The organism is Phyllobacterium sp. A18/5-2 (genome assembly GCF_025452215.1).
Classification (GTDB): domain Bacteria; phylum Pseudomonadota; class Alphaproteobacteria; order Rhizobiales; family Rhizobiaceae; genus Phyllobacterium; species Phyllobacterium sophorae.
This window is the reverse complement of record NZ_CP104966.1, coordinates 929097-1159782: the sequence shown is the minus strand read 5'-3', so window position 1 is coordinate 1159782 and position 230686 is coordinate 929097. Positions and strand designations below refer to the sequence as shown.

Annotated in this window: 198 protein-coding genes, 2 tRNA genes, 1 other RNA gene, 37 pseudogenes and 1 riboswitch (2 of these 239 only partly in view); of the genes and pseudogenes, 137 read left to right on the top strand and 101 right to left on the bottom strand. The window is 56.9% G+C overall.

The window, feature by feature from the left end; all coding sequences use genetic code 11:
• The 6 genes and pseudogenes from N8E89_RS05815 to N8E89_RS05790 form a co-directional block, all read left to right on the top strand.
• Positions 1-1107: pseudogene (locus N8E89_RS05815) on the top strand (AAA family ATPase); it begins 49 nt to the left of the window's first position.
• 231 nt (positions 1108-1338) lie between these two features.
• Positions 1339-2295 carry an aliphatic sulfonate ABC transporter substrate-binding protein gene (locus tag N8E89_RS05810; protein WP_113172282.1) on the top strand — a complete coding sequence of 319 codons (957 nt, stop codon included), beginning with the start codon at positions 1339-1341 and terminating at the stop codon, positions 2293-2295.
• Positions 2296-2317: 22 nt separating this feature from the next.
• A pseudogene (ssuD, locus tag N8E89_RS05805) lies at positions 2318-3482 on the top strand (FMNH2-dependent alkanesulfonate monooxygenase).
• On the top strand, positions 3479-4258 hold the full coding sequence (locus tag N8E89_RS05800; protein WP_262261399.1) for an ABC transporter permease subunit: 780 nt from the start codon (positions 3479-3481) through the stop codon (positions 4256-4258). Before ssuD ends, N8E89_RS05800 begins: the two are co-directional and overlap by 4 nt.
• Positions 4259-4307: 49 nt before the next feature.
• Positions 4308-5072 (top strand): ATP-binding cassette domain-containing protein, encoded by a 765-nt coding sequence (locus N8E89_RS05795; protein WP_262261840.1) that lies wholly within the window; start codon positions 4308-4310, stop codon positions 5070-5072.
• A 50-nt stretch (positions 5073-5122) separates the two neighbouring features.
• Entirely contained in the window at positions 5123-6133 is a 1011-nt protein-coding gene (locus N8E89_RS05790; RefSeq protein WP_106662032.1) for an isopenicillin N synthase family dioxygenase, read from the top strand.
• 76 nt (positions 6134-6209) lie between these two features.
• Here N8E89_RS05790 and fsa read toward each other — a convergent pair whose 3' ends face one another.
• Complete coding sequence (gene fsa / locus N8E89_RS05785) at positions 6210-6863, bottom strand: fructose-6-phosphate aldolase (protein WP_099997570.1); 654 nt, start codon at positions 6861-6863, stop codon at positions 6210-6212.
• Between the two features lie 176 nt (positions 6864-7039).
• Between fsa and N8E89_RS05780 the strand changes: the two genes are divergently transcribed.
• The 7 genes from N8E89_RS05780 (at position 7040) to N8E89_RS05750 (ending at position 15058) form a co-directional block, all read left to right on the top strand.
• Positions 7040-9172: a primosomal protein N' gene (locus N8E89_RS05780; RefSeq protein WP_262261397.1), complete on the top strand. Its 2133-nt coding sequence runs from the start codon at positions 7040-7042 to the stop codon at positions 9170-9172.
• Positions 9173-9321: 149 nt separating this feature from the next.
• The gene (locus N8E89_RS05775) at positions 9322-9711 is read left to right on the top strand and encodes an AGROH133_08824 family phage infection protein (RefSeq protein WP_112760758.1); all 390 of its coding nucleotides are present in this window, start codon (positions 9322-9324) and stop codon (positions 9709-9711) included.
• A gap of 248 nt (positions 9712-9959) precedes the next feature.
• Positions 9960-10520: a F0F1 ATP synthase subunit delta gene (locus N8E89_RS05770; protein ID WP_106662591.1), complete on the top strand. Its 561-nt coding sequence runs from the start codon at positions 9960-9962 to the stop codon at positions 10518-10520.
• The gene (gene atpA, locus N8E89_RS05765) at positions 10520-12049 is read left to right on the top strand and encodes a F0F1 ATP synthase subunit alpha (RefSeq protein ID WP_106662029.1); all 1530 of its coding nucleotides are present in this window, start codon (positions 10520-10522) and stop codon (positions 12047-12049) included. The genes N8E89_RS05770 and atpA overlap by 1 nt, the downstream gene beginning before the upstream one ends.
• A 21-nt stretch (positions 12050-12070) precedes the next feature.
• Complete coding sequence (locus N8E89_RS05760) at positions 12071-12949, top strand: F0F1 ATP synthase subunit gamma (RefSeq protein ID WP_106662028.1); 879 nt, start codon at positions 12071-12073, stop codon at positions 12947-12949.
• An 18-nt stretch (positions 12950-12967) separates the two neighbouring features.
• On the top strand, positions 12968-14578 hold the full coding sequence (gene atpD / locus N8E89_RS05755; RefSeq protein WP_106662027.1) for a F0F1 ATP synthase subunit beta: 1611 nt from the start codon (positions 12968-12970) through the stop codon (positions 14576-14578).
• A gap of 72 nt (positions 14579-14650) precedes the next feature.
• Positions 14651-15058, top strand: a complete 408-nt coding sequence (locus N8E89_RS05750; protein ID WP_106662590.1) for a F0F1 ATP synthase subunit epsilon — start codon at positions 14651-14653, stop codon at positions 15056-15058.
• Positions 15059-15117: 59 nt separating this feature from the next.
• Here the strand turns inward: N8E89_RS05750 and N8E89_RS05745 are convergent.
• The 4 genes and pseudogenes from N8E89_RS05745 to N8E89_RS05730 all read right to left on the bottom strand — a co-directional run bounded on the left by N8E89_RS05745 (position 15118) and on the right by N8E89_RS05730 (position 19614).
• Positions 15118-15643: pseudogene (locus tag N8E89_RS05745) on the bottom strand (RNA pyrophosphohydrolase).
• Positions 15644-15676: 33 nt separating this feature from the next.
• A complete protein-coding gene (locus N8E89_RS05740; protein ID WP_262261395.1) occupies positions 15677-16819 on the bottom strand; it encodes a divergent polysaccharide deacetylase family protein in 1143 nt (380 codons plus the stop codon).
• Positions 16820-16918: 99 nt separating this feature from the next.
• A pseudogene (locus tag N8E89_RS05735) lies at positions 16919-18245 on the bottom strand (S41 family peptidase).
• On the bottom strand, positions 18235-19614 hold the full coding sequence (locus tag N8E89_RS05730) for a murein hydrolase activator EnvC family protein (RefSeq protein WP_410010341.1): 1380 nt from the start codon (positions 19612-19614) through the stop codon (positions 18235-18237). Before N8E89_RS05730 ends, N8E89_RS05735 begins: the two are co-directional and overlap by 11 nt.
• A 247-nt stretch (positions 19615-19861) precedes the next feature.
• On the opposite strand from N8E89_RS05730, the gene N8E89_RS05725 reads away from it, so the two are divergent.
• Entirely contained in the window at positions 19862-20581 is a 720-nt protein-coding gene (locus N8E89_RS05725) for a glycosyltransferase family 2 protein (protein WP_262261393.1), read from the top strand.
• A gap of 113 nt (positions 20582-20694) precedes the next feature.
• On the opposite strand, the gene N8E89_RS05720 is transcribed toward N8E89_RS05725, so the two are convergent.
• From N8E89_RS05720 to N8E89_RS05710, 3 genes are all read right to left on the bottom strand, one after another.
• Positions 20695-22014: an ArnT family glycosyltransferase gene (locus N8E89_RS05720; protein ID WP_262261392.1), complete on the bottom strand. Its 1320-nt coding sequence runs from the start codon at positions 22012-22014 to the stop codon at positions 20695-20697.
• 128 nt (positions 22015-22142) lie between these two features.
• Positions 22143-22307 (bottom strand): DUF1328 domain-containing protein, encoded by a 165-nt coding sequence (locus N8E89_RS05715; RefSeq protein ID WP_027231091.1) that lies wholly within the window; start codon positions 22305-22307, stop codon positions 22143-22145.
• Between the two features lie 90 nt (positions 22308-22397).
• Positions 22398-23192, bottom strand: a complete 795-nt coding sequence (locus tag N8E89_RS05710) for a response regulator (RefSeq protein ID WP_262261390.1) — start codon at positions 23190-23192, stop codon at positions 22398-22400.
• Between the two features lie 189 nt (positions 23193-23381).
• On the opposite strand from N8E89_RS05710, the gene N8E89_RS05705 reads away from it, so the two are divergent.
• Complete coding sequence (locus N8E89_RS05705) at positions 23382-23585, top strand: NepR family anti-sigma factor (RefSeq protein ID WP_106662021.1); 204 nt, start codon at positions 23382-23384, stop codon at positions 23583-23585.
• A gap of 12 nt (positions 23586-23597) precedes the next feature.
• Complete coding sequence (locus tag N8E89_RS05700; RefSeq protein WP_106662020.1) at positions 23598-24149, top strand: RNA polymerase sigma factor; 552 nt, start codon at positions 23598-23600, stop codon at positions 24147-24149.
• Here the strand turns inward: N8E89_RS05700 and N8E89_RS05695 are convergent.
• On the bottom strand, positions 24132-24542 hold the full coding sequence (locus tag N8E89_RS05695) for a response regulator (RefSeq protein ID WP_113172291.1): 411 nt from the start codon (positions 24540-24542) through the stop codon (positions 24132-24134). The two genes, N8E89_RS05700 and N8E89_RS05695, sit on opposite strands and share 18 nt — an antisense overlap.
• Positions 24543-24683: 141 nt before the next feature.
• On the opposite strand from N8E89_RS05695, the gene N8E89_RS05690 reads away from it, so the two are divergent.
• From N8E89_RS05690 to N8E89_RS05680, 3 genes are all read left to right on the top strand, one after another.
• Positions 24684-25439 (top strand): Crp/Fnr family transcriptional regulator, encoded by a 756-nt coding sequence (locus N8E89_RS05690; RefSeq protein WP_262261386.1) that lies wholly within the window; start codon positions 24684-24686, stop codon positions 25437-25439.
• Between the two features lie 177 nt (positions 25440-25616).
• A complete protein-coding gene (locus N8E89_RS05685; RefSeq protein ID WP_262261385.1) occupies positions 25617-26495 on the top strand; it encodes a CHASE3 domain-containing protein in 879 nt (292 codons plus the stop codon).
• Positions 26443-27015, top strand: a complete 573-nt coding sequence (locus tag N8E89_RS05680; protein WP_410010340.1) for a sensor histidine kinase — start codon at positions 26443-26445, stop codon at positions 27013-27015. The genes N8E89_RS05685 and N8E89_RS05680 overlap by 53 nt, the downstream gene beginning before the upstream one ends.
• A gap of 2 nt (positions 27016-27017) precedes the next feature.
• On the opposite strand, the gene N8E89_RS05675 is transcribed toward N8E89_RS05680, so the two are convergent.
• Positions 27018-27239, bottom strand: a complete 222-nt coding sequence (locus tag N8E89_RS05675; protein WP_106662587.1) for a hypothetical protein — start codon at positions 27237-27239, stop codon at positions 27018-27020.
• A 148-nt stretch (positions 27240-27387) separates the two neighbouring features.
• Between N8E89_RS05675 and N8E89_RS05670 the strand changes: the two genes are divergently transcribed.
• Entirely contained in the window at positions 27388-28908 is a 1521-nt protein-coding gene (locus N8E89_RS05670) for a sensor histidine kinase (protein ID WP_262261381.1), read from the top strand.
• On the opposite strand, the gene N8E89_RS05665 is transcribed toward N8E89_RS05670, so the two are convergent.
• The 3 genes from N8E89_RS05665 to N8E89_RS05655 all read right to left on the bottom strand — a co-directional run bounded on the left by N8E89_RS05665 (position 28888) and on the right by N8E89_RS05655 (position 30150).
• The gene (locus N8E89_RS05665) at positions 28888-29343 is read right to left on the bottom strand and encodes a hypothetical protein (RefSeq protein WP_262261379.1); all 456 of its coding nucleotides are present in this window, start codon (positions 29341-29343) and stop codon (positions 28888-28890) included. The two genes, N8E89_RS05670 and N8E89_RS05665, sit on opposite strands and share 21 nt — an antisense overlap.
• Positions 29344-29356: 13 nt before the next feature.
• On the bottom strand, positions 29357-29695 hold the full coding sequence (locus N8E89_RS05660; RefSeq protein ID WP_106662014.1) for an ElaB/YgaM/YqjD family protein: 339 nt from the start codon (positions 29693-29695) through the stop codon (positions 29357-29359).
• A 296-nt stretch (positions 29696-29991) separates the two neighbouring features.
• Positions 29992-30150 carry a DUF3309 family protein gene (locus N8E89_RS05655; RefSeq protein ID WP_106662013.1) on the bottom strand — a complete coding sequence of 53 codons (159 nt, stop codon included), beginning with the start codon at positions 30148-30150 and terminating at the stop codon, positions 29992-29994.
• 197 nt (positions 30151-30347) lie between these two features.
• Here N8E89_RS05655 and N8E89_RS05650 point away from each other — a divergent pair, with 197 nt between their 5' ends.
• The 4 genes from N8E89_RS05650 (at position 30348) to N8E89_RS05635 (ending at position 34007) form a co-directional block, all read left to right on the top strand.
• A complete protein-coding gene (locus tag N8E89_RS05650) occupies positions 30348-32324 on the top strand; it encodes an AI-2E family transporter (protein ID WP_262261376.1) in 1977 nt (658 codons plus the stop codon).
• Positions 32325-32588: 264 nt separating this feature from the next.
• Complete coding sequence (locus N8E89_RS05645) at positions 32589-32780, top strand: CsbD family protein (protein ID WP_106662011.1); 192 nt, start codon at positions 32589-32591, stop codon at positions 32778-32780.
• Positions 32781-32883: 103 nt separating this feature from the next.
• Positions 32884-33690, top strand: coding sequence for a transglutaminase-like domain-containing protein (locus tag N8E89_RS05640; protein ID WP_106662010.1), 807 nt, complete (start codon positions 32884-32886; stop codon positions 33688-33690).
• A gap of 74 nt (positions 33691-33764) precedes the next feature.
• Complete coding sequence (locus tag N8E89_RS05635) at positions 33765-34007, top strand: DUF768 domain-containing protein (RefSeq protein WP_106662009.1); 243 nt, start codon at positions 33765-33767, stop codon at positions 34005-34007.
• Positions 34008-34011: 4 nt separating this feature from the next.
• Here N8E89_RS05635 and N8E89_RS05630 read toward each other — a convergent pair whose 3' ends face one another.
• The 4 genes and pseudogenes from N8E89_RS05630 to N8E89_RS05615 form a co-directional block, all read right to left on the bottom strand.
• Complete coding sequence (locus N8E89_RS05630; RefSeq protein WP_262261373.1) at positions 34012-37260, bottom strand: error-prone DNA polymerase; 3249 nt, start codon at positions 37258-37260, stop codon at positions 34012-34014.
• Between the two features lie 5 nt (positions 37261-37265).
• A pseudogene (locus tag N8E89_RS05625) lies at positions 37266-38710 on the bottom strand (Y-family DNA polymerase).
• A gap of 13 nt (positions 38711-38723) precedes the next feature.
• On the bottom strand, positions 38724-39509 hold the full coding sequence (locus N8E89_RS05620; protein WP_113172297.1) for an ImuA family protein: 786 nt from the start codon (positions 39507-39509) through the stop codon (positions 38724-38726).
• An 84-nt stretch (positions 39510-39593) separates the two neighbouring features.
• Positions 39594-40022, bottom strand: a complete 429-nt coding sequence (locus tag N8E89_RS05615; protein WP_106662585.1) for an Lrp/AsnC family transcriptional regulator — start codon at positions 40020-40022, stop codon at positions 39594-39596.
• A gap of 119 nt (positions 40023-40141) precedes the next feature.
• Here N8E89_RS05615 and N8E89_RS05610 point away from each other — a divergent pair, with 119 nt between their 5' ends.
• Positions 40142-41245: a saccharopine dehydrogenase family protein gene (locus N8E89_RS05610; RefSeq protein ID WP_106662006.1), complete on the top strand. Its 1104-nt coding sequence runs from the start codon at positions 40142-40144 to the stop codon at positions 41243-41245.
• Between the two features lie 67 nt (positions 41246-41312).
• Here the strand turns inward: N8E89_RS05610 and N8E89_RS05605 are convergent, their stop codons facing one another.
• From N8E89_RS05605 to N8E89_RS05590, 4 genes and pseudogenes are all read right to left on the bottom strand, one after another.
• On the bottom strand, positions 41313-42563 hold the full coding sequence (locus tag N8E89_RS05605) for an aminopeptidase (protein ID WP_262261371.1): 1251 nt from the start codon (positions 42561-42563) through the stop codon (positions 41313-41315).
• A gap of 90 nt (positions 42564-42653) precedes the next feature.
• Positions 42654-43968, bottom strand: a pseudogene (locus tag N8E89_RS05600) (MFS transporter).
• 157 nt (positions 43969-44125) lie between these two features.
• On the bottom strand, positions 44126-44992 hold the full coding sequence (locus N8E89_RS05595; RefSeq protein WP_262261369.1) for an SDR family NAD(P)-dependent oxidoreductase: 867 nt from the start codon (positions 44990-44992) through the stop codon (positions 44126-44128).
• Positions 44993-45053: 61 nt separating this feature from the next.
• Positions 45054-45482, bottom strand: a complete 429-nt coding sequence (locus N8E89_RS05590) for a hypothetical protein (RefSeq protein WP_113172300.1) — start codon at positions 45480-45482, stop codon at positions 45054-45056.
• Positions 45483-45744: 262 nt separating this feature from the next.
• On the opposite strand from N8E89_RS05590, the gene N8E89_RS05585 reads away from it, so the two are divergent.
• The gene (locus N8E89_RS05585; protein WP_262261368.1) at positions 45745-46035 is read left to right on the top strand and encodes a DUF6074 family protein; all 291 of its coding nucleotides are present in this window, start codon (positions 45745-45747) and stop codon (positions 46033-46035) included.
• A 53-nt stretch (positions 46036-46088) separates the two neighbouring features.
• Here N8E89_RS05585 and N8E89_RS05580 read toward each other — a convergent pair whose 3' ends face one another.
• Complete coding sequence (locus tag N8E89_RS05580) at positions 46089-46406, bottom strand: PepSY domain-containing protein (RefSeq protein ID WP_106662002.1); 318 nt, start codon at positions 46404-46406, stop codon at positions 46089-46091.
• Positions 46407-46592: 186 nt separating this feature from the next.
• On the opposite strand from N8E89_RS05580, the gene N8E89_RS05575 reads away from it, so the two are divergent.
• The 3 genes from N8E89_RS05575 (at position 46593) to N8E89_RS05565 (ending at position 48970) form a co-directional block, all read left to right on the top strand.
• Positions 46593-46748 (top strand): hypothetical protein, encoded by a 156-nt coding sequence (locus tag N8E89_RS05575; protein WP_162739711.1) that lies wholly within the window; start codon positions 46593-46595, stop codon positions 46746-46748.
• 115 nt (positions 46749-46863) lie between these two features.
• Complete coding sequence (locus tag N8E89_RS05570) at positions 46864-47493, top strand: P-loop NTPase family protein (RefSeq protein WP_262261366.1); 630 nt, start codon at positions 46864-46866, stop codon at positions 47491-47493.
• Between the two features lie 436 nt (positions 47494-47929).
• Entirely contained in the window at positions 47930-48970 is a 1041-nt protein-coding gene (locus N8E89_RS05565) for a glutamine synthetase beta-grasp domain-containing protein (RefSeq protein ID WP_106662583.1), read from the top strand.
• 68 nt (positions 48971-49038) lie between these two features.
• On the opposite strand, the gene N8E89_RS05560 is transcribed toward N8E89_RS05565, so the two are convergent.
• The 8 genes and pseudogenes from N8E89_RS05560 to N8E89_RS05525 form a co-directional block, all read right to left on the bottom strand.
• On the bottom strand, positions 49039-49953 hold the full coding sequence (locus N8E89_RS05560; RefSeq protein WP_262261365.1) for an ABC transporter ATP-binding protein: 915 nt from the start codon (positions 49951-49953) through the stop codon (positions 49039-49041).
• Positions 49950-50766, bottom strand: a pseudogene (locus N8E89_RS05555) (ABC transporter ATP-binding protein). The gene N8E89_RS05560 and the pseudogene N8E89_RS05555 overlap by 4 nt, the downstream one beginning before the upstream one ends.
• Positions 50763-51653 (bottom strand): ABC transporter permease, encoded by an 891-nt coding sequence (locus N8E89_RS05550; protein ID WP_262261364.1) that lies wholly within the window; start codon positions 51651-51653, stop codon positions 50763-50765. The pseudogene N8E89_RS05555 and the gene N8E89_RS05550 overlap by 4 nt, the downstream one beginning before the upstream one ends.
• 2 nt (positions 51654-51655) lie before the next feature.
• Positions 51656-52633, bottom strand: a complete 978-nt coding sequence (locus N8E89_RS05545) for an ABC transporter permease (protein ID WP_262261363.1) — start codon at positions 52631-52633, stop codon at positions 51656-51658.
• Positions 52634-52686: 53 nt separating this feature from the next.
• Positions 52687-54339, bottom strand: a complete 1653-nt coding sequence (locus N8E89_RS05540; RefSeq protein ID WP_262261362.1) for an ABC transporter substrate-binding protein — start codon at positions 54337-54339, stop codon at positions 52687-52689.
• A gap of 23 nt (positions 54340-54362) precedes the next feature.
• Positions 54363-55390, bottom strand: a pseudogene (locus tag N8E89_RS05535) (glycoside hydrolase family 3 N-terminal domain-containing protein).
• A gap of 41 nt (positions 55391-55431) precedes the next feature.
• Entirely contained in the window at positions 55432-55911 is a 480-nt protein-coding gene (locus N8E89_RS05530; protein ID WP_262261361.1) for a GNAT family N-acetyltransferase, read from the bottom strand.
• 327 nt (positions 55912-56238) lie between these two features.
• Positions 56239-56328: transfer RNA gene (locus N8E89_RS05525), tRNA-Ser, on the bottom strand.
• A gap of 350 nt (positions 56329-56678) precedes the next feature.
• Here N8E89_RS05525 and rplU point away from each other — a divergent pair.
• From rplU to N8E89_RS05470, 11 genes and pseudogenes are all read left to right on the top strand, one after another.
• Complete coding sequence (rplU, locus tag N8E89_RS05520) at positions 56679-57164, top strand: 50S ribosomal protein L21 (protein WP_106662582.1); 486 nt, start codon at positions 56679-56681, stop codon at positions 57162-57164.
• 24 nt (positions 57165-57188) lie between these two features.
• A pseudogene (rpmA, locus tag N8E89_RS05515) lies at positions 57189-57462 on the top strand (50S ribosomal protein L27).
• Positions 57463-57580: 118 nt separating this feature from the next.
• Positions 57581-58201 carry a GNAT family N-acetyltransferase gene (locus N8E89_RS05510; protein WP_262261360.1) on the top strand — a complete coding sequence of 207 codons (621 nt, stop codon included), beginning with the start codon at positions 57581-57583 and terminating at the stop codon, positions 58199-58201.
• A 214-nt stretch (positions 58202-58415) separates the two neighbouring features.
• Positions 58416-59450, top strand: coding sequence for a GTPase ObgE (gene obgE / locus N8E89_RS05505; protein ID WP_113172308.1), 1035 nt, complete (start codon positions 58416-58418; stop codon positions 59448-59450).
• A 26-nt stretch (positions 59451-59476) separates the two neighbouring features.
• Complete coding sequence (gene proB, locus N8E89_RS05500) at positions 59477-60673, top strand: glutamate 5-kinase (RefSeq protein ID WP_262261358.1); 1197 nt, start codon at positions 59477-59479, stop codon at positions 60671-60673.
• Positions 60674-60676: 3 nt separating this feature from the next.
• Positions 60677-61960, top strand: a complete 1284-nt coding sequence (locus N8E89_RS05495; RefSeq protein ID WP_262261356.1) for a glutamate-5-semialdehyde dehydrogenase — start codon at positions 60677-60679, stop codon at positions 61958-61960.
• A gap of 56 nt (positions 61961-62016) precedes the next feature.
• Entirely contained in the window at positions 62017-62613 is a 597-nt protein-coding gene (locus N8E89_RS05490; RefSeq protein ID WP_262261839.1) for a nicotinate-nucleotide adenylyltransferase, read from the top strand.
• Positions 62614-62775: 162 nt separating this feature from the next.
• Positions 62776-63159, top strand: coding sequence for a ribosome silencing factor (gene rsfS / locus N8E89_RS05485; protein ID WP_410010339.1), 384 nt, complete (start codon positions 62776-62778; stop codon positions 63157-63159).
• Between the two features lie 122 nt (positions 63160-63281).
• Positions 63282-63764 (top strand): 23S rRNA (pseudouridine(1915)-N(3))-methyltransferase RlmH, encoded by a 483-nt coding sequence (gene rlmH / locus N8E89_RS05480; RefSeq protein ID WP_106661987.1) that lies wholly within the window; start codon positions 63282-63284, stop codon positions 63762-63764.
• Between the two features lie 167 nt (positions 63765-63931).
• Positions 63932-65228 (top strand): annotated as a pseudogene (macA, locus tag N8E89_RS05475) (macrolide transporter subunit MacA).
• Positions 65229-65231: 3 nt separating this feature from the next.
• Complete coding sequence (locus tag N8E89_RS05470) at positions 65232-67175, top strand: MacB family efflux pump subunit (protein ID WP_262261355.1); 1944 nt, start codon at positions 65232-65234, stop codon at positions 67173-67175.
• A gap of 17 nt (positions 67176-67192) precedes the next feature.
• Here N8E89_RS05470 and N8E89_RS05465 read toward each other — a convergent pair whose 3' ends face one another.
• The gene (locus N8E89_RS05465) at positions 67193-67567 is read right to left on the bottom strand and encodes a DUF3011 domain-containing protein (protein WP_162707256.1); all 375 of its coding nucleotides are present in this window, start codon (positions 67565-67567) and stop codon (positions 67193-67195) included.
• 119 nt (positions 67568-67686) lie between these two features.
• Positions 67687-68568 (bottom strand): LysR family transcriptional regulator, encoded by an 882-nt coding sequence (locus N8E89_RS05460; RefSeq protein ID WP_106661983.1) that lies wholly within the window; start codon positions 68566-68568, stop codon positions 67687-67689.
• Between the two features lie 133 nt (positions 68569-68701).
• On the opposite strand from N8E89_RS05460, the gene N8E89_RS05455 reads away from it, so the two are divergent.
• Positions 68702-70198 carry a CoA-acylating methylmalonate-semialdehyde dehydrogenase gene (locus N8E89_RS05455; protein WP_262261354.1) on the top strand — a complete coding sequence of 499 codons (1497 nt, stop codon included), beginning with the start codon at positions 68702-68704 and terminating at the stop codon, positions 70196-70198.
• 235 nt (positions 70199-70433) lie between these two features.
• On the top strand, positions 70434-70754 hold the full coding sequence (locus N8E89_RS05450) for a hypothetical protein (RefSeq protein ID WP_113172313.1): 321 nt from the start codon (positions 70434-70436) through the stop codon (positions 70752-70754).
• Between the two features lie 28 nt (positions 70755-70782).
• On the opposite strand, the gene N8E89_RS05445 is transcribed toward N8E89_RS05450, so the two are convergent.
• Positions 70783-71436 (bottom strand): GntR family transcriptional regulator, encoded by a 654-nt coding sequence (locus tag N8E89_RS05445; RefSeq protein ID WP_106661980.1) that lies wholly within the window; start codon positions 71434-71436, stop codon positions 70783-70785.
• Positions 71437-71517: 81 nt separating this feature from the next.
• On the opposite strand from N8E89_RS05445, the gene N8E89_RS05440 reads away from it, so the two are divergent.
• The 12 genes and pseudogenes from N8E89_RS05440 (at position 71518) to N8E89_RS05385 (ending at position 86846) form a co-directional block, all read left to right on the top strand.
• Positions 71518-72411 carry a dihydrodipicolinate synthase family protein gene (locus N8E89_RS05440; protein ID WP_262261352.1) on the top strand — a complete coding sequence of 298 codons (894 nt, stop codon included), beginning with the start codon at positions 71518-71520 and terminating at the stop codon, positions 72409-72411.
• Positions 72412-72428: 17 nt separating this feature from the next.
• On the top strand, positions 72429-73682 hold the full coding sequence (locus tag N8E89_RS05435) for an NAD(P)/FAD-dependent oxidoreductase (protein ID WP_262261351.1): 1254 nt from the start codon (positions 72429-72431) through the stop codon (positions 73680-73682).
• A gap of 8 nt (positions 73683-73690) precedes the next feature.
• Positions 73691-74693: pseudogene (locus N8E89_RS05430) on the top strand (4-hydroxyproline epimerase).
• A 268-nt stretch (positions 74694-74961) separates the two neighbouring features.
• Complete coding sequence (locus N8E89_RS05425; RefSeq protein WP_106662580.1) at positions 74962-75870, top strand: branched-chain amino acid ABC transporter permease; 909 nt, start codon at positions 74962-74964, stop codon at positions 75868-75870.
• Positions 75871-75874: 4 nt separating this feature from the next.
• A pseudogene (gene livM, locus N8E89_RS05420) lies at positions 75875-77271 on the top strand (high-affinity branched-chain amino acid ABC transporter permease LivM).
• A 57-nt stretch (positions 77272-77328) separates the two neighbouring features.
• Positions 77329-78625: pseudogene (locus N8E89_RS05415) on the top strand (ATP-binding cassette domain-containing protein).
• A complete protein-coding gene (locus N8E89_RS05410) occupies positions 78625-79356 on the top strand; it encodes an ABC transporter ATP-binding protein (protein ID WP_262261350.1) in 732 nt (243 codons plus the stop codon). Before N8E89_RS05415 ends, N8E89_RS05410 begins: the two are co-directional and overlap by 1 nt.
• A gap of 56 nt (positions 79357-79412) precedes the next feature.
• On the top strand, positions 79413-79766 hold the full coding sequence (locus tag N8E89_RS05405) for a DUF6867 family protein (RefSeq protein WP_106661973.1): 354 nt from the start codon (positions 79413-79415) through the stop codon (positions 79764-79766).
• A 126-nt stretch (positions 79767-79892) separates the two neighbouring features.
• Positions 79893-81008, top strand: a complete 1116-nt coding sequence (locus N8E89_RS05400) for a branched-chain amino acid ABC transporter substrate-binding protein (RefSeq protein WP_106661972.1) — start codon at positions 79893-79895, stop codon at positions 81006-81008.
• Between the two features lie 167 nt (positions 81009-81175).
• A pseudogene (pyc, locus tag N8E89_RS05395) lies at positions 81176-84635 on the top strand (pyruvate carboxylase).
• A 195-nt stretch (positions 84636-84830) separates the two neighbouring features.
• Positions 84831-85613, top strand: a complete 783-nt coding sequence (locus N8E89_RS05390) for a DeoR/GlpR family DNA-binding transcription regulator (RefSeq protein WP_162739712.1) — start codon at positions 84831-84833, stop codon at positions 85611-85613.
• Between the two features lie 66 nt (positions 85614-85679).
• Positions 85680-86846, top strand: coding sequence for an MFS transporter (locus N8E89_RS05385; protein WP_262261347.1), 1167 nt, complete (start codon positions 85680-85682; stop codon positions 86844-86846).
• On the opposite strand, the gene N8E89_RS05380 is transcribed toward N8E89_RS05385, so the two are convergent.
• Together N8E89_RS05380 and N8E89_RS05375 are read right to left on the bottom strand one after the other, a co-directional pair.
• A complete protein-coding gene (locus N8E89_RS05380; protein WP_106661968.1) occupies positions 86843-87961 on the bottom strand; it encodes a patatin-like phospholipase family protein in 1119 nt (372 codons plus the stop codon). The two genes, N8E89_RS05385 and N8E89_RS05380, sit on opposite strands and share 4 nt — an antisense overlap.
• A complete protein-coding gene (locus tag N8E89_RS05375) occupies positions 87961-88740 on the bottom strand; it encodes a 3-hydroxybutyrate dehydrogenase (protein ID WP_113172321.1) in 780 nt (259 codons plus the stop codon). The genes N8E89_RS05380 and N8E89_RS05375 overlap by 1 nt, the downstream gene beginning before the upstream one ends.
• A gap of 205 nt (positions 88741-88945) precedes the next feature.
• Between N8E89_RS05375 and ispG the strand changes: the two genes are divergently transcribed.
• On the top strand, positions 88946-90202 hold the full coding sequence (gene ispG, locus N8E89_RS05370; protein WP_162707261.1) for a flavodoxin-dependent (E)-4-hydroxy-3-methylbut-2-enyl-diphosphate synthase: 1257 nt from the start codon (positions 88946-88948) through the stop codon (positions 90200-90202).
• 10 nt (positions 90203-90212) lie between these two features.
• On the opposite strand, the gene N8E89_RS05365 is transcribed toward ispG, so the two are convergent.
• Positions 90213-91130 carry a polyprenyl synthetase family protein gene (locus N8E89_RS05365; RefSeq protein WP_106662579.1) on the bottom strand — a complete coding sequence of 306 codons (918 nt, stop codon included), beginning with the start codon at positions 91128-91130 and terminating at the stop codon, positions 90213-90215.
• A gap of 285 nt (positions 91131-91415) precedes the next feature.
• On the opposite strand from N8E89_RS05365, the gene mtgA reads away from it, so the two are divergent.
• From mtgA to N8E89_RS05350, 3 genes are all read left to right on the top strand, one after another.
• The gene (gene mtgA, locus N8E89_RS05360; protein WP_245448566.1) at positions 91416-92039 is read left to right on the top strand and encodes a monofunctional biosynthetic peptidoglycan transglycosylase; all 624 of its coding nucleotides are present in this window, start codon (positions 91416-91418) and stop codon (positions 92037-92039) included.
• Between the two features lie 178 nt (positions 92040-92217).
• On the top strand, positions 92218-92400 hold the full coding sequence (rpmF, locus tag N8E89_RS05355; RefSeq protein ID WP_008121851.1) for a 50S ribosomal protein L32: 183 nt from the start codon (positions 92218-92220) through the stop codon (positions 92398-92400).
• 91 nt (positions 92401-92491) lie between these two features.
• Positions 92492-92896 (top strand): hypothetical protein, encoded by a 405-nt coding sequence (locus N8E89_RS05350; protein ID WP_113172322.1) that lies wholly within the window; start codon positions 92492-92494, stop codon positions 92894-92896.
• Positions 92897-92913: 17 nt separating this feature from the next.
• Here the strand turns inward: N8E89_RS05350 and N8E89_RS05345 are convergent, their stop codons facing one another.
• From N8E89_RS05345 to phaR, 3 genes are all read right to left on the bottom strand, one after another.
• Entirely contained in the window at positions 92914-93195 is a 282-nt protein-coding gene (locus tag N8E89_RS05345; RefSeq protein ID WP_106662578.1) for a cupin domain-containing protein, read from the bottom strand.
• A gap of 49 nt (positions 93196-93244) precedes the next feature.
• Complete coding sequence (locus tag N8E89_RS05340; protein ID WP_262261341.1) at positions 93245-93682, bottom strand: GlcG/HbpS family heme-binding protein; 438 nt, start codon at positions 93680-93682, stop codon at positions 93245-93247.
• 82 nt (positions 93683-93764) lie between these two features.
• Complete coding sequence (gene phaR / locus N8E89_RS05335) at positions 93765-94376, bottom strand: polyhydroxyalkanoate synthesis repressor PhaR (protein ID WP_106661963.1); 612 nt, start codon at positions 94374-94376, stop codon at positions 93765-93767.
• A gap of 261 nt (positions 94377-94637) precedes the next feature.
• Between phaR and N8E89_RS05330 the strand changes: the two are divergent.
• From N8E89_RS05330 to N8E89_RS05305, 6 genes and pseudogenes are all read left to right on the top strand, one after another.
• A pseudogene (locus N8E89_RS05330) lies at positions 94638-95823 on the top strand (acetyl-CoA C-acetyltransferase).
• A 105-nt stretch (positions 95824-95928) separates the two neighbouring features.
• Positions 95929-96654 carry a beta-ketoacyl-ACP reductase gene (locus N8E89_RS05325; protein ID WP_106661961.1) on the top strand — a complete coding sequence of 242 codons (726 nt, stop codon included), beginning with the start codon at positions 95929-95931 and terminating at the stop codon, positions 96652-96654.
• Positions 96655-97297: 643 nt separating this feature from the next.
• Positions 97298-100328, top strand: a pseudogene (locus N8E89_RS05320) (helicase-related protein).
• Between the two features lie 19 nt (positions 100329-100347).
• Positions 100348-100752, top strand: coding sequence for an Hsp15 family ribosome-associated heat shock protein (locus N8E89_RS05315; protein WP_113172328.1), 405 nt, complete (start codon positions 100348-100350; stop codon positions 100750-100752).
• A 317-nt stretch (positions 100753-101069) separates the two neighbouring features.
• Positions 101070-101408 carry a ferredoxin FdxA gene (gene fdxA, locus N8E89_RS05310; RefSeq protein WP_262261340.1) on the top strand — a complete coding sequence of 113 codons (339 nt, stop codon included), beginning with the start codon at positions 101070-101072 and terminating at the stop codon, positions 101406-101408.
• A 356-nt stretch (positions 101409-101764) separates the two neighbouring features.
• Positions 101765-102370, top strand: a complete 606-nt coding sequence (locus tag N8E89_RS05305; protein ID WP_106661957.1) for a CarD family transcriptional regulator — start codon at positions 101765-101767, stop codon at positions 102368-102370.
• 49 nt (positions 102371-102419) lie between these two features.
• Here N8E89_RS05305 and N8E89_RS05300 read toward each other — a convergent pair whose 3' ends face one another.
• The 4 genes from N8E89_RS05300 to thiB all read right to left on the bottom strand — a co-directional run bounded on the left by N8E89_RS05300 (position 102420) and on the right by thiB (position 107447).
• Positions 102420-103928, bottom strand: coding sequence for a M48 family metalloprotease (locus N8E89_RS05300; RefSeq protein WP_106662577.1), 1509 nt, complete (start codon positions 103926-103928; stop codon positions 102420-102422).
• A gap of 118 nt (positions 103929-104046) precedes the next feature.
• Entirely contained in the window at positions 104047-104799 is a 753-nt protein-coding gene (gene thiQ, locus N8E89_RS05295; RefSeq protein WP_262261339.1) for a thiamine ABC transporter ATP-binding protein, read from the bottom strand.
• Positions 104792-106426 (bottom strand): thiamine/thiamine pyrophosphate ABC transporter permease, encoded by a 1635-nt coding sequence (gene thiP / locus N8E89_RS05290; RefSeq protein ID WP_262261337.1) that lies wholly within the window; start codon positions 106424-106426, stop codon positions 104792-104794. The genes thiQ and thiP overlap by 8 nt, the downstream gene beginning before the upstream one ends.
• Before the next feature lie 4 nt (positions 106427-106430).
• Entirely contained in the window at positions 106431-107447 is a 1017-nt protein-coding gene (gene thiB / locus N8E89_RS05285) for a thiamine ABC transporter substrate binding subunit (protein ID WP_262261335.1), read from the bottom strand.
• 44 nt (positions 107448-107491) lie between these two features.
• A riboswitch (TPP riboswitch) is annotated at positions 107492-107611 on the bottom strand.
• Positions 107612-108241: 630 nt separating this feature from the next.
• Here thiB and N8E89_RS05280 point away from each other — a divergent pair.
• From N8E89_RS05280 to N8E89_RS05265, 4 genes and pseudogenes are all read left to right on the top strand, one after another.
• Positions 108242-108878 (top strand): annotated as a pseudogene (locus tag N8E89_RS05280) (thiamine diphosphokinase).
• Positions 108879-108971: 93 nt separating this feature from the next.
• Positions 108972-109253, top strand: a complete 282-nt coding sequence (locus N8E89_RS05275) for a YMGG-like glycine zipper-containing protein (RefSeq protein ID WP_106661952.1) — start codon at positions 108972-108974, stop codon at positions 109251-109253.
• 136 nt (positions 109254-109389) lie between these two features.
• Positions 109390-109716 carry a YMGG-like glycine zipper-containing protein gene (locus N8E89_RS05270; protein ID WP_106661951.1) on the top strand — a complete coding sequence of 109 codons (327 nt, stop codon included), beginning with the start codon at positions 109390-109392 and terminating at the stop codon, positions 109714-109716.
• Between the two features lie 148 nt (positions 109717-109864).
• Positions 109865-111679 carry an ABC-F family ATP-binding cassette domain-containing protein gene (locus N8E89_RS05265; protein WP_262261333.1) on the top strand — a complete coding sequence of 605 codons (1815 nt, stop codon included), beginning with the start codon at positions 109865-109867 and terminating at the stop codon, positions 111677-111679.
• Between the two features lie 128 nt (positions 111680-111807).
• Here the strand turns inward: N8E89_RS05265 and N8E89_RS05260 are convergent, their stop codons facing one another.
• Together N8E89_RS05260 and N8E89_RS05255 are read right to left on the bottom strand one after the other, a co-directional pair.
• On the bottom strand, positions 111808-112173 hold the full coding sequence (locus N8E89_RS05260; RefSeq protein ID WP_262261332.1) for a cell division protein ZapA: 366 nt from the start codon (positions 112171-112173) through the stop codon (positions 111808-111810).
• An 18-nt stretch (positions 112174-112191) separates the two neighbouring features.
• The gene (locus tag N8E89_RS05255; RefSeq protein ID WP_262261330.1) at positions 112192-112464 is read right to left on the bottom strand and encodes a DUF4164 domain-containing protein; all 273 of its coding nucleotides are present in this window, start codon (positions 112462-112464) and stop codon (positions 112192-112194) included.
• A 296-nt stretch (positions 112465-112760) separates the two neighbouring features.
• Between N8E89_RS05255 and tkt the strand changes: the two genes are divergently transcribed.
• From tkt to N8E89_RS05230, 5 genes are all read left to right on the top strand, one after another.
• Complete coding sequence (gene tkt, locus N8E89_RS05250; RefSeq protein WP_113172336.1) at positions 112761-114746, top strand: transketolase; 1986 nt, start codon at positions 112761-112763, stop codon at positions 114744-114746.
• A 60-nt stretch (positions 114747-114806) separates the two neighbouring features.
• The gene (gene gap / locus N8E89_RS05245; RefSeq protein ID WP_106661946.1) at positions 114807-115814 is read left to right on the top strand and encodes a type I glyceraldehyde-3-phosphate dehydrogenase; all 1008 of its coding nucleotides are present in this window, start codon (positions 114807-114809) and stop codon (positions 115812-115814) included.
• A 266-nt stretch (positions 115815-116080) separates the two neighbouring features.
• Complete coding sequence (locus N8E89_RS05240) at positions 116081-117274, top strand: phosphoglycerate kinase (protein WP_106662576.1); 1194 nt, start codon at positions 116081-116083, stop codon at positions 117272-117274.
• A 175-nt stretch (positions 117275-117449) separates the two neighbouring features.
• Entirely contained in the window at positions 117450-118475 is a 1026-nt protein-coding gene (locus tag N8E89_RS05235) for a class I fructose-bisphosphate aldolase (RefSeq protein WP_113172337.1), read from the top strand.
• 78 nt (positions 118476-118553) lie between these two features.
• A complete protein-coding gene (locus tag N8E89_RS05230; protein WP_113172338.1) occupies positions 118554-119303 on the top strand; it encodes an SGNH/GDSL hydrolase family protein in 750 nt (249 codons plus the stop codon).
• Between the two features lie 7 nt (positions 119304-119310).
• On the opposite strand, the gene N8E89_RS05225 is transcribed toward N8E89_RS05230, so the two are convergent.
• The gene (locus tag N8E89_RS05225) at positions 119311-119472 is read right to left on the bottom strand and encodes a hypothetical protein (RefSeq protein ID WP_262261327.1); all 162 of its coding nucleotides are present in this window, start codon (positions 119470-119472) and stop codon (positions 119311-119313) included.
• Between the two features lie 126 nt (positions 119473-119598).
• On the opposite strand from N8E89_RS05225, the gene N8E89_RS05220 reads away from it, so the two are divergent.
• From N8E89_RS05220 to N8E89_RS05205, 4 genes and pseudogenes are all read left to right on the top strand, one after another.
• Positions 119599-121509 (top strand): propionyl-CoA synthetase, encoded by a 1911-nt coding sequence (locus N8E89_RS05220; RefSeq protein WP_262261325.1) that lies wholly within the window; start codon positions 119599-119601, stop codon positions 121507-121509.
• Between the two features lie 101 nt (positions 121510-121610).
• Positions 121611-121910, top strand: a complete 300-nt coding sequence (locus N8E89_RS05215; protein ID WP_262262000.1) for a DUF1127 domain-containing protein — start codon at positions 121611-121613, stop codon at positions 121908-121910.
• 29 nt (positions 121911-121939) lie between these two features.
• Positions 121940-122528, top strand: a pseudogene (locus tag N8E89_RS05210) (DJ-1/PfpI family protein).
• A 146-nt stretch (positions 122529-122674) separates the two neighbouring features.
• Positions 122675-123385 carry a helix-turn-helix transcriptional regulator gene (locus N8E89_RS05205; protein ID WP_262261324.1) on the top strand — a complete coding sequence of 237 codons (711 nt, stop codon included), beginning with the start codon at positions 122675-122677 and terminating at the stop codon, positions 123383-123385.
• 44 nt (positions 123386-123429) lie between these two features.
• On the opposite strand, the gene N8E89_RS05200 is transcribed toward N8E89_RS05205, so the two are convergent.
• Positions 123430-124119, bottom strand: a complete 690-nt coding sequence (locus N8E89_RS05200) for a DUF1013 domain-containing protein (protein ID WP_106661940.1) — start codon at positions 124117-124119, stop codon at positions 123430-123432.
• 230 nt (positions 124120-124349) lie between these two features.
• Between N8E89_RS05200 and N8E89_RS05195 the strand changes: the two are divergent.
• Positions 124350-126549, top strand: a pseudogene (locus N8E89_RS05195) (esterase-like activity of phytase family protein).
• Between the two features lie 51 nt (positions 126550-126600).
• Here the strand turns inward: N8E89_RS05195 and N8E89_RS05190 are convergent.
• On the bottom strand, positions 126601-127605 hold the full coding sequence (locus N8E89_RS05190) for an NAD(P)H-quinone oxidoreductase (RefSeq protein WP_262261322.1): 1005 nt from the start codon (positions 127603-127605) through the stop codon (positions 126601-126603).
• Positions 127606-127699: 94 nt separating this feature from the next.
• Here N8E89_RS05190 and N8E89_RS05185 point away from each other — a divergent pair, with 94 nt between their 5' ends.
• From N8E89_RS05185 to N8E89_RS05175, 3 genes and pseudogenes are all read left to right on the top strand, one after another.
• Positions 127700-127885 (top strand): DUF1192 domain-containing protein, encoded by a 186-nt coding sequence (locus N8E89_RS05185; RefSeq protein WP_113172343.1) that lies wholly within the window; start codon positions 127700-127702, stop codon positions 127883-127885.
• Positions 127886-128054: 169 nt separating this feature from the next.
• Positions 128055-129240, top strand: a pseudogene (locus N8E89_RS05180) (MFS transporter).
• Between the two features lie 65 nt (positions 129241-129305).
• Complete coding sequence (locus tag N8E89_RS05175) at positions 129306-129569, top strand: ArsR/SmtB family transcription factor (protein WP_106661935.1); 264 nt, start codon at positions 129306-129308, stop codon at positions 129567-129569.
• 140 nt (positions 129570-129709) lie between these two features.
• Here the strand turns inward: N8E89_RS05175 and N8E89_RS05170 are convergent, their stop codons facing one another.
• Positions 129710-129889, bottom strand: a complete 180-nt coding sequence (locus N8E89_RS05170; RefSeq protein ID WP_099997692.1) for a YdcH family protein — start codon at positions 129887-129889, stop codon at positions 129710-129712.
• A 324-nt stretch (positions 129890-130213) separates the two neighbouring features.
• Between N8E89_RS05170 and N8E89_RS05165 the strand changes: the two genes are divergently transcribed.
• The 5 genes from N8E89_RS05165 (at position 130214) to N8E89_RS05145 (ending at position 133040) form a co-directional block, all read left to right on the top strand.
• Complete coding sequence (locus N8E89_RS05165; RefSeq protein WP_106661934.1) at positions 130214-130417, top strand: YdcH family protein; 204 nt, start codon at positions 130214-130216, stop codon at positions 130415-130417.
• Between the two features lie 85 nt (positions 130418-130502).
• Positions 130503-131000, top strand: a complete 498-nt coding sequence (gene purE / locus N8E89_RS05160) for a 5-(carboxyamino)imidazole ribonucleotide mutase (protein ID WP_106661933.1) — start codon at positions 130503-130505, stop codon at positions 130998-131000.
• A 2-nt stretch (positions 131001-131002) separates the two neighbouring features.
• Complete coding sequence (locus tag N8E89_RS05155; RefSeq protein ID WP_106661932.1) at positions 131003-132076, top strand: 5-(carboxyamino)imidazole ribonucleotide synthase; 1074 nt, start codon at positions 131003-131005, stop codon at positions 132074-132076.
• A gap of 167 nt (positions 132077-132243) precedes the next feature.
• On the top strand, positions 132244-132369 hold the full coding sequence (gene ykgO, locus N8E89_RS05150; RefSeq protein WP_027231189.1) for a type B 50S ribosomal protein L36: 126 nt from the start codon (positions 132244-132246) through the stop codon (positions 132367-132369).
• A gap of 62 nt (positions 132370-132431) precedes the next feature.
• Positions 132432-133040, top strand: a complete 609-nt coding sequence (locus tag N8E89_RS05145; protein ID WP_262261318.1) for a tetratricopeptide repeat protein — start codon at positions 132432-132434, stop codon at positions 133038-133040.
• A 142-nt stretch (positions 133041-133182) separates the two neighbouring features.
• Here the strand turns inward: N8E89_RS05145 and pyk are convergent, their stop codons facing one another.
• Both pyk and N8E89_RS05135 read right to left on the bottom strand, forming a co-directional pair.
• Positions 133183-134619 (bottom strand): pyruvate kinase, encoded by a 1437-nt coding sequence (gene pyk, locus N8E89_RS05140; RefSeq protein ID WP_106661930.1) that lies wholly within the window; start codon positions 134617-134619, stop codon positions 133183-133185.
• Complete coding sequence (locus tag N8E89_RS05135; RefSeq protein WP_106662574.1) at positions 134616-135041, bottom strand: DUF1036 domain-containing protein; 426 nt, start codon at positions 135039-135041, stop codon at positions 134616-134618. The genes pyk and N8E89_RS05135 overlap by 4 nt, the downstream gene beginning before the upstream one ends.
• Before the next feature lie 379 nt (positions 135042-135420).
• Between N8E89_RS05135 and N8E89_RS05130 the strand changes: the two genes are divergently transcribed.
• The 3 genes from N8E89_RS05130 to N8E89_RS05120 all read left to right on the top strand — a co-directional run bounded on the left by N8E89_RS05130 (position 135421) and on the right by N8E89_RS05120 (position 136933).
• Positions 135421-136221 carry an N-formylglutamate amidohydrolase gene (locus N8E89_RS05130; protein ID WP_106661929.1) on the top strand — a complete coding sequence of 267 codons (801 nt, stop codon included), beginning with the start codon at positions 135421-135423 and terminating at the stop codon, positions 136219-136221.
• A complete protein-coding gene (locus N8E89_RS05125; protein ID WP_262261315.1) occupies positions 136218-136538 on the top strand; it encodes a DUF1244 domain-containing protein in 321 nt (106 codons plus the stop codon). The genes N8E89_RS05130 and N8E89_RS05125 overlap by 4 nt, the downstream gene beginning before the upstream one ends.
• Before the next feature lie 131 nt (positions 136539-136669).
• Entirely contained in the window at positions 136670-136933 is a 264-nt protein-coding gene (locus tag N8E89_RS05120; protein WP_027231195.1) for a DUF2312 domain-containing protein, read from the top strand.
• A 5-nt stretch (positions 136934-136938) separates the two neighbouring features.
• Here N8E89_RS05120 and N8E89_RS05115 read toward each other — a convergent pair.
• Positions 136939-137245: pseudogene (locus N8E89_RS05115) on the bottom strand (hypothetical protein).
• 164 nt (positions 137246-137409) lie between these two features.
• Here N8E89_RS05115 and N8E89_RS05110 point away from each other — a divergent pair.
• Positions 137410-138180 (top strand): TIGR01458 family HAD-type hydrolase, encoded by a 771-nt coding sequence (locus N8E89_RS05110; RefSeq protein WP_106661926.1) that lies wholly within the window; start codon positions 137410-137412, stop codon positions 138178-138180.
• Positions 138181-138228: 48 nt separating this feature from the next.
• Here the strand turns inward: N8E89_RS05110 and ftsZ are convergent.
• Together ftsZ and N8E89_RS05100 are read right to left on the bottom strand one after the other, a co-directional pair.
• Positions 138229-139266 (bottom strand): annotated as a pseudogene (ftsZ, locus tag N8E89_RS05105) (cell division protein FtsZ); the annotation flags it as partial.
• A gap of 240 nt (positions 139267-139506) precedes the next feature.
• Positions 139507-140842: pseudogene (locus tag N8E89_RS05100) on the bottom strand (PQQ-dependent sugar dehydrogenase).
• A 207-nt stretch (positions 140843-141049) separates the two neighbouring features.
• Between N8E89_RS05100 and N8E89_RS05095 the strand changes: the two are divergent.
• From N8E89_RS05095 to N8E89_RS05085, 3 genes are all read left to right on the top strand, one after another.
• Positions 141050-142033 (top strand): SDR family oxidoreductase, encoded by a 984-nt coding sequence (locus tag N8E89_RS05095; RefSeq protein WP_262261314.1) that lies wholly within the window; start codon positions 141050-141052, stop codon positions 142031-142033.
• A gap of 148 nt (positions 142034-142181) precedes the next feature.
• Positions 142182-142703 (top strand): MgtC/SapB family protein, encoded by a 522-nt coding sequence (locus tag N8E89_RS05090; protein ID WP_113172350.1) that lies wholly within the window; start codon positions 142182-142184, stop codon positions 142701-142703.
• 124 nt (positions 142704-142827) lie between these two features.
• The gene (locus tag N8E89_RS05085; protein WP_262261313.1) at positions 142828-143193 is read left to right on the top strand and encodes a hypothetical protein; all 366 of its coding nucleotides are present in this window, start codon (positions 142828-142830) and stop codon (positions 143191-143193) included.
• Between the two features lie 26 nt (positions 143194-143219).
• On the opposite strand, the gene N8E89_RS05080 is transcribed toward N8E89_RS05085, so the two are convergent.
• Both N8E89_RS05080 and N8E89_RS05075 read right to left on the bottom strand, forming a co-directional pair.
• Complete coding sequence (locus N8E89_RS05080) at positions 143220-143426, bottom strand: hypothetical protein (protein ID WP_262261312.1); 207 nt, start codon at positions 143424-143426, stop codon at positions 143220-143222.
• On the bottom strand, positions 143392-143787 hold the full coding sequence (locus N8E89_RS05075) for a MarR family transcriptional regulator (RefSeq protein WP_262261310.1): 396 nt from the start codon (positions 143785-143787) through the stop codon (positions 143392-143394). The genes N8E89_RS05080 and N8E89_RS05075 overlap by 35 nt, the downstream gene beginning before the upstream one ends.
• 181 nt (positions 143788-143968) lie before the next feature.
• Between N8E89_RS05075 and N8E89_RS05070 the strand changes: the two genes are divergently transcribed.
• The 3 genes from N8E89_RS05070 to N8E89_RS05060 all read left to right on the top strand — a co-directional run bounded on the left by N8E89_RS05070 (position 143969) and on the right by N8E89_RS05060 (position 145681).
• The gene (locus N8E89_RS05070; protein WP_106661919.1) at positions 143969-144256 is read left to right on the top strand and encodes a hypothetical protein; all 288 of its coding nucleotides are present in this window, start codon (positions 143969-143971) and stop codon (positions 144254-144256) included.
• A gap of 76 nt (positions 144257-144332) precedes the next feature.
• Complete coding sequence (locus N8E89_RS05065) at positions 144333-144833, top strand: GFA family protein (protein ID WP_106661918.1); 501 nt, start codon at positions 144333-144335, stop codon at positions 144831-144833.
• Positions 144833-145681, top strand: a complete 849-nt coding sequence (locus tag N8E89_RS05060) for an aldo/keto reductase (RefSeq protein ID WP_262261837.1) — start codon at positions 144833-144835, stop codon at positions 145679-145681. Before N8E89_RS05065 ends, N8E89_RS05060 begins: the two co-directional genes overlap by 1 nt.
• 176 nt (positions 145682-145857) lie before the next feature.
• On the opposite strand, the gene N8E89_RS05055 is transcribed toward N8E89_RS05060, so the two are convergent.
• Positions 145858-146658, bottom strand: a complete 801-nt coding sequence (locus tag N8E89_RS05055; protein WP_262261308.1) for an SDR family NAD(P)-dependent oxidoreductase — start codon at positions 146656-146658, stop codon at positions 145858-145860.
• A gap of 107 nt (positions 146659-146765) precedes the next feature.
• Between N8E89_RS05055 and N8E89_RS05050 the strand changes: the two are divergent.
• Positions 146766-147711, top strand: a pseudogene (locus N8E89_RS05050) (GlxA family transcriptional regulator).
• 2 nt (positions 147712-147713) lie between these two features.
• On the opposite strand, the gene N8E89_RS05045 reads toward N8E89_RS05050, so the two are convergent.
• The 10 genes and pseudogenes from N8E89_RS05045 to N8E89_RS05000 form a co-directional block, all read right to left on the bottom strand.
• Complete coding sequence (locus N8E89_RS05045) at positions 147714-148961, bottom strand: Zn-dependent hydrolase (RefSeq protein WP_262261836.1); 1248 nt, start codon at positions 148959-148961, stop codon at positions 147714-147716.
• Positions 148958-149801 (bottom strand): annotated as a pseudogene (locus N8E89_RS05040) (BtpA/SgcQ family protein). Before N8E89_RS05040 ends, N8E89_RS05045 begins: the two are co-directional and overlap by 4 nt.
• Positions 149798-150712, bottom strand: a complete 915-nt coding sequence (locus N8E89_RS05035) for a ribokinase (protein WP_262261307.1) — start codon at positions 150710-150712, stop codon at positions 149798-149800. Before N8E89_RS05035 ends, N8E89_RS05040 begins: the two are co-directional and overlap by 4 nt.
• Positions 150713-150715: 3 nt before the next feature.
• Positions 150716-151486, bottom strand: a complete 771-nt coding sequence (locus tag N8E89_RS05030) for a glutamine amidotransferase (protein WP_106661912.1) — start codon at positions 151484-151486, stop codon at positions 150716-150718.
• 31 nt (positions 151487-151517) lie between these two features.
• Complete coding sequence (locus N8E89_RS05025) at positions 151518-152606, bottom strand: phosphotriesterase family protein (protein WP_262261306.1); 1089 nt, start codon at positions 152604-152606, stop codon at positions 151518-151520.
• A gap of 2 nt (positions 152607-152608) precedes the next feature.
• A complete protein-coding gene (locus tag N8E89_RS05020) occupies positions 152609-153640 on the bottom strand; it encodes an ABC transporter permease (RefSeq protein WP_170116977.1) in 1032 nt (343 codons plus the stop codon).
• Positions 153637-154434 carry an ATP-binding cassette domain-containing protein gene (locus N8E89_RS05015; RefSeq protein ID WP_162707254.1) on the bottom strand — a complete coding sequence of 266 codons (798 nt, stop codon included), beginning with the start codon at positions 154432-154434 and terminating at the stop codon, positions 153637-153639. The genes N8E89_RS05020 and N8E89_RS05015 overlap by 4 nt, the downstream gene beginning before the upstream one ends.
• A 73-nt stretch (positions 154435-154507) precedes the next feature.
• Complete coding sequence (locus N8E89_RS05010) at positions 154508-155446, bottom strand: ABC transporter substrate-binding protein (protein WP_106661910.1); 939 nt, start codon at positions 155444-155446, stop codon at positions 154508-154510.
• 174 nt (positions 155447-155620) lie between these two features.
• Complete coding sequence (locus N8E89_RS05005) at positions 155621-156241, bottom strand: cupin domain-containing protein (RefSeq protein ID WP_106662570.1); 621 nt, start codon at positions 156239-156241, stop codon at positions 155621-155623.
• Positions 156242-156343: 102 nt separating this feature from the next.
• The gene (locus tag N8E89_RS05000) at positions 156344-157240 is read right to left on the bottom strand and encodes a DMT family transporter (RefSeq protein ID WP_162707253.1); all 897 of its coding nucleotides are present in this window, start codon (positions 157238-157240) and stop codon (positions 156344-156346) included.
• A 228-nt stretch (positions 157241-157468) separates the two neighbouring features.
• Between N8E89_RS05000 and N8E89_RS04995 the strand changes: the two are divergent.
• Positions 157469-158624, top strand: a pseudogene (locus tag N8E89_RS04995) (fumarylacetoacetate hydrolase family protein).
• Between the two features lies 1 nt (position 158625).
• Here the strand turns inward: N8E89_RS04995 and N8E89_RS04990 are convergent.
• The 9 genes from N8E89_RS04990 to N8E89_RS04950 all read right to left on the bottom strand — a co-directional run bounded on the left by N8E89_RS04990 (position 158626) and on the right by N8E89_RS04950 (position 166724).
• Positions 158626-159564, bottom strand: coding sequence for a phosphatidate cytidylyltransferase (locus N8E89_RS04990; RefSeq protein WP_262261305.1), 939 nt, complete (start codon positions 159562-159564; stop codon positions 158626-158628).
• A complete protein-coding gene (locus N8E89_RS04985) occupies positions 159557-160213 on the bottom strand; it encodes a lysophospholipid acyltransferase family protein (RefSeq protein WP_262261304.1) in 657 nt (218 codons plus the stop codon). Before N8E89_RS04985 ends, N8E89_RS04990 begins: the two co-directional genes overlap by 8 nt.
• A 21-nt stretch (positions 160214-160234) precedes the next feature.
• Positions 160235-160657, bottom strand: coding sequence for a hypothetical protein (locus N8E89_RS04980; RefSeq protein WP_106661904.1), 423 nt, complete (start codon positions 160655-160657; stop codon positions 160235-160237).
• Positions 160650-161996: a phosphatase PAP2/dual specificity phosphatase family protein gene (locus tag N8E89_RS04975; protein ID WP_262261303.1), complete on the bottom strand. Its 1347-nt coding sequence runs from the start codon at positions 161994-161996 to the stop codon at positions 160650-160652. The genes N8E89_RS04980 and N8E89_RS04975 overlap by 8 nt, the downstream gene beginning before the upstream one ends.
• On the bottom strand, positions 161993-163771 hold the full coding sequence (locus N8E89_RS04970) for a bifunctional alpha/beta hydrolase/class I SAM-dependent methyltransferase (RefSeq protein WP_262261302.1): 1779 nt from the start codon (positions 163769-163771) through the stop codon (positions 161993-161995). The genes N8E89_RS04975 and N8E89_RS04970 overlap by 4 nt, the downstream gene beginning before the upstream one ends.
• Before the next feature lie 24 nt (positions 163772-163795).
• Positions 163796-164227 carry a CDP-alcohol phosphatidyltransferase family protein gene (locus tag N8E89_RS04965; protein ID WP_315975676.1) on the bottom strand — a complete coding sequence of 144 codons (432 nt, stop codon included), beginning with the start codon at positions 164225-164227 and terminating at the stop codon, positions 163796-163798.
• A complete protein-coding gene (locus N8E89_RS28975; protein ID WP_315975675.1) occupies positions 164193-164414 on the bottom strand; it encodes a hypothetical protein in 222 nt (73 codons plus the stop codon). Before N8E89_RS28975 ends, N8E89_RS04965 begins: the two co-directional genes overlap by 35 nt.
• A 47-nt stretch (positions 164415-164461) precedes the next feature.
• Positions 164462-165826 carry a GGDEF domain-containing protein gene (locus tag N8E89_RS04960; RefSeq protein ID WP_262261301.1) on the bottom strand — a complete coding sequence of 455 codons (1365 nt, stop codon included), beginning with the start codon at positions 165824-165826 and terminating at the stop codon, positions 164462-164464.
• A 163-nt stretch (positions 165827-165989) separates the two neighbouring features.
• Complete coding sequence (locus N8E89_RS04950) at positions 165990-166724, bottom strand: transporter substrate-binding domain-containing protein (RefSeq protein ID WP_262261300.1); 735 nt, start codon at positions 166722-166724, stop codon at positions 165990-165992.
• Between the two features lie 109 nt (positions 166725-166833).
• Between N8E89_RS04950 and N8E89_RS04945 the strand changes: the two genes are divergently transcribed.
• Positions 166834-168591 (top strand): putative bifunctional diguanylate cyclase/phosphodiesterase, encoded by a 1758-nt coding sequence (locus tag N8E89_RS04945; RefSeq protein ID WP_262261299.1) that lies wholly within the window; start codon positions 166834-166836, stop codon positions 168589-168591.
• A 27-nt stretch (positions 168592-168618) separates the two neighbouring features.
• Here the strand turns inward: N8E89_RS04945 and N8E89_RS04940 are convergent, their stop codons facing one another.
• Positions 168619-168918 (bottom strand): hypothetical protein, encoded by a 300-nt coding sequence (locus N8E89_RS04940; protein ID WP_146147735.1) that lies wholly within the window; start codon positions 168916-168918, stop codon positions 168619-168621.
• A gap of 251 nt (positions 168919-169169) precedes the next feature.
• Positions 169170-170180 carry a DNA topoisomerase IB gene (locus N8E89_RS04935; protein WP_262261298.1) on the bottom strand — a complete coding sequence of 337 codons (1011 nt, stop codon included), beginning with the start codon at positions 170178-170180 and terminating at the stop codon, positions 169170-169172.
• A 114-nt stretch (positions 170181-170294) separates the two neighbouring features.
• Between N8E89_RS04935 and N8E89_RS04930 the strand changes: the two genes are divergently transcribed.
• On the top strand, positions 170295-171104 hold the full coding sequence (locus tag N8E89_RS04930; protein ID WP_106661897.1) for a non-homologous end joining protein Ku: 810 nt from the start codon (positions 170295-170297) through the stop codon (positions 171102-171104).
• 160 nt (positions 171105-171264) lie between these two features.
• Here the strand turns inward: N8E89_RS04930 and ligD are convergent, their stop codons facing one another.
• The 7 genes from ligD to N8E89_RS04895 all read right to left on the bottom strand — a co-directional run bounded on the left by ligD (position 171265) and on the right by N8E89_RS04895 (position 179290).
• The gene (gene ligD, locus N8E89_RS04925; protein WP_262261832.1) at positions 171265-173826 is read right to left on the bottom strand and encodes a DNA ligase D; all 2562 of its coding nucleotides are present in this window, start codon (positions 173824-173826) and stop codon (positions 171265-171267) included.
• A 6-nt stretch (positions 173827-173832) separates the two neighbouring features.
• Complete coding sequence (locus N8E89_RS04920) at positions 173833-174666, bottom strand: non-homologous end joining protein Ku (protein WP_106667038.1); 834 nt, start codon at positions 174664-174666, stop codon at positions 173833-173835.
• An 81-nt stretch (positions 174667-174747) separates the two neighbouring features.
• Positions 174748-176034, bottom strand: coding sequence for a CynX/NimT family MFS transporter (locus tag N8E89_RS04915; RefSeq protein WP_112760198.1), 1287 nt, complete (start codon positions 176032-176034; stop codon positions 174748-174750).
• The gene (locus N8E89_RS04910) at positions 176031-176708 is read right to left on the bottom strand and encodes a FadR/GntR family transcriptional regulator (RefSeq protein ID WP_106667036.1); all 678 of its coding nucleotides are present in this window, start codon (positions 176706-176708) and stop codon (positions 176031-176033) included. The genes N8E89_RS04915 and N8E89_RS04910 overlap by 4 nt, the downstream gene beginning before the upstream one ends.
• A gap of 98 nt (positions 176709-176806) precedes the next feature.
• Positions 176807-177946, bottom strand: coding sequence for a vWA domain-containing protein (locus tag N8E89_RS04905; RefSeq protein WP_262261296.1), 1140 nt, complete (start codon positions 177944-177946; stop codon positions 176807-176809).
• 57 nt (positions 177947-178003) lie between these two features.
• On the bottom strand, positions 178004-178450 hold the full coding sequence (locus tag N8E89_RS04900; protein WP_262261295.1) for a GNAT family N-acetyltransferase: 447 nt from the start codon (positions 178448-178450) through the stop codon (positions 178004-178006).
• Positions 178451-179290 (bottom strand): AAA family ATPase, encoded by an 840-nt coding sequence (locus tag N8E89_RS04895; protein WP_106667055.1) that lies wholly within the window; start codon positions 179288-179290, stop codon positions 178451-178453.
• Positions 179291-179405: 115 nt separating this feature from the next.
• Here N8E89_RS04895 and ssrS point away from each other — a divergent pair.
• The 7 genes from ssrS (at position 179406) to N8E89_RS04860 (ending at position 183886) form a co-directional block, all read left to right on the top strand.
• Positions 179406-179562, top strand: a non-coding RNA gene (gene ssrS, locus N8E89_RS04890) — 6S RNA.
• Positions 179563-179622: 60 nt separating this feature from the next.
• Positions 179623-180228, top strand: a complete 606-nt coding sequence (locus tag N8E89_RS04885) for a 5-formyltetrahydrofolate cyclo-ligase (protein WP_262261293.1) — start codon at positions 179623-179625, stop codon at positions 180226-180228.
• A gap of 47 nt (positions 180229-180275) precedes the next feature.
• Positions 180276-181100 (top strand): TIGR00282 family metallophosphoesterase, encoded by an 825-nt coding sequence (locus tag N8E89_RS04880; protein ID WP_106667032.1) that lies wholly within the window; start codon positions 180276-180278, stop codon positions 181098-181100.
• Between the two features lie 82 nt (positions 181101-181182).
• Positions 181183-181938: a TerC family protein gene (locus N8E89_RS04875; RefSeq protein ID WP_106667031.1), complete on the top strand. Its 756-nt coding sequence runs from the start codon at positions 181183-181185 to the stop codon at positions 181936-181938.
• Positions 181939-181967: 29 nt separating this feature from the next.
• A complete protein-coding gene (locus N8E89_RS04870; protein ID WP_262261291.1) occupies positions 181968-182549 on the top strand; it encodes a biotin transporter BioY in 582 nt (193 codons plus the stop codon).
• Positions 182546-182971 (top strand): DUF1284 domain-containing protein, encoded by a 426-nt coding sequence (locus tag N8E89_RS04865; protein WP_262261290.1) that lies wholly within the window; start codon positions 182546-182548, stop codon positions 182969-182971. The genes N8E89_RS04870 and N8E89_RS04865 overlap by 4 nt, the downstream gene beginning before the upstream one ends.
• 165 nt (positions 182972-183136) lie before the next feature.
• Positions 183137-183886: a YebC/PmpR family DNA-binding transcriptional regulator gene (locus N8E89_RS04860; protein WP_112760199.1), complete on the top strand. Its 750-nt coding sequence runs from the start codon at positions 183137-183139 to the stop codon at positions 183884-183886.
• A 66-nt stretch (positions 183887-183952) separates the two neighbouring features.
• Here the strand turns inward: N8E89_RS04860 and N8E89_RS04855 are convergent, their stop codons facing one another.
• The 3 genes from N8E89_RS04855 to rpmE all read right to left on the bottom strand — a co-directional run bounded on the left by N8E89_RS04855 (position 183953) and on the right by rpmE (position 186550).
• Positions 183953-185377 carry an APC family permease gene (locus tag N8E89_RS04855; protein ID WP_113172379.1) on the bottom strand — a complete coding sequence of 475 codons (1425 nt, stop codon included), beginning with the start codon at positions 185375-185377 and terminating at the stop codon, positions 183953-183955.
• Between the two features lie 213 nt (positions 185378-185590).
• Complete coding sequence (locus tag N8E89_RS04850) at positions 185591-186244, bottom strand: aspartate/glutamate racemase family protein (protein ID WP_262261289.1); 654 nt, start codon at positions 186242-186244, stop codon at positions 185591-185593.
• An 84-nt stretch (positions 186245-186328) separates the two neighbouring features.
• On the bottom strand, positions 186329-186550 hold the full coding sequence (gene rpmE, locus N8E89_RS04845; protein ID WP_106667026.1) for a 50S ribosomal protein L31: 222 nt from the start codon (positions 186548-186550) through the stop codon (positions 186329-186331).
• A 289-nt stretch (positions 186551-186839) separates the two neighbouring features.
• Here rpmE and N8E89_RS04840 point away from each other — a divergent pair, with 289 nt between their 5' ends.
• Positions 186840-188570: an ABC transporter transmembrane domain-containing protein gene (locus tag N8E89_RS04840; protein WP_262261830.1), complete on the top strand. Its 1731-nt coding sequence runs from the start codon at positions 186840-186842 to the stop codon at positions 188568-188570.
• A 78-nt stretch (positions 188571-188648) separates the two neighbouring features.
• On the top strand, positions 188649-188999 hold the full coding sequence (locus N8E89_RS04835) for a DUF1304 domain-containing protein (RefSeq protein ID WP_106667053.1): 351 nt from the start codon (positions 188649-188651) through the stop codon (positions 188997-188999).
• Positions 189000-189003: 4 nt separating this feature from the next.
• Here the strand turns inward: N8E89_RS04835 and N8E89_RS04830 are convergent, their stop codons facing one another.
• The 7 genes and pseudogenes from N8E89_RS04830 to N8E89_RS04800 form a co-directional block, all read right to left on the bottom strand.
• On the bottom strand, positions 189004-190035 hold the full coding sequence (locus N8E89_RS04830; protein ID WP_106667024.1) for a peptidoglycan -binding protein: 1032 nt from the start codon (positions 190033-190035) through the stop codon (positions 189004-189006).
• Position 190036: 1 nt separating this feature from the next.
• Entirely contained in the window at positions 190037-191059 is a 1023-nt protein-coding gene (locus N8E89_RS04825; RefSeq protein WP_106667023.1) for a MotA/TolQ/ExbB proton channel family protein, read from the bottom strand.
• A gap of 169 nt (positions 191060-191228) precedes the next feature.
• A pseudogene (locus tag N8E89_RS04820) lies at positions 191229-192021 on the bottom strand (inositol monophosphatase family protein).
• Positions 192022-192168: 147 nt separating this feature from the next.
• Positions 192169-192732, bottom strand: a complete 564-nt coding sequence (efp, locus tag N8E89_RS04815; protein ID WP_106667021.1) for an elongation factor P — start codon at positions 192730-192732, stop codon at positions 192169-192171.
• 147 nt (positions 192733-192879) lie between these two features.
• A complete protein-coding gene (locus N8E89_RS04810; protein ID WP_106667020.1) occupies positions 192880-194043 on the bottom strand; it encodes a M20 aminoacylase family protein in 1164 nt (387 codons plus the stop codon).
• Between the two features lie 94 nt (positions 194044-194137).
• Positions 194138-195226, bottom strand: a complete 1089-nt coding sequence (locus N8E89_RS04805; RefSeq protein WP_106667019.1) for a tetratricopeptide repeat protein — start codon at positions 195224-195226, stop codon at positions 194138-194140.
• 6 nt (positions 195227-195232) lie between these two features.
• Positions 195233-195889: a thiamine phosphate synthase gene (locus N8E89_RS04800; protein WP_106667018.1), complete on the bottom strand. Its 657-nt coding sequence runs from the start codon at positions 195887-195889 to the stop codon at positions 195233-195235.
• A gap of 235 nt (positions 195890-196124) precedes the next feature.
• On the opposite strand from N8E89_RS04800, the gene N8E89_RS04795 reads away from it, so the two are divergent.
• The 3 genes from N8E89_RS04795 to N8E89_RS04785 all read left to right on the top strand — a co-directional run bounded on the left by N8E89_RS04795 (position 196125) and on the right by N8E89_RS04785 (position 199996).
• Entirely contained in the window at positions 196125-196892 is a 768-nt protein-coding gene (locus tag N8E89_RS04795; RefSeq protein WP_106667017.1) for a sulfite exporter TauE/SafE family protein, read from the top strand.
• 139 nt (positions 196893-197031) lie between these two features.
• Positions 197032-198222 (top strand): OpgC family protein, encoded by a 1191-nt coding sequence (locus tag N8E89_RS04790; RefSeq protein WP_106667016.1) that lies wholly within the window; start codon positions 197032-197034, stop codon positions 198220-198222.
• 124 nt (positions 198223-198346) lie between these two features.
• The gene (locus N8E89_RS04785; protein ID WP_262261287.1) at positions 198347-199996 is read left to right on the top strand and encodes an acyl-CoA synthetase; all 1650 of its coding nucleotides are present in this window, start codon (positions 198347-198349) and stop codon (positions 199994-199996) included.
• An 11-nt stretch (positions 199997-200007) separates the two neighbouring features.
• Here the strand turns inward: N8E89_RS04785 and N8E89_RS04780 are convergent, their stop codons facing one another.
• Positions 200008-200394: a RidA family protein gene (locus N8E89_RS04780; RefSeq protein WP_262261285.1), complete on the bottom strand. Its 387-nt coding sequence runs from the start codon at positions 200392-200394 to the stop codon at positions 200008-200010.
• 92 nt (positions 200395-200486) lie between these two features.
• Here N8E89_RS04780 and N8E89_RS04775 point away from each other — a divergent pair.
• The 5 genes and pseudogenes from N8E89_RS04775 to ruvB form a co-directional block, all read left to right on the top strand.
• Positions 200487-201011 (top strand): annotated as a pseudogene (locus tag N8E89_RS04775) (Lrp/AsnC family transcriptional regulator); the annotation flags it as partial.
• Between the two features lie 372 nt (positions 201012-201383).
• Positions 201384-201918, top strand: a pseudogene (locus N8E89_RS04770) (DUF1465 family protein).
• 148 nt (positions 201919-202066) lie between these two features.
• Entirely contained in the window at positions 202067-202576 is a 510-nt protein-coding gene (gene ruvC / locus N8E89_RS04765; protein ID WP_262261828.1) for a crossover junction endodeoxyribonuclease RuvC, read from the top strand.
• Positions 202573-203190 carry a Holliday junction branch migration protein RuvA gene (gene ruvA / locus N8E89_RS04760; RefSeq protein ID WP_106667010.1) on the top strand — a complete coding sequence of 206 codons (618 nt, stop codon included), beginning with the start codon at positions 202573-202575 and terminating at the stop codon, positions 203188-203190. Before ruvC ends, ruvA begins: the two co-directional genes overlap by 4 nt.
• A 40-nt stretch (positions 203191-203230) precedes the next feature.
• A pseudogene (gene ruvB / locus N8E89_RS04755) lies at positions 203231-204272 on the top strand (Holliday junction branch migration DNA helicase RuvB).
• Positions 204273-204275: 3 nt separating this feature from the next.
• Here the strand turns inward: ruvB and N8E89_RS04750 are convergent.
• Complete coding sequence (locus N8E89_RS04750; protein WP_262261283.1) at positions 204276-205433, bottom strand: glycoside hydrolase family 5 protein; 1158 nt, start codon at positions 205431-205433, stop codon at positions 204276-204278.
• Between the two features lie 152 nt (positions 205434-205585).
• Here N8E89_RS04750 and ybgC point away from each other — a divergent pair, with 152 nt between their 5' ends.
• The 14 genes and pseudogenes from ybgC to N8E89_RS04680 all read left to right on the top strand — a co-directional run bounded on the left by ybgC (position 205586) and on the right by N8E89_RS04680 (position 221397).
• Entirely contained in the window at positions 205586-206068 is a 483-nt protein-coding gene (gene ybgC, locus N8E89_RS04745; RefSeq protein WP_113172410.1) for a tol-pal system-associated acyl-CoA thioesterase, read from the top strand.
• Positions 206069-206296: 228 nt separating this feature from the next.
• A pseudogene (gene tolQ / locus N8E89_RS04740) lies at positions 206297-207005 on the top strand (protein TolQ).
• A gap of 45 nt (positions 207006-207050) precedes the next feature.
• Positions 207051-207500: a protein TolR gene (gene tolR / locus N8E89_RS04735; RefSeq protein WP_106667005.1), complete on the top strand. Its 450-nt coding sequence runs from the start codon at positions 207051-207053 to the stop codon at positions 207498-207500.
• A gap of 6 nt (positions 207501-207506) precedes the next feature.
• Positions 207507-208616 (top strand): cell envelope integrity protein TolA, encoded by a 1110-nt coding sequence (locus N8E89_RS04730; RefSeq protein WP_262261280.1) that lies wholly within the window; start codon positions 207507-207509, stop codon positions 208614-208616.
• A gap of 36 nt (positions 208617-208652) precedes the next feature.
• Positions 208653-209970, top strand: a pseudogene (gene tolB, locus N8E89_RS04725) (Tol-Pal system beta propeller repeat protein TolB).
• 227 nt (positions 209971-210197) lie between these two features.
• Complete coding sequence (gene pal, locus N8E89_RS04720; RefSeq protein WP_106667002.1) at positions 210198-210701, top strand: peptidoglycan-associated lipoprotein Pal; 504 nt, start codon at positions 210198-210200, stop codon at positions 210699-210701.
• 160 nt (positions 210702-210861) lie between these two features.
• Positions 210862-211851, top strand: a complete 990-nt coding sequence (ybgF, locus tag N8E89_RS04715; RefSeq protein WP_262261276.1) for a tol-pal system protein YbgF — start codon at positions 210862-210864, stop codon at positions 211849-211851.
• Positions 211826-213196: a tRNA lysidine(34) synthetase TilS gene (tilS, locus tag N8E89_RS04710; protein ID WP_262261274.1), complete on the top strand. Its 1371-nt coding sequence runs from the start codon at positions 211826-211828 to the stop codon at positions 213194-213196. Before ybgF ends, tilS begins: the two co-directional genes overlap by 26 nt.
• A 95-nt stretch (positions 213197-213291) precedes the next feature.
• Complete coding sequence (gene ftsH / locus N8E89_RS04705; RefSeq protein WP_106666999.1) at positions 213292-215226, top strand: ATP-dependent zinc metalloprotease FtsH; 1935 nt, start codon at positions 213292-213294, stop codon at positions 215224-215226.
• Positions 215227-215435: 209 nt separating this feature from the next.
• On the top strand, positions 215436-216779 hold the full coding sequence (glmM, locus tag N8E89_RS04700; RefSeq protein WP_106666998.1) for a phosphoglucosamine mutase: 1344 nt from the start codon (positions 215436-215438) through the stop codon (positions 216777-216779).
• A 216-nt stretch (positions 216780-216995) separates the two neighbouring features.
• Positions 216996-217778 (top strand): outer membrane protein, encoded by a 783-nt coding sequence (locus tag N8E89_RS04695; RefSeq protein ID WP_106666997.1) that lies wholly within the window; start codon positions 216996-216998, stop codon positions 217776-217778.
• 207 nt (positions 217779-217985) lie between these two features.
• Positions 217986-219162 (top strand): annotated as a pseudogene (locus tag N8E89_RS04690) (phosphoserine transaminase).
• 69 nt (positions 219163-219231) lie between these two features.
• Positions 219232-220829: pseudogene (serA, locus tag N8E89_RS04685) on the top strand (phosphoglycerate dehydrogenase).
• 31 nt (positions 220830-220860) lie between these two features.
• Positions 220861-221397: a GNAT family N-acetyltransferase gene (locus N8E89_RS04680; protein ID WP_262261271.1), complete on the top strand. Its 537-nt coding sequence runs from the start codon at positions 220861-220863 to the stop codon at positions 221395-221397.
• Here the strand turns inward: N8E89_RS04680 and N8E89_RS04675 are convergent.
• Positions 221354-222261: pseudogene (locus N8E89_RS04675) on the bottom strand (DMT family transporter). The gene N8E89_RS04680 and the pseudogene N8E89_RS04675 overlap by 44 nt on opposite strands.
• Before the next feature lie 194 nt (positions 222262-222455).
• Here N8E89_RS04675 and N8E89_RS04670 point away from each other — a divergent pair.
• Together N8E89_RS04670 and N8E89_RS29260 are read left to right on the top strand one after the other, a co-directional pair.
• A complete protein-coding gene (locus N8E89_RS04670) occupies positions 222456-223751 on the top strand; it encodes an adenylosuccinate synthase (RefSeq protein ID WP_106666993.1) in 1296 nt (431 codons plus the stop codon).
• Between the two features lie 66 nt (positions 223752-223817).
• Positions 223818-224021, top strand: a pseudogene (locus N8E89_RS29260) (transcriptional regulator); the annotation flags it as partial.
• 1444 nt (positions 224022-225465) lie between these two features.
• Here N8E89_RS29260 and rpoH read toward each other — a convergent pair.
• Positions 225466-226378, bottom strand: a pseudogene (gene rpoH / locus N8E89_RS04660) (RNA polymerase sigma factor RpoH).
• Between the two features lie 248 nt (positions 226379-226626).
• Positions 226627-227631 carry an RluA family pseudouridine synthase gene (locus N8E89_RS04655; RefSeq protein WP_106666990.1) on the bottom strand — a complete coding sequence of 335 codons (1005 nt, stop codon included), beginning with the start codon at positions 227629-227631 and terminating at the stop codon, positions 226627-226629.
• Between the two features lie 54 nt (positions 227632-227685).
• Here N8E89_RS04655 and N8E89_RS04650 point away from each other — a divergent pair, with 54 nt between their 5' ends.
• From N8E89_RS04650 to N8E89_RS04640, 3 genes are all read left to right on the top strand, one after another.
• A complete protein-coding gene (locus N8E89_RS04650) occupies positions 227686-228084 on the top strand; it encodes a fimbrial protein (RefSeq protein ID WP_262261267.1) in 399 nt (132 codons plus the stop codon).
• A gap of 91 nt (positions 228085-228175) precedes the next feature.
• Positions 228176-228250 (top strand) — tRNA-Glu (locus tag N8E89_RS04645).
• Between the two features lie 168 nt (positions 228251-228418).
• On the top strand, positions 228419-229045 hold the full coding sequence (locus N8E89_RS04640) for a glycosyltransferase family 29 protein (RefSeq protein ID WP_106666988.1): 627 nt from the start codon (positions 228419-228421) through the stop codon (positions 229043-229045).
• A gap of 130 nt (positions 229046-229175) precedes the next feature.
• Here N8E89_RS04640 and N8E89_RS04635 read toward each other — a convergent pair whose 3' ends face one another.
• Positions 229176-230363: an alpha-hydroxy acid oxidase gene (locus N8E89_RS04635; RefSeq protein WP_106666987.1), complete on the bottom strand. Its 1188-nt coding sequence runs from the start codon at positions 230361-230363 to the stop codon at positions 229176-229178.
• A gap of 165 nt (positions 230364-230528) precedes the next feature.
• On the opposite strand from N8E89_RS04635, the gene N8E89_RS04630 reads away from it, so the two are divergent.
• Positions 230529-230686, top strand: the 5' portion of a protein-coding gene (locus N8E89_RS04630) for an NAD(P)-dependent oxidoreductase (RefSeq protein WP_262261265.1). 601 nt of this gene lie beyond the right edge of the window; 158 of the gene's 759 nt are visible here — the first part of the coding sequence; the start codon lies at positions 230529-230531; the stop codon falls past the right edge of the window.

The window sequence follows — 230686 nt, the reverse complement described above, 5'->3', positions numbered from 1 at the left end:
TTCGGCTTGATATCGGCCGGCTCGCGCTGTTCGTGGGCGAGAACGGCGTCGGAAAATCCAATCTTTATCGCGCCATGCAGTTGATCAAGGCGTCAGCGGAAGGAACGCTTTCCTACGAGATTGCGCGCGAGGGCGGAATGCAATCCGCGCTGTGGACAGGCAAACGCAGGTCCGGACCGGTGCGAATGGTTTTTAACGCTCAGTTCGATGACGAAGAAACGGCAATCCAGGCAGGCTATTCAGTCGAAACCGGCCTCGCGCCAAGCTACCGGGTTGAAGTCGGTATCAGGCCGCCTGCCGCAGCCGGATTTACCTTCGAGCCGCAGATCAAGGAAGAAACGCTGACGATCGACAGCGGCCGCAGACCTGTCGAGATGATGGGCCGCAGGGGGTCCGCCGTTTACGCCCGCGATGATTCGGGACGGCGCATCGAACACCCGGTCAAACTTCTCGATTCCGAGACGGCGCTGGCAATTCTCGGCGGTTCGGGACGCTATCCGGAAATTGGCGATCTGCGCGCAACCGTGCTTGGCTGGCGGTTTTATCACGGCTTCCGGACCGATCGGGATTCGCCTGTCCGTCAACCGTCGCTGGCAATCACGGCGCCAATGCTCGATGAAGACGGGCGAAACCTCGCCGCTGTGTTCGCGGCAGCTGGTGCACATCCGAGAAGATACTGCCGATCTCGACCGGTGCATCGCCGATGCATTGGGCGGAGCCACTCTGGACGTACCGATCCCCGGAGAAACCGCGACCTTCGGGTTGCGCCTGCCGGAATTTCCACAACGACTGTTCCGGCCGGAAGAGCTATCCGACGGCCAGATGCGGTTTCTGGCGCTTGCCGGCGCGCTGCTATCGTATCGGCTGCCACGGCTGATTGCCTTGAACGAGCCGGAAACGAGCTTGCATCCATCAATGCTACCGGCGCTTGCCGATATGATCGCCCAAGCGGCGGAGCGAACACAATTGTGGATCGTCACCCATTCACGCGTGCTGGCGGATGAGATTGCCGCACGCACCGGCGCGCGCGCCTTGACCGTTGTCCGCCGGGACGGCGCCACCTTGATCGAAGGTGTGAAGCTGGATGGTACTTTCGACGAGGAATAAGACACCTGCAAGAAAACGGCCTCCTCGCTGTTGGCCCTACGAGGTCGGCCTGCACAATTTGACTGGCTTTGCGTGAGCGCACGGGTAAGCAGGAAAACTGATCCCATATCCAGCGATTTTATGAATTTTCTTTTCTCTATAAGAATGGTCGGGTTAACTAACATTGGTTCAATTCCCAATCGGGCGGGAAGGTTGTCGAGGTCAACAAAGCCCGCATCGTCGAGAGGGACCATGTCCAGACTGACACGCAAAGCATTAGCCGCGGTCCTTTTTGCTGCCGCTGCGTTTGCCGCCACCATCTCCTTTGCCGCCGAGCCCCTGGCGGAACTCAAGATCGGCTACCAGAAGACCGGGCTGCCCGTGATCGCCCGCCAGCAAGGGGTGATTGAAAAAGCGCTTCAACCCAAGGACATTTCGGTCAGATGGGTGGAATTTACCGCCGGTCCGCCACTCGTGGAGGCGCTGAATGCCGGCAGCATCGATGTCGGGTGGGTTGGCGATGCACCACCGATCTTCGGCCAGTCTGCCGGGTCGGCCATCGTTTATGCGGCGGCTCTCGCTCCGAACGGCAAGGGTGAGGCGATCTTCGTCAAACCGGACTCGTCGATCCAGTCGCTTGCCGACCTGAAGGGCAAGAAAATCGGCGTCGGCAAGGGAACCAGTGCACACAATCTGCTGATTGCTGCGCTGGAAAAGGCCAATATCGGCTTTGATGAGATTACGCCGGTCTATCTCAGCCCCGCCGATGCGGCAGCCGCTTTTGCCAGTGACAAAATCGACGCCTGGGCCGTCTGGGATCCGTTCTTCGCCATCGCTGAAACCCGCTACCATCCCCGCATTCTTGCTCGAAGCAGCGATGTTCTCAACGTCAATACTTATTTCATCGCCAATCGCGACTTCGCAGCCAAGCATCCGGAAATCGTGACGACAACGATTGGGGCGCTGAAAGATGCCGCCGAGTGGGCCAATGGCAACAAGGACAAGGTGGCGGAGGCCCTGCATGAAGTGACGGGTGTACCGTTGGATGCACAGACCCTTGCGGCCAATCGTTCCGTTTTCAGTGTCGGACCGGTCACGCCGGAAATCATCGCGCACCAGCAGGAGACGGCAGATCGCTTTTTCAAGCTGAAGCTCATCCCCAATTCCATCAAAGTCTCGGATGCCGTGTGGACGGCACCGAGCAACTGATCAGACTGGAGGCACGCCGCCCATGACACAGCCAGCAAACAATTCTCCACTCGATTTCTTCTGGTTCATACCCACCCATGGCGATGGCACCTATCTTGGTTCGGAGCGCCAGCAGCGGCCGCCGGAATTCGCCTATTTCCGTGAGGTGGCCCAAGCGGCCGACCGGCTTGGCTTTCCGGGCGTCCTGCTTCCGACGGGGCAAGCCTGCGAAGATCTCGTGGATCACCGCAGCGGGCCTTGCCGCGCATACGGAACGGTTGAAATTTCTCGTTGCCCTGCGTCCCGGCGTGACATCGCCAGTCTTTGCCGCACGGCAGACGGCGGCGCTCGACCGCTTGAGCAATGGACGCCTGCTGCTCAATGTTGTCGTGGGCGGCAACCCGACCGAACTCGCCGGGGATGGAGTGTTTCTCCCACATGACGAACGCTACGCACAGGCGGCCGAGTTCCTGAAAATCTGGCGCCAGCTCGTATCCGGCGAGACGGTGAATTTCGACGGGAAACATTACCGGGTCGAAAATGGCAGGCTTGACCTTCTGCCGGCGCAGGAGCGCCCACCACTCTATTTCGGAGGTTCCTCCGATGCGGGACAGGATCTCGCCGCCGAGCAGGTGGACATGTACCTGACCTGGGGCGAACCGGTGGCGCAGGTTGGCGAAAAGATCGAGCGCGCGCGCAAGAAGGCCACCCTCAATGGGCGCAAGCTGCGCTTCGGCATTCGCCTGCACTTCATCGTGCGCGAAACGGAAGACGAAGCCTGGGCAGCGGCAGACCGGCTGATCAGCAAGATTACCGATGAGCAGATCGAAATCGCGCAGGCGCGGTTCCTCAAGGAGATGGACTCTGTCGGGCAGCGCCGCATGGCGGAATTGCATGGCGGACGCCGTGACAAACTCGTCGTCGGTCCCAACCTCTGGGCGGGTGTGGGGCTGGTGCGCGGCGGTGCCGGAACAGCGCTTGTAGGATCGCCGGCAAGCATCGCCGCCCGCATCCGGGAGTATCAGGCGGTGGGTATCGATACGATCATCGGCTCTGGCTATCCGCATCTGGAGGAAGCCTACCGCGTTGCGGAACTGCTATTTCCCCAGCTTGGCCTCGGCGCTCAGCGCAGCGCACCGCGCGAAGTGATCGCGAACGAGTTTTCGGTGGGCTTTCATGGTGCCAAACGCCTGCAGGCTTCCTCATGAGCAGCGCGCTTCGCTCAATTGGGCGCAGTTCGCTGGGCTGGCTGCTGCCGGCGCTGCTGCTGGCCAGCTGGGAGGGGGCGTCGCGGGCGGGGCTCATTCCGGCCAATGTGCTGCCGGCGCCTTCAGCCGTCGGCGAAGCTTTCTGGAAGCTGCTATGGTCGGGCGAGCTCATTGAGAATATCCGTATTTCCACGCTTCGCGCCTTCAGCGGCTTTGTCATCGGCGGCGCCATAGGGTTTGCGCTCGGCCTCGCCAATGGGCTGTCGGCGCTCAGCCGCGAATTGACCGATACGACCCTGCAGATGATCCGCAATATTCCGCATCTGGCGCTGATCCCCTTGGTGATTCTGTGGTTCGGCATCGATGAGGAGGCCAAGCTGTTTCTCGTCGCGCTCGGCGTGTTCTTCCCGATCTATGTGAACACACTGCTTGGCATCCAGGGCGTCGACCCGCAACTCGTGGAGATGGGCCGCATCTATGGCATGCCGCGCAAAGAGCTGTTCCTGCGGGTCATCCTGCCGGGCGCATTGCCGTCGATTTTTGTCGGACTGCGCTATGCGCTCGGCATCATGTGGCTGACCTTGATCGTCGCCGAAACCATCTCGGCTTCGTCAGGCCTCGGCTACATGGCCATGCAGGCGCGCGAGTTCCTGCTCATCGATGTCGTGGTCCTGTCCATATTGATCTATGCGCTGCTCGGAAAGCTGGCGGACTCGCTGGCGCGGTTTCTCGAGCGTCTTTCCCTGCAATGGCACCCTGCCTTCCAGACCGTTTAAGGAACAAAGATGACCGCAGCGACCATCACTGCTCGCCACTCTTTTGCAAATTCGGCTTTCACCGCTCCATCCGCGCAGAATCCATACGCCGGAACCTGCCGGCAAGCTCGCTTTCTCCTTTCGCAACGTGGCCAAGCAGTTTGGCGGCAAGGAGGTCCTGCAAGGCATTAGTCTCGACGTTTACGAGGGGCAGTTCGTGGCAGTTATCGGCAAGAGCGGCTGCGGCAAGAGTACGCTGCTGCGTCTGCTTGCCGGGTTGGACAAGCCGACATCCGGCGAACTCGCCGGTACGGATGATAGCAGACGGACACGCATCATGTTTCAGGAGCCGCGCCTTCTGCCTTGGGCGCGCGTGATTGCCAATGTCGAGGTGGGTCTGACGGGCATAGCGAAGGGCGAGGCCGCGCGGCAGAAAAGCCTCGAAATCCTCGCGGAAGTTGGACTGGCCGATCGCGGTGGCGAGTGGCCGTCGGTGCTTTCCGGCGGGCAGCGGCAGAGGGTGGCTTTGGCGAGGGCGCTGGTGGGGCATCCATCCATTCTCGCGCTGGACGAGCCTCTCGGCGCGCTGGACGCACTAACGCGGATCGAGATGCAGCAATTGCTCGAGCGGATGTGGCTTGCCAAGAAGTTTACGGCCGTATTAGTGACCCATGATGTGACAGAGGCGGTGGCACTCGCGGATCGCGTCGTTGTCATCGACAGCGGCAGGATTGCACTCGACCTGGCCATTCCGGTGGAGAGACCGCGACGCCATGCATCACCGGAGCTCGCATTTTTTGAGCGTCAGATTCTCGATCAGCTCTATAATCGCTGATACGCTCGCAGCAACGCGACGAAGTGTGCTTCGCGATGGAGAATGTTGTAATGGATGGTTTGTCGCAAAACCTCACTTTGCCGACCCTTGATTTTTCGCGCTACCGTGACCCGGCACAGCGCGAAGGCTTCTTTGAGGATTTGCGCCATGCGGCGCGCACGTTCGGCTTCTTCTATCTCTCGGGCCACGGTGTACCGGAGAAGCTGCAACGGGAGATTGTAGGGATTTCCAAGGCGTTCTTTGCTTTGCCCGAAGCGGATAAGCTCGCCGTGGAAATGGTGCGCTCGCCGCACTTTCGGGGCTATACGCGTGCTGGCTGGGAGCGGACGAAGGGACAGGCGGACTGGCGCGAACAGTTCGACGCTGGCGCAGAGCGCATCGCCGTGGAGCAGAACGCGACGACTTCGCCTTGGTCGCGGTTGCAAGGACCGAACCAATGGCCGGCGGCCCTGCCGGAACTGAAACGGGCCGTCCTCGAGTGGCAAAGTGAACTGACGCGGGTGGCGATCGAACTGCTTCAGGCTTTTGCGGCGGCGCTCGGGCAGGACAAGGATATCTTCAACCCGATCTACCGGGATGCGCCAAACCAGCATCTGAAGATCATCCGCTACCCGGGACGCGATTCGACGGGCAGCGACCAGGGAGTTGGCGCGCACAAGGATAGCGGTTTTCTGACATTGCTCTTGCAGGATGTGCAGGGCGGCCTGCAGGTGGAAAAGGACAGTGGCTGGATCGATGCGACGCCGGTGCAGGGAACTTTCGTCATCAATATTGGCGAGATTCTGGAACTTGCATCCAATGGTTATCTGAAGGCGACGATCCACCGCGTGGTGACACCGCCATCGGGCAAGGATCGTCTCTCTGTTGCCTTCTTCTTCGGTGCCGATCTCAATGCTACCGTGCCGCTGTTGAACCTGCCGGAGAATCTGGCGAAAGAGGCAGGCGGCACCGATACAGATCCAGACAACCCGCTGTTCCGGGAGGTTGGGCGCAATTATCTGAAGGGCCGTCTGCGTTCGCATCCGGATGTAGCCCAGCGCCACCATCCGGATTTGCTGTAAAACCGGTTCCAAACGGAAACGCCCGCCGGTTTGAAAAACTGACGGGCGTTTCCAGAGCGGTTAAAGACCTGTTCGATCAGGCGATCGACTGACCCGTCTTCGCCCAGTCGGCGAGGAAAGCTTCCAGGCCTTTGTCTGTCAGCGGATGTTTGACCAGCGCCTTCAGGGTTGCCGGCGGCGCGGTTACGACGTCGGCGCCAATCAGCGCAGCCTGCTTGACATGATTGACCGTGCGGATCGAGGCGGCAAGAATTTCGGTCTGGAAATCGTAATTGTCATAGATGGTGCGGATCTCGGATATCAGTTCCATACCATCGATACCGATATCGTCGATACGGCCGATGAAGGGCGAGATGAAGGTTGCGCCGGCCTTGGCGGCGAGCAGTGCCTGGTTGGCGGAGAAGCACAGTGTGACATTGACCAGGTGGCCATCGGAACGGAGTGCCTTGCAGGCCTTCAAGCCATCAAGAGTGAGCGGCACCTTGATGCAAATATTGTCAGCGATCTTCGCAAGGACAGCGGCTTCTCTCATCATCTGTTCGTATTCAGTCGCGGTGACCTCAGCGGAAACCGGTCCCTTGACGATGCTGCAGATTTCCTTGGTCACTTCGAATATGCTGCCGCCGGACTTGAGAATCAGCGACGGATTGGTGGTAACACCGTCGAGCAATCCGAGATCATTCAGCTCGCGGATTTCCTTTACATCGGCGGTATCGACAAAGAATTTCATCGGTGCAGTCCTTCCTGATATGACAGATAGCCCGGTATGACCGGCGGCCTAATATGAGAGATGGGATATTTCTCTCGGAAAGTGGCTTTTCTTTAGCCCAAAGCCGCGTCAAGGTCACGCCTATATGAGCCAGGATCTCGTTCATCCCGCAAAAAATTGTTCCGGTGCTTGTGCCGATGCCGGCCGAGCGGCCGTATAGCTATGCCGTGCCGGATGGCATGGAGGTGAAAGCGGGGTCAATTGTGCGGGTACCGCTCGGACCACGCGAGGTAGCGGGCATCGTTACGGAGGGTTCGACGGACTCGATCGACGCCAAGAAGTTGCGGCCAATTTCCGAACTTTTCGATTGCCCGCCGGTCGATGATGGCATGATGCGTTTCATGCGCTGGGCGGCCGACTATACGATTTCGCCGCCGGGGATGGTCGCGCGCATGGTGCTGCGCGTTCCCGCTGCCTTCGACCCCGAGCCGCCGGTACCGGGCTTGCGGTTTTCAGGCAGAGAGCCCGACCGGATGACCAGCGCGCGTGCCCGTGTGCTGGAGCTTGCTGAAGACGGCATGGCGTGGACGCGGACCGGACTTGCACATGCGGCCGGCGTTTCGGCAACGGTGATCGACGGGCTCTCCGCACAAGGTGTGTTCGAGCAGGTAATGATCCCGGCGCGTCCGGTCGTTGCCGCGCCGGATGTCAACTATGCGAAAGCGGCTTTGTCCGGAGATCAGGCCGCAGCGGCGGCGCAGCTTGTTGAGGCAGTCGCGGCCGATGGATTTTCCGTCTCGCTGCTCGATGGCGTTACCGGGTCCGGCAAGACGGAAGTCTATTTCGAAGCGGTCGCTCGGGCCATCGAAAAGGGCAAACAGGTCCTGATTCTGCTGCCTGAAATCGCACTGACCCAGCAATTTCTCGACAGGTTTCATGACCGGTTCGGTTCGAAGCCGGCGGAGTGGCATTCTGACCTTGCGCCGCGGACACGCGAGCGGGTGTGGCGGCAGGTGATGGAAGGCCAGGTCAGGGTTGTTGCAGGGGCACGTTCGGCGCTGTTCCTGCCGTTCCAGGACCTTGGCCTTATCGTGGTCGATGAAGAGCATGATCCTGCATACAAGCAGGAAGACCGCGTTTTTTACAACGCGCGCGATATGGCCGTCGTGCGCGGACATATCGGCAATTTTCCGGTGGTGCTTGCCTCCGCGACGCCCTCGATCGAGAGCCAGGTCAATGCGAACCAGGGGCGCTACACACGCATCCGGCTGACGGGGCGCTATGCCGAAGCGGCAATGCCCGATCTGAAATCGATCGACATGCGCCGCTCGCCGCCGCGCCCCGGCGGCTTCCTGTCGCCCGCACTGGTTGAGGCGATCAACCAGACACTGCAGCGCCAGGAACAATCGCTGCTGTTCCTCAATCGCCGTGGCTATGCGCCACTGACGCTGTGCCGCGTTTGCGGCCACCGGTTCCAGTGTCCGGACTGTTCAAGCTGGCTGGTAGAACATCGTTTCCGCGGCCAGCTCGTCTGCCATCAATGCGGGCATCACGAGGCGCGGCCGGAAGCCTGTCCGTCATGCGGTACGCTCGATCATCTGGTTGCCTGCGGGCCGGGGGTGGAGCGCATCGCCGAAGAGGTGGAGAAGACGTTTCCCGATGCGCGGATCATTGTGCTGTCATCGGATCTGATGGGGGTCAAGCGGCTCCAGCTCGAGCTCGATGCGATTGCACGCGGCGAAGCGGATATCATCATCGGCACGCAACTTGTCGCCAAGGGGCACAATTTCCCCAACATGACGCTGGTCGGAGTTGTCGATGCGGATCTCGGCCTTGCCAATGGCGATCCGCGTGCCGCCGAGCGAACGTTCCAATTGCTCAGCCAGGTAACGGGGCGTGCAGGGCGTACGGGCAAGAAGAGCCTCGGGCTGTTGCAGACCTACCAGCCGGACCATCCGGTGATGCGAGCGATCGTTTCCGGTGATGCGCAGGCCTTTTATCAACGCGAGATCGAAGAGCGCGAGCGGTCGGGTCTTCCGCCATTCGGACGGTTGGGATCATTGATCATCTCGGCGGCAACGCGCCCAGAGGCGGAGAATCATGCGCGCGCCTTGCGCCGCGCCGCGCCTGCTTCGCCGCAGATCAGTGTTTTGGGGCCTGCCGAGGCACCACTGGCGCTTGTCCGCGGGCGTCATCGCTTCCGGTTGTTGATCCATGGTACGCGCAAGGCGGATCTCCAGGGTTTCATCCGCGCCATGCTGGGCGCGGGACCAAAAGAACGGGGGTCGGTGCGCGTGCAGGTTGATATTGATCCGCAAAGCTTCCTATAAAACCACCAAGATTCGTCATGGCGGCTGCAAATGGCGTTGTTCTGCTCCGGTGCGTACCCAAAAGTACGCTCCGCTCCGGTGCTCGAAAACCACCATTTCGCCACCCCATGACCAATTTTTGGGTCGGCGGCTAAAAGAGGGGATAAGAAATGGAACTTTATTGGCCGGCGACCACCGGCGAATGGATGGCGTGGTTGTCTGCGGCGACTACCGTAGTGTTCGGACTGATCCTGTTTTTTGCACCGCGTGCTGCCTTGAGGGTTTTACGATTGCAGACCAAGCCGGAACGGCCTGAAGCTCTATCTGAAATCCGCGGAACATTTGCCGGGTTTTATCTCGGGCTCGGTCTCAGCGCCCTCGTTTTCGCGCAGCCGTTCCTGTGGATCGCACTTGGTGTCTCCTGGGGCTTCACGGTGTTCGGACGCCTGATTTCGATGATGTCGGATCGCGGCAACACCCTCTACAATTGGATATGGGTCATTGTAGAGCTGGCGCTCGCCGCCGGTCCGTTGCTGTTTGCATTCGGCTTTGTCGCCTAGGCCAATTCGGCATTACTGGAATCCCTTAGTCATAATTATCCAGAGCTGCGGCGATTCTGCCGCCTGTTTTAGCGGATCTCGCGTGTTGCGAGTCCTGTCTTCCTATGCTAGACGGCAATCAAATCTCGTCGGAGACGGCTCTCGGGTTGTGTCCAAGGCGGTAAAAAAATCAATAATGCCAAAGATTTGACCGAAAAATTCCTTCCGGTTTCCTGATTTTTGGCTCCAACGCAGAGAGCTTGTCGTTCGTGGCAGAAACTTCGTCGCTCATATCCGGTGTTGCCCAGCGTTATGCGGGTTCGTTATTCGATCTCGCGCTGGAAGCGAAGTCGCTTGCCGAGGTTGAAAAGAATCTCGGCGCGTTCGAGGCTCTCGTCAATGGCAGCGCCGATTTGAAGCGGCTGATCGCCAGCCCGGTTTTCTCGTCCGATGATCAGGTCAAGGCAATCTCCGCCATCCTCAACAAAGCCAAGATCGGCGGTCTTGTCGGCAATTTCCTGCGCGTTGTCGCGCAAAACCGCCGCCTGTTCGCAGTGCCCGCCATGATCCAGTCATTCCGCCAGATCGCCGCGGAACATCGCGGTGAGGTTGCGGCAGATGTTACTTCTGCGCATGCCTTGACGGCTGCGCAGCAAACAGAATTGAAGGCCACGCTGAAAGGCGTCGCCGGCAAGGACGTGACAATCAATGTCACCGTTGATCCGTCGATCCTTGGAGGTCTCATCGTCAAGTTGGGGTCCCGCCAGATCGACACTTCACTTCGCACAAAACTTTCTTCGCTTAAGCTTGCACTGAAAGAGGTCGGCTGATGGACATCCGCGCCGCGGAAATTTCCGCAATCCTGAAAGAGCAAATCAAGAATTTCGGCCAGGAGGCAGAAGTCTCCGAAGTCGGTCAGGTTCTGTCCGTCGGTGACGGTATCGCTCGTGTATATGGTCTGGACAATGTCCAGGCCGGTGAAATGGTCGAATTCCCGGGTGGTACCCGTGGCATGGCCCTAAATCTGGAAAGCGACAATGTTGGTGTCGTTATTTTCGGTTCGGACCGTGACATCAAGGAAGGCGACACCGTCAAGCGGACCGGCGCCATCGTTGACGTACCCGTCGGCAAGGAGCTGCTCGGCCGCGTTGTTGACGCACTCGGCAATCCGATCGATGGCAAGGGCCCGATCAAGGCAGCGCAGCGCTCGCGCGTTGACGTCAAGGCGCCCGGCATCATCCCCCGCAAATCGGTGCATGAGCCGATGTCAACCGGCCTCAAGGCGATCGACGCCCTGATCCCCGTGGGCCGCGGACAGCGCGAGCTGGTTATCGGCGACCGTCAGACCGGCAAAACCGCGATCATTCTGGATACTTTCCTTAATCAGAAGCCGGCTCACGATGCTGGAAACGAAAGCGAAAAGCTGTATTGCGTCTATGTCGCTATCGGCCAGAAGCGTTCGACAGTTGCGCAGTTCGTCAAAATTCTCGAAGAGCGCGGCGCTCTCGAATATTCGATCATCGTTGCCGCAACGGCTTCGGATCCTGCCCCGATGCAGTATCTCGCACCGTTCGCCGGTTGCACGATGGGTGAATATTTCCGCGACAATGGCATGCATGCGCTGATCGGCTATGACGATTTGTCCAAGCAAGCCGTGGCTTATCGCCAGATGTCGCTGCTGCTGCGCCGCCCGCCAGGCCGTGAAGCTTATCCGGGGGACGTTTTCTATCTGCATTCCCGCCTGCTCGAACGCTCTGCCAAGCTCAACGACGATAATGGTGCCGGTTCGCTGACCGCGCTGCCCGTCATCGAAACCCAGGCAAATGACGTGTCGGCCTATATTCCGACGAACGTGATCTCGATCACGGATGGCCAGATCTTCCTCGAAACCAACCTTTTCTACCAGGGTATCCGGCCGGCGGTGAATGTTGGTCTGTCGGTTTCCCGCGTCGGTTCCGCCGCGCAGGTCAAGGCGATGAAACAGGTTGCTGGTTCGATCAAGGGCGAGCTGGCGCAGTACCGTGAAATGGCGGCCTTCGCACAGTTCGGTTCGGACCTTGACGCGTCGACCCAGCGCCTGCTCAATCGCGGCGCGCGTCTGACGGAACTCCTGAAGCAGCCGCAGTTCTCGCCGCTGAAGACGGAAGAGCAAGTTGCGGTGATTTATGCCGGCGTCAATGGCTATCTCGACAGGCTTGCCGTCAATCAGGTCAGCAAGTTCGAGCAGGGCCTGCTCACGTGGCTTCGCACCGAGAACAAGGACGTTCTCGACGCGATCGCCAAGGAAAAGCAGCTTAGCGACGACATCAAGGGCAAGCTTAAGGCTGCAGTTGACGCCTTTGCCAAGTCTTTCGCTTAACTCCACTGACGGGATGAACGGATGCCTTCGTTAAAGGATCTGAGAAACCGGATCGCCTCGGTCAAGGCGACGCAGAAGATCACCAAGGCGATGCAGATGGTCGCCGCGGCGAAGCTGCGTCGTGCGCAGGAAGCTGCGGAAGCCGCTCGCCCCTATTCGCAGCGCATGGCTGCGGTTCTGGCGAACATTGCTTCCAATGTCGATGGCGATGATGCGCCGGTGCTGATGAGCGGAACCGGCAAGGATGATGTGCACCTGCTCATCGTCTGCACCTCCGAACGCGGCCTTTGCGGTGGCTTCAACGCGCAGATCGCACGTTTGGCCCGTGATCACGCGCGCAGGCTGGTTGCGGACGGCAAGACAGTCAAGATCATCACTGTCGGCAAGAAGGGCGCGGATATTCTGCGCCGCGACCTCGGCAAGAATATCATCGACCACGTCAACCTTCGTGAAGTCAAGCAGGTTGGCTTCGTCAACGCCGACGAGATCGGGCACAAGATCATCGGGCTTTACAACGAGGGAGCATTCGACGTTGCCACGCTGTTCTATTCGGAATTCAAGTCGGTAATCGCCCAAATCCCCACTGCCCAGCAGCTGATTCCCGCCAGCTCCATCGGCGATGCCGAGCCTGAAAGTGCAGGCGATGCAGTTTATGAATATGAGCCGGATCCGGCAGCCATTCTCGGCGATCTGATCCCGCGCAATATTTCCGTCCAGGTTTTCCGCGCTCTCCTTGAAAACGCGGCATCGGAACAGGGCGCGCGCATGTCTGCCATGGACAACGCAACCCGCAATGCCGGTGACATGATCAACAAGCTGACAATGTCGTACAACCGCCAGCGTCAAGCCCAGATCACCAAAGAACTGATTGAAATCATTTCGGGCGCGGAAGCGCTCTAATCGCGAAGGTAAGGATCGATGGCAAAAGCAGCGACCCCGAAAACACCCGCAGCCGCCAAGGCAGCTGCACCGAAGGCAGCGGCCGCCAAGACGGCAGCCGTCAAGGCGGAAGCCGCTGCCAAGCCAGCAGCGAAGGCAGCCGCACCAAAGGCAGCGACCAAGGCTCCGGCAGCAAAAGCCGCTACGCCGAAGACCGCTCTCAAGGCAACCGGTGTTGCCGGTCGTGTGAGCCAGGTCATTGGCGCCGTTGTCGACGTTTCGTTCGACGGTGGTGTGCTTCCGCAGATCCTGAACGCGCTGGAAACCGACAATCTTGGCAACCGCCTCGTTCTCGAAGTGGCGCAGCATCTGGGCGAAAACACTGTACGCACGATCGCCATGGACTCGACCGAAGGTCTCGTTCGCGGTCAGGTCGTCTATGACACGGGTTCGCCCATCATGGTTCCGGTCGGTGAGGAAACCCTCGGCCGCATCATGAACGTTATCGGTGAGCCGGTTGACGAAGCTGGTCCGATCAACACCAAGCTGACCCGCGGCATCCACCAGCCCGCTCCGGAATACGTCGAACAGTCGACTGAAGCCCAGATCCTCGTTACGGGCATCAAGGTCGTCGATCTGCTCGCACCTTATGCTCGCGGCGGCAAGATCGGTCTCTTCGGCGGTGCAGGCGTCGGCAAGACGGTTCTCATCATGGAACTGATCAACAACGTCGCCAAGGCGCATGGCGGTTACTCGGTATTCGCCGGTGTGGGTGAACGTACCCGTGAAGGCAACGACCTTTATCACGAAATGATCGAATCGGGCGTGAACAAGGCAGGCGGCGGCGAAGGCTCCAAGGCTGCTCTCGTCTATGGTCAGATGAACGAGCCGCCGGGGGCACGTGCCCGCGTTGCTCTGTCGGGTCTGACTGTTGCCGAGCATTTCCGCGATCAGGGCCAGGACGTTCTGTTCTTCGTGGATAACATCTTCCGCTTCACGCAGGCCGGTTCCGAAGTGTCCGCTCTGCTTGGACGTATCCCGTCCGCCGTGGGTTATCAGCCGACGCTGGCAACCGACATGGGCCAGATGCAGGAACGCATCACCACGACACACAAGGGTTCGATCACTTCGGTTCAGGCAATTTACGTGCCCGCCGACGATTTGACCGATCCGGCACCCGCGACTTCCTTTGCGCATCTTGACGCGACGACGGTTCTCAATCGCGCGATCTCTGAAAAGGGTATTTATCCGGCTGTGGATCCGCTCGACTCGACATCGCGCATGCTCGATCCGCTGATCGTTGGTGACGAACACTACCAGACTGCCCGTCAGGTTCAGTCGATCCTGCAGCGCTACAAGTCGCTTCAGGACATCATCGCCATCCTCGGCATGGACGAGCTTTCGGAAGAAGACAAGATTGCGGTCGCCCGCGCCCGCAAGATTGAACGCTTCCTGTCGCAGCCGTTCTTCGTTGCGGAAATCTTCACCGGTTCGCCGGGCAAGCTGGTTGATCTCGCGGACACCATCAAGGGCTTCAAGGGTCTTTGCAACGGTGACTACGATCACCTGCCGGAAGCAGCGTTCTATATGGTCGGCTCGATCGACGAGGCGATTGAGAAGGCACAGCGTCTGGCAGCGGAAGCTGCCTGATCTTAAGAGGGCAAGCGGGCCACGGCCCGCCATGCCCACCTTGGTCAAGACCTTGAGGATTGAGTGAATATCATGGCAGAAGCCTTCCAGTTCGAACTCGTGTCGCCAGAGCGCCTGCTCCTTTCGGAACAGGTCATTGAAGTCGTGGTTCCGGGTACGGAAGGCTACATGACGGTCATGGCGCACCATGCGCCTCTGATGGCAACTGTGAAGCCGGGTGTCGTCACGGTGAAGACAGCCGATGGCAAGCCGGACAGCTATGTGGTGTTCGGCGGTTTTGTCGACGTGACACCAGATGGCTGCACGCTGCTCGCAGAGTCGGCAGTGCACGTCACCGATATAAAAGCTGATGAACTGCAGCGCCGCATTCAGGATGCCAAGGAAGACTTCGAAGATGCCACAACTCGCGAGGAGCGGGCTAAAGCCGAAGACCTTCTTGGCCAGCTGACAACGCTTGAAGAGGCTATCAAAGCCGTTTGAAGCGATAGCATTTTACGCAAAAAGGCGGGCCTTCTGGTCCGCTTTTTTTGTGGTGATATTCAGTCGGCTAATTGACGGAACGCGGCAACCACCTCTTCGTAGACCTGACGCTTGAACGGCACGATCAGTTCGGGCAGCGAGTCCATCGGCTTCCAGGCCCAGCGGTCGAACTCCGCCGTGTGGCCACCGGGGGGAGGGTTGATTGCGATTTCGCTTTCATCGCCTTCGAAGCGATAGGCGAACCATTTTTGTGTCTGGCCGCGATACTTGCCCTTGAGTGCGATCCCAACGAGATCTCGCGGGCAAATCGTAATTGATCCAGTTAGGAGCCTCCGCGAGCAAGGACACGGTCCTCATGCCCGTTTCCTCATAGAGTTCGCGCAGCGCGGCCGGCTCCGGATCTTCACCTTTGTCGATACCGCCTTGCGGCATCTGCCAGAGCTGCGATGCTCCGTCCATTTCATCATTCTGAATGATTATGCGATGGCCAACCCAGACGAGACCCGCCTTGTTGAGCACCATGATGCCAACGCAGGGACGATAGGGCAGGGACTGCGGATCGGCTGGCTTTGTCTTCTTGTTCATGTCGGCGCTCCGTGGACGCTTGCCGTGCTGGTGCTAGCCCTTTTCCGGATCGCGGACAAGGGCTGAGATGGGTACAATCTCGATGCCTCTGGCCTTGGCCTCGTTGGCCCAGGAGGTGACGGCGTCGACGGTGATCTCGAAGGCGGACCCTGTCGCTATCGCCGTGCCCTTGGCGCGTGCGATACGTTCCAATTCGTCGAGCTTCTTCAGTATGGAGCCGCGGTCCTGTGTAGCATCGATCAGTACATCAGCGGCGGCAAATGGAGTTCCCTGCTGGGCAGCAATCGCATCGGCCTGGCTCCGCGCGGAGCTGCCGTCATCGAGATAAAGCAGGCCGCGTTTGGCGAGATCCTGAATAATCGGCGTCATCGCCTTGGCATCGGCAGTGAAACGGGCTCCCATGTAATTCATAACGCCCGTATAGTTCGTAATGCGCCCCATGGCCTTGTGCAGATTTTCCAACGTTGATGCCGGCGGTGCATCGACTGTCAGCGTGTTTCGGCCTGGATTGATACGTGGATAGTCGTATGGCTCCAGTGGAACCTGCATGAGAATTTCATGGCCGTCCTGCCGTGCCGTTTGCATCCAGCGGCCAAGACTGTTGCCCTCCGGTGAGAACGCCAGTGTTATCTCGGCCGGAAGAACCCGAATAGCCTGTTGCGAACCCGTCTGTGACAGGCCGAGCCCGCCTATGACGATGGCGACGCGGGCACCGCGCGCACCGGACCAGGGCCGCGCATAGACGTCGAGCGGGCGACGGCCATCCGGTGCGACGACCGGCAGCGGTCCTTGTGGGCTCTGCTCGAGCATATCCTGCTCTGGAAGATGTGCCGTGCGGGGATCCTGTGTGCGTTTGGTTGGGTCGCCGACAACGATGATCTTGGGTCCGCCTTGGGGAGCGGTGATGTTTCCAGGCATGGCGCCAGTATCACCTGCTGGTCCGGATCCGGATTCGGCATTAGCTCTTGCCCGAGGAACTTCGGTGACCTGCTCCTTCGGCGCCGTAGGAGGAGGGCGGCGAAAACCCTGGTGGCTGGCAAAAGCGATGAGCGCGGCCACACCGACCACGCCGAGGATGACCGCGGAAGGCAGGAGCCAGCGGCTAGCCGCCGGTTTCCCGGTATGGCCGGGCCGTCTGCTGTTTTGTCCCAGCGGGCGGTTGATATCAAAATTCACGCGTTATCGCCGATGCGGGGAGAGACGGATAAAGGATTGGCAAGCTGATAAGCCAAGGGGATCAGACTAAAATGAAAAAGTCTGATCCCCTCGCGCATGTCAGTTGGGCACGCCCTTCTTGGGGTCTGCCGGGAAGGCTGCATTGGCTTGTTCGCCGCGCAGAAGCTTCAACGCCTGGATAAGCTGCAGATCGTCTTTCGGCTCCGGCGGTACATAGGCTATGGAGCCCGAACCTTCGGCATCCTCCATCGCGCCTTTGATATGACCCTTGAGATCGGATCTCGCCGCGGGTGATATCCTGTCCCTTGAGCGCGTCAGGCAAAGGCTGGTCCACAGCGATATCGGGCACGATACCCTTGCCCTGAATGGACTTGCCAGCCGGCGTATAATAGAGCGCCGTTGTCAGGCGCAGCGCGCCGTTCTCGCCGAGCGGAATGATCGTCTGCACGGAACCCTTGCCGAAGGATCTTGTGCCGAGAACCGTTCCACGGCGATGGTCCTGCAAGGCACCTGCAACAATTTCCGAAGCACTTGCTGAACCACCATTGATCAGTACGATCAGCGGCTTGCCATTGATCAGATCGCCCGCGCGGGCGTCAAAGCGAGTGATGTCCTGCGGGTCACGGCCGCGCGTCGAAACAACCTCACCCTTGTCGAGGAAGGCATCCGAGACAGCGACTGCCTGGTCAAGCAGACCGCCCGGGTTGAGACGCAGATCAAGGACGAAGCCCTTGAGCTTGTCTGCCGGCACCTTGCTCTGGATGTCCTTGATCGCCTTCTGCAGATCGTCGAAAGTCTGTTCGGTGAAGGAAATCACGCGGACATAGCCAACATCATTTTCGACACGGTATTTGACGGCTTTCACCTTGACCACATCGCGGACGATTGTCAGCTTGATGGGCTTGTCAGCGCCTTGGCGAATAAGGGTCAGTTCGATTGGCGTATTGACCTCGCCGCGCATCTTGTCGACGGCGTCGGTCAGGGTCATGCCGCGAACCTCGGTGCCGTCGATCTGCGAAATGTAATCGCCGGCCAGAACACCCGCTTTGGACGCCGGAGTATCTTCGATCGGTGCGATAACTTTGACCAGTTCGTTTTCCATGGTGACTTCGATGCCGAGGCCGCCAAATTCGCCCTTGGTCTGGACCCGCATATCCTGTGCCTGTTCGGCATTCATGTAGGATGAATGCGGATCAAGCGAGGTCAGCATGCCATTGATGGCGCTCTCGACCAGCTTCTTGTCATCCGGCGGCGTGACATATTGCGCGCGGACGCGCTCGAAAATATCACCAAAAATTGATAGCTGTTTATAGGTTTCGGTACCCGCAGCTTCTGCGGTGGTCGTGGGCAGAGCACCCTGAACAACGACCATTGCCGTCGCACCCATCAGCGCTCCAGCCATGAGAAGCGTTAACCTACGTATCATTTGCGGTCCTTCCAGCAAGCCGAGCCGCCCACCATGGGGCGGGATTAACAGGTTTTGTATCCTTTCGGAACTCAATGTAAAGCATTGGAGCTCCATTTCCCATCGGAACAGGTGCGGTACTGGCAATAAGTTGCTCGTTCATCACACCAACCGGCTCTCCCGCCAAAACGAACTGATTTTGGGAGACATTGATTTTTTTCATTCCCGCCAAGACAACATGATATCCATTCCCTGCGTCCAGGATCAAGAGCTGTCCATAGGACCGGAATGCGCCAGCATAAAGGACAACGGCGTCCATCGGCGACGTTATTGTCGCACCCGCCGGTGTTTCCAGCGTATCACCCTGGGCGGTGCCGCCCAATCCGTCCGCATCGCCATAATGCTTCACGAGCTTGCCTGCAGCTGGCGCAGATAGATGACCTTTCAATGAGGCAAAATTGACTTGCGCCGAAAGCCGGTACTGATTGGAGGCAAAATCGTCGGCGCGCCGCTGGCTGGCTGCCAGCTTCTGCTGTTCCTGCGCGCTGGCAGCGTCGGCAGCTTTCTTGACCTCCTGAATGTCCCTTTCCATGGAGGCAATGAGGTCGCGCAGCGAAGTGGCGCGTCTGGCCAGATCTTCGGCCCTAACCTGCTCCGCCTGACGCGTCTCTTCAGACGTTGTTTGCAGGTTTTGCTTTTCCTTCAGAAGGAGATCAAGGCGCTTCTTCTCCTCGGTCTGGCTTGTAACTGCGGCAATCAGACGGGTCTGTTCTTCCGAGATCGACGTCTTGACCCTGCTCAAATCCTTGAGATCCGAAATGAGGTTTTCCGTCTGCTGGCGCATTTCGGGAACAACGGCGCCAAGAAGGACCGCGCTGCGGACAGAGGCCAAGGCATCGTCCGGACGTACGAGCAAGGCCGGCGGCGGATTCAAGCCCATCCGTTGCAGCGCTGCCAGAACTTCCGCCAGCGCGCCACGCCGCTCCTTCAGCGAATTCTTGATTCCATCTTCCTGCCCGCGCAGGTCAGTCAGTTTTTCACCGAACGCCGCAATATCTTCGCTCAGCTTCTTCTCGGTTTTCGCGGACTGGATAAGGGCCGCGGTAATCGTCGTCTGGTCCTTTTTCAGGGCGGCAATCTCATTGTCGAGAGCAGCAACGCGCTCAGATGAAAGGGACAACTGACCAGTTAGTTCCTGGAGTTCCCTGACCGTCTGTACTCGCTTGGCATCCAGTGATTCCGGCTCTGCTTGCGCTGGCGGCTGTGGAGTTTCCTGCATCGGTTGCTGGGCATGGGCGGGAAGCGCACAGGCGAGTACAATAGGGAGGACGACATATGACAATGCACGCCTGCGTGAACTCAAAACTATCTTTGATGCCTCAAAATTCATTACCGGACCGGTGCACAAGTATGGTTTGATCCCGACTTTAGAGAGACTTCGACTAATGAAGTATTAACCATAAACCAACCGTGTCGAAAGCGCTCCCTTTTAGTAGCAACGGGCATGGCGGAATTACGGCGCAATGCTCTTGGTGGCATGAAATATCTCTGTCCACCTGTCCTCTTCCGATATAAGTGAGTGTTCACCGGAAACGCGGCCATCTGCAAATGATTCACCGGTTCACAATGGTTTCAACATGACCGATCTGACAATTGTAATTCCCGTCCACAATGAATCCGGAAATATTGGCAGGCTGGTTGAGGAAATCAATTCAGCGCTGATATCCGGACCAGCCTATGAAATCATCGTCGTCGACGATGGTTCGATTGATGGATCGGCTGAGGAGGCGTTGAGGGCTGGCAATCATGTCCGTGTGCTGCGCCACGCGAAACGCACCGGTAAATCACGGGCGCTTGTGACCGGGTTTCAGGCCGCAAAAGGACAATGGATAGCCACGCTGGACGGCGACGGACAAAATGATCCCACGGACATTGCGCGACTGTGGCCGCGCATACACAGCTCACAATCTGTCCTTTTTGCAGGTGTAAGGAAGCGGCGCAATGACGGCTTTGTCAAACTGCTTACGTCGAAATTTGCCAATTTCATACGCAAGCGCATGCTGAACGATAATTGCAGGGATACGGCGTGCGGGTTCAAAGTTCTGCCGTCCGAGGCTGCAAAGAATTTGCCCTATTTCGATAACATGCACCGTTTTCTGCCTGCGCTGTTACGGCGGGCCGGGCTGCAGGTCATTGAAGTAAGTGTTGAAGATCGCCCACGCCTGGCAGGTGTGTCCAAATACGGTTTCTTCGACCGGGCGGCAGTTGCGTTTCTGGATACAGTCGGTGTCTTCTGGCTTATCCGCCGTCACTCTGATCCGGTATCGGTAGTTGAGATGAATAGCGCTGGAAATTGAAGGTTCTCAGCTTGCCGCTGTAATTCCTTATTGGGGCGGTGACGCGCGTAACTGATCCGATTGGCTTCGCATCTTCGGGCAGATGCGCGCGGATATTCTCAGCGGTTGCATCGTCACCCTGCCAAACCAGCACGATGTCCCCGGCTTTCCCATCCCGTTCCGGCGGCCAATGAAGGAGTACGGCGACGTTGCCCGCATCGTCGGCGCGATTCTGAAACAATCCGCGCAGGCGCGGGATTCTGGGCGTGAATGGCCTGGGCAACAGCATCGAAGGGAAAGTTGAACCGTTCAGTGCCAAAAAGCGCGATGCCTGTCATCGCGATGGGCGCCAGGACATAAAGGCTGCCGGCAATCGCGAGCAGGTTGCGTGCGCCGAGAACCTGCGGCAGGTATAGCGCCAGCAGGATCGCCGTGGGCGCCAGGATAGGCGCCATGTAACGTTCGGCAACCGAATGGTAGTCTGCGGCCACTACAAGTGTTGCAAAGGCCGCAAGCCCGATAAGTACGGTTCGAAGCAGAAGTTTGCGTACGTCGGGGTCGCCATCGGGCTCGGGGCGCGGATGGTCACGTGTACGGCCAATAAGAAAGGTGATGACGGCGAATCCTGCCCACAGGAAGGTCGAGATCATAAGGCTGACAAGCCCATCAATTCCAAGATGGGGGAGATCGAAGGATTGCAGATAGCCGATCGGGTGACTGAGCTTGACCATCCTGCCAGCGGTTGCTGCCAACGGGGCGTTAAGGGAGGCAATCAGGACTGGGGCGAAGGCGGCCGCAAAGATGAAAATCGAAATCCACAATTGCCGCCGGAATAACCGGCGACGAATGGCTGGAGTGGTTGCCGCCGCAACAAGGAAGCTAATGAGAAAAATGAAGAAGTTGTATTTCGCCAACGCGCCGGTTGCGGCCCAGACGCCAAGCCAGACAAAAGCGCTTTTATCCCGGCCAGAACGCAGAAGCGAAAAAGCATGAATGACGCCAATCGAGGCGGCAATGACCAGGATTGTGTGCGCCGTGGTTTGAATCGACATCCAGACAATTTGTGGCAGGAATGCGGATGCCGCCAAGGCCAGAATACCGGCACGATCGCCGGCCAGCCGCCGGGCCGTGTCAAAACAGAGCCAATGATAAAGACCAAGCAAAGAAATCCGGACAAGCGCTACGGCCAAAACCCAATTCCACCGGGTCAGTTCCAGCGCCGTCCGAACCAGCCAGTTATAGAGCGGTGGATGAGAGTTTCCGTAGTTCCAGGCCAACCCGACTTCGCCGACGAATTGCGCTTCGTCGATTTCCATGAATCGCGAAAGCCACAGGCGCAGGATAATTAGGATCGTGCAATAGATGACAATTGCGGCCGGTACCCTTCGGGCAAGGCCGGTCCAATTGATCATCGGGCCATCAAGTGAGGTAATGCTGAAGTTTCGCCAGAACACCTTAGGCCCCAGGTTTGTCGTTGTACGTGTGACCTACAACGAAAGCATCACGGGCCGCAATCCCAACTGCACCGCTCAAAGGAAAACCGCCGGCGTGGGGCCGGCGGTTTGGATCTTGTGGGGTGCGGTTATGCGCGTCGTATGATGCTGGCAATGAGAGATATCAGCAACAGCGCCAAGAACACGTAGAATATGATCTGAGCGATACCTGCGGACGCCCCGGCAATACCGCCAAATCCCAACGCACCTGCGACGAGTGCAATGATCAGAAAAATTACAGCGTAATAAAGCATTTATCATCTCCCTGTCTTGTCGGATTCTGAAACGGATGTAACGCGGTTTGGTTCCCGGGCTAACGAAGAAGATGCATGAATGTTATTGTTTCATACTTTTGCCTTGCTGCTCTCCTTGAAGAACAAAGCCTGTGTGATAAGAGCCTTCACCATGTCTGGATTGAAGGGCTTCGTCACGAGAAACGTTGGTTCCGGCCGCTCGCCCGTCAGCAACCGCTCGGGGAAAGCCGTGATGAAGATCACGGGGACCGCATCCTGACTGAGAATATTGTTCACCGCATCAATGCCGGAGCTTCCGTCGGCCAACTGAATATCAGCCAGGATCATACTCGGACGGGTCGCAGAATAGAGGCTCAATGCCTCGTCGCGGGTGCGCGCAATGCCGACAACGCGATGGCCGAGGCTCTCAACCATATGCTCGATGTCCATCGCGATCAGAGGTTCGTCCTCAATGATCAGAATATCGGTAGCAATCTGTTTGGAAATTCCGACCGATGCTTCATCGAGCAGCGCATATAGCTCAGTTTCCGTGACTTCGAGAATCTCCATCGTTTCGGCTTGGCTGAAACCTTCGAGGCTGACCAGCAAAAAAGCCTGACGGGCTTTTGGCGCGATGACTGTCAAGTTCGCGGCCGCATGTTTTTCCCAGCCATACTCCGACTGCAATTCCAGCGGGCGAACATTGACTGAGTTGAAATGTTTGATCAGCAGTTTGTAAAGGCTGACCCGATCCGATGGCGTTTCAGGGAAAAGTGAGACATCGGCTATGAGGATTTCCAGTGTTGCCGCCACGTAAGCATCGCCGGAAGATTGAGAACCGGTAATGGCGCGGGCAAAACGGCGAAGGTAGGGTAGATGCGGGGCTATCCGGGTGGATAATGACATTATGAGGGGTTCCCTGTTCTCCGGTGGTCATTGAAGGTAGGTATTGGAGTCAATAATAAATGAGTTACGACCAGAAACACATTCGTAAAAAAAGTTCCCCGCAACGGAACTTTTCGTTGGATCAAGTATTGTGCTCATTAATGTGCCTTATGACCAACGCCGCGACGAACCACCAGCAAAGATTTTATAATGAACGCAAAAAACAATCCCTCTGACGCGCCTGAAAAGGCGCGGGTCCGTCGTCGCGATATCAAAAACGCTGAGACAGAAATTGGTCTGAAATTGCGTGCTCTCTATGCATCGGTACAGGAGGAGGAAATCCCGGCTCGTTTTCTGGATCTACTTGAAAAGCTCGATGAGGCTGAACGCAACCATGCGCATATGTCCAAATAAACAGGCCGCTGAATGGTACATGAATCGACTGATTTCAAAAGAGACCTGATCGCGTCGCTGCCCAAGCTCAGGGCATTTGCCGTCTCGCTGATTGGTAACCCCGACAGAGCCGATGATCTCGTGCAGGACACGATCATGAAGGCATGGGCAAAGCAGGATTCATTTGAACCTGGCACCAATATCAAGGCATGGCTATTCACGATCCTTAGGAATGAATTCTATAGCCAGATGCGCAAACGCGGACGCGAGGTCCAGGATTCAGATGGCATTTTCACCGAACAACTGTCTGTCCATCCCGCGCAATATGGCTCCCTTGACCTGCAAGATTTTCGCAAAGCGCTTGAAAAGCTCCCTGATGACCAGCGTGAAGCGATTATTCTCGTCGGAGCCTCGGGCTTTTCCTACGAAGAGGCTGCCGAAATTTGCTCGTGCGCTGTCGGAACCATCAAGAGTCGTGTTAGCCGTGCGCGGACGCGATTGCAGGAACTGCTCGAAGTCGAGGGGGAAGTGGACTATGGTCCAGATTCGATTGCCACGCAGGTAACATCAAACAAGTTCGCCTGAGGGGCCATTTTGCTTGGGCGCAAGTTGATTGGCGCCGAGTGCCAAGCGGACCGCCTGCAGGATCTGGGTTTTCCCGTAAGGCTTTTCGACGACTGGAACGCCGGGAAAGCCGGTAATTCCGGATAGTTGCTGGTCATAGGCCGTGGTAAAGACAATTGGGATTCCGCTTTGCTGCAACAGGAAGGCTGCCTCCAGCGACGACAGGCCGCGGGCCTGGACCTCAAGGATGGCAATGTCACACACGGCATCGCTGTCAATCCAGCCAAGCAACTCGTCAACGGTCGATACCAGATGAACGGAACGTGCGCCGCATTCTTCCGCTATGCGCTCGAGTTCCAACCCTATCAGATATTCATCCTCCAGAACCAGAAGCCGCATGCCGATCAATCCCATGTCATCTGCTCCTTAAAAAGTTTTTATGCGCAGACCGACCAGGACGTGTCATTTAACTAAGACATATCAATTGCAAAGAAACTTGCGGCAAATCACAGGCGACATGATAGCGTGCGCTGTGATCCAGAACTGAGCGGCCCAATGAAACCCACGACAGCATCGGCGGCACGGCAGTATCCCTGTGCTAAATGTCCGCTACAGGGCTTTCCGCACCTGCAGCCGCATGAAAAGGAAGAAGTGTCTTTCCTTTCCGAGTTCAAGACGGGGGAACTCGTTGCGGACGCCGGAACCACAGTTCTTGTGGAAGGCGCCAACAGTGCGCATCTGTTCACGGTGCTCTCCGGTTGGGGCTTTCGCTACAAGACGCTGGAAGACGGCCGCCGGCAAATCCTGAACTACGTTTTGCCGGGGGACCTGATCGGTCTGCAGGGATCCATTATGAAGGAGATGGCGCATTCAATTGAGGCGCTGTCACCGATAATCCTTTGTGTGTTCCAACGCGACAAGCTGCCAAATCTATTCCGCAGCTTTCCCAATCTCGCCTACGACATAACCTGGATTGCCTCACGGGAGGAGCAGATGCTGGATGAAATACTGTTGAGCGTGGGCAGGCGCACTGCAATGGAGCGAGCGGCCTATCTGTTCGCTTTCCTTTTCCAGCGCGCCAAATCGGTAGGGATGGTCAAGACCAACAAGTTGATAATACCGCTTAAACAACAGCATGTTGCTGATACACTCGGCCTGTCCATCGTCCACACCAACAAGACACTGAAGAAGCTTTCCGTCCGCGGCGCCCTGCGCTGGCTTGACCGCGGGTGTGAAGTTCTTGATGAAAATGTGCTTCTGGAAATGTCGAAATGGCAGGGTTTGCCTGCTACGCCCCGACCATATATCTGAGGGCAGGACCTGTTAACAGGATCAACCATGGCGCCTGAAACGGCAAGAAGATGCGAGTAGAGGGGTAACCGTTTCCGGTCCTGAACCCAGCTTGCGGGGCAGTTAAAGGATGCGATTGAAGGAGATTTTCTCGGCAAGATGGAGAATGATGATTTGCTGTGGTGGCAGAGAATTCAAATGAACCTCTCGCAACGGCCGTTGCGGGGCCTGGCGATCATCCTTTCGCTTGGCCTGATTATTGGATCGGCCGCTTCGACGATCATTTTGGCGCGCAGTTTCAACAACCAGATTGATGATGTCATCGCGACTTACCGGGTGCGCGAGCAGGCGTATAGTTCACTTGCCCTTTTGAACGAAGCCCATAGCAATCAACGTGGATTTCTACTGACCCAAGATACCGGCTTCCTCGATCTCTATAAAAACGCAACGGCAAGGCTCACCGAGAGTCTCAATACTCTAGGGGAAATGACGAAGGGCAATGCCCGGCAACAGGCCATGGCAACCCGAATTCATGATCTGGCAAAGGAAAAACAGGCAGCAGTCGAAGCGGCGATCGCACTTTCCCTCAGCGGTAAGCGTGCTGATGCACTGGCCTCTCTCGGACCCACGTTTGGTATCGGTCAACTGGATGAAATCAATAAGACCGTGAACAGTTTTCTCGGCGAAGAGGATCGCCGGCTGGTCGACCGAAACATCGCCATGAACAGTATGAGAAGCTGGCTCACCATAGCATCGGTCTCCTCTCTCGGGGGCGCGCTCATTCTCGCTTACATTCTTGCGAGCCGCACCAGGCGCTATGTGCGCAGGCTCGCGGAGGGTCAATCCGTACTTCTGTCGGAAAAGTCGGTACTCGAGGAGATGGTGCGGGACCGCACGTCGGAACTGGAAAAGGCGATGCTTGTCGCGACAAGGGAAAGAGAGCGTGTCGAAACATTATTGCAGGATTCTGGATCACCGCATTGGAAATTCACTGGCCACGGTTTCTTCTCTGCTCGGCATTCAGATGCGGGACGGGTCCTCGGAAGAAACCCGGGCGGCGCTAGGAGCTGCCCGTGATCGGATCCAGATGATATCCTCCGCCCACAGGCGGCTTCGGCTGGGAAAGGATCACGAGACCGTCCGGACAGACGAATATTTGCCGGACGTCATCGCCGATATCAAGGAATCCAATGCGCATGACCGCAAGATTGACATCCAGTCGGATCTGGCGCCGATAGAACTCAGCTCTCGTGACGCGACAACACTCGGCATCATCATTGGCGAGCTGACGATGAATGCCATTAAACACGCTTTTCCCGGCAAAAGATCAGGGCAGATCCATATAAACCTGGCGCGAGGAGAAAATGGGATATTGAAGCTCAGAATCGCCGACACCGGGGTTGGGCTTCAAAAGAAACCGCGCAAACCTAGCGGCGCAGGTCTGGGAACGGTGATCGTCAATCAGCTTTGCCATCAGTTTGGTGGTTCTGTTAAGTACGCTGCCAATGGCGAAGGCGGTACAATCGTGACAGTCGATTTCCCCTCCTTGTCCGAGGTAAAGCCGCAGCAATCATTGGAACAAGATGCCGAAAGATGATTTTAGAGTGTCGCTGCGCCGGATGTGGAATGCTCGGCGTTCAATCGGTCGAGCGCCAATTCAATATCGCGCAGGTTTCTCGTCACGCCATCATCCGGATCCATGCCGCCCTCTGTCGCTGCCCGCTGCAATCCACGCGCTTCGCTCAACAGTTCTTCCAGTTTGGCAATCTTCTCCGCTCTGCTCAGCCCGGAATCGGCAAGAATGTCGTTTGCTTCGAGCATGTCATCGTTCTCCATCTATCGCAGAGGGGAAACGTGGCTGGCGATTAAATGTTCCCGGCAAGGAACAATGCACAAGTGGTCGCGTTGATGACCGAAGACATGTAAACGGTCGGAGTAAGGACGGCTCACGAAGAGACGTCAGGTGGTCATGAGATCGAACGATATTCCCCAAGGTGCCTTGGTATTTCTAGCGGAGCCGTCTCGCCATGACGTTCTTTCGACCCTGAAATTGCTTGACGTTCAAGGGGACCGCGACCTGGACAATCTGGCAAAACTCGCACTTTCGATGTCGGGCAGTCAGATTGCACAAATCTCGTTGGTGGACGAGCAGCGCAGCCAGATCCTGTCTCATGCCGGGGAATCTGGCGCGTTGAACATATGGGTCATCGAAGCGAGCGCACTTGCCGGCCCTGAGAAGAATTGTCTGGTGGTCCTAAACGCCGGCGAAGATGTGCGCTTTGCTGAAATCGATGCTGTTGCCCACACCCCGAACCTGCGGTTCGTTGCTGTGGCGCCGATTTACGTTTCAGACATGTGCGTCGGCACCTTGAGCGTGATGTCTAACGAACCGAGGACCGAATTCGGCCAAGCAGATCAGAACCAGCTTTTGCAGCTCGCAAGTCTCGCGGCGGCTCTGATTGAGCTCAAACGCGATGCTCGCCTCGGAGCAAATTCGATCGCGGCGCTGCACCGTGACGAAGACCAAGGCGCCATGGCTTTAGAGGTTGGCAATGTCGGCAGTTGGGTCTGGGATTTGCGAACCGGCAAATTCACCGGCAACCGCATGGCCTATACCATGCTCGGCTTAAGTCCAGACCATCCGGTCAACGGCGAAGATGTGTTCCGGGCAATGCATCCCGACGATTTTCCGGCGATGAAATCCGCGTTCACTCGGGCTCTTGTGCAAAATCAGGACTATGTGGGGGAATTCCGCGCTGCTTCGTCCGGCCAATGGCTGCTTGGTCGCGGCCGCATTTTCGAGCGGGATGCCGCGGGAAAGCCGATCGTGGCCGTCGGTGTGAACATAGATATCACCGAAACAAAGAATGCGGCGGAAAAGACCCGTCTCCTTTTGCGGGAGCTAAATCACCGGGTCAAAAACACACTGGCAATGTTGCAGTCGCTGGCCAGGCAGACGCTGAACCGCTCGTCGGATCCGGCCGAGTTCATGGAGGCGTTCTCGGGGCGTTTACGCGCCATCTCGGAGGCCCACACTCTCCTTTCTGATCGGGAATGGAGCGGGATCAGTCTAATCGACCTGATCGCCAGGCAGGTAGAGCCTTATGCCATCCATGATCCGAAGCAAATCGAGCTTACCGGAGAAGATATGGTGCTTCCGCCTGATCACGCTCTGGGGCTCGGCATTGCATTGCATGAACTCGCTACGAATGCGGCGCGGCATGGCGCACTTTCCGTTGCCGGTGGCCGCGTGCGCGTGTCCTGGCAGGTGGAAGCTGGTCTCAACGCGTCGCGCGTCGTTATCCACTGGATCGAGGCCAATGGACCCAAGGTGCTGCCGCCGGATGCCCGGGGGCTCGGCGAACGGTTGATCGAGCGCAGTCTGGACAAGGTGCTGTCGAGCAGCGTTAGATTGAGCTATCCTGAAACCGGCCTGGAAGCGTTGATCTCCATGCCGATAGGGGATACCTCAAATACCGTCGCCCGATGACGAGTCATCCACCGGGCGGCGCTTTTTCTTTTTTGTCAGCAGGGAAAGGCCACTAAACGCGATGACCGGTACTGCCAGCATGAGCAGAGCCCTTGAACGCAGTACCGCAGGCGCCGCCGCCAAAGCGGCTATGGTCAGAAGTGCCGAGGTGTCGATTTTTGCGCGTTCACGCTGACGCTTCCGGGCAGCGGCGTCAGCAATCTTCATGATGATATAGATGATAATTGCCAATCCAAATGCACAGCCGGCCAGAATGAGAGCCGAGTGCATTTCTCCGTATCGCGCAGCAAGAACGATGTAAGCCGCGAGCAGCAAAAAAATCGCGCCGATCGCTGCCAAAATGGCAATCACGGTCATGAAAATCGCGCTGCGTTTGGCCCGGCTGACAGCCAAGCCAACTTCGCCGGCCGCCAGGCTGGTAAGAAGGGGGGTCAATAGTTTCAGCATGTCAGCGACGGGCGATCAGGGCCAGGAGAAAACCAACCCCGGCAGCGACCGCCAGCGTGGTCAATGGATTTTCTCGAACGGTCTCCACTAGCTGGTCTTCAAGCTCACGCGCCTGCGAGCGGATGTCCTCGAAGGTTTCTTCGCCCCGTACTTTTGCCGCTTCATAGGAACTTGCCGCACTGCGCGTTGCGTCCTTCGCGGAATTCTTGCCGATTTTGGCGAGGGTCGCTGCAATATTCGCAATGTCTTCCTTCAATGCGGCAACTTGCGCTTGCAAATCAGGGTTATTGTCAGTCGCATCATCGACTGCCTTGCGAACTTTCGAAGAGACAGTGGCCATGGGGAGAACTCCTTGATAAAACAGGGATATACGGTTGCGAAACGCGGATTCCGATCATTTGTTCCATGCAATGCGGGCAGTCGCAAGTTTGCGATCGGACGATTTTATTCAGACGCCGGCTAGAGGCCGGCGCTGCAGGTTTTGGCACGACCCTCAAGACAGATAGCCGAACAGCCACAGAATAAGAATAATCGGAAGCGGCAAACCGATGAGCCAAAGCAAAACACCACGCATCATCTTAGAAAACTCCTTTTTCACATCGATCCCGAAAGTTGTCGGGTTTGTAGAAACACTTGTCAGATACGACCCATCAGCAGCAGTATCAGAAAGATCACCAGTACGACGCCGAGCAGACCAGAAGGACCGTAGCCCCAATTTCTGGCATGCGGCCAAGTCGGGAAAGTACCGATCAACGCCAGAATGAGAATAATGATCAGTATTGTTGTAATGGGCATTATTTCCTCCCTCTCGTGAGAAAATCCACTGTGGCGAAACACGCGAAATGAAATTTGGTTCCAGCAGTGCGCCGGGGGACGCCTGCCAGGCACAACACGGACATGCCGACCCCATGCAACCAAACTGAGCCGACTTCGTTCCTGTCGCGGGTTTCAACGGAGATGGATTTCCATGGGTTTCATAGCGGGGGATTTTCATGCCTTCTGAGAATGTCGGAGGGAAGCTGCCGCGTGCTGTCGAGCGGGTAACCCAGAAGTCCTCAGTCTATCCGCAGCCTGCGGCGGATGCGAGCAGTGGTACCCAGTTCCCCCCAGTCGTCGTGGCAATTGCGATTGTCACGGCGCTCTATTTTGCGCGGGAGGTCTTCGTACCCCTGGCCCTGGCTCTGCTGCTAACTTTCGCCCTTTCACCGTTGGTCACCCGGCTCCATCGCTCCGGCGTGCCGAAAGGTGTGGCCGTTATCAGCGTGGTTGTGATGGCGTTCCTGGTTATTTTCATTTTTGTCAGTATCGTGATCAGCCAGCTTACCGTGCTGGCGCAGAATCTGCCGAGCTATCAATACAACATCGAGACGAAGATCCGTACCATCAAGGACGCCCAATCCGGGAACAGCATTTTCGACCGGGGCGCGCGCATGTTCAAGCGGCTTAGCGAGGAGATCGGCCGCTCCGATGAGGTCGAGCGATTCAACATCGATGACGGCGCTAGCAAGGACCCGAACCCGCAGCGACAACCTCCACAGAATGTTGAATCGCAAAGGGAGCCAGCGCCTCCCCTGCGCGAGCAGGACCCGAACAAGCCCGTCCCTGTCGAGATTCGGTCTCCGCCACCCGATCCGCTGAGCATCCTGCAGACATTCGCGGGACCACTGATCCAGCCACTGGCGACGATCGGCATCGTCATAGTCGTCGTCATCTTCATGTTGATGCGGCGGGAAGATTTGCGCGACCGTTTCATCAGGCTGGTTGGGGCAAGCGATATACACCGCACCACGACAGCGCTGCACGATGCGGGAAAACGCGTCGGTCAGTATCTCCTGATGCAACTGATCATCAATATCAGCTTCGGCGTGCCGATCGGGATTGGACTTTGGTTCATTGGCATACCCAACCCCATGCTGTGGGGCATGCTGGCGATCGTGCTGCGCTTCGTGCCCTACATTGGACCGATTATCGCAGCATTTTTCCCAGTGGTCTTATCGCTTGCGGTCGATCCCGGCTGGATGCTTCTGCTCTGGACCGTGGCGCTTTTCATCGTTCTAGAACTGATCAGCAACAACATCATGGAACCGCTGCTTTACGGCTCAAAGACCGGCCTTTCACCCGTGGCCATTTTGATGGCTGCGATCGTCTGGACCTGGATTTGGGGACCTATTGGCCTCATTCTTTCAACGCCGCTGACAGTCTGTCTCGTTGTCCTTGGGCGGCATGTGCCAAAGTTCGAGTTTCTGGATGTTTTGCTCGGCAACGAACCGGTATTGCTACCGCCCCAACAGCTGTATCAACGGCTCTTGTCAGGTGATCCGGATGAAGCGACTGAGAAAGCGGAGGAATACCTGCAATCATCAACAGTCTTGGACTATTACGCCTCTGTTGCCATTCCAGCGCTGTCTTTGGCCGAATATGACAGGGGAAGAGGCGTGCTCGATACACCGCGCCTTCGCCGCGTCGCGCAAAGCATGATCCTGCTGGTCGAGAACCTGTCCGATCATCGCGATATTGAGGACGAAGAAGAAGGCGACCCTGAAGAAAAAGTCAAAAAGAGTGCCGCCGAGCGCAGCAAGCGCAAAGCAGAAGAACCGAAAACCTTTATCTCGGCTGGAGGGCGCGGTGACCTCGACGATGCTGCGGCGGTTGTCGTCGGCGACATTCTTGAGCGCCGGGATGTTGATGTCCGCGATATTACCCATGATGAGCTTGAAGCGGTCAATATCGGCAAACTCGATCTTACTGGCGTCAGTGCGATCTATGTGAGCTATCTCAATACATCCTCCGTGGCCCATGCCCGCTATCTGGTGCGGCGCCTCAGACGGCGCAACGGGCGTATCAAGATCATCGTTGGTTTCTGGTCGGAAGATGGTGAAAAAGTAGATGGTGAAAAGATCGTCGGATCAACCCGCAACTGCCATTTTTCCACATCGATCGAGACTGCGGTCGGGCAGATCTGCGAATAGGAGCATCATCGATTTCTGCATGTTGGATGAGCATTCTTTTTTGGCGGAACCAAGCGGGTCTGTCACGTTTCCCTGAGGCTGATCGAGCGTTGATCGGCATACAAGACCCGGTGCCTGTTCCCCCGTGGGTACCGGGTCGCTTTGAATTTTTTTTGCTAAAAACTATGTTATTTCAACATGATGCGAGAGACTGGCTTGGTGGAACCAAAGGTCGTGAGGGTCGTTTAGACCGGGTACCATCGAAGCATTCGAGGAGTTTAGCCCATGGGAAGTACAAGTGACAAAGTTTCCGGCGCCGCAAATAAGGCTGCCGGTACCATCAAGCAGGCTGCAGGTAAAATGACCGGTTCGAAGAACATGCAGGCCAAAGGCAAAATGCAGGAAATCAAAGGTGAAGCACAGCAGGCCAAAGGCAAGGCCAAGGATGCTGTGAAAAAGGTTGTCGATAGGGCCTGATCCCTTTGACACTGTCCAAACTTAGCCGGTCCGTCTCGGACCGGTTGCTTTTTGTCCAATAGTCTGTCGTGCTCACTTTTTCAGTTTCAAGAAGGAACGATCTATGAGGATCAATGTGGGGTGTGAACTGACTTTCGAGTTTGCGCAGGAGACACCTCTGGTTGCCATTTTGAACGTGCATCATTCACGGTTTGCGGATTTGGAGGGTGTTGAAATATTCCACGCCACATTTGGCTCCAGCGTCGACGGATATCATGACCAGTTTGGGAATTGGTGCAATCGCATTCTCGCTGCGCCTGGTATCTTCACCTGTTCGACAAATGCGGTTGTGGTTGACAGTGGTCTACCCGATCCTGTCGCGCTGGAGGCTGTTCAGCACCGTGTGCAGGACTTGCCCCACGAAACTCTCGTTTACCTCATGGGCAGCCGCTATTGCGAAACCGATTTGCTGAGCGAGGAAGCATGGCGATTGTTCGGCAATGTTCCCGAAGGTTGGCAGCGTGTCCAGGCAGTATGCGACTTCGTGCACAACCATATCGTCTTTGGCTACGAACATTCCAATCCAACGCGCACCGCATCGTCGGGATATTTCGAAGGGCGTGGCGTATGCCGCGATTTCACCCATCTCGCGGTGGCTTTTTGCCGATGCCTGAATATCCCAACACGCTATTGTACTGGATATATTACCGATATCGGCATACCCTTGCCGCACGCGGAAATGGACTTTTGCGCATGGATGGAGGTTTATCTCGGTGGTCAATGGCACACCTTCGATCCACGCAACAACCAGCCGCGTATAGGCCGGATCAAGGTTGCGCATGGGCGCGACGCGGCGGACGTGCCTCTGACAAATATATTTGGTCCAAATCTTCTGACGAATTTCAAGGTTTGGGCCAGAGAGGCTGTCTGATCGGGCATTTTCGCAACCTTCTTCGCTTCCGATAGTTTCGTCCGGGAGAGATTGGCTAGGCCAAGGAGGAAAATATGAGCCAAAGAGCGATCGACTTCGTCAACAATTGGATCTCTACCCATGTGGATGCCAGCCGTCCGGCGGACATGGCACATCATGACCGGCGGCCAAAACAACTGGCTGCGAAGTGTGCAGCAGATGCGGAAGCAGCAGGTATTTCGATATCCGAAATCAAAGACGGTCTGGGCGATCTCGAAATCTGTATGATCACAGCGATTGACAGAGCGGCGCTGGCCAAGGAGAGCAAGCAGGCTTGAGACTTCAATGAAAATCCCGTGATTTCGGTAGAATACGCACCTTGCGAGGATGAGTGCCTCTCGGCTCATCCGCAACGGGATGAGCGACTTCGTCGCTGCGAGCTAACGGCAAAGTGGGATGCTGTTCTGACAGGCGGGAAAGATCACCTGTACGGTCAACAAGCTTTCTGGCCACGATGTGCACGACATTTTCGGCGCTTTGAACCGTACCTTCGATCAGGATCAGGCGTGATCCCATGACTTCCTTTCGATATCTTTCCAGCAGCTTTGACCAGACCACTATGTTGGCGATGCCTGTTTCGTCCTCGATAGTCATGAAGACGACGCCCTTGGCACTACCAGGTCTCTGACGAACAGTGATCACGCCGGCAAGCTTTACCCGCCGGTTATTCCCCAAGCTGTTTGCCTGCCTGCAGGTGGATACATTTTCCGCGATCAACATCTTGCGAAGGAACTGCATGGGATGGCCCTTGAGTGAAAGGCGTGTCGATTCATAGTCGGCCACCACGTGCTCGGACATTTTCATCTGCGGCAATCTGGTCTCGGCTTCCTTTGCCAGTTCATTGGTTTCCGCAACCTGGAAAAGCGGAAGGGTTTCATTGTCGGGAAAACGCCGAACCGCCCAAAGTGCTTCGCGGCGGCCGATATCGAGCGATTGGAACGCATCGGGATCCGCGAGAAGGACAAAGGCTCGTCTTCCAAGCCTTGTCAGGCGGCGCAATTCTTCAATAGCGGTATAAGGGCGGTCACGTCTGGCACAAATTTCCTCTGCCCAGACTTTTGAAAACCCCTCGACCTGACGAAATCCGAGACGTAAAGCAAGCTTTGCAGGATCGACGCGTTCCAGTGTGTTGTCCCATTCGCTGAAATTGATGTCTACGGGCCGCACCTCGACACCATGTTCTCGTGCATCACGAATGATCTGCGCCGGAGCGTAGAAACCCATGGGCTGCGAATTCAGCAATGCCGCCGCGAAGGCCGCCGGATGGTGGCATTTGATCCAGGAAGAAATGTAGACAAGGATGGCGAAGCTTGCCGCATGGCTTTCAGGGAACCCATACTCGCCGAAGCCCTTGATCTGGTTGAAACAATTCTCGGCAAAGCTCCGCTCATACCCCCGGCGAACCATCCCCTCCACCATTTTTTGCTCCATCTGATTGATCGTGCCAACACGACGGAAAGTAGCCATGGCTCGTCGCAACTGATTGGCTTCATCGGGCGTGAAACGAGCGGCATCAATGGCGATGCGCATGGCCTGTTCCTGAAACAGCGGCACGCCCAGTGTTCGCCCGAGGACATTTTTCAATTCATCCTTGTCGCCATGTTCAGGGGAGGGTGAAGGATAATGGACCGGTTCCTTGCCGGATCGCCGCCTCAAATAGGGATGGACCATATCGCCCTGAATCGGGCCAGGACGCACAATGGCGACCTCGATCACCAGATCGTAGAATTCCCTTGGCCTCAGACGGGGCAACATATTCATTTGAGCCCGGCTTTCCACTTGAAACACCCCAAGAGAATCTGCCTTGCAAAGCATGTCGTAAACTCGCGGGTCATCCTGTTTGACTGTCGCCAGTTCGTAGCGTTCACCTCCGTGGAAGTGGATGAGATCAAAGGCCTTGCGGATGCAGGTCAGCATGCCGAGCGCCAGAACATCCACCTTCATTATGCGAAGTGCATCGATGTCATCCTTGTCCCATTCGATGAAGGACCGATCTGCCATTGCTGCCGGACCTATGGGAACGGTTTCGTCGAGCCGCTGCTGGGTCAGGACAAAACCGCCGACATGCTGGGACAAATGCCGGGGAAAGCCTATCAATTCAGTCGCCAGTCTGACGGCGCGTCGTATCATGACATTCTCGGGATCCAGCCCTGCCTGACGCACCTCTTGCTTTTCTACAGTCGTTCCCCAACTGCCCCAGACTGTATTGGCAAGTGCAGCAGTGACATCTTCGGTCAGTCCCAAAGCCTTGCCCACATCGCGGATAGCGCTCCGGGGACGGTAGCTGATAACGGTAGCCACAATGGCTGCACGCTCACGCCCATAGCGCCTATAGACCCATTGCATCACCTCTTCGCGCCGTTCGTGCTCGAAATCGACATCGATATCAGGTGGTTCCTTGCGCTCAGCGGAGAGAAAGCGCTCAAAAAGCAGGTTGCTTTTGCTGGGATCAACAGCGGTAATCCCGAGGCAATAGCAGACAGCGGAGTTGGCTGACGAACCTCGCCCCTGGCACAGGATATTCTGCGAGCGGGCAAAGATAACAATGTCATAGACCGTAAGGAAATATGGCGCATATTGCAGCGTTTCGATCAGTGCGAGTTCTTTTTTTAGAAGTTCGCCGACCTTATCCGGGATGCCTTCCGGGTAGCGTTTTGCAGCACCTTTCCATGTCTCATCAATCAGATGCTGTTGGGGCGTCTTTCCGGGAGGCACCGGCTCGTCTGGATAGTCATATTTCAGCTGGTCGAGAGAAAAATGGATCGGCTCAACGAAACGCGCCGTTTCCAGAACTGCGGCGGGAAAATGCCTGAAGAGACGCCCCATTTCATCGGGTGATTTCAGATGCCGTTCCGCATTCTTTTCCAGCCTGCGCCCGGCCGTATCGATAGTGACGTGCTCGCGGATGCAGGTCAGCACATCCTGTAGCGGCCGTCGGGCGGGCGTATGATAGAGCACATCATTGAGGGCAAGGAGAGGAACATTGGCACCTGCAGCAAGGCGGGCCAATCGTTCGCCGTGGCGCCTGTCTGCCCCCCTGTGCGGCATGGCGAGGCCAAGCCAGACAGCTCCCGGTGCTGCGAGAGAAAGTTTCTTGAGGAACGAAGCGAGATTTTTATCTGCATTGGCAGGTGCCATAACCGCAATCTGAAAATCTTTGGCACGAAACAGGAAATCCTCGAATATTAGATGACATTCGCCCTTGATGGCGGCACGCGTCTTCCCTTCGCTCAAAAGACGGCACAGCTGGCCATAGGCAGCACGGTCGCGCGGATAAACCAGCAGGTCTGGCGTATCGTCAATAAAGACAAGCCTGCACCCAATGAAGAGATTTAACCTTATTCCGGCTCTTTCCTTGAGCTCCTTATGCGCCGTATAGGCCCGCACAACGCCTGCAAGAGTGTTGCGATCAGCGATGCCGATACCGCTGAGACCAAGAAGGGTAGCCGTTTGCACCAGTTCTTGCGGCTGGGATGCGCCTTCAAGAAAGGAAAAATTACTGGTGACAGCAAGTTCAGTGTAATCCGGCATCGCAATCACGCAAAAAGCCCATGCAGATACCAACGCGGGTTTGGGTTGCCCCGCTCATGCAATCCTTCACGGAACACCCAGAAGCGCTTTCCAGTATTGTCCTCAAGCCGGTAATAATCCCTTGTCAGTGCACCGGCATGTTCGCGCCACCATTCCGGAGCGATGCGCTCCGGCCCTTCGGCGAGAACAATGGTGTGCCGGACCCGGCGCCAGACAAACTGCGCTGGTGCCGCGTCGGGGAGTTCAAAGATTGCATCGATCCGCTCGGGTGGCTCAAATAGCCTGATGGGACGCTCCGGTGGGTTTGCCAAGTGATGATCCGCCAGCCATTCGAGCGGTGAGTTCTGTTTTGCCTTTACAGCGGGTTCAAGCGAAACGGCGCGTTCGGGAATGTGCGTGTCGACAGGAACAGCGCGAAGAACACGGGCGTTGCCAAGCCGTATGGATAGCCGGTCGACAAGGGTGTTGATTTCTTCTGTTTCCTGCGCCCGGTTGTCGAGACTTTTTTGAATGGCTTGACTTCGCTCGGTCCGAACTGCGGCAAGCCGGAGAATGTCAAAACCATAACCGGCATCGAGCGGATCGCTGAGTGTGGAGAGTCGCTCCTTCAGCAATCGCAGGAGGGTCTTCGTCCCGGTTATGGGACGTCCGGTCTGAATGCTGATACGGCGCACGTTACCGTCGGCGCGGAAGAAACTTGCTTCGACCTCGCGTGCTCCTTCGACTCGCTGCTGCAGACACCGGAAGAGTTCCTCGCTCAAGGAAAGAAGTATCTGTTCGACGGCATCCATGACGATAAGCGGTTCTGCCAGACGCCGCTCAACCATACAAAACGGTACGATACGACGGGGGAGATTGGTTCGCTGGCCCTGCCGAACAGTGCATCGAGACGATTCACCAGTCGTGCGCCGAAGCGAGCAGTGAGAGCAGCACGCGGTAGAATCACCACATCACCCACACTTCGCAAGCCCGCGCGTTTGAGTCCTGCCAGATGACTTTCCTCAATCTCGAGGCTGTGAAGCGGCAAGGCGAATAATCCAGGCTCTTGATCATTCTCGCTGAAAATGCCGCCTGGCGAATAACGGGCGAGTGCTCTTGCTGCTGCCGCGCTGGTAGCAAGCGCGCTGCGAACAATCATGCCACGCTGATGAAGCCGCTTGTGCATATCCTTTAAAAGAGAAATTTCATCACCAAAAAGATGGATACAGCCGGTCATGTCGAGAATGATGCCATGCGGCTCATCAATCGCGACAAGGGGAGTATAGCGATCGCACCAGTCGGCAATGCTATCCAGAAGCGCTGCATCCTTGCGGGGCGAAGCAAAGGCGATATCCAGGTGCTCAAATTGCGCGCGCGCATCGGTCAGAGCCATGCCCTTGTAGAGACCTGCCTTGGAGGCTCTTTCATCGACAGCGGTCAGCCGCAGTGTGTTGGCGAGTTTGTCCACCACGATCAGGTGCTGGTCAGTATGGCCGCGCCCAGGATTTTCGCGTTTGAGGCGGTCGGTGGGCAGATGTGGAAACCACAGTGCCAGAAACCGGTTGGATCTGTCTGAAAACATGATCATCACTCTCCCATTGCAGGGTCCAATGGCCTGTCATGCCTTGCCGGTTACGAATGAGTGTGGCGTCGAATGCCGGATATCCCGGTGCATTGGCGCCACTCGATTGTGAGGGCGCGGCGCGGATCAGCCAGCGCGTGATCGCTGCATTTTCACTTGGGCTGGCGCCGAGCCGCAGAAGAAAGGCGGGAACATCTGTCTGCTGCGCTGTCAGCAGCAATTTTCGTGATGCAGTAAGATCCAGGCACTTCGGATTGCTCCATGGGGCAATGATGACGGCGCCAGTGCCACGAATGCCGAGACTGTCCGAGGCGGTTTTCAAAACATCCTGCGGTGATGCGCAACGCACGATGATGAGACGCCGCGGATCAAGGCCGATATTCTGCAAACCAGGTGCGTAGGGGAAACCATGTTCCTGTGCGGTAAAATCTTCTTCAACCCATACAATGGGGCTTTGATCAGCGGAGGCGCGCAGGGCAAGGGCAATAACAAATCCCGTTGCAGCGCCAGCATCGCCCGCTTCATCAGCAAAGATTTCATGCACGGCGCCGCGCTGCAGGCCATCACGGAAGACGTGGTCAATGGCATCGTTTCCGAAATCAAAGGCGGAGCGATGCGCCGCTAGCACATTCTGCTCACTGAGAGACGCAATGTCGCGCCTCAACGCCGCAAGATCGACGGTTGTCACCACGGTATCCCTTTAATGTTCATGATATGTTCTATTATGGGATCCAATGGAGGTAAGAGTCAAGCATACTCAAGGCTCAAACTTTTAGCGGTTGATGCGGGTGGAGAGGATAATCGACGACATGGTGCGCTCGACCCCTTCCAGTGCGCCGATCTCATCAAGCAATTTGTCTAATTCCTGGATGGATGGCGCTTCGACGATGACGATCATGTCGAACTGGCCACTGATCGAATGCAAGGTCCGGACCCAGGCGATTTTCCGCAAAGCCGCTTCAACCTTGGTTGCCAATTTCGGCAAGGCGGTCACCAGTACATGTGCCTTGACCAGGTTCTGTTCATACTCCGGCGATAGCTGAACGCTATATCCCCGGATCATGCCACGTTTTTCCAGCCGCTCGATTCGGCTTTGCACGGTAGTACGCGACAGGCCAAGTTTGCGCGCAAGGTCTGCTGTCGACGCTCTGGCGTTCTCGCGAAGCAGGGAAAGCAGGGAATGATCGGCTTCCGTCAGCATTGTGACAAGTCCATTCGGCATATTAGTTAAATTTAGGGCGTTATATCGTCAGTCTATATGCTTCATTTCGCCGAAACAATCTGCGAATTTCATATAAGTTTTATTTCCAGAGGAATCACATGAAAGAGATCGTTGTTGTAGGGGCAGGAAAAATCGGCGGGACGATTGCCAATCTTCTTGCGAACACCGGAGATTACCACGTCACCGTCGTGGACCGGGCACAAAGTCAGCTCGAGGCGCTTGAAATTTCTTCTGTTGTTGCGACAAGACAGGTCGAAATCGCAGAAGCTGGCGCGCTTGAACAGGTTCTCGACGGCAAGTTTGCCGTGCTCAGTGCTGCGCCTTTTCATCTGACCACCCGTATCGCCGAAGCAGCCGCCAAGTCCGGCGTGCACTATCTCGATCTAACCGAAGATGTGGCGAGCACACGAATTGTCAAGCAGCTTTCGGCTACGGCAAAGACTGCCTTCATTCCCCAGTGCGGTCTCGCGCCAGGTTTCATCTCGATCGTCGCCAACGATCTGGCCAAGCGCTTCGATACGCTCGAAAGCGTCCGCATGCGCGTCGGCGCACTGCCGCAATATCCATCGAATGCACTCAACTACAATCTGACCTGGTCGACGGACGGCGTCATCAACGAATATTGCGAGCCCTGCGAAGCCATCGTCGACGGGGAATTGACCGAAGTGCCGCCGCTGGAGGAACGCGAGGAATTCTCGCTCGACGGCGTGACCTATGAGGCATTCAATACGTCCGGCGGCCTTGGAACATTGTGCGAAACATTGCTCGGCAAGGTGCGCACGCTCAACTATCGCACTATCCGCTATCCAGGCCATGCCGCCATCATGAAAGCCCTACTGAACGATCTTGGCCTGCGTGACCGCCGCGATGTGTTCAAGGATATTCTGGAAAACGCTTTGCCATCGACCTTGCAGGACGTTGTCGTGATTTTTGTTACGGTCAGTGGCCGCAAGAAGGGCCGCCTGCTGCAGGAAACCTATGCGAACAAGGTCTATAGCGGCCATATTGGCGCGCAACTCTATAGCGGCATCCAGATCACCACTGCATCGGCCATCTGTGCCGTGCTCGACATGCTGGCAAAGGGCGACCTGCCGCAGCAGGGCTTCATCAAGCAGGAAGATATCGCCCTCGACGCGTTCCTTGCCAATCGCTTTGGTAAAGCCTACGCCCAGGCAGAATCAGCAGGACGTCTCGTCGCCTGACAATCGGCCGAAATGACCAATCGCCACCGCTTCTGCGGTGGCGATTTATTATGTTTTGAATAGAAACTTAGACCCATTCGCCCTTGCGCATTACCGGAACCGGCGAACCGTCCTTGTTGATGCCATCGACGTCGATTTCCCCGGAGCCAATCATCCAGTCGATGTGAATGAGGCTCCTGTTGCCGCCGCGCGCCGCGACTTCACCGGGCGAAAGCTTGCCACCATTGATGAAGCACTTCGAATAGCACTGGCCGAGCGCGATATGACTGGCTGCGTTCTCATCGAACAATGTGTTGAAGAACAAGAGACCCGAGGCCGAAATCGGCGACGAATGCGGGACAAGCGCAACTTCCCCGAGACGCCGAGCACCTTCATCCGTGCCGAGGACCTTGTTGAACACTTCCTCACCGCGCGTCGCCTTTGCCTCGACGATCTTGCCGTCCTCGAAACGCACCTTGATGTTCTCTATCAATGTGCCCTGGTGCGAGAGCGGCTTGGTGCTGGACACATGGCCATCGACGCGCAGAGCGTGCGGCGTCGTAAAAACTTCTTCGGTCGGGATGTTCGGGTTGCAGGTGATACCGTTCTTGGCGACGGAAGCGCCGCCGTGCCATTCATGTTCATCCGCAAGGCCGACGGTGAGATCCGTACCTGGCCCCGTGAAATGCAGGGCCGAGAATGTCCGTGCGTTCAACCATTCTGTCCGCTTGCGCAAGGCTGCATTGTGCTCTTGCCAAGCGCTAACCGGATCGTCGATATCCACACGCGAGGCAGCAAAGATCGCGTCGGCCAGCATGGTGACAGCAACTTCCGGTTCCTGATCGGGAAACACCTGCTTCGCCCAGGATGGATTCGGATACGAAACGATATTCCAGTTGATGTCAAAACCGGCGATTTTCTCTAGCGCAGGTTGATAGGCTTTCGACTGCGCCTTGTTGGCGCGAGAAACCTTTTCGGGGTCCTCCGAAGCAAGCAGCATCGGATTGTCGCCAGCAACGGCGAGGCGGGCCGTATTAGCGGAGAAAGCCTTGGCCATACCCTCGTAGAGCCAGCCGGCGGAGCGGTCGAAACTGTCATCAGGCGCGTTGCGATAGCGCATGACGGTTGCTTCTTCATCACTGTACAGGGAGGTCACGAGGCCCGCGCCGGCTTTGTAGGCGTGTTCTGTGATCCGGCGCACCAGCGGCAGTGCCGCAAGCGGGGCGGTGACGAGAAGATCTTGTCCAGGTTGCAGCTGCAGGCCAATCTTGACCGCTACCTCTGCAAGGCGATCGAGTTTGACGGGATCGACGGAGGGGATTCGTGGGGATGAAGTCATTGGAAAATCCATGCTGGTCAATGAAACGATGGCGCAGCATAGAGCCGGACCATCGGCCATATCAAGCCGATGGTCCGGATATTCATTCGATCAGTCCTCGTGAATAAGGCTGTGATCGCGTGTGTCGCGCATACGGACATAAACGATAAGCGACAGTCCGATCATGATCGTTACGTACCAGAAGAACCAGCTCTCATGGCCGACCTGTTTGAATTTCAGCGCTACCCATTCGGCGGTGCCTCCGAAGATCGTATTGGCTAGGGCGTAAGGAAGTGCAACTCCGAGCGCACGGATGTGAGCCGGAAAGAGCTCGGCCTTTACCACTGCGTTAATCGATGTGTAGCCTGTGACGATCAGGAGACCTGCGAGCGACAAGGCAAAGGCCACGTAGGGGCTCGTCGTCGTCGCAAGCGTCGAGAAGATGAGATAGGTGAACAGAACGCCCAGAATGCCGAGATCCTACCATCAGCGGTTTGCGGCCGATCCGGTCGGACAGGGCGCCCGCCAGTGGCTGGCACAGCATAAAGATCAGAAGTGCCAGCGCGGTTATTTCGCTCGCCGATTCCTTGCTGAAGCCGGACGTGTTCACCAGAAACTTCTGGAGATAGGTCGTATAGGCATAAAACGCCAATGTGCCGCCCGATGTCAGCGCCAGTACCGTGAAGGCCTCCTTGGGATAGTGCCTGAACAGAGCAAAACCGCTGGATTTTGGCTTGTCATCACCTTTGGTATTGTGAAAGGACTGGGTTTCGGCCAGCCCGCGACGGATATAGAAAACCGCGATCGCCAGGAAACCGCCAATGGCGAAAGGAATACGCCAGCCCCATTCGCCCAATTGCTCGGGGGTGAGGATGCGCTGCAGGACGAGAAGCACCGCAAGGGCGATTAGCTGGCCGGAAATCAGTGTCACGTACTGGAAACTCGAATAAAAACCGCGGCGATTCTTACCGGCCATTTCGCTGAGGTACGTTGCGCTCGCGCCATATTCGCCGCCGACGCTGATGCCCTGCAGAAGCCGGGCGAAAACCAGGGCCGCGGGCGCAAGCAGACCGATCGAATTGTAGCCGGGAGTGACGGCGATCAGCAGCGAGCCAAGGCACATCAGCGTTACAGAAAGCGTGAGGCCCGCCTTGCGACCCTTGCGATCGGCATAGATGCCCATGAACCAGGCGCCGATCGGGCGCATGAGAAAGCCAACAGCGAAAACGGCCGCAGCGCTCAAGAGTTCGGCTGTCTGGTTGCCAGAGGGGAAAAAGACGGGGGCGAAATAAAGCGTGAAGGCGGCGTAGACATACCAGTCATACCATTCCACCAGATTGCCGGCGGAACCGCCGATAATTGATTTCAATCTGGTTCTCGTGTCGGGCGCGGCGGCGACTGACACTGAGGTGGCTATATCGGTCATAAAAAACTCCAGTCTGAAGCTATCGGCTGGCCAATGTGAGGCTTGCAGCAGCGTGATGGGGCAGGCCTTGAACGGGGCCTTCCTGAAGGTGACAGGGACTACTAGGTCAGCCTGAACACGATTTCAATGCGTGTCGCGAGCGACAAATTTGGCGGGTTCATTCCTGACCCTCGTCACGTCGCTTGAGGAAATCAGCGAATTCGCTTTGATAATCGGGATGCCAGCGCGACAGAGGAGGGCGATTCTGGATGATATCCTTGGCTGCCCAAAGAATACGCCGTTCGTCAAGATCGCGGGCAACATCATTGTCGGGACAGAGGATGTAGAAATCTCCGGCCGACACATGGTCCAGCATGAAATCGACAGTTTCTTCCGGGGTCCAGGCGCCCGCGGGCTTCTCAGTGCGATCACCAGCGGTCAGCGGTGTATAAACGAAGCCCGGAATGAAAAGATGGGCCGTTACGTGACAATTTTTGGTGTTGCGTAACTCGTGCTGCAGGGCTTCAGTAAAGGTTTTCACTCCGGCCTTCGAGACATTGTAAGCAGGATCGCCGGGTGGGGTCGTGATACCCTGTTTGGAGCCAGTGTTGATAATGAGCCCAGGCTTTTGCCGGAGAATCATTTTCGGGCCGAACACCTGACTGCCGCGGATGATACCAAACAGGTTTACGTCGATAATCCGCGTCCAGCCGTCCGGGTTGAAGATGCTGCTGCCTGGCTGAATGCCAGCGTTGTTCATCAGAATGTCAACATCGCCAAATTCTTGCTCGATCGTCTGCTGCAGGTGCTGCAGATGGTCGACGTTCGTTACATCCGTCGCGACGGCGATGACGTTTTCCGGATCGGTCTGCTTAGCGACCGCCGCCTTGGCCCCGTCGAGTTTGTCGCCGCCAAGATCAGCTATCGCGACCTTCAACCCCATGGCTGCAAAGCGCTTGGCTGCGGCAAGGCCAATACCGGATGCGCCTCCGGTGATGACCGCGACATTGGATGGGGAAAAGGCGGGGTGCATCTTAGGGTTCATCCTCTGTTTGCCGTAGTGTTTGGGAGAGTCTCGTCAAGCTATCAAACGACGGGAGGGAGCCTCAGCCGAAATTCGGAACACGCACATAATGGGCGAGAGGCGTCACCTGTTCCCTCATATCGCGATTTTCGGTTTTCTTAACGGCCAATGCTTCCTTCTGGCGGCGGGCTTCAAGAATTTCCTTTTCGGAGCTTTCCCCCATACACAGTGCTTGCAACAGGACCATGAGCGCCGTTTCGGCGATGCCAGAGCGATTTTCATTGAGGGCAATGTCAAGAATTACCCGGCGAAAATCCGTGTGCTGCACTGGTGTCAACGTTGCATAACGTTCTCTGCGGGTATTCTCCGCTTCAATGAGGGCATAAAGCTTCTCGCGAAGATCAGAACCGACGTTCTCGTACTGGGCGGCAATATTGGGTGCGGCCGCGGCGAGTTTTTGCTTCTGCCGTTCGCGGTGCCGCCTCTGCCTCTCTGCGTTGCTGAGTGCCATATCTGCTTGTCTGCGCCGTAACGAATGCGAGATCACTTTACCTCATCGTGATAGGGATGCGTACCGTAACCGGCAATATTATGGTCACGTTACACACAATCTGTTCGGCGGCGAATTGGGTGTGGCCGTTACGTAACCAAGACGCAGACCACTGCAACGCGAGCCAAAAGTAAGCTGAAACAAATTGTTAGGACAATTCCCGGTATCGTCGGGCGAGATCAACCGCTAGGTGAGTCGTCGCCGGACTGGGAAGAAAACGAGCATGTTCGAACCTGAATCCCCAATACCATGCCAGATTATAGTGTTCCCCCTGACAAAGAGGGCAGCCAAGATTCGCGATGTCGCGGCAAAGATCATGGACAAGACAACTGACCGGCAAGCGGAGGCCTACCGCAACCAGGCCGCCGGATCTTTATTCAGGCATTTGGCCAAGATCGGCGTGCCCGAAGATGAGCAGGATGAGCAGGTCGGAGCCTTCTTTACCGCAGTCGAACTGGAGCTTTCACGCCTATACGACCTGAACGACACCGCCGAGGAAACTTCAAGCTACTAGGGCAGAAGAAGCCCGCCACCCAAGTGCCGGGCTTTCGCTCGTAAATCTCGGAACTATCGCACGGCGATCACGTCGCCCGTGCGGCGATCGATGTCCACACGTATATCATCGCCTCGGCGATCTATGCCTTCCACGACAAATCTCGATCTCGTCCGTCTAACGTCGTCTACGTCACGAAGACCTTCGCTCCTTGCAATGCGAACAGCTTCACGTTCGCTAATTTCAGGGGCACGCCGATAGACACGTTCCTGGTAAGGTTCCCGCAGCCGCACACCATCAGGTCCGATCTCGATGGATTGCGCAAATGCCTGCGGCGCGGAAGTTACGGCGACCAGAGCAGTTGCTCCAATGATCAGCAGTTTTTTCAACATGACTATTTTCCTTATCCAAATTCGAATGTTCCGCCCATTCAATTTACTCAACGTTCAATATGCCGACGGGTTCCGCGGAACCCGTCGGCCGCTTCTAAAAGCTGTCTGCATCCGGCTTTTTTAAGGCAGGAACATTTGCGCCGTCGGGGGTCACCCGTTCCTGAGTGAACAGAGAGGATGTCAGGGATGACAGCCTTTACAACGTTCATAACCGCAATTTCCGCTGTCGCGCTTACGGCCGATTCGTTGCTCGCGGCCTGCCCGGAAATCGCAGGTTCCGTCAAGAAAGAGGTGCAAAAGAGCCTTTCCAATGACCCATGCGCCAGTGAAGAGTTGTACTAATGGCGATATGAAGTGGCGCTTCTTCCATGACGGCTTGCGGTTGTCATGGAATCGTGAATGATCGTCTGCAGCGTAGGAATGTGTTTTTGTGACGCTCAGTAAGGGGGGCGGATCATTGAACAAGCGTATCGCCCCCAATCTCAGGGTCGTTCTGATCGGTGGCTCGTCAAATATTGGAAAATCCGCGTTGGCGCAGGCGCTCGCAGAGAAACTTGGCTGGAGGTGTGTTTCAACCGACAGTCTAGCCAGGCACCCAGGGAGGCCATGGCGGAAGACGACCGGTAAAGTTTCAGACCACGACGCGGAACATTACCTGAGCTTGAAGGCCAATGAACTTCTGGAATCCGTCATCCTGCATCACCGTAAGATGTCCCCAGTTATCGCAGAATTTGTACGGTCGACCGTAAAGGATGAAGGTTCGCGAAAATTAGTGCTCGAAGGATCGGCCCTATGGCCCTTCATTACAAGCGGTCACCACATGAAAGAAGTGGGGGCCGTCTGGCTCACGGCCGGCCCTGAGACCTTGCGATCCCGGATTTACGAAGGAAGTGGATTCACCACCGCGAGCGAACAAAGCCGCGCAATGATCTCCAGATTCCTCGAACGCACGCTGTTGTTCGATCAAAAGACGTTGCAGCTCGTTATCGAGGGCGGCTGCACGGTCCTGGATGTCGACAAGTACAAAACGACCGAAGAATTGGTGGCCGCGACTATCGATGGCCTAAAAGCACCTCCACCGCGCTGAGGCACGGCGCAATCCTGAAGCAGGCTTTTGCTGATTAAGAAGCGGCGGGCAGGCTGCGTTTCATCGCTTTGCCAGATCACGAATTCAACCGGTTACATTTGAGCGGAAACTCTTCCGTTAGTCACGCATGCCCAAACAACGGTCATTGTGCTGACTATTTAATCACCCGGTTTTGGAGCGCCGGAAAGCCCATGACTCTGTTGGCCGTTCTCGCATCGGAGAATTATTGTGCGCCACGCTTCCTCCAGGTTCGGAATTCGATCCCGGGCCCCATTTGAGGCTTTCGAGGCAGCATTTTGACCGTTTGTACGAAAAAAACCAGGTTCGCGTCGACGTCGGATGCAGAATCGCGCCGTTTTCCAAGGCAATTGGCATAATAAATGCTTCTCTCCAAATTGGCCGTCGCCTTGATCATCAAAAATATGGAAGGTTTGAAATGACAAAATACAAGCTCGAGTACATTTGGCTTGATGGGTACACTCCGGTGCCAAATCTTCGCGGAAAAACCCAAATTAAGGAATTCGACAGTTTTCCCCTGCTTGAGCAACTTCCGTTGTGGGGATTTGACGGAAGCTCCACAATGCAGGCCGAGGGTAGAAGCTCAGACTGCGTCTTGAAACCTGTCGCGGTTTACCCGGACAGTGAACGCAAGAATGGTGTCCTGGTGATGTGCGAAGTCATGATGCCGGACGGCAAGACTCCGCATCCATCGAACAAGCGTGCAACTATTCTTGACGATGATGGCGCTTGGTTCGGCTTCGAACAGGAATATTTCTTCTACAAGAATGGTCGCCCGCTGGGCTTTCCAGACGCCGGCTATCCTGCTCCGCAGGGCCCCTACTACACGGGTGTTGGCTATAGCAATGTAGGTGACGTTGCCCGCAAGATCGTGGAAGAACATCTGGACATCTGTCTCGCCGCCGGAATCAATCACGAGGGCATCAATGCCGAAGTGGCAAAGGGGCAATGGGAATTCCAGATTTTCGGCAAGGGCTCCAGGAAGGCCGCTGACGAAATGTGGATCGCGCGCTATCTGATGCAGCGCCTGACGGAAAAATACGGCATAGACGTTGAATATCACTGCAAGCCGCTCGGAGATACTGATTGGAACGGCTCCGGTATGCATGCCAATTTCTCCACCGCCTACATGCGTGAGACGGGTGGCAAGGAATACTTCGAGGCGCTTATGAGCGCTTTTGAAGCGGCACGAGCCGATCATATTGCGGTCTATGGACCAGACAACCATTTGCGCCTGACCGGCAAGCACGAAACCCAATCGATTCACACCTTCAGCTACGGTGTTGCTGACCGTGGTGCATCGATCCGCGTTCCGCACAGTTTCGTAAATAGCGGTTATCGCGGCTATCTCGAAGACCGTCGTCCGAATTCGCAGGGTGACCCTTACCAGATCGCTTCGCAGATTTTGAAAACGATTGCGTCCGTCCCGACGGAAAGCAGGGTTTCGGTCGCCGCTTAGGCATACCCAGCCAGCCGACGGAGCCGGAATCCACGTTTTCCGGCTCTGATGCGCTCAAGCAGGAAGCACTACGCCGCAATCTGCCGGACAAAATGATCAGATTCGATTGCGACAATGCGTTCCTGCGGGATTGCGGAGAGGCGGCGGACTTCCTCGACCGTTGCGTTCTTCAATTGCGCCTTCGGATCGTCGAAGCGAATTTCCGGATCCGGTACTGCTGACAGAAGCAGGCGCGTATAGGGATGCTGCGGGTTGTCGATCACCTTGTTGACGTTGCCCCATTCGACAATCTGGCCGGCATACATGACGATGATGTCTTCGGCGACATAGCGGGCCGTTGCGATGTCGTGGGTGATGTACAGCAGCGCGAGCTTCATATCCCGCTTCATCTCGTTGAGAAGGTTGAGCACGCCCAGCCGAACCGATACGTCCAGCATGGATGTCGGCTCGTCGGCCACGATGACCTCGGCGCCGACGGCCAGCGTTCGCGCAATATTCACCCGCTGGCGTTGCCCTCCAGAGAGTTCGTGCGGGTGCTTCAGGGCGACGAGCGCCGGGTCGAGCTTGACTCTTGTCAGCAGTTCCGCGGCGCCTTCGTCGATCTGGCGTCCTTTCAGATCGCGCCGGTGCAGTTGCAACGCGCGGCACAGGTGATAGGCGATCGTGTGTGCCGGATTGAGCGAAGAGAATGGATCCTGGAAGATCATCTGCACGGAACGCCGGTATGCCGCAAGCGCCCGGGCGTCACCGGTTTCCACCGGCTTGCCCTTGAACAACAGCCGCCCCTCGCTCGGCGTATATTCCCGCATGACGAGACGCGCGCAGGTTGTCTTGCCGCTTCCCGATTCTCCGACCAGCGCCAATGTACGGCCGGGATGCAGCGCAAACGACACCGACTGCGCTGCCTTTACCGCGAAAGGGGCACGGCCAAAGGTTTTTGAAACGCGGTCGAGCGCCAGTATGGCATTGCACGGATCAGTCATGTGGCTGCGATCTCCGTCACTCTGGCCCCGTGCAATGACGGGAACGAGGCCCACAGCTTCCTTGTGTAGTTGTGTTGCGGTGCGCCGTAGATTTTCTGCGCGGTATTCTGTTCGACCAGCTTGCCTGCCAGCATGATGCCGATGCGATCGCAAACCTGAACCATCAGGCCGAGGTCGTGGGTGATGAACAGCACCGAGAAACCGAAGGTCTTCCGCAGCTCGTTGATGCGCTGGAGAATTTCGCGCTGGACGACGACGTCGAGCGCCGTCGTGGGCTCATCCATCACGACAATCTTGGGATTGAGCGCGAGACAGATCGCGATCACGATGCGCTGGCGCATGCCGCCCGAGAACTGATGCGGATAGTCCCGCATGCGGTCTGGCTGGATGTCGACGAGACGGAGCATCTCGGCTGTCCGTTCCCGCGCCTGCTTGCGGTTCATCCCCTGATGCGTGTGCAGCACGTCGTAGAACTGCGCTTCGATGCGCAGCACCGGATTGAGCGAATTCATGGCGCTCTGGAATACCATGGCCACTTCGCGCCAGCGAAAGTGGCGCAGCTCCCGCGGATCGAGATCGAGTACGTCGCGGCCCTCCAGCAGGATCCGGCCGCTCCGGATCAAAGCCGGAGGTCTGTGCAGGCGGCTGATGGCAAAGGCGATCGTGCTCTTGCCGCAACCGGATCTCGCCGGCAAGACCGAAAATCTCGCCGTGGGCGACGTCGAAACTCACGTCATCGACCGCGCGAAGATCGGTTGTTTCGCCGATGTAGTCGATGGTCAGATTTCTTATGGAAAGCAATGGCTGGGTCACAGGCGGCCTTCTCCCGAGCGGATCAATGCGGTCCAGCGGTTCAGACGATTGCCTGTCCGCAGGCGCGGATTGGCAATCTCGTCAACCGCGAAATTCAGCAGCGAAAGCCCGACACCCAGAAGGGCGAGGGCAAAGCACGGGGTGAGAATATCCCACCATGCGCCGACCGACAGGGCCGATGCCTTTTGTGCATTGTAGAGCATCATGCCCCAGGACACGGTTTTTGGATCGCCGAGGCCGAGGAATTCCAGCGTTGCCTCGGTAATGATGGCAAAGATCACGCTGCCGATGAAATTGATGCCGACGATGGAAATGAGATTGGGAAAGATTTCGAAGGTCATGATGCGCCAGCGCGGCTCGCCCATCATTTCCGCTGACTTGACGAAGTCCTTGTGCTTGACCGAGAGGGTTTCGGCACGAGTGACGCGCGCGCCCCAGGCCCATGAAGTAAAGCCAAGGATGATGGCGATGACCAGCGGGCTGGCCTGTCCGATGAAAGCGGCAAGAACCAGGAGCAGGGGCAGGTTCGGCACAACCAGCACCATGTTCGTGAAGAAACTGATCACTTCATCGGTCTTGCCGCCGCGATAACCGGCAATAATGCCAAGCGCCGTGCCAAGCGCCGTTATCAGCAGTCCCGCCCCGAACCCAACGGCAAGCGACGTGCGCGCTCCATGGATGAGGCGCGAGAAGACGTCCTGGCCGATGCGGGTGGTCCCGAGCCAATGGTCCGCCGATGGCGGCTTGTGGGGCCGGCCAACGCGGGCTGCCGGATTGTATTCGGTCAGAAGTGGCGCTGCGAGTGCGATCAGGACGATGATCGCAATGATGATCATGCCAATGAGGGCCTTGCGATTGCGGACGAGACCGGAGAGAAGAACACGCATTGTCATGCCCCCCGCAGGCGCGGATCGAGCAGCACATAACTGACATCGACAGTGAAATTGGCGACAAGCATCGCGACGGTCATGATCAAAAGCTGTCCTTGTATTACCGGATAGTCGCGGGCGAGGATGGCCTGGTAGAGAATATTGCCAAGGCCCGGATAGTTATAGACGACTTCCGTGACGAGCGAGCCGCCAAGGACTGTGCCAATGGCGATGGCAAGGCTGCTGACCGTTGGCAGCAGGGCATTGCGCGCCGCATACCAGATCATGACGCGGCTGTCGGACAGGCCCTTGGCCCGCGCCATGACGATATAATCCTCGCCGAGAAGGTTGATCATGTTGTTGCGCATGGTGACCGCAAAGCCGCCCGTGAGCACGGTGCAGAGCGTCAGCATCGGCAAGATGCCGTGGTAGATCAGGCTGCCGATATAGGTCAGCGAAAACGATGGGTCGAGTGCCGGGTCGGCGGCGTAGCCGGTCGGAAACCAGCCGAGCGTAAAACCGAAGAAGAACAATACGATAAGCGAGGTGACCACTGCCGGGACAGAGGTCGCGAAAATGGCGCCGACGGAAACCACCATGTCGAATATCCCGCCGCGCCACCATGCGGCGAGGATACCGAGGAACGTGCCGAGAGTGAAGCTGATGATTGTCGCCGTGCCCATGAGGCCGACCGTCCAGATCAGTGCGTGGCCAAGAACCGAGGTGACGGGCAGGGGGAAATATTTGATCGAGCGACCGAGATCGCCGGTAAAGATGCTTTGCAGATAGGTCAGGTATTGCTGCCACAGGGGACCATCGACAAAGCCGAAGGTCAGTTTCAAGGATGCAAGATTTTCCACCGACAATTCGGTGCCGGTGCTGGAAAACATGATCTGGATCGGATCACCGGGCATCAGGCGCGGCAAGAAGAAATTGATTGTGGCGGCCGCCACAAAAGCTGCCAGGTAGAATCCGAGGCGGCGGAGTAAGAAAACCATATGCTTCTCCCGTCATGGCGCAGGGGCGATCGATCGCCCCTGCGCCCCGTGGATTAGTTTGCCGGCTTCAATGCCAGAAGGTGAAGCAGACGCGCTGGATTGTTGCGCGTGATGGACGGGTTGACGAACGGGTTATCGGGCGTCGACCACCCGGCGAAGCGCTTGGTATTGTATTGATACCAGTTGGGATTGTTGTAGACGGGAAACATGGGCAGGTTTTCCGCCACGATGCGCTGGGCCTTGTTCATTACCTCTTGCCGGGCGGCGGGATCGGCCGTCCGGGTAAAATCAACCAGCAGTTTCGCAAGGTCCGGATTGAACCAGCGTTGCGCGGTAAAACGCGTCTTTCCCTTGTCGGTCTCGTTGAATGCGCGCTGATAGGGATAATAGGGCGAAGCGGCGGCAGGGAGACTGTTGATGGCCATGTCGAACGTGCCGTTGATCAGGTTGCCCGTCCAGACGGCCTCTTCCGGTGTGGCGATCTTGGCGTCGACGCCGATCTCCTGCATGCCTTCGATGGCGATTTGTACGGTATCGATCCAATCCGTCCATGCACTGGGCACGATCACGGAGAACGATATCTTGCTGCCGTCGGGATTATCGCGCAGGCCATCGCCATCCTTGTCGACATAACCCGCCTCATCGAGCAATTCCTTTGCCGCCTCGGTGTCATGTTTGCCGAACTTGCCAAATGCCTCGATGACGGAGGGATCGGACCAGGGTTTGTAAAGTTCGCCAAGACCGGATGGGTCCTCGTTGAGCGTCGGATAGCCATAGCCTGCAACATCAACCATGGCTTTGCGATCAAGCGACATACTGACCGCCTGGCGGAATCGGATGTCATTGAATGCCTTGCGGTTGGCCTCGTTGGCCGTTTCCAGATTGAACAGGAACGCCACCATGCTGCTTGGCGTGTACCAGAAGTGGAAATGCTCCTTGTCCTTGGCGACGTAGGTGTTCTCGACATCGGGAATGAATGAAACACCCCAGTCGAGCGTACCGTCGGCGGTCGCGGTCAGGATCTGATTGTTGTCGGCAAGCTGCGGAAAGCGCAGGCAATCGATTTTGAGTTCAGCGGTGTCCCAGTAATTCGGGTTGCGGCATTGATCGTATGTCTGACCGGTGAAACGCGGAATTTCCGTCAGCGGGCCGCTGCCGACCGGGATCTCATTGGCAAAGGTAACGGGATCGGCAATGTCCTTCCAGACATGTTCTGGAATGATCGGTACCTGGACCAGCTGATCAGCCGCAAGGGAACTCGGGTTGACCAGCGTGAAGCGCACGGTCTGTGCATCGACAGCCTCGACGCCGTCAATGAACTTCCAGATGCTGACGAAATCGAGCGCCGGGAATTTCTTGAGGTACTCGTAGGTGAATTTGACATCGGCCGCTGTCAGCGGCTTGCCATCGGACCATTTGAGGTCTGGCCTCAGTTTGAATTCAATGCTCTTGAGGTCGTCCGCCAGCTTGAAGCTTTCCGCCAGGCGAAAATTCGGCTTGTTGTTGTCAAAACGATTGAAGATGACAAGCGGCTCATAAATGAAATCGAGCGTGCTCTGGCGCGCCGATGTCTGATTGAACGGGTTGAAGTTTCTCACCCATGTCGTCGCGGGCTCGATATTGGCGGTCAGTACGGTCTGCGCCAAGGCAGGGCTTGAAAGCAGTACAAATGCGGATGCGGCGGCAAGCAAACGGTTCTTGAACATAGTTATTCCCCTGGTTTTTCGACTTAGCTTACAAATGCATTGGCAAACATGTTTTCGACTTCGGCATGAACCTGCGCCACGTTCAGCTTTTGTGATCCGAGACGGGTTTTTGCAGCATCGATCCGCCTTGACGCTGCTTCGCTCAACGGACGGGCAGCCTTTGCGGCCGCCTCGCTGTCGGCAAGATCGCCGTGGCTGTGCAGGGCAATGTCGTAACCGGCATCCAGCACCTGCTTCACCCGTTCGGGCATCGTGCCCTCAAGCGCGTTCATGAAGATGCAATCGGAAACAAGCACGCCGTCATAGCCAAGATCGTTGCGAGATCACGTCATGCAGGACGGGCGATACGGAGGCGGGTCGTTCCTTGTCGTAGGCCGAATAGACCACATGGGCGACCATGGCCCATGGCGTGCCCTTGAGATCAACGAACGGCTTGAAATCCGTGGCGAGCAGCGTCTCCCTGCTGGCATCGACCACCGGGCGTTCCTTGTGCAGAATCAAGTGTTGCCCTGCCATGGCCGGGAATATGTTTCATGATCGGCATGTTTCCGGTCTCGAGCAGTCCCTCGACAACTTCGCGGCCGAGCGTCGCCACGAGTTCGGGGTCGGGGCCGAATGATCGTGCACCGATGACTGCGCTCGTGGTTGGAAAAACCAGATCGAGTACCGGCGAACAGCCGCTGGTGAGGCCAAGCTCGCTCATCATCGTTCCCATGGCGCGCGAAGAAAGGCGCAATGCCCGCTTCGCGAGGGCAAGATCATGGCGCGCCAGTTCTGCGAATTCGCCGAAGCTGCGGAACAAGGGCCAGGGTCCCGCATCGAGATGCTGGACCCGGCCGCCTTCCTGATCGGTAAAGACCGGGGCATCGTCGCGGCCAACCGCCTCGCGGAAACTCGCGATCAAAGCCTTTGCCTGGTCTGGATTGCGCAGATTGCGGCGGCCAACGAAGAGACCGAGCGGATTGGTTTCCCGAAACAAGGCAATCTCATCCGGGGACAATGTCGGGTTGGGGATGCCGACAAACAGGGCAAGAGGCGATTGTCTGGACACTATGTTCACTCCCTAGGGACTATGTTGCGGTGGGGCAGAGGTTAGGTTTTCTTTGCCCGCAGCATGCCTTGATAAATTCCCTTGCCCTCGGCAGGGATTGTCATGGCATCAACGGCGTTGACGTAAAAATCGACAGGACCGGCATCCCCAATGATCGCGTAGGCATAGCCCATGGATTTCATGGCCTGCAGCGCTGCGAAAAAGAGTGCTAAGCCCACGCCCTTGCCGCGACTGTCCGGATGAACACCTGTCGGCCCGAAAAAGCCGCGCGCCGTGGTGTCGTAGCAGGCGAACCCGACGAGGTTACCGTCATCGATGGCAACAAGGCATGCGGACGGCTGGCGTGTTATGGCGACGGAGACTTCGCTGGCCCAGTTGGTGCTGAAGTTATCGCGAACCCAATCAACGACCAGTTGCATTTCAGGAGGCAGGGCCGGGCGCATCACGACATTGCTGGCGCGGGTCCGTTGTTCCAGACGGGACAGGTGGTCTGAATACAGGCTTACAAGCAAATCTGCCAAACGACTCTCCTCAGTCAGATTCCAATATTATGGAATATATCCCCTATTAATGTAATAGATTTGGATTTTTGCTTGTGCTTGTCAATCGTTTTATTCGCCACCGATGAGTGGGGGAGAGTTTGTGGGCTCACATCGGGAGGCGATTACGCTATGGCACGATTGTGCGGCATCTCATCGAAATGATGATGTGTGGCGCTGGCTCGATCAGAGACGCAAACTACACGTTCGGTCGAACAGGCACCGACGGGTCCATTCGAGCTCGTGAGTTGAGTGCGGATATTGCTGTAGGGTACAATGCCGGCAAGGCCGTGCAGCTGGCAGGAAGGATGGCGGAGAGGGAGGGATTTGAACCCCCGATGGAGTTGCCCCCATGCCGCATTTCGAGTGCGGTGCTTTCAACCACTCAGCCACCTCTCCGCATGCAGGATCGATTGTGAAGACCCCGTGTATTGGCGAGGACAAAGGTGCCCTGCCGGTGCCGCGATGCCCCGAAGGGCTTGGCTTGAGCGTGCGGCGTGCTAGATAGCGGGCAAAGCTTCAGGATACAAGAGCAATTTTGCGTTAAATTTCTTGACTCTCTAACAAAGCTGATCTTATAAGCGCGCAACGACTGGCGTGGGGGATTCTCCGCGCCGTTTGTTTTTGAATTCGGGTGCCTTTATTCTTATGGGTCAAGGCGCCTTTCGATCAATCTGTCACGACTGACAAAAAAGACGGTTATTGCCGCAAAACGGCACAAAACCGAACCGAACTCCGAAAGGGAAAAAATGTTCGCAGTCATCAAGACCGGTGGTAAGCAGTATCGCGTTGCCGCCAATGACCTTCTGAAGGTCGAGAAAGTTACCGGCAATGCTGGTGATATCGTTGAATTCGCCGAAGTTCTGATGGTCGGCGTCGGAGCGGACGCAACGATCGGTTCTCCTGTTGTAAGCGGCGCTCTGGTAACAGCCGAAGTCGTTGAACAGGGCCGTGCACGCAAGGTTATCGCCTTCAAGAAGCGTCGCCGCCAGAATTCCAAGCGTACGCGTGGTCATCGTCAGGAATTGACGACGATCCGTATCTCGGAGATTCTCACCGGTGGCGCGAAGCCTTCCAAGAAGGCCGCTGAAAAGCCGGCCAAGAAGGAAGCTGCTCCGAAGGCAGAAGCTGCTGTTGCGGACGCAACGGTAACCGAGACGAAAGCCGCCCCTAAGGCAAAGGCAGCGCCGAAAAAGGCTGCTGCCAAGGCCGAGAAGCCCGCTAAGGGCGAGTAAGAACAAGTTTAAAGGAGCAATCCGATGGCACATAAAAAAGCTGGTGGTTCGTCACGTAACGGTCGTGATTCCAGAATCGAAGCGCCTTGGCGTGAAGAAGTTTGGTGGCGAGCGCGTCCTTGCCGGCAACATCCTCGTGCGTCAACGCGGCACCAAATGGCATCCCGGCGTCAACGTTGGCCTGGGCAAGGATCACACATTGTTTGCACTTGAAGCAGGCGTTGTTTCCTTCCGCACCAAAGCCAACGGCCGTAGCTACGTGTCGATCGTCAACCCGATCGCCGAAGCAGCAGAATAGCCGGTCCTGCTTGAAGCACCGGCGTCCCATCGGACCCGGTGTATGGCAACCAAGCCAAAAGATCAAAGGGGAGATGGGATTACCACCCATCTCCCTTTCGTATCTGGAGGAACGACAAATGGTTGCTGAAATACTGGAAGACGATGAAGAACGGCTGGATCTGATAGACTGTCCGGTTCTCGTTACGGAACGTCTCGTTTTGCGCGCGCCACGTAACGAGGATGTGGATGCGATTGCCCGTCTCGCCGATAACCTTCACGTGGCCGAAATGCTTTCCCGCATGCCGCACCCCTACACGAAGGAACATGCGGTGGATTTTGTTCGTCGCGCCAATGCGGGCGAGATCGGCAAATGCGTCTACGCCATTACGCTTGCGCAAACGGGCACTTTCATTGGCTGTTGCGGTATCAACTACCGTCGTAACAAAGATGAATATGGCAGCTCCGGCAAGGATGAGCTTGAGATCGGTTACTGGCTCGGTGAGCCCTATTGGGGCAGGGGCTATGCGACAGAAGCAGCGCATGCGCTGGTTGACCTGGTGTTCCGGGCAACGCAGGTGGAAAAGCTGCATGCTTCCTGCCGCGTATCGAACATCGCCTCACGCCGGGTGATCTATAAGAGCGGATTCCAGTATGCCAACACCGGCATGATGGATTCGCTGGTCGCGGGCAATGTGCCAGTCGAACGCTACATGCTCGACCGGCGTACGTGGATCGGCCTTCGTAGCTGGACGTCATAGGAGACCGTTTGATTTCTCTGCTCTGATGGCCATCTGGTGCGGTTTTTGCGCTTCCGGTGCTCACGGACCAATATGTCCGCTCCGCTCCGGTTCTCGAAAGCCACACCGGCTGACTCATCAGGGTGACTCAAAGGTCTCCAACATTGCGGCGGCCAGTTTTCTTCTCCGGGATTTTCCTGTAATGCCTCGGAATATCAAAAAGGACTGAACTTCCATGAAATTTCTCGACCAGGCGAAAGTCTATATCCGCTCCGGTGACGGTGGTGCCGGCTCGGTGTCGTTCCGCCGTGAAAAATTTCTGGAATTCGGTGGTCCCGATGGCGGCGATGGCGGCCGCGGCGGCGACGTATGGGCGGAAGCGGTCGATGGTCTGAACACGCTGATCGACTATCGCTACCAGCAGCATTTCAAGGCCAAGACCGGCATGCATGGCATGGGCCGCAACATGACCGGCGGTAAAGGTGCCGATGTCGTGCTGAAAGTGCCCGTCGGCACGCAGATTTTCGAAGATGACAATGAAACACTGATTGCCGATTTTACCGTCGTCGGCCAACGCTATCGCCTCGCCAAGGGCGGTAACGGCGGTTTCGGCAATCTGCATTTCAAGACATCGACGAACCAGGCGCCGCGCCGCGCCAATCCGGGACTTGAGGGTGAGGAACGCAATCTCTGGCTGCGGTTGAAGCTGATCGCCGATGCCGGGCTTCTCGGCAAGCCTAATGCGGGCAAATCGACTTTCCTCGCCAGCGTTACAGCCGCCAAGCCTAAAATCGCCGACTATCCATTTACGACGCTGCATCCCAATCTCGGTGTTGCGCGCATCGATGCCCGCGAATTTGTCATCGCCGATATTCCGGGCCTGATCGAAGGTGCGCATGAGGGCGTCGGTATTGGCGACCGCTTCCTTGGCCATGTTGAGCGGACTCGCGTGCTTTTGCACTTGGTATCGGCGCAGGAAGAGAACGTCGCTGAAGCTTATAAGACTGTGCGTACCGAACTCGAAGCCTATGGTCACGGGCTTGCGGACAAGCTGGAAATAGTGGCACTGAGCCAGATTGACACGCTGGACGCTGCATCGCGCAAGAAGAAGGCGTCAGCCCTGAAAAAGGCTGCGGGGCGCGAGCCGATGCTCTTGTCGGCCGTCAGCCGGGAAGGTGTCGAGCAGGTGCTGCGAGCCCTGTCGGCGATCATTCTGGAATCGCGTGAAACCGAAGCACCTGCCGAGGTCGATACACGATTCAAATATTGAGCGATGGTAATATATCGAGTGATGCAATGTCCGTGATATCCGCACAGATCCAGGAAGCGCAAGACGAGGCAAAGCAACTTCCGTTGCCGAAGCTTTCCAACTATCGCCGGATCGTTGTTAAGATCGGATCGGCGCTGCTTGTCGATCGTGCCAGCGGCCTGAAGCGCGAATGGCTCGAAAGCCTTGGTGCTGACATTGCTGCGCTGAGCGCATCTGGTGTCGAGATGATGATCGTCTCGTCGGGCGCGATCGCGCTGGGTCGCACGGTACTTGGCCTGCCAAAGGGCGCCCTGCGGCTTGAGGAAAGCCAGGCGGCAGCAGCGGCCGGTCAGATCGAACTCGCGAAGGCCTATGCGGAAGTTCTGAGCCATCACAAATTACGTGCTGGGCAGATCCTGCTGACACTTTCCGACACGGAAGAGCGCCGCCGCTACCTCAATGCGCGGGCGACGGTCGGGACCCTGCTGCGGCTCAAGGCTGTCCCTGTCATCAATGAAAATGACACGGTGGCCACCACCGAGATTCGTTATGGCGACAATGACCGGCTTGCGGCACGCGTCGCGACCATGATGGGTGCGGACCTCCTGATCCTGTTGTCTGACATTGATGGGCTCTATACCGCCCCTCCGCATCAAAATCCCGACGCACAATTCCTGCCTGTTGTCGAGGCGATAACGCCGGAAATCGAGGGGATGGCCGGAGCGGCTGCGTCGGAATATTCACGCGGCGGCATGAAGACCAAGTTGGATGCCGGCAAGATCGCCAATGCGGCGGGCACGGCCATGATTATCGCATCGGGCACCCGCCTCCATCCACTGGCGGCCATCGACAAGGGCGAACGGGCTACGCTGTTCAAGGCGAGCTCAACACCCGTCAATGCGTGGAAGACGTGGATTTCCGGCAATCTTGAACCATCAGGGCGGCTCGTGATCGACGAAGGGGCTCTGATGGCGCTGAAATCCGGAAAATCGCTGCTCGCAGCGGGCGTGCGCGAAGTCTCTGGCCAATTCATGCGCGGCGATACGGTAGCAGTCTTTGGTCCAGATGGACGCGAGGCTGCGCGGGGGCTTGTTGCCTATGATGCCGCCGATGCCGTAAAGATTGCCGGGCGCAAGACCAATGAGATTGCAGAAATTCTCGGTTATGATGCCCGTTCTGCGATGATTCATCGTGATGATCTGGTGGTGCGCGCGGCAAAGCGCGTTGCCACCGCCAAGGAGTAAGAGATGTTGCGACGAGTGGATGAAGACCTGTCGGTTGCCGAATTGATGGCTGAAATCGGCCGCAAGGCACGCGCCGCTGCACAGCCACTATCCATCGCTTACCCGGCTCAGAAAACCGCGGCTCTCCTTGCCATGGCTGACGCAATCGACCGCCGCAGCGCCGAAATCCTTACGGCGAACGAGCGAGATATGGCAAATGGCCTGGAAGCCGGTATGGCTGCTTCCCTCCTCGACCGGCTCAAGCTCGACGACAAGCGTATCGCCGGTATTTCGGAAAGCATCCGCGCCATTGCCGAGCTGCAGGATCCCGTCGGAGACGTCATTGCCGAATGGGACCGCCCCAATGGCCTACACATCGAGCGCGTACGCACGCCGCTTGGCGTCATCGGTGTAATCTATGAGAGCCGGCCCAATGTCACGGCGGATGCCGGTGCACTCTGCCTCAAATCCGGTAATGCAGTGATTTTGCGCGGCGGTTCGGACTCGGTCCATTCATCGAAAGCCATTCACCAAGCACTATTGGAGGGCCTTGAAGTGGCCGGGCTGCCAAGGGACGCAATCCAGTTGGTCCCGACCACCGATCGCGCGGCAGTCGGTGAAATGCTCAAAGGCCTTGCCGGCAATCTCGATGTGATCATTCCACGCGGCGGCAAAAGCCTCGTTGCGCGCGTGCAAGCCGAGGCCCGTGTGCCAGTTTTCGCCCATCTTGAAGGGCTCTGTCACGTTTACATCGATGCGTCCGCTGATCTTGCAATGGCACGCAAGATCGCGGTGAACGCAAAAATGCGCCGAACGGGAGTATGCGGCTCAGCCGAAACGCTTCTCGTTGACAGCCTTATCGCTTCGTCGCATCTGGTGCCCTTGCTGGAGGACCTGCGCGCAGCAGGCTGCGAAATTCGCGGCGACAGGGCGGTGGTCGAGCTTTTTGCTGACGCCAAGCCGGCTACGGATGAAGATTGGTCGACGGAGTATCTGGATGCGATCATTTCCGTAAAGCTCGTTGACGGCATCGGCGGCGCGATCCAGCATATCAACCATTTTTCCTCGCATCATACGGAAGCAGTAATTGCTGAAGATGCTCATGTAGTGGAACGGTTCTTCAACGAAATCGACTCGGCGATTCTACTGCATAATGCATCGACACAGTTTGCCGATGGCGGCGAATTCGGCATGGGAGCGGAAATTGGCATTGCGACGGGCAAGATGCACGCGCGCGGGCCAGTTGGCGTCGAGCAATTGACCTCGTTCAAGTACCGCGTGCGCGGCAATGGCCAGACTCGCCCGTGACATCAAAGCCGGGGGTGCGAGAAAGCTTTCCAGGTGTCAGCGAAGCGCATTTGCGCATGCCTTTCGTCGAGAAGGGCATGACGGTCGGCTTGTTTGGCGGTTCCTTCAACCCGCCGCATGCCGGCCATGCCCTGGTCGCGGAGATCGCGCTACGGCGTTTGAAGCTCGACCAGCTCTGGTGGATCGTAACACCCGGCAATCCATTGAAGGATACGCGCCACCTGGCGCCCCTGGCGGAACGGCTCGAACGCAGCCAAGCCCGCATCCATGATCCGCGGATCAAGATTACAGCATTCGAGGCAACCCATCATATTCGCTACACTGCGGATACGCTGGCGATGATAAAGGCACGCAACCCGGGTGTGCATTTTGTCTGGATCATGGGCGCGGATAACCTTGCCAATTTTCACCGCTGGCAGCGCTGGCAGAAAATCGCTCTGACATTGCCGATCGCTGTCATCGACCGCCCGGGATCGACGCTGTCGTTCCTTTCGTCGCGTATGGCGAAGACATTCGACTACGCGCGCGTTGATGAGACTGACGCGCCGATTCTTCCACGCTCGAAGGCACCGGCCTGGACTTTCATTCATGGGCCAAGGTCATTGTTGTCGTCGACCGACATCCGCAATGGAGCGACGAAACCAAAAGGCTAAAGTCGCGTTACAAGCTGGGTACGGCTTACTTCGATATGACGTCTTGAAAGTGTCATGCGACTCTGCCTATCTTAATAGCGTGCAGTATGAATACATACTGCGGCGCGTTGTTCTTAAGGGAAAGGAAATACACTGAGAACAGCATTTCAGAAGAAGGATGCCTTGGCACCTTCAACGGCGGAGATGAACGGAATCAATTCCGTATCTCTTGCCCTCCAGTCAGTCCTTGCCAGTCTCGAAGACTCCAAGGCTGAAAACATTGTCCCCATCGACCTTCGAGGCAAGTCCGTTATCGGTGATCATATGGTCATCGCATCGGGACGTTCGCATCGTCACGTAACGGCGGTCGCGGATCAGCTTTTGCGCGCTCTGAAAGAGAACGGGCATGGCAATAGCGTGAAGGTCGAAGGTCTAGCCAGCGGTGATTGGGTGCTGATCGACACGGGCGATATCATCATCCATATTTTCCGTCCGGAAGTACGCGAGTTCTACAACATCGAAAAGATGTGGCAGGCTCCCGAACTCGACGGAGAGACCGTGCATTAATCGAACGATCGGGACGCTCGGGCCGGAAGGCCGGTGAACGTTCTGAACGTTGATGGATTTAGGGCCGGGTTGACCGGTTCGGATGTTTTCGGGTCGAATAGTCCCGGATACTGGAGAGTGTCATGCGTATCACTGTATTTGCCGTGGGCCGGATGAAATCTGGCCCCGAACGGGAATTGGCAGACCGCTATTTGGACCGCCTGAAAAAGACTGGTACCCCGCTTGGCCTCGAGTTTTCCTCCGTCACTGAAATTTCTGAAAGCCGTGCTCAGCAGCCGGAATTGCGCAAGCAGGAAGAATCAACAAAAGTTCTGGAAGCGCTGGATCAAGGTGGTGTTCTCATCCTGCTCGACGAGCGCGGCAAGACCATGCCATCGGAAGCTTTCGCCCAAGTGATCGCGCGGTTTCGCGACAATGGAAAACGCCAGCTCCTTCTCGCGATTGGCGGACCTGACGGGCATGATGCTTCATTGCGCGACCGGGCCGATCTCGTTCTGGCGCTTGGTGCCATGACATGGCCGCATCAGATCGTCCGCATCCTGGTTGCGGAACAACTTTACCGCGCCACGACCATCCTCTCAGGGCATCCCTATCACCGGGTGTGATGTCATTCAGACCCCATTCATGCCGGCCATCGATAATAGCGATACGATGATCATTACGAAAATATAATGATCTCAATGCTTTTCGGGCGAACCTCTCATCTCCATTTCTTGATAAGATGTATCAGGATGAGTGCTCATCGTCTGCACAACAAGATGGAATGGGTTAGATGACCGAGACAGCCAGAACGGCCAAACAAGATAAGGCGTTGCAGGATACGTCCAATGTCACCTTTATTCCGGGTGCCGTTCCTCCGGGACGAAAGAATCGGCGCTCACGTCTCTGGATGTGGCTCCCAGTTGTCCTCGTTGTGGCAGGGACGGGCTATTATGCGTGGAGCCAATACAGAACCTCCATGTCAACCGCAGCCGTGGTGACGCAGGCAGTCGTGCGCGGTGACATCGAAAATGCCGTGACTGCCGTTGGTACACTCGATTCTGTCAAGTCCGTCGATGCTGGCGCACAGGTCTCCGGCCAGTTGAAGGTATTGCACGTTGCGATCGGTGATACGGTCACGCAGAACGAGCTGATTGGCGAGATTGATCCCGCGACCATTCAGAACCGGATTGAAATCGATCAAGCGGAACTCGCCAACTTGCAAGCGCAGCTTGTTTCCAAAAAGGCTCAGCTCGTATTGAAACAGGCCAATATTGAACGCCAGCGCAACCTCGTGGCGGCGCGGAGCGTCTCTCAATCCGTCCTTGATCAGGCCGTTGCCGATCTTGCGACGGCCGAAGCCGATGTGAACGCTTTGGAAGCACAGATCCGGAAACAGAAGGCGGCGGCTCGACGGCGATGAGGTGGATCTCGGCTACACAAAGATCTACGCACCGATGGCCGGCACGATCGCAGCCGTTCCGGTCAAGGAAGGCCAGACGCTGAACGCGAGCCAGACCGCTCCGACCATCGTCACGATTGCAGACTTGTCAACGATGACGGTCAAGGCACAGGTGTCGGAAGCGGATGTCAGCAAGCTCAAGATCGGCATGGATGCCTATTTCACGCTGCTCGGTCAGCCGGGCAAGCGCTATACCGGCAAGCTGCGGCAGATCCAGCCGACACCCGACATCGAAAACAATGTCGTTCTCTACTACGCGCTGTTTGATGTGCCCAATCCTGACGGTGATCTGATGATCTCGATGAGTGCCCAGGTGTTCTTCGTGCAGTCGGCCGCCAAGAATGTTCTGGTGGTGCCGAGTGCTGCAGTTCACCCCGGTTCGCGCCGCGCGGCCGCCGATGGTGAGCTACACAAGGCGGAAGTGACGGTTGTCAATGCCTCAGGTGCAACAGAGACGCGTGAAGTCGAAGTTGGCATCCGAAACCGCGTCAGCGCGGAGATCAGGAGCGGTTTGACGGAGGGTGATCTGGTGGTCATCGGGTCAGGTAGTGAATCTGGCACTGCAACGACGACCCGTGCCACCGGCAATCGTTCGCAACGCGGCATGCGCATGCCGCCAATGTTCTAAGCCATGACCGCAATTATCTCGCTCAAGGATATCAGCAAGACCTACCACAATGGCGACCTCGCCGTTGAGGTCCTGCACGGCATTTCGCTCGATATCGAGGCGGGTGAGTTTGTTGCGATCATTGGGCAATCCGGCTCTGGCAAGTCAACGCTGATGAATATCCTGGGCTGTCTCGATAAGCCGACGAGCGGCAATTATCTGCTCGACGGCGAACATGTATCCGGGTTTGAGCCAGACGAACTTGCGGGATTGCGGCGCCGGACCTTCGGGTTCGTCTTCCAGAGCTACAATCTCATACCGACGGCGAGCGCGCAGGAAAATGTCGAGGTTCCGGCGGTCTATGCGGGTGCTTCGGCGCGCGACAGGCACGATCGGGCGGAGGCGCTGCTCAACTCGCTGAAGCTGGGCGACAGGCTGGATCATCGCCCCAGCCAGCTTTCGGGCGGTCAGCAGCAGCGTGTCTCCATTGCTCGGGCATTGATGAATGGCGGGCGCGTCATTCTTGCGGACGAGCCGACCGGCGCGCTGGATAGCCAAAGCGGCGAAGAAGTCATGGCGCTCCTGCGCGGCATGAACGAGGGCGGCCACACAATCATCGTCATTACTCATTCGCGCGAAGTTGCCGAGCAAGCCGATCGATTGATCGAGCTCCGTGACGGGCGGATCATTTCTGATCGTACCAAGAAGCGGCGCAGCAATCCCGAAGCGGCTTCCGGGCTCAAGCAAAGGGCAGTTGAGGGCGTCGCAGCGATCGCTGATGTGACTGAAGCAATCAAGATGGCGATCCGTGCACTGCATGCCAATCTGTTCCGCACGATCCTGACCTTGCTTGGCATTGTCATCGGTGTCGGTTCTGTTGTGGCGATGCTGGCCATTGGGACCGGGGCACAGAATTCGGTGCTTGACCGCATTTCGTCAATGGGTTCGGATCTCCTGGTAATTCGGCCTAACATGGCCAATTTCCGTGGTGGAACCGGTGGCAGCGTCGTCACGCTGATCCCGGCCGATGCCGATGCCATCCTTGAACAGCCAAACATTGCCTTTGCTGTACCGGAGATGACAAGCACCGTGACTGTCCGCTATGGCAACATCGACTATCAAACGACAGCCAACGGCACCGTTCCGCAATTTACGCAGGCGAAATCCTGGAAAGTCGGACAAGGCGAATTCATCAACCAGGGCGATATGGATGCATATGCGCCCGTGGCTGTGCTGGGGCAGACGGTGACAAAAACGCTTTTCCCCGATGGGGAAAGCCCACTCGGCAAATATGTGCTGGTGAACAAAATTCCATTCCAGATTATCGGGGTCATGAGCGAAATGGGCGCCGGGCCAGGTGGCAATGACCAGGATGATACGATCCTCGTTCCCCTGACAACCGGGAGCATGCGGCTATTTGGCCAGCGCAACGTCCGGTCGATCACTGTCCAGGTGAAAGATGGCGGCGCCATAGATGCGACGCAGGAGACACTTCAGGCGCTGCTTGACCGGCGCCACAAGAAGCAAGACACGCAGATCACGAATATGGCGTCCATTCGTGAGGCCGTCACTGAGACATCGAACACGCTCAAATTATTTCTGGGTGCCGTTGCCGCGATCTCGCTGCTCGTTGGCGGTATAGGCGTTATGAATATCATGCTGGTCAGCGTCAGTGAAAGGACCCGCGAGATCGGTGTTCGCATGGCAACAGGCGCCCGGCAGCGCGATATATTGCTGCAGTTCATTATTGAAGCGCTCGTTGTTTCCGCCATAGGCGGGGCGATCGGAGTTTTGGCCGGTCTAGGCACGGGCGTTCTTGCGAAGTTTCTCGGTGCGCCGATCAGTTTCACCGTCGGGCCGGTTGCCTTGGCTTTTGCGTGCTCTTTTCTGACGGGCTTGGTCTTCGGCTATCTGCCGGCTCGAAACGCTTCAAGGCTCCAGCCGGCCGTTGCACTCAGCTCAGAATAGGCCCGTAGGGCCCTGGCCTAGAAGTCTAGTTCCAGTTCAACGCCATCACTACGCCTGCGCCGGGGATAGTATTCGTCGTCTGCGCGCGGTGCGTAACGGTCGTCCCAGCCCCTATCCCGCTCGCGCCAGCGTGGCCGGCCAGAATCCGCGAAAACTGCACCGCAACCCCTGTCCACCCAGATCGTACCCCGCTGAAATCCCCAAGTATCGCCCGCAATGCAGGGAGACCTCGAAAGCTGCCGTGTAATGCGCGGACGGCGCATATCAGTATCGCACTCCCTGTATTTGAACTTGCGCGATTCGCATTTGACGGCGTTCTGTGCCTGGGCGGGCTCCGATATGAACTGTGCGCCACCAAGAGCAATCGCAAATGCCAGGATATATCGGTACATTTTTCCTCTCCGAGACGATTCTGAGTCGACCATTATGGTGCATCATTTGAAGCCGAAAGGGTCAAATTTGTTCCATGCTGGTTAATCACATTTTCGCATTCATTCGTCACACGCGGTGTTCAAGAAAATCGGCCGGTCTCACTGTTCACCAGATCGGAAATAAAGCTGGACACGGCCGTGATGCGGCGGAGGGTGCGAACGGATTCGTGATAGGCCAACCAATAGGAGCGGCGGATCGTACGTTCCGGCAATACCGGGATCAAGTCGTCGTGTTCACGCGCGATGAACATGTGCAAGATGCCAATCCCTGCACCCGCCCGCACTGCTTCGACCTGTCCAAGGGCGCTGGAAATCTCGAAAGCAGGACGCCAGTCCCGCGTAATCTCGGGCGCATAATTCAATGAAGGGCTAATGACCAGATCGTCCACATAGCCGACCAGACGGTGCCGGGAGAGCTCATCGATAGACTGCGGCGCAGGATATTCAGCGAGATAGGCGCGGCTCGCATAGAGGCGCAGGCTGTAATCGACCAGTTTGCGAGCGACGAGACGGCCCTGATCTGGCCGGTCGACCGTAATGGCAATATCGGCTTCGCGGCGCGACAGGGAAAAGGAGCGCGGGACTGGAACCAGCTGGATCTTGAGATCAGGATACCGGGCAGTCAGCAATGCCAGACGCGGCGCCAGGAATGTCACACCAAAGCCGTCGGGCGCGCCAATGCGGACCGAGCCCGAAATTGCTACGTCCGCGTCGCCGAGCGACGAGCGTATAGACAGCATTTCGGCTTCCATACGCTCGGCTGACAGCAGGAATTCCTCACCGGCGTGAGTAAGCTCACAGCCATTCGTGCGCCGTGTGAGGAGTTTGGTGTTGAGATCATTCTCAAGCGCAGTGAGCCGACGTGCTACGGTTGCATGGTTGACACCGAGGCGTTTCGCGGCACCGAGTATCTGTCCCGAACGAGCCACAGCCAGAAAAATACGCACGTCATCCCAATTCATGAAGTGTCCTCCAAATATAGTGGTACTTCAATTTTCGCACAACGGATACGCTTTTGATCGGCTTGCAATAAAGATTTTGAAGCGCGATGATAGGGATAACAGAAATCAATCAATTGCAGGGAGGTTGCTCGCAATGCGTGAAGTCGGACATTTTATCGGTGGCAAGCATGTCGCCGGAACAAGCGGTCGTACGACCGAGATTTTCCAGCCTATGGACGGCACCGTTCAGGGCACGGTGGCTTTGGCAACCGCGGCCGAAGTCCGGGCAGCCGTCGAGAATGCAAAGGCGGCACAGCCGGGTTGGGCGGCGACCAACCCACAGCGCCGCGTGCGTGTCATGCGCAAATTCCTTGAACTGGTCGAGGCCGAATATGACTCGCTAGCCGAACTTCTGGCACGCGAGCACGGCAAGACCATTCCTGACGCCAAAGGGGATATCCAGCGCGGCCTTGAAGTCGTCGAAGTCTGCCTTGGTGCTGCGCATATGCTCAAAGGGGAATTCAGCGACAGTGCCGGTACGGGTATTGACGTCTATTCGATGCGTCAACCGCTCGGTGTCGTTGCTGGCATTACACCGTTCAATTTCCCCGCGATGATCCCGCTGTGGAAGGCCGGTCCCGCGATCGTCTCCGGCAACGCCTTCATTTTGAAGCCTTCGGAGCGTGATCCGGGCGTGCCGATGCGGCTTGCTGAGCTCTTCATTGAAGCCGGCCTTCCTGCCGGTATCTTCAATGTTGTCAACGGCGACAAAGGAGCAGTCGACGCCATCCTCGATGACCCGGATGTGAAGGCTGTCGGTTTTGTCGGCTCAACACCGATCGCGCAATACATCTACAGCCGCGCAACGGCGAACGGCAAGCGTGCCCAGTGCTTTGGCGGCGCCAAAAACCATATGATCATTATGCCAGATGCAGACATGGATCAGACCGTCGATGCGCTGATAGGTGCGGGTTACGGTTCCGCGGGCGAACGCTGCATGGCGATTTCGGTTGCGGTGCCAGTCGGCAAGGACACGGCCGATCGTCTGGTCGAACGCCTGATCCCGCGCGTTGAAAGCCTCAAGGTTGGACCTTCAACCGACAAGTCGGCGGACTACGGTCCGGTCGTTACCAGGCAGGCACTGGAGCGCATCCTGGGTTATGTCAATCTCGGGGTGGAGGAAGGAGCCAAGCTTGTCGTCGACGGTCGCGGCTTCAAGATGCAAGGTTACGAGAACGGCTACTATATGGGCGGCTGCCTGTTCGACCATGTGACGCCGGACATGCGCATCTACAAAGAAGAGATCTTCGGACCGGTTCTCGGCGTTGTGCGTGCGGAAACCTACGAAGACGCGATCCGCCTGCCGAACGAGCATGAATACGGCAATGGTGTTGCAATCTTCACGCGTGACGGTGATGCGGCTCGCGATTTCGCCTCGCGCGTTCAGGTCGGCATGGTCGGTATCAATGTGCCCATCCCGGTTCCGATCGCATACTACACCTTCGGCGGCTGGAAAGGCTCTGGCTTCGGCGATCTCAACCAGCATGGTCCGGATGCGTTTCGTTTCTACACCAAAACAAAGACCGTTACGTCACGCTGGCCATCCGGTGTGAAAGATGGTGCGGAGTTCGTCATCCCGACGATGAAATAGTACCCAACGGAATATTTGCTTAGAAAGGGGCCGCAGCAATTTTGCTGTGGCCCTTTTGCTTGAAGTTCCGATGAAAAATTCCCACGTCATTTACGTAGATGGAATCGGCAGTTTGGCCGGTTTGTCACAGAAAGGAGCGAGACGGTGCGTACGAAACAACGAGCTGTCATCCTTCCGGTATGAGCGCAACGACACGCCCCCTGTTGCCGGATCGGACTGGCCAAGGAGGTGCGTTATGAAACGCATTTATACTCATCAAATGATGATGTTCGTTTTTGCAATAGCATTGGAGGCCGCAGGTTTCACGGCCGCTGCCCGCGCAGAGATACTTGCATGTGCCAAACATGCCGAGATTGCCGAATATTTGAAGAGCGAGTTCCAGGAACTTCAGGGGGCCTACGGACTGGTTGGAGACAAAGCAATCCTCGAACTTTATCTTTCTGCCAAGGGCGCCACCTGGACCATCATAGTCACGGACGTCTCCGGTAAGAGTTGTATTCTTGCGGCAGGTGAGTCTTGGGAACAAAGGCCCGATGTTGCCATGTTGAAGATGTGACGGGTCCGCACTCCAATCAATAGCTTGATCAGGGTGCGAGCGTGCGGAGGTGGTCAATCAACTTCGTCGCTTCGTCGGCGGCGCGTTCCGGTTCCCTTTCTATGATAGCGTCAATCAAGGCCCGATGCGCACCTGCTGACTGTTGCAGGCTGCCTGGTCTTTGCAGCCGGAACCAGAAACGCCGGCTGTGGGTTTGCAGCGGCGACGCGAGGCGTGCGGCAAAAGGGTTTTCTGCAGCTTGGCCCAGTACCGTGTCGAACACCTTGTCTGCGATAAGGAAACTGCTCACATCGTCGGCCGCTAGAGCCGTGCTCATGGCGTCGGAGGCTTCCTTCAACCGTCTGTGGTGCAGGGCTGCCCCGTAATGCGCCGCATCGCGGGCCAGAACACGCTCGACACCTTCCCGCGCATCCAGCACCTTGCCAAAATCCTTAGGATTGAGCGCAGCTATTGCAATGCCGGAACGTGGGCGAATTTCCATCAGCCCTTCCCAAGCCAGCTTCTGAACGGCTTCGCGCACGGGTGTGCGGCCCATTCCGGTAATGTCCGTCAATGCACGCTCGTTGACGATTGCGCCGGGTTCAAGTTTCAGCGTTACAATCAACTCTTCAATCTGGCGGTAAGCTAGCTCTGCGAGGCTCTCGCCTGTCTGGGCAATGGAATGGACGGCCGTTTGATACATACGTCGAACTTTCATTTTTAAGCGATTGACAGCAAAAAGCCTTACAGATATATTTGTGATATATCAAGAAGGAGCAGGGCCATGTGGGCAGGCGTATTTCCGGCAGTTACCAGCAAATTCACGCAAGATGATAGTCTCGATCATGGGGAAATGGAACGTTGCTTTTCGCTCCTGATGGATGCGGGCTGCGACGGGCTGATCGTTGCAGGCTCACTCGGCGAAGGTCCCATGCTCAGCCATGATGAGAAGCTCGAAGTTTTAAAGACCGCGCAAAGCGTGGCCAGGGGCAAGCCGGTACTTCTAACGATCAATGAAGCGGCGACACGTGACGGCGCGGCCCTTGCCAAGCGCGCTGCCAAAGCTGGCGCAGACGGGCTGATGCTTGTTCCCAGTCCGATTTACCATACCGACCCGGAAGAAACAGTCACCACGCTGAAAGCGGTTGCCGCTGCAGGCGATCTGCCAGTCATGATCTATTCCAACCGCATTGCCTACCGTGTGGATGTTACCAGCGAGATCCTTACGGAGCTGGCGACCGACAAGCATTTCGTCGCCATAAAGGAATCCTCGGATGATATCCGCCGCACCACGGACATCATCAATACATTTGGCACGCATTTCGATCTGTTTACAGGTGTCGACAATCTCGCATTCGAAGCGCTGACCGCTGGTGCCATCGGTTGGGTCGCTGGCCTTGTTACTGCTTTTCCAAACGAGACAGTGGCGATTTACAAGCTCGTGATGGCGGGGCGCTATGCCGAAGCGCTAGAGATCTACCGGTGGTTCCGCCCGCTGCTCGACCTCGATGTCTCCACCTATCTGGTGCAGAATATCAAGCTTGCGGAAGTGCACGAGATCGGCACCAATGACCGCGTCCGCCTGCCACGCCAGCCATTGCGAGGCGAGCGTCGCACCGCTGTCGAGAAGACGGTCAGGGATGCGATTGCATCCCGTCCGAAGCTGCCTGTTCTCTAGTGCCATTCGGCTGACCGATGGACAAGAAGGCGGGTAAGCAGGACATCGTCATCATCGGTGCCGGGATTGTCGGCATTGCTGTTGCCGCCTGCCTCTGCGAGGCGGGGCGCACCGTACTTGTCATAGACCGGCAGGGTATTTGTGAAGGGACGAGTTCCGGTAATGCCGGGGCTTTGGCCTTTTCTGATATTCTGCCGATGGCTTCCAAGGGCGTGCTGGCGAAAGTCCCTCGTTGGCTTATGGATCCATTGGGGCCGTTCACCATCCGGCCGTCCTACCTGCCGAAGCTTACACCGTGGCTGATCCGGTTCTGGCGTGCCAGCCGCACCGATGCGCTCGCACGGACTGTACAGGCACAAGGCGCGATGATGCGGCTTGCCGAACCGGAAATGCTGGGTTTAATGCAGCGAGCGGGCATCCGCCATATGGTTCGCGAGGATGGCTCGCTTGAGCTTTATGAAAGCGAAGAAGAGCTCAATGCCTCCTTGCCCGGGTGGAATGCAAGAAGGAAGGCAGGCATCGCTTTCGAACATTTGCGCGGCGAGGAGCTTGCCGCCAGCCAACCAGGCCTCGCATCGCGCTTTGTAGCGGGGACTTTTGTACCTGGTTGGAAGACAGTCAGCGATCCCCAGCATGTCGGTAAAGGGTTATGGAACTACGCGGAGCGTCTCGGCGCCAGTTTCCTTCGGGCCGAGGTTGCGTCCGTTTCGGCAGACGAAACTGGTGCCGCAGTTCGCCTGATGGACGGTCGAAGAATAGAGGCGGCGAAGTTGATCATCGCCGCTGGAGCCTGGTCGCACCGGCTCGCAAAAGACCTGGGCGATGCGATTCCCCTGGAGACCGAGCGCGGCTATAATACCACGCTACCTGTCGGGGCATTCGATTTGAAACGTCAGTTGATTTTTTCTGGACATGGTTTCGTCGTCACGCCGCTGGAAACGGGTGTTCGTATCGGCGGGGCGGTAGAATTGGGCGGTCTTGCCCTGCCGCCCAACTACAGGCGCTCCGAGGCCATGCTGACAAAGGCCAGGAAATTCATGCCTGGTCTTGAAACCGGTTGCGGGCGGCAATGGATGGGCTATCGACCGTCCCTACCTGACTCCTTGCCTGTTATCGGCTATGCAAGGACAAGCAAAAATGTTCTCTATGCTTTTGGCCACGGTCATCTCGGACTGACCCAGTCGGCAGCGACTGGACGTTTGATCAGTGACATTATCGGCGGAAGAGATCCGGCAATTCCTATTGATCCATTTCATCCGCAAAGGTTCTAAGGAGCATCATGGCGCGTCATTCTTTCTTCTGTATCGATGGTCATACCTGTGGCAATCCGGTGCGTTTGGTGGCTGGCGGGGGGCCAAACCTCTCTGGCGCGACCATGATGGAAAAGCGTGCACATTTTCTTGCGGAGTTCGACTGGATTCTGTACCGGTCTGATGTTCGAGCCGCGCGGCCATGACATGATGTCGGGTTCAATTCTTTATCCGCCTACACGTGATGATTGCGATGTGGCTGTACTTTTCATCGAAACCTCCGGATGCCTGCCCATGTGCGGCCATGGCACGATCGGCACCGTGACAATGGCGATCGAACATGGCCTCATTACGCCCAAGACCCCAGGCGTCCTCAAGCTGGACACGCCGGCCGGGCCGGTTGTCGCCGAGTACCGTCAAGAAGGGCCATATGTCACTAGCGTGCGCATCACCAACGTTCCTGCCTTTCTCTACGCAGAGGGGCTTGAAGTTGAGTGCCCTGATCTGGGGACACTCCTCGTCGATGTCGCCTATGGTGGAAATTTCTACGCTATCGTTGATCGCCAAGAGAATTTCACTGATCTTGCTGACTACCGCGCGCTCGATCTCATAGGTTGGAGTCCGGTATTGCGGGAGCGCCTGAATGAGCGCTATTCGTTCCAGCATCCGGAAAACCCAGGTATCAACGGGCTTAGCCATATCCTGTGGACCGGTGCGCCAACGCAAGCGGAAGCACATGCGCGCAACGCAGTGTTCTATGGTGACAAGGCGATCGACCGCTCGCCCTGTGGAACGGGGACATCCGCCCGAATGGCACAGCTGGCTGCCAAGGACAAACTTAAACCGGGCGACGGCTTCGTGCACGAATCAATAATCGGCTCATTGTTCCATGGCAGGGTGGAGAAAGCCGTCAAGGTCGCGGACAGGCAGGCCATTATTCCGTCCATATCGGGCTGGGCGCGGATGACAGGCTACAATACGATTTTTATCGACGATCGCGATCCCTTTGCACATGGGTTTGTGGTGAAGTAAGCCATTTCGGCTTGTTACGAGATTAAGGCAGAGCTAGACAATTCGCCTAACAAGGCCAATAACACGGGGGTTTTCATCGCACGGCCTTGAAATTTTGGTGAAAATTTCCACCAAATCTATGCGAGCAAATGTAACGTTATCGTGTGCGCTAAAAAAGCAGTTGCTTTCTTTAACGCAGGCGCTAGGTGTAAACATATTGGGGCAAATGGGAACCGGATAAAAAAACCGGATAAAAAATTTCCCAATAAAAATGAGGGGTATCGTTGCGATGGAGTACTTCATCCAGCAATCGATCAATGGTCTGACGCTTGGTTCAATTTATGGCCTGATCGCAATCGGCTACACGATGGTCTACGGGATCATCGGCATGATCAACTTCGCCCATGGCGATGTTTTCATGCTTGGCGCCTTTATGGCGATGATCGTTTTTCTTGCTTTGACAACTTTCATCGGCGGTGTGCCGGTCGTGCTGGCGCTGCTGCTGATGATGATCGTGGCCATGCTGCTGACGGGGCTGTGGAGCTGGACGATCGAGCGTCTGGCATACCGGCCGCTGCGCGGTTCATTCCGCCTGGCGCCGTTGATTACAGCAATCGGCATGTCGATTGCACTATCCAATTTCGTGCAGGTCACGCAAGGTCCTCGCAACAAGCCGATCCCGCCGCTGGTCAATGGCGGCATCACGGTCTACGGCACGAACATCACCATTGCCTACAAGCAGATGGTCATTATCATCGTCACAGCGATCCTGCTCGCGGCATTCTGGTATCTTGTCAACAAGACGACGCTTGGACGGGCGCAGCGTTCCTGTGAACAAGATCGCAAGATGGCGGCGCTTTTGGGTGTCGATGTCGATCGGACGATCTCCACTACGTTCGTGATGGGTGCCATGCTTGCCGCCGTTGCGGGTACACTCTACCTCATGTTCTACGGGGTCATTTCATTCACCGATGGATTCGTGCCGGGTGTCAAAGCTTTCACGGCGGCAGTACTTGGCGGTATCGGATCGTTGCCTGGCGCGGTGGTTGGCGGCCTGCTGATCGGCCTGATCGAGGCTCTTTGGTCCGCCTATTTCTCCATCGACTACAAAGATGTCGCGGCGTTCTCGATCCTGGCGATCGTACTGATTTTCCTTCCGTCGGGCATTCTTGGCCGGCCCGAAGTCGAAAAGGTTTAAGCGCATGGCCGATATTCAATCAACAGAACGGGATTCCGTGTTCGCGAAAGCCCTGAAGGAAGGGCTTGTTGCGGGTGCACTTGCACTGGGCTTGTTTTGCCTGGTGGTCGGTTTCCGCACGGACCAGAACATCCGCAACGAACTTATCCTCACACAGCGCTGGGGACTTCTCACGATATTCGTGCTTGTTGCCGCATTTGCCCGCTTCGCCATCACATATACCGCGCCGTGGCGCGAGGAGCGCAAGAAGACCAAGCGCGTCGTCGAAGCGAAAGAGCCGTCAGCTTTCCGTAAGAGCTTTCCCAAGATCGGTCTCGGGCTGCTTTTTACCTACCCATTCCTGGTGATCCTGATCCTCAGCATCTCTAATGGCTCGATCATGGGCGGGTTGCAGGGATCGCTCAAATATGTCGACAATTTCGGTATCCAGATCCTCATTTACGTGATGCTTGCCTGGGGATTGAACATCGTCGTGGGCCTTGCTGGGTTGCTGGATCTCGGGTATGTCGCCTTTTATGCGGTGGGCGCCTATTCCTACGCCCTGCTCTCCACTCATTTTGGCTTTTCGTTCTGGCTTCTCTTGCCTATGGCGGGTATTTTTGCCGCGACCTGGGGGGTCATCCTCGGATTTCCCGTCCTGCGTCTGAGGGGGGACTATCTGGCCATCGTGACACTGGCATTCGGTGAAATCATTCGCCTGATACTGATCAACTGGACCGTCGTAACCAAGGGTACATTCGGTATCTCCGGTATTGCCAAGGCAACGTTGTTTGGCATTCCATTTACCCCGGGGCCCACCGGTTTTGCGGCGCTGCTCGGCCTGCCAAATTCCGGCGTCTATTACAAGATTTTCCTTTACTACCTGATTCTACTTCTCGCGCTCCTGACCGCGTGGGTCACGATCTCGTCTGAGGCGCATGCCGATCGGCCGTGCCTGGGAGGCTTTGCGCGAAGACGAGATCGCCTGCCGTTCGCTCGGTATCAACACGACGACAACCAAGCTGACGGCCTTTGCCACGGGTGCCATGTTCGGTGGTTTTGCCGGATCGTTCTTTGCAGCACGACAGGGCTTCGTCAGCCCCGAATCCTTTGTCTTCCTCGAGATCGGCAATCATTCTGGCGATGGTAGTTCTGGGTGGCATGGGATCACTGGTAGGTATCGCCATCGCCGCAGCCGTCATGATCGGGGGCACCGAACTCTTGCGGGAACTGGAGTTCCTGAAGCGCATCTTTGGCAATGATTTTACGCCAGAACTCTACCGCATGTTATTATTTGGCCTCGCTATGATCGTGGTCATGGTGTGGAAGCCGCGAGGCTTTGTCGGCAGCCGGGAGCCGAGCGCCTTCCTGCATAAACGCAAGTCGGTGTCAGGTGAGTTTACGAAAGAAGGGCACGGCTGATGGATTCTGGAAGTGCAGAAGAATGCAAGCGCAATATTGCGCGTTGAACGCCTCTCCATGAAATTCGGTGGTCTTATCGCCATCAATGACTTGAACTTCGAGGCCAAGCGGGGAGCGATCACCGCACTTATCGGTCCGAATGGTGCAGGCAAGACCACGGTCTTCAATTGCATCACCGGTTTCTACAAGCCGACTGAAGGCATGCTGACACTGACCCGTCAGAATGGAGAGGAATATCTTCTGGAGCGGATGGCCGATTTCGTCATCACGAAGAAGGCGAAGGTTGCGCGTACGTTCCAGAATATCCGGCTGTTTTCGGGCCTTACTGTTTTGGAAAACCTGCTCGTCGCCCAGCATAATCCTCTAATGCTTTCCTCCGGCTTTACCGTTCTTGGACTGCTTGGCTTTCCAACTTACAAAAAAAGCGGCCGCAGACGCGATCGAGAAAGCTCGCTTTTGGCTGGAGAAGATCAATCTCGTCGATAGGGCAGACGACGCTGCCGGCGATCTTCCCTATGGCGCGCAGCGCCGCCTCGAGATTGCCCGTGCGATGTGCACGGAACCTGAACTGCTTTGCCTCGATGAGCCGGCCGCAGGTTTGAACGCACGTGAATCGGCAGAATTGAATAAGCTCTTGCTCGATATCCGCGCAGAAACCGGTACATCCATTCTGCTTATCGAACATGACATGTCCGTGGTCATGGAAATCTCCGACCATGTCGTCGTTCTTGAGTATGGCACGAAGATTTCCGATGGCACACCGGATATGGTCAAGAACGATCCTAAGGTGATCGCAGCCTATCTCGGCGTTGAAGATGAGGAAGTTGTTGAACTCATCGAGCAGGCTGAAGCCGCCGGCGTTGACGATATCACCGCGGCCGTTGACCTGCTATCGACAGAGGCGCTGCAGGAAATCGTGGAGACCCACCCGGACGCCGGGCCAGTTGAGTTGATCCCCGCAACACCCTCGGCCAAGGCTAGGCGTGCCAAAACGCCTGCTGTCAAGAAGACGTCCGCGACGACAGCATCAACCGCAACAGAAGCAGCTGCGAAGGCTGGGACAATCAAAGCCGGGGCTACAGCGAACGCGCTGACTGAACCGCGCGGCGGCAAGGCAGACCGGCTCATCCTGATCAAGGGTATAGGTCCGGTCAACGAGCGCAAGCTCAACGAACATGGCATTTTCCACTTCGACCAGATTGCTGCATGGAAAAAAGCGGATGTGATCGCGGCTGAAGCCTACCTTGACTTTGACGGACGCATCGCCCGCGAAGACTGGATTGGCCAAGCGAAGAAACTGGCAAAAGAGAGTCAGGCGAAACCGGCGCCTAAGAAGACCGGAGGGGCCAAGTAATGGCGGAACCACAAGCCCTTCTCAGCATCGAGAATGTAGAAACCTATTACGGCAACATTCGCGCACTGAGCGGTGTTACCGTGCACGCGAATCCCGGCGAGATCGTTACGCTGATTGGCGCCAATGGCGCTGGCAAGTCTACGCTGATGATGACGATCTTCGGTATGCCGCGCGCTCGGACCGGCCGAATTGTCTTCGACGGGAAAGACATCACAAAATTGCCGACGCATGAAATCGCGCGTTTGCGTATTGCCCAATCGCCGGAGGGCCGCCGCATCTTTCCGCGCATGACCGTGCAGGAAAACCTGCAGATGGGTGCAAGTCTCGATAATCTTCAATTCTTTGATGAAGATCCGCGTATGGTGTTCGATCTGTTCCCGCGGTTGAAAGAACGCATCAATCAGCGCGGCGGCACATTATCGGGCGGCGAACAACAAATGCTGGCCATTGGCCGTGCGCTGATGGCCCGCCCGCGATTGTTGCTGCTCGACGAGCCTTCGCTCGGTCTTGCACCATTGATCATCAAGCACATTTTCGAGGCCATCAAGGAACTGAACAAGCATACTGGATTGACGGTGTTCCTTGTCGAGCAGAATGCCTTCGGCGCGTTGAAACTGGCTGATCGCGGCTATGTGATGGTCAACGGGATCGTCAAAATGAGCGGTTCCAGCGCAGATCTTCTTGCCAATCCAGAAGTACGTGCGGCCTATCTCGAAGGTGGTCGTCACTAACAAGAATAAGGGGCGCGTTTCCGCAATCAGGAAAAACCCTCAGGGAGAACTTGGCCATGCAAGGTATATTGTACGAAGAACCCTCGATCTGGCTGTTCCTGCTGGTCACTTGCGTCATGGGCGGGTGGGCGGCGTGGATGACCGGGCGTGCGTGTGCCAAGACTTGGCGACCAATCGCGATTCTCGTGTTCTACATGCTATTGCTCGGTATCGCCGTTCGCTTCATTCATTTCGCTTTGTTTGGCGGTACAATGCTGACACTTCATTACTATATCGTCGATACGATTGTGTTGATCATTATCGGTACTCTCGGTTACCGCTACACCCGTACCAAGCAAATGGTGCGGCAATATCATTGGCTCTATGAAAAAGTTTCGCCTTTCTCCTGGAAAGAAAGAACGAGGGCCTAATCAATCTCGCTGGTGCGAAATGAATCAGCGTGACAACCGCCGGGAAATCGGCAAATGTGCACTTCAAGCGATGAAAAGGGTCATCGCGAGGGGTTTGGTAAGTACCTAGAAAATGGGAGTTTTCAAATGAAGAAGTCACTGTTTTCGGGCGTTGCACTTGCTGCGATGCTCGCTTTGAGTGGTCACGCCTATGCTGATCTCTTGATCGGTGTCGGTGGTCCGCTCACTGGCCCGAACGCCGCCTTCGGCGCTCAGCTGCAGAAGGGCGCAGAGGCCGCTATCGCCGAAATCAATGCTGCCGGTGGTATCAATGGCGAGCAGGTCAAGCTTTCGCTTGGTGACGACGTTTCCGATCCGAAGCAGGGCATTTCCGTTGCTAACAAGTTCGTTGCTGACGGCGTAAAATTCGTTATCGGCCACTTCAACTCTGGCGTGTCAATTCCGGCATCGGAAGTCTATGCGGAAAACGGCATTCTCGAAATCACTCCTGCCGCAACAAACCCCGTCTTCACCGAACGCGGGTTGTGGAACACTTTCCGTACTTGCGGTCGCGATGACCAGCAGGGTGTGGTGGCCGGGACATACATTGCCGAGAAGTTCAAGGACGCCAAGATTGCGGTCGTTCACGACAAGACGCCGTATGGCCAGGGACTCGCTGACGAGACCAAGAAGACCCTGAATGCCAAGGGCATCAAGGAAGCCATGTACGAAGGCGTTAACGTCGGCGACAAGGACTTCTCTGCACTGATCGCCAAGGCAAAGGAAGCCGGCGTGACCGTTCTCTATTGGGGTGGCCTGCACACCGAAGCTGGTCTGATCATCCGTCAGCTTGCTGATCAGGGCCTGAAGGTTACTTTCATCTCCGGTGACGGTATCGTTTCGAACGAGCTTGCTTCGATCGCCGGCGATGCAGTTGCAGGTACACTCAACACTTTTGGTCCAGACCCAAGCAAGAATCCCGCAAACAAGGAACTCGTTGAGAAGTTCCGTGCACAGGGCTTTGAGCCGGAAGCCTACACGCTCTACGCCTATGCAGCCGCTCAGGTCATCGCCGATGCAGCAAAAGCCGCTGGATCGAATGATCCAGAAACCGTTGCCAAGACCATGAAAGAAAAAGGCCCGTTCAAGACCGTTCTTGGCGACATTGCCTTTGACGAAAAGGGCGATCCGAAGCTCCCAGGCTACGTCATGTACGAATGGAAAAAGGGCGAAGACGGCAAGTACAGCTACTTCCAGCAATAAGCTTTCCGCTTGATACAACCAGTGAGTGCCCGGCTTCGTGCCGGGCATTTTGCTATTGGACATTTCACTATCTTGTGATCATTATGCGCTGTTTGCACTGCAGCAATCTGTAGCCAGATAACCGCGCCAAACTCATACTGTATTGCTCATATTCTGGAGTTCTCGCCTTGCCTATCAGGAAAATCCTTGTCGCAAATCGATCGGAAATCGCTATCCGGGTTTTCCGGGCCGCCAATGAGCTTGGTATGAAAACCGTGGCGATATGGGCGGAAGAGGACAAGTTGGCGCTGCACCGCTTCAAAGCTGACGAATCCTACCAGGTTGGGCGCGGTCCGCATTTGGCCAAGGATATGGGCCCAATCGAGAGCTACCTGTCGATCGAGGAAATCATTCGTGTCGCCAGACTTTCTGGCGCGGACGCCATTCATCCGGGCTACGGCCTTCTGTCGGAAAGCCCGGAATTCGCCGAGGCTTGCGCCGAGGCTGGGATCATCTTCATCGGCCCCAAGCCTGAGACTATGCGCCGGCTTGGCAACAAGGTAGCCGCTCGCAATCTGGCGATCGAGATCGGTGTTCCGGTGGTTCCTGCCACAGAGCCGCTTCCCGACGACCTGGACGCGGTCAAGGCAATGGCCGAGAAGATCGGCTATCCTATCATGCTGAAGGCCTCATGGGGCGGTGGCGGCCGCGGCATGCGGGCAATCTTCTCGCCGGAGGACATCGCCCGCGAAGTGACGGAAGGCAAGCGCGAAGCCAAGGCTGCGTTCGGCAAAGATGAAGTCTATCTCGAAAAACTGGTGCAGCGCGCACGGCACGTCGAGGTGCAGATACTGGGCGATACGCATGGCAATGCAGTGCACTTGTTCGAGCGCGATTGCTCGATTCAGAGACGCAACCAGAAAGTAGTGGAACGCGCACCCGCACCCTATCTCAATGAAGCACAACGCAAAGAGATCTCCGATTACGGCCTGAAAATTGCCAAGGCGACGAACTATATCGGTGCCGGAACAATCGAATTTCTGATGGATGCCGACACTGGTGAATTTTATTTCATCGAGGTCAATCCCCGTATCCAGGTCGAACATACGGTTACCGAAGAAGTAACAGGCATCGACATCGTCAAAGCACAGATACGCATCCTCGAAGGTGCAAAAATTGGCACACCGGTATCGGGGGTTCCCGCGCAGCGGGATATCAAGTTGAACGGCCATGCACTGCAGTGCCGTATCACGACGGAAGATCCCGAACAGAATTTCATTCCGGATTATGGCCGCATCACCGCCTATCGCGGCGCAACCGGCTTCGGTATCCGGCTGGATGGTGGCACTGCCTATTCCGGGGCGGTCATCACACGCTTCTACGATCCCCTGCTGGAGAAGATCACCGCATGGTCACCGACGGCGGACGAGACAATCCACCGGATGCACCGCGCCTTGCGCGAGTTCCGTATCCGCGGTGTTGCCACGAACCTGACCTTCCTCGAGGCAATCATCACGCACCCGAAGTTCCTGGACAATTCCTACACAACCAAATTCATTGATACGACGCCGGAATTGTTCGCGCAGGTGAAGCGGCAGGATCGCGCCACGAAGCTCCTTACGTACCTCGCTGATGTGACCGTCAACGGCCATCCCGAAACCAAGGGCCGCGCGACGCCGCCCAAGGAGGCGGCACTGCCGCGTGTCCCATTCATTGAAACGCCCATCCCGGACGGTACCAAGCAACTCCTCGACCAGCTTGGTCCGAATAAGTTTGCAGAGTGGATGCGCAATGAGAAACGTGTACTGGTCACCGATACGACCATGCGTGATGGGCATCAATCACTTCTGGCTACACGGATGCGGACATATGATATCGCTCGCGTCGCTGGCACCTACGCCCGCGCATTGCCGCAGCTGTTTTCATTGGAATGCTGGGGCGGTGCGACGTTCGACGTAGCGATGAGGTTCCTTACGGAAGACCCGTGGGAACGGCTCGCGGACGTCCGCGAGCAGGCGCCGAATATTCTACTGCAGATGCTGCTGCGCGGTGCCAACGGTGTGGGTTACAAGAGCTATCCTGACAATGTGGTCAAATATTTCGTAAGACAAGCGGCACGGGGAGGCATCGACCTGTTTCGCGTGTTCGACAGCCTTAACTGGGTTGAAAATATGCGCGTCACCATGGATGCCGTTGTCGAAGAGAACAAGCTTTGCGAAGCCGCGATCTGCTATACCGGAGACATCCTGAATTCTGCGCGGCCGAAATATGATCTGAAATACTATGTCGACCTTGCCCAGCAAGTCGAAAAAGCCGGCGCGCACATCATTGCCATCAAAGATATGGCGGGCCTGTTGAAGCCCGGCGCAGCCAAGGTATTGTTCAAGGCGTTGCGCGAGGCGACGGATCTTCCACTGCATTTTCACACACATGATACGTCCGGCATCTCGGCCGCTACTGTGCTTGCCGCGGTGGATGCGGGTGTCGACGCCGTTGACGCTGCCATGGATGCACTGTCTGGTAATACGTCACAGCCATGCCTTGGTTCGATCGTCGAGGCACTGAAGGGCACGGAGCGTGATCCGCGCCTTGATCCTGAATGGATCCGCCGCATTTCCTTTTATTGGGAAGCGGTACGCACGCAGTATGCAGCGTTCGAAAGCGACCTGAAGGGACCTGCGTCCGAAGTTTATTTGCATGAAATGCCAGGCGGCCAGTTCACCAATCTCAAGGAACAGGCCCGCTCGCTCGGCCTCGAAACCCGCTGGCACGAAGTTGCGCAGGCCTATGCCGACGTCAACCAGATGTTCGGCGATATCGTCAAGGTGACGCCCTCCTCCAAGGTTGTCGGCGATATGGCGCTGATGATGGTGAGCCAGGATCTTTCCGTCGAGGACGTGAAGAATCCGGATAAGGATATAGCCTTTCCGGATCTCGGTCGTGTCGATGATGCGCGGCGATCTTGGTCAACCGCCGAGGGGGTGGCCGAAAGATATACAGAAGAAGGTTCTGAAAGACGAGGAGCCCTTTACAGAACGGCCCGGTGCCTTGCTGCAGCCCGCTGATCTCGACGCTGAACGCAAAGAGATTGAGGCAAAGCTGGAACGCAAGATCACCGACCAGGAGTTCGCGTCGTATCTGATGTATCCGAAGGTGTTCAGCGACTTTGCCGTTACTAACGGCACCTACGGGCCGACAAGCGTTCTTCCAACCCATGTCTATTTCTATGGTCTGGCGCAGGAGGAAGAGGTTTTCCTCGATATCGAACGCGGCAAGACCCTGGTCGTGCGCAACCAAGCGGTAGGCGAGGCCGATGAAAAGGGCATGTGCACGGTGTTTTTCGAGATGAACGGGCAGCCGCGCCGTGTGAAGGTTCCCGACCGCACCCGCGCCGGAAGTGGTGCTGGCGTGAGGCGCAAGGCGGAGCTTGGCAATGACAAGCATGTTGGTGCGCCAATGCCGGGTATTGTCTCGACGTTAGGCATGTCTACCGGCCAGAAGGTCAATGCAGGTGACGTGCTGCTCTCTATCGAAGCGATGAAAATGGAGACCGCGCTGCGCGCAGAACGTGACGGCACAATCGCCGAAGTGCTTGTCCGCGCAGGTGACCAGATCGACGCCAAGGATCTGCTAATCGTCTACGAATAGACTTACGGCAGTTCGTCACCCGCAAACTCGTCCTTTGGCAAAGCCCCCGAATCTCCGGGGGCTTTTGCAATTCTGAGGACTGTCATCCAGGGTCGAAAATTCTGACCTTCTGATTCATGCATATATGCGCATTTGTTCTTGCCGATATCGGCACTTCTTGTTACGATGCGGTCTATGGGCTGGAGCTACGTTGAAATGCTGAAAGATTTGTCGCCGGACGAAAGAAAGGGCATGATCCTCAAGAGGATCAATGAATCCGGCCGGGTATTGGCAAGCGCAGTTGCATCCGAATTTGGCGTTTCGGAAGACTCTATACGCCGGGATCTTCGGGAACTGTCCGAGCAGGGGCTTGTTCAACGTTTCCACGGCGGCGCTGCCAGAAGCAGATCGGGTCCTCGAAGTTTTCAGCAGCGAGCGCGTGATGAGACCGCCGGTAAAAGGGCAATTGCCGCAGCTGCTGCGGCGCGAATCCCAGCGCATGCAACGATGCTTCTCGACTCGAGCACGACAGTGCTGGAGTTCGTTCGCGCACTCCCGGCAGACCTTCAAACATGCATCATCACCGGTTGCCCTGATATCGCCTCGGCGGCACTTGACCACCCCTGCTGCGAGGTCATCCTTCTAGGCGGAAGCTTGAACCGGCTGACGCGTAGTACAATCGGGCAATCGACGCTGGCCGAGGCCCAGTCGATGCGTGTCGACTACTGTGTTCTTGGTGCCTGCGCCGTCGACGAGGGGTTGATGTTGCGCGCAGAAAACTATGATGATGCCCGCATGAAGCTTGCGTTTGGTCAGGCAAGCAATGAGATCATTCTCCTGGCAACGAGCGAAAAACTTCTCAAACAAGGTCCTTTTGCCATAGGTCCGATATCACTCATATCTACCCTTGTAACCGATAGGACAGCAGATCGCTCTATCCTGGAGCGAATAAGCGGGGAGGGCGTCGAGGTGATCGTCGCGGACGACCAGCCTGCGTGATCTACCCTTGCTCAAAGGTGAGCTGAATGTCTACCCAGTGCCAACTTTCAACATGGTGATGAACTAATGGATGCCTCTGTCTACATCAGGAAAGCTGTCTATGGCCGATGGGCGGTTGCTAGCGCGTTCTTCTTCAACGGCTTTCTCGTGGGTAGCTGGGCGCCGCAAATACCGGTGTTCATGATGCGCCTGGGGATCAGTGAGTTCACGCTCGGCTTGCTCATTCTTATCTTCGGTGTCGGTGCTCTGGCTTCAATGCCTTGGTGCGGCTATCTCATTGGCCGTTTTGGATCGCGCGCTGTTGTCAAAAGCTTCGCGATCTTTTGCTCCTTTTCGCTTTTGCTGGTGGCCCTCGCGCCCAACGTAATCACGGCGGCACCAGCGCTGTTTCTCTTCGGTGCAGTGATCGGCGGCATGGATGTGGCGATGAACGCCAATGCGGTCGAGGTGGAAAAGAAACTGTCCCGCGCGGTTATGTCGTCGTCGCACGGTTTCTGGAGTCTTGGCGGATTTGCCGGCGGCGGGCTAGGCGGGTTATTAATCGAGGCGCACGGTTATCTTACACATGCCGTCGTCGTTACGCTCATCGCCATTGTGATCGGGCTTGCCGCTTTCCGCTACATGATTACTGAAGAAACCCCGGTCCTGCATGAAAAGCAGAAGCTGGTCTTCCCAACCAATCCGCTGATTTACCTTATCGGTCTGATGGCGCTGTTTTCCATGGTGCCGGAGGGTTCGGTGCTGGATTGGGCTGCGCTGTATCTGCAGCAGGAACGTGGTGCGGATATCGCGACGGCTGGCTTTGCCTTTGCCGCGTTTTCCGGCACGATGTCCGTCATGCGATTCCTGGGCGACGGCGTGCGCAATCGTTTCGGCGCGGTGAACACACTGCGTTACTCTGCGCTGATCGGTGCTGCTGGCATGCTTGTCGCGAGCCTCGCACCGACCTCGTGGATAGCAATACTTGCGTTCGCTTTTTCAGGCCTTGGCATTGCCAATATGGTCCCCATTGCCTTTTCGGCTGCAGGCAATCAGAAGGGAACGTCGTCAGGAGTGGCGCTCAGCATGGTTACGCTGATGGGCTATTCGGGAATATTGGTGGCGCCGTCGGCTATCGGCTTTGTCGGTGGCAGGACCGGGTTTGGTCCTGTCTACATGGTGCTTGCCGCATTGTTGATCGTCGTTTTCCTGATGGCCAATCTAGCTTCCACTGCCGATAGAAAGCAGCCTTAGGCCCGCCGCGCTGCGATGGCAGGCTTCTTGCGCTGCATGAGGAAATCGGTCACCCGTTTGCCTGGTTTTTTCGATCGGATACCGACATTCATCTCAGGCGCCAGCTCGCCGGACAGGTCGAGCGTGGCGTGTTCGCCAACCGCATCGAAATGTTCCTCAAGCCAATCTTCGGCGGCAGCGCGGCCGAGATCGCGCAGGTATTCGAGAAACGCCCATTCCGCATTGATCTTGGACGATGCCGAAAGCCCTGCAAGGGCTTCGTCAGCATCGATGCGGTGCATGCGGATGTTGCGATACTCGCCGTGCTGGAGCCTGCCTGCTTCGATAAGCGAATTGACGAAGGCGATCGAGCGCAATTCGCGCAAGAGAGCGGCATTAAAGGTGATTTCGTCGATGCGATCTGAGATCTCTCGCGCCGTCTTGGGGGTGCCTTTCCGCTCGATCGGGTTGATCTGTATCAGCAAGACGTCTTCAATCTCGCTCGAATAGAAGAACGGATACAGGGCAGGATTTCCACCGTAGCCGCCATCCCAATACGGCTCGCCATCGATCTCTACTGCCTGAAAGATATAGGGAAGGCAGGCAGAAGCCATGACGACATCTGCATTAAGCTCCGATTGTGAAAACACCCGGAGACGCCCGGTTTCCACATTTGTCGCAGAAATAAACAGTTTGAGTTTCGAGCAGGATCTTACCCGCGCAAAATCTATTTCTTTTTCGACAACGTCCCGCAGCGGATTGAGATTGAAGGGATTGAACTCATAAGGCGAGAACACCCGGGAAAACTGCTCGAACAGGTTATATCCAAAACCGTTCTCGACGGACCAGTTGCCAAAGAACCTGTCCCATGGCGTGCGCTGGACAGGACTGAATTGTCCCGTTCGCCCAACCGCACGCCAGAATTCATGCAGTTTTGCCCGAGCACCCTCAGCCCCATTGTGTGACCAGCCGTCAGCTACCGCCACGGCATTCATCGCGCCGGCACTCGTCCCCGATATGCCCTCGATCGTTAGTCGGCCATCCTCCAGAATGCGATCAAGAACGCCCCAGGTGAAGGCGCCGTGCGAGCCGCCTCCCTGTAGCGCGATATTGATCGGCTTGGGTTTGTTACTCATTATGCTGCCGTCCAGCCGCCATCTACAGATATGGATGTTCCGGTAATCTGGGCAGCGGCTTCACTTGCGAGGAACACCACCGTTGCGCCGATCTGGTCAACCGTCGCGAATTCCTTCGTTGCTTGTTTGTCGAGCATGACTTCGCGGATAACCGTTTCACGATCCATGCCGTGTGCTTTCATCTGATCCGGAATCTGTGCTTCTACGAGGGGTGTCAGAACATAGCCGGGGCATATGGCGTTGCAAGTGATTTGCTTTTCCGCGACCTCCAGGGCGACGGTCTTGGTGAGACCGAGAACGCCATGTTTGGCAGCGACATAGGCGGATTTGAATGGCGATGCCCGGAGGCCGTGCGCCGATGCAATATTGATGATACGGCCCCAGCCAGCTTTCTTCATGTAGGGGAGGGCGGCGGCTGTTGTATGGAAAGCGGATGTTAGATTGATCGCAATGATCGCGTCCCATTTTTCCGTCGGGAACTCGTCCACGGGCGCAACGAACTGGATCCCGGCATTGTTCACCAGCACATCGACGCTGCCAAAGGCTTCGGCTGCCTTGTCAATCAGGACCCGGCACTCGCCACCATTCGACATATCTGCCTTTACATAGGCGACGCCAACGCCGTGCTTTTCGGCTATTTCAGCTGCAAGCGCATGGTCTTCGGGCCGGTCGGTGAATGAATTGATCACCACATTATACCCTGCCGCAGCGAGGGCGTGGGCAGAGCCCAGGCCAATGCCGGAATTAGAACCTGTGACGACTGCGGTCTTCTTGGCCATGACAAAATTTCCTTTGGTTTTGATCAACCGGGCCCGTTGAGGGCTCCCGGAATATATTGCATCGCAACAAAATTGCTAGGCTTGGCGTATGAACACTTTGTCATGCAAGGTCTGCGTTGTACGCGAGGCATGCTGTTACAACGTCGCATGGAGTTGACAAACAGCGATTGCTGCGCCACGTGAAAAGCATATCTGGAGCTTCATGATGTCTGAATACTTTTCGCAACCCTTTGCCCGGCGGCCCTCGGTTGGAGTCGACGTAGGTGGTATCATGGTTGGCGGAGGCGCTCCCGTCGTCGTGCAGTCGATGACCAATACGGATACAGCCGATGTGGACGGTACAGTAGCGCAGGTGGCTGCCCTCTCCAGGGCCGGCTCGCAGATCGTGCGCATCACCGTCGACCGCGATGAATCGGCGGCGGCAGTACCGAGGATACGCGAGCGGCTCGATCGACTGGGCCTTTCCGTTCCGCTCGTCGGCGATTTTCACTATATCGGTCACAAGCTCCTGGCCGATCATCCGGCTTGCGCCGAGGCGCTGGCCAAGTATCGCATCAACCCGGGCAATGTCGGTTTCAAGGACAAGAAGGATGCGCAATTCGGTGCGATCATCGAAATGGCGATCCGCTACGACAAGCCCGTGCGCATTGGGGTGAACTGGGGCTCGCTCGATCAGGAACTACTGACAGCCTTGATGGACCAGAACCATGCGGCAGGCGCACCGCTGACGGCAGAGCAGGTGACACGCGAGGCGATTGTCCAGTCGGCGCTTATCTCGTCACAGCTCGCCGAAGAAATTGGCTTGCCGCGGTCGAAGATCATTCTGTCAGCCAAGGTCAGCCAGGTTCAGGACCTGATCGCAGTCTATGCCGAGCTTGCGCGGCGTTGCGACCATGCGCTGCACTTGGGATTGACCGAAGCGGGAATGGGTTCAAAGGGGATCGTCGCCTCGTCGGCCGCAATGGGCATTTTGTTGCAACAAGGCATCGGCGACACAATCCGCATTTCGTTGACGCCGGAACCGGGCGGCGATCGCACACGCGAAGTGCAGGTGGCGCAGGAATTGCTGCAGACCATGGGTTTCCGTCAATTCATACCGATCGTCGCTGCGTGCCCCGGCTGCGGACGTACGACATCGACGGTGTTTCAGGAGCTGGCTCAGTCGATCCAGAGTGATATACGCACCAATATGCCGATCTGGCGTGAAAAATATCCGGGCGTCGAGGCTTTGAATGTGGCTGTCATGGGCTGCATCGTTAATGGGCCCGGAGAATCTAAGATGGCCGATATCGGAATTTCATTGCCGGGAACCGGTGAAACGCCTTCGGCACCGGTATTTGTCGACGGCAAGAAGGTTGCGACATTGCGCGGCGCCGGTATCGCCCAGGAATTCCAGAAGATGGTCGCCGATTATATCGAGAACCGCTTTGGCCGGGGGGCGGACACGCACGCAGCGGAATAGTCTCTTTCGCTTAGTTACGCCGATCGGCGATAAAGCGCGCCGCATCCTTGAGCAGGGCTGCCTTTTCGCCAAACGGCGCCAGAACTTCCTCAGCCTGCTCAACAAGACCCGCCAATTGCAGTTTGGCCCACTCGACGCCATGCAACGACACGAGCGTGGCTTTGCCCGCAGCAGCGTCCTTGCCTGTCGCTTTGCCCATATCCCTTGCCTCGGCGGTAACGTCGAGAAGATCATCAGCCAGCTGAAAGGCGAGGCCAATGGCCGAGCCATACTCTGCCAAACGGTCGCGATCCTTGGTGCCGGCACGACCGATGATGGCGCCTGCCTCACAGGCAAAGCGGATCAATGCGCCGGTCTTCATCGCCTGAAGGCGGATAATGCCTGCTTCGTCCGGTTTGATTTTCTCAGCTTCAAGGTCAAGCGCCTGACCTCCAGTCATGCCACCGATCCCCGAAGCGCGGGCAAGTGCTGTTATCAGCGTCACGCGGCACTGCGCATCAAGCTCGGTCTCGTCACTAGCGATTAATTCGAAGGCGTAGGTCAGCAGGCTGTCGCCAGCAAGTATGGCCGCAGCTTCGTCGAATTTACGGTGAACGGTTGGCTGGCCGCGCCGCAGGTCATCATCGTCCATTGCGGGCAGATCGTCATGAACGAGCGAGTAGCTGTGGACACACTCAAGGGCGGCGGCAATCCGCAAAGCAGTAAAATTATCAGCGCCGAACAGGGCGGCGCTTTCCATCACCAGAAATGGACGCAAGCGTTTACCGCCATTCAACACGCCATGCCGCATGGCTGCCATCAACCGAGCCGGGCGGCTGATTTCGCCGCTGTGCGGTTGATCCGACAGCAATTCGGACAGCAACGTTTCGACCGAAGCTGCGCGCTGCTGCAAGGTGATCTGGAACAATGAGAAACCTTGATCTGTCATCATGATCAGGCAATGACCGAAAAACGGGCCTCTGGTCAATGGGCGTGTGTTGCCTTGATTGCCATTTTGAAGCGCACCCTGTGTGAATCGCGCAGAAAATCGCAGAATGAATTCCCTTCTGTGGCTCTTTGCTCTATGTCCAACGGGAGTTTTTTAGAGCGGACGGGATGTGTGACGCGGGTTCTGGTGAAAAATAAGCGGGGCAGAGGGTATCTGGTTAATCCCGGGCGATCGCCTTTGGGCCGCTTCACGCGTTATCTCGTCCTGGCCGGAATCATCTTTATCATGCTGCCCATCATCCTGCTAAGCCTCTATCGTTTGCCGTTTATTCACCCGGTTTCCACGTTGATGATGAAAGATCTTGTGACGTTCTCTGGATACGACCGCCGATGGGTGTCGCTGGACCAAATATCTCCAACACTCATCAATTCAGTAATGATGTCCGAGGATGCGAAGTTCTGCTTCCATTCGGGTGTTGATTGGGATGCGCTCAATTCGGTCGTTACTGACGCGATCGACGGCGAGCAGACACGTGGTGCGTCGACGATCACAATGCAAACGGCCAAGAATCTGTTCCTCTGGACCAGCCGTTCCTTTATTCGAAAAGGATTGGAGGTGCCGCTTGCCATCATGACTGACCTTATCCTTCCTAAACAGCGCCTGATGGAGATCTATCTGAATATTGCTGAATGGGGCCCGGGCATCTACGGCGTCGAAGCCGCCGCCCAGCACCATTTCAATGTCAGCGCGGCAAAGCTTTCGCCGCGCCAGGCCGCTTACCTTGCAGTGACACTACCTAACCCCATCGTGCGCAATCCGGCGAGACCAGGACGCGGGATGCAGACGCTCGCCAGGCTTAACGAACGTCGCGCGCGTGGCGCCGGTGCCTATGTCGGATGTGTAAACTAGTAACGAAGCGGCGAAGAATCGGCGGTTCGAAGCTTTTATGACAAAAAATATGTGACTCATGCTGGTCAAAAGCTCTCAAGCCGTGTATAGCCCCAGCCGAACTTTCCGGAATTTTGTCCATTGTGACAGGCTCAATCGGGCCAGTGCCGGATTTTGACTGATTACTGGAGCTGGAACAATGGCTGTACCTAAACGAAAAACTTCTCCGTCGAAGCGCGGCATGCGCCGTTCTGCCGACGCGCTGAAGGCCCCGACCTACGTCGAAGACAAGAATTCAGGCGAACTGCGCCGTCCGCATCATGTCGATCTGAAGACCGGCATGTATCGTGGTCGTCAGGTTCTGACGCCTAAAGAAGGCTGAGCCCTTTTTCGAATTCATGATAGAGAAGACCGGCATTTGTGCCGGTCTTTTTTGTTTGTGCGTGCGGCGGTTTTGCCTGGGAGAAGATATTGTGATTTCAAATATTCCATTGATGGTAGTGCCGCTTGTTGTCTTCAATCTGGTTGTCGCTGGATTGGTGGGGGGCGGTGGCGCGGATCCTTGGGCGACGGAACTTTATTCGATGCATATGTTTTCCGGCGGTATCTGGCGCATGACCTTGGGCGACTTGATGCTGGTTCTGTCGCTGGCTCTGCTGTTCTTCGAGATCATGAAATCAACGCGTACCAGCAATACATCGGTTATCGATCATTTGTTGTCGATATTTGTCTTCGTCGCATTCCTTGTGGAATTCCTGCTAGTACCCAGTGCTTCGCACTCGCTGTTCTTCATTCTGTTGGCAATGGCATTCTTCGATATTTTGGCGGGCTTTGCAGTTTCCCTGCGTTCTGCCGGCCGGGACGTGAATTTTCGCTGAAACCGTCGGCGGTTCGTCTATTTCAGCTCTATTTCGATGAACGCATATTCTCCTTCATTGGCGTTGATGACATCATGCTCAACACCTTCCGAGCGGAAATAGGGCACGCCCTTCTTCATGTCGGCGAAGGTTTCGCCGTCTTTTGTCAATAGTTTCACGCGCCCGTCCATCAATGGAACGACAACATAATCATGTTCATGGCGGTGCCAGCCGGTGTTCTCTCCGACCGCGAAACGATACTCGGTGACAATAACGCGTTCATTGTCGATGAAGACTGTCGCCTTGGCCGATCCCGTCATCTTGCCTCCCGTTACCTCTGGATCATCAAGATCTCTGCTGGAGCAAGTTTTAGCTTTGACCCCCGTCGGCAACGAAGCCCGCGGCTTCAATACCTGCGACAGCGGCTATTTCATCATTGTCTGATGAATCGCCAGTAATGCCGACGGCACCGAGAATCTCGCCCTTGGTGTTCTTGACAAGAACACCGCCAGCCACCGGAATGACATGCCCTCCGGATGCAGCAACGAGACCTTCCACGAAATGCGGGCGCTCCTTGGCAAATTTTTCCACCGTGCGCGACCCAGCGCCAATGGACAGTGCACCGAAGGCTTTGCCAAAAGCGATTTCAAACCGGAGCATGGATGCGCCGTCCTGCTTTTGAAACGCTTTCAGGTGACCGCCGGCATCAAGAACCGTGACGGATAAGGGGCGCATTCCAAGTTCACTACCCGTTGCCAGGGCAGCCTTGATGATCGTGTTGGCTTTGGAAAGTGTAATCTGGGCCATAGTGTTCTCGTTGCGAGGGTGTTTCATTGAATAGCAGCGGCTCCCATTGGGAGCCGGACAAGCCCGGTTCGGGCCGGAGCTTTTATTTGTCGAGGGAGTCGAGCTTGCGCTGCATGGCGGCGATCTGCTCCTTCAGCTCGTCGAGTCCGGTATCTTTCGTGGCTTTCTCCGGAGTGTCCGCGTCCGCAGGCTCTGCCGTACCGGCCGTCTTGCCAAGGGGGAAAGGCGTGAACATGCGCATCGCATGCTGCAGCATTTCGGTATTGCGGCGAACCTGTTCCTCGACCAGCTTGATCGGGGCGCTGACATTCATCATGTCCATTGGCGCCTTGCCAAAGGCTGCAGTCAATTGCTCACGCATGCGTTCCTGCTCCTTGGCAAAGGCAGACATGGATTGCTCGAGGAACGTTGGAAGAACCACCTGCATCTGGTCGCCATAATAAGCAATCAATTGCCGCAGGAACGGAATGGGCAGCATGTTCTGCCCTTCCTTGTTCTCGAGTTCGAAGATGATCTGAGTGAGGACTGAATGGGTGATATCCTCGCCGGTTTTCGCATCCTGTACGGTGAAATCCTCATTCCGCTTCACCATCTCGGCCAAATCTTCGAGCGTCACGTAGGTGCTTGTACCGGTATTGTAGAGACGCCGGTTGGCATATTTCTTGATGACGACGTCGCCGGTTTTTCCTGCCATTGCTCAACTCCCCAACCTCGTGTCCATTACCGAACTTGCGTGACGGCTTACGGATAGACATTGGAGGATAGGGGCAAAGCGCTGCAATTCAAAGTGATTTGTGCAGCGCATCCAACGCAATGCATCGAGACCTTTGCTGCAATGCAGCAAGCGATAATTTCGACTTAGACTGAAATGGCCCTTGTCAAACGGTTGTTAGGAGGGAATTCTGTCCAGGAATGTGCTGTATGAATTCAGCATGACAAATTTGAGGAGACGTCCATGACCCAATCGATTGTCATCGCCAGTGCCGCCCGCACTCCAGTTGGATCGTTTAACGGTGCATTTGCGAATGTTCCGGCACATGAGTTGGGAGCTGCGGTTATCAAGGAGGTGCTGAGCCGTGCGGGTGTCGATGGTGCAGACGTCGACGAAGTGATCATGGGGCAGGTCCTGGGCGCGGGCGAGGGCCAGAATCCGGCACGTCAAGCGGCCATGGCGGCGGGCATTCCGCAGGAAGCAACGGCTTGGGGCCTGAACCAGCTTTGCGGTTCGGGCCTGCGTGCCGTAGCGCTTGGCATGCAGCAGATCGCTACGGGCGACGCGGATATCATCGTCGCCGGCGGTCAGGAATCCATGTCGATGGCGCCGCATTGTTCGCATTTGCGCAGTGGCGTGAAGATGGGCGATTTCAAGATGATCGATACGATGATCAAGGACGGTCTGACCGATGCATTCCACGGCTACCATATGGGAATTACCGCCGAGAATATTGCACGCAAGTGGCAATTGACGCGCGAGGAGCAGGACAACTTTGCCCTCCGTTCCCAGAACAAGGCCGAGGCAGCGCAAAAGGCCGGGAAATTCAAGGACGAAATTGTTCCGGTTACCATCAAAACACGCAAGGGCGATGTCGTCGTTGCCGATGACGAATATATCCGCCATGGCGCGACACTGGATCTCGCTGGCAAAGCTCAGGCCGGCCTTTGACAAGGACGGTACCGTGACTGCTGGCAATGCGTCAGGGCTGAACGATGGTGCAGCCGCCGTCGTGCTGATGAGCGAGGAAGAAGCCAAGCGCCGGGGAATAAAGCCTTTGGCGCGGATCGTTTCCTGGGCCACTGCAGGTGTCGATCCGTCGATTATGGGCACCGGGCCTATACCGGCGTCGCGCAAGGCGCTGGAGAAAGCCGGATGGAAAGCCGAAGATCTCGATTTGGTGGAGGCAAACGAAGCGTTCGCTGCGCAAGCCTGCGCCGTGAACAAGGATCTGGGCTTCAATCCGGACATCGTCAATGTCAATGGTGGCGCAATAGCTATCGGTCACCCCATCGGCGCCTCGGGTGCCCGCGTTCTCAATACGCTGCTGTTCGAATTGAAGCGCCGTAACGGGACAAAGGGCCTCGCAACGCTGTGCATCGGCGGCGGCATGGGTGTCGCTCTTTGTGTGGAGCGGATCAAGGACTGAACGCAGTTCCGCTGGCTCAATACTATTTGGGCCAGCAGCACCCCAAATTTCGATTGTTTTTATAAGTACATTTCGTTTGAGAGAATCCGTTTAAGGGAGGGCACAATGACAAAAACGGCAATCGTGACAGGTGGGACACGCGGTATCGGCGCTGCCATATGCGTGGCTTTGAAAGCGGCTGGTTACAAGGTCGCGGCAAATTATGCCGGCAATGACGATGCAGCGAAGAAATTCAGCAAGGAAACGGGGATCGCGACCTATAAATGGGACGTGTCAAACTACGAGGAATGCGCTGCAGGGATTGCTAAAATCGAAGCCGACCTCGGCCCGGTAGGCGTGCTCGTAAATAATGCCGGTATCACACGGGATGCAATGTTCCACAAGATGACCCCTGGTCAATGGAGCGAAGTGATCAATACCAATTTGACCAGCCTCTTCAACATGACCCATCCAGTCTGGACCGGTATGCGCGACCGCAAATTCGGGCGGGTAATCAATATCTCTTCCATCAACGGGCAGAAGGGGCAGGCTGGACAGGTTAACTACTCGGCGGCCAAGGCCGGTGATATCGGGTTCACCAAGGCGCTGGCGCAAGAAGGCGCGCGTGCCGGAATTACGGTGAATGCCATCTGTCCCGGCTATATCGGGACCGAGATGGTGAGGGCGATCGACGAGAAAGTGCTTAATGAACGCATTATCCCGCAGATTCCGGTCGGCCGCCTCGGCGAGCCGGAGGAAGTGGCGCGCTGCGTTGTGTTCCTCGCTTCCGACGATGCAGGCTTTATCACCGGTTCGACGCTTTCGGCCAATGGTGGGCAATACTCAAGCTAATTGACGAGAAATGCCGGAAACGCCGCGCGTCTTCTATGCGCGGCGTTTTTTTAAGGAACGTTTCCCATGATCTTGGAAACATGCCCGAATGAATCTTGTCCTATCGAAAGCCGCGCCCGGGATGCTTTGTCCTGTTCGCGTCAATAAAAATTGAACAGTGAACAAAACATGAATAAGTTGGAGCATTGATTCCATCAGCGATCTCGTTCCGGCCTGGTGAAATTTCATCGGAAAGGAAGGGATGAAGGAATTGATGTAGTCCTAACCACAAGTATTCATTACTCTTTTAAATTTTCTAGCGGTGTGATGAGGTGCGGTGGCCAAAATGCGTAAAGGTTAATTCAATGCAAGAGGATCACTCGATATGAGAACTCCGGATTCAGCATTTAGTGCGCCCCTCCAGACAAAAATCTATATATGGCCGTGAACAAATCAGGAATCTCATCCTAAAGCTGATTCTGTAGCTGATTCTGTTCTGCTCGCGTTCTATTTCCTAATGGAACACTCCGTGAATCGGTTCATGATTGTTTATCTCGACAGCCCCGCATACTTTCTGTCGGATGCTGAAAATGCTACTTGGACTGCATGCCCGGCTCGCCTGCTCATTTGGTCAGGCCGTCGCGCCGGTACTGGAATGTAATTGATGAACCTTATGCCCACTCCCGAAATTCCGCTTATCCTGACAGGCCGCGATGTCACAGCCGTCTTGGGGCCGACCAATACGGGAAAAACGCATCTCGCCATCGAACGGATGCTGGCGCACCAGACGGGGATGATCGGCCTGCCACTGCGGCTTCTGGCGCGCGAGGTTTATAACCGCGTGGCTGAGCGGGTAGGGGTGAAGAATGTCGCACTGATTACAGGTGAGGAAAAGATCAACCCGCCGGGTGCCCGCTATGCGGTCTGCACCGTAGAAGCCATGCCGCGCCAGACCAGCATGGATTTCGTCGCTATCGATGAAGTGCAGCTTGCCAACGATCTGGAACGCGGTCACATCTTCACCGATCGTATTTTGCATCTTCGCGGGCGCCAGGAAACTTTGTTGCTGGGTGCCGCCACGATGCGCGCCATTCTCGAAAAGCTCCTGCCCGGAATTTCGATGATCACGCGCCCCAGGCTCTCAAATCTCACCTATGCCGGATCGAAAAAGATCACCCGGCTGCCACCGCGTACAGCCGTCGTCGCATTTGCCGCAGAGGAAGTTTATGCGATTGCCGAACTTATCCGGCGGCAGAACGGCGGTGCAGCGGTTGTCATGGGCGCGCTCAGTCCGCGCACGCGCAACGCGCAGGTCGACCTATATCAATCGGGCGATGTGGATTATCTGGTCGCGACCGATGCGATCGGCATGGGCCTCAATCTCGATGTCGATCATGTGGCCTTTGCCCAAGACCGGAAGTTCGATGGCTATCAGTTCCGTGGCCTTTCGCCAGCAGAAATCGGTCAGATCGCCGGCCGCGCCGGCCGTCATTTACGCGATGGCACGTTTGGTGTCACCGGTCAGGTAGCGGGTTTCTCCGAAGAACTGGTCCAGCGCGTCGAGTCGCATGCGTTTGATTCCGTAAAAATCCTGCAGTGGCGCACCGCCCGCTTCGATTATTCCAGCCTCGACGCACTGAAGCGGTCGATCGATACCGCCGCGCCGGTCGAAGGTTTGACGAGGGCGCTTCCCGCGGTTGACCAGCAAGCGCTGGAATTCCTTTCCCGCGACGCGGATGTTGCACCACTTGCTAACACGCCGGAGCGCGTTGCGCTGCTTTGGGACGCCTGCGCGCTGCCCGATTACCGCAAGATCGCGCCGGCGCAGCACGCGGATATCATTGCGTCGATCTATACTGATCTCGCTGAGTCCGGGCATGTTAACGAAACTTATATGGCCGAAGAGGTTCGCCGGGCCGATTCCACCGACGGCGACATCGACGCGCTTTCGCGGCGAATTGCCCAGATCAGAACCTGGACTTTTGTGTCTCACCGGCCCGGATGGCTGGCAGATCAGGCACATTGGCAAGAAAAAGACGCGTGAAATTGAGGACAGATTATCAGATGCACTGCATGAACGGTTGACGAAACGCTTCGTAGACCGCAGGACAAGCGTGCTTATGAGGCGCCTGAGAGAGAATACAATGCTAGAAGCCGAAATTAGCCCTGCCGGGGACGTAGTTGTCGAAGGGCACCATGTTGGACATTTGGACGGGTTCCGTTTCACCACGGATGCTCAAGTCGATGGAACAGATGCGAAAGCCGTCAAGGCGGCCGCGCAGAAGGCCCTGGGCGTAGAGTTTGAAAGTCGTGCGGCGCGGTTTGACGCTGCGGCAAACGGCGATTTCGCTCTGGGCTCCGATGGAACCTTGCGCTGGATAGGCGCTCCTGTTGCTTCGGTCGTTTCCGGTGAACAGGCGCTGAAGCCGCGTGCGGTGCTGTTGGCCGACGAGCAACTCACCGGCCCCGCTCGCGACAAGGTTGCGGCGCGGGTAGACCGTTTTCTGGCACACCACATCGAAACCGTGCTGAAGCCGCTTGTGGATCTTGCCAATGCCGACGCACTTGTGGGTATCACCAAGGGGTTGGCGTTCCAGTTGGTCGAGAATTTTGGCGTCCTTCAGCGCCGTGACGTTGCCGAAGACGTCCGGGGCCTCGATCAGGATTCCCGCGCGGCTCTCCGGCGTCTTGGCGTCCGCTTCGGCGCTTATCACATATTCCTGCCGGCATTGCTGAAACCCGCACCAGCGGGCCTGTTATCGCTTTTGTGGGCGCTCAAGGAAGACGCGAAAGATCGCCCAGGGTATGGCGATGTCGTTCAGGTCTTGTCTGCCGGACGTACGTCCGTCGTGACCGATCCGAGCTTCGATCCCGCCTTCTACCGCTTGGCAGGCTACAGGCTTCTCGGACGGCGTGCGGTGCGTATCGATATTCTTGAACGCCTTGCCGATCTCATCCGGCCTGCGCTGGCGTGGAAACCTGGTGCAAGTACACGGCCGGATGGTGCCTACGATGGCACGCGCTTCGTCGTCACGCCGGCAATGATGTCGATTCTCGGCGCGACTGCCGATGATATGGAAGAAATCCTGAAGAACCTCGGCTATCGTCAGGAAGCGGTCGATGCTGCAACCGTCGCTGCGAAGGTCCTTGAACTTGATGCAGCGTCAGCGCCTGCCGCCGCGCAGGAAGTCAGCGAGTCAAACTCGGAAATGCCTTCTGTACCGGAAGCTGTCGAAGCGGTGCAATCGGTTGCAGAAGAACCACAGGTCACGGCTGATCCGGCAACCGAAGCCAGCGAACCGGGTGACGAACATGCCAACGTTGCGCCAGAAGAGGCGCCAAAGCCCATATTTCTGTGGCGTCAGGCGCGTTTTGAAGGCCGCGCCAATCGCGGCAACCAGGAGAAGCGCAATCAGCCGAATGGAGGCCAGGTTCGCAATAGCCCGAGCGAACAACACCAGGCTCGGCCGGAGCGGAATCCGAACCAGCAGAATGAACGCGGCGATCGCAAGGATCATTTCCGCGGTAAAGGTAAGCCCGGAGGCAATGAGCGCTTCAAGCAGGAAGGCGGTAAGCCTTCAGGCAAGCCGCAGCCCCACGCAAAGCGTCCGGAGCGTGAAGAACGTCCGGTTAAGATCGACATGGACTCGCCCTTCGCCAAACTCTTGGCCCTGAAGGAACAGATGAAGAAATAGAATGACGGGAATCGCCTGAATGACAGGAGAAGAAAGGCAGCGCGTCGACAAATGGCTGTTTTTCGCTCGGGTCGTCAAATCCCGCTCCCTGGCGGCAAAGCTCGTATCCGGGGGCAAGGTGCGCATAAACAAGGACAAAATCGATCAGCCGTCTCAAGGCGTTAAGCCGGGTGATGTTCTGACGATCAGTCTTGAGCGGCGGATTCTGATCTACCGTGTCCTTTCGGTCGGGACGCGACGTGGTCCGGCCGAGGAAGCGCGAACACTATATGAGGACATATCGCCACCCTTGCCGCCGAAGAACGGCATCAGCCGCCTCGATGGATTGCCGGCCCGTGATGCCGGCAGCGGACGTCCGACGAAACGCCAGCGGCGGCAGGTGGATCGACTGATGCATGGGGATGGCGACGATTCAGACAGCTAGGAGCGCAGGATTGCAGAAATCGGCGCTTTTGTCGAAATGATCTCCTATCTTGAGCGTCGATCTAGAATAATATTCTACGAAATTCGCTAGTAAGGGATAATGATTGCTTGTCGGCCAAGCATCGCGGTGCGATGAATGGCGCAGTGAGTACTTGGGTATGGCCCATGTTCAGGTGTGATGGCGACGAACTTCGGCGTTTGCACGTGATGCGGGCCGCGTTCTGGTGCCGCAGCTTATTTTCCCCCCTTGTCAGCTCGGCGTCAAATCGTTACCTGAACCGCTGACACGCTGATTGTGGTGTCTTCAGGAGCCAGCAAATGACTTATGTTGTGACCGACAATTGCATCCGCTGCAAATACATGGATTGCGTTGAGGTCTGTCCGGTCGACTGTTTTTACGAAGGTGAAAACATGCTCGTCATTCATCCGGATGAATGCATCGATTGCGGCGTTTGTGAGCCCGAATGCCCGGCTGAAGCTATCAAACCAGATACCGAGCCGGGTCTGGACAACTGGTTGCAGTTGAACGCCGAATATGCCGAAAAATGGCCGAATATTTCCGCGAAACGCGACGCCCCGGCGGATGCCAAAGAGATGGACGGCGTTGAAGGTAAGTTCGAAAAGTTCTTTTCGCCTGAACCCGGTGAGGGTGACTGAATATTTCGTGAATCAGTGTTTGCTCAAGCGTGAATTGCCGTATAATGCAAGTCTTGCAAAAACGCTCTTTTTGAGCAAGTGCAGCAAAAAGTTGATTCTAATCACTTTTCGTGATATGGTCACAGGATATGTTGATCATTGGACGTCAATTTCGTGGCGCTAAAGCATAAATCACCAATCGGCTAGATTTATTTCGGACCTAACAGTTCTGGGTATGGTTGTCTGTTCGCCCACCCACTGCTTCGTCCGGATTGCTTTTGCGCGAATATCTTGGCGGCCGACAAACCGGGTTCCGGTTTCCAGTGATTGGTTTAGCCGGTGCGTTTTGCCGGGCGCAGCAAGGAGTAGTTAAGCGCATGACAGCAGTTCCGCAGAAAAAAGCCGCCGCCCAGCGTATTGGATTCAAGACGGGCGAATTCATTGTATATCCGGCCCATGGCGTAGGCCAAATCGTCAATATCGAAGAACAGGAAGTTGCAGGTCACAAGCTTGAACTGTTTGTTATTGATTTTCAGAAAGATAAAATGCGCTTGAAAGTACCTGTTGCCAAAGCAACTGCAATTGGCATGCGCAAGCTCTCCGAGACCGACTATGTCGATCGTGCGTTGAAGGTTGTACAGGGTCGCGCCCGCATCAAGCGCACCATGTGGTCCCGCCGTGCACAGGAATACGATGCGAAGATCAATTCAGGCGACCTGATCTCGATCTCCGAAGTCGTCCGCGACCTTTTCCGTGCTGACAACCAGCCGGAGCAGTCCTATTCGGAACGCCAGCTTTATGAAGCAGCGCTCGATCGGATGGCTCGTGAAATTTCCGCGGTCAACAAGATGTCGGAAACCGAAGCGGTTCGCCTGATCGAAGTCAACCTTGCCAAGGGACCGAAGCGTGGTGCAAAAGCCGAGGCGGATGCCGAAGTGGAAGCAGATTCCGTTGTGGAAGACGAGCAGGAAGAAGCCGCATAAGCGGGTTCATTCGATTATTTAAAAAAGGCCCGGCATTGCCGGGCCTTTTTTATTCACTAATGACTTTGACCTTGTCCCCGACTGACACAGTCCCCCCGGGCGGTAACGCATTGATCAGCCGGAAGAGATCGAGTTTGCGCTCGGTTCCCATGATCTGGTTAGAGAGACTGGTCAAAGTATCGCCGGGTCTAACCGTGACGACACGGATGCGCAGCGGCTTGATGTTGGCCTTTTCTTGCGGCGTCAACAGGCGGAAACTTTGTATCACTGTCTGCGACGCGGGTGTCAGCGCAGTGCTACCGGTCGGAGCCGCGGTCAGGAAGCGATAAATCCGGTCGCCGGCGTTGACAACAAAAATGTCAAACTCCCAGCGATCGGCCCTGGCCTTGGCGCTTGCTGCCGGCATCCCGTTGAAAGTTGTGGCTGTCACGCTCGCACCGTCCAGACCCGTAACCCAGCCGCTGCGCATGTAGTCGGTCATGGACGGACTGCCCGAAACCTGCGTTCCATCAAAGCGGACCGCCACCTCGCCAGGTCCCGTGGCCATGACTGCGTCGGCACTGTTGTCGATGACGAAACCATCGGGAACGGTGAAGCTCACGCCGAGCAGCGGGTGAACAAAGCTCCGTCCGCGCACATAACCCTCCTCCGGCGTGTCGCCATAGAGAATGCCGTCAATGCCCTGGAGAAAGGAATCACGATCGGTTGTGCCAACGCCCGGTGCCCCGACGCGGCGAGCGTGGCCGCGGGCGAGCTCGATGCGTTGCGGTGCCGAAGGGTGGCTGGCCAGAAAGTCGAGGCTGGCATCTGTCGCACCTGAGACAGTGCGGAAATCCGCATAGGATGCCATCGATTGCAGGAAGCGGGCGGCGGCGAACGGATCATAGCCTGCTTCACCAATCATCTTGATCCCGATAGCATCCGCCTGCAGTTCCTGATTGCGCGAGAATTGCGCCATCCGCAACTTGCCGCGGATCAAGGCTTCGCGTCCGGCGCTATCATCCTGCAGAACCTCCGAGACAACACGTCCGGCGATCTGCGCCTCCTGTTCGCGCTGCTGGCGTTCGATACCATGATTGGCGATCACGTGGCCCATTTCGTGTGCAATGACAGCGGAAAGTTCGGCACTGTCATTCGCAAGCGCCAGCAGACCGCGCGTCACGTAGAGATAGCCGCCCGGCAAAGCGAACGCATTGATGTTGGGCGAGTTCAGGATGGTGATGCGGTAGGTGTGGGTCGGATTGTCGGAGACAGTGGTCAGATTACCCACGACCTTGGCAACCATTCGTTCCAGCTTGGCGTCCTTGTACTCTCCGCCATAGGTCGCAAGAATACGCGGATGCTGCTCAGCACTGAGTTTTGCCAACCGGTCGTTCTTGGTAACATTGTCGACGGTCACCGGGTTCGATGAAGGACCGAGCGCATCTTCCTTGCCGACATTGAGCACCTGGCACCCTGACAGGAACGCAAGCAATAGCGTCGCCGGCGCAAGGTTCCTGCGGCGAGCGGCTTGAAGCCATCCGTTGCCAGTGGGGGAGTTAAGCGAACCCAGAATCATGTCCTCGTTGTCGTAGCGCATCAGCAGACTCGTATGTCTGTGTTCTTGCTAGCCCGACAAACAGCCTTGAGCAAGAAATTCATTGTCCTCTTAAAGAAGGCAAGGCGTCGAAAATATGTCAAAGGTCAGAGTCTTTCACACCGAGGTATTTCCGCAACAGCGACGGTCTCTTGTCTGACAATAATTCTTTCGCAGGCCCTGAAGCGACGATTTTACCGTGTTCGAGATAGAACAGCGTCGAGGGCAGGCGCAATGCATCTTCCGGATGATGCGTCACCATAACGATTGTCATCCTTGTATCCTCTTGCAGATTTCCGACGAGATCGAGCATTTCGTGGCGCAGCGCGGGTCCCAGCGAAGCAAAAGCTTCGTCCAGGAGAAGCACGGGCCGGTTGCGCACAAGGGCGCGGGCAATGGCCACGCGCTGGCGTTCGCCACCGGATAACGCTTCCGGCTTGCGTTCTTCCTTGCCCGCGAGACCGACTTTCCGGATCGCTTCGCTCACGGCGGTACGATCCGCATCGTTCAATTTGAGGTCTGGCTGGCGGCCCAGCCCGACATTTGCGGCAACATCAAGATGCGCAAAGAGATTGTTGTCCTGAAAAACCATGGAAACGGGGCGCCGGGCCGGCGGTGCATGCGTCACATCTTGGCCACCGATCAGAATCCTGCCAGACTTTGCCGTTTCAAACCCCGCGATGAGATTAAGCAGCGTGGACTTTCCGGACCCGCTTGGGCCGATAATGGCGGCTATCGAGGATGGTGCGATGGCGAGATCGAAATGCATAGCCATGTCGCCAAAGTCGAAGCCCACTGCATCGAGCCGGATCGACGCGCCGTCGCTCGCATGTGGCCCGGAAGGCTTAGCCATTATTTCCGCTCTCTTTTCTTGCCAGGCGGCTTGCCCCCCGGTCGGCTATTATCATCAGGAGAAGGCAAAGAAAACCGAGGATAAGAGCCAGACCGGCGGCATCTTCAGTGCGATAGCTTCCCATGCGCTGCAGCAAAAGAAATGGCAGCGTTTGAATAGAATTGTTGCCAAAAAGTGCAATGGTTCCCAGATCACCGAGCGACAGCGCCATGGCAAAGGCAAACGCAACGCCCAAGGGCCGGGCAAGTGCAGGCCAATCAATTAGCCGGAGCCGGTTCCATCCGGCAATGCCAAGTTGTGCACAGAGCCGGTTATGGCGGCTGGCCGCTGTGTCCCATGACGGGCGCAGAATCCGGAAGGCAAAGGGTATAGCCATCGCTGCGTTGACACTCACGACCATGATCGGCGCAAGACTGAACGGATCGACGAAATGGCGCGACAGGATGAACCAGCCCGCGCCGATCACGATAGGCGGGACGACCATGATCAGGCTTGCACCAAGATCGAGCGCACGCTCGAAGAGCGTGGGTGGCGCGTCACGGCGCTCATTGGCGAGATATTCGCGAGCCATGACCAGTGCGAGCGAAATAATCAGTGAAAGGGCCGCGGCACTTGCGCCAAGGATAAGGCTCGTCAAGATCGCCTGCCAGACAAGCCTTTCGCTGAGCAGCCGGAGCAGATCGGCTGCAAGGCCCGAGACAACGGTTCCAGCAATGGGAAGTCCCACAAACACCAGGCCAAAAAGGATCAGCCCGCCGTCCAGCAGTTTTGCTCCAAGCGGCGGCCTGTCAAAACGACGTGTTGCCGTGTGCAGACTAAACCCTTCTTCCGCCGGCCGGCCGCTCAGCCCCAGCACCGCCAGAACTGCGATTGTCAGGCAGAGTTGCAGCAGCGTCAGCGACACCGCACGTGCAATGTCGAAGTCGAAATGCAACGCTTGGTAAATCGCAACTTCCAGTGTCGTTGCCCGCGGTCCGCCGCCGAGCGTCAGGACAATGGTGAAGGAAGTTATGCATAGCATGAAGATCAAGCCGGCGATGCCGGAGAGATTGCGCCGGATGACGGGCCATTCGATCAGCCGGAAGCGCGCCCATCCATTCATGCCTAATTGGGACGCCAGCTTCCAGTAATCTTCGGGGATGGAATCGAGGCCAGACAGAATCAGCCGGGTCGCAAGAGGCAGGTTGAAAAATACGTGGGCAATGAGGATGCCGGTCAGACCGTAGATATCGGGTTTCGCGTCAAGGCCGAGCGCGCGGAAGGTCGCTGCCAGCAGTCCATTGCGGCCGTAGATGCTGGTAATGCCAAGGACCGCGACCAATGCCGGCAACGCCAGCGGCAGAGCAAAGAGCCGCAGGATCATGGCGCGTCCGGGGAACGCCGGATGCGCATGCAGCGCACGGGCGAGCGGAACGGCAAGGGCCACCGACAGCAGCATCGACAGAAGCGCCTGCACCAGCGTGAAGCGCGCAATACGCCATAAATAACTGTCGAAAGTGGCAAAGCCCTCCGTGCGGCCGCCCATCGCTTCAATCGCCAGACTCAACAATGCGCCTCCGGCAAGAATGGCCAGAAGGGCGAGGGCGGACGCCCCCGCCAGAGGTTTCAAGGAGCGGTCTGCCGTCACAGCATTACAAACTCATGGCTGACAACCATTCATCGATCCAGGCCTTGCGGTTCTTTGAGACCTCCTCCGGTGACAAGATCAAAGTCTTTGCTGGCTTCACCAGCGTTTCAAAAGCCGGGTTGAGCGCAGTGCTCGTCTTGGCGGCGGGAAACATCCAATTGTTCTCCGGGATTGCATCCTGAAACGCCGGACTGGTCATGAACGTCAGGAACTGTGCGGATAACGGGTTTTTGGCGCCATTGGCTGTCTGGCCCGCAACCTCCACTTGCAGATAATGACCTTCCTCAAAGGGAGCGGCCTTGTAACGATCGGTCTTTTCAGCAACGATATGATAGGCAGGCGAGGTGGTATAGGAAAGCACAAGCGGCGCTTCGCCCTTGGTGAATAGCCCGTAGGCTTCCGACCAGCCCGGTGTTACCGTCAATACGCGGTCCTTCAGTTTGCCCCAGGCTTCGCCAGCCTTATCGCCATAGACCGATTTCACCCATAGCAGCAGACCGAGGCCAGGCGTCGAGGTGCGCGGATCTTCGATGACGATCTTCTGCTTCGGGTCGCCCTCGACAAGTTCCTTCAGGCTGCCAGGAGGATTTTTCAGTTTTTCCGTGTCGTAGATCACAGCGAAATAGCCATAGTCAAAGGGCACGAACGTATCGTCCTGATAGCCGCCGGGTATGGAGATGGCACTTGTGTCGATGCCGTGCGGTGCAAAGAGGCCGGTTTCGCTGGCCTCGTAGGTCAAATTGGTGTCAAGTCCGAGGACGACATCTGCCTTGGTGGAAGGACCCTCGAGTTTGAGCCGGTTGAGCAGGGCAACCCCATCAGTGACTGCCACAAACTCGACGGTGCAGCCGCACTGCTTTTCGAAAGCTTCCTTGATTTTCGGACCAGGACCCCACTCTGCAGTGAAACTTTCATAGGTATAGACGGTTAGCTTGCCCTCGGCCTTCGCCGGGGCTGTCAGGCCGAGCGCCAATGCGCCGGCCAGGATTACTAATTTCACAAGTGTATTGAACGGCCGCATCGGCGTCTCCATAGTTACAATTCAAAAGGATTGATGCGCCGGCTTTTACTGCCGCGTCTAATCCCTCCGCCGGTACAAACCGGATCAGGTTCCGCGGGTTGGCAGGATTTCTCCCAAAGCCTCTCAGCCTGTCCTCGGTAAGGCAGGCACCCCGTTAGAGCGTTGCAAAGATTAAAGATAAAGCTGCAGGTGCGCAAGCGGGGCTATCTGCGGGCTCAATGATATGTTTCCTCCCCCGCCACACCCTCATCTCTGAGTCTGGCCATTGAGTGGTTGGGGAAGACGGGCGCCTCTCTCCAACAATTGCGGGGCACATCCCTCTCCGTAATTGGAGGGTACATTTGCACAAAACTCGGCGGGATCCAGCGGAGTGATAGTTCCGGCGGCACGCTTCCGGCCCTCCACAGTTGGGGAGGTTAGGGCAATGGATTGCTTATGAAACGCTTACGCCGCACAGCGTTTTTCCAACTCGAATGCTGATTTCGGGGGCGCTATTTTCGCCGGACCATCCACAACGGACCGGTTCACGCGAAAGGATCAGCCATGTTTCGTGGTCAAGGGTTTCAATATTCAACTGTGAGGGTTCAATCGACCATAAGGCCGGTGAAGCCGCATGCGATCCTGTTACGGCGCAGAAGACAAAAACTGGTTCCTGCGATCTCGCCAGGCCTCGTTCTAGTCATCGGCGTTGCCATTGCCGGAGTTATGGCCATTTTCCTCGGCATGTCGGGATAGTTTCAACCCAGCTTTATCAAAGCTATGCGACCGGCCCCGCCGCATGCTATGGGCGCTTTATGAGCAAATTCGTTATCCTTCTCGGCGGAACCGTTCACGTCTCCGACCGTCTTCGGCAACTTGTCTCCGGCGCGCGCGTCCTGGCGGCCGATGGCGGCATCGCACACGCTGACATATTAGGTCTCGCACCCGAGCTATGGCTTGGCGATTTCGATCTCGACATCGCCGGAGCTCGAGGCAAAGTATGCCCATGTGCCACGGGTCGTATTTCCGGCGGCCAAAGACATGACCGATGGCGAGCTTGCATTGAACGAGGCCTACAGGCTCGGCGCCAGCGAAGTCATCCTGTGCGGCGCTTTCGGCGGATCGCGCACCGATCACACGCTCCTGCATTTGACGATGGCGACGGCTCACGCAGCCGAAGGACGCAAGCTTGTCCTTTCCAGCGGCAGCGAGGAAGCACACCCGCTGGTTGCAGGAGTTTATGATTTCGATTTTGCCGACGGGACGCTCTTCAGCATCGTTGCGTTTACGCCATTGCAGGGGCTTTCGATTGAGGGCGCGCGCTGGCCTTTGAAAAATATGGAACTTTTTTTCGGTTCATCTCTTACAGTATCGAATGCTGTGTGTGGAAATCTCCACGTATCGCTCCATTCGGGTAAAGCGATCCTGATTGCTGCCCCGCAAATCGCCTAACGCTTGTAAAACAAAGCGGAAAGTGTAATTGTTGCGGCACAGCATTGGGGACGCAAGCTGGTGAGTTTGGTTTTTAAACGGGAGAGGTCTTCCATGTTGAAAAGTTTGTCTACAATAGCAGTTGCAGGGCTTTTGGCTTTGTCGGTGGCTGGTTGTACAACCAGCGATCAGCGCGTTGCTGGTTATGGCGTCGGTGGCGCCGCCTTGGGCGCATTGGCCGGCGGTGCTATTGATGGAGGCAGAGGCGCCTTGGCGGGTGCTGCAATTGGTGGCGCCGGTGGTGCTCTTGTGGGCGCTGCAACCAATCCGCGCTCCAGCGGCTACTGCACTTATCAAAACCGCTACGGCGAACGTTATCGGGCTCCTTGCCGTTAATAACTTCAAGCGCAAGCGCATTGCAAACAGGCCGGACTTCCGGCCTGTTCTGTTTCGGTGAACAGGAACGATCTTTCTTCTGCCGCATTAGGTAAGCAGGATCGTGCCGCACTTATATGAATTGAGAGGATTAAATATGAGATTTCGTCTTACCGCCGTAGCGGTTTCAGCGCTTCTGGCAGTATCTGTTGCCGGTTGTGCAACAAGTGAGCAGAATCAGCGTGCCGGGACGGGTGCCTTGATTGGCGGCGGCGTTGGTGCGCTGGCCGGACAGGCTCTGGGACGTGACACGAAGAGCACGATTGTCGGTGCCGCCGGTGGCGCGCTGCTCGGTGCTGCTGTCGGAACGGCGACGACGCCGCGCGGGCAGGATCAGAATTTATGCCGTTACCAGCGCCGTGACGGTTCGATTTATACTGCTCCCTGCGAGGGTAGCGGCGGCGGCTATGGCGGCGGTTACTGACCGGAGCTTTGCCGGATTAATTCGAGACAGGCCGGAATTTCCGGCCTGTTTCATTTGACAGAGGCGGCATTCTCGCCGACAAGGCGCATGTTCGGGTGCCACGGCTGGCTTCCGATCGTTGCTCCAACTCCCAGAACTGAAAATTTTCATGGCTCCACCCCTTCTTCGCCTTGACCGGATTGCACTGACATTCGGCGGTACGCCGCTTTTAAGTGAGGCTGCCATTTCCGTCAGCGAAGGCGACCGCATTGCGCTTGTTGGACGCAACGGATCGGGTAAATCCACACTGCTGAAGATTGCCGCCGGCTTTGTCGCGCCAACGGATGGCGAGGTGTTCAAGCATCCCGGCGTTACCGTACGTTATCTGGCGCAGGCCCCCGACATGGAGGGCTTTGCCAATGTTCGGGCCTATGTCGAGGCGGGGCTTGGACCCGCGGACGATCTCTACCGTGTCAGCTATCTGTTGGAGCATCTCGGCCTGACGGGCGAAGAAAAGCCCGACAATCTTTCGGGCGGCGAGACGCGCCGTGCGGCATTGGCCAAAGTCCTGGCACCACAGCCCGACATACTGTTGCTCGACGAGCCCACCAACCATCTCGACCTGACAACGATCGAATGGCTGGAGGACGAATTACGCCAGATACGCTCGGCCATTGTGGTGATCTCGCACGACAGGCGCTTCCTGGAGAATGTCAGCCGGTCGACGATCTGGCTCGACCGCGGCGTCACGAAGCGACTGGACCAGGGATTTGGCTTTTTCGAGGAATGGCGCGACAAGGTGCTTGAGGAGGAAGAGCGCGACCTGCACAAGCTCGGCCGCCAGATCGTGCGCGAAGAACATTGGCTGCGCTACGGCGTGACGGCCCGGCGCAAGCGCAACATGCGCCGGCTCGGCGAACTGCAATCCATGCGCAGCGAATTCCGCAATCATCGCGGCGCCCAAGGCAAGGCCGTCTTGAAGGCGAGTGATGCGAAGGAATCCGGCAAACTCGTGATTGAGGCGGAACACCTCGTCAAAGCCTATGGCAGCAATGTGCTGGTCAACGATTTCTCGACGCGGATCCAGCGCGGAAACTGCGTCGGCTTCGTTGGTCCCAATGGTGCCGGCAAGACGACGCTCCTATCGATGCTGACGGGGTTGCTCGCGCCCGACAGCGGCGTCGTCAAGCTCGGCACCAATCTTGAAATAGCCGTTCTTGACCAAAGGCGCGACGGCCTCAATCTGGAACAGACGCTTTCGGATTATCTGACCGACGGGCGCGGCGAGAATGTCGTCGTCAACGGCGAGCAGCGCCATGTGGCCTCCTATATGAAGGACTTCCTGTTTCAGCCAGAACAACTGCGCACGCCGATCCGCGAACTTTCCGGTGGTGAGCGCGCGCGCCTTATGCTGGCGCGGGTACTGGCCCGTCCGGCCAATCTGCTGGTGCTCGATGAGCCAACCAACGATCTCGACATGGAAACGCTGGACTTGTTGCAGGAATTGGTCGCCGGATTTGCGGGCACCGTGCTTCTCGTCAGCCATGACCGCGATTTCCTCGACCGGACGGTGACATCGGTGATTGCGCCAGAAGGTAACGGACGCTGGCTGGAATATGCCGGCGGCTATACCGACATGCTGGCGCAACGCAAGGAAGCGCTCGCAACGCGCAAGGATTTGAAAAGCGCCAAGCCGCAAGCCGCCGGTGCTCAGCCGGAGAAAACCCCGGCGCAACGCGAGGAGAAGCGCAAGCTTTCCTACAAGCAGAAGTTCGCACTTGAAACCTTGCCTGAAAAAATTGAAACATTGCACGCAGAGATTGCTTTACTCGAGAAGAAGCTGGCCGACCCTGAACTGTTCACGAAAAATGCGGCGCTTTTCAACAAGACCGTCGAAGAGATCGGCAAGAAGCGTCACAGCCTCGAAACATATGAGCACGAATGGCTTGAGCTCGAGATGCTGCGCGAGGAAATCGAGGGTTGAGAATCGACCCTGACGGATGCCGGATGCAGTTTTCTGCGCTTCCGGTGCTCATGGGGGAAAAATCCACCTTGCTCCGGTTCTCAAAAACCGCACCAGCGACCTCATCAGGCTGAATCCTCCGAAGGCTTCTAATTCGCCTTTGGCGCGAGCTTGGTTGTAAGCGTCTCAATACGGTTTGTCACTTCCGACAAGACGCCGGTGATTGCCGCATCGTTCTTGTCGGCCCTCGCCAAGGCTTCGTCACGGCTTTTGCGCAACGCTTCGGCTTCATTTTCAAGGCCCTTGAGACGCATCTGCAACTCGCTGAGCTCATCCATGACCATGATGCCGGCCATGACAGTGAGGCGCAGGTCACCGATTTCGCCAAACGATGATTTGAGGTGGGTGACGTAGCGGTCGAAACGCTCGGCGAGGCCAGTCAGATGCTGTTCCTGGCCCTCATCGCAGGCCATCCGGTAGGCCTTGCCATCGATCGTAACTGTTACAGTGGCCATGGCTTGTCTTTCCCAGTTTTATCGATCAAGGACCGTGCGAATGGATTCCATCGCCGCCACAAGGCGGCGCGAAACTTCCTTGTTTGCGGCTTCGAGACGCTCGGCTCGACCTTCCGACGCGTCAAGTTCCTGTGCCAGCTTGCGCCGGTCCATGTTCATCCGCTGGACCTCTTCTTCGGCTTCGGCAAAATCGCCTTCATGCTCAAGACGCAAGTCGACCGCGTCCTCAAGCGGCGCCAAAGATTTTTCCAGTCTTTCAAGAACCTGTCTGAGGGTGGCTTCCGATGCCATTTTCAACGTTTCCCCATGTGTCAATCTTTTTAAACGAGATCGCAAAAAGAAGAACAGCTTATGTTGGAGAGTCTAAGGGTTACATCAACGCCGCGTCAATCAATCCGAGCTGTCATGGTTCGGTCATGCACCGATAATAATCTCATGCCGCGAAAGACCTGTTTGCCGATGGGCCCAATTTGGCCTAGGTTTTATTGACTCCATCAAGACACCTGCTATGTGAAGCGTGCCTTTTGGATTTTGTCTGACCGGCTTCCAGAAACGGCATCTCCTTTCCTCCTCGAAAGACGGTAACCATGACCAATTCTGAAAAATCCAACCAAATGGCCAATGCAATCCGCTTTTTGTCGGCGGACGCAGTGGAGAAAGCCAATTCGGGCCATCCGGGTCTTCCCATGGGCGCAGCTGATATTGCGACTGTCCTTTATACCCGGTTCCTAAAATTTGATCCGAAGTCGCCGCACTGGCCGGACCGCGACCGCTTCGTGCTCTCGGCTGGACACGGTTCGATGCTGCTCTATTCGCTGCTGTATCTTACCGGCTACGAAGACATGACCATCGACGAGATCAAGAATTTCCGGCAATTGGGTTCCCGGACCGCGGGCCATCCGGAATATGGCCATGCATCCGGTATCGAAACGACGACCGGCCCACTTGGCCAGGGCCTTGCCAATTCCGTCGGCATGGCACTATCCGAGCGCATCATGAATGCGCATTTCGGCGACGATCTGGTAAACCACCATACCTATGTCATTGCCGGAGACGGCTGCCTGATGGAAGGCATCAGCCAGGAAGCAATCGCGCTGGCCGGCCATCTCAAGCTGAACAAGCTCATCGTTTTCTGGGATGATAACAACATCTCCATCGATGGTCCGGTGTCGCTTGCAGACAATACGGATCAGTGCGCGCGCGTCGAAGCTTCCGGCTGGAACGCCCTGCGCATCGACGGCCACGATCAGGATGCCATCGCAACTGCTATCGAGAAGGCGCACAAGTCAGACAGGCCGACCCTGATCGCCTGCAAGACGACGATCGGTTTTGGCGCCCCGACCAAGGCGGGTACCAACAAGGTTCACGGTTCGCCGCTCGGCGCCGAAGAAATCGCTGGCGCACGCAAGGCGCTTGGCTGGACATCGGAACCATTTGTTGTTCCCGCAGACATTCTCGGCGCATGGCGCGAAGCCGGCCAGCGCTCTTCGAGAGCGCATGCGGCCTGGAACGATCGCCTGGCATCCGTCGATGCCGAGACTCGCTCGGAATTCGAACGCCGCGTTCGCGGTGATCTGCCGGGCAATTTCGAAGCAGCAATCACTGCCTACAAGAAGAAGCTTTCGGAAGAAAAGCCCAAGGTTGCGACCCGCAAGGCTTCCGAAATGGCGCTCGAAGTCATCAATGGCGTTCTGGCCGAGACGATCGGCGGTTCCGCCGACTTGACGGGGTCGAACAACACCAAGACCAGCCAGACCCAGAATATCACGCCCGAAGACTATGGCCAGCGCTACGTGCACTACGGTGTTCGCGAGCATGGCATGGCCGCGGCGATGAACGGTATGGCGCTGCACGGCGGCCTCATCCCTTATTCGGGGACCTTCCTGACGTTTTCCGACTATGCGCGCGGCGCGATGCGACTTTCGAGCCTGATGGGCATTCGCGTCGTCTATGTCATGACGCATGACTCGATCGGCCTTGGCGAAGATGGTCCGACGCACCAGCCGGTAGAACACCTCGCCGCGTTGCGTGCCATTCCGAACAATTACGTCTTCCGCCCTGCTGACGTTGTTGAAACCGCAGAATGCTGGGAACTGGCGCTCAAGTCACGCAAGACTCCATCGACGATTGCCCTGACCCGCCAGAACCTGCCGACGGTTCGCACGGAACACGTCGACGAGAACAAATGCGCCTATGGCGCATACGAACTCGCGCCTGCAAGCGGCAAGGCGGAAGTTACGATCTTCGCAACCGGCTCGGAAGTCGAGATCGCCCTCAATGCACGCGCGCAGCTGGAACAGAATGGCCATCCGGCCCGTGTGGTTTCGGTGCCCTGCTTTGAGTTGTTCGAACAGCAGAGCGACGAATACAAGCGGGCGCTGATCGGCGATGCGCCGGTCAAGGTCGCGGTTGAGGCTGCCATTCGTCTTGGCTGGGATCGCTTCATCGGTCTCGATGGCATATTCGTAGGCATGACCGGCTTTGGTGCCAGCGGCCCGATCGAAGCGCTCTACAAGCATTTCGGCATCACTGCGGACGCAATTGTCGCAGCGGCAGAAAGCAAGTTGAAATAATCTACGGATTTCCCGCACAATCCAGGCCAGGGCTCGGAAATACCCAAGGAGAAGATAAAAATGACAGTTCGCGTTGCAATCAACGGATTTGGCCGTATCGGCCGCAATGTTCTTCGCGCCATCGTGGAATCCGGCCGCACCGACATTGAAGTCGTTGCGATCAACGATCTTGGTCCGGTCGAGACCAACGCACATCTGATGCGTTACGATAGCGTTCATGGCCGGTTTCCGGGAACCGTGACGGTTTCCGGCGACACGATCGATGTTGGACGCGGTCCGATCAAGGTCACCGCTGTGCGCAATCCGGTCGAACTGCCGTGGAAAGAGCTGGACGTTGATATCGCGCTTGAATGCACCGGTATTTTCACGGCTCGCGACAAGGCGGCCGCGCACCTCGAAGCCGGTGCGAAGCGCGTTATCGTTTCCGCACCCGCGGAAGGTGCTGATCTTACCGTCGTTTTCGGCGTCAATGATCACAAGTTGACCAAGGAGCATATGGTGATTTCCAATGCTTCCTGCACGACCAACTGCCTTGCGCCAGTTGCCTATGTGCTGCATGAAGCCGTTGGTATCGATCATGGCTTCATGACGACCATCCACAGCTACACCGGCGATCAGCCAACGCTCGATACGATGCACAAGGATCTCTATCGCGGCCGCGCTGCAGCCCTGTCGATGATCCCGACATCGACTGGCGCCGCCAAGGCCGTCGGCCTGGTGCTTCCGGAACTCAATGGCAAGCTGGACGGTACATCAATCCGCGTCCCTACCCCGAATGTCTCGGTCGTGGATTTCAAGTTCATCGCCAAGAAGTCGACGACGGTTGCTGAGATCAATGACGCGGTCAAATCAGCTGCCAACGGCAAGCTGAAAGGCATTCTCGGCTATACGGACGAACCGAATGTTTCGATCGACTTCAATCACGATCCGCATTCTTCAATCTTTCACATCAGCCAGACCAAGGTCATGGAAGGTACATTCGTACGCGTCCTTTCCTGGTACGACAATGAGTGGGGCTTCTCGAACCGTATGGGCGATACCGCTGTTGCCTTCGGCAAGGTGATCTGAGACCATTTGATAACTTTACCCTGATGGGCATCTGATGCGACTTTCCGCGCTTCCGGTGCTCATGGACCTAAAGTCCACTGCGCTCCGGTTCCCGAAAACCGTACCAGATCCCCCATCAGGCTGAATTCTCAAAAGGGTTCCAGATGGCTACTGCATGAAACAAAATGGCGGGTCGACAACACCCGTCATTTTGGTTTCTTAATAAGAGTATCCGGACCGTTTGGCTTGCATGCCGAACGGGTACCGTTCAGACGAGGGTGATGACCATGCCAGCTTTCAAGACGCTTGATGATGCCGATGTTGCGGGAAAACGCGTTCTCCTGCGTGTTGATCTGAATGTTCCTGTTGCGGACGGCGCCGTCACCGACGCAACGCGTATCGAACGGGTCGCGCCAACTATTCTCGAATTGTCGAAAAAGGGCGCAAAGGTTCTTCTGCTGGCGCATTTCGGTCGTCCGAAGGATGGGCCGACAGCCGAATTTTCCCTGAAGCCCATTGCCCATGCCGTTTCCAAGGTCATCGACCGCAACGTATATTTTGCCGAAGACAGCATCGGTGAAAAGGCAGCGGCGGCAATTGCCAAGCTGAAGGACGGCGATATCCTGCTTCTGGAAAACACCCGCTTTCACAAGGGGGAGGAGAAAAACGATCTTGCCCACGTGACGGCGCTGGCTGCCAATGGCGATATTTACGTCAATGATGCGTTCTCCGCCGCCCATCGTGCCCACGCCTCAACCGAGGGTCTCGCCCACGTGTTGCCGGCTTATGCGGGCCGCACCATGCAGGCCGAACTGCTGGCGCTGGAAAAGGGGCTTGGCAATCCGGAACGTCCGGTCGTTGCCATTGTTGGTGGCGCCAAGGTTTCGTCCAAGCTCGACCTGCTTGGCAATCTGGTTCAGAAAGTCGATGCGCTGGTCATTGGCGGCGGCATGGCCAATACCTTCCTCGCGGCTCAGGGTGTCAAGGTGGGCAAATCGCTGTGCGAACACGACCTTGCCGCCACTGCTCGCGAAATCATGGCCAAGGCGAACGCCGCGAACTGCACGATCATCCTGCCGGTGGACGCTGTCGTTGCCTGGCATTTCGAGGCGAATGCACCGCACCGCGCCTATGGTCTCGATGCCATTCCGGAAGATGGCATGATCCTCGATGTCGGTCCGCAATCGATTGAACGCATCAAGGGTGCGATCGATGACGCATCGACGCTGGTCTGGAATGGACCGCTCGGCGCCTTCGAGCTGCATCCTTTCGATCAGGCGACAGTAGCTGCCGCGCGTCATGTGGCTGCACGGACGAAGGCCGGCAAGCTCGTCTCGGTGGCGGGGGGCGGCGATACCGTGGCTGCTCTCAATCATGCCGGCGTTGCCGATGACTTCAGCTATGTATCGACGGCAGGCGGCGCTTTCCTTGAATGGATGGAAGGCAAGCCGCTGCCAGGTGTCGACGTTTTGAAGCGCTGACCTTTTTTCGTGTATAATCGGGGTCCTTGCGGGTCCCGGTTAACGACGAACAAGAAATGTTATCCAGTTAAATCGGTTGAAAAAATTTCAATCGTTTCAATACCTTGGAGCGCCATTTCGTTTGTCATAGGCTTCTGGTATGGCCCGGAGCACAGGAAACGGAGTGAAATAGTCTATGACTGAACGCCTCGAAGATATCGCGATTGCAATGGTTGCCAAGGGCAAGGGTCTCCTTGCTGCAGATGAGAGTACCGCAACGATCAAGAAGCGGTTCGATACGATCGGACTGGAATCGACCGCCGATAGCCGGCGTGACTATCGCGAGATGCTGTTCCGCTCCGGCGACGCGATGACGAACCACATTTCCGGCGTTATCCTTTACGACGAGACCATTCGGCAGAACGCCAAGGATGGAACCCCCTTTGTTCAGATCATGAAGGCTGCCGGCTGCATTCCCGGGATCAAGGTCGATGCAGGCGCGAAACCGCTTGCCGGTTTCCCGGGTGAGACCATCACAGAGGGCCTCGACGGCCTGCGTGAGCGTCTCCAGGAATATTACAAACTTGGCGCACGATTCGCCAAATGGCGCGGCGTGATTGCCATTGCTGACGGTGTACCGACATGGGGTGCAGTCAAGCAGAACGCCCAAGCACTGGCCCGTTATGCGGCCCTCTGCCAGGAAGCTGGAATCGTTCCGATCGTCGAGCCGGAAGTGCTTATGGATGGCAAGCCCGCCACCCACTCGATCGAGCGCTGCTACGAGGTCACCGAATGGGTCCTGAAAACGGTCTTCGACGAACTTTATGACGCCCGCGTCGTGCTGGAAGGCATGATCCTCAAGCCGAACATGGTCATCGATGGCAAGAACGCCCGCACAGCTTCGGTCGAGCAGGTGGCTGAACAGACGGTACGCCTGTTGAAATCGACGGTCCCGGCGGCAGTTCCGGGCATCGCTTTCCTTTCCGGTGGTCAAAGCGACGAAGAAGCTACTGCGCATCTTTCGGCGATGAATGCGAATTATACAACGCCGTGGAAGCTTACCTTCTCCTATGGCCGGGCGCTGCAAGCGGCCGCATTGAATGCCTGGAATGGCAAGCCGGAGAATTTTGCAGCGGGCCAGCGCGCCTTTACGCATCGCGCCAAAATGAACGGCCTCGCCGCAACCGGCGGCTGGAAAAAAGACCTGGAAAAGGCGGCTTAAGCGTTTTTTATCCAAAAGCGTATCTCATGGAGCCCGGACTGGAATCAGTCCGGGCTTTTTGTGGGGTAATTGCGGGTAATGACATCATCACCCTTCCATCCGCTGGTCAGCTGGCTGCTCTATCCTGTCTATGCCTGGCAAGGCATAGGCGTGCGTTTGCGAACGGAACGAATGCTGCCGCCAAGCGCTCTGCCAATGGGCGAAATCGCGGGCAAGGACCCTGCGATCAGGCTTCTCGTTCTGGGCGATTCTTCGGCCGCAGGCGTTGGCATCACCGATCCCTGGCAAGGGCTATGCGTGCGGCTTGCAGTGCATTTGCAGGGGCGTACCGGCCGCAAGATCATCTGGCGGGCAGCCGGCTTTAATTCAGCGACTTCGGGGCAATTGCGCGATCACGTGGTGCCCAACATCGAGCGCGGCTTGTGGACCCATATCGTGCTGACGACCGGCACCAATGACACCAAGAACTTTCACTCCCTTCCGCGCTTCAAGAGGGAATTCGGTGGTCTGCTCTATGCTTTGAAGGCGAAATGGCCGGAAGCGCATATCGTCTGGTCGAAGGTTATCGATTTTCGCGATGTCCCCGCCATGCCAGGATTGCTTGGCCGTATCCTCGAGGGCAGGGCCGACGCCATAAACAAGCTGGGAGAACGACTGTGCCGCGAGCGCATGGCGATTCCTGCGACACGTCTGCCCGTGGAGGGACCGGAAGGCTTCTCCAGCGACGGTTTTCATGCTTCCGCGCTGGGCTACGACGCCTGGGCAAGACACCTTGTGCCCTATGTTCTCAACTTGCCTGACATCGATAATGGACGGGCATCGTCCTAGGGCACGCTCAGCCCGCGTGGCCGGCGAGCACGACGATAAACATTGCCACAATGGCTCCCGCGGCAATCTTCCAAAAATCACCACGCTTTTTGAGCCCCGGCCATCCGAGTGGCTTGATGACGTGCAATGCCATCATCAAGATCAGTGCGAATGGCAGGATTTTGGTCATCGGTTTGCTTCTGTCCGCACGGTGTGATCGGAAATGCGAGCTGTGAGCGTTCCATACGAGATTGTCAATTCGGCCTTTGACTCTGCTTATGACATTGGGGATGCTGTCGGATCTGGGAGGATATTCATGACATCACGATACAACGAGGTCTATCAGGAGTGGCAGGCCGACCCGATGGCATTCTGGGCCCACGCCGCCGTGGCGATCGACTGGAGCAAGCCTTGGGACAAAGTTTTCGATGCGGACGATGGACCATATGGGCGCTGGTATGCTGGTGCCGAGTGCAACACCTGTCACAATGCCGTCGACCGGCATGTTCAGAACGGCCGGGCTGATCAGGTCGCTCTCATTTACGACAGCGCAGTAACGGGCACACAGCGCAAGATCACTTATGCCGAGCTTCTCAGCGACATCAATGCTCTGGCTGCCGTCCTCACCGACAAGGGCGTGCAGAAGGGCGACCGGGTCATCATCTATATGGCGATGGTGCCGGAAGCTGTGGTCGCGATGCTTGCTTGCGCGCGCATCGGCGCCGTGCATTCCGTCGTCTTTGGCGGTTTCGCCGCGCACGAACTGGCGACCCGCATCGACGACGCCAAGCCGGTGATGATCATCGCTACTTCCTGCGGCCTCGAGCCGGGACGCGTCGTCGCCTACAAGCCAATGCTCGACAAGGCGATCGAGCAGGCAGTGCACAAGGTCAAGACATGTGTTGTTCTCGTCCGCCCTCAACAACCGCATGCGCTCGTCGAAGGACGCGATTTCGATTATGCCGAGGCGGTCGCTGCTGCTACCGGCCGTGAGATCGCCTGTGCGGCAGTAAAGGCGACCGACCCGCTCTATATTCTCTACACCTCCGGCACCACCGGCCAACCCAAGGGCGTTGTGCGCGACAATGGCGGGCATCTGGTGGCGCTCGCCTGGTCGATGGGCGCGGTATACGATACAAAGGCAGGCGATGTATTCTGGGCGGCCTCGGATATCGGCTGGGCGGTCGGTCATTCCTATATTGCCTATGCGCCGCTGTTTATCGGTGCGACAAGCATCCTTTATGAGGGAAAGCCGGTGGGAACGCCCGATGCGGGCACGTTCTGGCGGGTTATTTCCGAGCACAAGGTGAAAGTGCTGTTCACCGCGCCGACAGCATTCCGGGCCATAAAGAAAGAGGATCCGAAGGGCGAATTCATCGGCAAATATGATCTCTCGTCGCTTAAATATCTATTTCTGGCCGGAGAACGTGCAGATACGGACACGATCAAATGGGCTGAAGAGAGGCTGGGCGTTCCGGTCATCGATCATTGGTGGCAGACGGAGAGCGGCTGGCCGATGGCGGCCAATCCCGCGGGCCTCGGCATGCTACCTGTCAAATACGGTTCTCCGACCGTGCCGATGCCCGGCTATGACGTTCGGGTGCTCGACGATGCCGGTCATCCGGTCAAGCGAGGTGAACTTGGCAATATCGTCGTCAAGCTGCCGCTTCCACCCGCTTGCCTGCCGACCCTGTGGAATGCGGACCAGCGGTTCCGCGATGCTTATGTCACGGAATTTCCTGGGTACTACAAGACCGCCGATGCCGGCATCATTGATGAGGATGGATATATCTACATCATGAGCCGAACCGACGACATCATCAATGTCGCCGGCCATCGCCTTTCGACCGGGGCAATGGAAGAAGTCCTTTCGAGCCATCCCGATGTGGCGGAATGCGCTGTGATCGGTATCGCCGATCATCTGAAAGGACAGGTACCGTGCGGCTTCATCGTGCTCAAATCCGGCGTGACCCGGGCTGAAAGCGAGATCGAGCAGGATTGTGTCGCCCTGATTCGCGACAAGATCGGGCCGGTGGCGGCGTTCAAAATGGCGCTTACGGCAAAACGCCTGCCAAAGACACGCTCTGGAAAGATCCTGCGCGGGACGATGCAGAAAATTGCCGACCGGGAGCCCTGGAACATGCCAGCAACTATCGACGATCCAGCGATTCTCGACGAGATCACGGCCGTGCTGAATGCGCGGGGTATCGGCGTCAAGAACGACTGACCTGGCTCTGCAAATAAAGCGCACCTCTTGACATCCTCCTGACAGAAGGTTGTCAGGAGGGGTATGCGATAGTGTCTCCGTAGTCACAAGGAGACAGGGTTATGACTTACGTTGATTTTGGCATTGTTGATACGGTAAGGCGCCTGCTCACGGACTTCGCAGCGTATCGCGAAGAACTGCGTACGGAGCGGCACCTCAACTCACTTCCCGAGCATGTGTTGAAGGATATCGGTTGGCCCGATGCTTATGCCGAACGGCTTGCGCGTCGAGGCTCGATGAAGGGTACGGAGGCTGGCACGGAAAGTGCCGGCGCCGACCTCGCTCCTTGGCAAATAGGCTGGCCAAAGCCTCGGCAAGCGGGAAATGCACGCAAATCAAGCTATTTCAAGCTACAATACTAAGATTATCGAGCAAAATGGGAGCGATGGGCATGGAGCAGAAAAAGACGATCGGTTTCGTATTCATCGATCAATTCGCCGATTGGGAGTATGGATTGCTTTCAGGATCGGCGGTTGAGTGGTTTGGTGCGCGTACCATTGCACTGTCGCCGTCGACCGGACCAGTCCGGTCGATCGGCGGCTTCAGGCTGATGGCTGAACGAGGCACCGGGGTCGAAGAAAATAGCGACCTCGACGCAATTGCTGTCATTGGTTCGGACACTTGGCCAAGCGCGGATGCTCCTGACATAGCACCGCTCCTGAATGCCACTTTGGCACGTGGCGGCATCATCGGCGGTATCTGCGGTGGTACGCTGGCGCTTGCCCGTGCGGGCCTCTTTGAGGGTCGCAAACATACGAGCAATGGTGCCGGATGGATCGAGATCGAAGATTGGCGATTATGCCGGCTCGTCATTTTACCAGGATGTACCTCACGCGGTGCGGGATGCGCATATCGTCAGCGCCCCTGGGTCGGCTCCCGGCACGTTCACGACCGATTTCCTGGAGGCGCTGTTCCCCGAGAGAGCCGGGCACGTCGCCGAGATGCGAGAACTGATTGCACGGGAATACCAAGCCGCGTGATTGAGCTGGCAAAGCGAGGGTACGTGAGATGAAAAGCTGGACGGACAAGTTGAATTCTGGCGGATCGCATGAGATCAAGCCCGCGTCCCATTGCCATTGCGGGCATGAAGGCGGGCGATATCATGCTTGGCTTGAAGGATTAAGCCATGCGTAGAGCTGACCGTCTTTTCCAGATTGTGCAAAAGTTGCGTGGGGGCCGTCTCGTTACTGCGCGGCAGCTCGCCGACAAGCTCGAAGTTTCCGAACGAACCATCTATCGCGACATTGCCGATCTGCAATCCACCGGCGTGCCCATCGATGGCGAAGCCGGCGTCGGCTACATCCTGCGCGAGGGTTTCGACCTGCCGCCCTTGATGTTCACACGCGACGAGGTTGTTGCGCTGGTAGCGGGCGCCCGGCTCATCACCGCTTGGGGTGGTGCATCCATGGCTCGTGCAGCCGAGGAGGCCATCATAAAGATCGGCGCTGTCCTGCCCAAGGAAGACCGCCCGCGGATCACCAATACGCATATCCACTCGACCAGCTACAATATCAGTGACAACGACCGGTCGTTGATCGACCTGGCGGAAAATGCGGCCGAACAGTGCCGTGTCCTGTCGATTACCTATACGGACCTGGATGGCAAGGACAGCGTGCGCGATATCCGTCCACTTGGCCTCTGGTTCTGGGGCAAGGTCTGGACGCTGATCAGCTGGTGCGAATTGCGCAATGATTTTCGCACGTTCCGCATTGACCGGATTGCCAAGGTGGAAAAGGCTGACCGGATATTCCGCCAGGAACGCGGAAAGACACTGGCGGATTTCTATCGCCGGGTCGAACTTAGCGAGACACCGGATACCAAGGCGAGAGCATCATAAAAAAGCCCGGCGATGCCGGGCTCTTTTGACGATTTTTGGGAAAACTATTCCTCGTCTTCGTCCTCGTGGCGGCCCTTGAGAGAAGACAGCTTCGCGAACACCTTGTCGGCATCAAGCTCTTCGTCCTCTTCGCGGACCGTTGGCTGAATGTCGAGGTTTTCAGTCGCGGAAGCTGGAAGCAGCGTGTCGCCACTTTCGGGCTGAACTGGCCGGCCACGGGAAGAACGCTCGACCTCTATATCCAGATCGATCTGTGAGCAGAGACCGAGGGTTACCGGATCCATGGGCTGGAGATTGTTGGAATTCCAGTGTGTACGGTTGCGGATCTGTTCAATAGTGGACTTTGTCGTGCCGATCAGCCGCGAAATCTGTGCGTCCTTCAATTCTGGATGATTGCGAACCAGCCAGAGGATTGCGTTCGGGCGATCCTGGCGCTTGGACAATGGGGTGTAGCGCGGGCCTTTCCGCTTGGTTTCCGGCACCCGAACTTTCGGATCGGAAATCTTCAACTTGTGATTGATATCGGCTTCGCCTTTGGCGATTTCCTCGCGCGACAATTGCCCCGTGATCAACGGGTCAAGGCCCTTGATGCCCTGTGCCGATTCACCATCGGCTATCGCCTTCACTTCGAGCGGATGCAGCTTGCAGAATGCAGCGATCTGATCGAAGGACAGGGCGGTATTGTCGACAAGCCAGACGGCCGTTGCCTTTGGCATAAGAAGCTGGGTGGCCATAGATATAGTCCTCTCGTTCGTCCGCTCCGGGGGCGCGGGACGTGGGTTCAACCACAATTTCCGGGAATTCGAGGCGTTATATAGCGTCATTTTGATGGATGAGCAAGAATCGCTTTTGGCATAGGGGATTTGAGGCGGCCGGGCGTTTCATGGAACTGTCATGAAAGTGTCATTGCACTGCAATGCAGGTGCGCGAACGATCTCCGGACAACAATCGGAGGCTTAAAATAATGTCGCGCAAATCCCTCTATCTCGGTCTTTGGACCGCCTTGCTTGCATCCGTTGCCCTGCCTGCTGTCGCGGAACCGGTCTTCAACCGTATTGCAAGTTTCCCCGTTGCCGACAATCTGCCCAAAGACACAGACAAGTCGACGCCGACATCATCGGAAATAATCACCGCTTCAGAAGACGGCAAGACGCTGATTTATTCCGACAGTCCTTATGGCGCGATCGGCTTCGTGGATATCAGCGACGCGGCCAAACCGCAGCCGGGCGGTTTGCTCAAGGTCGATGGCGAGCCGACGTCCGTCGCCGTTGCTGGTGGCAAGGTATTGGCCGCTGTCAACACGTCGAAGAACAAAGCCAATCCCTCGGGCCGGCTGGATGTCATTGATCTTGCCTCACGCAAGATCGACGCGAGCTGTGATCTTGGCGGTCAGCCGGATTCTGGTCGCTATTTCTCCTGACAAGAGCTTCACCGCGATCGCTATCGAAAATGAGCGGGATGAAGAGGTAAATGACGGTGAAGTACCGCAGCTGCCTTCGGGGAACCTCAAGATCTTGTCGTTGAAGGATGGGGTGCCGGAATGCGCGAGCATGAAGACGGTTGACCTCACGGGTCTCTCCGGGATTGCCCCGGAAGACGCTGAGCCGGAATTCGTCTCGATCAACAAGAACAATCAGATCGCCGTCACGCTGCAGGAAAACAACCACATCGCAATTATCGATGCGGCCAGTGGCAAGATTGTCAACCATTTCCCAGCGGGCACGGTCGATCTCGACAGGATTGATGTGAAGAACGATGGCGCTCTCAAGTTTGACGGCAGTCTGAAGGGCGTTCCTCGTGAGCCGGACACCATCAAATGGCTCGACAATGATCGCTTTGTTGTCGCCAATGAAGGTGACTACAAGGGCGGTTCGCGCAGCTTCACCATTTTCTCCAAGGATGGCAAGGTTCTCTATGAATCCGGACCGTCGCTTGAGTACAAGATGGCCGAAGCCGGACATTACCCGGACAAGCGCAACAAGAAAGGCGTTGAGCTGGAAGGAGCCGAAGTCGGCAGGTTCGGCGATACGAACTATCTCTTCGTTGCCAGCGAGCGTGCTTCCCTTGTCGGTGTATACAAGGATACGGGAGCAGAGCCGGAATTCGTTCAACTGCTGCCTTCAGGCATTGCGCCAGAAGGCGTTCTTGCCATTCCTTCGCGCAACCTCCTGGTGACAGCCAATGAAGTGGATCTCATCAAGGATGGCGGCGTGCGCTCGCATGTCATGATCTATGAGTTGAAGGACCAGAAGCCTAATTATCCGCAGATCGTTTCAGGCCTGAAGGATGACGGGACGCCGCTCGGTTGGGGCGCTCTTTCTGGGCTGGCCGGAGATCCGAAGGAAGCCGGCAAGCTCTATGCTGTGTCTGACTCCATCTATTATTCGGCGCCGGCGATCTACACGATTGACGCCAAACAGACCCCGGCGAAGATCAGCGGTGCGCTGATGGTCAAGCGTGGCGGCCAGCCCGCCCAGAAGCTGGATCTGGAAGGAATCACCACCGACGGGCAGGGCGGGTTCTGGCTGGCCAATGAAGGCGATCAGGCCAAACTCGTGCCGCATGCGATCCTCAATGTGAACGAGAAGGGTGAAATCAAAAAAGAAATCGCGCTTCCCGACGAATTGCTGACCGGGCAGATCCGCTACGGCCTCGAAGGTATCACGCGTGTCGGTGAAGGCGACGACGCGACCCTGTGGATGGCAATCCAGCGCGAGTGGAAGGATGACGAGAAGGGTTTCGTCAAACTCCTGAGCTACAATGTCAAAGACAAGGCATGGGGTGCTGTTTCCTACCCTCTCGACACGACCGCGAATGGCTGGGTCGGCCTGTCGGAAATCACCGCGCATGACGGCCAGCTCTATATCATCGAACGCGATAACCAGATCGGCGAGCGGGCTGTCAACAAGCGGCTCTATCGCGTGGCGCTCGATGGCTTGAAACCCGCCAGGATCGGCGAGAAACTGCCGGTGGTCCAGAAGACGCTCGCGCATGATTTCATCGGCGATCTGAAGTCGGCCAATGGCTACGTTCCCGAGAAACTTGAAGGCTTCACCGTCGATGCGGATGGTTATGGCTACGCAGTGACGGACAATGATGGCGTCGATGATTCATCCGGCGAAACGATCTTCGTCGGCATCGGCAAGGTTCAGGCCACGAATTGAAACCAGCGCTTGAAACGCAAAGGCCGCGCCGGCGCGCGGTCTTTGGCATTTTTAGCTCACATCGAGCACGATCTTGCCAATGTTCTGGCCGTCTTCCATCCGTTCATGCGCGCGCCAAGCCTCATGCAGCGGGTAGACCATGTCGATCACAGGTGCAACACGGCGCTCGACCAGCAGCGGCCAGACCTTCCGCTCCAGTTCGCGGGCGATGCCTGCCTTGAAGTCAACGGACCGGACGCGCAGGGTTGAACCAGTATGGGTAAGGCGCTTGACCATCAGTTTTGAAACATCGGTGGGCGCCTTGGCGCCGTTCAGGAAGGCAATCTGGACAATGCGGCCATCGACGGCCGCTGCATCGTAGTTGCGCTCGATATAGTCGCCGCCGACCATATCAAGAATCAGGTCCACACCCTTGCCGCCAGTCGCGTCTTCTACCGCTTCGACAAAATCCTCGTGGCGGTAATTGACCGCACGGTTCGCGCCAAGCTTGACGCAGGCTTCGCATTTCTCATCCGAACCCGCCGTGGTGATGACGTAGGCTCCGAAAGCGCTGGCAAGCTGGATGGCGGTGGTGCCAATCCCGGAGGAGCCGCCATGGACGAGGAAGGTTTCGCCGTTCTGCAAGCCGCCGCGCTCAAATACATTGTGCCAGACGGTAAAGTAGGTTTCCGGAATCGCCGCAGCCTCAATGAAGCCGTAACCAGCGGGGATTGGCAGCGCATTGGTTTCATGCACATTGCAGTATTGCGCATATCCGCCGCCTGAAACCAATGCTGTGACGCGCTCGCCAATACGGAAGCGCGTAACACCTTCGCCGATGGCAACGACATCACCGGCGATTTCCAGACCGGGAATATCGGAGGCACCGGCCGGTGGCGGATAATGACCTTGCCTCTGCAACACATCTGGCCGATTGACGCCGGCCGCGCGGACCTGGATCAAAAGCTCGCCCGTTTCTGGTTCGGGGACACCACGTTTCCCCGCCTTGAGCACCAGAGGTCCGCCTGGCTGCGTGATCTCGATCGCCGTCATTGTCGTTGGAATTTTATCGGCCATAGGATCCACCTCAATATTGATTCGCCAGAATAATTTGCAATTCCAAGCAGTTGGGCTGTATTCTCGCACTCTAGAGCGACAAGTGGAGGAAATGATGTCACTTTTCGATGAAGAGCCAAGGCGCAAAATCATTCACGATATTGGCCAGGACCTGTCGCTATTGTCAGTTGCGGAGCTTGACGAGCGAATCACGCTCCTGCGTGCCGAAATAACGCGGCTCGAAGAGGAACGCTCCCGCAAGGGTGACAGTAAGGTTGCGGCCGAGGCGTTGTTCCGCTGAGACAACAAAAGTTATGCGGATGTCATCAAGTTTCCGCATTACTGCATGACACGAACTCACCGCCTGCACGATCCTGTGCGGGTCCACTTCCGATTCGCTTGAAGGGTTTGCCGTGTTCCGTTCGTTCATTCAGGTCTTCGCACTCCTCTGCGGCACGTCCTTTCTCGTCATGGCATCGGGTTTGCATGGTTTGCTACTGCCGTTGAGGGGTGGAGCGGAGGGCTTCTCGACGACGTCCCTGGGGCTTCTGGGTACGGCCTGGGCTGGTGGCTTTATCACCTCCTGCCTGCTGGCGCCGCGTCTCGTCCGCCGTGTCGGTCACGTGCGCGCATTCAGCGCTTTTGCGTCAATCGCAGCGATCGTCGCGCTGATGACCGGTATACTGGTCGAGATCGACTGCCTGGATCGTGCTGCGCGCCTTGACCGGCTTCGCCATGGCCGGATCCTACATGGTGATCGAAAGCTGGCTCAACGAGCGCGCGACGAACGCCAATCGCGGCCAGATATTCGGGCTCTACATGGTTGTGAATTTCGCATCGATAACTGTCGGGCAAATGATGATCGGCTTCGGTGACGTGCATACGGGGACGTTCTTCATGATGTCCGGTATCCTTTTCTGTCTGGCGCTTATCCCGACAGCAATTTCCACTGCGAGCAGTCCAAAACCCCTGACCGAAGTGCAGCTTGACCTCAGGGCGCTCTATCGCAATTCCCCCGTCGCTTTCCTCGGCTGTATCCTGATTGGCGTTGCCAATGGTGCTTTCGGTACACTTGGTGCGGTCTATGGCGCGGCAACCGGCATATCGACGACGGAAATTGCCCTGATGATGAGCGCCTCCGTCATGGGCGGTGCGCTGATGCAGATTCCGGTCGGCCGGATGTCGGACCGCACGGATCGACGCTATGTGCTTGCCATGGTTGGTGGCGCCGCCGCTGTGATAGGCCTGTTGATTTTCCTGATTGCGCCGCGCCATGCCTATGTCATTCTGGCCATGACCGCGGTCTATGGCGGCCTTGCCTACACGCTCTATCCCGTGGCGGTCGCCCATGCGAACGATTTTTCCGACTCGGAAAACTTTGTCAAAGTCACAAGCGGGCTTCTGCTGCTTTATGGCTTTGGCACGATGATCGGCCCGATCCTTGGAGCCTGGGCCATGGAGCGCATTACGCCGGAAGGGCTTTTTGCAGTAACGGCCCTGGCCCACGCCTCGATCATGACCCACGCGATCATCCGCTCGCGCATGCGGGCACCGGTGCCCATTGAGCTGAGGGATAACTTTCAGACGGTCGGTGCCGAGCGCGTAACACCCGAGGGTGTCAGGCTGGATCCGCGGGCCGAAAACTTGCCCGAGTGAGCGGTTGGATTAGGCCCGATACGAAATTCGTTGACATTCCTGCCGGTTTAAAATGACTATCCTTCATGGTCGAAACGGATGCCTTTGCAGCAATTTCTGATCCGAACCGCCGCTATCTCCTGGAGGAGCTTCGACGCGGGCCAAAAACCGTGAACGAACTGGCGACAGGCCTGCCAATTTCCCGCCCCGCAGTTTCCCAGCACCTCAAGGCACTTCTCGATGCGCAGCTGGTAACGGTCAAATCCGAAGGCACACGCCGGATCTATGCAGTCGACGCCAACGGTTTTTTCCACCTGAACCTGTGGCTGGACCAGTTCTGGAATGAATAGAGCAAATTTTGCTCTGGCCGCTCTGTAGGCGACGAAAAAACCCGGCCCGTCATCAGCGTGAGGGCCGGGCTTTTTTGTAACTGCCAGCACGATGCTTTCAAGCTATCGAGTGGAATTTCGCGGTATGGTCCTTATCGTGATTAATGATGGGTGACGACTGATTTGAGCTTTTCGATTTGCTCCTTGAGCATAAGCTTGCGACGTTTCATATCGCTGATCTTCAGGTCGTCGGAGGCGGGACTTAACAGCGCGTCGGAAATTTCCTTTTCGAGCGCCCCATGCTTACGTTCAAGCGTTTCAAGATGAGACTCAATGGCCATCCGGCTTCTCCCTTGGTTGGTTTTCCCTACTCACGCTCTGCCTGCCAGGTGGCAAGTTTATGACAGAGCCGTGACACTCTGCCACCACTTTAAGCAATTGTCGAATTTGTTTCGTAGGATTTTCTTGTTTCTTAAAATATGATATGGCGACGTGCTGGTAAGGGGTTGCGTTGCCCTGGACCAAACACTGGATTCTGAACTATTGCCGCATGCGCCTCTTTCGCGCAGGGTAAGCAGTAGCACTTTAAATTTGCGTATAGTCCTTTCCAAAAACCGGCTGCGGTTTTAGAATTATGCGCGGCAAAAATTACCGGGAATCACTGCATGTCCGACCAGGATCAGGCTGACATTAGATTGGCAGTCGCAAGATTGAAACAAGAGCATCTGGATTTTGATGCCGCCATACAAGCAATGATCCAGGTGGGCTGCGACCAGCTTCGTATCCAGCGAATGAAAAAGAAAAAGCTGCTGATCAAAGACAAGCTCATTGAGCTTGAAGACAAGATCATTCCCGATATCATCGCCTGATTTCTCAAGAGGTTTCTCACCTGGCTCGCAGCTTGCGGAGCTCCGGGTTTTCCTTTAATGCCCCCATCTCGATAGAGGATGCTCAATGGCAGACAAACGCGCTGACGTCGCAATCATCATGGGAAGCCAGTCCGATTGGACGACCATGCGCCATGCTGCCGAAACGCTGGATGCCCTCGGCATCTCCCACGACGATCGTATCGTTTCCGCGCACAGAACTCCCGACAGGCTGGTGGATTTCGCCAAGGGCGCGCGCAAAGCGGGATTTAAGGTCATCATCGCCGGCGCCGGTGGCGCAGCGCATCTGCCTGGTATGGCCGCAGCGATGACGCCTTTGCCAGTCTTCGGTGTGCCTGTGGAATCAAAAGCGCTTTCGGGGCAGGATTCGCTTCTGTCGATCGTGCAGATGCCAGCCGGCATTCCTGTGGGCACTCTGGCGATTGGCCGGGCAGGAGCCGTCAATGCCGCCTTGTTGTCGGCAGCGGTTCTGGCGCTCAATGATGATGCCCTGGCGAAGCGGCTCGATGATTTCCGGCAGGCGCAGAGCGATAAGGTCGCGATGAGACCTTCTGACGAGGCGTGAAGATGATTTCCCCAGGGTCAACAATTGGAATTATCGGCGGGGGCCAGCTCGGCCGTATGCTCGCCATGGCGGCGGCGCGGCTTGGATACAGGACAGTCATTCTGGAGCCGCAGGAAGATTGCCCCGCGGCGCAAGTTGCGAGCGAGCACATTGTGGCGGCCTATGACGATCCGAATGCACTTGAGCAACTTGCCGAGCTTAGCGATGTCGTCACCTATGAATTCGAGAATGTTCCGGTGGATTCGGTAGAGATGCTCAATGAAAGCAAGGCGGTTTTTCCTCCGCCCGAGGCTTTAAAGGTCTCGCAGGATCGGGTAGCCGAGAAGCGCTTCCTCAATAAGGCAGGCATCCAGACTGCACAGTGGCGCATCGTCGAGAATGAAGGGGATCTCAAGGCGGCGCTCCTTGCCTTTGATGGCAAAGGCATCCTGAAGACGCGGCGTTTCGGCTATGACGGCAAGGGTCAGATCAAGTTTACGGGCGCAAAGGGGGAAAGCGCGAAATCCGGTTTCGCCGCAATTGGCAGCGTACCTTCTATCCTCGAAGCACTGGTTGATTTTACCCGCGAAATTTCAGTGATCGCCGCGCGTGATGAGGACGGCAATATCAAGGTCTACGACATTGCGGAGAACGTCCACAAGGACGGTATTCTCGCCACATCTTCCGTGCCCGTCTCTGTTTCCTCGACAATTGCCGGCTTGGCCGCCGATTCGGCGCGCAAGCTGCTGGACGGGCTGAATTATGTCGGCGTTGTCGGCATGGAGTTCTTCGTGCTTGCCAACGGGACATTGCTTGCCAATGAATTTGCGCCGCGCGTGCACAATTCGGGCCACTGGACTGAAGCGGCCTGTGCCGTATCGCAATTCGAACAGCACATAAGGGCGATTGCCGGCCTGCCGCTCGGCGATACGAGGCGTCATTCCGATTGCGTCATGGAAAATCTGATCGGCGATGACATCGGCAGGGTGCCAATGCTTCTACAGGAAACCGGGGCTGTCGTGCATCTTTATGGTAAGGCTGAAGCGCGCTCCGGCCGCAAGATGGGACATGTGACGCGGATCACGAAAAGACTGTAACGACGAATAAATGCGTGATTCTGCTCTGAATCACGCGATGAATCGTAAGCCGGGTGTTGACAATGCGGGTAATCCTTGGCTATTTCCCCGCAACGTGTTTCCGGCGCGCTTTACAGGCGCGCTTTTTATTGGTGCCCGGTTTCGGGCGTAAAGATACCGGTGCTGAAATGAAGATCAAGAATTCCCTCAAGGCCCTGAAGGCCCGTCATCGTGACAACCAGCTGGTCCGTCGCAAGGGCCGGATTTACATCATCAACAAGACCGCCCCACGCTTTAAAGCGCGCCAGGGCTGATCGTATCCGTCTCACGGTTATTTGCATTTGACGTTTCGCTGATACGGACTACCATCCGTGTCATGCGGAGCGTTTTTGTATTTTCGATTGGAACTTTACTGGCGGGTTTGCCTGTGCCCGCAATGGCGCAGGCGCAGACGCCCATCGAGCAGCAGGCAGCCTTGCCCAATCAAACGCTCGCGCAAAAGCGCTCGGCGCGGCTTGATGATCTGTTTGCATCTCTCAAGCGCGAGAGCAATGAGGTGAAGGCTGCGCGCATCGCCTCGCTCATCCAGATGCAATGGCAGAATTCCGGTAGCGCGACCGTCGACCTGATGATGGGCTGGGCTGCCAAGGCCATGGAAGACAAGAAGTATCCCGTTGCCCTCGACTTTCTCGACCAGGTGGTCGTGATGAAGCCGGACTATGCGGAAGGGTGGAACCGGCGGGCGACCTTGCATTTCATGATGAATGATTACGGCCGGTCCATGGCCGACATCCAGAAGACCCTCGCGCTGGAGCCACGGCATTTCGGGGCGATGGCGGGTATGGCAGCGATCCTGAAGGATACCGGACGCAAGGAAGCCGCCTTGCAGGCTTTCGAGCGGGTTCTGACAGTCTATCCGATGATGCGCGAGGCGCAGAAGCAGGCGGGTGAATTGGCCGATGAACTCACCGGCCAGCGCACGTAATCACAACCATTTTTCCCGCATTGGTGGATGAACCTGGGCCAGATTCGGCGATTGCCGGGTGAGAACCAGCAGTCCTTGAGCAAGAATTGGGTCATTGCGTTCCATTACTGTGCCGGAACGAAATGACCCTGTTCGACACAGCCTAAATTCCAGTCAGCCCATCCGAGCCGATATAGGCAATACGCAACATATTGGTCGAGCCGGGCGTACGCAGCGGTACGCCAGCCGAGATGATGATGCGGTCACCCGGATTGCCGAATTCTTCCTGATAGGCGATGTGGCACGCACGATCGACCATATCATCAAGATCGCTGGCATCCTCGGTTACAACGCAATGCAATCCCCAGACGAGCGAAAGCTTGCGTGCCGTCTCGACCACCGGCGAAAGCGCGATGATCGGCAGTAACGGCCGCTCGCGCGCCGCGCGCAGTCCGGTTGTGCCCGAGGCGGTATAGGTGACGATCGCCGAGAGGTTGAGCGTTTCGGCGATCTGGCGTGCTGCGAGCGAAATCGCATCGGCGCCGGTCGCATTGGGCTCGGGGCGCTGGGCATGGATGATGCCGGGATAGTTCGGATCGCGCTCGACCTCCTCGGCAATGCGGGCCATGGTCGACACCGCTTCGACTGGATAATCGCCGGCGGCGGATTCGGCCGAGAGCATGACGGCATCAGCGCCTTCAAATACCGCGGTGGCCACGTCCGAAACCTCGGCACGCGTCGGGACTGCGGCGGTGATCATCGACTCCAGCATCTGTGTGGCGACGACGACCGGCTTGCCGGCCCGGCGGCAGGCGCGGATGATCTGCTTCTGGATGCCGGGAACCGATTCTAGCGGCATTTCGACACCAAGATCGCCGCGGGCGACCATAAGAGCGTCGGAGAGTTCGATGATTTCGTCGAGGCGGGTGACCGCCTGCGGCTTTTCGATTTTCGAAAGCAGGGCAACGCGGCCGCGGGCGATCTTGCGCACTTCGGCAAGGTCCTCGGGCCGCTGGATAAAGGACAGGGCCACCCAGTCGATTTCCTCATGCAGAACCGCATCGAGGTCGCGCCGGTCCTTTTCGGTCAGGGCGCTAACGCCAAGCGTCGTATCGGGCAGGCTGACCCCCTTCTTGTCGGAAATCCGGGTACCGGAAACGACGCGGCAGCGGATGGACTTGCCGTCGGAAGCTTCGGCGACCAGAGCCAGCTTGCCGTCATCGATCAAAAGGCGATGGCCGGGCTCGACGGCTTCGAGAATTTCCGGATGCGGCAGGAACACGCGGGTATTGTCGCCCGGCGTATCATTGTCGTCGAGCGTGAAGGTCTGACCGGCGACGAGATCAACCTTGCCGTCCTTGAACTTGCCGACACGCAGCTTCGGTCCCTGAAGATCGGCAAGAATGCCGATCGGCCGTCCCACTTCCTTCTCGACATTACGCAGGCGGCGCACGAGTTCGCGCATCAGTTCGTGGCTGGCGTGGCTCATATTGATGCGGAACACATCGGCGCCGGCTTCGAACAGCTTACGGATCATGGCTTCGTCGGAGGAAGCGGGACCCAGGGTGGCTAGAATTTTGACCTTACGGCGGCGTCTCATTGAGGAGGGGTATCCGTTACAATTGGAGATGAGGGAGGATTTTCTTCCGTAAGCTGGACCATCCAGCTCGTCTGTTCGCCGGTATCATACTCCTGAAAGCCGGCACGTTGAAATCCGCGTGCAAAACAGTCGTTGATGCCGGTAATCTTGAACTGGTTTTCGGCGACACACATGTTCACCTTGCCGTCCCAGCGGCCGCCGCTTTGCGCGTCTTCCGCATAGAGGTAATAATAGCGCGATGTCAGCGGCCCGACGACCAGCGTCGTGCAGGACGAAGCATTGACATGCCACCAGCCTTCGGTGATCCAGCCGGTCTTCGCCCGGTAGCCAAGCGCCACGCCCACGAGATTTTGTGTTGTATTGCACACGCGAAAATCGGCATGGGCCTTTTCGGGGGCTATAAAACTGCCCGCTGCAAATATGAATAAAAAAGCCGCTAGAGTATTGCCGGTTATCTTCGGAAGACGGAAATACGCTCGCGTTTTGCCCTGACGCAATTCCGAACGGAAAGCCGGTTCCCACTTTTCCTGGAATTGCTCTGGAACGCTGCCTAATCGTGTCCGGCGATGCTGTTCAGCGCGGAATATAACGTGACCCCATATCGCTCTGATGCCCCTGCGCAATATTGCCTCCGTCCATCTTTGACCTTCTTTTTCGGCAGTTTCACTTGCATTGTCAACGCGCTAATCGTTTGAATGCGAAGTTCTGGCAACAGTGCGACAAAAGAATGTTCGTTGCGTTGACACCGCAGCCGGGAAACACGAAAAACAAGCTCGATTCATCTTGAAAGTGCTTCATCGAATGCCGTTCTCTCCCTTTCATCTCGTCGATGGCGACAAGGCGCGGAGCCTCGTGCTGCTTGCTGACCACGCAAGCCGCGATCTGCCGGAGGAATACGGCTCGCTCGGGCTGGCTTCGTCCGAATTCGAGCGGCACATCGCCTATGATATCGGGGTTGAACGCTTAACTCGCAAACTGGCCGCGATGCTTGACGTTCCCGCCGTGCTTGGCGGGTTTTCGCGCTTGCTGATCGATCCCAACCGGGGCGAGGACGATCCGACGCTGATCATGCGGCTTTCCGACGGGGCTATCATTCCGGGCAATAATCCGATGCCGATCGAGGAGCGCGAAAAGCGCCTCAACGAATATTATCGCCCTTATCACCGGGCGGTTGCGCAAACGATCGCAGCGGTGATCGCGGCAAGCGGCAAGGCGCCGCTGATCATCTCGATCCATTCCTTCACCGCTTTCTGGAAGACCACGCCGCGCCCCTGGCACGCGGGCATATTGTGGGACAAGGATCCGCGGGCGGTGTTGCCATTGCTCGATGGCTTGCGTGCCGACCCGCAGCTGATCGTCGGGGACAATGAACCCTATGACGGAGCGCTGCGCAACGACACCATGTTCCAGCATTGTATCGTTCCGGGGCTTGCCCATGCGCTGATCGAGGTACGGCAGGATCTGATTGCCGAAGAGACGGGCATCGCCCATTGGGCGGATCGCCTCGCGCCGATCCTTGAAGCGATGAATGCCAACCCCGATATGCATGAAGCCAGACAATTCGGCTCCCGGACCGGGCCGATCGAGGAGTTCAGACCATGAACAATATAACCGATGAACAGCGCACCGCGCTCGAAGCTGCCGCTTTTCGAAGGCTGGTGGAACATTTGCGCGAACGTAGCGACGTGCAGAACATCGACCTGATGAATCTGGCCGGCTTTTGCCGCAATTGCCTGTCCAACTGGTATCGCGAGGCGGCCAAGGGAAGCGGCATCGCGCTTTCCAAGGAGGAATCGCGAGAGATCGTCTATGGCGAGCCCTATGCGGACTGGCAGGCCAAGCATCAGCGCGAGGCGAGCGACGCCCAGAAGGCAGCTTTTGAAGCGAACAAGCCCTCGCCCAACAAGCTCTCGCATTAAGTTCATCCCATCACGATTGATGTTACAGAGTCTGTTTGTCTTGACTCTTGAGGCACTGGTCGGGCATCGGAACCGTCCGGGCGACATGACATGAGTCGCACAACGAGTTTCGAGAGAGCGGAGTTAAGAGCATGGATGATTTGGCGGCGCAGGGTGGTGTCGAGGGTGTAGCGGCTGCGGAACTGCGGCAGTTCATCGAGCGCATCGAGCGCCTCGAGGAAGAAAAGACCACGCTCCAGGACGACATCAAGGAAGTGATGGCCGAGGCCAAGGGGCGCGGCTACGACACCAAGATCATCCGCACTATTGTCCGCCTGCGCAAGAAGGACGCCAATGAGCGTAAGGAAGAGGAAGCGATCCTCGAACTTTACATGAACGCTCTGGGCATGGAGTAAGCCGGCTAGAGCTGATCATTGTAGGGCCGCTTGGTTTCACCGACCATTCTTGCAAGGTGGGAGAACGACCACGGTGTGTCGGCCCCTGAACTGTTTGCCAGCTGAAGCAGCCGAGATCGGGAAGCAGACTGCGTCACGATTGGCTGGCGAAAGCTGTTCAACAGCCCGCTCGTCGCCGACGGCGACGGCTTCGGCCTTGCGCAGCGCGGTATCGATCTCGGTGTCGGTGAGCAATCCTTTCGCGACGAGTGACCGGTTGATTGCTGCAATGGCGAGGCAAAGGCCCTCGAGCTGAAGATTGGCTGTGTTCATGGTCGTTACCCCAATTTGGCGTGGCTGATACCATATCAACGCAGAGCAGCCGCAAATGATCCGAAAGCAGACGGCAAAGACCTTACCATGGTCCGGGTCGCGTGTCTGATCCCGCAAACTTCCGGTAGAATTGACCTGATGCGGTTCCGTGTCATTCTATTTCGATGATAAGTGGTGTGCTTCTCGATCTTGCGGGCGTCCTCTATGATGGCGAAGAGCCTGTACCGGGCGCAGCAGAGGCTGTTGTCCGGCTGCGCGAGTCGGGCCTTCCCATCCGTTTTGTCAGCAACACGACACGCACCGCCAAGCGAGCCATTCTCGACCAGCTCGGCAGACTTGGCTTTCCCGCTTCGGACGGCGAGTTGTTCACCCCGGCGCAAGCGGCGCGCACATGGCTTCAGCAACACAATTTATCGCCACAACTGCTGGTTCACCCTGATCTGCTGCCGGATTTCGACGATCTGGCCGCCAGCGGAGGAAAGGCGGTCGTTGTCGGCGATGCCGGTGAAACCTTCAACTATCTGGCGCTGAACCAGGCGTTTCGTGCGTTGATCGACGGCGCAAAACTGGTGGCGCTGGCGCCGAACCGGGCTTTCAAGGACACGGACGGAAAACTCAGCCTCGATGCGGGGCCATTCGTTGCGGCGCTGGAATTCGCCAGCCAAACACGCGCGATTGTGCTTGGAAAGCCATCCCCCGCATTCTTCCTGTCGGCGCTTGCCAGCATGAACTGTCCCAAAGCAGCGGCAGTGATGGTGGGCGACGACGCGGAAACAGATGTCACCGGTGCCCTGCAGGCCGGACTTGCTCACGCCTTGCTCGTGCGGACGGGCAAGTACCGCCGCGGTGACGAGCACCGTTTCACACCGCCGCCAACAGCAACAGTTGATGACATATCCACGGCGGTTGACTGGATCCTCGCCGCGCGCAGTTGAAGCCTGGCGACAGCGCCCTAACAGGGCCTGACGCTAGACAGTCTGCCGCCGGAGGAAGGGCATTGCAGCAACATTGCTCTCGCTTACCGCCGCTGCGGCGCTTTCGACCATGGCGGCATCGTCCTGATCGATACCCGTGGCGACCACCGATACCCTGAATACGCCTTCGAGAGCGTCGTCGAAGGTGGCCCCGAGAATGATATTGGCCTCGTCGTCGACTTCTTCACGAATACGCGAGGCGGCGACGTCAACCTCGAACAAGGTCATATCGCGTCCGCCGGAAATCGAAACCAGCACGCCTTTCGCGCCTTTCATGGAGGCGACGTCCAGCAAGGGATTGGCAATAGCGGCTTCCGCAGCAGCTTTTGCACGGTCTTCTCCAGAGCTTTCGCCCGTCCCCATCATGGCCCGCCCCATGTCCCTCATGACGGCCCTGACATCGGCGAAATCGAGGTTGATCAGGCCTTCGCGCACCATCAGATCGGTGATGCATGCGGCGCCGGAGTAAAGCACTCTGTCGGCCGTGGCAAAGGCATCGGCAAAGGTCGTTGCCGCGTTGGCAACGCGGAAGAGATTCTGGTTGGGGATGACGATAACGGTATCAGCGCTGGCCCGAAGTTCCTTCAGACCTTCGTCCGCCATTCTCATACGGCGCGTTCCTTCGAAGGTGAAGGGCTTGGTCACAACCGCAACGGTGAGTATTCCGGCGGCGCGCGCGGCACGTGCGATGACCGGAGCTGCACCCGTTCCGGTCCCGCCGCCCATGCCCGCCGTGACGAAGCACATGTGGGTACCGGACAGGTGATCCATGATCTCGTCGATGCATTCCTCAGCCGCGGCCCGCCCGATTTCTGGAGCTGACCCGGCCCCGAGACCTTGGGTCACGTGGGTGCCGAGCTGGATCAGACGGCTGGCTTTCGACATTGTCAGTGCCTGGGCATCGGTATTGGCGACGATGAAATCCGTCCCCTCCAGCTTTTCCCGGATCATGTTGTTGACCGCGTTGCCGCCGCCACCGCCCACACCGAAAACGGTGATGTTGGGTTTCATCTCGGATATTTCCGGTTTTCTGAGGTTGATCGACATTTTCGGTTCCTTAGCTGATCTGCCCCGCCGCACAATTCAATTGCGGTTTTTCGAATTCCGGTCGGGCGGCGAGATCAAAACATCGCGTTCCGGAATAGGGTGCAAAGAATCAGACACCGCCTGTATGTGCAACCCGTGCGGATGGAAAATCACCAAGAGAGGACGAATAGAGCGGATTTATTTGGAACTGGGCACCGGCATTCCTCAAATTTGCACTACCTGCTGCAGGGCACGCGCGTCTTACCTGGCGGTTGCGGGCGCCACACGCCAGACGACGTTGCCGACATCATCTGCGACCAGCAGCGCGCCGGCCTTGTCGACTGCGACGCCCACGGGACGCCCCCATGCCTTGTCGTCAGGGCTGATAAAGCCGGTGAGTATATCTTTGGGTGCACCCTGTGGCTTTCCATTCCGGAAGGGAATGAAAACAACCTTGTAGCCGCTGCGCGGATTGCGATTCCACGACCCGTGCTGGCCAACGAAAGCTCCACCGCGATACTCCTGACCGAGCAGCGAGGCCGTGTAGAATGTCAGCCCCAGCGAGGCCGTATGCGAGCCGAGAGCATAATCGGGCTTGATGGCCCGCCGGACGAGGTCCGGTCGCGGCGGCTTGGCCCGCGCATCGACATGCTGACCGTAATAACTGTAGGGCCAGCCATAGAAACCGCCATCCTTTACGGAGGTCATGTAATCGGGCACGAGATTGTCACCGATTTCATCGCGTTCATTGACGGCGACCCAAAGTCTGCCGTCGTCCGGATTCCACGAAAGTCCGTTGGGATTTCTCAATCCTGCGGCAAATACCCTCATTTTGCGGCTCGCAAGATCGATCTCCAGAACCGCCGCTCGATTTTCTTCCGCCTTGATGCCGTTTTCTCCGACATTGCTGTTCGAACCGGCGGTGGCATAGAGCTTGCGGCCATCCCTGCTCGCGATGACGTCCTTGGTCCAGTGGTGATTGATCGGCCCGGCCGGCAGGTCGACTATTTTTTTCGGGCGATGCGGTTATCCTGGTATCACCACTCGAATACGGAAAAGCGAGGATGGCATCGGTATTGGCTACGTAGAGCTTGCCGTTCGACAGGGTCATTCCGAAGGGTGAATTCAAACCTTCGAGGAACGTGCTGCGAAACTCCGCAACACCGTCACGGTCGGCGTCGCGCAGCAAGGTGATGCGGTTTGCACTTTCAACGCCCGCGCCTGCACGTTTCATGATGCGCCCCATGATCCATTTTCGCAGGCTGAAACCATCGTCATGCTTGGCTGGGGCATTGGTCTCGGCAACGAGTACGTCGCCATTGGGCAGAACATGCAACCAGCGCGGGTGATCAAAGCCCGCTGCGAAAGCGTTGACACGGAGCCCCCTTGCCGGCTTGGGCGTGACATTTTCAGGCCATGGATTTGCTTCCGCGATCTTGACCGTCGGTATCAATGCAGTCTGGGGAGGCGGCAACACCGGATCCGGTCCATAGCCGCGATCCGCAAGGCCGGCTTCGTCCTGGGCGTCGCCGGTTAGGCACCCCGAGGTGAAGGCTGCGACCGTGACAATTGCAATAGCGTAAGATGCCGATTTCATGTGTCACACCGCGATCGCTGGATGAGTTCGGGGAAGCCTATCACATTAACGCACGACGACAGTTTGGGTTCATCAGGGTTCCCCTGAAACTGCATTGATGAAAACACAGGCTCAAGCACAAGAGGAGAGGCAGACCCGGAACCGATCGGCGGTTCATGCTTTTAAGCAGCATCAGCAAAGCACCCGCACTGATGGAAAGGGAAGGCGATGGCGCAAACTGCAAAGTCCCGCGGCCAGGCGGGCAAGGACACGGCGGCGCGCCAGCGTGCCATCCAGGCGAAAGTCGACAAGGATGCCGGGAACGACAGCAAGCCCAATGACGAGGCACCGCAGACCGGGGCCCGCATCTACCCGGTTCCGCCCTTTCCAAAGCAGCACCTGAAAAAGCCCGGCATCGAAGCCAGGCTCGATCCCGCGCCGATGTTCGACGCACCGTTCTACCTCGGTTCAAAAAAACTGGACGGCAAGGTGGCCCTGATCAGCGGCGGCGATTCCGGCATAGGGCGGGCAGTAGCCGTCTTGTTTGCCCGGGAAGGCGCGGACGTCGCGATCATCCACCTCGACGAAAAGCAGGACGCAGGGAAGACGAAGGCACTTGTCGAGAAAGAGGGCAGGCAGTGTCTGGTCATTGCGGGAGATGTTCGCAAGAAAATTTTCTGCCGGGATGCGGTGGCCAAAACGGCCGAGGCATTCGGGAAGCTCGATGTTCTGGTCAACAATTCTGCATTTCAGCTTCATGTGAAGAATATCGAGGATATCAGCGAGGAACATTTCGACGAGACCATCAGGACGAACCTTCACGGCTATTTCTTTCTTGCGCAGGCAGCAGCGCAGTGGATGAAACCCGGTTCGGCAATCATCAACACAGGGTCTGTCACTGGCCTGATGGGAAGCAAGCACCTCCTGGACTATTCCATGACAAAGGGTGGCATTCATGCCTTCACCCGGGCACTGGCCGCGAACCTGCTTCCGCGCGGTATCCGGGTAAACGCCGTGGCGCCAGGTCCAGTCTGGACGCCGCTCAATCCTGCCGACAAGGCGGCCAAGGACGTTTCAAAATTCGGCGCGGATACCCCGATGAAGCGCCCGGCCCAGCCTGAGGAGATCGCGCCCGCCTATGTATTTCTGGCTTCGCCCCATTGCTCCAGCTACATCACAGGCGAAATTCTGCCGATAGTCGGCGGTTATTGAGGCCGGCTCACGCAGACCAGACTCCTTCGCGATATGGTGGCGAGCTGGTCGCATCGCCACCCGTTAACAGCGGGTGACCGGCCTCTGTCAGGAACTTTCCCCGCTTTCATCAGTTGAATAGCTGTCTCCCCGAAAGGTTCGTGCCTGTATGGAAAATTTTCTCGACCTTACCTTCCCGCAAACCACACTGCCAATTTCGTCGATACTGGCGCGGCTACTCCTCGCGGCAGTACTGGGCTCTCTTCTCGGCATGGAGCGCGAATGGAGACGCAGGCCAGCCGGATTGAAGACACACATAATGGTCTGCATGGCATCGGCCACATTCGCGATCGTCGCTCTTGAAACCGTTGCAGTGCCGGAGTTTCAGCGGGAGAGCGTGCGGATGGATCCGTTGCGGCTGATTGAGGCGGCGACAAGCGGTGTGGCCTTCCTGGTTGCCGGATTTATCATCGTCTCGCGCGGCGAAGTCCGGGGCATCACCACCGGCGCAGCCCTATGGCTTGCCTCATCGGTTGGACTTGCCAGCGGCCTCGGGTTCTGGTGGATCGCCATACCGGCTTCCCTGATGGCGGTATTTCTGCTGATTGTGGTTCGACGTCTTGAGATCGGGATGGGTGCGGAGCGCAGAGGAAGCGGCAAGTTATCGGACGATGAGGCGGGTAACCATTGATTTCATCGTGACGGCCATTTGCCGCCACTTCGCGCAGATTGTCTCGGCATCCGAGAAACAGAACCGGTTCCATTTGAATCTTCCCGGCTCTATATCCCAAGCCTGTCTTTGATTTACGGTGAGTATGGAATCCTTCGCTAATCCAGATGAGTTTGTCGGCAATCTCCTGTCGCTGCAGGCGGACAGCCTTGCCCTCATCGCGCTCTATGACCAGGACGATGTGCTGCCTTATGCAAACCGGAGCTTACGGGCTGCTTACAATATCCCTCCAGACGAACAGCTGTCCGAGGGTGTCCGGATTCTTGAACGGGTGTTCACGCGGATTCGTTCCGCACGGCCATTAAAGGCATGGCCGGAATTTTCCTATACATGTTCTGCGGGCGTTACTGCACTACGGTCCGGCGATACGGCGCCGGAGTTTTTTCGCGTGCTGACCGCGGGCTGTATCTGGCAAAACTCGAGGGAAGAAAACCGCATCAACGTGGTCTAGAACAAAACCTGCTCCAGGGCTGGTGATCATCTTTCGCCGGGAGAGCCGAAGATGGCCGCAGTCGCCCATGCGCGCTCGAGCCGGTCGAGCGTTTCGAAGGCGACTTCCATCTTGCGGATGTTTTCGGGATCTCCAGCAACCAGGCGATGGTACTTGGCGGCAACTTCCGTCAGGTCGGCGCAGAGCTCCCGCGCCTTTTCAGTAAGACGAGATCCGCACGGTTCTCCTGTCACGCGCCAGGGGGATGCGTTCGATATATCCACACTCGCCAAGCTGCTTGAGATAATAGGAAAGATTGGTACCGCCATAGGGTCCGCGATCCATGAGCTGACCAACCGAAAGCTCGTCATCGCCAATCGTCAGGAGAAGCATGGCATGGGCAGGACCAATCTCCTGAACTCCCTGCCGCGTCATCTCGGCCTGCAAAAATGTCGCAAAGCGCCGGTTCGCGCGTTCCAGCGTTCGCGCGAGTTCGAAGTGGGTAATAATGGTTGTGTGAGCGGGGCTCCGCACAGTCTCGGCAGCCTCCTGCTTGCTCACGTTCTGTTCCACCGCGCCGGCTTCAACAATGTGTTGCAGCAAATCTGATATCATCGAGCACTCCTGGGATAGGGCTAAATATGCTGCCGCAAGACATTTCGCACGTGCGAATGAAAATTACGCACTGCACAATACACCAAATCGCGGCGAACTAGAAGACATATTTAATACTAAAGGATTAGTTGAAGTCTGGCCACAGCTCTGCGGCAGCTCGCGGTGGAGGGGAAAAAAATCAGTGGCAAACTGGTTGGAAGTTCTGCGGGAGAAGAACGAGCTGGCGACGGTGCTAGGAAAGAAAATTCCTAAAATGCTGGCCCATGCCACGTTGACACCGGAGCAAGCTGCCGAAATCTATAAATTTCTTGAGAAACATGCGAGGGACATGGAAGAAATTGTCGAAAAGATGGAGCTCGACGATTTACCGGAGTCCTATTATCAGGTTGCCGAAGATCTCGACAATATCTTCACCAACCTGGCTGCAGAAGCTGCCGAGAGGCTAACGCAAATAATGCGTAGCGCGTAGCGCGGACGCCGCAAAACTCAGGACCTTGCACCAAAGTTTGATCAATGCTGGACTAGGTCCAGGAGGTTGATCATCGATGAAAGAGAACTCTCAACGTTCGGACCGTTTGGTTGGCGGTTGCGCTTGTGGTCATGTGCGGTATCGCCTGGAGAGCGCACCAATCGTCGTTCACGGTTGCCATTGCCGCTATTGCCAGCGCATGAGCGGCTCGGCGTTCGCCGTCAACGCAATGATCGAAGCGGACAGGCTTACACTTATCAGCGACGGCAAGCCCGACGCGGTGCATACGCCATCGACTCTCCCGGCAGGCCAGATCATTTACCGTTGCCCGCACTGTTTTGTGGCGCTGTGGAGCCACCATTCCCTGCTCGGGGAGACAATTCCAATCGTCTTTGCCGGCACACTCGACGACGCGAGTCAGCTGGTGCCCGACGTTCACTGTTTCACAGCGACAAAGCACGCTTGGGTTGCGTTGCCGGAGGGTATTCCCGCCTTTGAAGGGGATTACGATTCGGAACTGGTCTGGAGTGCGGAGGCGAAAAGCCGTGTCGAACTGGCATTTCGGGGCGAGCCATGATGGAGAAAGACGACGTGAGAACAACCACACTCCCCTCTGGAGAAAGGGTTCCCGTGCTTGGCCAGGGAACCTGGTTCATGGGCGAGGACCAGCATCAGTTCAAGCAAGAGGCCGATGCGCTGCGGTTTGGCCTCGACCTGGGCTTGTCCCTGATCGATACCGCGGAAATGTATGGCAATGGCGGCGCCGAGGAAGTAGTTGCCGAGGCTATTGACGGCCGCCGCGGCGAGGTCTTTCTGGTAAGCAAGGTTTTGCCATCAAACGCGTCCCGCAAGGGCACTCTGCTTGCTTGCGAGCGCAGCCTCATGCGATTGAAATGCGAGACGATCGACCTCTATCTCCTGCACTGGCGGGGTGGATATCCACTTGCGGAAACCGTTGCCGCGTTTGAGGAGCTCATCAAGGCAGGCAAAATCCGCTACTGGGGCGTCAGCAATTTCGATACGGACGATCTGGAAGAGCTGGAGAATACTGCTGGCGGCAACGCCGTTGCGACCAACCAGGTTCTCTACAATCTCACCCGGCGCGGTGCCGAATATGACCTGTTGCCATGGTGTCAGTCACGCGACGTGCCGGTCATGGCCTACTCGCCCATCGAGCAGGGGCGAATGTTGGGTCACCCGGCGCTTGCACGCGTGGCGAAGGAGTGCGGGACCACGCCGGCAGTCGTGGCGCTTGCCTTCGTCATCGGCCATGATGGTGTAATTGCGATCCCGAAATCGAGCACTCTCCAACACATTCGGGACAATCGCAGCGCACTCGATCTGCAGCTGACGTCCGAGCAGCTTGCGATACTGGATGAAGCCTTTCCGCCACCACGCCGCAAGCGGCCACTGGAAATGCTCTAGGGCCAGGGTCGGATTAACAGGCTCTGACCCTGGATCTCACCCGGGAAAACGACCAATGGTGAAGTGTCAGTTCGCCGCCGCGACATGCTGCGCGTAGGTGAACCTCGCTCTACTGTATCGTCGGGCGAGGTATGACGAAACCGGCCTGGAGTCCCGGCTGTTCCTGGCATAGCCGGTCAGCTTGCCAGCAGGCGTCGCGCTGGCCGGCGGTGCGACAGGTTTGGACCGAGGGCCTGACGGGCGTTCTCGAAGGCATTCCAGTCGTCGATATCCGGTAAAGAGGGTATCGTTACCAGTTCACCCTGATCGAGGCCCGCTAGCGCGGCATCCACCATGTCTGCCGCCGGCATCACAATGGCTTCGGGCAGATTGCTCACGGGCAGGCCGGCAATATCCCAAAATTCGGTACTTGTCGCGCCGGGCAGGACGACCTGAACGCGCACGCCCTTATCGGCAAGTTCATGGTGAAGCGATTGGCTGAAGGCAAGCACGAAGGCCTTGGTGCCGCCATAGACGCCGTTCAACAATTCCGGGGATATGGCGACGATCGAAGAGATGTTGATGATTGTCCCAGCACCGCGCTCCACAAATTCAGGCGCAGCCGCCGCGGCAAGGCGGGTCAATGCCACGACGTTAAGGGTGATCATCGCATCCATTTTGCCCGGGTCGGACTGCAGGAGCGGAACGGTGGCGCCAACACCCGCATTGTTGACGAGCAAGGTGATGCTGGCATCGGTGCGCAAGATGTCCTCGACGCGCGCGATTCCTTCATTGTCGCCGAGGTCCGCGGCCACAACCTCCACCGTCCGTCCGGTTTCGGTGGTAAGGCGCGACGCGATTCTATCAAGCCGGTAGCGGTTGCGGGCGACAAGGATGAGGTCATAACCACGCCTGGCAAGGCGATCGGCATATATGGCGCCGATGCCGGACGAGGCGCCAGTGATGAGGGCTGTGCCCTTGTTGAAAGTGTCGGACATTTTGCTGCTCCGTTGATCGTTATTGATGGGGAGCACTGTACAGCCGCATGGAAATGGCATAAATGTCATATATACCACTTTTTAAGACATAAAAGGAGGTCAATTCGATGAAGCAAATCGGAATCATCCTGTTTCCTGGCTTTCAAATCCTCGACCTTGCGGCGGCGACGGTTTTCGAGTTCGCGAATATAACTGCGGATGAGCCGGAATATGATATCAGCCTGCTGTCGGAAACGGGCGATCCGGTTGCTTCATCGGCAGGTTTTGCTGTCAGTACAGTGCCGTTCAGCGATGCGCCCTTTGATACCGTGCTGATTGTCGGCAACAATTACGTGGAGCCGGTGTCCCCCGGCATTGTTGCTTTCCTGAGGCGTGTGGCTCCGAGGTCGCGGCGAGATCGGCTCGATCTGTACCGGCGCTTTCATCCTGGCTGAGGCGGGGTTACTCGATGGGCGCCGGGCGACGACACATTGGTATCATGCAAGGGATTTCCAGCGCACCTATCCGAAGGTGAAGATGGAGGAAGACCGCATCTTCATCATCGATGGGCCGGTGTGGACCTCCGCGGGGATGACATCGTGTATCGATATGGCTCTGGCGCTGGTCGAGAAGGATCTGGGGATCGAGATCGCAAAGTCGGTCGCCAAGAAGCTTGTGGTCTATCATCGGCGTGCGGGCGGGCAATCGCAATATTCGGCATTGCTCGAACTGAACCCGAAGTCGGATCGCATCCAGACGACGCTCGCCTATGCCAGAGAGAACCTGCACAAGGAATTATCGGTCGAACAGCTGGCGGAGATTGCCCATCTCAGTCCGCGCCAGTTCAGCCGGGCGTTCCACGCGGAAACCGGACAGTCACCGGCAAAGGCAATCGAGAACCTGCGCGTCGAGGCGGCGCGCCTGATGATCGAGTCCGGGCGGATCCTGATCGATACCATCGCCCGCGATGCTGGCTTCGGGGACCGGGAGCGCATGCGCCGCGCCTTCCTGCGGGCTTTCGGGCAGCCGCCGCGTTTCATGCAAAGGCTCGCACAGGCGGAAGCGCAAACGTAGTTTCAGCTCATCCCTAGTGCGGCCAGCGTCGATTCCAGCAGAACTTGTGCGCCCAACACGGAATGTTCGGGTTTGACATATTCGGCCTCATTGTGGCTGAGGCCGTCGCGGCAGGGCACGAAAATCATCGCGGCTTCCGTGACACGCGCAAGGAAGAGCGCGTCGTGGAAAGCACCGGACAGCATCGGCTTTGAGGAAACGCCGAGACGGGTGACAGCATGCTCCACGGCCGCAAGCAGGGTGGGAGAGAATTGCGCCGGCGGCATATCGAATGTGCGCCGGACCGTTGCCTCGCAACCGAGCACCGACGCTTTCTCCTGGCAGACGGTCCGGACAAGCTCCTCCAGCCGGGCAAGCTCCGGGGCGTTCGGATGGCGCAGGTCGACGCTGAAGGAGACTTTGCCCGGAATGGCATTGATCGAGGCGGGCTCGACCGAAATGCGGCCGATGGTGAGACGTGCCTGTTCGTCATTGGGCATGATCGAAGCGTAGAGCGTCTGCATCGCCTCGGTGGCCGCGACAAGCGGATCGCGGCGGAATGACAGCTGCGTGGTCCCGGCATGTGCCGTTTGCCCGGTAATAACAACTTCGAGCCAGCGGGTGCCCTGAATGCCATGGACAACGCCGATCGGGATATTCTCGCGCTCCAGCGAGGGGCCCTGTTCGATATGCAGTTCGAGATAACCTGAAACCGGGATGCCCAGCGGCCGCATCGCAGCCTGCGGCAGCGCAATGAGCGTGGCAGTCAGTTCGTCCTGCAGCAGTTTGCCGTCCGGGGAGCGCGCATGGTGCCACTCGGCCGGAATTGCTCTGTTGGCAAAGGCCATGGATCCCATGGCGCCAGGGGAAAAGCGGCTGCCTTCCTCGTTGGTCCATGCAACCACTTCCAGGGCGACAGGCGTCTGGATATCGGCATCGTCCAGCGATTCCAGCACCTCAAAGGCCGAAAGTGTACCGAGCGCGCCATCGTAGCGTCCGCCCATGGGCTGGCTGTCGAGATGACTGCCGATCAGGAAGGGCGGCCGGCCGGCCGATTGGCCCTCGCGGCGAATGAACAGATTGGCCATGGAGTCCTGAAACACCGCAAAGCCGCGATCCGCCGCCAACTGCGCAAGCTTCGCCCGGGCGAGGCGGTCTTCCGGCGAAAGAGCTTGCCGGTTGACGCCTCCAGCCGGCGCCGCACCGATGCCGGCAAAATTTTCCAGCCTGCCGAGGAGACGGTCGCCATTGACCTTTACCGATGCATTCATCGCTTCAGGCCGGCGATGAAGGCGCTCACCCGTGCCGGTTCTACCTGGTTCCACCAGACACCATCATATTTGAGCGAGCTCGCGACAATGACGCCGTCGACAATGCCAAGAATGTCGTTGGCGTTGTCGGGGGTGACCCCGCTCCCCACGAGCGTCGGCAGGCCCGATGCCTCCTTGATCATCCTTATATAGCCGAGGTCGGCGGCGTGGCCCGTACGCTGGCCGGTGGCGATCACCGCATCCGCGTCGAAGAAGACGAGATCCTTCACCTGTTCCTCGACCGGACGGTCCGCCACAATGGCGTGTGCTCCGTGCTTGACATGCGCGTCGGCGAAAATGCGAATGCCATGCGCCCGAAGTTGCGCGCGGTAGCGCATGGCGCGCGCCGCTTCACCCTCGATGAAACCTTCATTGGCCACGTAGGCGTTGGCCCATTGGTTGACCTCGTACGAAGCCGGCTCCGGCCGCACTGGCGATTGCCAGCGCTGGTATCGCCGCATTGGCAAGCACGTTGATGCCGATGGGGCGGCCAAGCTCGCGGCGGATCCGGTCGGAGACCACGGCCATGTGCGACGCGGTTTCATGACCAATATCGTCCGGCTTGGCAAACGGCACATCGCCATGATTCTCGACGATCACGCCATCGCAGCCGCCATGAAGATAGGCGCGCGCATCGTCGAGGCCGCGCTGGTAGATATCCTCGACTGGTTCGCCATTGTAGCGCGGCGCGCCGGGGAGCGGGGCAAGGTGGACGACGCCGATAACCACCTTGGTCCGCCCGAATATGGAAAGGATCGCATCACCGGCGCTTTGGCCAACGGGCTTCGAGATGTCGCTCATAATGGTTCCATTTCAATATCTTGAATGAGGGCCGCTATTTCGGCCCGGGTGGGGCAGGATTGCAGTGTTCCGGGACGCGCTACGGAAATGGCCGATGCGCCGATGGCAATGCGCAGGGCAGCGACCGGGCTGAGGTCTCTGGCCAGGCACCCGGCAAACACCCCGCAAAACACGTCGCCCGCCCCGCTGGTGTCGATGGCCGGAACCTTCGGGGCCGGGATCGTCAAGGAGCGTCCAGTGTCGCGCTTCAGCAGAAGGGCTCCCTGGCTGCCAAGTGTCACTATTGCAAAGCCTGCGCCACGATCGAGCAAGGCACGTGCCGCGAGATCGGGTTCGGCAAATCCGGTGATCAACGCAGCCTCGCCGCGATTGACGATGACGTAGTCGACCTCACCGAATTCGGGCACCTGTCCGGCAGAAAGCGGGCTGGGATTAAAGATTGTCCGCGCGCCCATTTTCTTTGCAGCAGCCAGACAATCGTTGGTGATGGCCAAGCGCAAATTCCCCTGCATGACGAAGAGATCGCCGGCATCGATGGATGCCCGCACTTCAGTCATCGTCAGAGGATCAAAGGCTGTTGCGCATGATACGCCGCTGACGATGAAATTCTCCCCGGACGCATCGAGCACGATGGTCGAACGGTCACTGGGCAGGTCAAGCCGGGCGAGATGGCTCGTATCGACTTCATCATGCAACATCGCCCGGATGCGGGCACTGTCGACATCATTGCCGATGGCGGCCCAGAGCATAACCTCAGCACCCGCGCGTGTGGCCGCCAATGCCTGGTTCGCACCTTTGCCGCCAAGCCCGTCGGAATAGGCGGACGCATTGAGCGTCTCGCCCGCGACGGGAAATCGATCGAGGCGGAAAGTGGTATCAATGCAGACATTGCCGGCCACGTGCACCCGCATCGATCAATCCTTCGCTATTGCCCAGGCAAGCATCTGTTCGAACAAGGTCTTGTAGCCCTTCCACGCGATAAAATCGGACGGCAGCCAATGCGGTCCGACGTCGGAGGTCCAGGCGAGCGTTCGGCCTTTGCCATAGGTTCCGGTTACGAGCAGCGGCTGGGAGCCGTAGTCGGTTGAGACGGTTGCGAGCACTTCTGCGCCGTCCTTTACCGTAACCTCATTATAACCGAGCAGGACCGGCCAATCCTTGCCGAGACCCTGGAGAATTGGATGGCCGGCGTCGCCGGTGACGACGGGGGTAAAGCCTTCAGGTACCTCGATACGGTCATCGACGGAAAGACAGGAGACAGGCAACACTTCTTCGACAGGGGTCTTGTGATAGCGTGCGCCGCCATTGATGCCCTGGAAACTGTAATAGCCGCCGAACATGAGCAGCGCGCCGCCATTGCGGACGTAGTCACGCAGCAGACGCAGGCGGTTCGGTGTGGTCTTCGAATGGATCCAGGTGTCCGGATGCAGCAGGAGCGTATTGGCACCGATATCTGAGAGGATAATCGCCTTGTACTCCGACAGGGCCTCGATCGTTTGCGGGAAATCGCGCTGCGCTTCATGCGCCGGCATGAATTTCACGTCGAAAGCACTGTCCTTCAGCGCTTTGAGCAGCTCGTCGGCGCCGGTGTGATAGGTGACCGTGGGGAACTGGTCAAAGCCCTTGATATGGGTGGCGGTCGATACCCACGACTCGCCGGCGAGAAGAACTTTGTGTTTGGACATGAAAACTCCTTGATGACTATGAGGGCGGCGATCAGGCTGCCGCGGAAAATACGGATCTTGGGTTGTCGGTGAGCATGCGATCGATGGTCTCCGCATCGACGCCGTGGCGCTTCAGGCGCGGCACGAAATGCTTGAGCACATAGCCATAGCCGAAGCCTCCGAAGCGGGTCAGCATCATTTTTAGGAAGACGTCCTGCGACAGCAGCACCCGGTCACCAAAGCCCATATCGACGAGGGAGCGGATAGCGCGGGCATTCTGCTCGTCCGAAGGCGACTGGGCGTCCTGATCGGCGTAATAATAGTCCATGCCAATCATATCATATTCGAGAAACGCACCGCGCTTGGCGAGGCTGGCCTGATAGGCCAGATCTTCATGGCTGGGGTTCATGTGGCAGAGAACCGTATGCTTGAGGTCGGCACCTTCTTCCTCAACGATATCGAGAACTTCATTTGCCAGCCTTTCCCACCCGGGAAGATGGATCGACAGCGGCACGCCGGTTATGCGTGAGGCGCGGGCGGAAGCACGCAGCGACTTGCGCTCCTCCGATGTGAAATCCTTGCTGACGCCTACTTCGCCGATAATCCCCGCCATGATCTCCGGCTGAGTCTCGCCGCCGCCAGTATCATTGACGAGAAACTCGGTAACTGCATCGACATCCATGTCCTTCAGCCATTCCGGATGGGTGTGCTGCAAATAAAAACCGGAGCCCATGACGATCTTGAGATTGGCCATTCGGGAGATGCGCCGCAGCTTCACCGGATCGCGGCCGATGCCGAAATTGGTCGGGTCGACGACCGTGTGACCGCCAAGAACCTGGAAGCGCTTGAGTTCGCTCAGGGCGAGGTCAGTGTCGGTGAGCGAGACATTGTCCCTGTTGATATAGGGGTTCATGCGCAATTCGCCGATGATCTGGATCGAGACCGGCTGCTCGGCGATGGCGAGTTCGTCCGGGTGGCAAGGGCATTTCCATGAACTCGCACCATCAAGCAGGATATGCTCGTGCATCAGCGTGACGCCCATTTCGCCGACGGGGAGGGGGCCCTGAACGGTCATGACCGTTCCGGATTTGACGCCGATGGGAGCCCTGCCGTGTTCGCTGGTTTCGAAGTCGAGACTCATCCTCAGCGGCTCCGGATGGCACCGCGGAACAGGCGGAAGTTCAGCCAGATCGCAATGAGGATGATCGTGCCAGTGACGATGGGCGTAAGGAAGGGTGACATATGCGCAAGGATCAGCCCGTTGGCGATGACAGCCACAGTCATGGCGCCGAGTACGGTGCCGACGAGCGTGCCCCTGCCACCGAAGAGACTGGTGCCGCCAAGCACGACGGCCGCGATGACCTCCAGCTCGAAGCCTTGTCCGGCATTGGATGAACCAGAACCGAGGCGGGCGGCGAGGATGATACCGGCCGCAGCAGCGGCGGTGCTGGAGAGGACATAGACCATCAGCGTTGTCAGGCGCGTATCCACACCGGCGCGGCGCACGGCCTCAGCATTGGCACCAATACCGGTCACATAACGGCCGAAGCGGGTTTCATTGAAGGCGAGATAGGCAACGACAAGCACGGCCAGGGCGATCAGCGCAGGCACGGGCACGCCGAGGAACCAGGCGCGGCCGATGACCGTGAACGGGCTTGTCGCTTCGACCGGGATGGAATAACCACCGGTGATCAGGAGCGCGATGCCGCGGATGACCGATAGCCCGGCCAGCGTGACGATGAATGCCGGGATGCGCTCATAGGCGATGAAGAAACCCTGGATTGCGCCGACCGCTGCGCCGAGCAGCAGCATGGCAATGATGACCAATGGCCAAGGCAGACCGGCTTGCAGCGTGACGGCAGACAGGGTGGCAACAAGCGCCAGAACTGAACCCACCGAAAGGTCGATGCCGCCCGTGGTGATGACGAAGGTCATCGCAGCCGCAACGATGAGGAGGGGCGCTGATTGCCGCACAATATTGAGCAGGTTCGGTGCCGTCAGGAACGCGTCGGTCACGACCGAGAAGAGCAGGCAGACGACCAGAAAGAAAATGGCAATGGACACGACGCTGCCATTGGCCATGAAGCGGTCACGAAGGGTGCTTTCCCGCACGCGCGATTGGGCGGCAACGGGGTGGAGCGCAGCGTTGTCACTGGAGGTCGATGGATTGCTCATGCGCGTGCTCCATTGTCCTGACGGGCCGAACGGGCCTGGAATTTTCGTCCAACGATCAGGTTGACGACGTCCTCGATGCTGGTGTCCTCGATGCGCCGTTCGGCGACATTGCGGCCTTCATACATCACCTGGATGCGGTCGCAGACGAGGAACAGATCCTGCAGGCGGTGGGTAATGAGAATGACGCTGACCCCGCGGGCGCTGACCGCGCGAATAAGGTCAAGAACCGCTTCGACTTCGGCGACGGCGAGGGCGGCGGTCGGTTCATCCATGATGAGAACGGAAGGCTCGAACGAGGCAGCGCGGCCGATGGCGATGGACTGACGCTGGCCCCCGGAGAGGTTTTCAACCTTCAGGCGCGTATCAGCGATGACGATACCAAGGCGATCCAGCATGGTTCTGGCTTCGTCATGCATGCGCTTCTTGTCGAGAAACGGCATGCCCAAAACCCGGCGTCTTGGCTCGCGTCCGAGGAAGATATTTCCGGCCACATCAACCGTGTCGCACAGCGACAGGTCCTGATAGACCATTTCCACGTGCTCCGCCCGGGCATCGGCGGGGGAGGAAAAGGATACTGCCTTGCCGTCGATCTCGATCGTCCCGGCGTCCGGAATGACCGCCCCGGAGAGCACCTTGCTCAGGGTAGATTTGCCGGCGCCGTTGTCACCGACGAGGCCGAGCACTTCGCCGGGCTTCAGGTTCAGCGAGACGTCGTCAAGCGTCTGGATCGTGTTGTACCGCTTGGATATGCCGGTCATGCGGACCCGGTAAGTTTCGCTGTCAATATTGTTCATCGCAATACCATTGGGTTCAAATGCCTCGGGAGGGGGCGCGGCATGTGCGGCCGCGCCCATCACGGCTCAGGTTCTATTTGAACATGCCGCGGAACTGATCGACATTCTCCTTGGTGACGATCGTCACCGGAACATTGATGATAGGTTCGACCTTTTCGCCCTTCTTGAGCTTGGTGAGCGCCTCAACTGCGGCCTTGCCTTCGCCAGCAGGGTCCTGCTGTACGACTGCCGTGACCCAGCCCGCATCAATGCCTTCGACGGCCTGCTTGGTCAGATCCCATCCGAAGACCTTGACGTCGCCGGTACGGCCCTGGCTGGTAACAGCCGAGACGGCACCGACAAGTGCTGGCTCGCCTGTCGCATAGAGCGTCGTCATGTCCGGATTGGCGGTCATCAGGTTTTCGGCCGCGGTCAGGGCAACGTCCTGGACGTTCTGGCCATCGACCGTATCGAGGAAGGTGATCTGCTGGCCGCTGTCGGCAACGGCCTTCTTGAACCCGTCGAGACGCTGATTCTGGATGAAAGAGTTAAGGGCACCTATCACGCCGATCTTGGCGGTGCCGCTCATATTTGCCTTGACGTAATCCGCATAGAACTTGCCGATGTCTTCACCTGCCTTGGTGTTGTCGACTCCGACGAAAGCGACATTGTCGCCGTCCGGTATCTGCGCATCGATAGCGATGACGGGAATACCGGCGGCCTTTGCCGCCGTGATGGCAGGCTTGACGCCGTTAACGTCGATGGCGACGAGAATGATGCCGTCAACTTTCTGGGTTATGTAGTTCTCCATTGCGTCGTTCTGGGCGCTGGGAACATTGTTGGCGTTGAAGATCACGAGTTTGGCGCCAGCAGCGTCAGCGGCTTTTTGCGCACCCTCGTTGATCTGATTGAAGAACAGCGCCTGCTGATTGATCGTCACGAGCGCGAACGTATCGGCGAAGGCGGACGAGCCGACGGCAAGTGTGATGGCGATGGCCGCAGCGCAGCCGGAGAGTAGCTTGGTAAGACGCATTCCGATTCCCCTTTTTTCTGGTTTAATCGGCCCATGTGCGAGCCCACGTAAAACTGAACGCAGAGGCATCATTCAAGAGACTTGAATGTATGTCAAGTAGTTTGAAGACTGAAATTCAGTTATCAAAAAATGTGAGAAAAATCAGATTCGATCAAAATGGTCCGGGTCCTACGCTCAGAATGTCGGGGGCGTGTTGACCCAAAAAATGCTTGCCCGTTCAGAGCCCGTGTTGCGGTAGTGGTGCGGCAGGTCCGAATTGAAAACAAAGGAATCGCCGGCGGAAAGCAGGAACTGGCGTTCGCCGACGATCAGCTCGATTTCACCGGCCAACACATAGCCGACCTCTTCGCCGGCATGCTGGATCGGCCCGGCACTGGCGCCGTCTTTTTCGATATGGTGGATGTTGCATTGGAGCAAATGACCCTGCGAATAGGGAATGATACGCTCCAGCGAGATACCTTCGCCGCGCCGCAAGGGATCAAGTGCGATCAGCGGCCTTGCCCCGGCACGAAAGACGATGCCTTCCTCGCCGTCGGATTCCTCGAACATCCAGCCGATATTGGTCTCGAGAACCTGAACCAGCCGGTGAAGCATGGGCAGGGATGGCGATGCCTTGCCGTTCTCGATCTTGGACAACAGGCTTTCCGAGCAGTTGGCCGCTTCGGATAGCGCTTTCAGCGTCAAGCCACGGGTCTGGCGTGCCAGTTTCAACCGCGTTCCGAGCCGCGATGGATTGGCATCGGCAATCTCCCGGGAATTGTCGCGGGCCTGTTTGTCCAGTTCGATCTTGTTCATTTGCCTTGCCGTGACCTGCAGTTTCGACCGGTCGTTGGCATACATTCGCGCTCATGCAATGACAATGCAAGTTCTTCTGCAGCAAGGGCCGGTGCGAAACCTTCAGGACGTTCCCTTCTGCTGCAGCAGGCGCCGCTCCTTCGCCTTTCTCTGCGTTCCGGTTATGACGTGAACGACAACGGCAGCGAAGACAATCGAACCGCCGATCAGCGTACTCGCGCTCGGGATCTCACCAAAAACCAGCCAGATCCAGAGAGGCGCCAACGGAGCATCGAGCGATCCGATCAGGGCAGTTTCGATCGCCGGCAAACGTTTGGCGCCGAGAGTGAAGAGAGCAAGTCCGACGGCGGAAACCAGTATGCCGAAAAGGGCGATAAGCAGGAGGTTCTGGGCGGAAACGGCGAGAGGTTCACCGAGCGGCCAGCAGATCAGCGAACTGACAAGCGCTGACAGGCATGCGGCGGGCATAACGGAAATGTCGGGGGCACGCCGGACAATAATCATCAGTACCGCCATGCACAGCGTCATGCCAAACGCCAGGAGGTCGCCGAAGAGTGAACCTTCGGCGCCCACGCCAACCATGATGACAACGCCGATCAATGCCGCGATGCTGGCGAGGATAGCGCCGGCCGTCGACCGTTCGCCCATCGCGAACCAACCGAGGACAGCGGCGACGAAAGGAATGGTGGCGTAAATTACGGCCACATGAGCGACGGTTGTCTCCTTGAGAGAGTTGATCAAGAACACCATGCCAAGCGCGGATACCGCGACGAACAACCAGCCAGGGAGGCCAATATTCCGGAAGCTTTTCCAGAACGGGCCATCTTCTGCGATCGCGATCACAGCGGCAATTCCGAGAGAGCCGAAAATGCCGCGCCAGGCGAGGATCGTCCAGCTGTCCAGGGGGATGACCCGGGTGAAAAGCCCGGCCAGGCTCCAGGCAACGGTGGAGGCCGTCACAAGGATCAGTCCAAGTCGATATCCGGCTGCCGGGTTCATTGATTGTCCCGCGAATGATGTGCTGCTGCGCTGATCTAGCTCCGTGTTCGCACCCCATGGCAAGGTTACGCGGAAGAAAATTTCCCGGCCTCCTGGCAATGCTGTGTCAGGAGGCGCGAGATTGCGACCTGTGGCCTTGATTGGCGGGATGCTCTGCCGCATAAATGCGGCCCCTCGAAACCTTCGTTTCCGTCCAGCACGAAACGCTACTTGTCAGGAATGCGAATTATGTCAAATGCCGTCGTCCCCAGTTCCGGTGTTCTTGTCGGAAGGGCCAAGGTGCCCGGCCATGCCTACCCGCGGATTGTCACGGTCCGCGATGGCGCGGTGCTGGATATCACCAGCAAGACTGCGCCAACGGTGCGCGATATCGCCGAACTGGGGAATCCGGCGGGGCATGTGGCTGATGCAACCGGAACAAAGCTCGGCGATGTCGATGTGATCGTTGCAAACAGCTGGGCAGCGAAATTCGATCCAACGATTCCCGCTCTGCTCTCGCCGATCGATTTGCAGGCGGTCAAGGCTTCGGGTGTGACTTTCGTCGCGTCATTGCTGGAGCGCGTCATCGAGGAGCAGGCAAAGGGCGACAAGGCCAAGGCTGACGCGCTGCGCGAAGATGTGCTCAAGCTCATCGGTGCGGATCTCTCGCAGATCGTGCCCGGGTCGCCCGCCGCAATGCAGGTGAAGGAAGCGCTGATCGCCCGCGGTGTCTGGAGCCAATATCTCGAAGTCGGTATCGGACCGGACGCGGAAATTTTCACCAAGGGCCAGCCGATGTCGACGGTCGGCTTTGGCGCGGATGTCGGACTGCATCCAATTTCGAGCTGGAACAACCCGGAGCCGGAAATCGTGCTGGTGGTTTCGAGCGCCGGACGCATCGTTGGAGCAACATTGGGGAATGACGTCAATCTGCGCGACGTGGAAGGACGCTCCGCACTGCTGCTCGGGAAGGCCAAGGACAACAATGCGTCCGGATCGGTCGGGCCGTTCATCCGCCTCTTCGACGGCGATTTTACCATCGAGACGGTCAAGACGGCGGAGCTCAGCATGCGCGTCGAGGGCGAGGACGGCTTCGTGCTCGACGGGCATTCCAACATGGCCAAGATCTCGCGCACGCCGGAATCGCTGGTCGAGGCGACCATTGGGCGGCACCACCAATACCCGGACGGACTGGTGCTGTATCTCGGCACGATGTTCGCACCGGTGAAGGATCGCGATGGGCCGGGCAAGGGCTTTACCCACAAGATGAACGACATCGTTTCCATCTCCACGTCATCGTTGGGTACATTGTCGAGATCGCGTCCGGCTGTCGACGGAGTGCGCGCCATGGACTTATGGCGTGAGCCATCTGCTGCGTGATCTCGGCAAGGCGGATCTGCTCTAGCTCACGTCCAGAAGTAACGGACTATGTGAAAGAAGACTGGCGCGGCAAAGACAAGGCTGTCCGCGCGGTCGAGCATGCCGCCATGGCCCTCGATCATATGACCCCAATCCTTCACGCCGCGATCGCGCTTGATGGCCGATGCGACCAGCCCGCCAAAGAAGCCCATAATGCAGGCCAGCCCGGCCATCAGTCCGGACTGCAGCGGCGTGAAAGGTGTGAGCCAGGAAAGCGCCGCACCAAGCAGTGAGGCGCTGATGATACCGCCGATCAGCCCCTCCCAGGTTTTGGAGGGCGATATTTTCGGTGCGACCTTGTGCTTGCCGAACAGTTTTCCGAATACATATTGCAGCACGTCGCTGCCTTGGACGGTGGCGATGAGAAAGGCTATGAGCAGCAGGCCTTTGCCCTCGAAACCCGGTACAGGCAGCGTCAACAGCGCCGGTACGTGACTGATGCAATAGACGGAGAGCATGATGCCCCATTGCTGTTCGCTGACGCGCTCGAGGAAGCGAGCTGTATCGCCGGAGATTGCCGTCAGCGCCGGCATGGCCAGGAAGCAATAGACGGGAACGAAGATCGCAAAGAGCCCATACCAGTCGATCCAGAGCAGGTAGTATTGCACCGGAATGATCACCAGAAACATGCCGAGCAGGATCCAGTGATCACCGCGCCGCGTGTGCGTCAGCGTCACATATTCGCGCAGTGCGGCAAACGAGACAAATGCGAACAGCAGGATGACGCCGCCCTTGCCGAACAGGAAGGCAATGGAGATGGCGGCAACCATGATCCACCACGCCTTGATGCGCGAGTTAAGATTGGCGAGTGTCGAGGGGAGCGCGTCGCCCTTGCGTGTGCTCCTCCAGCTCAGCGCGGTGGCAACGGCGCTTGCGACAGTCAGTACACCGAGAAGGCCGAGGAATAGCCAGACCGTTTCAGTCATGATTGAGCGCCCTCTGGTGTTCCGGATTGAGTTCGAGCAGTGCTTGCCGGGACCTGTGCAGAAAGGCGTGGCGGTCCTCGCCGGGCTCAAGGATAACCGGCGTCCCGAAGATGACACGGCAAAGCAGCGGCACCGGCAGGAATGCGCCCTTCGGCAGAACGCGCGACATGTTCTCGATCCAGCACGGAACGAGTTCCACATCGGGGCGGGCGAGAGCGAGATTATAGAGCCCGGAGCGGAAGCGCAGCAGCGGCTCCTCGGTCATGTTGCGCGTACCTTCGGGAAAGATGATCAGGGATTGGCCTTCCTTCAGGACATCCAGCATGATGACCATCGGATCTTCCGCGCGCTCGACCCAGTTGCGCTCGACCAGCACGGTGTTGAGGAGGTCGCGCGCCAATACATGACGTATCTTGTTCTTGCGCCAGTAATCGGCGCCAGCGACGGCGCGGGTACGCTCGCGTTCTTCCGGAAGCAGGCAGGAGGACAGCAGGATGAAGTCGCCATGGCTGGCATGGTTGGCGAAATAGATGCGCTGGCGTCCCAGCGGCGAACAGCCTTGCCAGATCGGCCGCACGCCCGTGATGGCTCGCGCCAGTCCGGCAAGCGCCATGGCGGCCGCGCGCCGCAGCAGTGGTTTTGCGTTCATTCTTGTTCCCCCAGACCGGCGCTAGGCAGTCCACAGCCCATAGGCTGTCAATGCAGCGAATAGAGCAAGAAAAGACGCAAAAGCAAGGTGCAGTTTTGTCAGCAGGCGGTTGGTTCCCGAGATTCGCGCTTGAAGCGGCCGCGTCACTTTCGGGCACTTGCGCAGATGCATGCGTTCAAGAAGATCGTCGGCGGCACGGCAGCCGGCGGTCTCGTCCTCGTGGGAGGCAATAAAATTGAAAAGCGCCGCATCGAAGCGGAGATAGACGGCAAGAAAAAGCGTGATCAGTCCGCCAATGATCATCAGCGGCCAAAGCCAGCCGAACAGGGGGCCGCCCGCATCACCGACAATGGAGGAGGCAACCAGCAACAAACAGGTCAGGAAGCCATAGGTATGCGCTCTGTGCTTGAGCCGGGCGGCAAATGTGGCAGCATCGTTATCCATTCTCTGGCCGCTCCTCCGCGATGGCAATCATCTCTTCTGTCAGATGGATCCGCCTGCCCTTGCCTTCAATCAGGCGTATGGCATCGGCGGCATTCTTCGCGTAACCGTAGCGCAAGAGCCAGAAGCCGACAGCCGCCGCACTGCGCTGGAAACCAAGTGCGCAACAAACGAGGACCGGCCCCTTGCTGCGAGCATTTTCGATCGCTTCCGATGCCTTTTCAAGCTCGACGCGGCCGGCCGGGAGAAGGTCAAGTGCCGGAAAGGCCTGCCACTCAACCTCCACGTTAGACGGCTTTGCCAACTCACTGGTCATGTCGATTACGGTGGCAAAAGCCGATAACTCGGATCGCTTCGGCAGGCGCCCAAGATGTACGCCGCAGCACACGTGAACCGAGGACGCGAGTTTCCTTGTCCACAGATAGCTGTTGACCACGGCACCAAGCCGGTATGGAGCGAGGAGCCACCGGCTGGCGAAGGAGACTGTTCCGTCGGCGGCTTTCTGAAAGACACTGGCACCAGCACCGAAATAGCCAGCGGCAACGAGCGCAAGCGCCAGCGATGGCCAGAGAAAGATCAGGTAGACCGCTGAATTGTATGTTCCCAGCACCGTCAGCAGAACAAAGACCAGACTGCCCCCGGCGTAGTATGAGCCAATCCTTCGGGCTCGGGCGTCGCTGGCCAGCCGGAATCCGGCCAGCGGCGACGGTGTATCGCCGGGAAAAAGCCACAAGGCGAAGACACCAAGCAGCACGCCGGTCGGTATGTCGATAAAATGATGCTGGTAGGTTGTGAGGACGGAAAGGCCGATCAATGTACACCAGGCGTGCCAGATCCGCAGCGCACCACCGGAAAGGCGCCGGTGCCAATGCATCCAGATGATGACCAACAAGGCGATGTGGAGCGACGGAGCCTGGTTGAACGGTTTATCAAACCCGCCGAGGAGGTCGAAAAGGAAGCCGGACGCACCGCTTGTCGCTGGTTTCTGGAAAATTGCGGTTAGAGGGAAGAGGATGAAGCAGCTGACTGCGACGACCTGCGCGGTCAGATAGCGCTTTGCCAGCCGGTCGACCTGGATAGGGGTGTCATTGAGGAAAAGCGAAAGGCCATAGAAAAAATTGATCGACCAGTAGGGGAAGATCGTCCATGCCATGAAGGGGATCGCATGTTCCCAGGTGAACGTGATGTTGGGAACATTCGCACGTTGGGAGGCAAGCCAGTTGGCTGCACCATAGGAAATATAGAACAGTGGTGCGAGCAGGAGCAGCCAAAGGACGGCGCGCTTTGCCACAGCCTTGTCGAAACGCCATTCCCCGATGGGTGCGATGGTTTCTGCTGTCATAGGCGTTCTGCGATGGAAACGGTGAAGATGCCCCATTGATCGATACGCTGTTCGATCTTTCTGAAGCCCGCCGCCGCGACCAGCTGGTCCATTTCAGCCTGTGTCCGGCGTCGCATCACCCAAGCCTCACCACCGCGATGGGAAGTAAGCGCCCGCGCGATCATTTCGAGCTGCGGGTGCCATGGCTGGTTAGTATAAAGAAGCAGGCTGCCCGGTTTCATCGCCCTTGCCAGACCATCAAGCGAGCGCTCGATCAGGCCATTGTCCGGGAACAGCTCATAGAGGCCGGAGACAATGGCCAGATCGGGTGAAGGGATGGTCGCCGCCAGCTTGTCACCGTCGAATGCGTCGGCCTGATGAAAGCTCGCGGTATCTTTGAGCCCCCGTTCCGCGATCAGCCTGCTCCCCGCCTCGACATTGATCGGCGAATAGTCTTGCAATCGAACGCTGTCCGGTTTGATTGCGGATTTATCGATGGCATCGAGCACATACCGGCCATGACCGGCGGCAATATCGAGCAAATGCGTCGGGCGGCCAGCGTCCCGCAACCGGGCAAGCGCAATGCGGGTCAGTTCTTCCAGGTGCAGTTTGCGCTGGCGAATACCGCGCCAGCCAATCGCATCGAGAAACTGCCGGTCGATGAGCCGCCCGCCCGGCCCAAGCCCGCGCGGCTGGTTCTCGTAGACATAATCGAGGGTCGATCCCAAATCGAAGCCGGTTTTGACGCCGGTCTCCAGTCCTTTGGAGAACAATGCGCTGACACGAATGGAGGTGCGGTAAAAAGCCCAGTAAAGCCCTTTAACCGACAAAAGATCATGGGGTGAGGAAAGCCTGTCCTGCTCGTCGCGGGTGAATCCGGTCTCATCGGCATTGGTGACATCAAGGGTAGCAGGCTCCGCGGCGAAGCGATCGGCAATGAAGCGGCGGACATGGGCGACTGCGATGCCGCGATCCTTCTCGCCCAGCGTGTCATGAAAGAAGCCTTTCAGCACATGCCGCTCTTTCAAAGGATGTGCCAGATTCTCGTAGAAGCGATGTTGCGGTCCATGGCGTACCACCCAGTCGCTGCCGGAGATCAGCAGCTGGGTGGGTACGATGATGGAGCGCGCGTCGGCGACAACGCGGTCCGCCGTCTCATAGAGATCGAGCAAAACATTGGAAGCGATGGGGCGGGTGATCAGCGGATCGCTTTCAAAGGAAGCAATCCGCGCGGGATCGTGGGTGAGAAATTTTGCCTTCACATAGGAATTGACGAAGAACTGGCCCTTCAGCTTCTGCCATAGCCAGATGCCCTCACGGGCGAAAGGCACATAGAGTTTGACGCTGAAGGCCGGCGAAGCCAGTACCAGCGCGCGGATTGGCGGTGCGTAGTCGTGAACCCAGGTGGCGGCCAGAACGGCGCCGACGGATTGCGCAACGACCGCCATGTCGCTGACCGCAAAGCCGTCCACCACACTGATGTGCTGAACAAAGCTATCGAGATCGTGGACCGATGCGGCGAAGGATGGCGAAAAGCCGCGCACGCCGGGCGAGCGGCCATGGCCGCGGGCGTCCCATGCATAAAAGGCGAAGTCATGCAGGCCAAGTTCTTCAACCAGATGGGCAACACGCCCCCCGTGTTCATGGCCGCGATGCAGGAGGACGATTGCGCCTTTGGCCTGGCCGGATTGCGCCGGCCATTTGCGATAGAAAAGCTCGGTCCCGTCATGGGTGCGAAACGTCATTTCTTCCATTGCGCCTGCCACCGCAGGATCAGATAAGGGTTCAGCGCGCATTGTTTCTCCAGACGGAATGATCATTCAGGAAATCGATGAGTTGGCGCGGCGGAGGCCAGCACGGATGCGGTTGAACATGGTGTAAAGCGACAGCAGCGCCATGAGTGGAAAGACCCAGCCGAACCAGGCCGGCAAAACCACACCGCTGCCAATCAGCGCCGCGATAATGCCGAGGGCAAGAGCGCGGTCACTTTTGCCGAAGGGGCCGTCATAGCCCCGGCCGCCGCCGATCATCACGCCGAGAACGCCAGCATATTCAACAAGCAGGGCTGCGATGGCGAAGGCGACTACCCCTGGCGCGGAAAACGGGGCGACGAGGAGGAAGGGCAGGATGAGCGCCACATCAGCAATCACATCGCCGACCTCGTTCAGACAGGCACCGAGTTTCGATGCCTGGCCGAATTCTCGCGCCATCATCCCGTCAATGGCATTGAGCGCCATCCGAACAAACAGCACCAGGGGCAGAATCCAGAAAAAGTGGCGTGGTTTCCGGATAAAGCGCGATGATCGCTCCCGCGAAAACTGACAGAGCCAATGCTGCAACTGTTATCTGATTTGCCGTCGCGCCGGCGGCGACGAGCCGGCCAACCAGCGGACGCAACAGGTTCTGAAATGCCGGCTTGATCGAGTAGAGCGTTGGCATGAAATCATCCCCCATGATTGCGCCGCATATATCCAGCCTACATAACCTTAGGCGGGTATGGATTTCAAATCAGTTCGGCCAGAGGAGGGAAGGGATTTGACGATATTTCGTCCGCTATGTTTTGCGAGGTAAAGGGCCTTGTCGGCGTTTTCAAGCAATTGGGACGAAGTCTCGAATTTGCCACTCTTGAGAGTGGCGGCGCCAACGCTCGCGGTTATGCGGATAACTTCATCGTAACTCGTCTTTATGATCAGGCTGCTGAGGGAAAGCCGGATTTTTTCAGCCTCGGCAATTGCTTCCTGCAGGTTGCAGCCGGGGAATACCACTGAAAACTCCTCGCCGCCGTAGCGGGCCGCATGACATTCGCGTTCCGCACAAACGCCGCGCAACACATTCGCTGTCATCTTAAGGCACGTGTCGCCCATCTGATGGCCGTAATGGTCGTTGATGGATTTGAAATGGTCGAGATCCACCATCAGAATTGCAAGGTCGGTTCCGTCTTGTGCGGCCTTGGTAAACTCCTCACCCAGACGCTTTTCGAAACTTCTGCGGTTCGCAAGCGTCGTCAATCCGTCCTCTTCCGACAAAGCCTGGAGAATTGAGTTCGTCCTCAATAGATCGCTCGACACGCGGCCATAGGCCTCGATAGCTTCGTAGATCGTTGACAGCTCGCGAAACAGGGGCCGTCGAAGCTTGAAATTACGACCTTCGTGGCGGTCAATCGATTGCAGACCTTCGATGGCCGAGTTTATCGGCGTGATGATGTGTCTCGCTACGACATAGATAGCGCCAACTGCCGTTGCGACCGGAAGAATCAATATGATAATCCAGGCGATCTGGATCATTCTTGCCGTGCGTTGGATATCCCCGGACATGCCATAGGCAAGGACGGCGGCGTCGCTGATCATCGATTGGCTCAACTTGTCGGTCACCCGCATTGCGCTCTGATAGGTTTCAAGAGCTTGCTCTTCCAGTTCCGCCCTGATGGCCGGGTCCGGGCCGATACCAGTGCCGAAGTCCATCCTGCGCACTTGCTCCCGGATGGCGACTATCCTTTTGACTGAAGCCCCAACATCCATGACGCCTTTAGCCAGTTCATTATTTTCGTCCAGCGTGAAGCTTTGAGCGAGGACATGTGTCTGGAGTTGAAGCTGCCGTTCTAGTTCCCGATCCTTGGCAAGATAGATTGAGCGGGCAAGTGAAGCCAAACGCTCGACCTTGATCGCGTTTCGGTTCTGGCTGAGCACCAGCGGCAGCTGCTGTTCCTGCGTGTATCTTGCGTCGCTTTCGATCTTGCGCAGGAAGACGATGGAAAAGCCCGCCGCAACAATTGCATAAAAAAGCACAAATCCGATGAGCAGTCTGCCAGCGGCAGCCATCGATATCTGAAAGCCTTTTTTCTGTGCGGTCATGCGGGAGCCAGTCTGGATCTAGTAGATGCTGAAGGGAAAGTATGCGTTGTTGATGCGATCGTAGGTCCCATTGAGGCGGATCTGGTCCAAAGCCACATTGACTTTCTTGATCAATTCCGCGTTCCCCTTGTGAGCGGTGATATGTGCCGAGCTTTTCAGGAAGTCATTGGTGACAGGATCGCCGACATAATCGAATTTCGAGCTCTCGGGCGCTTGGAGGAAAGTCAGCAGGTCTATCAGAATCAGCCAGGATCAAATCCACCTCTCCCGCCTGGAGAAGTTTCTGGGCTTCTGGCTGGTCCTTTGTCAGTATTATCTTGCTGTCGGGGTAGTTCTTCTTGAGGTATTCCGATTGAATTGTCTGGCTACCTGCGGCGATGCGGGATCCTTTCAGTGCCGCGGGAGATATGTCCTTGAATCTGTTTGGATCGGCGGCAAATGCCGAGTGTGAACGATAGTAAGGAGCAGAATATTCCATTCTCTTGGCGCGTTCCTCGGTCAAGGACATGCTGGCGACGACGAGGTCATACTCGTTCTTTTCAAGCCTGCCGATGATGTCATCCCAGGGAACCGCTACAAACGAACACGTTGCGTTCATTTGCTGGCACAGGGCCTTGGCGATATCCACATCGAACCCGACGAGATTGCCAGAGGCATCGAGAGAGTTAAACGGGGGATAGGCTCCCTCCGTCGCGACCTTCAGCTTCAATTCATCTGCCGCGGCTGCGTTTCCCCAAGCGAGAATCGCGATTGCTGCTGTCACCAAAATTGTCGTTTTCATTCCTGTCACCCCCAATATCCGACAATAACAGAGTCGCCCAGCTGGAATGAATAAATGGTGAGTGGCGGTGACTATCTGTGAATATGCTTGACGCATCTTAAATGCGCCCGGTTGCATTGGATGGTTCCTGCCTCAAGGCTTGCTCTAATTTCAGCAACAATATTTTCTTAAGGGAGATTATTCAGGATATAGATCGGGGAACGGGTGGAGTTGTTGCGAAGATAAAATGAAATGGGCCAGATCAGAGCAGGAATTTCAGAATGTTCTCCGCCGGCTGGAGCTGGCGCTCGACGCATCGCAGATCGGCGTTTGGGAACACAATACAGGGACCGATGAGGTACTCTGGGATTTGCAGATGCACCGGCTCTACGCCACCGCTACCACGAATGGTAAAATAACTCCGGCCCAATGGGTTAGTGCCATACATCCGGATGATCGCGCGAAGGCCGAACAGGACTTTGAAGAAGCTATTCAGCGCAAGGGGGACTACTTTTCCGAATTCAGGATTGTCCTGCCAAACGGGGATGTCCGCCACCTGCGGTCGAGAGCACATTATTACGAGAATGGTCATACCGGAACATTTATCGGTGCGGAATGGGATGTTACCGCCGATGTCCTGCTGAACCGCGAGCTCTCCCATCAGAAAGCGATCGCCGAAGCGCGAACCCTCGCCCTCGAAGCAAGCACCGCCCAGATCGAATATGCGGCGGAGCATGACTATCTCACGGGCCTTCCCAACCGGCGCTATTTCGACAAACGGCTCGCCGAACTTTCGAACGACACCAGTCTCGAACAACTGGCGGTTCTCCATATCGACCTGGATTATTTCAAACACGTCAACGATACAGCGGGCCACCTGGCAGGTGATGCGGTACTGAAGTCTGCCGCCTTGATGATAGCTTCCGTCGTTCCGGAGGGCGGGTTCGTAGCGCGCATGGGCGGCGACGAATTTGTCATCCTGATATCGGATTTCTCGACGCTGAGAGAGCTGGAAGTGGTGGCGGAGCATGTCGTAAGGCTTCTCAAGCAAGGCGTATCCTACAGCGGCAGATTGCTGCAAACCGGCGCATCGATTGGTGTGGCGTGGGTGAATGATGGGAACGCCGCAAATCTTCTGGCTGAATCCGACGTAGCGCTCTACCGCGCCAAAAAACTGGGCCGGAACAGGGTGGAATTTTTCGCGCCACATCTCAAGACCGAGCTTTCCAGCGACCGCCGAGTGGCGGAACATGTCAAACTCGGGATTGAAAGAGGCGAATTCATACCGTTCTATCAGATACAGGTCTGCGCCCGAACGCAGCGCATTGTCGGCATTGAAGCCCTCGCTCGCTGGAACCATCCCAAGCGCGGGCTGCTCGCGCCCGAATCCTTCTTGAAAGTGACGACGACGCTGGGACTGATGGCTGAGTTCGATGCGGCTATCCTCAAGGCTGTGTTACGGGACCGCCAGTCATGGCAGGAACGCGGGATCGACGTTCCGCGCATTGCAGTCAATACATCGGCCGAACGATTGTCCGATCCTTCTCTGATCGATCAATTGCGGCAGCTGAATATCCAGCCTCACACGCTTTCATTCGAACTGCTGGAGACGATTTTTCTGGATGAGATCGAAGATGACGTACTCTTGAACATTGCACTGCTAAAGCAAATGGGTATCGAGATAGAAGTCGACGATTTCGGTTCCGGGCATGCCTCGATCATCGGATTGCTGAAACTCAAGCCGAAACGGCTGAAAATCGACCGGCGCCTCGTCATGCCGATCACAACCTCGCGGGAGCAGAGGAGCCTGGTCAGGTCGATCGTCGATATTGCCCAGACGCTCGGAATAGAGGTTACGGCGGAAGGCGTTGAAACGCCTGAGCACGCGAAACTCTTGCGCCGCCTTGGCTGCGACACGCTCCAGGGCTATGCAATCGCCTATCCGATGCCTGCAACGGATCTGTGCGATCGTCTGCTGACACAACAAAACACGTTGTCCGCCTGAGGTTGCGAAGGCCGCTTTTCTTTCCGTTTAATGTTCGGTTCGCGGCTCGGACAGGGACGCTTCGGTATGCCCGAACGGAAACGGCTTTTGAAAATATCCGCGTACAGCCAGGAAATTAAGCTCGCGGTTCGCGGCCATCGCAGCCAAATCGTCTTCGTCGCGAATGCCGCTTTCGAACATGGTCATGATGACGCGTGCAAGCTCGTTGCAACGTGCATCGGTTTTTGGACAACGATCGAGCAAGAGCGATGCCTTGTTGTGCGCACGCTGCATGATTTCCCAATCAGTCGTCGTAAATATGCGTCGGTCTCGATCTAGAAAAGCCATGACACGCTCCCAACTCTTCGGGCGAGAACACATCCGAGTTGCGGGTCGCCGTTCCCGCAGGCTGGCAATATTGAAAAAGCTAAGCGCATTTCTCGGATAGCCGCAAATCGAATTTAATTCTGCAATCTTCCGCACCACTTACCGCAATGCGGAATCCCGGTCAGCATCATCAAATTAGACAAGGGCCCCTCCTCCTTTTGGCTGTACCCGGTAGAATTCAACTAGCCGGGTTATCTGTGGCCTCAAAATGTTCAAGTGGTTGCTCGTTCCAACAGACGCATGAGCCCGGTTTCGGCGCCGCTGAGACCTTTGCGATAAGGGGCCCGGAGCAGCGAACGATCGAGTTCGCCAGCCTTGAAGCAGTCGGTTATCAGCGGGTGAACATAGCTCGACCGTGTCACTGCGGGTGTATTGCGCAGGAACTCGGCAACGTTGCGCATGGCAGCCGCAATGGCTCGCTTTCTGGCGGCATCGGTCTTGGCTTCGATCCCGGTCAGAAACTCAAGAGCGCGCGCAGAGCCATGAAATGTCCGGAAATCTTTGGCGCTGACTTTCGAGCCGGCGATTTCGCGCAAGTAATTGTTCAACTCGCCCGCATGCAGGCTGCGCCAGCGGCGATCGGTTTTATATTGAAACAATCTTCCACGCCTTTTCAACGCTTTCAATCGCTTCACGGCGGACCGGTCCTTGATCGTTATCTCGTTCATCTTCTTCGACTTCCCGGCAAAGATGAAATTGGCGACGTTGCCGCTGATCTTGAGGTCGCTGCTCTTGAGCGATGCGATGCCCCGGCCACCATCCTTGGCGTATTTCTCATGACCTGCCCGAAAAGCCTTCTGGTCGATAAGCTTAACCGCAAGCGCAGCTAGTGGCCGGCTCGACGTGGGTGGACGCTGCATGTCGCGGAGGATGCGTTTGCGAATACGGGGAAGCGCCTTGCCGAAAGCGAGCAAGCGATGAGTCTTCATGCTGTTGCGCACCGACTCCCACTTCGGGTGGTAAATATACTGGCGCCGCCCGAGATCATCCTTGCCGATGGCCTGAATATGTCCGCTCTCGGAATCGCAGCAAAAAACCTCAGTCCAGGCAGGGGGGATGACAAGTGAAGCCATGCGTTCGGCGTGCTGCCTGGAAACCGGACGGCCATTGGCGCGAATGTAGCGAAACCGGCCGCAGTATGGTTCGCGTTTCACGGGGAATGCTTCCGGATCAACAAGTTCCCGGCCAAGCTCCCTTGCATAGTCCGCATAATCCGGCTGCATTTCTTCACCCTGTTGCTGCGAGTCAAGAACGCCAACGCAACGGGTCGGTTCCCTTAGGGGCAGGACCTGTTAATATGCATCGTTGTTGCAGTTCATAAGAGAGAGGCGCGCGCCATGGCTCCGCGGTCATTCTGGAAAGGGTACCTCAAGCTCTCGCTCGTGACTTGTCCGGTGGCGATGGTGCCCGCCACGACGGATGAGGAAAAGGTGCGCTTTCACACGCTGAACCGGAAAACCGGCAACCGTGTCGTTAGCCAGTACGTTGATTCAGTGAGCGGCAAGCCCGTCGACGAGGATGACGAGGTCAAGGGCTATCAGCGCGGCGAAGACGAGTATGTCATGCTTGAGGATGACGAAATCAGTGCGGTGGCGCTTGAAAGTACCCGCACGATCGACATCGAGATGTTTGTGCCGCGCGAGAGCATCGACTGGATCTGGTATGACAAGCCGCATTACCTGACACCGGACGATCCGGTAGGCGAGGAGGCTTTTTCGGTTATTCGCGATGCCATGGAGGCTACCGGCAGAGTGGGGATTTCACGACTGGTCATGTACCGGCGCGAGCGGGCAGTGATGCTGGAGCCGCGAGGCCCCGGTATCGTGCTGTGGACGCTGCGCTATGGTGATGAGGTACGTGATCGAGATGCATATTTTGGCGATATCAGGGACGGCAAGGCCGATGCCCAATTGATGACGCTGGTTAAAACGCTGATCGATGAGCGAACCAAGCCATGGGATCCGAAAATGGTCGACGATCCTGTGCAGGATCGATTGCTTGAAATCATCGCGGCGAAGAAAAAGGGGAAGAAGCGGCCGGCCGCCGCAAAGGCGACGGAGGTCGAGCCTTCCAGCAATGTCATCAATATCATGGATGCGCTGCGCAAGAGCATCGCGGGCGAGAGTAAACCGACAAAGAAACGCTAGAGCAAGTTTCATCTAAATAGAGCCAGTTCTGCCGGGTGAATTTGGCCCAAATCCTTCGGGCTTCGGCGTCGTCCGATGGAAAAACATCGGTCTCGCCAAATCCCTTGACCTTGAACCAAATTCCCTCCTGCAGAACGACCCAATTTAGACAAAACTTGCTCTAGGAGATTTTCTTGCGTGGCGCCTTCGATTTTTCGATCGGCACTGCCGATGCCCGAAAGTCCGCCCAGGGATCGGCCTTGTACGATGCAATCCGGGTCGGTGTGTTCAAGACCGTGAAATAGGCGGGTCCTATACCCGGAGTCAGTTCATCCCATTCAAGTGGCATCGAGACAGCAGCGCCTGGACGTGCTCTCGTCGAATACGGGGCAACGGCTGTCGCGCCACGCTGGTTGCGCAAATAATCGATGAGAATCTTGCCTTGGCGCTTTGATTTGGTGATCGTAGAGACATAGAGGTCAGGACTGTCGGAAGCCATGGAATCGGCGATGGCCTTGGTGAAAGCCTTGACTTCCGGCCAAGTCGCCTTGGGCTTTATCGGCGCCACCACATGCAGGCCCTTGCCGCCGGAGGTCTTGAGATAAGCCTTAAGGCCGGCCTGCTCGATCCGCTGGCGGGTTTCCTGTGCGGCGTCGATCACTTTTGCCCACGGAACTCCGTCGCCGGGATCGAGGTCCATAATGATGATGTCCGGACGCTCCCAATCCTTGACAGTGGAGCCCCACGGATGAATTTCGAGAACGGCGGATTGCACCAGCCCGATCAGGCCATCCAGATCCTTGATGCTGATCAGCGCCTCGTCATCTTTTTCCTTGGGATCTTTGACCAGAACAATGTTGGGGTTGAGCCCTTTCCACGCGTGCTTCTGGAAGAAAGACTGGCCGGCAATGCCCTCAGGGCTTCGCAGAAGAGCGAGAGGGCGGCCAACAATGAAGGGTGAGATATACGGCCAGACATCGGTATAATAATCGGCCAGACCTTGTTTGGTCACGCCTTGTTCGGGCCAATAGATACGATCGGGATGGGTAAGTTTCACGGTGTGCCCCACTGGTCTTGCTTTAGATTGGGTTTTGGGTAGGGTAGCCGGTCTCGTGGTTTCGCGCACAACCTCCTGCGCAGGCTTGTCCTCACGCAGGCCGCGGAACGCGGCGTGACGTAAATTTCCATCGGCAGTCCAGCTGCGAAATTCGACCTCTGCCACAAGTTGTGGCTTCGTGTAACGCACTTGCCTTGCAGCGTCAGCACCCAAGCGTTCTGCAAACGGGCTTTCCGTCATGCGGATGCGCTCGAGCCTGCGGTAAAGGTCTTCAGCTACAGCGGTGCTGTAGCCTGTGCCGACACGGCCGACATGCTCAAGTTTCTTGCCGTTATAAACGCCCATGACAAGCGAGCCGATAGCCTTGCGGGATGTCGTCGATGGCACGTATCCCGCGATGACAAATTCCTGGTGTTGTGAGCATTTGGATTTGAGCCAGGTTTTACCGCGGCCAGAACGATACGGCGCGTTCCGTAGTTTGGAAACAATGCCCTCCAAGCCAAGCCGGCAAGCGTGGTCGCGGATGACTGTACCATCCCCGTCGAAGTGTTCGCTGAAACGGATGGGTCCCACGCGCTCACTAATGAGCTTTTGCAGCAGGGTCTTGCGCTCGATCAGCGGCAATTCCTGCAGATCAAAACCGTCGAGATAGAGAAAGTCGAAGACGTAAAAGACAAACCTGTCGGTCCGGTCCGCACTGAGATCAGCCTGCAGGGCGGAAAAATCCGAAGCACCGGCTGCAGTTTCCACGACAAGTTCACCGTCGATCAACGCTGTTCCAACCGGCAAATCCTGAAAGGCGGCGACGAGCTGCTTGCCGAACTTTTTGGTCCAGTCGAGACCAGTGCGCGTCAGGAATTTGACACGGCCGGCCTCGATCCGCACCTGCAGGCGATAGCCGTCGAACTTGATCTCGTGGATCCAACGTTCCCCGGAAGGGGGCCGCATTGCCAGTGCCGCCAAATTGGGTTGCACGAATTCCGGAAGCCGCGCCTTCCTCACCCCCTTGATGCCGGCTGGATCGACGGTGCTGGTTTCAATTGGCGCGGCTGGCTTTTTTACAGTTTTCTGCTTCGCTGCGGTCTTGTCGATCTTGCCGGTTTTTGACGACCACCCCGGTTCTTCACCCGCGACATCGGCGATCTCACGGCCGGTTTTTACGGATTTCGGCTCTTCCTCAAGGATGTCGGGGTCGCTTTCCAGGCGAGCGGCTTCATCCTCGCCCTTGATCAGCAGCCAGTTTTCGCGTTTTTCGCGCGGCTTGCCCTGCATGCGCACCAGATGCCACCGCCCGGAGAGCTTCTTGCCGTGAAGTTCGAACTCCAAATGACCCTTCGCATAACCCCTGTCGGGGTCATGGACGGGACTCCAGGTGCCACGATCCCAGATGATGACAGTGCCGCCGCCATATTCACCCTTGGGGATTGTGCCTTCGAAATCGCCGTACTCCAGCGGGTGGTCTTCGACGTGGACGGCCAGCCGTTTCTCACCCGGAACGAGACTGGGACCGCGGGTCACGGCCCAACTTTTCAGAACGCCATCCATCTCCAGCCGGAAATCATAATGCAGCCGCCGTGCATCATGCTTTTGAATAACAAAGCTGTTGCCCGCCTTGCGCGTCTTGCGGCCTCTCGGCTCGGATGTTGTCTTGAAATCACGTTTCTTGCGATAGGTTTCAAGCGCCACCACCGATCAACTCGCCTTCCGCCGTGCTGGCTCCGCCTTTGCTTTCTTCGTAGCGGCCGGTTTCTTTCCAACGCCCGCGCTTTCGCGCAGTGCTTGCATGAGATCGACGACCTTTTCGGTCTTTGCGGGTTTTCTCGCCGGGATCGGCTTACCTTCAAGCTTCGCCTTGACCAGCTCCGCCAGCGCGGCCTCGTAGCGATCCTTGTATTCCGATGGATCGAACGTGCCGTACTTTGTCTCGATGATGTGTTTGGCCAGGTCAAGCATTTCGCCCTTGATCTTCATCTCGGGAATATCGCTGAAAGCGTCTTTGGCGGAGCGCACTGCGTAATCGAAGTTCAGCGTCGTGGCGAGCAGCCCGGAATCTTCGGCGCGAATGAGCAACGTGCGGACGCGCCGGAACAGCACCGTCTGGGCCAGTGCGGCAACCTTCTTGGCTTTCAGGCCGTCGCGGATGAGCGCGAAGGCTTCCTGCCCATGTTTGTCGCTTGGCGTCAGATAGTAGGGTTTGTCGAAATAGATATCGTCCAGTTCATCAACGGGAATGAAGGCTTCGACGGCGAGGGTTTTGTCGCTTTCGGGAACTGCCGCTGCAACTTCCTCCGGCTCCAGAACGATATACTCGTTATTGCCTATTTCGTAGCCCTTGACCTGATCTTCCCGTTCCACCGGCTTGCCGGTGTCGCTATCAATGAATTGACGCTGGACGCGGTGTCCCGTGTCACGGTTGAGCGTGTGAAAAGCTATGCGCTCGGATGTCGACGCGGCTGTGTATAGGGCTACCGGGCAGGTGAGCTCTGCAACTTTCAGATAGCCTTTCCAATTCGCACGTGGCGCCAATACTCAACTCCTTTTGGCTACCGTGGGAATGCCGGAGAATGCAATTGGTTCCGATCGAAGGCATCATACTAGCCAAATCATCTAAACTTGGATAGTGCGTGCCTTTACGTGCGTAGCGCTCCCCGCTCCCCAGCCGAAGATGGCAACCCCAAATCCCAAAAGTACGAACAGAATTGCCGTTGCACTATAACTCCCGGTCAGGCTGTGAATGAGGCCAACCAGAAGCGGCCCGATTGCGGCCAACATGTAGCCGACACATTGCGCCATGCCGGACAGATGTGAGGCTATGTGGGCATCTCCGGATCGCAACACGATGATAGTCATGGCGACTGCGATGAGCCCGCCTTGGCCGATGCCCTGGATAACCGCCCAGAGCCACACCGTCGACAGAGGTGCAAAGAGGAAGCCGAGCAGGCCAATGACCGCCAGCCCGACAAGCGTGACATTGATGAGCCGCTGGTCCTTGCATCGCACAGCGATTGACGGCACCAGAAGACAGGCGAAAACCTGCGCCATAACGGAAACCGAGACGACGGCACCCGCGGTAACCCCGTCCAGTCCACGGTCGCGCAGGATCGGCGACAGCCAGCCAAAGACGCAGTAAGCCAATGCCGATTGCAAGCCCATGAACAGGGTGACTTGCCAAGCGAGGCGATCGCGCCAGAGACCTTCGACCCTGAATCCTGCATGTTTCATGCGGACCTTTCGGAAGAAGGCATGCGGAAACCAGATCATTGCAACGAGAATTGCCGGTAGTGCCCATGCACCGAGCGCCAGTGACCAGGAGCCACCCAGCATGTGCTGCAACGGAAGTGTGAACCCGGCGGCACTGGCCGCTCCGGCACATAGCGCCATGGTATAGAGACCCGTCATCAATCCGGTTCTGCTGGCGAAATCCCGCTTTACGAGACCCGGCAGCAGAACATTGCCGGTGGCGATGCAGGCGCCTGCTATTGCGGTTCCAAGGAAAAGCAAAGGCAGTGATCCGAATCCCCGCAAGGCGGTGCCGAGCGCCAGAAGCAGCAGGACCGCGAGAAGCGTACGTTCGGCGCCGATGCGCTGCGCCAGCCTTGGCGCGAGCGGGGCGAACACCCCGAGACAGACAACCGGGAGGGTAGTCAAAACGCCGGCGCCAAAGGACGACAATCCCGTGTCCTCAATGATCTCCGGCAAAAGTGCGGAAGCGCTCGAAAAAACCGGCCGAAGATTGAAAGCAATGAGAACGAGGCTCAGGCCCGTCACGATCCGTGCGGCACGGCTCGAAAAAATCGGCGGCCGCGGCTGTGGAACGCTGTCGGCTTCCGCATCGATCAGCGGTTCGCCGACGATGTCATTTGCCCGGTGCCCGGGGAGTCTGTGTTGATTCATGATGCCAGGAGCCGATCGAGTTCTATGAGAATGGGCGCCATGAAAGCGCGGGTGGTGGATGCAGCCATGTCAGGATCGCCGGAGGCAATAGCATCGACGATAGAAACGTGTGCCGCCATGTCGGGTTCAGGAAGTTCGCCCGTCACAGTTGCCTTGATGACTTCCTGGATGGAAGCCGAGAAAAATTCGTAAACTTCGACGAACGCGCGGTTGCCGGAGGCGGCGACAACGGCCTTGTGAAAAGCAAGATCCCGTTCGACATAGCGATCGTGGTTTGCGGTGTCGTACTCCCCGCGAGCAGCCAGTAATTGACGAAGCCCGGCGATGATCGCTGGCGTATGACGCAGGGCCGCCAGGCGCGCAGCCTCGACTTCGAGGGCGCACCTCGTCTCAACCTGATCACGAAGCCCGGTACGCCGGATTCTCAGGAGGGTGTCATCAGCATCGATGACTGACCGCACATAGGTCCCAGAACCCTGACGTGTCTCGAGAAAGCCTTGGGCCACCAGAACGCGCACGGCTTCCCTGACTGTTCCGCGGCTGACACCGAGCATTTCGGCAAGCGTTGCCTCATTGGGAATGCGGTCGCCGATCTGCCAGCGATTTGCAGTGATTTCCACGCGGATATTATTGATCGCATTGTCTGCAAGATTGCTGCGTGCGGCGGGCTGCATGATCGCTAAAATCCTAAAGTCATCAGATGACTTGACTAATAAGAATTCACGCGCGTCGTGTCAACTCGTCTGCATATCAGGAACCCCTGCGACATTGTTCAGTGCTTGCGCGAAAGTTCACGCGTCGCCGTGTCGATACCCGACAGGGTGAGGGGATACATGCGTTGCGCGAAAATCTCGCGGATCATGGCGGTTGACGCCGTGTAGTCCCAATAGGCTTCCTTGGTGGGATTGAGCCAGGCCGCATTTTTCCACTGATCGAGGACGCGTCTGAGCCAAGTGCCGCCGGCTTCCTCGTTCCAGTGTTCGACGGAACCGCCGGAATGCGAGACTTCATAAGGCGCCATCGCCGCGTCGCCGACGAAGATCACCTTATAGTCAGCGCCATATTTGTGGATGATATCCAGTGTCGGTATGCTCTGGGTGTACCGGCGGCGATTGTCTTTCCACACACTCTCATAGAGGCAGTTGTGGAAGTAGAAATATTCCATGTGCTTGAATTCGGAGCGCACAGCCGAGAACAGTTCTTCGGCAATTTTGATATGCTCGTCCATCGAGCCCCCGACGTCGAAGAACATCAAGAGCTTGACGTGATTGCGCCGCTCGGGCCGGGTCTGGACGTCAAGATAACCGTGTTCGGCCGTAGATCTGATCGTTCCGGACAGGTCGAGCTCGTCCTCTGCGCCCTCGCGCACCCAGCGCCGCAATCGCTTCAGTGCCACCTTGATGTTGCGCGTGCCGAGCTCCACACTGTCATCGAAATTCTTGAATTCACGCTTGTCCCAGACCTTGACGGCGCGGCGATGGCGGCTCTCGTCCTGACCGACGCGCACGCCTTCCGGATTGTAGCCATAGGCACCGAAGGGCGATGTGCCGGCCGTACCGATCCATTTCGATCCGCCCTGGTGACGCCCCTTTTGTTCTTCCAGACGCTGCCGCAGGGTTTCCATCAACTTGTCGAAGCCGCCAAGGGCTTCGATCAGCTTTTTCTCTTCCTCGGTCAGGTGTTTTTCGGCCAGCCGCCGCAGCCACTCCTCGGGAAGATTGGCGACATCGATGCCACCTTCGCCGTGCAGCGCTTCGACACCCTTGAAGACATGACCAAAAACCTGGTCGAAGCGGTCCATGTGCCGCTCATCCTTTACCAGCGCAGATCGGGCCAGATAGTAGAACCCTTCGACATCATAGGTTACGAGCCCCGCATCCATAGCCTCGAGCAGCGTCAGATACTCCCGCAAGGAGACAGGAATCTTTGCCGCTTTGAGTTCGAGGAAAAAAGGGGATGAACATCGCTTCTAGACCAATTTCACATATTTGATGAAAGGTGTGACCTTGGCGATGCGGTCGTAGAGCTGGCGTGCCGTGGCGTTATTCTGGTTGGTCGTCCAGTACACCGAGTGTGCACCGGCCTTTTTGGCCTCCGCGTAAACAGCCTCGATGAGGGCGCGGCCGATACCCTTGCCTCGTACCTCGGGATCTGCAAAGAGATCCTGCAGATAGCACACATTCTCGATGCTCCAGCAATGACGATGGAACAGGTAATGGGTGAGCCCGACAGGCCTGCCTTCAAACTCGGCGATAAATCCGTGATACTCATGGTCTGCGCCAGAGGTCAATCGGGCGAATGTGGTCTGATAGACTTCTTCCGGGACGGTCGTCTCGTAGAAGGTCAAATAGCCGGTCCACAGACGGCGCCATTCGGCCTCGTCCGACTTCCTTAACGGGCGGATTTCAACGCTCATTTATCCCTGTCTCCTTGCCATGAATGCCAGTCGTTCGAACAGGTGGACGTCCTGCTCGTTCTTCAGAAGCGCCCCATGCAGTTTGGGCAGGGCATTCTTCGGGTCGGCGCGCAGGTCCTCCGGCGCAATATCGTCGGCCACGAGCAGCCGGATCCAGTCCAGCGCCTCTGAGGTTGAGGGCTTTTTCTTCAAGCCAGCAACCTCGCGAATTTCGTAGAACTGGGTGAGGGCGGCGCGAACGAGGTTTTTCTTGATGCCGGGATAATGCACCTCGACGATCCTCGTCAGCGTGTCGACATCGGGGAACTTGATGTAGTGGAAGAAACAGCGGCGCAGGAACGCGTCGGGCAGCTCCTTCTCATTGTTCGAAGTGATAATGACGATCGGCCTGTGCCTGGCACGAATTGTCTCGCCGGTCTCGTAGACAAAGAACTCGTTGCGATCCAGTTCCTGCAGGAGATCATTGGGGAATTCAATGTCGGCCTTGTCGATTTCATCGATGAGGAGCACGACCTTCTGATCGGCGGTGAAGGCATCCCATAGTTTGCCCGGCTTGATGTAGTTCCTGATGTCGTTGAAACGCGTGTCGCCGAGCTGCGAATCCCGCAAGCGGCTGACGGCGTCATATTCATAAAGCCCCTGCTGGGCCTTGGTGGTGGATTTGACGTTCCATTCAATCAGGTCGAGGTCGAGCGCCGAGGCAATCTGGCGCGCAAGTTCGGTCTTGCCGGTCCCAGGTTCGCCCTTGACGAGGAGCGGGCGTTCCAGCGCAATCGCCGCGTTTACGGCCACCATCAAATCCTTGTCGGCCACGTAGGCCGCTGTTCCTTCAAACCGCATCATAGGTCCTTTCACGATGAGGCGAGATTAGGGTTCGAAGAGAATGAGGGCAAGAGTGTGAAATTAGCCGACAACGCCACTGGTGCAATCCAAGCATCCGTCCTATATTTGGCTTGGCGCTCTGCGCTTCTCGACAGGAGAGACATATTCCCCGGGGCCTTAATGATCCCTTAGGGAGCTGTCCCTGAGGAGGCCCGTGGGCTTTCTCACACGGCACCCACCTACTTTGTAGGTTCCCGGGATCGACTTCTCCATCGGTTGTGTGGACGCCGCTTTTGTATTCTGTGCTCATCCCGAGCTGGCCTTGGTGTCGGCGCCTCATGAGATTCACTGTGAAGCTTCTCTCTCCCACCAAAGAACTGAAGAAAAACCTGCGGCTCGACGCCTTGGGCCGCCGCGACATGCTTCAGGTTGAATACCGCATTGAAGCATCAATGCGGATCGCCGAGATCGGCCTCGCGTCGTTTGCGCTTGATCGAGGCACAATTGTCTCGGGGTTTTGGCCGATCCGCTCCGAGGTGGATCTGCGGCCGCTGCTCTTCGGGCTGCGCGAGCGCGGTGCTCAGCTTTGCCTGCCGGTGATTATCGACAAGCAGACGATCCTGTTCCGCGAACTGGTCCGCGGAGCGCCGATGATCGAAACCGGTTTCGGCACGGCGGGACCGCCGGTGGATGCTCCCGTCCTTGAACCCACCTTCATGCTGGTGCCCCTCGCGGCCTTTGATGCGCGCGGCCACCGCATCGGCTATGGTGCGGGCTATTATGACCGGGCAATCGCGCGCCTGCAGGAGATTGGCGTCAATCCGCGGCTCATCGGGGTGGCTTTCGACTGCCAGGAGGTCGAAATCGTACCGGACGAGCCACATGACATGCCGCTGGAGGCCATCCTGACTGAAAGCGGGTTGCGCAGCTTTGGCCGTACCGGTAAAGCCAGTTAACAATTACGAGCCTCGCAGAAACGAGAGCTTACTATCAGGATAGGCGCGTGAGATTACTTTTTCTTGGTGACATGGTGGGCCGCTCGGGCCGGACAGCAGTCTATGAGCAATTGCCGGGTCTGATATCCGACCTGAAGCTCGACTTCACGATTGTCAATGGTGAGAATGCAGCAGGTGGCTTCGGTATCACTGAGGAAATCTTTCACGATACGATCAATGCCGGTGCAGATGTGGTCACCACAGGCAATCACGTTTGGGACCAGCGCGAGGCTCTGATCTTTGCCGCACGGGAACAGCGCTTTCTGCGCCCGGCGAATTTTCCGATCGGAACGGCAGGAAAGGGCTCGGGCGTATTCCTTGCCAAGAATGGTGCCCGGGTTCTCGTTTCCAACATCATGGGCCGGGTTTTCATGCACCCGGATTTGCACGACCCTTTCACCATTGCCGAGGAAATACTGGCGGCATGTCCGCTTGGTGAGCAGGCGGACGCTGTTGTCTTCGATTTCCATGCTGAAGCAACCAGTGAGAAGCAATGTTTCGGACATTTTGTCGATGGCCGGGCTAGTTTCGTCGTTGGCACCCATACGCATGTGCCGACGGCGGATGCACAGATCCTGAATGGCGGCACGGCCTACATGTCCGATGCGGGCATGTGCGGCGACTATGATTCCTCTCTCGGCATGGACAAGGAAGAACCGCTGAATCGCTTCCTGTCCAAGGTGCCGAAGGGCCGGTTCGAAGCGGCGAGCGGCAAGGCGACCATCTGCGGTGTCGGTGTCGAGATATCCGACCGCACCGGGCTCGCCGAAAGGATCGCACCTTTGCGGCTTGGTCCGAGACTTGAAGAAACTATCCCGTACTTCTGGAAATGAATTGACCGAGGGCAGTCGGCACCCTTAAGTCGTGCCATCGGTTTGCACCATCCGGGCCACTAGCAAAGCAGGAACGACCCCCATGGAAGCACTTCTCTCCCATTTTGATTTCATCTTTCAGCCATCCGGCCTGATCGCCCTCGTCACGCTGGTCGTGATGGAAGTCGTGCTTGGCATCGACAACCTCATTTTCATCTCGATTCTCACCAACAAGCTGCCCAAGGAACAACAGGCACGCGCCCGCCGCCTCGGCATCAGCGCTGCGCTCGTCCTGCGGTTGACCCTCTTGTTCACTATTTCAATCATCGTGCAGCTGACCGAACCGTTGTTCGAAGCGTTCGGCCACGGCTTCTCCTGGCGTGACCTGATCCTGATCGCCGGCGGGCTGTTCCTGGTATGGAAGGCAACGAAGGAAATCCATCATACGGTCGATCACGAGGATGCCAAGGACGATGTTATCGGCAAGGCTGTCACACTGACGATGGGCGCGGCGATTACGCAAATTCTCGTGCTGGACCTGGTGTTTTCTGTCGACTCGATCATCACGGCCGTCGGAATGACCGATGAAATCGCCATCATGGTGATTGCGGTCATTACGGCTGTGCTGGTCATGCTGCTCGCGGCTGAACCGTTGTCCAAGTTCATTGCTGCCAATCCGACCATCGTCATGCTTGCTCTGGGCTTCCTCCTGATGATCGGCATGACGCTCATTGCCGATGGCTTCGGCTTCCACGTACCCAAAGGCTATATCTACGCGGCGATGGGTTTCTCGGCTCTTGTCGAAGCGCTCAACATGCTGGCCCGGCGCAGGAAGAAGAAAGCCCAAGCTGCGGAATAATCCAACATTCGTACAAGGACCTCAATTCAATGAACCAAATGACACTCTCCGACGCTTTCGTTCCGCTGAAACTGGCCAACCGATCCCTTGCTTATAAGGCGCTGGCCGTCCTCATCGGAACGGCATTTCTCGCTGTCAGTTCGTGGATATCCGTGCCGATGGTTCCGGTGCCAGTGACCATGCAAACCTTTGCAGTTACCATCGTTGGAGCGCTCTATGGCTGGCGTCTCGGCGGCCTGACCGTAATCGCCTGGCTTCTCGAGTCTTTTGTGGGATTGCCTGTTCTTTCCAACGGCATGCCGGGCCAGATTGCATTTGCGGGCCCAACAGCTGGATATCTTGTTTCTTTCCCAGTCGTTGCTGCATTTGCTGGTTTTCTGGCTGAACGCGGGTTCACCCGCAACCCGATTTCTGCCTTTGGTGTCATGCTTCTCGGCAATGCACTCTGCCTCGTGCTCGGTGCATTCTGGCTGGCGAACATGATTGGGATCGATAAAGCCTGGGCCTTCGGTGTTGCGCCATTCATCGCTGGCGGCGTGCTCAAGTCGGCGCTGGCGGCGGCAACGATCGAACTGCTTCGCCGTTCGGGAATCATGGTCCGCCTCGCTTGACGGTAAGACTTCGCCCGCACCATCTGCTGTGCATGCTGACCTATGTCGGTAAGGGCTATAACCCGGCCTTTACCGACAACTACGACAAGGTCATTGCGCGGCTGGTGACAGGCGAAGATATTCTGATCCAGGAGGGGCCGGACGAAATCTGCCAGCCTCTCCTGGCAGCGAAGGAAGCGCATTGCTTTCGTGACAGTGTGCTGGAACGAGATGCCAAAGCCGCTCAAGATATCGGACAGTTGCTTGGCCGGCCGCTGCAAGCCGGCGATGTAATCGCACTGCAGGGCGTGATACTCGATCAGTTCCGCAAGGCCTTCCGGAGCGGCTTGACGCGCTCTGGCTGCACTGGGTGCGAATGGTTTGATCTCTGCTCGGCCGTCTCGCAAACGGGATACTCTGGGACCCGCTTGAAGCTTTCCTGAAAACATTGCGACAGCCAAGCACGCTTGTGCGCTGGACGGGCGGCCGGTTTTTACCTATAAGGGCGCCATTCCAGAAGCATGTTTCCGCCAGGAGCTGCCCGCAGCCAAATCTTGCTGGGCCCCGGACGTGAACATCAGCAACCGTAATAAGCACGCAGGGGTGCCATGGCAGGCCATTCACAGTTCAAGAACATCATGCACCGCAAAGGGCGCCAGGACGCCGTGCGGTCGAAAATCTTTTCCAAGCTGGGGCGCGAAATTACCGTCGCGGCCAAGCAGGGTCTGCCGGACCCGGCGATGAACCCGCGCTTGCGGCTGGCCGTGCAGAATGCCAGGGCGCAGTCAATGCCAAAGGACAATATCGAGCGCGCCATCAAGAAGGCCGCCGGTGGCGATGCCGACAATTACGAAGAAGTGCGCTACGAGGGTTATGGCCCAGGCGGCGTCGCCGTTATCGTCGAGGCTTTGACTGATAACCGTAATCGCACGGCTTCCAATGTGCGTGCTGCCTTTACCAAGGCCGGCGGTGCAATGGGCGAAACCGGGTCGGTTGGCTTCATGTTCAACCGCGTCGGTGAAATAGCCTACAAGCTGGACGCAGGCAGCGCCGACAAGGTCATGGAAGCTGCGATCGAGGCCGGTGCCGAAGACGTTGCGAGCGATGAAGATGGCCACGTGATTCTTTGCGCCTTTGAAGACATCGGCGAGGTGTCGAAAGCGCTGGAAGGCGCACTTGGCGAAGCAGAGTCGATCAAGGCAATCTGGAAGCCACAGACAACTGCGCCTGTCGATGAGGAAAAGGCACAATCGGTGCTTCGACTGATCGCGACGCTGGACGACGATGACGACGTTCAGAATGTCTATGCGAATTTCGAAGTAAGCGACGAAGTCCTGGCCAAGCTCAGCGCGGCCTGATCGCTGCACCTCTTGTGAGTTCAAATCCCGCCGGTGGAAAGACCGGCGGGATTTTGTTTTGGATATTCAGTTAACGGGGCCGTCGCCACCCAGGGTTTCCATATCCGGTTCGGCAGGCATCACACCCGTGGCGCGATTAATCAGAATGGTGATCACCCAGAGTACGACGCCGATTCCAATCAAAATTCCGGCAATTCTGTATTGCACAGGATCGCGCCCGGTCCAGGGGCCGGCAAAGAAAGCGCAGGAGATTGCGCCCAAAACCGGCAGGAAAGTCGGTGTGCGAAAATGCTCGTGATCCACGTTTTCGCGCCTTAGCACCAGAACGGCAATATTGACGACGGTGAAGACGAACAGCAACAACAGCGCTGTCGTCCCGCCAAGCGCCGGAACTTCGCCAACGAACATGATCAGCGCAAATGCCAGGAGGGTGGTGAACGCGATCGCCAGATAAGGGGTGCGGCGCGTCGGATGTACCTTGCCGAATAAAGGTGGAAGCACGTGTTCCCGGCTCATGCCATAGACCAGACGGCTCGCCATCAACATGTTGATCAAAGCGCTGTTTGCGACGGCGAACATGGTGATGAAGCCGAAAATCCAAAGCGGGAAATTAGGTGCACCCGCCTGAACCACCTTGAGCAAAGGTGTTTCGCCTTGGCCAAGATCTGCCGGTGCAACGAGCGTGATCGCTGAGATGGACACCAGTACATAGATAGCGCCGGTGATGAAAAGGCCCGCCAGGAGAACCCTTGGAAAGATCCCCGAGGGATTTTTGCACTCTTCGGCCATGTTGACCGAATCTTCGAACCCGACCATTGCGAAGAACGCAAGGGTGGTCGCTGCCATGACCGACCAGAAAACGCTGGAATCAGGTGATGTAGCAAATTGCGTGACGCGTGATACATCGCCTTGGCCGCCTGCAATCGCCCACAGTCCGATGAAGATAATGATCAGCAGACCGGTGAGCTCCACCATCGTGAGAACCACATTGGCTTTCACGCTCTCGCCGACGCCGCGGAAATTTACGGCAGCGACGACCGCCATGAACGCCAAGGCAACGAGCGAGATGCCGATTCCGGTTTCCAGATTGAGCTGGAAGGCGCCGGAAAGATTGGCTGCGAAAGCACGGGACGCCGTCGATGCGGACGTGATGCCCGAACACATGACAGTGAATGCGACAATGAAGGTGATGAAATGGATGCCGAATGCCTTGTGCGTATAAAGCGCAGCGCCTGCCGCCTTCGGATATTTCGTTACGAGTTCGAGATAGCTGAAGGCGGTGACGACAGCGACGACGAACGCCACGAGAAAAGGCAACCAGACAACGCCGCCGACCTGTTTTGCCACCTGTCCGGTGAGTGCATAAATACCTGTGCCGAGAATGTCACCGACAATGAAGAGAAGCAGAAGCCAGGGGCCCATGACCCTGTGAAGACTTGGCTCTATGGCTGTTCCCGAAGCCGCGTTGCTACCTGTAGTCATGTCGGTCATCGGGTTTTCCCTTCCCTTGAATGCAGATAAGCTTGGGGAAAAGCTATTGGCGAATCAGCAACTTGTCAAACAACTTGGCAAACAGCAGCCCAACGACTGCGCGTTGCAATCAAGTTGCGGCCTATTCTGACCTTGTTCGATCGGAACTACTTCATGGAGAAAGGATGCTGCCTGGTGAGTGCAGCTCAAACGAAGTGGTACCTGACCCAAAGATCAGGAACGCATCGACAGCAGCTCGACTGCCGCGGCCAGCCCAGCGGTTGGACTGCTGAGCGGCTTGGGCCCGTTTGTCACCAGGTCCGCTGCGCCGACCATGGACGCCTGAGCGAGAGCAACGATGGTTGCGCCATCGTCATAGGCGGCTTCAGCGGCTTCTGCAATTGCGGCCAGATACCCGGCGCGGTCGCCGGTCTTGAACAGTTCCCATGCGCCCGGGACAAGGCGGATTTCGACCTGCGCGCCGGTTGACTGTGCAGCTTCCGTGAACAGCCGTGTTGTCGGCGCGCGCGTCGTTTCGACGGCGCAGATAGCGACAACGAGGCCGCCAGATTTTACCGCTTTTTTTGCCAGCGCGGCGTCTACCCTCAGGACCGGAACTTCGATTGCGTTTTCGACTTCTGCGATTGCGGGGCCCAGCGTTGAGCATGCCAGAACGACCGCATCGGCATTTCGGGCGAGCTCCAGCAGAGCAGCCCCGGTCTCCCTGGCGATTTCCTGTGTGAGGCCACCTGCTTTCTCGGCGGCAGCGAGGAGATCGGCACGGACCTCATGATGAAGTGCGCCTTGAGGCAGTCCAATTTCACTGGCCGCCTTCTGGAAAATGCTGATGTTGCTTTCGGCGGTGTGCAGCAGGGCTATTTTCATCATGCAATACCCATTTCAAAACTGCCTCGAAACAAAAACGGCCCCGAATGAACGGAGCCGTTTTCAAATCCAGTTTGCCGGACGGTCTTATATACCGAGATTGGCGAAACGGCTCTTGAACTTCGATACGCGGCCGCCACGATCGGTAAGCTGCTGCGAACCGCCGGTCCATGCCGGATGCGTGGACGGATCGATATCGAGGTTCATCGTATCGCCTTCCTTGCCCCAAGTGGAGCGGGTCAGATATTCGGTGCCATCGGTCATGACGACCTTGATGGTGTGGTAATCGGGATGAATCTTGGCTTTCATCTGTATTGTCCTAAACTAGAGGGCACAAAACCAGAGCCACTGACGATGTGGGATGCCGGTCGGGAGCCGATTGGTAGAGATGAAGCCAAACGTCACAGGGGCGTGGGCTTCCAAAACTGTTGGCGAGCCTATACATCAGCCTTTAAGCAATAACAAGGCCGTCTGGCCGCAAAGTCGCAAAGCGATGTGAGGAAGACAGATAGAATGGCCGATATGGCTAGATCTCGCTCCGAAGAGATGGAAAGGAAGCTGTCGCTCATTGAAGCCGCTACGGCGCATCTTCCCTTATATGTCCCGCTACAAGGGCATGATGGCCGGCGCCATCGTCTCGCTGATCCTCGCAGCTGGAACGACATTGACGCTTCCTTTGGCCGTTCGCCGTATGATCGATCACGGATTCACCGGCGCCAATGGGGCGTTCATCAACAACTACTTCGGCATGCTGGTCCTGCTTGCTGCCCTTCTCGCCATCGCTTCGGCAGGACGCTACTATTTCGTGATCACGCTGGGCGAGCGGATAGTTTCCGACCTGCGCCACGATGTGTTTGCACATCTGACGAAGCTTTCACCAGGGTTTTTTGACAGCACGCAATCCGGCGAGATCGTCTCGAGGCTGACCGCGGATACGACGCAGATCAAATCTGCAGTCGGCGCAACTGCCTCCGTTGCCCTGCGCAATCTCATTCTCGCCTTTGGCGCTATCGTGATGATGATCATCACCAGCCCCAAACTGTCCGGCCTGGTGATCGCCGCCATTCCATTGATCATCATCCCCTTGGTTGCTTTCGGCAGATCGGTGCGGCGCCGCTCGCGTGCGGCCCAGGACACGCTGGCGGACGCCACGGCCTATGCAAGCGAGTCGATCGTCTCCGTGCGAACGCTGCAGGCCTTTACCAACGAGAAACTGGCAACCCTGCGGTTTGGTGCCTCGGTGGAAGACGCCTTTCTTGCTGCGCGATCCTCCGTAAAGGCCAGGGCGATACTTACTGCCTTTGCGATCTTCATGATTTTTTCCAGTGTTGTCGCCGTGCTTTGGTTCGGCTCGCGTGATGTTCTTTCCGGTGCAATCACGCCGGGAACGCTTGGACAGTTCCTGCTCTATTCCGTGTTTGCCGCAGGAGCGCTCGGTGCCCTGTCGGAGGTCTGGGGTGAGCTGAGCCAGGCCTCGGGCGCTGCAGAGCGACTGATGGAAATACTCGCCGAAGAGCCTGCGATCGCAGCGCCCGCCAATCCAGTCGCGATGCCTCAACCGCCGGTTGGCTCGGTCACTTTCGACGAGGTTCGGTTCAATTATCCTACGCGCCCCGATGCACCCGCCCTGAAGGGTCTGGATTTTACGATTCAACCGGGAGAGACCGTTGCAATCGTCGGTCCATCAGGCGCCGGCAAGAGCACCGTGTTTTCACTGCTGCTGCGCTATTACGATCCGGTTTCCGGCAGCATCCGCGTCGATGGTGTCGATTTGCGGGAGGCGGATCCCTCCGATCTGCGGTCACGCATCGCCATTGTCCCGCAGGATACGACGATTTTTGCCACCACGGCACGTGATAATATCGGCTTTGGCCGGCCGGGCGCCGGCAATGATGAGATCGAAGCTGCCGCCAAGGCCGCGCTCGCGCATGATTTTATCGTGGCGCTCGATCATGGCTATGACACGCAGGTCGGCGAGCGTGGTGTCACATTGTCTGGCGGCCAGCGCCAGCGTATCGCCATTGCCCGTGCCATCTTGCGCGACGCGCCAATTCTCCTGCTTGACGAAGCAACCTCTGCACTCGATGCAGAAAGTGAAATGCTGGTGCAGAAGGCGCTCGACCATCTGATGCAGGGCCGGACAACGCTGGTGATTGCGCACCGTCTTGCGACCGTGCTCAGGGCCGATCGCATTCTCGTCATGGAAGATGGCCGCATCGTCGAGGAAGGCACGCATCAGACACTGGTCAAAAAGGACGGAATCTATGCCAGCCTTGCCAAACTGCAGTTTGAGGCGGGCGCTGACGCGTTCAAGGGCGCTGCTGAGTAACTGTTGGTCACAAATCTGGCCATTGCCAATCCAGCACTCCAATGCTTTGGTTCGATCCACAGCAACGGGGAAGGCGGGATGTTTGCAAATCTTCTGACAGCGCTGGTGGCGCTTCTGCACGTCTATTTCATGTTTCTGGAAATGGTCGCGTGGGACAAGCCGCTAGGTTTGAAAACGTTCAGGCTGACGCAGGAGTTCGCGTCGGCCTCCAAGGCGCTTGCCATGAACCAGGGGCTCTATAATGGTTTTCTGGTTGCCGGGCTGGTCTGGGGCCTGTGGCTTGGCGATGCTGGCTTCGCAATCAAGACGTTTTTTCTGGGCTGCGTGATTGTCGCAGGCATCTTCGGTGCGCTGACTGTGAGCCGGAAAATTCTCTTCGTGCAAGCTGTGCCAGCGTTGCTGGCTCTCGGCGCTTTGTTGTACGGCTGATCCCTCAGCGTTCCGTCAATTTCAATTCGATACGGCGGTTGCGAGCACGAACTTCCGGTGTATCGCCGGGCTCAAGCGGCTGGAATTCGCCGAAACCTGCCGCTACGAGCCGGTTGGCCGGAACCCCGTTGGCGATCAGAAATTTGACCACGGAAATCGCACGTGCTGATGACAGCTCCCAATTGTCCTTGAACTGACCGGTTCCGGACAGTGCAATGTTGTCGGTATGCCCATCGACACGCAGAACCCAATTGATGTCTTCGGGAATTTCTTTTTGCAAATCGATCAAGGCGACCGCAAGCTTCTTCATTTCCTCAGAACCGGCCGGATTAAGGATCGCTGTGCCTGAGGGAAACAGCACTTCCGACTGGAAAACAAAGCGGTCGCCGACAATACGGATATTTTCGCGGTCGGATAGGATTTCGCGCAACCGGCCAAAAAAGTCGGAACGGTAGCGATTGAGCTCCTGAACGCGCTGCGCCAGCGCCACGTTCAACCGTTTTCCGAGATCGGCAATTTTGGCATTCGATTCCTTGTCACGCGATTCAGAAGCGTTGAGGGCGTCTTCGAGGGCGCCGATCTGCTTGCGTAGTGCCATGATCTGCTGGTTAAGAATTTCGACCTGCGACAGGGCCCGCGCGCTGATCTGCTTTTCGCTTTCAAGACCGCTGGAAAGTTCGTTGATCTTGCCCTCTGCCGCAGCACCCGCACCTGCTCCTTGCGAAAGCAGCGACTGGAGGCGTGATTGCTCGTTTTGGGCATTGGTGAGAGATGCCTGAAGATTGGCGATCGTGTCTTCCAGATCCTGCTTGTTACCTTGTTCCAAGGATAGGAGCTGGGTGAGTTCGTTGATCTGAGCATTGAGGCGATTGAGAACGGCATCCTTGCCGGTGATTTCCTGGCTCAAAAGAAACTGGGCCAGAACGAACACCGACAGCAGGAACATGATCGACAGCAACAGGGTGGAAAGCGCGTCGACGAAACCGGGCCAGTAATCGACGTGGCGTAGAGCTTTGCGATTACGGATGAGAGCCATGCTAATCTACCTTGTTACGAGAAATGGCATCCCCGAGTTTGGCCAATGTCTGTCGTATGGATTTTTGTTCATCCGCCTGCTTTTCCACCCAATCGCGCATCATCTGCTGCTCGGATCGCATGTTTTTCACAAGCCCCTGAATGCCTTCGGCCAGGCTTGCCAGGGCGGCCGTGGTGCGCTGGCTTGAGCCGCCGGTTTCCTGAATGTTCTGCAGACGCTCCGACAGCGCGCGGAGCTCATCGGAGGTGCCGGTGCTTGCTGCATCGAACGCGTGCAGGTCGGAGCCGAGATCGGTGACACTGGAAAGCCAGTTTTCAAGTTCGGTGTAGAAACGGTTCTGCGCCCGGCCGGCCTGCAGATCAAGAAAGCCGAGAATGAGCGAGCCGGAGAGACCGAAGAGTGAGGACGAAAATGCGGTGCCCATGCCGCGAAGCGGTGATTGAAGACCGGCTTTCAGCGAGTCAAGAACGCTATTGGCATCGCCGGCCCGTGGATCGAGCGATTGGATCGTCTGGCCGATGGAGCCGATGGTTTCCAAAAGACCCCAGAATGTCCCGAGAAGACCGAGAAACACCAGAAGGCCGATCAAATAGCGGGAGATATCGCGCGTTTCATCAAGGCGCGAGGCGATGGAGTCGAGCATCGACCGCATAGCGCTGGTCGAGAGGGCCATTGATTGGCGCCGTCCAATCAGGGCGCGCATTGGCGCAAGCATTACTGGCTTGGCATTCGGGTCATTGTTGCCTTGGCGGAAGGAATTGACCCAGCGTACCTCCGGGAACAACCGGATGACCTGGCCGAAGCCAAGTAATATACCGACCACGAGGACCCCGATGATCAGACTGTTGAGGCCGGGATTGGTGGCGAAGAAGACCGAGATCTGACGAAAGAGAATCGCAGCGAGGAAAGCGACGATTGCCAGAAAGATCGCCATGGATAAGAGGACGAATCGAGGGCTGGAGAGCCGGTAAGGATCATATTCGTCGCCGTCCATACCCTGGCGGGTCGAACTGAAATCAGCCATTGCATCGTCTCCGCATCGCCCAAATCGATTTGTGCGACCCTAACCGAATTTGCGGTGAAAATGGAAGGTACAATGACGCAACAGCTGAATTTGTTCTTTCTGAACAAGAATTGTGGTCAGACGAAACAGAATCCCTCCGGCAGAACGGCTCTATATAGACAAACTTGCTCTAGATGGGCTTCTTGAGTGTCTTCAGAAGGGCACGCTGGATGGCTTCATTGCCGGCGACGATGGATTTACTTTCGATGACATCCTGTCCGCCGTCGAAGTCGGTCACGAAGCCGCCAGCCTCACGGACCATGATGATACCGGCGCCGATATCCCAGGGGGAAAGACCATTCTCCCAGAAACCGTCCAGGCGGCCGGCCGCTACATAGGCAAGGTCCAGCGCAGCTGCACCCATGCGACGGACACCGGACACCTCACCCATGACATTGCGCAGTTCGACAAGGTAATTGCCATGGTGCCCGCGACCAAGATGGGGAACCCCGGTGCCAATTACCGCATCCACCAGTTTGGCACGGCCGGCAACGCGCAGCCGGCGATCGTTGAGAAACGCGCCGCCGCCCCGTTCAGCTGTATAGAGCTCGTCCATCGCCGGATTGAAGATCACGCCGGCTACGATCTGGCCCTGGCGCTCGAGTGCAATAGAGACGCCAAAAATCGGAATGCCATGCAGGAAATTGGTGGTTCCATCGAAGCGGATCCACCAGCCAGCGATGCTGGGCGTCGCTGCCTTCAACCGCTCCGGATTCTTCCATCAGGAAACTATAGTCGGGGCGGGCACGGCGCAATTCCGTATAGATAATCTCTTCGGCCTTCTTGTCGGCCTGACTGACGTAATCACCCGGTCCTTTGAGTGAGACCTGCAGATTTTGCACTTCGCCAAAATCGCGCGCCAGGGACCGGCCCGCCTTCATGGCAGCCTGAACCATTACATTGAGTAGAGCTGAACGCGCCATTTCGAATTATTTCTCCATCAGATCAAAATCAACAGGCGCCGGGTCGACCGGCGCCAGACGCATACCCCCTAAAACCTGATTGGGCTTTGGAAAGGGCTTATGCGCCGAATAAGGTCTTACCGTGCCCTGAGGCACGGAACAGCCGGCTTAGTCAGCGCGGCGAACATAGGTCAGTTCGTTGGTATCGACGATAATGCGCTCACCGGACGAAATGAACGGCGGCACCAGAACGCGAATGCCGTTTTCGAGAACTGCCGGCTTGTAGGAAGATGCAGCCGTTTGACCCTTTACGACCGGATCGGCCTCGGTGATCTCCAGCGTCACATAATCCGGCAGTGAAATACCGATGGGACGCTCGTCATAAAGTTCAACCGTGACCATCATGCCGTCCTGAAGGAATGCGGCGCGGTCGCCGACAAAATCCTTCTGCAGCTCAAGCTGTTCGTAGCTGGCGGTATCCATGAAAATCAACGCATCGCCCTGCTCGTAGAGGAACGAAAAATCCTTTTGTTCAAGCCGAACCTTTTCAACGGTCTCAGCCGAGCGAAAGCGTTCATTCAGCTTGGTGCCATTGATGAGGTTTTTCAGCTCCACCTGATTGTAGGCACCGCCCTTGCCAGGCTTGACGTGATTTGTTCTGACAGCAACCCAAAGGCCGCCATCATGTTCGATCACATTGCCTGGACGGATTTCATTACCGTTGATTTTCATTTGTCTATCCGGATTGATGTTGGAAACTGGCGCCGCTATTCGTAGCGGGGCCAATATTGGCGCCTCCAAGACCACAAATTTGCGCATTAGGCAAGAGAGCGCGCAGAATCAGGCGCCACGCACTCGTCATTGCAGGATGGCTTCGGCTCAGGCGGCCAGTGCGGTCTCCGCCAATGAAACCCAGTAGCTGATACCATAGGGAATGGCGTCATCATTGAAATCATAGGCTGAATTGTGCAGTCCCGGAGTATCGCCATTGCCAAGGAAAACAAAAGCGCCGGGGCGACTTTGCAGCATATAGGAAAAGTCTTCGGCGCCCATGACCGGCGGCATATTTGTATTGACCGCCGCTTCCCCCACGATTGTTTGCGCAATGCTGACCGCAAATTCCGTTTCGCGATCATGATTGAAAGTAACTGGATAGCCCTGATGGTAAGCGACTTTTGCCGTGCCGCCGAAGACGGCAGCAGTCGACTCGGCAATCTCCGTCACGCGCTTCTGCGCGAATTCGCGTATCTCCGGCACAAGAGTCCGCACCGTTCCGCTGAGCTTGATGACGTCAGGAATGACATTCGAAGCATCCCCGCCATTGAGCTGCGTCACCGACACGACAAGCGCTTTCAGCGGGTCGGTTTCGCGCGACACAATCGATTGCAGCGCAAGGATGATATGGGCCGAAATCACCACCGGGTCGATCGTGGTGTGTGGCTTGGCCGCATGTCCACTGCGCCCGGTCACAGTTATCTCGAATTCGTTGGTCGCAGCCATGATCGAACCCTTACGGGTAGCGAATTGGCCGACCGGAAGCCCCGGCGCATTATGCATGCCGTAGACTTCGCTGATCGCGAAGCGGTCCATCAAACCATCATCGATCATGGCGAGGGCGCCAGCGCCACCTTCTTCAGCCGGCTGAAAAATGACGGCGATCGTGCCTTTGAAATTACGCGTTTCGGCAAGGTATTGTGCCGCACCAAGCAGCATGGCGGTATGGCCGTCGTGACCGCATGCGTGCATTTTTCCGGCGACCTTCGAGGCCCAAGGCTTGCCACTGGCTTCGACTATCGGCAAGGCATCCATGTCGGCGCGAAAACCGATTACCGGCCCGTCGCCGTGACGGCCCCGAATGAGTCCGACGACTCCCGTTTGTCCAATACCGGTCTCGACCGTGTCACAGCCGAATTCCTGCAACTTCTCTGCGGCAAAGCGCGAGGTCTCATGCACGTCGTATAGAATTTCCGGATTTTCATGCAGATGATGGCGCCATCCGGCGACATGTTGTTGCATTTCATGAGCACGGTTGATCAGCGGCATTTCGAATTCCAATCGGTTCGATCATTTGAGTTGTATCGGCGAGAAGCTACGACCGGCACGAGCAATTCGTCAACGCAACAAATGACCAATCGCATTATTGCAGCTTGTTTGCTTCGGTGATCGCTGCCTGTTTCTGGTCATCGTCGAGACCGTCCATAAAGGAGTCCAGATCCGGGTCGGTCAGGCCGGCGCGCTTGGCAACGATGTACCATGCTGCTGCCTTGATGGAATCGCCCTCTACGCCAATGCCGTCACGATAAAGCTTCGCAAGCCGCGCCTGGGCAGCAACATTGCCTCCAGTTGCTGCGCGCAACATCCATCCAAAGCCCGACTTGTACTCGTGTGGACCACCGAGCCCGGCGACAAGCCAGCTACCAAGGTCAAGCTGCGCTGTGTCGTAACCCTTGGTGGCGGCCTTGATAAGATAAAGCCTTGCTTTGGCCATGTCGCGGGGAATGGCCGGAGTGCCATTGGCGAGCACCTGGCTGACCGCATATTCGCCATCTGGAAGACCCTGCGCCGCAGCCTTCTGAAACCAGGGGTAGGCATTTTCGATACCAGGAGCCCCCGGACGCTCCTGCATGAGGATTTGTCCGTAGTTGAACTGCGCTGCGGCGTTCCCGGCGTCGGCGGCGGCTTTCGTCAACTCCTTGGCGCGCTTGACATCTTTCGGGGCGTATCTGCCTTGAAGCAGGATCGCAGCATAGCGGAACTGTGCCTCCGGTACGCCCTGTTCGGCGGCCTTGCCGTACCATTTTGCAGACTCCGCCATATTGACCGGAATGCCAAGGCCCCGCGCCAGCATTTCGGCAAGTAGAACCTGTGCAGCGGGATCGCCACTTTCCGCCCGTGGCAAAGCCAGGTTGTACGCCGTCTTGTAGAGCCCACGCTGATAGGCGCCGAACGCTTCGTCAGCAGGAGCCTTACCGAACCGGGTCGGGTTGATCGTCTCAAGCGCGGGATCGTCAGGTGATCTGGGCTTGTCCTGTTTTGCCGTCGTGCCAGGCGCGCCGGAACTAACGGGAGCAGACGCGGCCGGCGCGGGCGGCGCGATGGCTGGCTTTGCCGGTTCGGACGTTATTGGTGCTTCAGCGGTCTGGGCAAAGGCTGCGAATGTCAGAACAGGGAAGGCCGTCAGCAATGCCGCAACATTGGATAGTAGTTTGCCGGGTCGCGCTGCCATGAGCCTCTATTCCTCAAATCCCGGCGCATGTTCGTCAAGAAGCCTGTTAGCTTCCTTGACGGCTGATGCCGGATCGCTTCCATCAAATATGGCAGCGCCAAGGGCGATGAACTCAGCACCGGTCAACACAGCGTCGGTGATGCTATCAAGCGTGTTACCGGCCTGGATGATGCAGGGGATCTCGATCATGGAGGCCCACCAATCGGCCAATTCAATATTTCGCGGATGGGCTTCCGGCTTGTTGTCCGCACCGATCTTGCCGAACAGTACGTAATCCGGTTGGGCTTCGCCGATTTCCAAAGCCGTGTGGCGGTTCTTGATGTTGCCGGTTCCAACGATCATCTTGGGTGAAAACCGTGCAACATTGGCGGCAATGTCAGCGACAGGGCCTTCAATATGCAGACCATCCGCTTTGACGCGTCCCGCGATCTGCGTGTTGCCCACGATGATGGCGGCAGCTCCCGCTTTCTGGACGACCGGCACAACTGCTTCAGCAATCGTCTGGAACAGGGTCTCGTCTGCGTCGTAGGCGGGCAACAATACCGAAGCGACATCGCCGCCTGACAGCGCATTGCCAAGTTGTTTAACAAGCTCGTCCGCACTCGCCGCCGGGGGTGCGATCAGAACGATACGGCAGCGTTGAGGTGTCGTTTCGGTGTTCATTAGCTGCGACCTTACATCGTTCTCGAATGGATTGGACGTGCCCTATAGAAAAGGCAATCATGATGGAATTCGGGCATAGAGGATGATGATTGTTTTGAATAGTCCTCTCAAACGGGGCAGTTCTCCTCCTTGTCCAACAAATGTCTTATCAAATCGCGGCATATTGCCAAAAAGCATTTTCAATTGCGCCAAGCAAGGTTAAAGGAACCTGTCCCCTCCTGCCGGATTTCCCGCCATGCCCGATCTCCTGATGAACCCATGGTTCTACGCTGCCGCTGTTCCAGCCACAATTCTGATCGGGCTTTCCAAAGGCGGCCTTGGAGGTGCAATGGGGCAGGTAGGTGTCCCGTTGATGGCACTCGTCATGCCGCCGGTCCAGGCAGCAGCGATCATGTTGCCTATTCTGATCATCATGGATTTGGCCAGTTTGTGGTCATGGCGCGGGTACCGTGATGCGAAGACGCTGAAGCTGATGCTTCCCGGTGGCTTGCTGGGTGTGGGTATCGGCTGGCTGACTGCTTCGATCGTCACGGATGACATGGTGAAATTGATCGTCGGTATCATCGCGATCATATTTTTCGCGCGCTATGTTTTCGTAAGTGCGGCGAAGCGCGCAATCGCAAAACCGCATAATGCAGCCAACGCCACGTTCTGGTCGACGATTGCCGGGTTCACAAGTTTCGTGGCGCATGCGGGCGGCCCGCCCTATCAGGTTTACGCATTGCCACTGCGGCAGGATCCCAGGATCTACAACGGTACCAGCGTCATTTTCTTCGCGGTCATCAATGCGGTGAAGGTCCTTCCCTATTTCGCACTCGGCCAATTTGACAGGGCGAATCTGGCGGCATCGGCTGTCCTTGTCCCCCTTGCTCCATTGGCGACTTTTGCAGGTGCCTGGATTGTAAAACGCATGCGTGCCGAGGTTTTCTATCCCTTCATGTACGTCATGATCCTGCTCATGGGATTGAAGCTCACCTACGACGGAATCGTCAGTCTGTTATAATTTTCAACGAAAGTTGATCGGGCGCAACGCAACTTTTGCCCTATGTCAACATTACCAAATCACTACCACCCAAGCGAGTCGCTCTCCATCGAGGTTGGAAGCGAAATCTGATTTGCATGACAGGATACTGGTGAACGCTATGACACAGATTCAGGTTAAACAGCGGGATACCCGTATCGATGTCTTCAGGGCGTTGGCGCTGCTGACGATCTTCATCAACCATGTTCCAGGCACGGTCTACGAGAATTTGACGCACAAGAATTTCGGCTTTTCCGATTCCGCTGAAGCCTTTGTGCTGATTTCCGGCATCGCCGTGGGCCTTGCCTATGGCTCGAAGTTTGAGCCAGGCAATCGCTTCCTCATTACGCTCAAGGCGTGGCGGCGGGCAGCCACGCTTTACAGCACACATATCCTGACAACCATCGCGACATTGGCGATTTTCTGCGCTGCCGGCATTTATCTCAAACGCCCTGACTTCATGTCGTTCATCAATATTGGCCCTCTGATGGACCAGCCGGCAAAGGCTCTCATTGGTCTTGCAACGATGGGCCATCAGCTTGGTTACAATAATATCCTGTCCATGTATGGCGTGCTGCTGCTGATGCTGCCGGTTATTCTCTTGATTGCAAACATCAGTATCGCGGCGATGCTGGTAGTTTCGGGCGCCCTATGGCTGGTTTCCGGCGTGTACCAGATTGCGCCCCCTAACTATCCAACTGATGGTGTGTGGTTCCTCAATCCATTGTCGTGGCAGTTCCTGTTTGCAATCGGTATCGGGGGCGTGATGCATGTGCGCCGGGGTGGGACGATTGCCTTCAACAAATATCTGTTCGGCCTGTCGGTTACTTATATCCTGATTGCGCTGGTCTGGGTGCGATGGCCGCTTTGGGGTGTCGATACTTCTCTTGGCCTGCCAATGGTCGTGACCGGCTTCGACAAGACATTCCTGTCGCTTACCCGTCTCGCACATGTTCTGGCGCTGACCTATGTCATTGTTTCGGTCCCCGCGATCTCCAATATTGCGCGCACCTCGGTCGATCATCCGCTGGCCATTCTTGGGAAACATTCCCTGCCGGTCTTCGTTGCGGGTACGATCCTTGCGATGGTGGCGCAGGTCGTCAAGGTAATGAATCCCGGTGGTCTATTGGATGACACGCTACTCATCGCCAGTGGAATCATGGCGCAATTTGCCCTTGCCTATTATCTCGAATGGCTGCCACGCATCGGTTGGGGCGGGCGCCCCGTGCGGCAGGCTGCAAAACCCATCGCTACCGGCAGACCCGTGGGAGCTGGCAACTTGAAGCCTGCCACCCGAATCGCGATGTCCTGATCACGCCGCTTAGTTCGCTTGCAATGATCGCGGCGGGCTTGGCGCCTGCGCTTTGGAAAAAGCGGTAGCTTCGCTTCACCAGCTTGGTCTAAACTTCCACCGGCTATTGCGTTGGGAGGCGTATATGGGCGGAATTTTCGATCGCGATCTCGAGCGCAATGCGGCAAATCATCAGCCACTGACTCCGTTGTCCTATCTTGAGAGAGCAGCGCGCGTTTATCCCAGCCGGACGGCAATCATTCATGGGGTGCAGCGCGTTGATTACGGGACATTTTACCGGCGGACACGTCAGCTGGCCTCCGCGCTTTCCCTGCGGGGTATCGGCAAGGGCGACACGGTCAGCGTTATGCTTTCGAATACGCCTCCCATGCTGGAAGCGCATTTCGGAGTGCCAATGGCGCAGGCTGTTCTACATTCCCTGAATACACGGCTCGACGCTGCTGTTATCGCGTTTCAGCTCGACCATGCCGAAACCAAACTGGCGATCGTCGACACCGAATTTTCCGCCGTCTTTCGCGAGGCGCTGAAGCTTGCCAAGGTCAAGCCCATAATCATTGATTTTGTTGACGATCAATATCCGGCCGATGCACCCTATCCAGCGGGTGAGCCGTTTGGCGACGTGGACTACGAGGCGTTCGTTGCGTCCGGTGATCCCGGCTACGCATGGTCCATGCCCGACGATGAGTGGGATGCGATTACACTCAATTATACGTCTGGCACGACGGGCAATCCAAAAGGAGTTGTCTATCATCACCGGGGTGCCGCCCTTATGGGTTATGGCAACGTCATCGCTTCGGGCATGGGGCGTTATCCAGTGTATTTGTGGACGCTGCCGATGTTCCACTGCAATGGATGGTGTTTCCCCTGGACGCTCGCACTGCAATTCGGAACCCATGTCTGCCTGCGCTGGGTGCGGGCGAAGCAGATCTATGATGCTATAGCGGACCATGGTGTCACCCATCTGTGCGGCGCACCCATCGTCATGTCGACGCTGATCAACGCGCCGGAACGCGATAAGCGACCCTTCCCTCAAACAGTAACGTTCAACACTGCCGCGGCGCCGCCGCCCGAATCGATACTGGCGGGCATGGCGGATGCCGGGTTTGCGGTTACTCATCTATATGGCCTTACCGAGACATACGGGCCGGCTGTCGTCAACGAGTGGCAGGATGAATGGGACGCGCTTGAGACGCCGTCACGGACGGCCAAGAAGGCCCGGCAAGGCGTGCGTTATGCTGCATTGGAGGATCTTGCGATTCTTGACCCTGAAACCATGGCGCCGGTACCGGCCGATGGCGAAACAATCGGCGAAGTAATGTTTCGGGGCAATATCGTCATGAAAGGGTATCTCAAGAACCGGCAAGCCAGCAATGAAGCGTTTGCCGGCGGGTGGTTTCATTCGGGCGATCTCGGCGTGATGCATCCCGACGGCTATATCCAGCTTAAGGACCGGTCGAAAGACATCATCATTTCAGGTGGCGAAAACATTTCGTCGATTGAGGTCGAGGATGCGCTCTACAAGTTTCCGGCCGTCAGTGCCTGTGCCGTCGTTGCGCGCCCAGACGACAAATGGGGTGAAACGCCGCTTGCGTTCGTCGAGCTGAAACCCGGCCATCACGCAAGCGAAGAAGAGCTTATCGCCCATTGCAGAACGCTGCTGGCGCGGTTTAAATGTCCCCGGCATGTGCTGTTCGAAACCATCCCGAAGACGTCGACGGGAAAGATCCAGAAATTCGAACTACGCAAACGTGCCAAACTGGTTTCCGGCGCATAGCATGCACAGCATCACGCAGCGGCTATGATTTCCAGCTCGATGAGCCAGTCTGCAGAGAGGGTCTGAACAACAATTGCTGTTGTTGGAACGATATTTCCCTGCAGCGCGGTGACACGTGCATTCTGGTTCTCTGGCGCAAAGGCCGCATCACGCAAATAGCTCGTAACCCTGACGATATTGGCAACAGTCATTCCAGCCGAAGCGAGGATCACGCGTATATTCGACCAGACAAGGTCCAGTTGTTCGGAGAGATTTCTGCCTGCGGCCGCCGCCGTGTCGAGCCCCATCGTTCCGCTGAGATAGACAATCCGCTGCGGGTCGCGGATTTCCAAAGCGTGAACATAATCAGGTGTTGCCGGGTAAATACGTCCATCCGGATTATGTACGATACGTTGCATTGAGTTTCCTCGCTTTTCACAATATTTCTTTCTGAATTAGACTGATATTGCCGAACAGAATTCAGCTTCAAGGAAAAAGAGCACCGTGAAAAAAAGAAACGAATGGCGTTCGGGGCAAGCGGACAGCCCATGCGTCCCTCGATGATTTTGACCGAAGGATATTAGGAGCGTTGGTGGAGGACGCGGGCTCAAGCTATGCGAGAATCGGCGAGAAAGTCGGGCTTTCCGCGCCGGCCGTGTTCGAGCGGGTCAAGCGCCTGCGCCATGCGGGGGTAATCGGGTCGATTATTGCACGGCTCGACGGTGAGGCGACCGGCAAGCCGCTACTCGCTTTCGTTCACGTGGATACGACAGGCTGGAGGAAGAGCGAGCGGCTCATGCGCATGCGCGAATTTCCGGAAGTGGAAGAAATGCATTCGGTGGCCGGCGATACCGGGATGATATTGAAGGTGCGTACGCAGGGCCCGCAAGCATTGGAGCACCTGCTCTCCCAACTCTATGTAGTCCCAGGCGTCACTGCCTCGCGCAGCTATGTGGTTCTCTCCACCTACCTCGATCGCCCGGTCCAGGCCGATGTCACGCTGGATTGGCCCGAGCATCCGCTGCCGATCGAATGACGGTTGGCATCAGAGAGTGGCCTCAACTTGATTGTCTGCGTTAACCAATCGTTAAGCATTACAATCTATAAATTGATCATCCAGTTTTCTGGATTCTTACCAAGTGGTTTGGCCACTTTGTTTGACGCCTCCCTGTTAGACTCCTGAGAGCCGCCATGTTTTGCGGCTCTTTTTTTGTGTTCATATCTTTCCTGCGACCCTGCCGTTAACCCTTTATTAAGGATAAACTTGCGCTCATGTGAGGATGCAGGCAGGTTGCTGGGGAATACTGCCCGCCGACTGTTGTGGTGCCTTGCTTGCTGTTCCAGTAAGGGGGCACTGCTTTGGTAAAATTGCGGATTGTGGCAGCGCATTTGGGTAACAGGGCATATAATGGCTGAACAGGAATTCCACGTGGACAACACGATAAGGCTCGCGGGGCGCATGGTACGCTCAGAGAGCTTTAATCATCTTTATGATGAGGGCATGAGTCTTGTGGAAGAAGCCGCATCCTATCTCGACGGTGAAGGCCGCGAGGCGGCAAGGCGATTGTCCCGTATTGCCGCGAGCGCTCTACGCGGCGGAATCGATGCGGCTGACAACCAGGTTGATGCAAGTGGCCTCCTGGCTGCTTCTGCAGCGGGCGTCGCGCAGCGGCGAAATGACACTCGAACAGGTACTTTCGGAAAAGGCAAAGGTCCGCCTCGATACGGATTCGGCTCCTGAATCGGTAACCGGCTGGGATGAGATCCCGCTTTCCTACTGCGATATCGTGCATCGATCCTTGCGTCTGCAGGCCCGCGTCCGCCAGATGGACAATGAGATCTACCATGAAGGGGCGGGGGGCGCCGACCAGAGGCGGATTCTTTCCGTCAATCCGGTTTCCGATCAGATTACCTTGCTTGCTACGGCGTTCAGCCACAACTGAGAGGCGGGGCGGAATGCTCGATGGCCCCGTGGCGTCTCTTCATAGTCTTCCGTACAAACTCATAGATTTGTTTCTCTTTTGTTCACCTTTCTGCTGTCAACATGCAGGACACACGGATAAGGTCTCGACATGAAAGAAGCGATTCTGAATCATCGGCATTGATCCCGGACTCAGGCGGACCGGATGGGGAATCATCGAAACGCTCGGGAATTCTCTGCGATTCATTGCGGCCGGCACGATCCTTTCGGACGCCAAGCTTGATCTCGCCTCGCGGCTCTGCCAATTGCATGATGGCCTTGCGGGGGTCATCCATGAACAGATGCCGCAAGAATCTGCGGTCGAACACACCTTCGTCAACAAGGACGCAACAGCAACGCTGAAGCTCGGCCAGGCGCGGGGTATTGCCTTGCTGGTGCCTGCGCTGGCAGGGTTGCATGTGGCGGAGTACGCACCAAATGCAGTGAAGAAGGCGGTGATCGGTGTCGGTCATGGCGAGAAGCAACAGATCCACATGATGGTCAAGGTGCTGATGCCGAAGGCGACATTCGATACAGATGACGCGGCCGATGCACTGGCAGTTGCCATATGCCATGCACACCACCGGCAAAGCGCGATCGGGCGCATCGCTATCGAACAGAAATTGGCGGCACTGGGATGATCGGAAAACTCAAGGGTACAGTGGACGAAATCGGCGAGGATCACGTGATCGTCGATGTGCATGGTGTCGGCTATGTCGTCTATTGTTCGGCGCGAACGCTCTCCAATCTCCCGGGGGCGGGCGAAGCCGTAGTGCTGCTGATCGAAACCTACGTACGCGAGGATCTGATCCGGTTGTTCGGTTTCGGTACCGCGCTGGAGCGCGAATGGTTCCGCTTGCTGCAAAGCGTGCAGGGTATTGGCGCCAAGGTGGCATTGAGCGTGTTGGGGGTGCTCACGCCGTCGGACTTGGCGAATGCCATCGCGTTGCGTGACATTGCCATGGTCAGCCGGGCGCCGGGTGTCGGCAAACGGGTCGCCGAGCGCATTGTCACGGAGCTCAAGAACAAGGCGCCGGCCTTTGCCGGTGAGGCGATGGGGACGATCGGTCTGAAGCAAGAACTCGGTGAAGGTGTTGCCTCTGGCCCCATTACCGATGCCGTGTCGGCTTTGACCAACCTCGGTTATTCGCGCGATCAGGCCGCCAATGCTGTGGCTGCGGCGCTGAAGGATGCAGGTGAGGGTGCCGACGCCACCAAGCTCATAAGGCTGGGCCTGAAGGAGTTGGCACGCTAATGCGGTTGTTTGACGATGCGCATTGTGCGAGGACAGGCGCATGAGTGATGCAGACCGCCTGATTACACCAGACAAGCGCGGAGAGGATCTTGATACCACGCTCCGCCCGCAAACGCTTGCCGATTTTGTCGGCCAGGCTTCGGCACGCGCCAACCTAAAAGTCTTTATCGAAGCGGCCAAGTCGCGGGGCGAGGCGCTTGATCATGTCTTGTTTGTCGGACCGCCCGGTCTCGGCAAAACAACGCTGGCGCAGATTATGGCCAAGGAGCTCGGCGTCAATTTCCGCTCGACCTCGGGACCCGTCATTGCCAAGGCCGGCGATCTTGCGGCGCTCCTGACCAACCTCGAAGAGAACGACGTTCTTTTCATCGATGAGATCCATCGCCTGAATCCGGCAGTGGAGGAAATTCTCTATCCCGCGATGGAGGACTATCAGCTCGACCTTATTATTGGCGAGGGTCCGGCGGCGCGCTCGGTGAAGATTGATCTCGCCAGATTTACTCTCGTTGCCGCCACGACCCGGCTCGGCCTTTTGACGACGCCGCTGCGTGACCGCTTCGGCATCCCTATCCGCCTCAATTTCTATACGGTCGAAGAACTGGAACATATCGTACGGCGCGGGGCCCGGATCATGGGCATTGGCATGACCGATGACGGTGCACTGGAAGTTGCCCGCCGAGCCCGGGGCACGCCGCGAATTGCCGGACGCCTTCTGCGCCGCGTGCGGGATTTCGCTATTGTCGATGGCAAGGACAGGATCGATCGCGAGACTGCCGATGCTGCGCTCTTGCGGCTCGAAGTCGATCTCGCTTGGTCTTGACCAACTCGACCGGCGTTATCTCGCGATGATCGCACATAATTTCGGTGGCGGGCCCGTCGGCATCGAGACGATTGCTGCGGGCCTTTCGGAACCGCGCGACGCGATCGAGGATATTATCGAACCCTTTCTTATCCAGCAGGGATTCATCCAGCGAACACCGCGCGGACGTGTACTGACGGCAAATGCCTGGAAACATCTGGGCCTGAGTGCCCCGGCTGATATCATCCAGCAGCAGATCAACCTTTTCCAGGAAGAGAATTGAACCTCACTGAGGTTTCAGCCCGAGGCCCTTGAGGATAACCGGGTCCAGTATGCGCTTGTCGTCGTCGAGGGTAATGCCAAATGCCCCACCCCACGACCAGACCGACCAGGGGAAGCCGCGCTGTTGTGCGGCATCCGTCATATCCTTCAGATAGGTGGCGCGCCAGGGAGAAGGCATGCGGAATTCCTTCCGGTACTCTTGCCGGATCATGCCGAACTCGCCAAGAAATATGCGTTCCGGCGGAATGTTGTGCTTTTTTCCCCATGCTTCCGCATTGTCGAAGGGTTCATTCAGCATTGTTAGAACCTGCTTGTAGCTCATGACCCCGCCGGCTATCTCGTTGAACCCGGTCAACAGCTCCTCGCGCCGCTCCTCCGGGGCGTTCGTTTCGATTGTCTTGCGGACAGCTGCGAGACGCTCATCGAAAGCCTCTTCACCCATTAAATCCGGCGGGTAGGGGAGACCTTCCACATAACTCATTGAGTCCCCCGTCCAATCTGCGCCTTGGTGCGTGAGGATGTAAGGTTCATAGGAGTGGAAGGTCCAGATGACATTTTCGTCGGCAATGAGGGCGGGATCGATCTTTGCCAGCCCATAAGCACTGGACCAGCAACTGCCGGACAGAACCAATGTGTGATTTGGTGCCGCCTTGCGTGCTGCCGCGTGCAAACGCTTCAGCAGGGAAGGCCATTTCGGAAAGAGTGTCGGGTCGCAATCGATGACCGGCTCGTTGAAGGGCTCAAACGCCGTGGTTGCGGGATCTGTAGTGGACAGCGCCGTACCCACCCGTGCGACGGCATCGAGATAGCGGGCAAACAGGTCGTTGTCCGCCAGGACCTGGTTCGTGCCAACCTTGCGCACATCGCTCGGGATCGAATGGAAATCGACGATCACCTTAAGCCCGGCCTCATGGATCATATCAACGGTCTCGATCGTCGCAGCAATGAGCCTGGTGACCCGCTTGCCGGATGCGTCTTCAAGAAATATGGCCGGATCAATCGGCATGCGGACGAAGTCAAATCCGGCCGCGCGGATATCCTTCAGATTGTCGATGCTGGTGTCCTGCCGCCATTCGGGAAACTTGGCGAGCACGGCATCCTCGTCCCAGCGTTCGGGTCCCGGCCATGTGGTCCAGAGATCAAGATTCAGCCCCTGTTTCATCGTAAATGCCGTCGCTGACGCGGCGACGGAGCAGGCCAACAAATGGCCGAAGCATAGAAGGGCGCGTAGCAGTGGCAGGATCAATTCTTTTCGCGTCCTTGCTGTCTTGGGTCTGGACAAAATGCCCGCCAAGCCTGCAAAAGGAAAGGACCATGAGCGAAAACAATTCTCCATCAACAACTGCAACCGGACTGGCCGGCGAACTGACCGATGCCGGGCACCGCCTACTGGCACGTGTCTATTATGCCGATACGGATTTTTCCGGCATTGTTTACCATGCCCGTTATCTCGAATTCCTGGAGCGGGGGCGTACGGATTACCTGCGTTTGCTTGGCGTCCACCATTCGGAGCTTGCAGATGGCAAACTCGGTGAAAGCAACGTCTGGGTGGTGCGGCGCATGGAGATCGACTTCAAGTCGGCGGCGCGCATTGACGACATATTGACCGTCGAGACCCGCACGGCCGAAATATCCGGTGCACGGGTTAAAATGGCGCAGGCCATCAAACGCGACGATGATCTTCTGATCTCCGCTGTCGTAGAAGCGGCCATGATCAATAGCGCCGGGCGCCCACGAAGGTTTCCTGCTGAATGGATCAAGCTCTTTAAGCCGCAATCGCAGGTTCAGACAATTTAAAATGGGTCGCCTGTCTGAATCATAACTGATCCTTAACCATAACAAATCATGAATAAGGCGTTCAAACGAGGTGTTTTGCGTTAACGCCTTCGTTTTACCAAAATTAACCGTGAGAAGCCGCAGGTGGTTACTGGAAAAAATCCGGTTTCAAAACGTGGCTCATCTGGAGTGAGAGACGATTGCGCCCCGGTAGACATGCCGGGTTTTCGGATCTCGAGGGTAGTGGATATGGAAAATTTAGCGGTTGCCGTCCAGACATCGGACATGTCCCTGTGGGGATTGTTCTGGCAAGCCGGCTTTGTCGTGAAACTGGTGATGGTGGGATTGCTCGGTGCATCAATCTGGACCTGGGCAATCATCATTGACAAGATTCTCGGATCCGGCCGAGCCAAGCGAGCTTTTGACCGGTTCGAACAAATCTTCTGGTCGGGGCAATCGCTCGAGGAGCTCTATCGCAATCTTGGCGACAAGCGCACCACCGGCATGGGCTCCATTTTCATCGCCGCCATGCGGGAATGGAAGAAGTCGTTCGAGAAAGGCGCCCGTTCACCGATCGCACTGCAGATGCGTATAGACAAGGCGATGGATGTGGCGCTGGCACGCGAAAGCGATTACCTTGCGGCACGCTTGACCTTCCTCGCGACCATTGGCTCCGCTGGCCCATTCATTGGTCTGTTCGGGACGGTCATTGGTATCATGACCTCGTTCATGGGTATTGCGGGTTCGAAATCCACGAAGTCTGGCTGTCGTTGCACCGGGTATCGCCGAAGCGCTCCTGGCGACCGCTATCGGCCTTGTCGCCGCTATTCCCGCGGTCATTGCCTATAACAAGCTCTCCAGTGACGCAGGCAAGCTGACTGCGCGCATGGAAGGCTTCGCCGATGAATTCTCCGCCATACTCTCGCGGCAAATCGATGAGAAGCTGCCGCGCACCTGAGCGACCGTGTGAGTAACCGATACAGTATTTGCGAGATATAATGCCATGGGCATGTCGATAGGAAATAATGGTTCTTCGGGTGGACGCCGTCGGCGCGGTCGTTCCAGCAAAGGCGTGATGAGCGAAATCAATGTCACGCCGCTGGTCGACGTTATGCTCGTCCTGCTGATCATCTTCATGGTGACTGCACCGATGATGACTGTCGGCGTGCCGATCGACATGCCGGAGACATCGGCGCAGACGCTGAACAGCGAAGCCGATCCGATTTATGTCACGATCAACCAGCAGGGTCAGGTCTATTTGCAGGAGACCGAAATTCCCGTCGAAGAAATCGTGCCCAAGCTGCAGGCGATTGCCAAGACCGGTTACAATGAACGGATTTTTGTCAAAGGCGACAAGGCGGCCGATTACGGAACGATCATGAAGGTCATGGCCCAGATATCGGGGTCTGGCTTCAAGAATATTGGTCTCGTCAGCCTACCGGAGGGAAACTGATCGGTCATGCGGGCTAGCGTCACATCCTCTGCAATAATCCATGCCGTCGTGCTCGGATGGGGGCTGTTGTCCTTTTCCGCTCCGACACCTATGGATCTGGCGAATTCAGAATCAATGCCGATCGATATCGTTTCCGATATCAGCCAGTTGCAGAAGGGTGACAAGAAAGCACCAAAAGCGGAAAAGCCAGCGCCCAAGCCTACCGAAAAACCGCAAACCCAGCCGGACGCCCAGAATATCGGTGACAGCGAGGTTGATGTAGAAACCAAGCCGACGACAGAGACAAAACCGAAGCCCGTGGAAGCCGCCGAAGCACCCAAGCCGTCGGAAATGCCAGTGGCAAAGCCCGAACCTCAGCCCGAGCCGAAACCTGAGGTCAAGCCGGAGCCGAAGCCGACGCCTGTGCCAGCAACGGAAGTGAAGCCGGAGCCAGCTCCCAAGCAGGAAGTGAAGCCCGATCCGGTGGCAGAAGCCATCAATGAATTGAAGAGCGAGCCGGCTCCAGCGGAAACACCGAAGGTCGAACCGGCCCCGGTGGCCGAAAAGCCGGTTGAAGAGGCATTCAAGCTACCGGAGAACGTTGCCAAGCCCGAAGCAAAACCGACGCCTCCAGCACAGACGGCGAAGACACCCGATCGCAAGGAAACGCCTGAAAAGCCAAAGTCTACGCAGACCGCTGCGACGCCATCGAAGGAAAAGGACGGAATTGCCGATCAGGTTGCTGATCTGCTTAACAAGCAAAAGGCATCCGCTGCTGGAGCCAAGCGTTCGACGGATCAATCGTCCCTTGGGGCCGATAAGGCCACAGGCGGGTCGAAGCTCAGCCAGAGTGAGATGGATGCACTGCGCGGGATCATCGAAGGAAACTGGAATAAACCAGTTGGCGCCGAGGAAACTCCGGAGATGACAATCGTCGTCAAGTTCAAGCTGACACAGAATGGCGAAATTGACGGCCGCCCCGAAGTGAGTGGCAGCGGCGGAGATTCCGCCTTGTTGAACGCAGTCAAGAGCAGCGCCCTGCGAGCAGTAATGCGTTCGGCACCATTTAACTTGCCTCAAGATAAATACGACACCTGGTCGAGCGTCGAGCTGACGTTTCATCCGGGTGCAACCTGATCGACAATAGGCCAGCCAAAAGAGGGCCCTGAACTAATGCTAAATATAATCCGGACTTTGTGTGCAGCTTTTGCAATGGTCATCGTAACGCTGATCGTTGCGACGCTACCAGCGAAAGCCCAGCTCAAACTCGATATCACCAAGGGTGTTGTCGAGCCCATGCCCATTGCAATCACCGATTTCTTATCCGGCGATCAGCTGGGAACCAATATTTCCAGCGTGATTGCTGCGGATCTTGAGCGATCAGGACTGTTCGCCCCGGTCGACAAGGGCGCATTCATCGAAAAAATCTCCAATCCTGATGCGGCTCCGCGCTTTGAAGACTGGAAGGTCATCAACGCCCAGGCACTCGTTACCGGGCGCGTGACCAAGCAGGGTGACGGCCGCCTGAAAGCAGAGTTCAGGCTTTGGGACACATTTGCCGGCCAGCAACTGGACGGTCAGCAGTTCTTTACGTCTCCCGAGAGCTGGCGCCGCGTGGCGCACATCATTGCCGACGCAATTTATGAGAAGTTGACCGGTGAAAAAGGCTATTTCGACACGCGTGTCGTCTATGTCGATGAATCCGGCACCAAGGAAAAAACGGATCAAGCGCCTTGCGATCATGGATCAGGACGGTGCCAACGTGCGTTACCTGACGAATGGCAAGGACCTCGTTCTGACGCCGCGGTTCTCGCCGAGCAAGCAGGAAATCACCTACATGTCCTATGAGGGCGGCAAGCCGCAGATCTATCTGCTCCAGCTTGAGACCGGACAGCGCGAACTTGTCGGTAATTTTCCTGGCATGACGATCGCTCCCCGCTTTTCGCCCGATGGCCAGAAGGTCGTGATGAGCCTGCTGCAGGAAGATGGCAGCGCCAATGTCTACGCGATGGATTTGCGCAGCCGTACGACAACGCGTTTGACGAGCACATCCGCGATCGACACCGGCGCTTCCTATGCACCCGATGGCAGCCAGGTCGTGTTCGAGTCTGACCGTGGTGGCCGTCCGCAAATCTACAAAATGGGCGCTGATGGATCGAATCCGCAGCGCATCTCGTTTGGTGACGGGTCTTACTCCACCCCGGTATGGTCACCACGCGGCGATTTGATCGCCTTCACCAAGCAATCGGGCGGGCAATTCTCCATCGGTGTGATGAAAACAGATGGATCCGGTGAACGTATCCTGTCGAGCGGCTATCATGACGAAGGCCCCACCTGGGCACCGAATGGCCGTGTGCTGATGTTCTTCCGCCAGCCGCCCGGTTCCAACAGCCCGCATCTTGTGACGGTCGATCTGACAGGACGCAATCTTCGTCAGATTCAAACCCCGAATTTGGCTTCAGACCCGGCCTGGTCGCCGTTGCTGGATTGATCCGGCAGATTGGACCAACCATGTATATTCGCGGCGGTGTACCCGGCATCGCCGCGAATGTCGTTTTTCCGCCGTATTTAATGCCTTAAGGGTGCAGGATACGTTCGTAGTTTCGCCGTTAATCCTGGTGTTAAGAGGGGATTAACCCTGTTTCTTGAACCGGCCTTAACCTCAATATGGTTACTGCTTGTTCACCGAAACAATTCAATTCTTAAGGAGTCCAGGCTATGCGCCGCTTCGAAATGATCGCCCGCAGTCCAGTTTTCGTTGCCTTATTCATGTCTCTCGCCATTGCGGGTTGTGCTTCGAAGAAAAACATGCCCAACAGCGCTGGTGACCTTGGCCTGGCTGGCAGTGCAACCCCGGGCTCTACCCAGGATTTCACGGTCAATGTTGGCGATCGTATTTTCTTCGATGTCGACTCTTCGGTCATTCGCGCTGACGCACAGCAGACATTGGCCAAGCAGGCACAGTGGCTCAAGCGTTATCCGAACTACGCGATCACCGTTGAAGGCCACGCCGACGAACGCGGAACGCGCGAGTACAATCTCGCTCTCGGCCAGCGCCGTGCAGCTGCTACGCGCAACTACCTCGCATCGCAGGGCTTGCCCGCAGCGCGGATCAAGACGATCTCCTACGGCAATGAACGTCCAGTTGCCGTTTGCGACAGCGAATCATGCTGGTCGCAGAATCGTCGCGCCATCACTGTTCTCGGCAGTGCCGGCAGCTAAGGCGAGAATTGATTCCATCAAGGAAAAGCGGCTTTCGGGCCGCTTTTTTGTTTTGACAGCACGAAAAACAAAATTTGGCCGAAGTCACACTGCTCGTGTTAGATAGGCTGCCGCAAATCACAGCGGTGTTTCAATTCCCATATCAGGGGCGGTAAAAGGAATGAACAAACGACTGAAGAGAATGGTACTGGCAATGACGGTGCTGCCATTTTTGGCAACCGGGGTTAGCCATGCCGCAGGCCTTGATGGTGGGGTTTTCCGACCAGCGCCAAAGGTGGACATTGCGTCAAGCAATGCTCCCGTCTTGATGGCGCAGGCGGGCGATCCGCGTGTCAGCCAGCTGGAAGAGCAGATCAGACAGCTCACCGGCAAGATCGAGGAATTGAACTTCCAGCTTCTGCAAATGCAGGAGCAGATGCGGAAAGTGCAGGAAGACAATGAATTCCGGTTCCAGGAACTGGAAAAAGGCAAACGGTCGGACGCGGGCGGCAAAGGCGATCGCACTGTTGCTTCCGTTCCATCCTCGCGGACAACAGGGGAGGCATCGAGCGATGCCTCCGCTGATTCAACCTCGTCAGGACGACGCACTGATTCCGCTGCTATTGATCCACAATCCGATCCATCCGGTTCTCAACAGCTCGGCGAACCGCCGCGCGAACTTGGCAAAATCGAGTTTGATGCCAATGGCAACGTAATCGGTGGCTCGAAGAACGACGATCCGGCGCAGCCAGTAGAAAATACGATCGTCGCAGCATTGCCGCAAACCGACGATCCGAAAGTCCTCTACAGTCAGGCCTACCAGCTGTTCCTGTCGGGGGACTACAAGAGCGCAGAAGTTGCGTTTCGCAGCCATGTCGAACGGTTCCCGAAAGATCCGGCTGACCCGGATGCGCGCTACTGGCTGGGTGAATCCCTCTATGGCCAAGGGCGCTATCAGGAAGCAGCTTCGGTATTTCTCGACAACCACAAGCAGTTTCCTGATTCCAAGAAGAGCCCCGAAAATCTGCTGAAACTCGGCATGACTCTCGCCAAGATGCGGGACCATGACGTCGCCTGTGCGACGTTTGCATCGGTCAACTCGCGCTATCCGAATATTTCAGCGGCCATCAAAGAGCGCGTGAAGAATGAACGTGCCGTCAATAAATGCTGAGCCACAGCTCGATCCGAATAGCATTTTCGGCCCGGTTGATTTCGAAGGGTTGAAGTCCATCATTGTCGCCGTGTCCGGCGGCAGTGATTCCCTTGCCCTGCTATATCTCCTGATTGCTTTCGGCGCGGGGCATTCAGGCTTCCCCCAGATCGCCGCTGTGACAATCGATCACCGGTTGCGCCCGGAATCGGCTGGAGAAGCGCGCTATGTCGCAGAGCTATGCAAGGACGCAGGTATTCCCCATCGTATTCTGGATTGGAACGGAGCTAAACCATCCACCGGCGTGTCGGCGAAGGCGCGGGATGCGCGTTACAGCCTCCTGTGTGAAGCTGCGCGCGACGCGGGCACGCATGTGATTTTTACCGGTCACACGCTCGATGACCAGATCGAAACCTTTGTCATGCGATCTGCACGTACCGGCAAGGGAGGCAGTGAACGCGGCCTGGCAAGCATGGCGGCAACAACATTGCTTGACCGCGAAATCTGGCTCGTGCGGCCGTTACTCGAGTTATCACGCGAAACTTTGCGCGATTACTTGCGTGCGAGGGCCATTGGCTGGTGTGATGATCCTTCCAACGATGACCCACATTACGAACGTGTTCGCATTCGCAAAGCGCTAAAGGATGATGAGCGTGCGAATATTCGGCGAGACATTGCCCAGAAGGTTGCGCAAAGACGTTCCTTGAACGCCAAGGTGGCGCTGCTGTTGCCGCGTTGTGTGACGATCAGTGATGGACTTCACGCGGAAATCACCTGTGAGTGCTGGGCCAGGCAGGATGCGAATGTCAAACGGCTGGCCATTGGTGTGCTGATTGCGGTTATGGGCGGACTGTCCTTCCTGCCGTCTGCTGAATCTTGCAACAAAGCCTTGCAACATCTGGCTTCGGGCCGGCTGTCGGGGCGCGTCACGATCGGCCGCTGCGTTTTGGAGCTGAAGCGGGAAAAGGCGTTGATCTACCGTGAAATGAGATCAATGCCGGAAATCGCAGTCGAGCCCGGTTACACTGCGATTTGGGATGGCCGGTACCGGATTGAGAACCGTTCGGATCAGCAATTCAGGACCGTTGCTTGCGGGACTGACGGGGTGATTTTTTTGGAAGAGAACGGATATCCGGGTCTTTACCGCCCTTCGGTCCGCACGTGCCCCATCGTGCTTTCCGATGGGAAGATCATTGGAGCATATGCAGGTGCCGATCACGCGAAGTTGCCCGAGGGTGTCACCGTAACGAGGCACCTTGCCCTGTTCGACCATATCCTTTCAGGTTATGATGAAATTCTGGCTCAATCCGTTGCAGATATCTTCCAAATACAGGCCTATCCTGTAAACCAGATTAACAAGAATTGACCTCAGTTTGAATGCCAGTCTTGGCAAGGCCATGCTTCGAACCTATGTTACGTGTAAATTCCGCGTCCTTGCGGTTGTGATTGATGGGACCCGATATGAATCCTAACTACAGGAACTTCGCGTTGTGGGCGATTATCGCCTTGCTTCTGATTGCGTTGTTCAATCTTTTTCAAAGCCCGACCTCGCGTTCGGCATCAAGCGATGTTCCTTATTCGCAGTTCATTAGTGACGTGAATAGCGGCCGTGTGAAATCGGTAACGATTGCTGGTAACCGCATCACGGGTACCTATTCCGACAACGGTTCGAACTTCCAGACCTATTCGCCCGGTGACGCTGGTCTCGTTGGGCGCCTGGAAAGCAAGAATGTGCAAATCGCGGCGCGGCCTGAATCCGATGGCTCGACATCGCTCGTTGGTATGCTGATTTCCTGGCTGCCCATGATCCTTATCCTGGGTGTATGGATATTCTTCATGCGCCAGATGCAGGGCGGCTCGCGTGGCGCTATGGGCTTTGGCAAATCCAAGGCCAAACTTTTGACCGAAGCGCATGGCCGTGTGACGTTCCAGGATGTCGCAGGCGTTGACGAAGCCAAGGAAGATCTCGAGGAAATCGTCGAGTTCCTGCGTGACGCGCAGAAATTTCAACGGCTAGGCGGGCGAATTCCGCGTGGTGTGCTGCTCGTAGGGCCGCCCGGTACGGGCAAGACCCTGCTCGCTCGTGCTATCGCCGGGGAAGCGAATGTACCCTTCTTCACCATTTCCGGTTCTGATTTCGTTGAAATGTTTGTCGGTGTCGGTGCGTCCCGCGTACGCGACATGTTCGAACAGGCGAAGAAAAATGCGCCTTGCATCATCTTCATCGATGAAATCGATGCGGTTGGCCGTCATCGTGGCGCCGGCCTCGGCGGAGGCAATGACGAGCGTGAGCAGACACTGAACCAGCTGCTCGTCGAGATGGACGGTTTTGAGGCCAATGAGGGCGTCATCCTCATCGCTGCAACCAACCGCCCGGATGTGCTTGATCCAGCATTGTTGCGTCCAGGCCGTTTCGACCGCCAGGTGGTCGTGCCAAATCCGGACGTGACCGGTCGTGAGAAGATCCTGAAAGTTCATGCTCGTAACGTTCCGCTGGCACCGAACGTGGACCTGAAGATTCTGGCTCGCGGAACCCCCGGGTTCTCTGGCGCAGATCTCATGAACCTCGTCAACGAGGCTGCCTTGATGGCTGCCCGGCGCAACAAGCGTCTCGTCACCATGCTCGAATTCGAGGATGCCAAGGACAAGATCATGATGGGTGCCGAGCGGCGCTCGACAGCCATGACCCAGGCGGAAAAGGAATTGACCGCTTATCATGAGGCTGGTCATGCCATTGTAGCGCTGAATGTCGAGGTAGCGGATCCGCTGCACAAAGCGACGATTATTCCTCGCGGCCGTGCGCTCGGCATGGTTATGCAGTTGCCAGAGGCTGATCGCTATTCGATGAGCTACAAATGGATGATTTCGCGCCTTGCCATCATGATGGGTGGCCGTATCGCCGAGGAACTAAAGTTCGGCAAGGAAAATATTACATCCGGTGCTTCGTCCGATATCGAACAGGCAACCAAGCTGGCGCGTGCCATGGTGACGCGTTGGGGCTTCTCCGACAAGCTCGGTCAGGTAGCCTATGGCGAGAATCAGGAAGAGGTGTTCCTGGGCCACTCCGTAGCGCGTACGCAGAACGTTTCCGAGGAGACAGCACAGCTGATTGATGCGGAGGTTCGCAAGCTGATTGACGATGCCTACAATCATGCCCGCGCCATTCTGACCAAGAAAAAGAAGGAATGGATCGCGATCGCCGAGGGCCTGCTCGAGTATGAGACGCTGACCGGTGAGGAAATCAAGGCCCTGATGGCTGGCGGCAAGCCTGCGCGCGATCTAGGCGATGATACACCGCCATCGCGTGGTTCGGCAGTACCAAAAGCAGGTTCGGCAAAGAAGCCACGCAAGGGCGACGAGCCTGATAAAGGTCTTGAACCGCAACCACAGTCCTGAATGTGGTATATATCTTGTACGAACGGCCGGTGAAAACCGGCCGTTCGTACGAGTTGTTCATGTATTGGAAGTAAGTATAATCGCTACACAATTTGTGAGATGCGAAGTTGAGGGGCTTTTGCGATAAGCGAAGGCCAAGCTCCAGACACAACGGGCTGCTATCCGATCGGACCCGGAAATCAGGCAGCCCAAAAATTTGGATGACCAGTATGGCGCGCAAATATTTTGGCACTGATGGTATTCGTGGCCAGGCAAATGCCTATCCAATGACACCGGATATCGCGATGAAGGTCGGCATGGCTGTCGGCCTCGCATTCAAACGCGGAGAACACCGAAACCGCGTCGTAATCGGCAAGGACACGCGGCTTTCCGGCTATATGATCGAAAACGCCCTTGTTGCGGGATTCACCTCGACGGGTATGGATGTATTTCTTCTCGGCCCAATTCCAACGCCCGCTGTTGCGATGCTTTGCCGGTCGCTGCGTGCCGATATTGGCGTCATGATATCAGCCTCGCACAATCCATATCACGACAACGGTATCAAGCTTTTTGGACCAGATGGGTTCAAGCTGTCTGATGAAATCGAACTCGAAATAGAACGATTGATGGATGAGAATCTCGTTGATCGTCTGTCGAGCTTTGAGGCTCTTGGCCGGGCCAAGCGGGTTGAGGGTGATATTTATCGCTATATCGAATTCGCCAAGCGGACGATGCCAAAGAATATCTCGCTGTCCGGGCTTCGGATCGTTGTCGATTGCGCCAATGGTGCGGCCTACAAGGTGGCGCCTGCAGCACTCTGGGAACTCGGCGCTGAGGTTGTTACCATCAATGACAAACCGAATGGTACCAACATCAACGAGGATTGCGGTTCTACCCACCCACTGGGGCTGATCAAGAAAGTACACGAAGTGCGAGCCGACATCGGTATCGCACTGGATGGCGATGCCGACCGCGTGCTGATAGTCGATGAAAATGGCGCCATTGTTGATGGCGACCAGCTCATGGCAGTCATTGCCCAGTCCTGGCAGGAGTCCGATCGCCTCTCGGGTGGCGGTGTCGTGGCGACGATTATGTCCAATCTCGGCTTTGAACGCTTTCTCGTCGATCGCGGCCTTACGCTGGCCCGTACGAAGGTTGGCGATCGCTATGTGGTCGAGCACATGCGCAATCATGGATTCAATATTGGCGGCGAACAGTCGGGCCATATTGTGCTTTCGGATTACTCCACGACGGGTGATGGACTGGTTTCTGCCCTGCAAATTCTTGCGGTGGTTCAGGAGCAGGGAAGACCCGTCAGTGAGGTTTGCCGTAAATTTGATCCGGTACCGCAGCTCTTGAAGAATGTTCGCACTTCAGGCGGCAAGCCGCTTGAGGACAAGAAGGTGAAAAACGCGATTGACGAGGCACGCGAACGCCTGGGCAATTCGGGACGATTGGTCATTCGCCCGTCCGGAACCGAGCCTTTGATCCGGGTCATGGCCGAGGGCGACGACCGGAAGCTGGTCGAATCCGTTGTCAATGACATCATTTCTGTGATCTCTTCGGCTGCATAACCTTCTTTATTTTGGTTGCTAAATAAAATGGGTCCGAATTCGGGCCCATTTTGCTTTCCGCTTTGTCGTTATTACTGTTCAGGATCGATTAACGTTAATGAATATGGTGAATAAACACGGTTAAGCGGGATTTAACTTTTTCCCCTCATATTGGCTTACACAACCTTTAGTAGCAGTCGCTGCGCTTTGATCACCGGCCTTGTGAGGGAAATAGAAATGAGCACTTTCAACAAACATGCTGTATTGAGCGCAGCGCTCCTATGCCTGGCGGCTGCACCGGCCTACTCGGCAGATATCCAGGAAGACCCGATTGTCGAAGTTCAGCCATTCAGCGGATGGTATCTGCGTGGTGACATTGGCATGAGCAATCAGAGGTTCGACGAACTGGACTATGTCGGCTTTTCCGACCCCGTTGTTCATTCCTGGCTCAATGACGGCGAGTTCGACGCCGGAGTGATCGGACAGATCGGTATCGGCTATCAGTTCAATGATTGGTTCCGAGCTGACGTCACGGCACAATATCGCGGTAAAACCGAGTTTAGTGCGCTCGATTTCTACGATACAGATGGCATTCCAGACAATGGTGATGAAGCGACCAACGAATATCACGCCAAGAAATCCGAATGGCTGTTCCTGGCCAATGCTTACGCCGATCTCGGGACGTTCAGCGGTATAACGCCTTATGTGGGCGCGGGCATCGGCGCATCGCGGAACACGATATCCGGGTTCACTGACGACAACATCATAACGGGCGGCGGCGGCTACGCGGGCAGCGCCTCGCAGTGGGAGCTCGCTTGGGCGCTCCATGCGGGTGTTGGTATCAAGGCGACGGATCGCATGACCATCGATATCGGCTACAGCTACGTTGATCTTGGTGATGGCAAAACCGGCGATGCCTTCAATTACATCAACTCCCAGACTCGAGCTAATCCAGAACCATTCAAGTTCAAGGACATTGCGTCGCATGACTTCAAAGTGGGCGTGCGTTACGCTTTCTAATTGATAGAACTTGTTAATTCCGAAACGGCAGGAAGCACTTTCCTGCCGTTTTGATTTGTATCTGGGCTCCGCGACCGCATGGCGGCGACAGTAATCCATGTCGCGCTCAAACAAATATCTTGACTGCCAGCGACATTTCTCCTAGTTCCCGGAGTGGGCCACCTCTCCCCAACGAGAGGCGTGCTATCTGTGAGGATAGGAGAAAACATGACCACGCTATCAAAGCCGGCGCTGCGCCCGGCCAACCCCAATTTTTCATCAGGTCCCTGCGCAAAACGTCCCGGATGGTCGCTCAATGCGCTTTCCGACGCACCACTCGGCCGTTCGCATCGTGCCAAGGTGGGCAAGGCGAAGCTAAAGCAGGCAATCGATCTTACCCGCGAAGTTCTGCAGGTTCCGGCCGATTATCGTATCGGCATTGTTCCTGCTTCCGACACCGGCGCTGTCGAAATGGCCCTCTGGTCGCTCCTTGGCGAGCGCGGTGTGGATATGGTCGCCTGGGAAAGCTTTGGTGCCGGCTGGGTGACGGATGTCATCAAGCAATTGAAGCTCGCCGATGCCCGCACCATTGAAGCCGGATACGGTGAATTGCCGGATCTTTCCACGGTTGATTTCGACCGAGATGTGGTTTTCACCTGGAACGGGACCACGTCAGGCGTCCGCGTGCCGAATGGTGATTTCATTCCCGCGGCCCGCAAAGGCTTGACCATTTGCGATGCAACCTCGGCTGCCTTTGCCCAGCGGCTGGACTTCGATAAGCTCGATGTTGTTACGTTCTCTTGGCAGAAGGTCCTTGGCGGCGAGGGCGCGCACGGCATGCTGGTTCTCAGCCCCCGCGCTGTCGAGCGTCTGCTGAGTTATAAACCGGCGTGGCCGCTTCCGAAGATTTTCCGCCTGACTTCCGGCGGCAAACTGATCGAAGGTATCTTTGCCGGTGAGACGATCAATACGCCATCAATGCTCTGCGTCGAGGAGTATCTCGACGCTTTGAACTGGGCAAAGTCGATCGGCGGCCTCGATGGTCTGGTTGAACGCGCGGACAAGAACTTTGCGGTACTCGATGCTTTCGTCGAGCGCACGCCCTGGATTGCCAATCTCGCGACGGTTCCTGCAACACGGTCCAACACCTCGGTATGCCTTACCATCGTTGATCCCGAAATCACGGCTCTTGCCAACGACGTTCAGGCAGATTTCGCGAAAAACCTTGTGGCGGTTCTGGAAAAGGAAGGCGTCGCCTATGACATTGGCGCCTATCGCGATGCACCTTCAGGCTTGCGCATATGGGCGGGCGCTACGATCGAGATCTGCCGACCTCGAAGCGCTCACGCTTTGGCTCGATTGGGCCTTTCAGACGCAGAAGGCCGCATTGAAACAGGCCGCCTGACTTGGGCGAACGTGGCCGCAATGCGGCCACCTCAATCACATTCATTCAGATTCAACGATGGAGGCCATGATGGCACCGCGCGTACTCGTATCCGATAAACTTTCTCCGACCGCCGTGCAAATATTCAAAGATCACGGTGTCGAGGTCGACTACTTGCCGGACCTTGGCAAGGACAAAGACAAACTGCTCGAAGTGATCGGGCAGTACGATGGTCTTGCCATCCGCTCAGCAACCAAAGTTACCGAAAAACTGATTGCTGCCGCCAAGAACCTCAAGGTCATTGGCCGCGCTGGTATCGGCGTCGACAATGTCGATATCCCCGCTGCGTCCCGCCGCGGTATCATTGTGATGAACACGCCTTTTGGCAATTCGATCACCACAGCCGAGCACGCGGTTGCCCTGATGTTTGCCATTGCCCGCGAATTGCCGGAGGCAGATGCCTCCACCCGCGCCGGCAAGTGGGAGAAAAATCGCTTTATGGGCGTCGAAATCACAGGCAAGACGCTAGGCGTTATTGGTTGTGGCAATATCGGCTCGATCGTTGCCACGCGCGGCGTCGGCCTGAAAATGCATGTGGTGGCATTTGATCCGTTCCTCTCTGAGGGCAGGGCAGAAGAGCTGGGCGTTGAAAAGGTCGAGCTTGATGAGCTTCTGGCACGGGCGGATTTCATCAGCCTGCACACGCCGATGACTGACAAAACACGCGGGATCATCAATGCAGAAACGATCGCGAAGATGAAAGACGGCGTCCGAGATCATCAATTGCGCTCGCGGCGGTTTGATTGTCGAAAAAGATCTTATCGTTGCACTCAAGTCAGGCAAGGTTGCTGGAGCGGGCATCGATGTATTCGAGGTAGAGCCGGCCACCGAGAACGAATTGTTCCATCTCCCGAATGTTGTCTGCACGCCGCACCTGGGCGCTTCGACAAGCGAGGCACAGGAAAATGTCGCCTTGCAGGTCGCCGAACAGATGTCAGACTATCTGATCAGGGGCGCGGTTTCGAACGCAATCAACATGCCGTCCATCACGGCCGAAGAAGCGCCGCGTCTGAAGCCCTTTGTCAAGCTGGCCGAAGTGCTTGGTGCTTTTGTCGGTCAGGTTACCGAAGAGCCTATCCAGGAAGTGGAAGTATTGTTCGATGGCTCCACTGCGGCAATGAACACACGTGCGCTGGTCAGCGCGGCGTTGGCCGGTTTGATCCGTCCCCAGGTTGCCGATGTGAACATGGTATCTGCGCCAATCATGGTGAAAGAGCGCGGCATCATCCTCTCGGAGGTCAGGCGCGACAAATCCGGGGTGTTCGATGGGTACATAAAGCTGACAGTAAAGACGGATTCATTGACGCGGTCGATCGCAGGTACCTGTTTCTCCGACGGCAAGGCTCGTTTCATTCAAATCAAGGGCATCAATCTCGATGCCGAGGTTGGTCAGCATATGCTCTATACGACCAACAATGACACGCCCGGCATGATCGGCTTGCTCGGAACCATTTGCGGCAATAACAACGTCAATATTGCGAATTTCTCCCTCGGCCGCGGCAGCTCCGGGAGGCAACGCCATCGCTATGCTTTATCTTGACGAGCGCATTCCGGACCACGTTCTGGAAGAATTGCGGATCAACAAGGCGATTGTTTCGGCAAAGCCGCTCGAGTTTGACGTCGCTTGATCTCACTGGGAGCTGATTGTAGGGGTGTGACATGATGACCTCCCTGGCGAATCCGCTGCACTGGCGGCTGATGGAAGCGGGCGATCTCGCTTCTGTCAGCGCCGTTGCAAAGGAAGTTCATCCGGAATTTCCGGAGGATGATGCGGTTTTTCTCAATCGGCTCGTACTGTATGAAAATGGAAGCTATGTTCTGGAAAACGGAAGCACAATCATCGGATATGCGGTTACGCATCCCTGGAAAAGTTTTAACATTCCAGCTCTGAACACCGTTCTTTCGGCTTTGCCGGAACACCCTGACACCTATTACATCCATGACATAGCCTTGCTTGGGGCGGCGCGCGGCAGCGGTGCGGCGGGCAAGATCATTTCCATTGTGGCAAGCCATGCCCTCGAATCAGGCTTTAAAACCATGTCACTTGTTGCGGTGAATGGGTCGTCCGGTTTTTGGGAGAAGCAGGGATTTGAAGTCGCCAACCGGCCGGACATTGAGCCCAAGCTGAAAACCTATTCGGATGATGCCTGTTTCATGCTCCGCCAGCTTCACTTGCCGCATGCTTGCGTCCGCTGAGCTCCGCAATCCAGATTCCACCAAGAACCAGGACCAGTGCGACCGCATGATAAGGGCGAAGATCTTCACCGAGGAGTGCAACCGCAAGCAGCGTACCGAAGATCGGCACTGCATTGATGAACAAGCCAGCCCGATCTCGCACCGATATACTCAACGCCCTTGATGAAAAGAACCTGCGCCGCAAGTGAGGGCAGGATTGCTGTATAAAGCACCACCAAGGTTCCAGTCATATCTGGAAATCTCATCGCTCCGGATTTCATCTCCCAGATCGTGAAGGGTATGGCTGTCAAGAAGGCAAAGAAAGTCATGGCCGTCATGAGACTTTGCCAGTTGATGGCTGGCCGAAAACGCAGCGCGACGGTGTAACCGCTGTAGAGAAGCACGGCAAGAAGCATCAAGGTATCGCCGAAATTGACTTGCAGACTGGCGAGCTGTGAGAAGCTCCCATGGCCGGCAGTCAGCGCAACACCAATCAAGGAAAGGCTGAAGCCGAAGATCTGCCCCGTTCGCACGGGCGTGCCAAAGAGCAGGAGGTTGGTGATGAAGATGACCATCGGTATGCCTGCCTGCTCGATTGTGACATTGATTGCGGACGTGTAGTTGAGAGCGCTGTAAAGTGCCATATTGAAAAATGTAAAGCCAAAGGCACCCAAAGCGGCCAGTAGCCAGAGATGTTTGCGCAATCTTCCAATCGCGCCGGACGTGCCTAGTGCTGATCGCGGCAACCAATAGAAAAGCCACGAGCCAGCGCAACAATGTCAACAGCATCGGAGAGATGTGCCCAACAGCAAATTTCCCGGCGACGGCGTTGCCGCCCCAAAACAGCGCAGTTACCAGGAGAAAGACATAGGCGGTGCGGTTCATGATCTTTCAGTCTTTTCCGGCTGGCAGGCAGATAACTTTTGCAGTCAGGCGGACAATAGGTTTATTCAGCAAATAAAGGCAAATTGGTCCGGTGATCGTGGAAAGAATTGTCGCGCTTTTATAAACCAGCCTGTATAGAAGCACCGCATTTGAGGAAAAAGTGCGCGACGAGGTTATGACTCGAGGAGTTTTGAATGGCAAATGTTGTTGTGATCGGTTCCCAATGGGGTGATGAGGGCAAGGGAAAGATTGTCGATTGGCTTTCCGAACGGGCAGATATCATCGTTCGCTTTCAGGGCGGTCACAATGCGGGTCATACGCTGGTCGTCGATGGCGTCACCTACAAGTTGTCGCTTCTGCCCTCAGGTGTAGTTCGTCAGGGCAAGCTCTCCATCATCGGTAACGGCGTCGTGTTTGATCCCCACGCTTTCATAGCCGAAAAGAAGAAGCTCGAGGCGCAGGGTGTGGTCATTACCCCGGACACGCTGAAAATAGCGGAAAACACGACGCTTATCCTTTCGATTCATGGCGAGCTTGACAGGCTGCGTGAGGAAAAAGCCGCGGCGGGTACCAAAATTGGCACAACCGGCCGTGGTATTGGACCGGCCTATGAAGACAAGGTCGGCCGCCGTGCAATTCATGTACTTGATCTGGCCGATCCGAACACGCTACCAGCTAAAATTGAACGGTTGCTTGCTCACCACAACCCACTCCGCCGCGGACTGGGTTTCGCCGAAGTGGACGGCGCGGCGCTACTCGCCGAGCTCAACGAAGCCGCACCGCACATTTTGCCGTTCATGGACCGAGTCTGGTACGTGCTCGATCAGAAGAAACGTGCCGGCGAACGCATTCTTTTCGAAGGTGCGCAAGGCACACTGCTCGATATCGACCACGGAACATATCCGTTTGTGACTTCGTCGAACACGGTCGCCGGACAGGCCTCGGCAGGTTCAGGCATTGGTCCTGGCTCCCTCCACTATGTTCTTGGCATCACCAAGGCCTATACGACGCGTGTCGGTGAAGGCCCGTTCCCGACAGAGCAGCAGAATGAAGTCGGGCAATTTCTCGGCGAGCGCGGGCACGAATTCGGAACGGTAACCGGACGCAAGCGCCGGTGCGGCTGGTTTGACGCGGTACTCGTGCGCCAGGCCGTAGCCAACAACGGCATCAGCGGTATTGCGCTGACCAAACTCGACGTGCTCGATGGTCTTGAGGAAATCAAGGTCTGTACGGGTTATGAATTGGACGGCGAAGTAATCGATTACCTACCTGCAGGTCAGGGGCAGCAAGCCCGCGTAAAGCCTGTCTATGAAACGCTGGAAGGCTGGGAAGGAACCACAGCTGGCGCGCGCAGCTGGAGCGAACTCCCGGCGCAGGCAGTCAAATATGTGCGTTATATCGAAGAACTGATCGGCGCGCCGATTGCACTGCTGTCCACCAGCCCTGAACGCGATGACACGATACTTGTTACTGACCCATTTCATGATTAGAGTCGAGTTGAGTGTCAAAGGCGCGTCTCAGGGTTAATCTCACAACAAAACCATAGGTTTGGGTGAATGGCAGACTTCGTTGCAGTATTGAGGAAGACAATTGACGGGCTCGCGGATCCAACGCCCGAGCTTCGTCAACGTGTGTATGCGAAAGCCCGCGCAACGATTGAGCAAAAGCTTGCCGCGCTGAATGCGACGGAGACCGTGGCGAAGCGCCAAATCAAGGCGCTGGAAGATGCAATCGCTGAGGTCGAGACTGAATTCACGCCTGCTGTCGAGGATAGCCTTCCCGTTCCAGAGCCTGTTCCTGCGGCGCCCTCGGTTCCTGCTCAGGCGCCTGTCGTCGCCTCGACGCCTCCTCCTACGGAGGAGAAGCCCATCCCGGTTACCGCTCCTGCCTTTACAAAAGTAGGCTCACAGCCCGATGCCCTTGAAGATTTCCTGACCAGTCAAGGTTCCAGCGGTGAAGGGCGGACATTAACCAAGCCCGACAGTTTTCGCGCAGACCCTCAAATATCCAAGCCGGGTCCCGGTTTTATGGACCAGCAGACGGGGCGGGGCCCTGAGGCAGAAACTGACGACGATGACCTGAGGGATGCAACAGAAGACCGCCGGACTGGCGACTATGGCGTCTATACGCGGGGTCCCCTTAAGCAGCCAATGGAGAAGCGTTCTCTGGTGCCTTTGCTTGGCATTCTTGCTTTGCTTTTGGTCGTCGCCGGCGCTGGCTATGCGGGATGGACCTACAAGGACAGGATTTCGGCACAGGCCGGGGCCGTCAAGACATGGTTGGCCAATCTTACCAGCAGCCAACCGGAACCGGCAAAACCTGCGGAAACAGCGGACACGCCGGCGCAACCGCCACAGCCAGCAACACCGACTCCGGCAGCGGCCCCGGAAACGAACGAGCCGAAGCCGGAGCCAAAATTGACGCAACGGCTGCTGCCTGATGGTCAGGAAATAAATCCCGGCCCAGCGAATGACACACCCTCTATCGGAGAGGGTACGTCGGTTGCGGCCTCGACGCCCGATCAAACCGCCAAACCGCCTGCGGCACAGGGCCAGCAGCAGGCTGCCGGTCAGGCGCAACCGTCTGCCGCGCTGCCGATCGGGCAGAAGGCTTTCTTCTACGAGGAACGCTCCGGGCAGGATGCCGGTACTGCGGATGCGGGCGGTGTCGTCTGGTCGGTCGTACAGGAATCACCCGGTAATGATCTTCCCCCGGAACCAGCTATCCGGGCCGAGGTTACCATCCCTGACCGTGGCATCAATCTGCGCATGATTATCCGGCGCAATGGTGATAAGACCCTGCCTGCAAGTCACCTGGTCGAAATGATCTTTACCGTACCCGAGGGATTTGCGGGCGGTTCAATCGACAACGTGTCACGCATGACGTTCAAGGATACGGAACAGGCTCCGGGCAGCCCACTCGTCGCCATTCCGGCGAAGATTGCCGACAACTTCTTCATCATTGCAATGAATGATGCGAAGACGGCAATCGATACCAACATGTCGTTGATGCGGCGCCAGTCCTGGGTCGATATACCAATCGCCTACAAGACGGGCCGGCGGGCCTTGATCACCCTTGAAAAGGGTCTACCTGGCGAGAAGGCGTTCGATGAGGTGCTGAAATCCTGGGCCGCGAAGGCAGGTGGGTAAGCCATGAAAAAAGGCCGCTACAGGCGGCCTTTATCCTATTCGTTGATGTGCGTACTCAGCGAGCATCCGAGCCAGTCGAGACAAGTGCCTTTTGCTGCTTGATCGCAGCGGCTTTCACGGCGTCCTGCACTTTCTCGAATGCGCGGACTTCTATCTGGCGAACGCGTTCGCGGCTGATGCCGAACTCCGTCGAAAGATCTTCCAGCGTTACCGGATCATCAGCAAGGCGTCGTGCCTGGAAGATGCGGCGTTCGCGATCGTTCAGAGACGACATTGCGCTCGTGAGCATTTCGCGGCGATTTTCCAGTTCGTCCTGCTCGATCAGCATCTCTTCAGCGCTGTCGTGGTCGTCCACCAGCCAATCCTGCCAATCACCCCCCGCCTCGCCGTCAGACGAACGAATGGGTGCGTTTAGCGAAGCATCGCCCGAGAGGCGGCGGTTCATGGAAATCACTTCGTCTTCGGAAACACTGAGACGCGTTGCAATTTCCTTGACCTGTTCCGGATTGAGGTCACCATCATCCAGCGCCTGAATTTTGCTTTTCACCTTACGCAGGTTGAAGAACAGACGTTTCTGGTTGGCGGTCGTGCCCATCTTGACCAGGCTCCACGAGCGCAGGACATATTCCTGGATCGAGGCCTTGATCCACCACATGGCATAGGTAGCTAGACGAAAACCACGTTCTGGTTCGAGATCTTTTGACAGCCTGCATCAGGCCGACATTACCTTCGGAAATAACTTCACCAATCGGCAAGCCATAGCCGCGATAACCCATTGCGATCTTGGCGACGAGCCGCAGATGGCTGGTTACAAGTTTATGAGCCGCTTTGGGGTCCGCATGCTCAAGATACCGCTTTGCAAGCATGTACTCTTCTTGCGGTTCGAGCATGGGAAAGCGTCGGATTTCTTCGAGATAGCGGGTCAGTCCACCGTCACCGCCTAGAATACTTGGAAGATTTTGGGCCACAGAGCACCCCTCCTCATTTTGGAATTGACCCCCATTATCGGCGGGTCCGCAACAGCTGCCCGCCCAAGACCTTGGCGCGAACAGATTGGTGCCATCAATATATAGGTATCATTTTGTCAAAAACACGATGCATTAAGCAACGAAACATTGTGTCACATAAACGTGAACAATCGAGTCAGGATTTGAGCGTCTGTTCTTATGAATACGTTGGCGGCGAAATTGTTCCGTCCCTTTGAAAAATAATCCGATCAGAAGCTACCGGTGCGAAATGCCTCAAGCAGCTGGCCCATGTCGACCGGTAAAGGTGCTTCAAAATGCAATATTTCTCCGGTGGAAGGGTGTTCGAACGCAAGAAGCCTGGCATGGAGCGCTTGCCGGTTGAATCCCTTGACGATGCTTTGCAGTGGTTCCGCGAGTTTGTTCGCCTTCGTTTTGTAGGCGCTGCCATATTCCAGATCACCTACAAGCGGATGACCAATATGAGCCATATGAACACGGATCTGATGTGTTCTGCCAGTTTCCAACCGGCATTCGATGAGAGAGGCAAGGGCGGTAGCATCTTCTTTTGCACCGAACCTCTCCTGAACCTCGAAATGAGTAACGGCATGGCGTGCGTCGTCGCGCTCTTCATGCACTACGGCCTGCTTGGTGCGATCGCGATGGGAGCGTCCAAGCGGGGCATCGATCGTTCCGGTTTTACGGTCGGGCGTTCCCCAGACGATGGCAAGATATGCCCTCTCCAGATCACCCGTGCGCCCGTGATCAGCAAATTGGGCGCTCAGATGGCGGTGGGCAAGGTCGTTTTTGGCCACGACCATAACGCCGCTGGTTTCTTTGTCCAGGCGATGCACAATGCCCGGCCGCTTAACGCCGCCAATGCCCGACAGAGTGTCGCCGCAGTGATGGATCAACGCATTGACGAGCGTGCCGGTCCAATTGCCGTTGCCCGGGTGCACCACCAGCCCGGCAGGTTTGTTGATAACGACGAGATCAGCGTCTTCGTACAGAATGTCGAGCGCTATTTCTTCGCCCTTGGGTGTCGCATCCTCAGGCTCCGGGATCGCGATTGTGATGCTGGCACCCTCGCGAAGCTTGTGCTTGGCCTCACGGATGGTTTTGCCGTCAACGCTTACCTGTCCCTCACTGATAAGCGATTGAATGCGATTTCGCGACAGATCTGGTGCCAGCTGAGCAGAAAGCCACGCGTCCAGCCTTTTGCCGGTTGCCTCGAAATTGGTAATTAGTTCTTTCAAAGACCTCGTCCCTTCGTTACAGAGGCTTGGTTTCGAACCTCGGAGATGCCGTATATGGCCAATATCAACCAAGACCTTGATGGGGAAGAAGAACCGCTCGATCCCGCAATGGAGCGGGTTCGCCGCAAAATGATTCGGCTTCTGGCTGTTTCCATCGGCATTATGGTGATTGGTCTTATGGCTGTGCTCGCCGCCATTGTCTACAAGATTAACCAGCCGGTGCAGGAGGTGGCGACGGTCACACGGTCGCAGACTGCGGGACAGGCGCTTGGAGCTGCGCTTGAGGGCGAGGCGATCACGCTCGATCCGGGCACACGCATCCTGTCTCATAATCTTTCGGATAATACGCTCTCCCTTGAGACAAGGCTCGGCGACGGCAGCCGGCAGATTCTTCTTTATGATGTCACGACCAAGCGTGTCATCGCGCGAATATCGGAGGCAGTGGGCAATTAGCTGAAACGGGGCGCGTTAACGTCAAAGGACGCGCAAAACAATATTGCACTTTCCCGGCAGCTTGATTATACCCGCGTGATCAACCTGCTATGCGCCCATCGTCTAGCGGTCAGGACGGCGCCCTCTCACGGCGCAAACAGGGGTTCGATTCCCCTTGGGCGTACCAGCGGCTCATGCTTCCTGTTGCGGCGCAAGCGTGCGTTTCGGAATTGTCCGCGTTGACACAGTTTTTGCCAAAAGGCGCTATTTTGCCATAGAGCATAGGCATTACCGCACAAACCAGTGCTAAGATCAAAACTCCTGCCAGCTACTTCAGCCAACCAAGAATCAATTGATGACAACTGACCAGCGTAAGACAATCTTTATTGTCGGTAATGGCCCGATCAAAAATGACCTTTCTGATATGGTCGATCAATCAGATCTGGTTGTGCGTTTCAATGAACCGAAATTGTCAAAGGAGTTTTCCGGGACCAGAACGGATTTGCTGTTCGTTTGCAATTCCGGCAAGCCGATGCAGCGCCGCCTTTCCGATCCTGCTTATTTCAATTCACCAATCGTTCAGGGCGCTTCGCAGGTCGTCTTCGCCTATCATCCGCAGATCATCGCAGAGTACTTCAGGCAACCTCACCTTCTCTCACGGCTGAAGGGAAGGAGAGGCGATTGGACGCTACAGGCGATTGACGCGTTTGGCGCCGCCGGCAAGGCTATCCTCTTGCTTCCACCCCACTTTTATAGGGATGGTTGCGATGTACTCGGGATACCCGAAGCCAAGCGCAGAGAAATTTTCCCGAGCACTGGCTACTTCGGTCTGACGTATATTCTCCAGAATTTCGATCCAGCTGAATGGAAGATCGTTCTTTGCGGGTTTACCTGGGAAGGATGGAAGCGCCACGCATGGGGGGATGAGCGCCAGTGGGTTATGGACAAGGTCGAGCAGGGTATTCTCAACATCATTGTATAAAAAGCACTGGCAGAACAATGCCGATGAGTGGTGGCCCGCTAGGAATGCAATTGATTCCGAGTGATGAAGACCATCTGATTCACCCAACATAAACCCCGGAAATTCCGGGGTTCTTGTTGATCTGCAGCTATCAGCCGCGCTTCTTCTTGACCTCGGCCATGCGCGGTTTGGTCTCAAGACCGCTCTTGTAGAGATTGTTGCGATCGAGATTTTTCACGTCCCGTTCCCCGCATAAGGCCATGGTGATATCGAGTTCCTTGCGGATAATTTCCAACGCTTCGGTGACACCCTGCTTGCCGCCCGCGCCGAGGCCGTAGAGAAATGCCCGGCCGATAAAGGTACCTTTGGCGCCGATCGCGAGGGCTTTCAATACATCCTGTCCGGACCGAATGCCGCCATCGAAAAGTACTTCGATCTTGTCACCTACGGCATCAACAATATCGGCGAGAACAGAAATCGATGATGGCGCGCCGTCAAGCTGGCGGCCCCCGTGATTGGATACGATAATGGCATCAGCGCCGGTTGAGACCGCCATTTTTGCATCCTCCACATCGAGGATTCCCTTGATGATGAGTTTGCCGCCCCAGCGTTCCTTGATCCATGCGACATCATTCCACGACAGGCGCGGATCAAACTGTTCCGCAGTCCAGGTCGACAGCGATGATAGGTCTCCAACACCCTTGGCATGACCGACGATGTTGCGGAATGTGCGGCGCTGCGTCTTGAGCATACCGATGCACCAATGCGGGCGGGTGGCCATTTGCCAGATATGTTTCGGCGTGAATTTCGGCGGGGCGGAAAGACCGTTGCGGATATCCTTGTGACGCTGGCCGAGAATTTGCAGGTCGAGCGTCAGAACCAGGGCGGAACACTTGGCCGCTTTGGCGCGATCGATCAGATTGTAGATGAAGTCACGGTCGCGCATCACGTAGAGCTGGAACCAGAACGGCTTGGTCGTTGCCGACGCAACGTCCTCAATCGAACAAATACTCATGGTTGAGAGCGTGAAGGGAACACCAAACTCTTCGGCCGCCTGAGCTGCCAGCATCTCGCCATCCGCATGTTGCATGCCGGTAAGGCCGGTGGGCGCGAGAGCGACTGGCATCGAGACCTTCTGGCCAATCATGGTGCTTTCAAGTGTCCGGTCGGTCATGTCGACAGCGACACGCTGGCGCAGCTGAATCTTGCGGAAATCTTCTTCATTGGCGCGGTAAGTGCTTTCGGTCCACGCACCCGAGTCGGCATAGTCGAAAAACATTTTTGGTACGCGGCGCTGCGCGATTTTTTTCAGATCGGCGATTTCAACTGTCTTTGGCATTTTTCCGTCCCGAAGCCCTTTGATCCGTTGTTCTCATACTAATGGATGCTCCAATGCAAGTGCCAGAACGAAATTCCTGCCGTCGGTCTGATACATCATATACGAGTACATACTTCATAGATAAATACGATGACAAGGGTTTGTCTTCACTCCAAAAATTTCGCTATGGTCTGCAATAACGCTGAATGGTGCACCACAGGATATGATTCGATGCCAAAACAACCGGTTCTCGTGCTCGGTCCGCTTATGCCTTATTTACTCGAGGAGCTGGAAAAGCGTTATGCTGTCGAGAGACTCTATGAGGAAAAAGACGCTCTACACTT

What these genes read in the sequence shown, in the direction of transcription:
- N8E89_RS05810 (WP_113172282.1), top strand. Translation starts at nt 1,339, where the DNA reads ATGTCCAGACTGACACGCAAAGCATTAGCCGCGGTCCTTTTTGCTGCC.
- N8E89_RS05800 (WP_262261399.1), top strand. Translation starts at nt 3,479, where the DNA reads ATGAGCAGCGCGCTTCGCTCAATTGGGCGCAGTTCGCTGGGCTGGCTG.
- N8E89_RS05790 (WP_106662032.1), top strand. Translation starts at nt 5,123, where the DNA reads ATGGATGGTTTGTCGCAAAACCTCACTTTGCCGACCCTTGATTTTTCG.
- fsa (WP_099997570.1), bottom strand. Translation starts at nt 6,863, where the DNA reads ATGAAATTCTTTGTCGATACCGCCGATGTAAAGGAAATCCGCGAGCTG.
- N8E89_RS05780 (WP_262261397.1), top strand. Translation starts at nt 7,040, where the DNA reads ATGCCGGCCGAGCGGCCGTATAGCTATGCCGTGCCGGATGGCATGGAG.
- N8E89_RS05775 (WP_112760758.1), top strand. Translation starts at nt 9,322, where the DNA reads ATGGAACTTTATTGGCCGGCGACCACCGGCGAATGGATGGCGTGGTTG.
- atpA (WP_106662029.1), top strand. Translation starts at nt 10,520, where the DNA reads ATGGACATCCGCGCCGCGGAAATTTCCGCAATCCTGAAAGAGCAAATC.
- N8E89_RS05760 (WP_106662028.1), top strand. Translation starts at nt 12,071, where the DNA reads ATGCCTTCGTTAAAGGATCTGAGAAACCGGATCGCCTCGGTCAAGGCG.
- atpD (WP_106662027.1), top strand. Translation starts at nt 12,968, where the DNA reads ATGGCAAAAGCAGCGACCCCGAAAACACCCGCAGCCGCCAAGGCAGCT.
- N8E89_RS05750 (WP_106662590.1), top strand. Translation starts at nt 14,651, where the DNA reads ATGGCAGAAGCCTTCCAGTTCGAACTCGTGTCGCCAGAGCGCCTGCTC.
- N8E89_RS05730 (WP_410010341.1), bottom strand. Translation starts at nt 19,614, where the DNA reads ATGAATTTTGAGGCATCAAAGATAGTTTTGAGTTCACGCAGGCGTGCA.
- N8E89_RS05725 (WP_262261393.1), top strand. Translation starts at nt 19,862, where the DNA reads ATGACCGATCTGACAATTGTAATTCCCGTCCACAATGAATCCGGAAAT.
- N8E89_RS05715 (WP_027231091.1), bottom strand. Translation starts at nt 22,307, where the DNA reads ATGCTTTATTACGCTGTAATTTTTCTGATCATTGCACTCGTCGCAGGT.
- N8E89_RS05710 (WP_262261390.1), bottom strand. Translation starts at nt 23,192, where the DNA reads ATGTCATTATCCACCCGGATAGCCCCGCATCTACCCTACCTTCGCCGT.
- N8E89_RS05705 (WP_106662021.1), top strand. Translation starts at nt 23,382, where the DNA reads ATGAACGCAAAAAACAATCCCTCTGACGCGCCTGAAAAGGCGCGGGTC.
- N8E89_RS05700 (WP_106662020.1), top strand. Translation starts at nt 23,598, where the DNA reads ATGGTACATGAATCGACTGATTTCAAAAGAGACCTGATCGCGTCGCTG.
- N8E89_RS05695 (WP_113172291.1), bottom strand. Translation starts at nt 24,542, where the DNA reads ATGGGATTGATCGGCATGCGGCTTCTGGTTCTGGAGGATGAATATCTG.
- N8E89_RS05690 (WP_262261386.1), top strand. Translation starts at nt 24,684, where the DNA reads ATGAAACCCACGACAGCATCGGCGGCACGGCAGTATCCCTGTGCTAAA.
- N8E89_RS05685 (WP_262261385.1), top strand. Translation starts at nt 25,617, where the DNA reads ATGAACCTCTCGCAACGGCCGTTGCGGGGCCTGGCGATCATCCTTTCG.
- N8E89_RS05680 (WP_410010340.1), top strand. Translation starts at nt 26,443, where the DNA reads ATGCGGGACGGGTCCTCGGAAGAAACCCGGGCGGCGCTAGGAGCTGCC.
- N8E89_RS05675 (WP_106662587.1), bottom strand. Translation starts at nt 27,239, where the DNA reads ATGCTCGAAGCAAACGACATTCTTGCCGATTCCGGGCTGAGCAGAGCG.
- N8E89_RS05670 (WP_262261381.1), top strand. Translation starts at nt 27,388, where the DNA reads ATGAGATCGAACGATATTCCCCAAGGTGCCTTGGTATTTCTAGCGGAG.
- N8E89_RS05660 (WP_106662014.1), bottom strand. Translation starts at nt 29,695, where the DNA reads ATGGCCACTGTCTCTTCGAAAGTTCGCAAGGCAGTCGATGATGCGACT.
- N8E89_RS05655 (WP_106662013.1), bottom strand. Translation starts at nt 30,150, where the DNA reads ATGCCCATTACAACAATACTGATCATTATTCTCATTCTGGCGTTGATC.
- N8E89_RS05650 (WP_262261376.1), top strand. Translation starts at nt 30,348, where the DNA reads ATGCCTTCTGAGAATGTCGGAGGGAAGCTGCCGCGTGCTGTCGAGCGG.
- N8E89_RS05645 (WP_106662011.1), top strand. Translation starts at nt 32,589, where the DNA reads ATGGGAAGTACAAGTGACAAAGTTTCCGGCGCCGCAAATAAGGCTGCC.
- N8E89_RS05640 (WP_106662010.1), top strand. Translation starts at nt 32,884, where the DNA reads ATGAGGATCAATGTGGGGTGTGAACTGACTTTCGAGTTTGCGCAGGAG.
- N8E89_RS05635 (WP_106662009.1), top strand. Translation starts at nt 33,765, where the DNA reads ATGAGCCAAAGAGCGATCGACTTCGTCAACAATTGGATCTCTACCCAT.
- N8E89_RS05630 (WP_262261373.1), bottom strand. Translation starts at nt 37,260, where the DNA reads ATGCCGGATTACACTGAACTTGCTGTCACCAGTAATTTTTCCTTTCTT.
- N8E89_RS05615 (WP_106662585.1), bottom strand. Translation starts at nt 40,022, where the DNA reads ATGCTGACGGAAGCCGATCATTCCCTGCTTTCCCTGCTTCGCGAGAAC.
- N8E89_RS05610 (WP_106662006.1), top strand. Translation starts at nt 40,142, where the DNA reads ATGAAAGAGATCGTTGTTGTAGGGGCAGGAAAAATCGGCGGGACGATT.
- N8E89_RS05605 (WP_262261371.1), bottom strand. Translation starts at nt 42,563, where the DNA reads ATGACTTCATCCCCACGAATCCCCTCCGTCGATCCCGTCAAACTCGAT.
- N8E89_RS05595 (WP_262261369.1), bottom strand. Translation starts at nt 44,992, where the DNA reads ATGAACCCTAAGATGCACCCCGCCTTTTCCCCATCCAATGTCGCGGTC.
- N8E89_RS05590 (WP_113172300.1), bottom strand. Translation starts at nt 45,482, where the DNA reads ATGGCACTCAGCAACGCAGAGAGGCAGAGGCGGCACCGCGAACGGCAG.
- N8E89_RS05585 (WP_262261368.1), top strand. Translation starts at nt 45,745, where the DNA reads ATGTTCGAACCTGAATCCCCAATACCATGCCAGATTATAGTGTTCCCC.
- N8E89_RS05580 (WP_106662002.1), bottom strand. Translation starts at nt 46,406, where the DNA reads ATGTTGAAAAAACTGCTGATCATTGGAGCAACTGCTCTGGTCGCCGTA.
- N8E89_RS05575 (WP_162739711.1), top strand. Translation starts at nt 46,593, where the DNA reads ATGACAGCCTTTACAACGTTCATAACCGCAATTTCCGCTGTCGCGCTT.
- N8E89_RS05565 (WP_106662583.1), top strand. Translation starts at nt 47,930, where the DNA reads ATGACAAAATACAAGCTCGAGTACATTTGGCTTGATGGGTACACTCCG.
- N8E89_RS05560 (WP_262261365.1), bottom strand. Translation starts at nt 49,953, where the DNA reads ATGACTGATCCGTGCAATGCCATACTGGCGCTCGACCGCGTTTCAAAA.
- N8E89_RS05550 (WP_262261364.1), bottom strand. Translation starts at nt 51,653, where the DNA reads ATGCGTGTTCTTCTCTCCGGTCTCGTCCGCAATCGCAAGGCCCTCATT.
- N8E89_RS05545 (WP_262261363.1), bottom strand. Translation starts at nt 52,633, where the DNA reads ATGGTTTTCTTACTCCGCCGCCTCGGATTCTACCTGGCAGCTTTTGTG.
- N8E89_RS05540 (WP_262261362.1), bottom strand. Translation starts at nt 54,339, where the DNA reads ATGTTCAAGAACCGTTTGCTTGCCGCCGCATCCGCATTTGTACTGCTT.
- rplU (WP_106662582.1), top strand. Translation starts at nt 56,679, where the DNA reads ATGTTCGCAGTCATCAAGACCGGTGGTAAGCAGTATCGCGTTGCCGCC.
- N8E89_RS05510 (WP_262261360.1), top strand. Translation starts at nt 57,581, where the DNA reads ATGGTTGCTGAAATACTGGAAGACGATGAAGAACGGCTGGATCTGATA.
- obgE (WP_113172308.1), top strand. Translation starts at nt 58,416, where the DNA reads ATGAAATTTCTCGACCAGGCGAAAGTCTATATCCGCTCCGGTGACGGT.
- proB (WP_262261358.1), top strand. Translation starts at nt 59,477, where the DNA reads ATGTCCGTGATATCCGCACAGATCCAGGAAGCGCAAGACGAGGCAAAG.
- N8E89_RS05495 (WP_262261356.1), top strand. Translation starts at nt 60,677, where the DNA reads ATGTTGCGACGAGTGGATGAAGACCTGTCGGTTGCCGAATTGATGGCT.
- N8E89_RS05490 (WP_262261839.1), top strand. Translation starts at nt 62,017, where the DNA reads ATGCCTTTCGTCGAGAAGGGCATGACGGTCGGCTTGTTTGGCGGTTCC.
- rlmH (WP_106661987.1), top strand. Translation starts at nt 63,282, where the DNA reads ATGCGTATCACTGTATTTGCCGTGGGCCGGATGAAATCTGGCCCCGAA.
- N8E89_RS05470 (WP_262261355.1), top strand. Translation starts at nt 65,232, where the DNA reads ATGACCGCAATTATCTCGCTCAAGGATATCAGCAAGACCTACCACAAT.
- N8E89_RS05465 (WP_162707256.1), bottom strand. Translation starts at nt 67,567, where the DNA reads ATGTACCGATATATCCTGGCATTTGCGATTGCTCTTGGTGGCGCACAG.
- N8E89_RS05460 (WP_106661983.1), bottom strand. Translation starts at nt 68,568, where the DNA reads ATGAATTGGGATGACGTGCGTATTTTTCTGGCTGTGGCTCGTTCGGGA.
- N8E89_RS05455 (WP_262261354.1), top strand. Translation starts at nt 68,702, where the DNA reads ATGCGTGAAGTCGGACATTTTATCGGTGGCAAGCATGTCGCCGGAACA.
- N8E89_RS05450 (WP_113172313.1), top strand. Translation starts at nt 70,434, where the DNA reads ATGAAACGCATTTATACTCATCAAATGATGATGTTCGTTTTTGCAATA.
- N8E89_RS05445 (WP_106661980.1), bottom strand. Translation starts at nt 71,436, where the DNA reads ATGTATCAAACGGCCGTCCATTCCATTGCCCAGACAGGCGAGAGCCTC.
- N8E89_RS05440 (WP_262261352.1), top strand. Translation starts at nt 71,518, where the DNA reads ATGTGGGCAGGCGTATTTCCGGCAGTTACCAGCAAATTCACGCAAGAT.
- N8E89_RS05435 (WP_262261351.1), top strand. Translation starts at nt 72,429, where the DNA reads ATGGACAAGAAGGCGGGTAAGCAGGACATCGTCATCATCGGTGCCGGG.
- N8E89_RS05425 (WP_106662580.1), top strand. Translation starts at nt 74,962, where the DNA reads ATGGAGTACTTCATCCAGCAATCGATCAATGGTCTGACGCTTGGTTCA.
- N8E89_RS05410 (WP_262261350.1), top strand. Translation starts at nt 78,625, where the DNA reads ATGGCGGAACCACAAGCCCTTCTCAGCATCGAGAATGTAGAAACCTAT.
- N8E89_RS05405 (WP_106661973.1), top strand. Translation starts at nt 79,413, where the DNA reads ATGCAAGGTATATTGTACGAAGAACCCTCGATCTGGCTGTTCCTGCTG.
- N8E89_RS05400 (WP_106661972.1), top strand. Translation starts at nt 79,893, where the DNA reads ATGAAGAAGTCACTGTTTTCGGGCGTTGCACTTGCTGCGATGCTCGCT.
- N8E89_RS05390 (WP_162739712.1), top strand. Translation starts at nt 84,831, where the DNA reads ATGCTGAAAGATTTGTCGCCGGACGAAAGAAAGGGCATGATCCTCAAG.
- N8E89_RS05385 (WP_262261347.1), top strand. Translation starts at nt 85,680, where the DNA reads ATGGATGCCTCTGTCTACATCAGGAAAGCTGTCTATGGCCGATGGGCG.
- N8E89_RS05380 (WP_106661968.1), bottom strand. Translation starts at nt 87,961, where the DNA reads ATGAGTAACAAACCCAAGCCGATCAATATCGCGCTACAGGGAGGCGGC.
- N8E89_RS05375 (WP_113172321.1), bottom strand. Translation starts at nt 88,740, where the DNA reads ATGGCCAAGAAGACCGCAGTCGTCACAGGTTCTAATTCCGGCATTGGC.
- ispG (WP_162707261.1), top strand. Translation starts at nt 88,946, where the DNA reads ATGTCTGAATACTTTTCGCAACCCTTTGCCCGGCGGCCCTCGGTTGGA.
- N8E89_RS05365 (WP_106662579.1), bottom strand. Translation starts at nt 91,130, where the DNA reads ATGACAGATCAAGGTTTCTCATTGTTCCAGATCACCTTGCAGCAGCGC.
- mtgA (WP_245448566.1), top strand. Translation starts at nt 91,416, where the DNA reads ATGCTGCCCATCATCCTGCTAAGCCTCTATCGTTTGCCGTTTATTCAC.
- rpmF (WP_008121851.1), top strand. Translation starts at nt 92,218, where the DNA reads ATGGCTGTACCTAAACGAAAAACTTCTCCGTCGAAGCGCGGCATGCGC.
- N8E89_RS05345 (WP_106662578.1), bottom strand. Translation starts at nt 93,195, where the DNA reads ATGACGGGATCGGCCAAGGCGACAGTCTTCATCGACAATGAACGCGTT.
- N8E89_RS05340 (WP_262261341.1), bottom strand. Translation starts at nt 93,682, where the DNA reads ATGGCCCAGATTACACTTTCCAAAGCCAACACGATCATCAAGGCTGCC.
- phaR (WP_106661963.1), bottom strand. Translation starts at nt 94,376, where the DNA reads ATGGCAGGAAAAACCGGCGACGTCGTCATCAAGAAATATGCCAACCGG.
- N8E89_RS05325 (WP_106661961.1), top strand. Translation starts at nt 95,929, where the DNA reads ATGACAAAAACGGCAATCGTGACAGGTGGGACACGCGGTATCGGCGCT.
- N8E89_RS05315 (WP_113172328.1), top strand. Translation starts at nt 100,348, where the DNA reads ATGACAGGAGAAGAAAGGCAGCGCGTCGACAAATGGCTGTTTTTCGCT.
- fdxA (WP_262261340.1), top strand. Translation starts at nt 101,070, where the DNA reads ATGACTTATGTTGTGACCGACAATTGCATCCGCTGCAAATACATGGAT.
- N8E89_RS05305 (WP_106661957.1), top strand. Translation starts at nt 101,765, where the DNA reads ATGACAGCAGTTCCGCAGAAAAAAGCCGCCGCCCAGCGTATTGGATTC.
- N8E89_RS05300 (WP_106662577.1), bottom strand. Translation starts at nt 103,928, where the DNA reads ATGATTCTGGGTTCGCTTAACTCCCCCACTGGCAACGGATGGCTTCAA.
- thiQ (WP_262261339.1), bottom strand. Translation starts at nt 104,799, where the DNA reads ATGGCTAAGCCTTCCGGGCCACATGCGAGCGACGGCGCGTCGATCCGG.
- thiB (WP_262261335.1), bottom strand. Translation starts at nt 107,447, where the DNA reads ATGCGGCCGTTCAATACACTTGTGAAATTAGTAATCCTGGCCGGCGCA.
- N8E89_RS05275 (WP_106661952.1), top strand. Translation starts at nt 108,972, where the DNA reads ATGTTGAAAAGTTTGTCTACAATAGCAGTTGCAGGGCTTTTGGCTTTG.
- N8E89_RS05270 (WP_106661951.1), top strand. Translation starts at nt 109,390, where the DNA reads ATGAGATTTCGTCTTACCGCCGTAGCGGTTTCAGCGCTTCTGGCAGTA.
- N8E89_RS05265 (WP_262261333.1), top strand. Translation starts at nt 109,865, where the DNA reads ATGGCTCCACCCCTTCTTCGCCTTGACCGGATTGCACTGACATTCGGC.
- N8E89_RS05260 (WP_262261332.1), bottom strand. Translation starts at nt 112,173, where the DNA reads ATGGCCACTGTAACAGTTACGATCGATGGCAAGGCCTACCGGATGGCC.
- N8E89_RS05255 (WP_262261330.1), bottom strand. Translation starts at nt 112,464, where the DNA reads ATGGCATCGGAAGCCACCCTCAGACAGGTTCTTGAAAGACTGGAAAAA.
- tkt (WP_113172336.1), top strand. Translation starts at nt 112,761, where the DNA reads ATGACCAATTCTGAAAAATCCAACCAAATGGCCAATGCAATCCGCTTT.
- gap (WP_106661946.1), top strand. Translation starts at nt 114,807, where the DNA reads ATGACAGTTCGCGTTGCAATCAACGGATTTGGCCGTATCGGCCGCAAT.
- N8E89_RS05240 (WP_106662576.1), top strand. Translation starts at nt 116,081, where the DNA reads ATGCCAGCTTTCAAGACGCTTGATGATGCCGATGTTGCGGGAAAACGC.
- N8E89_RS05235 (WP_113172337.1), top strand. Translation starts at nt 117,450, where the DNA reads ATGACTGAACGCCTCGAAGATATCGCGATTGCAATGGTTGCCAAGGGC.
- N8E89_RS05230 (WP_113172338.1), top strand. Translation starts at nt 118,554, where the DNA reads ATGACATCATCACCCTTCCATCCGCTGGTCAGCTGGCTGCTCTATCCT.
- N8E89_RS05225 (WP_262261327.1), bottom strand. Translation starts at nt 119,472, where the DNA reads ATGACCAAAATCCTGCCATTCGCACTGATCTTGATGATGGCATTGCAC.
- N8E89_RS05220 (WP_262261325.1), top strand. Translation starts at nt 119,599, where the DNA reads ATGACATCACGATACAACGAGGTCTATCAGGAGTGGCAGGCCGACCCG.
- N8E89_RS05215 (WP_262262000.1), top strand. Translation starts at nt 121,611, where the DNA reads ATGACTTACGTTGATTTTGGCATTGTTGATACGGTAAGGCGCCTGCTC.
- N8E89_RS05205 (WP_262261324.1), top strand. Translation starts at nt 122,675, where the DNA reads ATGCGTAGAGCTGACCGTCTTTTCCAGATTGTGCAAAAGTTGCGTGGG.
- N8E89_RS05200 (WP_106661940.1), bottom strand. Translation starts at nt 124,119, where the DNA reads ATGGCCACCCAGCTTCTTATGCCAAAGGCAACGGCCGTCTGGCTTGTC.
- N8E89_RS05190 (WP_262261322.1), bottom strand. Translation starts at nt 127,605, where the DNA reads ATGGCCGATAAAATTCCAACGACAATGACGGCGATCGAGATCACGCAG.
- N8E89_RS05185 (WP_113172343.1), top strand. Translation starts at nt 127,700, where the DNA reads ATGTCACTTTTCGATGAAGAGCCAAGGCGCAAAATCATTCACGATATT.
- N8E89_RS05175 (WP_106661935.1), top strand. Translation starts at nt 129,306, where the DNA reads ATGGTCGAAACGGATGCCTTTGCAGCAATTTCTGATCCGAACCGCCGC.
- N8E89_RS05170 (WP_099997692.1), bottom strand. Translation starts at nt 129,889, where the DNA reads ATGGCCATTGAGTCTCATCTTGAAACGCTTGAACGTAAGCATGGGGCG.
- N8E89_RS05165 (WP_106661934.1), top strand. Translation starts at nt 130,214, where the DNA reads ATGTCCGACCAGGATCAGGCTGACATTAGATTGGCAGTCGCAAGATTG.
- purE (WP_106661933.1), top strand. Translation starts at nt 130,503, where the DNA reads ATGGCAGACAAACGCGCTGACGTCGCAATCATCATGGGAAGCCAGTCC.
- N8E89_RS05155 (WP_106661932.1), top strand. Translation starts at nt 131,003, where the DNA reads ATGATTTCCCCAGGGTCAACAATTGGAATTATCGGCGGGGGCCAGCTC.
- ykgO (WP_027231189.1), top strand. Translation starts at nt 132,244, where the DNA reads ATGAAGATCAAGAATTCCCTCAAGGCCCTGAAGGCCCGTCATCGTGAC.
- N8E89_RS05145 (WP_262261318.1), top strand. Translation starts at nt 132,432, where the DNA reads ATGCGGAGCGTTTTTGTATTTTCGATTGGAACTTTACTGGCGGGTTTG.
- pyk (WP_106661930.1), bottom strand. Translation starts at nt 134,619, where the DNA reads ATGAGACGCCGCCGTAAGGTCAAAATTCTAGCCACCCTGGGTCCCGCT.
- N8E89_RS05130 (WP_106661929.1), top strand. Translation starts at nt 135,421, where the DNA reads ATGCCGTTCTCTCCCTTTCATCTCGTCGATGGCGACAAGGCGCGGAGC.
- N8E89_RS05125 (WP_262261315.1), top strand. Translation starts at nt 136,218, where the DNA reads ATGAACAATATAACCGATGAACAGCGCACCGCGCTCGAAGCTGCCGCT.
- N8E89_RS05120 (WP_027231195.1), top strand. Translation starts at nt 136,670, where the DNA reads ATGGATGATTTGGCGGCGCAGGGTGGTGTCGAGGGTGTAGCGGCTGCG.
- N8E89_RS05110 (WP_106661926.1), top strand. Translation starts at nt 137,410, where the DNA reads ATGATAAGTGGTGTGCTTCTCGATCTTGCGGGCGTCCTCTATGATGGC.
- N8E89_RS05095 (WP_262261314.1), top strand. Translation starts at nt 141,050, where the DNA reads ATGGCGCAAACTGCAAAGTCCCGCGGCCAGGCGGGCAAGGACACGGCG.
- N8E89_RS05090 (WP_113172350.1), top strand. Translation starts at nt 142,182, where the DNA reads ATGGAAAATTTTCTCGACCTTACCTTCCCGCAAACCACACTGCCAATT.
- N8E89_RS05085 (WP_262261313.1), top strand. Translation starts at nt 142,828, where the DNA reads ATGGAATCCTTCGCTAATCCAGATGAGTTTGTCGGCAATCTCCTGTCG.
- N8E89_RS05075 (WP_262261310.1), bottom strand. Translation starts at nt 143,787, where the DNA reads ATGATATCAGATTTGCTGCAACACATTGTTGAAGCCGGCGCGGTGGAA.
- N8E89_RS05065 (WP_106661918.1), top strand. Translation starts at nt 144,333, where the DNA reads ATGAAAGAGAACTCTCAACGTTCGGACCGTTTGGTTGGCGGTTGCGCT.
- N8E89_RS05060 (WP_262261837.1), top strand. Translation starts at nt 144,833, where the DNA reads ATGGAGAAAGACGACGTGAGAACAACCACACTCCCCTCTGGAGAAAGG.
- N8E89_RS05055 (WP_262261308.1), bottom strand. Translation starts at nt 146,658, where the DNA reads ATGTCCGACACTTTCAACAAGGGCACAGCCCTCATCACTGGCGCCTCG.
- N8E89_RS05045 (WP_262261836.1), bottom strand. Translation starts at nt 148,961, where the DNA reads ATGAATGCATCGGTAAAGGTCAATGGCGACCGTCTCCTCGGCAGGCTG.
- N8E89_RS05035 (WP_262261307.1), bottom strand. Translation starts at nt 150,712, where the DNA reads ATGCGGGTGCACGTGGCCGGCAATGTCTGCATTGATACCACTTTCCGC.
- N8E89_RS05030 (WP_106661912.1), bottom strand. Translation starts at nt 151,486, where the DNA reads ATGTCCAAACACAAAGTTCTTCTCGCCGGCGAGTCGTGGGTATCGACC.
- N8E89_RS05025 (WP_262261306.1), bottom strand. Translation starts at nt 152,606, where the DNA reads ATGAGTCTCGACTTCGAAACCAGCGAACACGGCAGGGCTCCCATCGGC.
- N8E89_RS05020 (WP_170116977.1), bottom strand. Translation starts at nt 153,640, where the DNA reads ATGAGCAATCCATCGACCTCCAGTGACAACGCTGCGCTCCACCCCGTT.
- N8E89_RS05015 (WP_162707254.1), bottom strand. Translation starts at nt 154,434, where the DNA reads ATGAACAATATTGACAGCGAAACTTACCGGGTCCGCATGACCGGCATA.
- N8E89_RS05010 (WP_106661910.1), bottom strand. Translation starts at nt 155,446, where the DNA reads ATGCGTCTTACCAAGCTACTCTCCGGCTGCGCTGCGGCCATCGCCATC.
- N8E89_RS05005 (WP_106662570.1), bottom strand. Translation starts at nt 156,241, where the DNA reads ATGAACAAGATCGAACTGGACAAACAGGCCCGCGACAATTCCCGGGAG.
- N8E89_RS05000 (WP_162707253.1), bottom strand. Translation starts at nt 157,240, where the DNA reads ATGAACCCGGCAGCCGGATATCGACTTGGACTGATCCTTGTGACGGCC.
- N8E89_RS04990 (WP_262261305.1), bottom strand. Translation starts at nt 159,564, where the DNA reads ATGACTGAAACGGTCTGGCTATTCCTCGGCCTTCTCGGTGTACTGACT.
- N8E89_RS04985 (WP_262261304.1), bottom strand. Translation starts at nt 160,213, where the DNA reads ATGAACGCAAAACCACTGCTGCGGCGCGCGGCCGCCATGGCGCTTGCC.
- N8E89_RS04980 (WP_106661904.1), bottom strand. Translation starts at nt 160,657, where the DNA reads ATGGATAACGATGCTGCCACATTTGCCGCCCGGCTCAAGCACAGAGCG.
- N8E89_RS04975 (WP_262261303.1), bottom strand. Translation starts at nt 161,996, where the DNA reads ATGACAGCAGAAACCATCGCACCCATCGGGGAATGGCGTTTCGACAAG.
- N8E89_RS04970 (WP_262261302.1), bottom strand. Translation starts at nt 163,771, where the DNA reads ATGCGCGCTGAACCCTTATCTGATCCTGCGGTGGCAGGCGCAATGGAA.
- N8E89_RS28975 (WP_315975675.1), bottom strand. Translation starts at nt 164,414, where the DNA reads ATGCCAACGCTCTACTCGATCAAGCCGGCATTTCAGAACCTGTTGCGT.
- N8E89_RS04960 (WP_262261301.1), bottom strand. Translation starts at nt 165,826, where the DNA reads ATGACCGCACAGAAAAAAGGCTTTCAGATATCGATGGCTGCCGCTGGC.
- N8E89_RS04950 (WP_262261300.1), bottom strand. Translation starts at nt 166,724, where the DNA reads ATGCAACCGGGCGCATTTAAGATGCGTCAAGCATATTCACAGATAGTC.
- N8E89_RS04945 (WP_262261299.1), top strand. Translation starts at nt 166,834, where the DNA reads ATGAAATGGGCCAGATCAGAGCAGGAATTTCAGAATGTTCTCCGCCGG.
- N8E89_RS04940 (WP_146147735.1), bottom strand. Translation starts at nt 168,918, where the DNA reads ATGGCTTTTCTAGATCGAGACCGACGCATATTTACGACGACTGATTGG.
- N8E89_RS04935 (WP_262261298.1), bottom strand. Translation starts at nt 170,180, where the DNA reads ATGCAGCCGGATTATGCGGACTATGCAAGGGAGCTTGGCCGGGAACTT.
- N8E89_RS04930 (WP_106661897.1), top strand. Translation starts at nt 170,295, where the DNA reads ATGGCTCCGCGGTCATTCTGGAAAGGGTACCTCAAGCTCTCGCTCGTG.
- N8E89_RS04915 (WP_112760198.1), bottom strand. Translation starts at nt 176,034, where the DNA reads ATGAATCAACACAGACTCCCCGGGCACCGGGCAAATGACATCGTCGGC.
- N8E89_RS04910 (WP_106667036.1), bottom strand. Translation starts at nt 176,708, where the DNA reads ATGCAGCCCGCCGCACGCAGCAATCTTGCAGACAATGCGATCAATAAT.
- N8E89_RS04900 (WP_262261295.1), bottom strand. Translation starts at nt 178,450, where the DNA reads ATGAGCGTTGAAATCCGCCCGTTAAGGAAGTCGGACGAGGCCGAATGG.
- N8E89_RS04895 (WP_106667055.1), bottom strand. Translation starts at nt 179,290, where the DNA reads ATGCGGTTTGAAGGAACAGCGGCCTACGTGGCCGACAAGGATTTGATG.
- N8E89_RS04875 (WP_106667031.1), top strand. Translation starts at nt 181,183, where the DNA reads ATGGAAGCACTTCTCTCCCATTTTGATTTCATCTTTCAGCCATCCGGC.
- N8E89_RS04870 (WP_262261291.1), top strand. Translation starts at nt 181,968, where the DNA reads ATGAACCAAATGACACTCTCCGACGCTTTCGTTCCGCTGAAACTGGCC.
- N8E89_RS04860 (WP_112760199.1), top strand. Translation starts at nt 183,137, where the DNA reads ATGGCAGGCCATTCACAGTTCAAGAACATCATGCACCGCAAAGGGCGC.
- N8E89_RS04855 (WP_113172379.1), bottom strand. Translation starts at nt 185,377, where the DNA reads ATGACCGACATGACTACAGGTAGCAACGCGGCTTCGGGAACAGCCATA.
- N8E89_RS04850 (WP_262261289.1), bottom strand. Translation starts at nt 186,244, where the DNA reads ATGATGAAAATAGCCCTGCTGCACACCGCCGAAAGCAACATCAGCATT.
- rpmE (WP_106667026.1), bottom strand. Translation starts at nt 186,550, where the DNA reads ATGAAAGCCAAGATTCATCCCGATTACCACACCATCAAGGTCGTCATG.
- N8E89_RS04840 (WP_262261830.1), top strand. Translation starts at nt 186,840, where the DNA reads ATGTCCCGCTACAAGGGCATGATGGCCGGCGCCATCGTCTCGCTGATC.
- N8E89_RS04835 (WP_106667053.1), top strand. Translation starts at nt 188,649, where the DNA reads ATGTTTGCAAATCTTCTGACAGCGCTGGTGGCGCTTCTGCACGTCTAT.
- N8E89_RS04830 (WP_106667024.1), bottom strand. Translation starts at nt 190,035, where the DNA reads ATGGCTCTCATCCGTAATCGCAAAGCTCTACGCCACGTCGATTACTGG.
- N8E89_RS04825 (WP_106667023.1), bottom strand. Translation starts at nt 191,059, where the DNA reads ATGGCTGATTTCAGTTCGACCCGCCAGGGTATGGACGGCGACGAATAT.
- efp (WP_106667021.1), bottom strand. Translation starts at nt 192,732, where the DNA reads ATGAAAATCAACGGTAATGAAATCCGTCCAGGCAATGTGATCGAACAT.
- N8E89_RS04810 (WP_106667020.1), bottom strand. Translation starts at nt 194,043, where the DNA reads ATGCCGCTGATCAACCGTGCTCATGAAATGCAACAACATGTCGCCGGA.
- N8E89_RS04805 (WP_106667019.1), bottom strand. Translation starts at nt 195,226, where the DNA reads ATGGCAGCGCGACCCGGCAAACTACTATCCAATGTTGCGGCATTGCTG.
- N8E89_RS04800 (WP_106667018.1), bottom strand. Translation starts at nt 195,889, where the DNA reads ATGAACACCGAAACGACACCTCAACGCTGCCGTATCGTTCTGATCGCA.
- N8E89_RS04795 (WP_106667017.1), top strand. Translation starts at nt 196,125, where the DNA reads ATGCCCGATCTCCTGATGAACCCATGGTTCTACGCTGCCGCTGTTCCA.
- N8E89_RS04790 (WP_106667016.1), top strand. Translation starts at nt 197,032, where the DNA reads ATGACACAGATTCAGGTTAAACAGCGGGATACCCGTATCGATGTCTTC.
- N8E89_RS04785 (WP_262261287.1), top strand. Translation starts at nt 198,347, where the DNA reads ATGGGCGGAATTTTCGATCGCGATCTCGAGCGCAATGCGGCAAATCAT.
- N8E89_RS04780 (WP_262261285.1), bottom strand. Translation starts at nt 200,394, where the DNA reads ATGCAACGTATCGTACATAATCCGGATGGACGTATTTACCCGGCAACA.
- ruvA (WP_106667010.1), top strand. Translation starts at nt 202,573, where the DNA reads ATGATCGGAAAACTCAAGGGTACAGTGGACGAAATCGGCGAGGATCAC.
- N8E89_RS04750 (WP_262261283.1), bottom strand. Translation starts at nt 205,433, where the DNA reads ATGAAACAGGGGCTGAATCTTGATCTCTGGACCACATGGCCGGGACCC.
- ybgC (WP_113172410.1), top strand. Translation starts at nt 205,586, where the DNA reads ATGAGCGAAAACAATTCTCCATCAACAACTGCAACCGGACTGGCCGGC.
- tolR (WP_106667005.1), top strand. Translation starts at nt 207,051, where the DNA reads ATGGGCATGTCGATAGGAAATAATGGTTCTTCGGGTGGACGCCGTCGG.
- N8E89_RS04730 (WP_262261280.1), top strand. Translation starts at nt 207,507, where the DNA reads ATGCGGGCTAGCGTCACATCCTCTGCAATAATCCATGCCGTCGTGCTC.
- pal (WP_106667002.1), top strand. Translation starts at nt 210,198, where the DNA reads ATGCGCCGCTTCGAAATGATCGCCCGCAGTCCAGTTTTCGTTGCCTTA.
- ybgF (WP_262261276.1), top strand. Translation starts at nt 210,862, where the DNA reads ATGAACAAACGACTGAAGAGAATGGTACTGGCAATGACGGTGCTGCCA.
- tilS (WP_262261274.1), top strand. Translation starts at nt 211,826, where the DNA reads ATGAACGTGCCGTCAATAAATGCTGAGCCACAGCTCGATCCGAATAGC.
- ftsH (WP_106666999.1), top strand. Translation starts at nt 213,292, where the DNA reads ATGAATCCTAACTACAGGAACTTCGCGTTGTGGGCGATTATCGCCTTG.
- glmM (WP_106666998.1), top strand. Translation starts at nt 215,436, where the DNA reads ATGGCGCGCAAATATTTTGGCACTGATGGTATTCGTGGCCAGGCAAAT.
- N8E89_RS04695 (WP_106666997.1), top strand. Translation starts at nt 216,996, where the DNA reads ATGAGCACTTTCAACAAACATGCTGTATTGAGCGCAGCGCTCCTATGC.
- N8E89_RS04680 (WP_262261271.1), top strand. Translation starts at nt 220,861, where the DNA reads ATGATGACCTCCCTGGCGAATCCGCTGCACTGGCGGCTGATGGAAGCG.
- N8E89_RS04670 (WP_106666993.1), top strand. Translation starts at nt 222,456, where the DNA reads ATGGCAAATGTTGTTGTGATCGGTTCCCAATGGGGTGATGAGGGCAAG.
- N8E89_RS04650 (WP_262261267.1), top strand. Translation starts at nt 227,686, where the DNA reads ATGGCCAATATCAACCAAGACCTTGATGGGGAAGAAGAACCGCTCGAT.
- N8E89_RS04640 (WP_106666988.1), top strand. Translation starts at nt 228,419, where the DNA reads ATGACAACTGACCAGCGTAAGACAATCTTTATTGTCGGTAATGGCCCG.
- N8E89_RS04635 (WP_106666987.1), bottom strand. Translation starts at nt 230,363, where the DNA reads ATGCCAAAGACAGTTGAAATCGCCGATCTGAAAAAAATCGCGCAGCGC.